Source organism: Phytohabitans sp. LZ39, assembly GCF_059359075.1.
Genome location: NZ_JCADBM010000016.1, coordinates 1 through 226,728, shown reverse-complemented (window position 1 = coordinate 226,728; position 226,728 = coordinate 1). Strand labels below are relative to the sequence as shown.

211 protein-coding genes, 21 tRNA genes and 4 pseudogenes (1 of these 236 only partly in view) are annotated in these 226,728 nt (G+C 70.7%); 143 read left to right on the top strand and 93 right to left on the bottom strand.

Going from position 1 to position 226,728, the window contains the following annotated elements:
• The 9 genes from AC5L36_RS28770 to AC5L36_RS28730 form a co-directional block, all read left to right on the top strand.
• Positions 1-661 carry the end of an ATP-binding protein gene (locus AC5L36_RS28770; protein ID WP_441221828.1) on the top strand. Its footprint begins 1,286 nt before the window's first position, so 661 of the gene's 1,947 nt are visible here — the last part of the coding sequence; its start codon lies beyond the left edge, outside the window; it ends in the stop codon at positions 659-661.
• A complete protein-coding gene (locus AC5L36_RS28765) occupies positions 642-1,238 on the top strand; it encodes a Pvc16 family protein (protein WP_441221826.1) in 597 nt (198 codons plus the stop codon). Before AC5L36_RS28770 ends, AC5L36_RS28765 begins: the two co-directional genes overlap by 20 nt.
• Complete coding sequence (locus AC5L36_RS28760) at positions 1,222-2,826, top strand: eCIS core domain-containing protein (RefSeq protein ID WP_441221824.1); 1,605 nt, start codon at positions 1,222-1,224, stop codon at positions 2,824-2,826. Before AC5L36_RS28765 ends, AC5L36_RS28760 begins: the two co-directional genes overlap by 17 nt.
• A 67-nt stretch (positions 2,827-2,893) precedes the next feature.
• Positions 2,894-3,226: a response regulator gene (locus tag AC5L36_RS28755; RefSeq protein WP_441221822.1), complete on the top strand. Its 333-nt coding sequence runs from the start codon at positions 2,894-2,896 to the stop codon at positions 3,224-3,226.
• A gap of 12 nt (positions 3,227-3,238) precedes the next feature.
• Complete coding sequence (locus AC5L36_RS28750; protein ID WP_441221820.1) at positions 3,239-4,840, top strand: phage tail sheath family protein; 1,602 nt, start codon at positions 3,239-3,241, stop codon at positions 4,838-4,840.
• An 11-nt stretch (positions 4,841-4,851) separates the two neighbouring features.
• Complete coding sequence (locus tag AC5L36_RS28745; protein WP_441221818.1) at positions 4,852-5,283, top strand: phage tail protein; 432 nt, start codon at positions 4,852-4,854, stop codon at positions 5,281-5,283.
• Entirely contained in the window at positions 5,280-5,636 is a 357-nt protein-coding gene (locus AC5L36_RS28740) for a hypothetical protein (protein ID WP_441221816.1), read from the top strand. Before AC5L36_RS28745 ends, AC5L36_RS28740 begins: the two co-directional genes overlap by 4 nt.
• Positions 5,633-5,803 (top strand): DUF6760 family protein, encoded by a 171-nt coding sequence (locus tag AC5L36_RS28735; RefSeq protein WP_441221886.1) that lies wholly within the window; start codon positions 5,633-5,635, stop codon positions 5,801-5,803. Before AC5L36_RS28740 ends, AC5L36_RS28735 begins: the two co-directional genes overlap by 4 nt.
• Positions 5,796-6,254 carry a phage tail protein gene (locus tag AC5L36_RS28730; protein WP_441221814.1) on the top strand — a complete coding sequence of 153 codons (459 nt, stop codon included), beginning with the start codon at positions 5,796-5,798 and terminating at the stop codon, positions 6,252-6,254. Before AC5L36_RS28735 ends, AC5L36_RS28730 begins: the two co-directional genes overlap by 8 nt.
• Before the next feature lie 171 nt (positions 6,255-6,425).
• On the opposite strand, the gene AC5L36_RS28725 is transcribed toward AC5L36_RS28730, so the two are convergent.
• Positions 6,426-7,097 (bottom strand): hypothetical protein, encoded by a 672-nt coding sequence (locus tag AC5L36_RS28725; protein WP_441221813.1) that lies wholly within the window; start codon positions 7,095-7,097, stop codon positions 6,426-6,428.
• A 484-nt stretch (positions 7,098-7,581) separates the two neighbouring features.
• Between AC5L36_RS28725 and AC5L36_RS28720 the strand changes: the two genes are divergently transcribed.
• Genes AC5L36_RS28720 through AC5L36_RS28685 form a run of 8 tightly spaced genes read left to right on the top strand, consistent with a single transcriptional unit; the run spans position 7,582 to position 14,951 of the window.
• Positions 7,582-8,316 carry an eCIS core domain-containing protein gene (locus AC5L36_RS28720; RefSeq protein WP_494909189.1) on the top strand — a complete coding sequence of 245 codons (735 nt, stop codon included), beginning with the start codon at positions 7,582-7,584 and terminating at the stop codon, positions 8,314-8,316.
• Positions 8,317-8,318: 2 nt separating this feature from the next.
• A complete protein-coding gene (locus tag AC5L36_RS28715) occupies positions 8,319-9,008 on the top strand; it encodes a CIS tube protein (RefSeq protein WP_441221809.1) in 690 nt (229 codons plus the stop codon).
• Positions 9,001-10,656, top strand: a complete 1,656-nt coding sequence (locus tag AC5L36_RS28710; protein ID WP_441221807.1) for a VgrG-related protein — start codon at positions 9,001-9,003, stop codon at positions 10,654-10,656. Before AC5L36_RS28715 ends, AC5L36_RS28710 begins: the two co-directional genes overlap by 8 nt.
• A 10-nt stretch (positions 10,657-10,666) precedes the next feature.
• A complete protein-coding gene (locus AC5L36_RS28705; RefSeq protein WP_441221805.1) occupies positions 10,667-11,065 on the top strand; it encodes a PAAR domain-containing protein in 399 nt (132 codons plus the stop codon).
• Positions 11,062-11,472, top strand: a complete 411-nt coding sequence (locus AC5L36_RS28700; RefSeq protein WP_441221803.1) for a GPW/gp25 family protein — start codon at positions 11,062-11,064, stop codon at positions 11,470-11,472. Before AC5L36_RS28705 ends, AC5L36_RS28700 begins: the two co-directional genes overlap by 4 nt.
• Positions 11,469-13,427 (top strand): putative baseplate assembly protein, encoded by a 1,959-nt coding sequence (locus AC5L36_RS28695; RefSeq protein WP_441221801.1) that lies wholly within the window; start codon positions 11,469-11,471, stop codon positions 13,425-13,427. Before AC5L36_RS28700 ends, AC5L36_RS28695 begins: the two co-directional genes overlap by 4 nt.
• Positions 13,424-13,984 carry a phage tail protein gene (locus AC5L36_RS28690; RefSeq protein ID WP_441221799.1) on the top strand — a complete coding sequence of 187 codons (561 nt, stop codon included), beginning with the start codon at positions 13,424-13,426 and terminating at the stop codon, positions 13,982-13,984. The genes AC5L36_RS28695 and AC5L36_RS28690 overlap by 4 nt, the downstream gene beginning before the upstream one ends.
• Positions 13,977-14,951 (top strand): NADase-type glycan-binding domain-containing protein, encoded by a 975-nt coding sequence (locus tag AC5L36_RS28685; RefSeq protein WP_441221797.1) that lies wholly within the window; start codon positions 13,977-13,979, stop codon positions 14,949-14,951. Before AC5L36_RS28690 ends, AC5L36_RS28685 begins: the two co-directional genes overlap by 8 nt.
• Before the next feature lie 4 nt (positions 14,952-14,955).
• On the opposite strand, the gene AC5L36_RS28680 is transcribed toward AC5L36_RS28685, so the two are convergent.
• Positions 14,956-16,326, bottom strand: coding sequence for a COG1470 family protein (locus tag AC5L36_RS28680; protein WP_441221795.1), 1,371 nt, complete (start codon positions 16,324-16,326; stop codon positions 14,956-14,958).
• A gap of 391 nt (positions 16,327-16,717) precedes the next feature.
• Positions 16,718-18,646: a hypothetical protein gene (locus AC5L36_RS28675; RefSeq protein WP_441221793.1), complete on the bottom strand. Its 1,929-nt coding sequence runs from the start codon at positions 18,644-18,646 to the stop codon at positions 16,718-16,720.
• A gap of 638 nt (positions 18,647-19,284) precedes the next feature.
• On the opposite strand from AC5L36_RS28675, the gene AC5L36_RS28670 reads away from it, so the two are divergent.
• Positions 19,285-19,407: a hypothetical protein gene (locus AC5L36_RS28670; RefSeq protein ID WP_441221791.1), complete on the top strand. Its 123-nt coding sequence runs from the start codon at positions 19,285-19,287 to the stop codon at positions 19,405-19,407.
• A 38-nt stretch (positions 19,408-19,445) separates the two neighbouring features.
• On the opposite strand, the gene AC5L36_RS28665 is transcribed toward AC5L36_RS28670, so the two are convergent.
• The gene (locus AC5L36_RS28665; RefSeq protein ID WP_441221789.1) at positions 19,446-21,116 is read right to left on the bottom strand and encodes a hypothetical protein; all 1,671 of its coding nucleotides are present in this window, start codon (positions 21,114-21,116) and stop codon (positions 19,446-19,448) included.
• A gap of 145 nt (positions 21,117-21,261) precedes the next feature.
• Complete coding sequence (locus AC5L36_RS28660) at positions 21,262-23,433, bottom strand: glycoside hydrolase family 127 protein (protein WP_441221787.1); 2,172 nt, start codon at positions 23,431-23,433, stop codon at positions 21,262-21,264.
• Between the two features lie 171 nt (positions 23,434-23,604).
• Between AC5L36_RS28660 and AC5L36_RS28655 the strand changes: the two genes are divergently transcribed.
• On the top strand, positions 23,605-25,023 hold the full coding sequence (locus AC5L36_RS28655; RefSeq protein ID WP_441221785.1) for an FAD-dependent oxidoreductase: 1,419 nt from the start codon (positions 23,605-23,607) through the stop codon (positions 25,021-25,023).
• Between the two features lie 42 nt (positions 25,024-25,065).
• Here the strand turns inward: AC5L36_RS28655 and AC5L36_RS28650 are convergent, their stop codons facing one another.
• Complete coding sequence (locus tag AC5L36_RS28650) at positions 25,066-25,713, bottom strand: slipin family protein (protein ID WP_441221783.1); 648 nt, start codon at positions 25,711-25,713, stop codon at positions 25,066-25,068.
• A 462-nt stretch (positions 25,714-26,175) separates the two neighbouring features.
• Here AC5L36_RS28650 and AC5L36_RS28645 point away from each other — a divergent pair, with 462 nt between their 5' ends.
• The gene (locus tag AC5L36_RS28645) at positions 26,176-26,589 is read left to right on the top strand and encodes a hypothetical protein (RefSeq protein WP_441221781.1); all 414 of its coding nucleotides are present in this window, start codon (positions 26,176-26,178) and stop codon (positions 26,587-26,589) included.
• On the opposite strand, the gene AC5L36_RS28640 is transcribed toward AC5L36_RS28645, so the two are convergent.
• The 3 genes from AC5L36_RS28640 to AC5L36_RS28630 all read right to left on the bottom strand — a co-directional run bounded on the left by AC5L36_RS28640 (position 26,565) and on the right by AC5L36_RS28630 (position 30,352).
• The gene (locus tag AC5L36_RS28640) at positions 26,565-28,793 is read right to left on the bottom strand and encodes a heavy metal translocating P-type ATPase (RefSeq protein WP_441221779.1); all 2,229 of its coding nucleotides are present in this window, start codon (positions 28,791-28,793) and stop codon (positions 26,565-26,567) included. The genes AC5L36_RS28645 and AC5L36_RS28640 overlap by 25 nt on opposite strands.
• Positions 28,786-29,742 (bottom strand): DUF8832 domain-containing protein, encoded by a 957-nt coding sequence (locus tag AC5L36_RS28635; RefSeq protein ID WP_441221777.1) that lies wholly within the window; start codon positions 29,740-29,742, stop codon positions 28,786-28,788. Before AC5L36_RS28635 ends, AC5L36_RS28640 begins: the two co-directional genes overlap by 8 nt.
• A gap of 64 nt (positions 29,743-29,806) precedes the next feature.
• A complete protein-coding gene (locus AC5L36_RS28630) occupies positions 29,807-30,352 on the bottom strand; it encodes a hypothetical protein (protein ID WP_441221775.1) in 546 nt (181 codons plus the stop codon).
• A gap of 119 nt (positions 30,353-30,471) precedes the next feature.
• Here AC5L36_RS28630 and AC5L36_RS28625 point away from each other — a divergent pair, with 119 nt between their 5' ends.
• Both AC5L36_RS28625 and AC5L36_RS28620 read left to right on the top strand, forming a co-directional pair.
• Positions 30,472-30,912 carry an Hsp20/alpha crystallin family protein gene (locus AC5L36_RS28625; protein ID WP_441221773.1) on the top strand — a complete coding sequence of 147 codons (441 nt, stop codon included), beginning with the start codon at positions 30,472-30,474 and terminating at the stop codon, positions 30,910-30,912.
• A 63-nt stretch (positions 30,913-30,975) separates the two neighbouring features.
• Positions 30,976-31,254 (top strand): hypothetical protein, encoded by a 279-nt coding sequence (locus AC5L36_RS28620; protein ID WP_441221771.1) that lies wholly within the window; start codon positions 30,976-30,978, stop codon positions 31,252-31,254.
• Positions 31,255-31,338: 84 nt separating this feature from the next.
• Here AC5L36_RS28620 and AC5L36_RS28615 read toward each other — a convergent pair whose 3' ends face one another.
• From AC5L36_RS28615 to AC5L36_RS28600, 4 genes are all read right to left on the bottom strand, one after another.
• Positions 31,339-31,980, bottom strand: a complete 642-nt coding sequence (locus tag AC5L36_RS28615) for a hypothetical protein (RefSeq protein ID WP_441221770.1) — start codon at positions 31,978-31,980, stop codon at positions 31,339-31,341.
• 83 nt (positions 31,981-32,063) lie between these two features.
• Positions 32,064-32,672 (bottom strand): hypothetical protein, encoded by a 609-nt coding sequence (locus AC5L36_RS28610; protein WP_441221768.1) that lies wholly within the window; start codon positions 32,670-32,672, stop codon positions 32,064-32,066.
• Positions 32,673-32,744: 72 nt separating this feature from the next.
• Entirely contained in the window at positions 32,745-34,319 is a 1,575-nt protein-coding gene (locus tag AC5L36_RS28605; protein WP_441221766.1) for an FAD-dependent monooxygenase, read from the bottom strand.
• A gap of 92 nt (positions 34,320-34,411) precedes the next feature.
• Positions 34,412-37,165: an ATP-binding protein gene (locus AC5L36_RS28600; protein WP_441221764.1), complete on the bottom strand. Its 2,754-nt coding sequence runs from the start codon at positions 37,163-37,165 to the stop codon at positions 34,412-34,414.
• 687 nt (positions 37,166-37,852) lie between these two features.
• On the opposite strand from AC5L36_RS28600, the gene AC5L36_RS28595 reads away from it, so the two are divergent.
• From AC5L36_RS28595 to AC5L36_RS28565, 7 genes are all read left to right on the top strand, one after another.
• Positions 37,853-38,656, top strand: a complete 804-nt coding sequence (locus AC5L36_RS28595; RefSeq protein WP_441221762.1) for a 2-amino-3,7-dideoxy-D-threo-hept-6-ulosonate synthase — start codon at positions 37,853-37,855, stop codon at positions 38,654-38,656.
• Positions 38,653-39,774 (top strand): 3-dehydroquinate synthase II family protein, encoded by a 1,122-nt coding sequence (locus tag AC5L36_RS28590; RefSeq protein ID WP_441221760.1) that lies wholly within the window; start codon positions 38,653-38,655, stop codon positions 39,772-39,774. Before AC5L36_RS28595 ends, AC5L36_RS28590 begins: the two co-directional genes overlap by 4 nt.
• The gene (locus AC5L36_RS28585; RefSeq protein ID WP_441221758.1) at positions 39,774-40,520 is read left to right on the top strand and encodes an amidohydrolase family protein; all 747 of its coding nucleotides are present in this window, start codon (positions 39,774-39,776) and stop codon (positions 40,518-40,520) included. Before AC5L36_RS28590 ends, AC5L36_RS28585 begins: the two co-directional genes overlap by 1 nt.
• On the top strand, positions 40,517-41,809 hold the full coding sequence (locus AC5L36_RS28580) for a phenylacetate--CoA ligase family protein (RefSeq protein WP_441221756.1): 1,293 nt from the start codon (positions 40,517-40,519) through the stop codon (positions 41,807-41,809). Before AC5L36_RS28585 ends, AC5L36_RS28580 begins: the two co-directional genes overlap by 4 nt.
• A 77-nt stretch (positions 41,810-41,886) precedes the next feature.
• On the top strand, positions 41,887-43,128 hold the full coding sequence (locus AC5L36_RS28575; RefSeq protein ID WP_441221754.1) for an FAD-dependent monooxygenase: 1,242 nt from the start codon (positions 41,887-41,889) through the stop codon (positions 43,126-43,128).
• A complete protein-coding gene (locus AC5L36_RS28570; protein WP_441221752.1) occupies positions 43,049-43,693 on the top strand; it encodes an isochorismatase family protein in 645 nt (214 codons plus the stop codon). The genes AC5L36_RS28575 and AC5L36_RS28570 overlap by 80 nt, the downstream gene beginning before the upstream one ends.
• 276 nt (positions 43,694-43,969) lie before the next feature.
• A complete protein-coding gene (locus AC5L36_RS28565) occupies positions 43,970-45,181 on the top strand; it encodes an aspartate kinase (RefSeq protein ID WP_441221750.1) in 1,212 nt (403 codons plus the stop codon).
• Here AC5L36_RS28565 and AC5L36_RS28560 read toward each other — a convergent pair.
• From AC5L36_RS28560 to AC5L36_RS28550, 3 genes are all read right to left on the bottom strand, one after another.
• Positions 45,171-47,156, bottom strand: coding sequence for a CATRA conflict system CASPASE/TPR repeat-associated protein (locus tag AC5L36_RS28560; protein ID WP_441221884.1), 1,986 nt, complete (start codon positions 47,154-47,156; stop codon positions 45,171-45,173). The two genes, AC5L36_RS28565 and AC5L36_RS28560, sit on opposite strands and share 11 nt — an antisense overlap.
• An 80-nt stretch (positions 47,157-47,236) precedes the next feature.
• A complete protein-coding gene (locus tag AC5L36_RS28555; protein WP_494909174.1) occupies positions 47,237-47,650 on the bottom strand; it encodes a helix-turn-helix transcriptional regulator in 414 nt (137 codons plus the stop codon).
• Between the two features lie 97 nt (positions 47,651-47,747).
• On the bottom strand, positions 47,748-47,879 hold the full coding sequence (locus AC5L36_RS28550) for a hypothetical protein (RefSeq protein WP_441221744.1): 132 nt from the start codon (positions 47,877-47,879) through the stop codon (positions 47,748-47,750).
• Positions 47,880-48,070: 191 nt separating this feature from the next.
• On the opposite strand from AC5L36_RS28550, the gene AC5L36_RS28545 reads away from it, so the two are divergent.
• Positions 48,071-49,093, top strand: coding sequence for a helix-turn-helix domain-containing protein (locus tag AC5L36_RS28545; RefSeq protein ID WP_441221742.1), 1,023 nt, complete (start codon positions 48,071-48,073; stop codon positions 49,091-49,093).
• Here the strand turns inward: AC5L36_RS28545 and AC5L36_RS28540 are convergent.
• Positions 49,078-50,121, bottom strand: a complete 1,044-nt coding sequence (locus tag AC5L36_RS28540; protein ID WP_441221740.1) for a hypothetical protein — start codon at positions 50,119-50,121, stop codon at positions 49,078-49,080. The two genes, AC5L36_RS28545 and AC5L36_RS28540, sit on opposite strands and share 16 nt — an antisense overlap.
• A 68-nt stretch (positions 50,122-50,189) precedes the next feature.
• On the opposite strand from AC5L36_RS28540, the gene AC5L36_RS28535 reads away from it, so the two are divergent.
• Positions 50,190-50,591 (top strand): PPOX class F420-dependent oxidoreductase, encoded by a 402-nt coding sequence (locus AC5L36_RS28535; protein ID WP_441221738.1) that lies wholly within the window; start codon positions 50,190-50,192, stop codon positions 50,589-50,591.
• Positions 50,592-50,698: 107 nt separating this feature from the next.
• Here AC5L36_RS28535 and AC5L36_RS28530 read toward each other — a convergent pair whose 3' ends face one another.
• Together AC5L36_RS28530 and AC5L36_RS28525 are read right to left on the bottom strand one after the other, a co-directional pair.
• A complete protein-coding gene (locus tag AC5L36_RS28530) occupies positions 50,699-52,108 on the bottom strand; it encodes a glycoside hydrolase family 5 protein (RefSeq protein ID WP_441221736.1) in 1,410 nt (469 codons plus the stop codon).
• Positions 52,105-53,166, bottom strand: a complete 1,062-nt coding sequence (locus AC5L36_RS28525) for a LacI family DNA-binding transcriptional regulator (protein WP_441221734.1) — start codon at positions 53,164-53,166, stop codon at positions 52,105-52,107. The genes AC5L36_RS28530 and AC5L36_RS28525 overlap by 4 nt, the downstream gene beginning before the upstream one ends.
• 208 nt (positions 53,167-53,374) lie before the next feature.
• Between AC5L36_RS28525 and AC5L36_RS28520 the strand changes: the two genes are divergently transcribed.
• Genes AC5L36_RS28520 through AC5L36_RS28505 form a run of 4 tightly spaced genes read left to right on the top strand, consistent with a single transcriptional unit; the run spans position 53,375 to position 58,528 of the window.
• Entirely contained in the window at positions 53,375-54,277 is a 903-nt protein-coding gene (locus AC5L36_RS28520; protein WP_441221732.1) for a carbohydrate ABC transporter permease, read from the top strand.
• Positions 54,267-55,169 (top strand): carbohydrate ABC transporter permease, encoded by a 903-nt coding sequence (locus AC5L36_RS28515; protein WP_441221730.1) that lies wholly within the window; start codon positions 54,267-54,269, stop codon positions 55,167-55,169. Before AC5L36_RS28520 ends, AC5L36_RS28515 begins: the two co-directional genes overlap by 11 nt.
• A gap of 48 nt (positions 55,170-55,217) precedes the next feature.
• The gene (locus tag AC5L36_RS28510; RefSeq protein WP_441221728.1) at positions 55,218-56,510 is read left to right on the top strand and encodes an ABC transporter substrate-binding protein; all 1,293 of its coding nucleotides are present in this window, start codon (positions 55,218-55,220) and stop codon (positions 56,508-56,510) included.
• On the top strand, positions 56,507-58,528 hold the full coding sequence (locus AC5L36_RS28505; protein WP_441221726.1) for a hypothetical protein: 2,022 nt from the start codon (positions 56,507-56,509) through the stop codon (positions 58,526-58,528). Before AC5L36_RS28510 ends, AC5L36_RS28505 begins: the two co-directional genes overlap by 4 nt.
• Positions 58,529-58,932: 404 nt before the next feature.
• Here AC5L36_RS28505 and AC5L36_RS28500 read toward each other — a convergent pair whose 3' ends face one another.
• The 3 genes from AC5L36_RS28500 to AC5L36_RS28490 all read right to left on the bottom strand — a co-directional run bounded on the left by AC5L36_RS28500 (position 58,933) and on the right by AC5L36_RS28490 (position 61,699).
• On the bottom strand, positions 58,933-60,387 hold the full coding sequence (locus AC5L36_RS28500; protein WP_441221882.1) for a M20/M25/M40 family metallo-hydrolase: 1,455 nt from the start codon (positions 60,385-60,387) through the stop codon (positions 58,933-58,935).
• Positions 60,388-60,515: 128 nt separating this feature from the next.
• A complete protein-coding gene (locus AC5L36_RS28495) occupies positions 60,516-61,442 on the bottom strand; it encodes a serine/threonine-protein kinase (protein ID WP_441221724.1) in 927 nt (308 codons plus the stop codon).
• On the bottom strand, positions 61,439-61,699 hold the full coding sequence (locus AC5L36_RS28490; RefSeq protein ID WP_441221722.1) for a hypothetical protein: 261 nt from the start codon (positions 61,697-61,699) through the stop codon (positions 61,439-61,441). Before AC5L36_RS28490 ends, AC5L36_RS28495 begins: the two co-directional genes overlap by 4 nt.
• A gap of 69 nt (positions 61,700-61,768) precedes the next feature.
• On the opposite strand from AC5L36_RS28490, the gene AC5L36_RS28485 reads away from it, so the two are divergent.
• Positions 61,769-62,629 (top strand): S41 family peptidase, encoded by an 861-nt coding sequence (locus AC5L36_RS28485; protein WP_441221721.1) that lies wholly within the window; start codon positions 61,769-61,771, stop codon positions 62,627-62,629.
• A gap of 80 nt (positions 62,630-62,709) precedes the next feature.
• Complete coding sequence (locus AC5L36_RS28480) at positions 62,710-63,783, top strand: glycoside hydrolase family 19 protein (RefSeq protein ID WP_441221719.1); 1,074 nt, start codon at positions 62,710-62,712, stop codon at positions 63,781-63,783.
• A gap of 60 nt (positions 63,784-63,843) precedes the next feature.
• Here AC5L36_RS28480 and AC5L36_RS28475 read toward each other — a convergent pair whose 3' ends face one another.
• On the bottom strand, positions 63,844-64,485 hold the full coding sequence (locus AC5L36_RS28475; RefSeq protein ID WP_441221880.1) for a PaaI family thioesterase: 642 nt from the start codon (positions 64,483-64,485) through the stop codon (positions 63,844-63,846).
• 111 nt (positions 64,486-64,596) lie between these two features.
• Between AC5L36_RS28475 and rnhA the strand changes: the two genes are divergently transcribed.
• On the top strand, positions 64,597-65,058 hold the full coding sequence (rnhA, locus tag AC5L36_RS28470; protein ID WP_441221718.1) for a ribonuclease HI: 462 nt from the start codon (positions 64,597-64,599) through the stop codon (positions 65,056-65,058).
• An 18-nt stretch (positions 65,059-65,076) separates the two neighbouring features.
• Here the strand turns inward: rnhA and AC5L36_RS28465 are convergent, their stop codons facing one another.
• Complete coding sequence (locus tag AC5L36_RS28465) at positions 65,077-65,733, bottom strand: hypothetical protein (RefSeq protein ID WP_441221716.1); 657 nt, start codon at positions 65,731-65,733, stop codon at positions 65,077-65,079.
• Between AC5L36_RS28465 and AC5L36_RS28460 the strand changes: the two genes are divergently transcribed.
• Both AC5L36_RS28460 and AC5L36_RS28455 read left to right on the top strand, forming a co-directional pair.
• Positions 65,732-67,729 carry a sensor histidine kinase gene (locus AC5L36_RS28460; RefSeq protein WP_441221714.1) on the top strand — a complete coding sequence of 666 codons (1,998 nt, stop codon included), beginning with the start codon at positions 65,732-65,734 and terminating at the stop codon, positions 67,727-67,729. The genes AC5L36_RS28465 and AC5L36_RS28460 overlap by 2 nt on opposite strands.
• Positions 67,720-68,373: a response regulator transcription factor gene (locus AC5L36_RS28455; RefSeq protein ID WP_441221712.1), complete on the top strand. Its 654-nt coding sequence runs from the start codon at positions 67,720-67,722 to the stop codon at positions 68,371-68,373. The genes AC5L36_RS28460 and AC5L36_RS28455 overlap by 10 nt, the downstream gene beginning before the upstream one ends.
• A 3-nt stretch (positions 68,374-68,376) precedes the next feature.
• Here AC5L36_RS28455 and AC5L36_RS28450 read toward each other — a convergent pair whose 3' ends face one another.
• Positions 68,377-68,793, bottom strand: a complete 417-nt coding sequence (locus AC5L36_RS28450; protein WP_441221710.1) for a VOC family protein — start codon at positions 68,791-68,793, stop codon at positions 68,377-68,379.
• A gap of 64 nt (positions 68,794-68,857) precedes the next feature.
• A complete protein-coding gene (locus AC5L36_RS28445) occupies positions 68,858-69,586 on the bottom strand; it encodes a siderophore-interacting protein (protein ID WP_441221708.1) in 729 nt (242 codons plus the stop codon).
• 72 nt (positions 69,587-69,658) lie between these two features.
• Here AC5L36_RS28445 and AC5L36_RS28440 point away from each other — a divergent pair, with 72 nt between their 5' ends.
• Both AC5L36_RS28440 and AC5L36_RS28435 read left to right on the top strand, forming a co-directional pair.
• Positions 69,659-70,066, top strand: a complete 408-nt coding sequence (locus AC5L36_RS28440) for a MerR family transcriptional regulator (RefSeq protein WP_441221706.1) — start codon at positions 69,659-69,661, stop codon at positions 70,064-70,066.
• A 49-nt stretch (positions 70,067-70,115) separates the two neighbouring features.
• Entirely contained in the window at positions 70,116-70,376 is a 261-nt protein-coding gene (locus AC5L36_RS28435) for a hypothetical protein (protein WP_441221704.1), read from the top strand.
• Positions 70,377-70,395: 19 nt separating this feature from the next.
• Here the strand turns inward: AC5L36_RS28435 and AC5L36_RS28430 are convergent, their stop codons facing one another.
• Both AC5L36_RS28430 and AC5L36_RS28425 read right to left on the bottom strand, forming a co-directional pair.
• Positions 70,396-71,064, bottom strand: coding sequence for a hypothetical protein (locus tag AC5L36_RS28430; RefSeq protein ID WP_441221702.1), 669 nt, complete (start codon positions 71,062-71,064; stop codon positions 70,396-70,398).
• Between the two features lie 144 nt (positions 71,065-71,208).
• The gene (locus AC5L36_RS28425; protein WP_441221700.1) at positions 71,209-74,676 is read right to left on the bottom strand and encodes a glycosyltransferase; all 3,468 of its coding nucleotides are present in this window, start codon (positions 74,674-74,676) and stop codon (positions 71,209-71,211) included.
• A 340-nt stretch (positions 74,677-75,016) separates the two neighbouring features.
• Between AC5L36_RS28425 and AC5L36_RS28420 the strand changes: the two genes are divergently transcribed.
• The 3 genes from AC5L36_RS28420 to AC5L36_RS28410 all read left to right on the top strand — a co-directional run bounded on the left by AC5L36_RS28420 (position 75,017) and on the right by AC5L36_RS28410 (position 76,517).
• Positions 75,017-75,283: a lipopolysaccharide assembly protein LapA domain-containing protein gene (locus AC5L36_RS28420; RefSeq protein ID WP_441221698.1), complete on the top strand. Its 267-nt coding sequence runs from the start codon at positions 75,017-75,019 to the stop codon at positions 75,281-75,283.
• Between the two features lie 97 nt (positions 75,284-75,380).
• Positions 75,381-75,917 (top strand): DUF5994 family protein, encoded by a 537-nt coding sequence (locus tag AC5L36_RS28415; protein ID WP_441221696.1) that lies wholly within the window; start codon positions 75,381-75,383, stop codon positions 75,915-75,917.
• Between the two features lie 210 nt (positions 75,918-76,127).
• Positions 76,128-76,517, top strand: coding sequence for an STAS domain-containing protein (locus AC5L36_RS28410; protein ID WP_441221695.1), 390 nt, complete (start codon positions 76,128-76,130; stop codon positions 76,515-76,517).
• Between the two features lie 70 nt (positions 76,518-76,587).
• Here AC5L36_RS28410 and AC5L36_RS28405 read toward each other — a convergent pair whose 3' ends face one another.
• The 7 genes from AC5L36_RS28405 to AC5L36_RS28375 form a co-directional block, all read right to left on the bottom strand.
• Complete coding sequence (locus tag AC5L36_RS28405) at positions 76,588-77,319, bottom strand: ANTAR domain-containing protein (RefSeq protein ID WP_441221693.1); 732 nt, start codon at positions 77,317-77,319, stop codon at positions 76,588-76,590.
• Positions 77,320-77,362: 43 nt separating this feature from the next.
• Positions 77,363-78,088, bottom strand: coding sequence for a GAF and ANTAR domain-containing protein (locus AC5L36_RS28400; RefSeq protein WP_441221691.1), 726 nt, complete (start codon positions 78,086-78,088; stop codon positions 77,363-77,365).
• Positions 78,089-78,370: 282 nt separating this feature from the next.
• Entirely contained in the window at positions 78,371-78,706 is a 336-nt protein-coding gene (locus tag AC5L36_RS28395) for an STAS domain-containing protein (protein WP_441221690.1), read from the bottom strand.
• Between the two features lie 130 nt (positions 78,707-78,836).
• Complete coding sequence (locus AC5L36_RS28390) at positions 78,837-80,159, bottom strand: AI-2E family transporter (RefSeq protein WP_441221688.1); 1,323 nt, start codon at positions 80,157-80,159, stop codon at positions 78,837-78,839.
• 26 nt (positions 80,160-80,185) lie between these two features.
• Complete coding sequence (locus AC5L36_RS28385; RefSeq protein WP_441221686.1) at positions 80,186-81,238, bottom strand: fatty acid desaturase family protein; 1,053 nt, start codon at positions 81,236-81,238, stop codon at positions 80,186-80,188.
• 102 nt (positions 81,239-81,340) lie between these two features.
• Positions 81,341-81,757 (bottom strand): ATP-binding protein, encoded by a 417-nt coding sequence (locus tag AC5L36_RS28380; RefSeq protein ID WP_441221684.1) that lies wholly within the window; start codon positions 81,755-81,757, stop codon positions 81,341-81,343.
• 142 nt (positions 81,758-81,899) lie between these two features.
• Positions 81,900-82,892, bottom strand: coding sequence for a diacylglycerol/lipid kinase family protein (locus tag AC5L36_RS28375; protein WP_441221682.1), 993 nt, complete (start codon positions 82,890-82,892; stop codon positions 81,900-81,902).
• A gap of 515 nt (positions 82,893-83,407) precedes the next feature.
• On the opposite strand from AC5L36_RS28375, the gene AC5L36_RS28370 reads away from it, so the two are divergent.
• On the top strand, positions 83,408-83,971 hold the full coding sequence (locus AC5L36_RS28370; protein ID WP_441221890.1) for a hypothetical protein: 564 nt from the start codon (positions 83,408-83,410) through the stop codon (positions 83,969-83,971).
• Positions 83,972-84,072: 101 nt separating this feature from the next.
• Here the strand turns inward: AC5L36_RS28370 and AC5L36_RS28365 are convergent.
• From AC5L36_RS28365 to AC5L36_RS28345, 5 genes and pseudogenes are all read right to left on the bottom strand, one after another.
• Positions 84,073-84,454: pseudogene (locus AC5L36_RS28365) on the bottom strand (TCP-1/cpn60 chaperonin family protein); the annotation flags it as partial.
• 61 nt (positions 84,455-84,515) lie between these two features.
• A tRNA-Arg gene (locus tag AC5L36_RS28360) sits at positions 84,516-84,590 on the bottom strand.
• Positions 84,591-84,651: 61 nt separating this feature from the next.
• Positions 84,652-85,320, bottom strand: coding sequence for a helix-turn-helix domain-containing protein (locus tag AC5L36_RS28355; RefSeq protein ID WP_441221680.1), 669 nt, complete (start codon positions 85,318-85,320; stop codon positions 84,652-84,654).
• A gap of 377 nt (positions 85,321-85,697) precedes the next feature.
• Positions 85,698-86,360, bottom strand: a complete 663-nt coding sequence (locus tag AC5L36_RS28350; RefSeq protein WP_441221678.1) for a DUF305 domain-containing protein — start codon at positions 86,358-86,360, stop codon at positions 85,698-85,700.
• 3 nt (positions 86,361-86,363) lie between these two features.
• The gene (locus AC5L36_RS28345; protein WP_441221676.1) at positions 86,364-87,224 is read right to left on the bottom strand and encodes a thioredoxin-like domain-containing protein; all 861 of its coding nucleotides are present in this window, start codon (positions 87,222-87,224) and stop codon (positions 86,364-86,366) included.
• Between the two features lie 98 nt (positions 87,225-87,322).
• On the opposite strand from AC5L36_RS28345, the gene argS reads away from it, so the two are divergent.
• The 3 genes from argS to AC5L36_RS28330 are packed head-to-tail and all read left to right on the top strand — an operon-like array spanning position 87,323 to position 91,644.
• The gene (gene argS, locus AC5L36_RS28340) at positions 87,323-88,966 is read left to right on the top strand and encodes an arginine--tRNA ligase (RefSeq protein ID WP_441221674.1); all 1,644 of its coding nucleotides are present in this window, start codon (positions 87,323-87,325) and stop codon (positions 88,964-88,966) included.
• Between the two features lie 3 nt (positions 88,967-88,969).
• Positions 88,970-90,355: a diaminopimelate decarboxylase gene (gene lysA / locus AC5L36_RS28335; RefSeq protein ID WP_441221672.1), complete on the top strand. Its 1,386-nt coding sequence runs from the start codon at positions 88,970-88,972 to the stop codon at positions 90,353-90,355.
• Positions 90,352-91,644 (top strand): homoserine dehydrogenase, encoded by a 1,293-nt coding sequence (locus tag AC5L36_RS28330; RefSeq protein ID WP_441221670.1) that lies wholly within the window; start codon positions 90,352-90,354, stop codon positions 91,642-91,644. Before lysA ends, AC5L36_RS28330 begins: the two co-directional genes overlap by 4 nt.
• A gap of 297 nt (positions 91,645-91,941) precedes the next feature.
• Here the strand turns inward: AC5L36_RS28330 and thrC are convergent, their stop codons facing one another.
• Positions 91,942-92,991: a threonine synthase gene (gene thrC, locus AC5L36_RS28325; RefSeq protein ID WP_441221668.1), complete on the bottom strand. Its 1,050-nt coding sequence runs from the start codon at positions 92,989-92,991 to the stop codon at positions 91,942-91,944.
• Between the two features lie 232 nt (positions 92,992-93,223).
• On the opposite strand from thrC, the gene AC5L36_RS28320 reads away from it, so the two are divergent.
• The 4 genes from AC5L36_RS28320 to AC5L36_RS28305 all read left to right on the top strand — a co-directional run bounded on the left by AC5L36_RS28320 (position 93,224) and on the right by AC5L36_RS28305 (position 98,889).
• Positions 93,224-96,409, top strand: coding sequence for an efflux RND transporter permease subunit (locus AC5L36_RS28320; protein ID WP_441221666.1), 3,186 nt, complete (start codon positions 93,224-93,226; stop codon positions 96,407-96,409).
• Positions 96,410-96,545: 136 nt separating this feature from the next.
• Positions 96,546-97,775, top strand: coding sequence for an MFS transporter (locus AC5L36_RS28315; protein WP_441221664.1), 1,230 nt, complete (start codon positions 96,546-96,548; stop codon positions 97,773-97,775).
• 48 nt (positions 97,776-97,823) lie between these two features.
• Complete coding sequence (locus tag AC5L36_RS28310) at positions 97,824-98,696, top strand: SPFH domain-containing protein (RefSeq protein ID WP_441221662.1); 873 nt, start codon at positions 97,824-97,826, stop codon at positions 98,694-98,696.
• Positions 98,697-98,709: 13 nt separating this feature from the next.
• Positions 98,710-98,889 (top strand): type II toxin-antitoxin system antitoxin, encoded by a 180-nt coding sequence (locus tag AC5L36_RS28305; RefSeq protein ID WP_441221661.1) that lies wholly within the window; start codon positions 98,710-98,712, stop codon positions 98,887-98,889.
• Positions 98,890-99,103: 214 nt separating this feature from the next.
• Here AC5L36_RS28305 and AC5L36_RS28300 read toward each other — a convergent pair whose 3' ends face one another.
• Positions 99,104-99,490 carry a hypothetical protein gene (locus AC5L36_RS28300; RefSeq protein ID WP_441221659.1) on the bottom strand — a complete coding sequence of 129 codons (387 nt, stop codon included), beginning with the start codon at positions 99,488-99,490 and terminating at the stop codon, positions 99,104-99,106.
• Positions 99,491-99,525: 35 nt separating this feature from the next.
• Here AC5L36_RS28300 and thrB point away from each other — a divergent pair.
• The 4 genes and pseudogenes from thrB (at position 99,526) to AC5L36_RS28280 (ending at position 107,378) form a co-directional block, all read left to right on the top strand.
• A pseudogene (thrB, locus tag AC5L36_RS28295) lies at positions 99,526-100,478 on the top strand (homoserine kinase).
• A 218-nt stretch (positions 100,479-100,696) separates the two neighbouring features.
• The gene (gene rho / locus AC5L36_RS28290) at positions 100,697-102,637 is read left to right on the top strand and encodes a transcription termination factor Rho (RefSeq protein WP_441221657.1); all 1,941 of its coding nucleotides are present in this window, start codon (positions 100,697-100,699) and stop codon (positions 102,635-102,637) included.
• A 203-nt stretch (positions 102,638-102,840) separates the two neighbouring features.
• On the top strand, positions 102,841-104,019 hold the full coding sequence (locus AC5L36_RS28285) for a nitric oxide synthase oxygenase (protein ID WP_441221655.1): 1,179 nt from the start codon (positions 102,841-102,843) through the stop codon (positions 104,017-104,019).
• A 65-nt stretch (positions 104,020-104,084) separates the two neighbouring features.
• Entirely contained in the window at positions 104,085-107,378 is a 3,294-nt protein-coding gene (locus tag AC5L36_RS28280; RefSeq protein ID WP_441221653.1) for a phosphodiester glycosidase family protein, read from the top strand.
• A gap of 20 nt (positions 107,379-107,398) precedes the next feature.
• Here AC5L36_RS28280 and AC5L36_RS28275 read toward each other — a convergent pair whose 3' ends face one another.
• Positions 107,399-108,295: a phosphatase domain-containing protein gene (locus AC5L36_RS28275; RefSeq protein WP_441221651.1), complete on the bottom strand. Its 897-nt coding sequence runs from the start codon at positions 108,293-108,295 to the stop codon at positions 107,399-107,401.
• 179 nt (positions 108,296-108,474) lie between these two features.
• Here AC5L36_RS28275 and rpmE point away from each other — a divergent pair, with 179 nt between their 5' ends.
• Positions 108,475-108,699 (top strand): 50S ribosomal protein L31, encoded by a 225-nt coding sequence (gene rpmE, locus AC5L36_RS28270; protein WP_441221649.1) that lies wholly within the window; start codon positions 108,475-108,477, stop codon positions 108,697-108,699.
• Between the two features lie 78 nt (positions 108,700-108,777).
• Positions 108,778-109,866 (top strand): peptide chain release factor 1, encoded by a 1,089-nt coding sequence (prfA, locus tag AC5L36_RS28265; RefSeq protein WP_441221647.1) that lies wholly within the window; start codon positions 108,778-108,780, stop codon positions 109,864-109,866.
• 27 nt (positions 109,867-109,893) lie between these two features.
• Here prfA and AC5L36_RS28260 read toward each other — a convergent pair whose 3' ends face one another.
• Positions 109,894-111,447, bottom strand: coding sequence for a diguanylate cyclase domain-containing protein (locus AC5L36_RS28260; RefSeq protein WP_441221645.1), 1,554 nt, complete (start codon positions 111,445-111,447; stop codon positions 109,894-109,896).
• 88 nt (positions 111,448-111,535) lie between these two features.
• Between AC5L36_RS28260 and prmC the strand changes: the two genes are divergently transcribed.
• From prmC to AC5L36_RS28165, 19 genes are all read left to right on the top strand, one after another.
• A complete protein-coding gene (gene prmC / locus AC5L36_RS28255; RefSeq protein WP_441221879.1) occupies positions 111,536-112,429 on the top strand; it encodes a peptide chain release factor N(5)-glutamine methyltransferase in 894 nt (297 codons plus the stop codon).
• Entirely contained in the window at positions 112,429-113,079 is a 651-nt protein-coding gene (locus AC5L36_RS28250) for an L-threonylcarbamoyladenylate synthase (RefSeq protein ID WP_441221877.1), read from the top strand. The genes prmC and AC5L36_RS28250 overlap by 1 nt, the downstream gene beginning before the upstream one ends.
• A 1-nt stretch (position 113,080) precedes the next feature.
• Positions 113,081-113,701 (top strand): arsenate reductase/protein-tyrosine-phosphatase family protein, encoded by a 621-nt coding sequence (locus tag AC5L36_RS28245; protein ID WP_441221643.1) that lies wholly within the window; start codon positions 113,081-113,083, stop codon positions 113,699-113,701.
• A complete protein-coding gene (locus tag AC5L36_RS28240; RefSeq protein ID WP_441221641.1) occupies positions 113,698-114,348 on the top strand; it encodes an L-threonylcarbamoyladenylate synthase in 651 nt (216 codons plus the stop codon). The genes AC5L36_RS28245 and AC5L36_RS28240 overlap by 4 nt, the downstream gene beginning before the upstream one ends.
• On the top strand, positions 114,345-115,199 hold the full coding sequence (locus AC5L36_RS28235) for a lytic polysaccharide monooxygenase auxiliary activity family 9 protein (protein ID WP_441221639.1): 855 nt from the start codon (positions 114,345-114,347) through the stop codon (positions 115,197-115,199). The genes AC5L36_RS28240 and AC5L36_RS28235 overlap by 4 nt, the downstream gene beginning before the upstream one ends.
• A gap of 78 nt (positions 115,200-115,277) precedes the next feature.
• Positions 115,278-117,344 (top strand): transglycosylase domain-containing protein, encoded by a 2,067-nt coding sequence (locus AC5L36_RS28230; protein ID WP_441221637.1) that lies wholly within the window; start codon positions 115,278-115,280, stop codon positions 117,342-117,344.
• Positions 117,345-117,433: 89 nt separating this feature from the next.
• Positions 117,434-118,702 carry a serine hydroxymethyltransferase gene (glyA, locus tag AC5L36_RS28225; protein WP_441221635.1) on the top strand — a complete coding sequence of 423 codons (1,269 nt, stop codon included), beginning with the start codon at positions 117,434-117,436 and terminating at the stop codon, positions 118,700-118,702.
• Positions 118,699-119,127: a hypothetical protein gene (locus AC5L36_RS28220; protein WP_441221633.1), complete on the top strand. Its 429-nt coding sequence runs from the start codon at positions 118,699-118,701 to the stop codon at positions 119,125-119,127. Before glyA ends, AC5L36_RS28220 begins: the two co-directional genes overlap by 4 nt.
• Positions 119,128-119,330: 203 nt before the next feature.
• The gene (locus tag AC5L36_RS28215; protein ID WP_441221632.1) at positions 119,331-119,546 is read left to right on the top strand and encodes an AtpZ/AtpI family protein; all 216 of its coding nucleotides are present in this window, start codon (positions 119,331-119,333) and stop codon (positions 119,544-119,546) included.
• Between the two features lie 15 nt (positions 119,547-119,561).
• Positions 119,562-120,338, top strand: a complete 777-nt coding sequence (gene atpB / locus AC5L36_RS28210) for a F0F1 ATP synthase subunit A (protein WP_441221630.1) — start codon at positions 119,562-119,564, stop codon at positions 120,336-120,338.
• A 63-nt stretch (positions 120,339-120,401) separates the two neighbouring features.
• Positions 120,402-120,629 (top strand): ATP synthase F0 subunit C, encoded by a 228-nt coding sequence (locus AC5L36_RS28205; RefSeq protein ID WP_173039464.1) that lies wholly within the window; start codon positions 120,402-120,404, stop codon positions 120,627-120,629.
• A gap of 26 nt (positions 120,630-120,655) precedes the next feature.
• Entirely contained in the window at positions 120,656-121,192 is a 537-nt protein-coding gene (locus AC5L36_RS28200; protein WP_441221875.1) for a F0F1 ATP synthase subunit B, read from the top strand.
• Entirely contained in the window at positions 121,192-122,013 is an 822-nt protein-coding gene (locus AC5L36_RS28195) for a F0F1 ATP synthase subunit delta (RefSeq protein WP_441221628.1), read from the top strand. Before AC5L36_RS28200 ends, AC5L36_RS28195 begins: the two co-directional genes overlap by 1 nt.
• A gap of 40 nt (positions 122,014-122,053) precedes the next feature.
• Positions 122,054-123,697, top strand: a complete 1,644-nt coding sequence (atpA, locus tag AC5L36_RS28190) for a F0F1 ATP synthase subunit alpha (RefSeq protein ID WP_441221626.1) — start codon at positions 122,054-122,056, stop codon at positions 123,695-123,697.
• A gap of 9 nt (positions 123,698-123,706) precedes the next feature.
• Positions 123,707-124,636 (top strand): F0F1 ATP synthase subunit gamma, encoded by a 930-nt coding sequence (locus AC5L36_RS28185; RefSeq protein WP_441221624.1) that lies wholly within the window; start codon positions 123,707-123,709, stop codon positions 124,634-124,636.
• A complete protein-coding gene (atpD, locus tag AC5L36_RS28180; protein ID WP_441221622.1) occupies positions 124,636-126,075 on the top strand; it encodes a F0F1 ATP synthase subunit beta in 1,440 nt (479 codons plus the stop codon). The genes AC5L36_RS28185 and atpD overlap by 1 nt, the downstream gene beginning before the upstream one ends.
• 118 nt (positions 126,076-126,193) lie before the next feature.
• Entirely contained in the window at positions 126,194-127,330 is a 1,137-nt protein-coding gene (locus tag AC5L36_RS28175; RefSeq protein ID WP_441221873.1) for an LCP family protein, read from the top strand.
• A gap of 85 nt (positions 127,331-127,415) precedes the next feature.
• On the top strand, positions 127,416-127,697 hold the full coding sequence (locus AC5L36_RS28170; RefSeq protein WP_441221620.1) for a F0F1 ATP synthase subunit epsilon: 282 nt from the start codon (positions 127,416-127,418) through the stop codon (positions 127,695-127,697).
• Between the two features lie 10 nt (positions 127,698-127,707).
• Positions 127,708-128,145: a DUF2550 domain-containing protein gene (locus AC5L36_RS28165; protein WP_441221618.1), complete on the top strand. Its 438-nt coding sequence runs from the start codon at positions 127,708-127,710 to the stop codon at positions 128,143-128,145.
• 227 nt (positions 128,146-128,372) lie between these two features.
• Here AC5L36_RS28165 and AC5L36_RS28160 read toward each other — a convergent pair whose 3' ends face one another.
• Positions 128,373-129,452, bottom strand: a complete 1,080-nt coding sequence (locus tag AC5L36_RS28160; protein ID WP_441221617.1) for a hypothetical protein — start codon at positions 129,450-129,452, stop codon at positions 128,373-128,375.
• Positions 129,449-130,009 carry a cob(I)yrinic acid a,c-diamide adenosyltransferase gene (locus AC5L36_RS28155; protein WP_441221615.1) on the bottom strand — a complete coding sequence of 187 codons (561 nt, stop codon included), beginning with the start codon at positions 130,007-130,009 and terminating at the stop codon, positions 129,449-129,451. The genes AC5L36_RS28160 and AC5L36_RS28155 overlap by 4 nt, the downstream gene beginning before the upstream one ends.
• 64 nt (positions 130,010-130,073) lie before the next feature.
• On the opposite strand from AC5L36_RS28155, the gene murA reads away from it, so the two are divergent.
• Complete coding sequence (gene murA, locus AC5L36_RS28150; protein ID WP_441221614.1) at positions 130,074-131,366, top strand: UDP-N-acetylglucosamine 1-carboxyvinyltransferase; 1,293 nt, start codon at positions 130,074-130,076, stop codon at positions 131,364-131,366.
• Here the strand turns inward: murA and AC5L36_RS28145 are convergent.
• Positions 131,353-131,679: a hypothetical protein gene (locus AC5L36_RS28145; protein WP_441221612.1), complete on the bottom strand. Its 327-nt coding sequence runs from the start codon at positions 131,677-131,679 to the stop codon at positions 131,353-131,355. The genes murA and AC5L36_RS28145 overlap by 14 nt on opposite strands.
• 80 nt (positions 131,680-131,759) lie before the next feature.
• Here AC5L36_RS28145 and AC5L36_RS28140 point away from each other — a divergent pair, with 80 nt between their 5' ends.
• The gene (locus tag AC5L36_RS28140; protein WP_441221610.1) at positions 131,760-132,614 is read left to right on the top strand and encodes a 3-hydroxyacyl-CoA dehydrogenase family protein; all 855 of its coding nucleotides are present in this window, start codon (positions 131,760-131,762) and stop codon (positions 132,612-132,614) included.
• Positions 132,615-132,876: 262 nt separating this feature from the next.
• Here the strand turns inward: AC5L36_RS28140 and AC5L36_RS28135 are convergent, their stop codons facing one another.
• Together AC5L36_RS28135 and AC5L36_RS28130 are read right to left on the bottom strand one after the other, a co-directional pair.
• Positions 132,877-133,665, bottom strand: a complete 789-nt coding sequence (locus AC5L36_RS28135; RefSeq protein WP_441221608.1) for an ABC transporter permease — start codon at positions 133,663-133,665, stop codon at positions 132,877-132,879.
• A 61-nt stretch (positions 133,666-133,726) separates the two neighbouring features.
• Positions 133,727-134,572: an ABC transporter ATP-binding protein gene (locus AC5L36_RS28130; RefSeq protein ID WP_441221607.1), complete on the bottom strand. Its 846-nt coding sequence runs from the start codon at positions 134,570-134,572 to the stop codon at positions 133,727-133,729.
• 64 nt (positions 134,573-134,636) lie between these two features.
• Here AC5L36_RS28130 and AC5L36_RS28125 point away from each other — a divergent pair, with 64 nt between their 5' ends.
• On the top strand, positions 134,637-136,637 hold the full coding sequence (locus AC5L36_RS28125; protein WP_441221605.1) for a protein meaA: 2,001 nt from the start codon (positions 134,637-134,639) through the stop codon (positions 136,635-136,637).
• Here the strand turns inward: AC5L36_RS28125 and AC5L36_RS28120 are convergent.
• From AC5L36_RS28120 to AC5L36_RS28105, 4 genes are read right to left on the bottom strand one after another with little or no spacing between them, the layout of a single operon-like run.
• Complete coding sequence (locus tag AC5L36_RS28120) at positions 136,620-137,300, bottom strand: hypothetical protein (protein WP_441221603.1); 681 nt, start codon at positions 137,298-137,300, stop codon at positions 136,620-136,622. The genes AC5L36_RS28125 and AC5L36_RS28120 overlap by 18 nt on opposite strands.
• Complete coding sequence (locus AC5L36_RS28115) at positions 137,297-139,891, bottom strand: FtsK/SpoIIIE domain-containing protein (RefSeq protein WP_441221601.1); 2,595 nt, start codon at positions 139,889-139,891, stop codon at positions 137,297-137,299. Before AC5L36_RS28115 ends, AC5L36_RS28120 begins: the two co-directional genes overlap by 4 nt.
• Positions 139,884-140,780 carry a hypothetical protein gene (locus tag AC5L36_RS28110; protein WP_441221599.1) on the bottom strand — a complete coding sequence of 299 codons (897 nt, stop codon included), beginning with the start codon at positions 140,778-140,780 and terminating at the stop codon, positions 139,884-139,886. The genes AC5L36_RS28115 and AC5L36_RS28110 overlap by 8 nt, the downstream gene beginning before the upstream one ends.
• 4 nt (positions 140,781-140,784) lie before the next feature.
• Positions 140,785-141,045, bottom strand: coding sequence for a hypothetical protein (locus AC5L36_RS28105; RefSeq protein ID WP_441221597.1), 261 nt, complete (start codon positions 141,043-141,045; stop codon positions 140,785-140,787).
• A 145-nt stretch (positions 141,046-141,190) separates the two neighbouring features.
• Here AC5L36_RS28105 and AC5L36_RS28100 point away from each other — a divergent pair, with 145 nt between their 5' ends.
• The 5 genes and pseudogenes from AC5L36_RS28100 (at position 141,191) to AC5L36_RS28080 (ending at position 144,652) form a co-directional block, all read left to right on the top strand.
• Entirely contained in the window at positions 141,191-141,544 is a 354-nt protein-coding gene (locus tag AC5L36_RS28100) for a GntR family transcriptional regulator (protein WP_441221595.1), read from the top strand.
• Positions 141,541-142,428: an ATP-binding cassette domain-containing protein gene (locus AC5L36_RS28095; RefSeq protein ID WP_441221593.1), complete on the top strand. Its 888-nt coding sequence runs from the start codon at positions 141,541-141,543 to the stop codon at positions 142,426-142,428. The genes AC5L36_RS28100 and AC5L36_RS28095 overlap by 4 nt, the downstream gene beginning before the upstream one ends.
• Positions 142,425-143,150: a hypothetical protein gene (locus AC5L36_RS28090; RefSeq protein ID WP_441221591.1), complete on the top strand. Its 726-nt coding sequence runs from the start codon at positions 142,425-142,427 to the stop codon at positions 143,148-143,150. Before AC5L36_RS28095 ends, AC5L36_RS28090 begins: the two co-directional genes overlap by 4 nt.
• A gap of 13 nt (positions 143,151-143,163) precedes the next feature.
• Positions 143,164-143,835: pseudogene (locus AC5L36_RS28085) on the top strand (ABC transporter ATP-binding protein); the annotation flags it as partial.
• Between the two features lie 70 nt (positions 143,836-143,905).
• The gene (locus tag AC5L36_RS28080) at positions 143,906-144,652 is read left to right on the top strand and encodes an ABC transporter permease (protein ID WP_441221589.1); all 747 of its coding nucleotides are present in this window, start codon (positions 143,906-143,908) and stop codon (positions 144,650-144,652) included.
• A gap of 3 nt (positions 144,653-144,655) precedes the next feature.
• Here the strand turns inward: AC5L36_RS28080 and AC5L36_RS28075 are convergent, their stop codons facing one another.
• Together AC5L36_RS28075 and AC5L36_RS28070 are read right to left on the bottom strand one after the other, a co-directional pair.
• On the bottom strand, positions 144,656-146,968 hold the full coding sequence (locus tag AC5L36_RS28075) for an ATP-binding protein (protein ID WP_441221587.1): 2,313 nt from the start codon (positions 146,966-146,968) through the stop codon (positions 144,656-144,658).
• Positions 146,969-147,007: 39 nt separating this feature from the next.
• Positions 147,008-147,616: a DUF4126 domain-containing protein gene (locus AC5L36_RS28070; RefSeq protein WP_441221585.1), complete on the bottom strand. Its 609-nt coding sequence runs from the start codon at positions 147,614-147,616 to the stop codon at positions 147,008-147,010.
• An 89-nt stretch (positions 147,617-147,705) separates the two neighbouring features.
• Here AC5L36_RS28070 and nucS point away from each other — a divergent pair, with 89 nt between their 5' ends.
• Positions 147,706-148,365 (top strand): endonuclease NucS, encoded by a 660-nt coding sequence (gene nucS / locus AC5L36_RS28065; RefSeq protein WP_441221583.1) that lies wholly within the window; start codon positions 147,706-147,708, stop codon positions 148,363-148,365.
• A 305-nt stretch (positions 148,366-148,670) separates the two neighbouring features.
• Here nucS and AC5L36_RS28060 read toward each other — a convergent pair whose 3' ends face one another.
• From AC5L36_RS28060 to pepN, 3 genes are all read right to left on the bottom strand, one after another.
• Positions 148,671-149,408, bottom strand: coding sequence for a type IV toxin-antitoxin system AbiEi family antitoxin (locus AC5L36_RS28060; protein ID WP_441221581.1), 738 nt, complete (start codon positions 149,406-149,408; stop codon positions 148,671-148,673).
• An 89-nt stretch (positions 149,409-149,497) separates the two neighbouring features.
• Positions 149,498-150,067 carry a Uma2 family endonuclease gene (locus AC5L36_RS28055; protein WP_441221579.1) on the bottom strand — a complete coding sequence of 190 codons (570 nt, stop codon included), beginning with the start codon at positions 150,065-150,067 and terminating at the stop codon, positions 149,498-149,500.
• Positions 150,068-150,123: 56 nt separating this feature from the next.
• Positions 150,124-152,661, bottom strand: coding sequence for an aminopeptidase N (gene pepN / locus AC5L36_RS28050; protein ID WP_441221872.1), 2,538 nt, complete (start codon positions 152,659-152,661; stop codon positions 150,124-150,126).
• Between the two features lie 173 nt (positions 152,662-152,834).
• On the opposite strand from pepN, the gene AC5L36_RS28045 reads away from it, so the two are divergent.
• The 4 genes from AC5L36_RS28045 to AC5L36_RS28030 all read left to right on the top strand — a co-directional run bounded on the left by AC5L36_RS28045 (position 152,835) and on the right by AC5L36_RS28030 (position 156,114).
• Entirely contained in the window at positions 152,835-153,461 is a 627-nt protein-coding gene (locus tag AC5L36_RS28045; protein ID WP_441221577.1) for a mycothiol-dependent nitroreductase Rv2466c family protein, read from the top strand.
• Between the two features lie 65 nt (positions 153,462-153,526).
• Complete coding sequence (locus AC5L36_RS28040) at positions 153,527-154,726, top strand: DUF1015 family protein (RefSeq protein WP_441221575.1); 1,200 nt, start codon at positions 153,527-153,529, stop codon at positions 154,724-154,726.
• Complete coding sequence (locus AC5L36_RS28035; RefSeq protein ID WP_441221573.1) at positions 154,723-155,634, top strand: alpha/beta hydrolase; 912 nt, start codon at positions 154,723-154,725, stop codon at positions 155,632-155,634. The genes AC5L36_RS28040 and AC5L36_RS28035 overlap by 4 nt, the downstream gene beginning before the upstream one ends.
• A 12-nt stretch (positions 155,635-155,646) precedes the next feature.
• Entirely contained in the window at positions 155,647-156,114 is a 468-nt protein-coding gene (locus AC5L36_RS28030; RefSeq protein ID WP_441221571.1) for a ribose-5-phosphate isomerase, read from the top strand.
• Here AC5L36_RS28030 and AC5L36_RS28025 read toward each other — a convergent pair.
• Both AC5L36_RS28025 and AC5L36_RS28020 read right to left on the bottom strand, forming a co-directional pair.
• Positions 156,111-156,470 (bottom strand): hypothetical protein, encoded by a 360-nt coding sequence (locus AC5L36_RS28025; RefSeq protein WP_441221569.1) that lies wholly within the window; start codon positions 156,468-156,470, stop codon positions 156,111-156,113. The genes AC5L36_RS28030 and AC5L36_RS28025 overlap by 4 nt on opposite strands.
• A gap of 19 nt (positions 156,471-156,489) precedes the next feature.
• The gene (locus AC5L36_RS28020) at positions 156,490-157,719 is read right to left on the bottom strand and encodes a GNAT family N-acetyltransferase (protein WP_441221567.1); all 1,230 of its coding nucleotides are present in this window, start codon (positions 157,717-157,719) and stop codon (positions 156,490-156,492) included.
• Between the two features lie 104 nt (positions 157,720-157,823).
• On the opposite strand from AC5L36_RS28020, the gene AC5L36_RS28015 reads away from it, so the two are divergent.
• The 10 genes from AC5L36_RS28015 to AC5L36_RS27970 all read left to right on the top strand — a co-directional run bounded on the left by AC5L36_RS28015 (position 157,824) and on the right by AC5L36_RS27970 (position 169,071).
• Entirely contained in the window at positions 157,824-158,354 is a 531-nt protein-coding gene (locus AC5L36_RS28015; protein WP_441221565.1) for a hypothetical protein, read from the top strand.
• Between the two features lie 363 nt (positions 158,355-158,717).
• Positions 158,718-160,094, top strand: a complete 1,377-nt coding sequence (locus AC5L36_RS28010; protein ID WP_441221563.1) for a cytochrome P450 — start codon at positions 158,718-158,720, stop codon at positions 160,092-160,094.
• A 36-nt stretch (positions 160,095-160,130) separates the two neighbouring features.
• Entirely contained in the window at positions 160,131-160,955 is an 825-nt protein-coding gene (locus tag AC5L36_RS28005; RefSeq protein WP_441221561.1) for a terpene synthase family protein, read from the top strand.
• The gene (locus AC5L36_RS28000; protein WP_441221559.1) at positions 160,952-162,466 is read left to right on the top strand and encodes a prenyltransferase/squalene oxidase repeat-containing protein; all 1,515 of its coding nucleotides are present in this window, start codon (positions 160,952-160,954) and stop codon (positions 162,464-162,466) included. The genes AC5L36_RS28005 and AC5L36_RS28000 overlap by 4 nt, the downstream gene beginning before the upstream one ends.
• A 137-nt stretch (positions 162,467-162,603) precedes the next feature.
• Positions 162,604-164,985, top strand: a complete 2,382-nt coding sequence (locus AC5L36_RS27995; RefSeq protein WP_441221557.1) for a sensor histidine kinase — start codon at positions 162,604-162,606, stop codon at positions 164,983-164,985.
• Positions 164,986-165,024: 39 nt separating this feature from the next.
• Positions 165,025-165,447, top strand: coding sequence for a roadblock/LC7 domain-containing protein (locus AC5L36_RS27990; protein ID WP_441221555.1), 423 nt, complete (start codon positions 165,025-165,027; stop codon positions 165,445-165,447).
• A gap of 81 nt (positions 165,448-165,528) precedes the next feature.
• Positions 165,529-165,840 (top strand): DUF742 domain-containing protein, encoded by a 312-nt coding sequence (locus AC5L36_RS27985; RefSeq protein WP_441221870.1) that lies wholly within the window; start codon positions 165,529-165,531, stop codon positions 165,838-165,840.
• Positions 165,821-166,417: a GTP-binding protein gene (locus tag AC5L36_RS27980; RefSeq protein WP_441221553.1), complete on the top strand. Its 597-nt coding sequence runs from the start codon at positions 165,821-165,823 to the stop codon at positions 166,415-166,417. Before AC5L36_RS27985 ends, AC5L36_RS27980 begins: the two co-directional genes overlap by 20 nt.
• 4 nt (positions 166,418-166,421) lie before the next feature.
• The gene (locus AC5L36_RS27975; protein ID WP_441221551.1) at positions 166,422-167,621 is read left to right on the top strand and encodes a CaiB/BaiF CoA transferase family protein; all 1,200 of its coding nucleotides are present in this window, start codon (positions 166,422-166,424) and stop codon (positions 167,619-167,621) included.
• A 25-nt stretch (positions 167,622-167,646) separates the two neighbouring features.
• On the top strand, positions 167,647-169,071 hold the full coding sequence (locus AC5L36_RS27970) for a glycoside hydrolase family 76 protein (protein WP_441221550.1): 1,425 nt from the start codon (positions 167,647-167,649) through the stop codon (positions 169,069-169,071).
• Here AC5L36_RS27970 and AC5L36_RS27965 read toward each other — a convergent pair.
• Positions 169,068-169,628, bottom strand: a complete 561-nt coding sequence (locus tag AC5L36_RS27965; protein WP_441221548.1) for a DUF305 domain-containing protein — start codon at positions 169,626-169,628, stop codon at positions 169,068-169,070. The two genes, AC5L36_RS27970 and AC5L36_RS27965, sit on opposite strands and share 4 nt — an antisense overlap.
• A gap of 252 nt (positions 169,629-169,880) precedes the next feature.
• Between AC5L36_RS27965 and AC5L36_RS27960 the strand changes: the two genes are divergently transcribed.
• From AC5L36_RS27960 to AC5L36_RS27940, 5 genes are all read left to right on the top strand, one after another.
• Entirely contained in the window at positions 169,881-172,049 is a 2,169-nt protein-coding gene (locus AC5L36_RS27960; RefSeq protein ID WP_441221546.1) for a discoidin domain-containing protein, read from the top strand.
• Between the two features lie 8 nt (positions 172,050-172,057).
• Positions 172,058-173,335, top strand: a complete 1,278-nt coding sequence (locus AC5L36_RS27955) for a DUF1996 domain-containing protein (protein ID WP_441221544.1) — start codon at positions 172,058-172,060, stop codon at positions 173,333-173,335.
• A complete protein-coding gene (locus AC5L36_RS27950) occupies positions 173,332-174,375 on the top strand; it encodes a LacI family DNA-binding transcriptional regulator (RefSeq protein ID WP_441221542.1) in 1,044 nt (347 codons plus the stop codon). Before AC5L36_RS27955 ends, AC5L36_RS27950 begins: the two co-directional genes overlap by 4 nt.
• A gap of 69 nt (positions 174,376-174,444) precedes the next feature.
• Positions 174,445-174,993: a SigE family RNA polymerase sigma factor gene (locus AC5L36_RS27945; RefSeq protein WP_441221540.1), complete on the top strand. Its 549-nt coding sequence runs from the start codon at positions 174,445-174,447 to the stop codon at positions 174,991-174,993.
• Complete coding sequence (locus AC5L36_RS27940) at positions 174,990-175,847, top strand: hypothetical protein (protein WP_441221538.1); 858 nt, start codon at positions 174,990-174,992, stop codon at positions 175,845-175,847. The genes AC5L36_RS27945 and AC5L36_RS27940 overlap by 4 nt, the downstream gene beginning before the upstream one ends.
• A gap of 76 nt (positions 175,848-175,923) precedes the next feature.
• On the opposite strand, the gene AC5L36_RS27935 is transcribed toward AC5L36_RS27940, so the two are convergent.
• The 6 genes from AC5L36_RS27935 to AC5L36_RS27910 all read right to left on the bottom strand — a co-directional run bounded on the left by AC5L36_RS27935 (position 175,924) and on the right by AC5L36_RS27910 (position 181,437).
• The gene (locus tag AC5L36_RS27935) at positions 175,924-177,672 is read right to left on the bottom strand and encodes a discoidin domain-containing protein (protein ID WP_441221536.1); all 1,749 of its coding nucleotides are present in this window, start codon (positions 177,670-177,672) and stop codon (positions 175,924-175,926) included.
• Positions 177,673-177,781: 109 nt separating this feature from the next.
• The gene (locus AC5L36_RS27930) at positions 177,782-178,270 is read right to left on the bottom strand and encodes a glycosyl hydrolase family 18 protein (RefSeq protein WP_441221868.1); all 489 of its coding nucleotides are present in this window, start codon (positions 178,268-178,270) and stop codon (positions 177,782-177,784) included.
• Positions 178,206-178,445: a hypothetical protein gene (locus tag AC5L36_RS27925; protein WP_441221534.1), complete on the bottom strand. Its 240-nt coding sequence runs from the start codon at positions 178,443-178,445 to the stop codon at positions 178,206-178,208. Before AC5L36_RS27925 ends, AC5L36_RS27930 begins: the two co-directional genes overlap by 65 nt.
• Before the next feature lie 55 nt (positions 178,446-178,500).
• On the bottom strand, positions 178,501-179,661 hold the full coding sequence (locus AC5L36_RS27920; RefSeq protein ID WP_441221532.1) for a 5'-methylthioadenosine/S-adenosylhomocysteine nucleosidase family protein: 1,161 nt from the start codon (positions 179,659-179,661) through the stop codon (positions 178,501-178,503).
• Between the two features lie 73 nt (positions 179,662-179,734).
• Entirely contained in the window at positions 179,735-180,979 is a 1,245-nt protein-coding gene (locus tag AC5L36_RS27915) for a hydroxyacid-oxoacid transhydrogenase (RefSeq protein ID WP_441221530.1), read from the bottom strand.
• Positions 180,976-181,437, bottom strand: coding sequence for an acyl-CoA thioesterase (locus tag AC5L36_RS27910; RefSeq protein ID WP_441221528.1), 462 nt, complete (start codon positions 181,435-181,437; stop codon positions 180,976-180,978). Before AC5L36_RS27910 ends, AC5L36_RS27915 begins: the two co-directional genes overlap by 4 nt.
• Before the next feature lie 347 nt (positions 181,438-181,784).
• Here AC5L36_RS27910 and AC5L36_RS27905 point away from each other — a divergent pair.
• The 20 genes from AC5L36_RS27905 to AC5L36_RS27810 all read left to right on the top strand — a co-directional run bounded on the left by AC5L36_RS27905 (position 181,785) and on the right by AC5L36_RS27810 (position 185,105).
• Positions 181,785-181,859: transfer RNA gene (locus AC5L36_RS27905), tRNA-Trp, on the top strand.
• A gap of 115 nt (positions 181,860-181,974) precedes the next feature.
• A tRNA-Pro gene (locus AC5L36_RS27900) sits at positions 181,975-182,050 on the top strand.
• Positions 182,051-182,082: 32 nt separating this feature from the next.
• Positions 182,083-182,520, top strand: coding sequence for an HNH endonuclease (locus AC5L36_RS27895; RefSeq protein WP_441221526.1), 438 nt, complete (start codon positions 182,083-182,085; stop codon positions 182,518-182,520).
• A 38-nt stretch (positions 182,521-182,558) separates the two neighbouring features.
• Positions 182,559-182,633: transfer RNA gene (locus AC5L36_RS27890), tRNA-Leu, on the top strand.
• An 87-nt stretch (positions 182,634-182,720) separates the two neighbouring features.
• Positions 182,721-182,805: transfer RNA gene (locus AC5L36_RS27885), tRNA-Leu, on the top strand.
• 3 nt (positions 182,806-182,808) lie between these two features.
• A tRNA-Asp gene (locus AC5L36_RS27880) sits at positions 182,809-182,882 on the top strand.
• 13 nt (positions 182,883-182,895) lie between these two features.
• Positions 182,896-182,969, top strand: a tRNA-Ile gene (locus tag AC5L36_RS27875).
• A 5-nt stretch (positions 182,970-182,974) separates the two neighbouring features.
• Positions 182,975-183,047, top strand: a tRNA-Arg gene (locus AC5L36_RS27870).
• 9 nt (positions 183,048-183,056) lie between these two features.
• Positions 183,057-183,145 (top strand) — tRNA-Ser (locus AC5L36_RS27865).
• Between the two features lies 1 nt (position 183,146).
• Positions 183,147-183,219 (top strand) — tRNA-Lys (locus tag AC5L36_RS27860).
• A gap of 1 nt (position 183,220) precedes the next feature.
• Positions 183,221-183,296: transfer RNA gene (locus AC5L36_RS27855), tRNA-Met, on the top strand.
• Between the two features lies 1 nt (position 183,297).
• Positions 183,298-183,370 (top strand) — tRNA-Val (locus AC5L36_RS27850).
• A gap of 5 nt (positions 183,371-183,375) precedes the next feature.
• Positions 183,376-183,445, top strand: a tRNA-Glu gene (locus AC5L36_RS27845).
• 5 nt (positions 183,446-183,450) lie between these two features.
• Positions 183,451-183,522 (top strand) — tRNA-Asn (locus tag AC5L36_RS27840).
• Between the two features lie 13 nt (positions 183,523-183,535).
• Positions 183,536-183,607: transfer RNA gene (locus tag AC5L36_RS27835), tRNA-Val, on the top strand.
• A gap of 2 nt (positions 183,608-183,609) precedes the next feature.
• Positions 183,610-183,686, top strand: a tRNA-His gene (locus AC5L36_RS27830).
• Position 183,687: 1 nt separating this feature from the next.
• Positions 183,688-183,758 (top strand) — tRNA-Tyr (locus AC5L36_RS27825).
• 3 nt (positions 183,759-183,761) lie between these two features.
• Positions 183,762-183,833, top strand: a tRNA-Arg gene (locus tag AC5L36_RS27820).
• Between the two features lie 5 nt (positions 183,834-183,838).
• Positions 183,839-183,912, top strand: a tRNA-Cys gene (locus tag AC5L36_RS27815).
• Positions 183,913-184,583: 671 nt separating this feature from the next.
• Positions 184,584-185,105: a hypothetical protein gene (locus AC5L36_RS27810; protein WP_441221524.1), complete on the top strand. Its 522-nt coding sequence runs from the start codon at positions 184,584-184,586 to the stop codon at positions 185,103-185,105.
• Between the two features lie 62 nt (positions 185,106-185,167).
• On the opposite strand, the gene AC5L36_RS27805 is transcribed toward AC5L36_RS27810, so the two are convergent.
• Both AC5L36_RS27805 and fxsT (AC5L36_RS27800) read right to left on the bottom strand, forming a co-directional pair.
• Positions 185,168-185,623 (bottom strand): hypothetical protein, encoded by a 456-nt coding sequence (locus AC5L36_RS27805; protein ID WP_441221522.1) that lies wholly within the window; start codon positions 185,621-185,623, stop codon positions 185,168-185,170.
• Positions 185,624-185,733: 110 nt separating this feature from the next.
• On the bottom strand, positions 185,734-188,433 hold the full coding sequence (gene fxsT / locus AC5L36_RS27800) for an FxSxx-COOH system tetratricopeptide repeat protein (RefSeq protein WP_441221520.1): 2,700 nt from the start codon (positions 188,431-188,433) through the stop codon (positions 185,734-185,736).
• Between the two features lie 428 nt (positions 188,434-188,861).
• Here fxsT (AC5L36_RS27800) and AC5L36_RS27795 point away from each other — a divergent pair, with 428 nt between their 5' ends.
• The 3 genes from AC5L36_RS27795 to AC5L36_RS27785 are packed head-to-tail and all read left to right on the top strand — an operon-like array spanning position 188,862 to position 191,900.
• Positions 188,862-189,059 carry an FxSxx-COOH-like cyclophane-containing RiPP peptide gene (locus AC5L36_RS27795; protein WP_441221518.1) on the top strand — a complete coding sequence of 66 codons (198 nt, stop codon included), beginning with the start codon at positions 188,862-188,864 and terminating at the stop codon, positions 189,057-189,059.
• 10 nt (positions 189,060-189,069) lie between these two features.
• Positions 189,070-190,236 (top strand): FxsB family cyclophane-forming radical SAM/SPASM peptide maturase, encoded by a 1,167-nt coding sequence (locus AC5L36_RS27790; protein ID WP_441221516.1) that lies wholly within the window; start codon positions 189,070-189,072, stop codon positions 190,234-190,236.
• 2 nt (positions 190,237-190,238) lie between these two features.
• On the top strand, positions 190,239-191,900 hold the full coding sequence (locus AC5L36_RS27785) for an aKG-HExxH-type peptide beta-hydroxylase (protein ID WP_441221514.1): 1,662 nt from the start codon (positions 190,239-190,241) through the stop codon (positions 191,898-191,900).
• On the opposite strand, the gene fxsT (AC5L36_RS27780) is transcribed toward AC5L36_RS27785, so the two are convergent.
• The 4 genes from fxsT (AC5L36_RS27780) to AC5L36_RS27765 form a co-directional block, all read right to left on the bottom strand.
• Entirely contained in the window at positions 191,889-195,788 is a 3,900-nt protein-coding gene (gene fxsT, locus AC5L36_RS27780) for an FxSxx-COOH system tetratricopeptide repeat protein (protein ID WP_441221512.1), read from the bottom strand. The two genes, AC5L36_RS27785 and fxsT (AC5L36_RS27780), sit on opposite strands and share 12 nt — an antisense overlap.
• The gene (locus tag AC5L36_RS27775) at positions 195,785-196,546 is read right to left on the bottom strand and encodes a TIR-like protein FxsC (protein ID WP_441221510.1); all 762 of its coding nucleotides are present in this window, start codon (positions 196,544-196,546) and stop codon (positions 195,785-195,787) included. Before AC5L36_RS27775 ends, fxsT (AC5L36_RS27780) begins: the two co-directional genes overlap by 4 nt.
• A 104-nt stretch (positions 196,547-196,650) precedes the next feature.
• Entirely contained in the window at positions 196,651-197,835 is a 1,185-nt protein-coding gene (fsxC, locus tag AC5L36_RS27770; protein WP_441221508.1) for an FxsC protein, read from the bottom strand.
• Positions 197,836-198,370: 535 nt separating this feature from the next.
• A tRNA-Pro gene (locus tag AC5L36_RS27765) sits at positions 198,371-198,444 on the bottom strand.
• A 131-nt stretch (positions 198,445-198,575) separates the two neighbouring features.
• Between AC5L36_RS27765 and AC5L36_RS27760 the strand changes: the two genes are divergently transcribed.
• A tRNA-Gly gene (locus AC5L36_RS27760) sits at positions 198,576-198,646 on the top strand.
• 92 nt (positions 198,647-198,738) lie between these two features.
• Here AC5L36_RS27760 and AC5L36_RS27755 read toward each other — a convergent pair.
• The 14 genes from AC5L36_RS27755 to AC5L36_RS27690 form a co-directional block, all read right to left on the bottom strand.
• The gene (locus AC5L36_RS27755; protein WP_441221506.1) at positions 198,739-199,917 is read right to left on the bottom strand and encodes a site-specific integrase; all 1,179 of its coding nucleotides are present in this window, start codon (positions 199,915-199,917) and stop codon (positions 198,739-198,741) included.
• Entirely contained in the window at positions 199,917-200,135 is a 219-nt protein-coding gene (locus AC5L36_RS27750; RefSeq protein ID WP_441221504.1) for a helix-turn-helix domain-containing protein, read from the bottom strand. Before AC5L36_RS27750 ends, AC5L36_RS27755 begins: the two co-directional genes overlap by 1 nt.
• Positions 200,136-200,155: 20 nt before the next feature.
• Entirely contained in the window at positions 200,156-201,838 is a 1,683-nt protein-coding gene (locus AC5L36_RS27745) for a replication initiator (RefSeq protein WP_441221502.1), read from the bottom strand.
• A 47-nt stretch (positions 201,839-201,885) separates the two neighbouring features.
• Entirely contained in the window at positions 201,886-202,518 is a 633-nt protein-coding gene (locus AC5L36_RS27740; RefSeq protein WP_441221866.1) for a DUF2637 domain-containing protein, read from the bottom strand.
• A 59-nt stretch (positions 202,519-202,577) separates the two neighbouring features.
• Positions 202,578-203,990 carry an FtsK/SpoIIIE domain-containing protein gene (locus tag AC5L36_RS27735; protein ID WP_441221500.1) on the bottom strand — a complete coding sequence of 471 codons (1,413 nt, stop codon included), beginning with the start codon at positions 203,988-203,990 and terminating at the stop codon, positions 202,578-202,580.
• Positions 203,990-204,394 carry a hypothetical protein gene (locus AC5L36_RS27730; RefSeq protein WP_441221498.1) on the bottom strand — a complete coding sequence of 135 codons (405 nt, stop codon included), beginning with the start codon at positions 204,392-204,394 and terminating at the stop codon, positions 203,990-203,992. The genes AC5L36_RS27735 and AC5L36_RS27730 overlap by 1 nt, the downstream gene beginning before the upstream one ends.
• Entirely contained in the window at positions 204,391-204,555 is a 165-nt protein-coding gene (locus AC5L36_RS27725) for a hypothetical protein (RefSeq protein WP_441221496.1), read from the bottom strand. The genes AC5L36_RS27730 and AC5L36_RS27725 overlap by 4 nt, the downstream gene beginning before the upstream one ends.
• Positions 204,552-204,767: an AMED_5909 family protein gene (locus AC5L36_RS27720; protein WP_441221494.1), complete on the bottom strand. Its 216-nt coding sequence runs from the start codon at positions 204,765-204,767 to the stop codon at positions 204,552-204,554. Before AC5L36_RS27720 ends, AC5L36_RS27725 begins: the two co-directional genes overlap by 4 nt.
• Positions 204,764-204,946 carry a hypothetical protein gene (locus AC5L36_RS27715; RefSeq protein ID WP_441221492.1) on the bottom strand — a complete coding sequence of 61 codons (183 nt, stop codon included), beginning with the start codon at positions 204,944-204,946 and terminating at the stop codon, positions 204,764-204,766. Before AC5L36_RS27715 ends, AC5L36_RS27720 begins: the two co-directional genes overlap by 4 nt.
• Positions 204,947-205,047: 101 nt before the next feature.
• A complete protein-coding gene (locus AC5L36_RS27710) occupies positions 205,048-205,470 on the bottom strand; it encodes a hypothetical protein (RefSeq protein ID WP_441221490.1) in 423 nt (140 codons plus the stop codon).
• 113 nt (positions 205,471-205,583) lie between these two features.
• Positions 205,584-206,312, bottom strand: a complete 729-nt coding sequence (locus tag AC5L36_RS27705) for a GntR family transcriptional regulator (RefSeq protein WP_441221488.1) — start codon at positions 206,310-206,312, stop codon at positions 205,584-205,586.
• 141 nt (positions 206,313-206,453) lie between these two features.
• A complete protein-coding gene (locus AC5L36_RS27700; protein WP_441221486.1) occupies positions 206,454-207,239 on the bottom strand; it encodes a Scr1 family TA system antitoxin-like transcriptional regulator in 786 nt (261 codons plus the stop codon).
• Between the two features lie 116 nt (positions 207,240-207,355).
• The gene (locus tag AC5L36_RS27695) at positions 207,356-207,574 is read right to left on the bottom strand and encodes a hypothetical protein (protein ID WP_441221484.1); all 219 of its coding nucleotides are present in this window, start codon (positions 207,572-207,574) and stop codon (positions 207,356-207,358) included.
• Positions 207,571-208,404, bottom strand: a complete 834-nt coding sequence (locus tag AC5L36_RS27690; protein ID WP_441221482.1) for a helix-turn-helix domain-containing protein — start codon at positions 208,402-208,404, stop codon at positions 207,571-207,573. The genes AC5L36_RS27695 and AC5L36_RS27690 overlap by 4 nt, the downstream gene beginning before the upstream one ends.
• Between AC5L36_RS27690 and AC5L36_RS27685 the strand changes: the two genes are divergently transcribed.
• Positions 208,388-208,855, top strand: a complete 468-nt coding sequence (locus tag AC5L36_RS27685; RefSeq protein ID WP_441221481.1) for a hypothetical protein — start codon at positions 208,388-208,390, stop codon at positions 208,853-208,855. The genes AC5L36_RS27690 and AC5L36_RS27685 overlap by 17 nt on opposite strands.
• A 30-nt stretch (positions 208,856-208,885) precedes the next feature.
• Here AC5L36_RS27685 and AC5L36_RS27680 read toward each other — a convergent pair whose 3' ends face one another.
• A complete protein-coding gene (locus AC5L36_RS27680) occupies positions 208,886-209,467 on the bottom strand; it encodes a flavoprotein (protein WP_441221479.1) in 582 nt (193 codons plus the stop codon).
• 175 nt (positions 209,468-209,642) lie between these two features.
• On the opposite strand from AC5L36_RS27680, the gene AC5L36_RS27675 reads away from it, so the two are divergent.
• Entirely contained in the window at positions 209,643-210,893 is a 1,251-nt protein-coding gene (locus AC5L36_RS27675) for an NsdA family TPR-like regulatory protein (protein ID WP_441221477.1), read from the top strand.
• A 4-nt stretch (positions 210,894-210,897) separates the two neighbouring features.
• On the top strand, positions 210,898-211,437 hold the full coding sequence (locus AC5L36_RS27670; RefSeq protein WP_441221475.1) for an NUDIX hydrolase: 540 nt from the start codon (positions 210,898-210,900) through the stop codon (positions 211,435-211,437).
• Positions 211,438-211,934: 497 nt separating this feature from the next.
• Here the strand turns inward: AC5L36_RS27670 and AC5L36_RS27665 are convergent.
• Positions 211,935-212,522: pseudogene (locus AC5L36_RS27665) on the bottom strand (MerR family transcriptional regulator).
• Positions 212,523-212,866: 344 nt separating this feature from the next.
• The gene (locus AC5L36_RS27660; RefSeq protein WP_441221473.1) at positions 212,867-213,205 is read right to left on the bottom strand and encodes a PadR family transcriptional regulator; all 339 of its coding nucleotides are present in this window, start codon (positions 213,203-213,205) and stop codon (positions 212,867-212,869) included.
• A 270-nt stretch (positions 213,206-213,475) separates the two neighbouring features.
• Between AC5L36_RS27660 and AC5L36_RS27655 the strand changes: the two genes are divergently transcribed.
• From AC5L36_RS27655 to AC5L36_RS27640, 4 genes are all read left to right on the top strand, one after another.
• A complete protein-coding gene (locus AC5L36_RS27655) occupies positions 213,476-213,913 on the top strand; it encodes a hypothetical protein (protein WP_441221471.1) in 438 nt (145 codons plus the stop codon).
• Positions 213,914-214,300: 387 nt separating this feature from the next.
• Complete coding sequence (locus AC5L36_RS27650; RefSeq protein ID WP_441221470.1) at positions 214,301-215,002, top strand: hypothetical protein; 702 nt, start codon at positions 214,301-214,303, stop codon at positions 215,000-215,002.
• 678 nt (positions 215,003-215,680) lie between these two features.
• On the top strand, positions 215,681-216,385 hold the full coding sequence (locus AC5L36_RS27645; protein WP_441221468.1) for a hypothetical protein: 705 nt from the start codon (positions 215,681-215,683) through the stop codon (positions 216,383-216,385).
• 35 nt (positions 216,386-216,420) lie between these two features.
• On the top strand, positions 216,421-217,308 hold the full coding sequence (locus tag AC5L36_RS27640) for a helix-turn-helix transcriptional regulator (RefSeq protein WP_441221466.1): 888 nt from the start codon (positions 216,421-216,423) through the stop codon (positions 217,306-217,308).
• A 354-nt stretch (positions 217,309-217,662) separates the two neighbouring features.
• Here AC5L36_RS27640 and AC5L36_RS27635 read toward each other — a convergent pair whose 3' ends face one another.
• Positions 217,663-219,204, bottom strand: coding sequence for an amidohydrolase family protein (locus AC5L36_RS27635; RefSeq protein WP_441221464.1), 1,542 nt, complete (start codon positions 219,202-219,204; stop codon positions 217,663-217,665).
• Positions 219,205-219,416: 212 nt separating this feature from the next.
• Between AC5L36_RS27635 and tig the strand changes: the two genes are divergently transcribed.
• The 4 genes from tig (at position 219,417) to clpX (ending at position 223,709) form a co-directional block, all read left to right on the top strand.
• On the top strand, positions 219,417-220,772 hold the full coding sequence (tig, locus tag AC5L36_RS27630; RefSeq protein ID WP_441221463.1) for a trigger factor: 1,356 nt from the start codon (positions 219,417-219,419) through the stop codon (positions 220,770-220,772).
• A gap of 111 nt (positions 220,773-220,883) precedes the next feature.
• Positions 220,884-221,528 carry an ATP-dependent Clp protease proteolytic subunit gene (locus AC5L36_RS27625; protein WP_441221461.1) on the top strand — a complete coding sequence of 215 codons (645 nt, stop codon included), beginning with the start codon at positions 220,884-220,886 and terminating at the stop codon, positions 221,526-221,528.
• Positions 221,529-221,538: 10 nt separating this feature from the next.
• Positions 221,539-222,201, top strand: coding sequence for an ATP-dependent Clp protease proteolytic subunit (locus AC5L36_RS27620; RefSeq protein ID WP_441221459.1), 663 nt, complete (start codon positions 221,539-221,541; stop codon positions 222,199-222,201).
• Positions 222,202-222,413: 212 nt separating this feature from the next.
• Positions 222,414-223,709 carry an ATP-dependent Clp protease ATP-binding subunit ClpX gene (gene clpX, locus AC5L36_RS27615; RefSeq protein WP_441221457.1) on the top strand — a complete coding sequence of 432 codons (1,296 nt, stop codon included), beginning with the start codon at positions 222,414-222,416 and terminating at the stop codon, positions 223,707-223,709.
• Here the strand turns inward: clpX and AC5L36_RS27610 are convergent.
• Positions 223,706-224,299 (bottom strand): helix-turn-helix domain-containing protein, encoded by a 594-nt coding sequence (locus AC5L36_RS27610; protein ID WP_441221455.1) that lies wholly within the window; start codon positions 224,297-224,299, stop codon positions 223,706-223,708. The genes clpX and AC5L36_RS27610 overlap by 4 nt on opposite strands.
• Positions 224,300-224,340: 41 nt before the next feature.
• Here AC5L36_RS27610 and AC5L36_RS27605 point away from each other — a divergent pair, with 41 nt between their 5' ends.
• Positions 224,341-225,177, top strand: a complete 837-nt coding sequence (locus AC5L36_RS27605) for an EamA family transporter (protein ID WP_441221453.1) — start codon at positions 224,341-224,343, stop codon at positions 225,175-225,177.
• Positions 225,178-225,186: 9 nt separating this feature from the next.
• Positions 225,187-225,981, top strand: a complete 795-nt coding sequence (locus AC5L36_RS27600) for a carbon-nitrogen hydrolase family protein (protein WP_441221451.1) — start codon at positions 225,187-225,189, stop codon at positions 225,979-225,981.
• Positions 225,982-226,006: 25 nt separating this feature from the next.
• Here the strand turns inward: AC5L36_RS27600 and AC5L36_RS27595 are convergent, their stop codons facing one another.
• Complete coding sequence (locus tag AC5L36_RS27595; RefSeq protein WP_441221449.1) at positions 226,007-226,204, bottom strand: hypothetical protein; 198 nt, start codon at positions 226,202-226,204, stop codon at positions 226,007-226,009.
• Positions 226,205-226,728: the final 524 nt, after the last annotated feature.

Below are 226,728 nucleotides of genomic sequence, written 5' to 3'. Positions count from 1 at the left end.
CGGCACCGGCAAGACGCTCGCCGCCGAGGTCGTCGCCGGCGAGCTGGGCCTCGATCTGTACAAAGTGGATCTCTCGGCGGTGGTCAGCAAGTACATCGGCGAGACCGAAAAGAACCTGGAGCGCATCTTCGGCGCCGCCGCGGCCGGCGACCTGGTGCTGTTCTTCGACGAGGCCGACGCGCTCTTCGGCAAGCGGTCGGAGGTCAGCGACGCGCACGACCGGTACGCGAACATCGAGGTGGCCTACCTGCTTCAACGGCTGGAGACCTACGACGGGCTCGTGGTCCTCGCCACCAACCTCCAGCGCAACATCGACCACGCGTTCCTGCGCCGCATCTCGACCGCCGTCGACTTCGTGCTGCCCGAGGAAGAGCAGCGCCGGGCGATCTGGGCCCGCGCGTTTCCGCCGACGGCGCCGGTCGCCGACCTCGACCTCGACTTCCTGGCCCGGCAGTTCAAGGTCTCCGGCGGCGTCATACACAACGCCGCGCTGAGCGCCGCGTTCCTCGCCGCGGAAGACGGCAGCCCGATCACGATGCGGCACGTCGCGCTCTCGCTCAAGCGCGAGTTCCAGAAGCTCGGCCGGTTGCGCACGGAGGTCGAGTTCGAGCGCTACTTCGACCTGGTGAATCGAGACGCCGATGCTGCACCTGCTCGATGAGTCGCTGGAAGCCTTCCTGCGCGCCACGGTCCCGTTGGCCCAGCGCGAGGTCGACGTCGTCTTCGACGCGCCCGACGGCGACTGGGCCGCCGGCGTCTCCCGGCCCACCGTCGATCTGTATCTCTGGGACGTGCGCCCCAACCTCTCCGAACGGGAGTACGGCGAGGAGGTGGTCGCCCTCGACAACGGCCGCCGCGCCCGGCGCGACCAACTGCCCAGAGTGGACTGTCGCTACCTGGTGACCGCCTGGACCCGCGAGGTCCGCGACGAGCACTCCCTGCTCGGCGACGTGCTGGCGGCACTGCTGCTGCACAAGGTGATCGCACCCGAACACCTGCGCGGCCCGTTCGCCGACGTACGCCCGCTGCCCTCGGTGACGCTGCGCAGCGGCGACGGCAGCGAGAATTCCGACTTCTGGTCGGCGCTGGGCGGCCAGCTCAAGCCCGGCCTGGACCTCGTCGTCACGGCCACCCTGGACGCCACGGCACTGTCGGCGGCCGGCCCGCCGGTCGAGAAGGTACTGCCTTCCGTGGTCGACTCCATCGCGAGGAGAAACGGCGATGCGCCAGCGCATTGAGCTCCTCCCGGAGGAGCTGCTCGCCAAGAAACGGCCCGACGCGCACCGGGCGCCCGCCCCGGCCCTGCCGGCCGGCGTGTCCAACCGCTCGCTCGCCGCGTTCCTGTCCGGTCCGTCGGGCGGGCGGTCCGGCCACCGGCACGTCCTTGCCGGCCTCGGCATCGGGCACGGTGTCGCGGCCGAGACGCCGCGGATCTTCGACGAGCCCAAGTCCTACGACGCCGCGGCCCGCCTCGGCGCGCACGCGTTCTCCTGGCGCGGCGACGTCTACCTCGGCCGCGACCTCGGCCGGCCCGGCGCGCCGAGCCGTGCCGACGCGCTCCGGCACGAGCTGGCCCACGCCGGACAGGCGCGGCGCACCGGCACGCCGGCGTCCACGACGGTCCTGGAACGCGAGGCACACACCGGCGGTACGGCACAGCCCGCCAACCCGGACGTCCCGCTCGGCCTGTGGTGGCTGATCCCGATCGCGGTCGGCGGCTACATCCTGCTGCGGCCGAAGGTCGCCAACGCCCCGGGACCCGGCGACAAGCTGGTCAGCAGCCCGTCCGACGCGCAGATCGTCGGCGAGGCCCTCGCGCTGTTCGCCGTGCCGGGCGGCGTGGCCGGGGCACTCGGGAGGGCCGGCTACGGCGTGGTCACCGCGTACGCCATCGGCGGGGCCGCGTCCACCACATCGTTCCGGGCCGTGCAAGACGTCGGTGAGGGCGAGTTCTCGGGCGTGGAGGCGTACGTCGTGGACGCCACCACGGGCGCGATCATCGGCGTGGTCGCCGGTGGCGTCGTGCGTCTCATCGGCGGCCCAGCGGCGGCTTCGGGTCCGGGCTCGGAGCGGGCGCTGGCGCATTTCACCACCGCCTCCGGTGAAACCGGGATCACGTCGAGCGGTGTGCTGCGCGGCTCCCAGGGGATCTACGCGCTGCCCGAGTCGGCGACCAGCCAGGGCACGGCGGTGCGGGTCCTGCGCACGCTCGTGTCGCCCAGCAACACCCGCGCGTACGTCGGCATACCGAAGGAAGCGTCCGGCCTCTTCACCCAGCCCGTCCCGGTCGGGCCGGTCTCGCTGTACCAGCGGCTGGCCGGCGTCTACCGGGCCCCCGCTGGCTCGATCGAGCTGGCGACCGGCGCCTTCACCCCGTCGGGCAACGCGCTGGCCAACATCACCGGCCAGTTCTGGCCGTACGGCGTGGACGCGATGATCTGGGTCGCCGCGGGCGCCGGCGGCAGCATGGTGTCGCCCGCCAGCGAGGGCGCGTACGACCGAGGGCTGCTCTCGCCCGTCTACGACCTGGTCGGCAACCGCGAGCCACTGCCCGAGACCTCGCGCACCGACGGGCCGTTCATCTTCGTCGACCCTTACGTGGGCGGCGAGGGCACCGCGGACATCATCGTGTCCGACCAGACGTCCGCGCTGGCGTCGCTGGTCATGCCGCCGGCGCCGGGGGAGGCCCTGGTCTGCGAGGCCGAGCAGCCCCCAATGGACGCCAGCGCGCCGCCAGGGCTGATCTTCGTGGTGCCGCTCAGCCACGAGGGCCTCGAGGCCGCCGGCAACGCCACCCTCCCCAACCTCACCACGACGGGCAGGTGAGGCGGTGCACCTTTGGTTGCACCGCTGAGCCTTCCGGGATGGCGGTGCGGGAGCGACGCTCGTACGCGTGACGCGGGTGTTGATGGGGGACTTCGGTGCCCTGCACCGGGTCGGCCTGGAGGACATCCTCCGCGTCGACGGCATCGAGCTGGTGGAGACCACCGCCGCCGATGTGTTGGGCCGGCTCGTCGAGGTGCTGCCCGACGTCGTCGTGCTCGATCTCGACCAGAGTGACACCGCCGAGCTGGTCGCCCGCATCGTGCATCAGTTTCCGAAGGTGAAGGTCCTGGCGTGCTCGTCCGAGCAGCCGATGATGCGCGTCTACCCGCCGTTGCACTACGGCGAGTTCTACCTGACCGATCTCGACCCCGCGCTGCTGACCAGCGCGGTACAGGCCTGACACAGCGAGGAGATGGTGGCCGTGGCCGCGTCGTACGGAGCGCCGGGCGTCTACATCGAGGAGCAGCCAAGTGGCTCGATGCCGATCGAGGGGGTGGGTACGGCGGTCGCCGCGTTCGTGGGCTTCACCGAGCGGTACGACGCCAACGAGGGTGACCCGACCGACCCGACCGGTGTCAAGCCGCAGCTCGTGACGAGCTGGCCGCAGTACGAGCGGGTCTATGGCGGCTTCGTGCGCGGCGCGATGCTCCCGCACTCGGTGCGCGGCTTCTTCGAAAACGGCGGCAGCGCCTGCTACATCGTGCGGATACCCGGCGGCAACGGGAACGGCGGCGACGGGCGCGCGACGCTGCGCCTGCCGGCGGCCGACCGGCCGGAGGTGGAGAGCCTCACGGTGTCGGCGCTCAACCCCGGGACGCGGGTCGAGGTGGAGGTCGTCCCGCCACCGTCGCCGGCCGAGGGGCAGGAGCCGGACGGCAAGCAGGAGTACACGCTGCGGGTCTACCAGGACGGATCGCTGCGGGAGGAGATCGGCGGTCTCTCGTTCGCCGGCAAGAGCCCGCGGGTGCTCGAGCGGACGGTCAACGAGCGGTCCAAGGTGCTGCGGGTGGAGATCTCGCCGGCGCAGGGGGTCTCGCTGGCCGAGCGGGTGCCGGCGCCGGGACGGTACACATTGGAGACGCCGGCGCTGGAGCCGGTGGCCGTCACCCCCGCCGACCTGGAGGGCTCGGTCACCGAGCGGACCGGCTACCAGGGGCTGGCGATCGCGGAGAACGTCACGATGGTGGCGATCCCCGACCTCTGCACGATCGCCGAGGACGAGGAAAAGTACCTCGCCATCCAGAAGCAGATCGTCGACTGGTGCGAGGCCAGCCGGCGGATGGCCATCCTCGACACGCCGCCCGGCCTCAACGCGACGCGGGCGCTGGAGTGGCGTAGCCGCCTCGGCCGGGATTCGGCCTTCGCCGCGCTCTACTACCCCAACCTCGTCGTGACCAACCCGCTCGCCCGACCCGGCGCCACCAACGGCGAGCTGTACCTCACCGTGCCGCCGGTCGGGCACGTGGCCGGCGTGTGGGCTCGCACCGACGCGGCCCGCGGCGTGTGGAAGGCACCGGCCAACGAGGCGCTGCGCGGCATAGTTCGCCTGGAGAACGACGTGACGAGCGGCGAGCAGGACCTGCTCAACCCGGACGGCATCAACTGCATCCGCTCGTTCGGCACGTACGGCACGAAGATCTGGGGTGCCCGTACGCTCGCGAAGACCGACCCCAGTTGGCGCTACGTCAACGTCCGGCGCCTGTTCAACTTCGTCGAGGAGTCCATCCGGCGAGGTACCCAGTGGGCGGTCTTCGAGCCCAACGACTTCGACCTGTGGCAGCGCGTCAAGCGGACCATCAACGCTTTTCTGCGCGGGCTGTGGATGCAGGGCGCGCTCACCGGCGCCACCGCGGACCAGGCCTTCTACGTCCTCTGCGACGAGAGCAACAACCCGCCGTCCTCTGTGGACGAGGGCAAGCTGATCGTCGAGGTCGGCATCGCCCCGGTCAAGCCCGCCGAGTTCGTCATCTTCCGGATCAGCCAGTGGCAGGGCGGTGGCGCGGCCACCGAGTGAGAGGAGCAGTCATGCCGGACCTCATGACCACCTTCAGCTTCGTCTTGGAGATCGACGGAGTGGAGCTGGCCAGCTTCCGCAAGTGCTCGGGCGTCGAGGCGGAGACCGAGACCATCGAGTACAAGGAGGCCACGAAGGACGGAAAGATGATCATCCGGAAAGTGCCGGGTGCGATGAAGTGGAGCGACATCACGCTGGAGCGCCGCATCGACGAGTCGAAGGCGCTTTGGGAGTGGCGCAAGCAGGTGCAGGAAGGCGACGTCGACGCCGCCCGGCGCACCGGCTCCATCGTCATCAAGGACTCGACGCATACGGAGGTCGCCCGCTGGAACTTCGAGGAGGGCTGGCCCTCGAAGTGGACCGGCGCCGAGCTCGACGCGGGGAGCAACGAGATCGCGACCGAAAAGCTCACGATCACGCACGAAGGGCTGAGTCGCGGATGAGCCTGCGCACCGAGTACCCGTTCACCCTGCCGAAGGGCTACGTCGACGAGCACGGCACACTGCACCGCACCGGCACGATGCGGCTGGCGTGCGCGCGCGACGAGATCGAGCCGCTGCGCGACCCCCGGGTCAAGGAAAACGAGGCGTACGCGACGGTCATCGTGCTCGCCCGGGTGGTGACCGAGCTGGGCACGGTGTCGCGGGTGACGACGAAGACGATCGAGTCGCTCTTCGTCAGCGACTTCGGCTACCTCCAGGACCTCTACCGCATCGTCAACTTCCAGGATCCGTCCATCTTGGACACGGTGGAGCCCGGGAACCCTTTCCCGATGGAGTCGGTGGAGGTGGGATAGGGCACTACGCGCACGACGAGCTGTGGCAGGAGATCGCCTACCTCGCGTACCACCTGCACTGGACCTTCGACAGCCTGCTCGACCTCGAGCACGGCGACCGGATCCGGCTGCTCCAGGAGGTCGGCGGTCTCAACGAGCGCGCATGGCAAGGAGTTCAGGGTGGCTGAGGCACGGACAATGGATCCACCGTTCGTGGGCAAGTTCAAGTTCGAGGTGGGCCCGGACCCGATCGGATACTTCACCGAGGTCTCCGGCCTGTCGGTGCAGATCGACGTCGAGGAGCTGGCGGAGGGCGGGCAAAACGCGTACACGCACCGCCTTCTGGGCCGGATGAAGTGGCCCAACCTCGTCTTCAAGCGCGGCCTCACCGACACCGACGCGCTCTTCAAGTGGCTGATGAGGTTTTCCGGTGAGGGCCTGACCGACGCCGGCAACAAGATCCAGCCGCTCGACGGCACGGTCAGCGTCCTCAACGCGCGCGGCGAACCCGTGCGCATCTGGTCCTTCTACGACGCCAAGCCGGTGCGGTGGAGCGGCCCGAAGCTCGCCGCGTCGTCCCGAGAGCTCGCGGTCGAGGAGTTGGAGGTGTGCCACTGTGGCTTCCGTTCCGGCGGCTGAGCCCGGCCGGCGCCGCGGCCTGCGACGCACCGTGGCGACGGCCATCCGCCGGCTGCTCCGGCGTGCGGCGCCATCCCGCCACGAGGCGGGCGTGGTCGCCGCGCTTCCCGTCCGCCCACCATGGACGCTGGCAGCCTGGTTGCGGCGGCATCGGGCGCTGGCGCCCGCGCGTCACCGCCAGCCTTCCCCGGTACGGCATGTGGCACACCCCCGGCGGCTGCCCATGTCGGCCGCCGGGACCCTGCCCAGACGCTCGTCGCCCACCAGCGTCACGACTCGCTTCCGGAGCCGGCCGGCGCCGGCCGCGGCAGCCCGGCCGAAGTTGCCACGCTCGGTGAACGCCAGGCCGGCGCGGGTCGCTGCCACGTGGTCGGCGCCGGTGCGCAGGGCGATCGCCGGCCGCCCAGAGACCACGACGCCGCCAGGCCGCACGCCGACAGGCCGCACGCCGCCAGCGGCGGTCCGTGTGTTTGCGGCGCCACAGGCAGCGCTGCCCCGGCCGGCCCCACTCTGGACGGTGGCCCGCAGCGCCCACACACCCGGAGCGACCAACACGGCCCCGGTGGGCAGCACGGCCCAGGTGAGCAGCGACACGGCCCGGGTGGGCAGCACGGCCCAGGTGAGCCGCGGCACGGCCCGGATGAGCAGCAGCACCGCTCTGCCGAGCAGCATGGCTCGGACGAGCGGCACAGCCCAGGCGAGCAAATCAGCCGTGGTGAGCAGCTCAGCCGCGGCGCCCGACATCTCGGCCGTGGCGGGGAGCATGCCGGTCGCGGCGAAGAGGATGCCCGTCACGGTGAGCGCGATGCGGAGCGCGCGAACCGCGGGATTGGTGCGGCCCATGGAGTGGGCGCCAGGTGGGCCGGAGGCAGCCACCCGAGCGCACGCGCGCTTGGAGCGGGCGCCAAATGGGACGGAGGCAGCCACCCGAGCGCGCGCTCGCCTCGCGACACCTGGCCGGAAGCAGCGTGAAGGTTTCGTGCCGCACCAGCAACCCGAAACCTTCCCGATCAGGCCGCAGCCCGCCCGGCAAGTCCACCCCGCGGCGCGGCAAGCCCACCGCGCGGCGCCGCCGTGGCCGGCGTCGTCGCCCACGAGGCCGCCGGCGCACGGGATGCCCACGATCGCCAGGCCCACCCCCGTCCGAGCGAGGCCGGCGCTGGCGAGGCGGCCGGCGAGTGGGCCGTCGTTCCAGCCGCCGACGGGCGCCGGGGACCTGCCGGTGGCCGGCTCGGCACCGCTGCCGCCGGGCAACGTGCCCGATCCGACTGGCACCGTGCGGCTGACGCCTTGGCGCTCGACCGTCCAGATGAGACAGCCGCGTAGGGTGGACGCCACACCGCGACGGCGCTGGGAAGCCGCGGTCGCCGCACGTCCGCTGGAAGCCCCGCGGGCGTTGCCCGCGCCCTACCGGGCGATGGCGGCCACGATCACCGGCGCGGCACATCCGCCCCGCTTCACCACCGGACCCGCGACCCGGCACGCCCTCGCCGCGGCGGGCGCTCTGGGCGCCACCACCGGATCCGTCGTGCACCTGCCCGGACCGCCCTCGCCGGCGACGGCGGCGGTACTCGCCCACGAGCTGACACACGCCCGGCGCCCGGTCCGCCGCCCGCGCTTCCTCCTCGCCGGGCTCGCGGGAGCGGTCGACGACGACGAACGCGCCGCCCTGGCGGCCGGTGGCCTACGCCAGGGTGGCATCCCGAACGACGCCGGCGGTATGAGCGCGGGCATCGTCGACCGGCTGCCCGTCGGCAGCGGCATGGGAGGTGTCACGGACGTCGCCGCCCGCGTCGCCCGCGCCACGCTCATCGAGGCCGGCGCGTCGACGCCGTCCCCGGGGCCGGTCATGGGAAACGCCGGCCCCACCACCCAGGAGGCGGTGCCAGCTCCCGCCGCCGCCCCCGTGGTCCAGGGCGGCGCGCCCCCCGGCGCCGCCGCTGGAGGAAAGACCACGGCCGGCCCGCAGCCGCTGGACGTCGAGCGGGTCGTGGAAGCGGTGGAGGAACGGCTCCTGCGCGAGATCGAGCGCCGGGGCGGCCGATGGGCGGGGGTGTTCTGACAATGACGGCACCGCAGGAAGCCACCGGACCGGCGAAGGCGCGCCTGCGCATCGAGCCGGGCAGCGACGAGATCACGTTCCTGTTCAACCCGGCCGAGCTGACGATCACCAAGGCCAACTCCTGGGACGCCGCGGAGGGCAAGGGCCGCAACGCGCCGGAGCTGCGTTTCCAGGCGGGCCAGCCGGGCACTATCGCGCTCAGCATCACGCTCGACACGACCAGCGAGGGCACCGACGTCACCAAGCACACGAGCAAGCTGCTCGATCTCATGAAGGTCAACCCCGCGCTGCCCGGCTCGGACTCGGGGCGTAACAAGGCCCGGCCGCCGTGGGTCGAGTTCCACTGGGGGACGCTGCACTCGTTCAAGGCGATCGTGGAGCGGTTGCAGATCAAGTACACGTACTTCGCGAGCAGCGGGATGCCGTTGCGGGCAAAGGCCGACCTCAGCCTCAAGCAGTGGATGGACGACGGGCTGAAGCCGCTCCAGAACCCCACCTCGCACACGCCCACGCTGCACCGCACCCACCGGGTCGTGCGGGGTGAGACCCTCGACCGGATCGCCGCCGCGCACTATTCCGACCCGACGCGGTGGCGGCTCATCGCGGAGGCGAACGCGGTGGTCGACCCGATCGCCGTGGCGGCGGGCACGCTCCTCGTCATTCCCGAACTGCCGGTGCGTCGCCGTGGCTGAGCAGAAACGCCTCGACGGCGTGGTGCTGACGGTGGACGGCCGCCCGCTGCCACCGGACATGTACGCGAACCTGACGCTCGCCCGCGTCGAGGAGTCGGTCCAGCTTCCCGACTACTTCGCGGTGCACTTCGACGACCCGCACTTCGAGCTGTTCGACCGAGGGCTGTTCGCGATCGGTACCCGGATAGAGGTGGCCTTCCGCGCGGAGGGCGACCCGGTGGTCGTCACCGTCGGCGAGGTGACGGCGGTGGCGGTCGAGCAGGGCACCGCGGGGCGGCACGAGCTGGTGCTGACCGGGCTGGACCTGACCCACCGCCTCGCCCGCGGCCCTAAGTCGCGCAGCTTCCAGCGGATGACCGACGCCGACATCGCGGCGCAGATCGGCGGCGAGCACGGCCTCACGCCCGATGTGGACAGCACCGGCGAGGTGCACGACTACGTGTTGCAGGCGAGCGAGAGCGACTACGCGTTCCTGCGGCGGCGGGCGGGGCGGATCGGCTTCGACTTCTGGATCAGCGAGCAGACCTTCCACTTCAAGCGCAAGCCGCGCGGCCCGGGCACCCCGCCGCCGCTGAAGTGGGGCGACAACCTGCGCCGCTTCTCCGTCCGCTTCGCCTCCGGCGAGCGCGCCGACGAGGTACAAATCAACGGCTGGGACCCGCTGGCGAAGCGGGCGGTGACCGGCCGGGCGAGCGAGGGCGACCCGGGCACCGACGCACCCGCCGCCGAGGAGATGGCCGCCGCCGCCCGTCGCGGCTTCGGCCGGGTACGGCGTTCCGCCGGCCAGTTTCCGGTGGCCGACCAGGCGGAGGCCGACGCGCTCGCCAAGTCGCTGCTGCTGCGTACCTCCGGCGGCGAGGTGGTGCTGCGCGGCGAGGCGGTGGGCGACCCGCTCCTGGGCGCCGGCGGCGACGTGCGGATCGAAAACGTCGGCTCCCGCCTCTCCGGCCGCTACCGGATCACCAGTGTGGAGCACGTGTACGGCGCCGGACGTCCGTACGTGACCAAGTTCGTCTGTGGCGGGAAGGAGCCGGCCGGGCTGGCCGACCTGGTCGGCGCGACCGGTGGTGGCGGGGTCGAGCGGCGCGGCTGGGGGAGCCTGGTCATCGGCATCGTCACCAACAACGCCGACCCGGAGAAGCTCGGCCGGGTGCGGGTGACGTTCCCGACGCTGTCGGTCGACGACGAGAGCACCTGGGCGCGGGTGGTCAGCCCGGGTGGCGGCCACAAGCGCGGCATGCAGTGGCTGCCGGAGGTGGACGACGAGGTGCTGGTGGGCTTCGAGCTGGAGGACAAGACCCGCCCGGTTGTCCTGGGTGGACTGTGGAACAGGCAGGACCCGCCGCCGCAGCCCGACGTCTGCGCCGGTGGCGTGGTGCAGGCGCGGGTGCTGGCCAGCCGGGGCGACTCACGGCTGGTGATGACCGACGACCCCACCCCGTCCGTGCACCTGTCGCTGGGCGGCGACAGCTGCCACGTTCACCTCGAACGCACCGAGTCGGCCCTCACCGGCGAGCAGAAGCTGGTCGTCTCCGCCACCAACGTGGAGATCAAGGCCACCCAGAAGCTCGCCCTCAGCGGCGCCCAGGTCGAGATCAGCGCGACCGGCCCGGTGACCGTGTCCGGCAGCCCGATCAAGTTGAACTGAGGGGGAAGGCATGCCCCAACCGGCGGCGCGCCAGAACGATCCGGTCACCGCGACGGACACCCACATCCTGCTCATGCCGTCGCCGGGCGGCCCGGTGCCGACCCCGACGCCGCTGCCGTTCGCGGGCCGGCTGGTGTCCGCACTGTCGACCGACGTCTTCGCCAACGGCCTCCCGGTCGCGGTCGTCGGCAGCGTCGCGCAGAACATGCCTCCCCACATCCCGGTGCCGAGCAGCTCGTTCAGCAAGCCGCCGACCAACCAGGGGCGGGTGGTCAACGGTTCGCCGACCGTGTTCGTCAACGGCAAGCCGCTGGCCCGCATGGGCGACCCGGTGATGACCTGCAACGACCCCGTCGACCTTCCGGTGGGCACGATCACCGCCGGCTCACCGGACGTGCTGGCCGGATGAACAGGCATGGCGACTTCGTCGGCAGCGGCTGGGGCTTTCCGGCCGCGGTCTCCCGTACGGGTGCGGTGCGGCTGCTCAGCGGGACGAACGAGCTGGACGGCGCCATCCGCATGATCCTCTCGACGGTGCCCGGCGAGCGGGTGATGCGGCCCGACTTCGGCTGCGCGATGTGGGGCCTTGTCTTCGCCCCGCTCAACGCGGCCACCCTCGGCCTGATCGAGCAGTCGGTACGCGAGGCGCTGGAACGCTGGGAGCCGCGCATCGAGCTGGATCTCGTGCAGGCACGACCGGAGCAGGCCACCGGCACGGTCCACATCGAACTCGAGTATCGCGTGCGGTCGACCAACGACACACGCAACCTGGTCTATCCCTTCTATACCATCCCCTCCGAGGAGCGAATGCCATGAGTTTGCCGGCACCAAACCTCGATGACCGCCGCTTCCAGGACATCGTCGACGAGGCCAAGCGACGGATCCCACGCCACTGTCCGGAGTGGACAGATCACAACGTCTCCGATCCGGGCATCGCGCTGGTCGAGCTCTTCGCCTGGATGACCGAGATGACGCTGTACCGGCTCAACCAGGTGCCCGACCGGCTGTACGTCAAGTTTCTGGAGCTGGTCGGCGTCGAGCTGTTCTCCGCCGTGCCGGCGCGGGCCGACCTGCTTTTCACCCTCACCGCGCCGCGCGCCGAACCGCTGCGGATACCGGCCGGCAGCCAGGTCAGCACCGAGCGCAGCGGCGACGAGGAGCCGGTCGTCTTCCTCACCGACACGGACCTGCGGCTCGTGCCGCCACAGCTCGTCGCCTGCCTGACTCCGAGCGGCGACCGGTTCGAAGACCGCTGGGACGACCTGCGCCGCGCGGCCGCCTCGGTGCGCCTGTTCGTCACGCTGCGACCGGACGACGCTGTCTACTTCGGACTCGCCGAGTCGGCGGCGTCGCACTTGCTGCGGCTCGACGTGACTACCGGGCCCGAGGGCGCCGGCGTCGACCCGCGCCGGCCGCCGCGCGTCTGGGAGGCGTGGGACGGGCGGGAGTGGCGCGACGTGCGCATCCTGGATGACACCAGTGCCGGCTTCAACTCGCCCGGCCAGCTAACGCTCCTCATGCCGCCGCGGCACGAGCCGCTCGCGCTCGGTGCGCGCCGCGCGCACTGGCTGCGCTGCCGGCTCACCCGCCCGGCGACCGGCCAGCCCGAATACCGCAACCCGCCCGAGCTCGAGGCGCTCTCCGTGGTGGCGCTCGGCGGCACGGCGACCGCGTACCACGCCGAGCCGGCCCCGGCGGAGCTGCTCGGCACCAGCGACGGCCGGCCGGGCCAGGTCTTCCAGGTGCGGCGGGTGCCGGTGCTGCCGCGCCGGCCCGAGGAGACGGTGCGGGTCGTGCTGCCCCGCCACGACCGTGGGTCCGAGCCCGAGGAGCAGACCTGGACCGAGGTCGCCGACCTTGCCGACGCGACCGCCGACGACACCGTCTTCACCTGGTCCGGGGCAAACGGCGAAATCCGCTTCGGGCCGCGGGTCGTCAGCCGCGACGGCACTGTGCGGCAGCACGGCGCCATCCCGCCCATCGACGCCCAGGTGTACGTCACCGGCTACCGCTTCGGCGGCGGCCGGCGCGGCAACGTGGCGGCCAACCGGCTCACCGTGCTCCACACGTCGATCCCGTTCGTCGCGGCGGTGACGAACCTCGACCCCACCCGCGGCGGGGTGGATCCGGAGACGGTGGAAAACGCGAAGCTGCGCGGGCCGATGCTGCTGCGCGGCGCCCGCCGCGCGGTCACCGCCGACGACGTGGTGCGCCTCACGCTGGACGCCGCGCCGGCGGTGGCACGCGCGCGCTGCCTGCCGCCGGAAGACCCGGGCGATCCGGCGCACCTGCTCGTGGTGCCGCGCGTCGACGTGCCGCCCGCCGCGCTCGTGCTCGACGACCTCGTCATCCCGCCGGAGTTGGAAGAGCAGATCAAGGCATATCTGGAACCCCGCCGCCTGCTCACCATGCGACTGCGGATCGCCACCCCGACGTACCAGGGGGTCAAGATTTTCGCCGAGGTCCGCGCGGCGACGGGTGTGCGGCCGGAGACCGTGCGCGAGCACACCGAGCAGGCCCTCTACGAGTACGTCAACCCGCTCACCGGCGGGCCGGGCGGCCAGGGTTGGCCGTTCGGCATGGACCTGCAACAGGGCGACGTCTACAGCGTCCTGCACGGCGCGCTCGGCGTGCGCAGCGTGGAGGCGGTCCACTTCATCACCGCCGACCTCCGTACCCAGAAGCCGATCCAGCAGGTCGACCAGCGGGTACGGCTGGCGCCCGCGTCGCTGTTCATGTCGTTCCAGCACCGGGTGGTGGTGCGGCAGTGACCGGCTGGTTGGTGACCCAACTGCCCCGCGCGATGGTGGCCGATCCCGTGCTGCTCGGGTTCGCGACCGCCTTCGAGGAGGTCGCCGACACGGTACGGGCCCGCATCGACAGCATCGAGCACCAGGTCGACGCCGGGCTCGCCTCGCCCGAGATGCTCCAGTTCCTCGCCTCCTGGCTGGGGCTCGTCCTGGAGCCCACCGATCCGCCCGCGTACCGGCGGGCCCTGGTCCGGGAGGTCGGCCGGCTGCTCGGCTGGCGCGGCACCCGGCACGGCATCGAAGGGCTGCTGGAGGCGGCCACCGGCGCCCGGGTGACCGTGGTCGACGGCGGCGGGATCTACGGGCGCGACGACCCGGTGCCCCCGGCCGATCCGGTGGTGAAGGTCAGCCTCGACCACACCGGCCACCTCAGCGAGGCGCAGGTGCGCGGCTTCCTGGAGGGGGAGCTGCCACTCGGCGCCCAACTCGAGCTGGATGTCCGCTACCCGGCGGCGGGCCCGACCCGCGGTCGTGCCCGGGTGCGGCCACCCGGCGAGGAAGGAGGCGGCGATGCCTGACGTCACCGGCCGGCAGAGCCTTACCTGCCCCGACTGTGGGACACCGGTACGGCCCGATCGCGAGCGCCTGTGCCCGAAGTGCGGCTACCTGCTCGCCTCGCTCCGCACCACACCGGAGCCGGCGGACTTCGGCCCGCAGCGCACGCCGGGGGAGAAGGGCGAAGCCACGAGCGTCATACCCGCGAGGCGGCCCGACCCCACCGGCACCGTCATCGACGGCGCGCCGCTGCCAGGACCCGGCGAGGTCGACTGTCCACGTTGTAGGGAACGGAACCCGATGGAGCGGGTCCGGTGCCAGCGCTGCGGGCTGGAGCTGCGTGTCCCGCAAGCGGTCGCGCCGCCGCCGCTCCCGATGGCGCCGCCGGCGCCGCCGGCGCGGTCAGGCTCGCTGGCGCGCAAGCTCCTGCCGGTGGCCGGCGCTGTCGTCGGCGCGGCCGCGCTGATCGGCGTGGCCGTCTTCCTCGCCGGCCGGGGGCCGGACCTCGACGGCGATCCGCCACCGGGTGGGGGCGGCGCGGCACCGCCGGGTCTGGTGCAGGTCGACCCGAGGAGTGTCCGCGCCAGCGCGTCCAGCACCAACCCGGACCGGGGTTTCGCGGTGACGAACACATTGGACGGTGACGCCGCCACGACGTGGCAGAGCGACGGCGGGCGGTTGCGCAGCAACGTCGGTGTACGGCTGACCTACCAGTTCGCCAACCCGGTGCAGCTCACCAGGATCACGCTCGTCAACGGCGACGGCCGTTCGCCCGACGACTACGCGAACAACCAGCGGGTCAAGCGGCTCCGGCTCACCAGCGGCTCGTGGTCGGCCCGCTGGAACCTGGACGACCGCGTCGAGCCGCAGACGCTCGACGTCGAGGCCGGATCGGTCAGCTCGCTGACGCTGGAGGTGGAAAGCACCTACCCGGGCGCCCGCTTCAAGGACCTCGCGGTCACCGAGGTCGCCTTCTACGTACGGTCGTGAGCCGTCACGTGGACGGGGTGAACCGGATCTCCACGATCTGCGCCGCGGGGACGGTGCCGTCGGCGGCGGGGAGGCCGCGTACCACCAGGAAGTCGATCTCGGTGCGCCGTTCCTCAGGGGTGACGGTCAGGTCGTTTTCGACGAAGCGGGTGTTGTCTTTGTAGAAGACCTCGAGTTGACGGGTCTCCTCGTCGCCCGCGACGGTGACCTGGATCGTGGAGACCGAGACCCGCAACCTGATCAGGACGGGCACGTCCGTGCACTCGTTTTCGTTGTTGGAAAGGGCGGCGGAAAGGGAGCGGCCGCTGTTGGCGTCTCCGGTGACCGCTACCGAGAACGCGTTCGCGCACTCCTGGCGCACGCCCTGCTCCGGCGCCCCGGAAATCAGAAGCCCGCGCCGCCGGAACGCGTCGTCGTCGAGTACCCCGTTGGCTGGTTCGCCGAAGGGTTGGGTGACATCGACGACCTGCGGGTCCGGTGGCGGTGGTCCGGTGGGTGAGGGTGCCTCTGTGGTGGGCGGCGCGCTGGGACTCGGCGGGGCCGCCGCGGACGGTGAAGCCGGTGGCACGACGGCGGGCCCGGAGGTGGCGACTCCGGGTGGCCCGGTGGCACCCGGGTCGGGCTCTTCTTCGCCGCCCCGGGCGATCAGCGCTCCGGCCAGCACGGCCCCGACCACCGCGACGACGGCACCCACCATGCCGGCGGTGCGCACCAACTTCGAGGCGAAACGGGGCCGCTGCACGAACGTGGCGGTGCCGGTGCCCCGGGCGCCGCCGCCGACGGCCTCGACGGTCAGCACCCGCTGCTTTTCCTTGTTCCACGGGACGGGCGCGTGGACGCTCAGGAACGAGTGTGCTGTCGCGCCCTGCGGCAGGTCGAGGACGGGCGGCTCGAACGTCGACGCGACCCGCCGCTCCGGGTCGGACGCGCCGAGTGCCAGCCGCACCGGCAGGTTGCCCCCGTTGGTGACCTGCACCGTGTACCGGGCGCCGCGGCCGCCGGTCGCGACCTCGGGATCGACCCGCACCGCGAGGTCGTCGACGGCCGCGAGGGTCAGCGGAAACTCCTCGCAGCGCGAGACCTCCGGCCGGTAGCGCGAGCGCACGAGGACGCCCAGCGTGTAGAGGCCGGCCGCGGCCGGCGACTGCTCGGGCACCGCGAGCTGCACGGTCGCCGTGGCGGTCTCGCCGGGCCGCAGCTTGGCGACGTCGGGCTCGACCCGCGCGGTCGCGCCGGCCGGGAGCCCGAGCATCTCGACCACGTAGTGCTCGACGATGTCGCTCGTATTTCGCAGTGTGACGTCGAAGTTGAACCGATCGCCGGGTGCCGCGTCAATCCGATTGATCGACACTGTCACCCGCAGTGGCAATGCCATCCCGCCTCCCGGATCCGTCTCACACGGGAGTCACGAGTCCAATGTGCCACGCACCCGGCGCCCCGTACACCAGCTTGCGGAAAGGCGACAGAGCCGCCGCGGGAGAGCCTTCCGGGTCGAGGCGGCTCTGGCTCCGCGCCTGGAAACCGAGGTTCCAGATAAACCTAGATTCCAGATAAAGATGTGAGCTACCGCGATGTCCGTCGTGGTCCGGACCGTTGCTCCCGCGGCCTTACCCGTCCGCTGTTGGTCGCGCTGACCCCGCCGGCTGCGCCGGCCCTTGTGGGCCGGCCGGAGCGGTGCCCGCGGGAGCATACGGTCTGCGACTGACGCGGACGCGGGAAAAACAGCTTGGAAACCACCACGACGGCAACCCCGAATCCGAAGTCCGCTAGTGCGGTGGATAGGGCGGCTGCTGCGGCGGCGGGTAGTACGGCTGCTGTGGCGCCGGATAGTGCGGCTGCGGCTGGTACTGCTGCGGCGGCGTGAGCTGGCCCGGCGGCACCTGGTTGACCGGCACCCCCGTGAGTGGCGCGGGACGGGAGACCGTCACCTGCTGGGGCGGCCCGGACACCGGGATCACCGCTTCCTGCGGCGGTGGCAGGGGCACGTCGTCGAGCGCGGCCATGGTCATGCGCGGCAGCGTGGTGATCGCCGGGTCGCACTCGACCGCCTGCACGACGGACCCTCTGCCCTCACCCTTGACCAGCAGCAACGCGTAGTCGGGCAGATCCTGGAGCACACGCGGCTCGACGGCGAACTCGTAGACCCGCTGGGCGGATGTCGCGTTGCTCCAGTTGGTGCCCGTGGCGGTCGACAGCGTCTGGCTCCAGTCACGGGTATGGCTCCAGTTTCGCGTGCGGCTCCAGAAGCTGCCGCCGTGCCGCTGCCCGCCGGAGGACCCGGAGTATCCGCCCTTGGTCACCGAATGACCCTCCGAAATGGAGTATCCCTCGGAGTCGGCGACCGTGTGCGTCTCGTTGCCGCCGAGCGTGCGGGTCAGCTGGCTGAGCACGAACTTGTGCTGCCGTCCGATGAACTCCGCCGCCTGCTGCGCCTCCTGGTGGTTGCCCAGGCGCATGAAGCAGACCTCGCCGCCGCCCAGCAGCTGCCGCGTCTGCTCGCGCAGGTGCTGGAAGAAAAGCACCAACCGCACGCCGCTCCGCTCGCACACGGTGGTCAACCGCTCGATGTGCTGGTGGTGCACCTCGTCGGCGCCCGACACGACGATCGAGCCGCCCTGGACCCGCCCGCGCATCACCTGCCGGATGAGCCACTGCACGATCAGATCCTTGAGCAGCTCGCCGTGCGCACTGCGACCGTCCCGGTCGGCGACGAGGCAGGACAGGTCGACGGCGGGCAGGTCGACCGCCGAGGCACCCATCGACTCCAGCGGGCGTAGGAAGCCCTCGATCCGCCGCAGGTGCGGATGCGCCTGGCGGCGCGCCTCGTCGGACATCAGGTCGCGCACCCGCGCGACCTCCGCGGGGCTCAGCGCCGGCTCACCCGAGCGGTCGGTCAGCACCCGCAACCCGGCGATCACGCGGGCCACGGTGATGTCGCCCCCGAGCACCTCGCAGATCTCGGTGAGGATCATCGTGTCCTGGCTCCGCTCCGCGCGGCTGCCGGTCTCCCGGTCGCCGTACATCGACTCCACCAGGCTGTCGACAAGCTCCCGCGTCTCCAGGCCGGCCGCCAGGTTGACCTGGTCGAGCTGCGACGGCAGGGCGGTGAGCCGGACGGTGCGGCGTGTCTCCTCGGCCAGGCTGAGCAGCTCGCCGCAGAGCGCCTCACCGGTGAAGTCGACCAACGTGACCGCACCCCGCGTGCTCAGCAGCGAACCGCCGAACACGGTGAGGAGGGCCTCCCAACCCCAACTCGTGCCACCGACGATGTCGACCCGGCGGTTTCCCGGCGCCGGCGCGGCCGCACCCCACTCGAACATCTGGTCGACCGCGGCCCGCTGGTGGTGGTCATGCGCCGCGCGGCGGGCGTTCCAGTGCGCCATGGCCTGCTGGTAGGCCTCCTGGACGCGCTGCTGCTCGCGCTGGAGCGCGCTCTTCGCGTTGTTGTAGACAAGCCACGGCAGGACGGCGGCGCCGGCGGCGGCCAGCCCGACGAGCAGGCCGAAGACCATCAGCCCGGTGCCGGCGCCCTCGCTGCCGGAGCTGGCCATGCCGCCACAGCACAGCAGCAGAAAGCCGAACCCACCGCCGATCCCGAGCACCAGCAGGATCCGCTTGGCCATCTGTGCCTGGTGCGTCGCCACGCGCTGCGCGAAGACGGGATTGACCATCTCCGGCACCGGCGGTGGCTCCATAAAGCGACGACGATAGAGATTTCGATCGCGAAAGATCCAACCAAGCCGCTCTCCAGGCACCGCGAGACGGCTCAATTGACCAGCGACTGGGACGGCGGCAGTCATGGTGAGGGGAGCACCTTTCGACGGCGAAAATCAATGTATGGCAGTCAAGCAGCAGCCGAGTCAAGAAAGAAGTCCACTATCGGCCTAACGCACAATCTGAGCGACTGGCCAACAATCGAATGGATGATCGGACGCCGGACACCACTTTGGGCCGACCCTTTCCGGCAAAGAATGACAGCGACCTTTCGGAGTAGGATCACGCGCCGTCGTGACGCCTTCAAGCAGATTCGCCCACGTCCGTGTCAGCTGCGGACATGCCTCGATCCGGTTTCTCTCCCGTCGCTTCGCCGAGGGGCATTGGGGGACAAACGGCCAACCGGAGCTTTGAGGCATCGCCGTAGCGCTTTCGGGGTCGGCTGTTTGTGGTCGGGATGTCGGCCTGAGATGGACGGCGTGCGGCCTCGCCAGCCGAAAGCTTGTGGGCCACGTGGCTCGGATGACGATTCGGGTCCAAGAACTGACAGTCCCATATGGACCCGCCGGCGTACGGTCCGCCGGTCAAGCTATTCCAGCACCTCGAAGGGCGGAGTCCTATGTCGACTATCAAGGCGGCCACCATCGGCGGCGGAGTCGCGGCGGCGCTCGGCGTGGCGGCCGTTGCCGTCACCCGTGATTTCGCCGTACTGACCGGACCGCTGCTCTGGTTTCTCTTCTGAGCGACCGCACCGCGGATGGCCGTCGGCCGGTCTCGGGGCTACAGCTGGATGATGTTGTAGTAGTCGAGGCGGTCGACGGTCAGCCTCAGCCTGCCCTGCCGGCACGAGAATGCCGGTGACTTCGACCCCGCGAAGTCCGGCGACACCACCGTGAGGCGTCGCGGGCACGACGGTACGTCAGCCTCCACAGTGAACCCGGTCTGTGGCGTGATCCCCTGGCTGTAGTTGTGGTTGACCAGGTGGATCGAGCGCCTTCCGGTGCCGCGCTGCACGAGCAGGCTCGCCGATACGTTGGCCGCACTGGCACGGACCGCCTGTGCGCCGATCGCGTTGTCCTTGAAGAGCGTGCGGTGCTCCTTGTAGAAGCGCGTGTACGTGGTGAAGAAGTCCATCATCCCCAGGTCGGTCGCGGTCGGGCTGCCAACCGTGTCCTTGAGGTGGAAGGACGGGAAGATGCCGTTCGCGTACGCCTCCGCGCCGAAGATCTGCCAGTAGTCCTTCTTCTCCTGCAACGGGAGGTTGAGGTAGTTGGTCATCATGTCGCTCGGCCAGTCGATGAATACGACGACCGGCACGGTGCCGGCGATGCGGGCGCTCTGGTCCTTCAGGTAGCGGTACTGCGACTGGAGCGACTTGGCGCCGTTGAGGTGCCCGTCGACCACGGGCACGTAGTCGGCGCCGCGGAAGTCGGGCGTCTGTTCGTCGGGGTTCCACGGATACATGCCGACGCTGTTGAAGTCGACGTAGGGCCAGAGGCCGTTGGAGGAGATGAGGAGTCGCTTGTGGACGGTGCGCCAGGCGTACGCGCGCAGCTCGTCCACCATCTGCTTCCAGTACCGGCGGATGTACGTGGCGGTGAACGACGTGTCCTCGGCGTACATCCGGTTGGCGACCACGCGGCCCCACTCGGGCGCCAGCGGGTTGGCCGCGTTGAGCGGGTCGAGGTTCCAGCCGCCCGCGCGCAGGTACTCCCGGTAGTTGAAGTTGGCGGCCAGGTCGCCGGCCGGCACGTCGCGGCGGAGGATGTTGTCGTCGGTCATCCCGAAGCGCGACTTCCAGTCGGCCGCGGTGTATGACGGGTACTTCGCCAGCAGGTACCGGTTGAAGTCGGCGATCGCGTAGTCGTCGAAGCCTTCGTTGCCGTTGAAGCCGTACTTCGAGCCGCCGCTGAAGCCCGCGTTGATCTCGTCGAAGTTGACCCCGTCGACGCCGCCGTCGATCTGGATCCGGGCCCAGGAAAGGAGGTACTGGCGATACTTCGGGTTGAAGATATTGCCGCGAAACGCGGGGTCCGGGACACCGATCTCGGGATGGGGCACGGTGTTGCCGTCAGCGTCCTTTGTGGCCATGTCCGCGAAGATTTCCGGCGTCGCGAAGTCTTTCTCGAAGATCACGCTGGCGGTGCCGCTGCCCATGAAGTTGATGCCCTTGGCGTGGTAGCGCCCGATCTGCGCGAAGTTGTAGTCGGACGCCTCGTCGCCGGCGGTGGACCACTTGCCGATCGCGCGGATGGTGGTGTCCGGGTCGAGCTCGTAGACCTGCGGATCCTCCTGGGCCACGTCGGACTGGCTGAACCCGTACACGACGAAGTCCGCGGGCCGGAGTGGGGTGGCGGTGGCACCCGTGGCCGGCGCGGACTGTGCCGCGGCCGTGAGCGCCACCGCCACGATGCCCGCTGACCAGCGTGTTACTCCAGATCGCCGTGGCATCGTGTCCCCCTGGCCGTAGCGCGGCGCTGCCTATCGACAGATTTCGAAAGCATATGCCGGCGCTATCAATATAGGAAGACGTCGATTTCAGCCGCCGGGTCCCGCGTAGACGTGAAGCGAAGCGGAGCGTCTTCGTGGGGTGGCGTCAGGGTCGCAGATCCTCCCGAGCGGCTATCGCGGCCGACATGATCGCGGTCCGTTCCTCCGCCGTGAGGCGGCCTTCCTCGACCCACTGGATCGAGACGCGCCGCACCTGCCCGAGGAACCGGTCGTGGTCGGGGAACGGAGCAGCCGCCCAGACCGCGTCGAGGAACCCGTCTCGATTGGGCACGCCGGAGTCTCGCGTGCCGAACACGACCGTCGGCTCGTGGCGCTTGAAGTAGATGTGCTGCGGCTGCGTGTCACCGATGTAGAGCGGGCGGAGTGTGTGGCCGTTCGTGGTGAAAACGCCACCGTCGCCCGCCGTGATCGCGTCGGACATGCCGCCGTCGAGTTTGACGTCCTTGTAGAAGGAGAACTGCCGGAACGACGTCTCCGCGCTCACCGCGGGCAGCACGATCGGACCGTTGAAGACAGTCTGCGTACCGGGGTCGTCGAGTGCCTTCTCCACCCGCAGCCGGAAGGGCAGCGAGACGCGGATCGTGTCGCCGGTGTGCCACCGCCGGCGCAGCCGCAGGTAGGTGCCGGGCTCCATGCGACCGCCCCGCTCGACGCCGTTGATCTCGACCCGGAAGCCGCTCGCCCAGGACGGGACGCGGAGGTGGATGTCGAGCCATCCCTCGCCCGTCACGGTCAGCGTGCTTTCCTCCTGCCGCGGGAAGTCCGTCTCCTGGCTGATCGTGAAGCCCCGCGCGGCCCAGTGCAATGTGGACCCGACATAGAGGTTGACGTAGAGCGCCGAGTTGTCGGCCGACCGGAAGTAGATTGACTCCTGGTACTTCGTGTGGTTTTCCAAACCCGTGCCGCCGCAGCACGTGCCCGTGTTGCCAAAGCCGCGCACGCTGCCCGGGTTGAGCGGCAGGAAGTACGTAACGCTGGGGCTGGTGGTGCTGTCCGTGTCGCGTCGCGAGCCGAGGATGTGGTTGAGCAGGCCCCGCTCGTAGTAGTCCATATAGGTCGGATCGGGGTCGTGGAAGAAGAGGTTGCGCGCGACCTTGAGCAGGTTGTAGGTCGTGCAGGTCTCGGCGCCGTTGCCGGCGATGGAGTTGGCGATGTTGCCGCGCGGTTGGAAGAGCTCGGCGTTGGTGTTTGCCGCGAGGTCTGGCGTGGCCGGCCAGGTGCCGCTGGTACCCCCGTGTGCGTACATGCGGTGCGGAACGACCATCCGCCAGAAGTTTTCCGCCGCCGCGTAGTACTCCTGCTCATCCGTCCGGTCGAAGACCCGCAAGTACCCCAGAAACTGTGGCACGTGCGTATTGGCGTGCAGCCGGGTGAGAATGTCGCGGTCTTCGACGCAGGCACCGAAGAGCGACTGGCGGTTGTCGAAGCACTTGGCCGTGACGAGATAGCGCTCCTCGCCGGTGATGGCGTGCAGGTCGGCCATGACCTCGTTCATCGCGCCGTACTCGCCGGCGATGTAGATCGACCACATCCGGTTGAGCGTCTCGCGTGGCAGCACCGAGAGCCGGCTGTGCACCCAGTCGCCCATCTTGGTCACGATGGACAGTGCCTGCTCGTTGCCGGCCAGCAGGTACGCGTCGATCAGGCCACGCATGATCTTGTGGCAGGTGTAGTACGGCGCCCAGATCGTCGGGTAGGTGGCGAACGACTCCAGCCGCACGAACTGCGTCTCCGGGTAGGCGGCCAGGAAGCCGGGATGGCTGTAGAGCCCGCTCGCGGCGAGCGCGTCCTGGCACTTTCCGAGCTCGGCGACGATGTAGTCGACCTTGTCGAGGAAGACCGCCTGACGCGTCGACGCGTACGCCTGGGCGAAGAGCGTGATGAGGTGGCCGCTGTAGTGGCCGCGCAGGTTGCCGGTCGCGTCGTCCCAGCCGCCGGGTGGCGAGGATCCGGCCGGCGTCGGCAGGCCCGCCGTCACCCGGAAGTTGTGCAGCACCCGGTCCGCCGGGTACGCGGCCGCGAAGGTGAGGACGCGGTCGCGCTTCTGGGCGAAGACCGTGCCGTCTCGCAGCGTCACCTGGTCGAGGGCGAACGGCTTGACCCGCCAGCTCGGGTTTCGGTCCAGGAACTCGGCCTGGGTGAGCGGCGCGGCCGCACCAGCCGCACCAGCGGTGCCGGCGACGGTCGGGCCGATGACGGCACCGACGCCCACCGCGCCGGCCGCCTTGAAGAGCCCACGTCGATCGATCGAAGTCATGGCATGCCTCCCCACAGGCGCTATCTGTTAGCGCGAACATGCCCGGCTTGATCACCAAGCCTAGCGAAGGTGGAGCCCGGTCGGAAGGCTCTGGACAGAACCCTTCCTGATCGAGGAATTCGCATACAGTGAGGCGTTCTCTCACGTCCGTCACTGGAGAAGGAGATCGCCTTGGGACTCACCCGCAAGCGGATGCTCGGCCTCATGGGCGCGACTGCCGCGGGGTCCGTCACCGCTTCGCTGAGCTCGTCCGCCGCCCAGGCCGCGGCGGCCCGCGGGACGGCCGCCGCCTTTACCGAATCGCACGTGATCCACCGCGACGTGTGCGTGATCGGCGGCGGCTCGGCCGGCACCTACACCGCCACCCGCCTCGGTGACCTCGGCAAGAGCGTGGTGCTGGTGGAGGCGAAGGACCGCCTCGGCGGCCACACCGAGACCTACCACGACCCGGTTACCGGCGGCACCGTCGACATCGGCGTCATCGTGTTCGAGGACGACCCGCTGGTGCACCGGCACTTCGGCCGTTTCGGGATCGACCTCGTGCCGGTCGGCGGCTTCGGGACCACCAACCGGTACGTCGACTTCCGCACCGGGCGCGCGGTCGACTACACGCCGCCGGTGCCTGCCGCGCTCCCCACCTACTTCGAGCTGATCAGCCGGTACGGGCCGATCGACACCGTCTTCAACCTGCCCGACCCGGTGCCGCAGGACCTTGTCGCGTCGTTCGCCGACTTCGTCGACAAGTACGATCTCGACTCGGTCGTGCCGCTCATCTTCAACTACGGCCAGGGGCTCGGCGACTTCCTCGACCTGCCCGCCGCGTACACGATCAACAACTTCGGGCTGGGCGTGGTGCGCAACATCCTGTCCGGCTCGTTCATCACCACCGCCGCGCACGACAACAGCCTGCTGTACGAGCGGGCCACCACCCACCTCGGCGACGACGTGCTTCTGGAGTCGCAGGTGCTCCGGGTCGACCGGTCGGCAGGCGAGGTGCGCGTGCTCGTCGCCACCCCGGACGGCGCCCGCCTGATCCGCGCCAAGAAGCTTGTCGTGACCATCCCGCCGCTGCTGCGCGGCTTCGCCGGCTTCGACCTCGACGCGGTCGAGCGGTCGCTGTTCGGCCAGTTCGTCAGCGGCGCCTACTACACCGGCGTCGTGCGGCTCTCCGGCGTGCCCGAGGGCGTCAGCCTGGAAAACGTAGCCCCCGAGACGCCGTACAACCTGCCGCCGCTGCCCGGCCTCTACCAGGTCAGCCCGACCGGCATCCCGGGGCTGTACAACGTCAAGTACGGCAGCCCGGCGCCGCTGCCCGCGGATCGGGTACGCCGAAACATCCGCGCGGACATCGAGCGGGTCGCGGCGGCGGGCACCTATCCGGTGAAGTTCGAGGACCTGGAGGTGTTCGCCAGCCACACACCGTTCGAGCTGCACGTGGCGCCGGCCGCCATCGCCCGCGGCTTCTACGGCAAGCTCCACGGGCTCCAGGGGCGCAACCGCACGTACTACACCGGAGCCGCCTTCCACTCGCACAACTCCACCCGCATCTGGAACGGCATCGAGGGCCTGCTCCCGTCGATCGCCGCCTGACCCCGCCCGCCGCGGGCCCGGTGTGCCGGGCCCGCGGCGAGGTCAGCGCGGTACGTAGCTCGGATCCGGGGTGAGGACGATCGTCGTGCCCGGGGTCGCGGCCGCCTGGATGGTGCGGAGCTGGAGCAGGGCCGGGTGGTCCTGTAGCAGCTTGGCGGCGTTGGCCAGCGCGCGCAGCGACGCGGCCTCGGCCCGTGCGTGCTCGAGCTCGGCCTTGCCGCGCTCGCGGGCGAGCAGCGTCTCGGTCGCCGCGCGGCGCAGCTCGCCGGGGAGCATCAGGTCCTTGACCGTGGCCGAGGCAAGCTCGATGCCGAGGCCGTCGAGGCGGGCGGCGGTCGCCTCCGCCAGACCGGCGGAGAGCCGGCCACGGTCGGCCAGCACGTCGTCGAAGGCGGTCGCGGCGACCGCGTCGCGGACGGCCAGCTGGGCGGCGTTGTAAAGGTCGTACTCGGCGCCGGCCGACGCCGTGAGAAACGCGTGCGGGTCGGTGACGTGCCAGACCACGAGCACGGAGACCTTGACGGTGATGCCGTCGCCGGTCAGCAGCTCCTGGCCCGGGACGAGCGTGCTGCGCTGTCGCATGTCGACGGTGAGCAGGCTCGAACGGCGGCCGTTGTAACGGTGCCGACCGGGCGGCAGCACCTTGACGAACCGCCCATCCGTGAATTGCACCCGTCGCTCCCAATCCATGACGGTTACCTTTGCCATCTCTCACCTCCATGAGCGTCCACATAGGCCGGAGCGAGCCCCGCGCCACCCCACGGTGGCACGGCGGGGGCATCCGCGACCGTGGTCGCGAGCCCGCATGGCCGCACCACCGCCGCCCTCGCGGGCAGGGTCGCGCGGGGCCGCCCTGTTGAGTAGAGGAGTCGAACCTCGGCCTGTCGGCTTTACCAGCGGTCGAAGACGCCTATACGCGGGACGCGGTCGGCGATGCCGGCGCGCCGCTGGACTGTCTCCACGAAGTACGGTACGGATCACACGCGCGCGGCGCACGCGCTTTTCGGGTGGCCGAAATCCTGCGCTTTCTGGCCGGATCGCAACTTGTCGATGACACCACACCAAGGTCATCGTTGATGCCGGCCGTGCACGGGGCTCGGCTGTCCACAATGGAATAACGGGGGAAAGATGCGCGTCTGGACGATGCGTGCGATGACGGCTGTCGTCGCGCTGTTTGTCGTGGTGTTGTCGAGCGGCCCGGCGCAGGCGGCGCCCGCCGAGCGGATCAGCGAGGCTCAGGTCCTCCAAACCGTCAACCGGTACAGCCCGGTGTTCGCGGTCTGGTACGCCGGCTCCCAGATCGAGCTGCGGGCCGGCTGGTACAACGGCTACCAGTACGGCTGGGCGCGGCTGGTGCCGGGACAGGCCAACTGGCGGGAGGGCGACGCGCTCGTCCTTCAGATCAGCCGCAATGGCGGTGCCGGCTGGGAGTGGGGTCCCACGCACCAGAACGTCGGCGACGGCGTCGCGCACACCGGCGGCGCGCTCACCTACGCGTCGCCCTCCTACCGCTTTCGGGCCTGCCTCTTCGACGGCTACGGCTACAACTGCACCGCACCCTGGTAGCTCCTGAAGGCGCGTAGCCGCAGGCTGTTGGACACCACGAAGACCGACGACAGTGCCATCGCGCCGCCGGCGATCATCGGGTTGAGCAGGCCCGCGGCGGCCAGCGGCAGGGCGGCGACGTTGTAGGCGAAGGCCCAGAACAGGTTTCCCTTGATGGTGCGGAGCGTGCGCCGGGAGAGCCTGATCGCGTCGACGGCGGCGGTGAGGTCCCCGCGTACCAGCGTGAGGTCCGCGGCCTCGATCGCCGCGTCGGTGCCGGTGCCCATCGCGAGCCCGAGGTCGGCCTGGGCGAGGGCGGCGGCGTCGTTGACGCCGTCGCCCACCATCGCGACGACCTTGCCCTCGTCCTGGAGGCGCTTGACCACGTCGACCTTGCCGGCCGGCAGCACCCCGGCGACGACCTCGTTGATGCCCACCTCGGCCGCCACGGCTTTCGCGACCGTCGCGTTGTCGCCGGTGAGCAGCACCGGGGTGAGGCCGAGCCGGCGCAGGGCGGCCACAGCCGTCCGGCTGGTGGGCTTGACCACGTCGGCCACCGCCAGCACACCGCGGGCGCGGCCATCCCAGGACACCACCACGGCCGTCCGCCCGGCGGCCTCCGCCGTCTCCATCACCGCCGCGAGATCATCTGGTACCGGCTGCCCGGCACCCAGCCGCCCCACGGTTACGCCGAGCCCCTCGACCGTGCCCCGCACCCCGACGCCCTGGGTGTTCTGGAAGCCCTCGACCGCGGGCAGCGCGCCGTGCTCGGCCGCGGCCTTGGCGATCGCGCGGGCGATCGGGTGCTCGGAGCCGGCCTCGACCGCGCCGGCCAGCCGCAGCACGCCGGCCGCGTCCTCACCGTCGCTGGCGGCGACGTCGACGAGCGTCATCTGGCCGGTGGTCACCGTGCCGGTCTTGTCCAGCACGACGGTGTCCACCGTGCGCGTCGACTCCAGCATCTCCGGTCCCTTGATCAGGATGCCGAGCTGGGCGCCCCGCCCGGTGCCGACCAGCAGCGCCGTTGGCGTGGCCAGGCCGAGCGCGCACGGGCACGCGATGATCAGCACGGCCACCGCGGCGGTGAACGCGGCCGTCGCGCCGTTGCCGGTGCCGAGCCAGTAGCCGAGCGTGCCGACCGCGATCGCGATCACGATGGGCACGAAGACCCCGGAGATCCGGTCGGCCAGGCGCTGCACCTGGGCCTTGCCGGTCTGCGCCCGCTCGACGAGCGCGGCCATCTGGGCCAGCTGGGTGTCGGCGCCGACCCGGGTGGCGCGCACGACGAGGCGGCCGCCCGCGTTGACCGTCGCACCGACGACCTGGTCGCCCGCGCCCACCTCGACCGGCACCGACTCGCCGGTCAGCATGCTCGCGTCGACCGCCGACGAGCCCTCCTCGACGACGCCGTCGGTGGCGATCTTTTCGCCGGGGCGGACCACGAAGTGGTCGCCCACCGCCAGCCGCTCGATCGGGATGCGCGTCTCGGTGCCGCCGCGCAGCACGCCGACGTCCTTGGCGCCCAGCTCCAGCAGCGCCCGCAGCGCGGCGCCGGCGCGGCGCTTGGCCCGGGTCTCGAAGTAGCGCCCGGCCAGGATGAACACCGTCACGCCGGCGGCCGCCTCCAGGTAGATGCTGCCGGAGCCGTCGCCGCGCTCGATCGTGAACCGGAACGGGTGTGTCATGCCCGGCTCACCGGCCGTGCCGAGGAACAGCGCCCACACCGACCAGCCGAACGCGGCCAGCGTGCCGATCGACACGAGCGTGTCCATCGTGGCCGCGCCGTGCCGGAGGTTGGTCCATGCGGCGCGGTGGAAGGGCAGGCCGCCGTACACGACCACCGGGGCGGCGAGCGTGAGCGACAGCCACTGCCAGTACTCGAACTGCCAGGCCGGCACCATCGCCAGCGCGATCACCGGGATGGTGAGCACCAGCGAGACCAGCAGCCGGGTGCGGAGCGGGTCGGTCTCCCGGGGCGCTTCCGGCTCGGGCGTGGGGACGGCTGCCGTGTAGCCGGTCTTCTCCACGGTGGCGATCAGGTCGGCCACGCTCACGGCCGGGTCGGCCACCGTGACGGCCGCCTTCTCGGTCGCGTAGTTGACCGTCGCGGTGACGCCGTCCATCCGGTTGAGCTTCTTTTCGATGCGGGAGGCGCAGGACGCGCAGGTCATGCCGCCGATTTTGAGCTCGATGAGGTTCATCACGCGCCCTCCTCCCTCAGTCATGGCTGTGCCCGTCGTCGTCGTGGGCCGGTGCCGCCGGCGCCGGGGGCAGCTCCGCGCCGCCCGCCACCGCGGTGAAGGCCGCCGTACGCACCTTCCCAGCATGCTGGAAGTCCAGGAACAGCCGGTACGCGCCGGCGGACGGGATCTCGGCGTAGAACGTGATGTCGGGGCCGGGAGCGGTCTTGCCGTCGCCCGGCTCGCCGTCCGGGTGCACGTGCAGGTAGGCGAGGTCGCCGTCGCGCAGCGCCACCAGGTGCCCGTACGCCGCCAGGTAGGGCTGGAGGTCGGTGACCGGCCGGCCGTCCTTGCTGACGCTGAGCGTGAGCTTGGCGGAGGTGCCCGGCACGAGGTCACCGGCCAGCGTCACCGTGTAGCCGTCGACGGTCGCCGTGCGCTCCGGAGCGGCAAGGGGAACGGGCCGGTAGTCGCCGCGCGCCGGCACGTCCACGCCGAGCGTCAGCGCCTCGTCGCGGGCGGCGGGCTGGAAGTCGGTGAAGATCCGATACTGCCCCGGCGCACCGGCCGCGAGCGGCACCGACCACGTGCCGTCGGCCGCCATCGTGGGGTGCACGTGCTGGAAGCCGGTCAGGTCGCGGCGCACCGCGATCAGGTGCAGCTCCTTGTCGTGGGTCGGCGTGAAGTCGGTCACGGCCTCACCGTCCGGCCCGACGATGCGAAAGCGGAACGGCGCCGGCTCGCCCACCGGGAGCGCGCCGCTGACCGGGGCGAGCCGGTAGCCCTCCTGTGCGACCTGGAGGCCGCCCGGCACTTCCGCCGCCGCGCTGTCGTGGCCCGCGCCGCTCTCGCCGTCGGCGTGTCCACCCCCGTCGTGGGCGGCCGCGGGTGGCACCGGCTCCGGGCCGCCCACCACCTTGCCTGCGCCCAGGGCCGCGGTGAAGACCGCCGCCAGCCCGAGGGCATAGCCGGCCATCCTGGTTGGCGTGTTCATGCCGTCAGCATACCTATACCCCCCTGGGGTATCAAGTGGGTCGGGCTCGCCCCGTGTGGCTGGTCTAGGGGCGCCGGCGGGCCTGCTCGCCGTCGTGGCGAGCCTGGTCGGTGTCGCGGGTGACACCCGCGACGCGGTCGGCGAGGCCCTCGTGTGCCTCGGGCAGGTGCTCGTGGGCGGCGGCCAGCAGCGGGATCAGCGCGGCCGGATCGTCGGTGCCGAGCGCCTCGTGCAGCCGCTCGAGGTCGGGCTGTGCCACCGGGCCGAGGTCGCTGAGCGCGCTGACCTGCCCCGCGAGCTGGCGTAGGTCGGCGCCGTGCTCCCTGGCCCACGCGGTGACGGCACGGTCGCCGGCGCGGCGGTCGCGCTCGGCCTGCACGCGCTGGTCTTGGGTGGCCCCCGGGATGTCGGCGTCGGTGCGGCGTAGGCGCAAGTAGCGGCGCTCGGCCGCCTGCCGGCTGGCCACGCCCAGTGCGGGTGCGAGCTCGGCCCAGCTCGCGCCGGCCGAGCGGGCAACGTCGATCAGCTGAGGCTCCCAGCCGTCCAGCAGGGCCCGCAGCTCGCGCAGCGCCACCAGGGCCTCCAGGGCAGGGTCGCGGGCCGGCGCCATCACGTGCCTCCAAATGTCATCATCAAGATGACGTCAGACTTGTCATCGTTACGATGACATGTTAGAACCATTGGCAGCGCATTGACACGTCCGTTCGTCGATTCGGGAGGTGGGATTTCATGTTGATGCGCACGGACCCGTTCCACACGGTGGACCGGCTTGCCCAGCAGTTCTTCGGCCTCAATTCAGCCGGCACCTGGTCGCGGCCCGCGTCGGTGCCGATCGACGCATACCGCGCGGGGGACGAGTTTCTGGTCGCCTGCGACCTGCCCGGCGTCGACCCGGACGCGATCGAGATCGACGTCGAGCGCAACGTGTTGACCATCCGCGCCGAGCGACGCCCACCCGAGCTCGGCGAGGGCGCGCGACTTCATCTTTCCGAGCGCCCGCTGGGGGTGTTCTCCCGGCAGTTGCTGCTCAGCGACGCTCTCGACACCGATCACGTCCAAGCCAGCTACGACAACGGCGTCCTGCTGTTGCGCATCCCGATCGCCGAAAAGGCCAAGCCCCGCAAGGTAGCCGTCACCGGCGCCGGCGACCGCAGGGCCATCAACGCCTGATCTCTCCAGGGCCGGGAGGAGCGGTTCGCCCGCCCGGCCCAGAGTGGCTGCGAGGTGGTGGTGATGTCCACGACGACAACCGACCGGGCGCTGCACGACGCGTTCCTGGATCTCGTCTGCGACGACCAGGATCTCGTGGACGCAGAGTTCGACGAGCTGATCGCCGCGTCGTGGACACCGCCACCACCCGCGCCGCGGGCCGTCCCCGAGCCGGCGGACCGTCCGCCGGCCGAGTCCCTCACGACCGCGGCCGATCCACCCGTAGCCGGCCGGTCCACCGCGCCCCGCACGCGGCCGGCCCGGCAGCGATCCCCTCCTCGTACACATGGGAAAGGCAGGTGACGAAGCCCCCACAGCACATCGCCAACCACGGGTCCCAGCCGGCACGGGCTGGGACCCGGTCGTTTCCACACCGTCGACGGCGGGTCAGCTGCCGCGCACGCCCAGGACGCCGGCGCGCGCGACCGGCGCGGGCAGCTCCGGGCCCAGGCTGGCGCGGGCCCAGTCGACCTGGTCGGGCCAGCGCGGGCGCATGAGGTGGTTGAGCCGGGCGCCGTCCGGGTGTACGCGGACGAGGCGAGTGAGGTAGGCCGCGCACCGCCGCCGCACGTACGCCTCGATCATCGACGCGTGGCGCTGTGTCACGCGTAGCCCGATCTTGATCTGCTCCTCCACGCGCGCGACCTCCGCCTCGGCCTCCTCCACGCGGGCGGCCAGGGTGTGCACCACTTCTCGCGGGAGCCGCTGGCCGGCCTCGCCGAACTCGACGGCGAGCGCGTCGCGGCGGGCGGACCGCTCCTTCAGCTCGGCCTCGAGGGCGGCCACGTCGAGCTGGTACGCGATCCACACCTTCTCGATGCGGCCGACGCCGAGCTGGCCGAGAACCATCATCCGCGGCGTAGTCAGCTCGGCCGCCGGGGTGCCCGGCCGCGCGTCCGTGGGCACCGAGGGGATGCCCTTCCGGCCGTCGCGGCCGGCGCACCACCAGTCGGAGAGGCGCGCGAACAGTCCGTACCGGATCGAGGGAGCGACGGGCTTGGTCCAGTCTTTGGAGCGCTTGTCTCTCATGCCGACCCTTCGTCTCGAGGGGAGAACGTCGAGTGTTCGGAAGCGCTGCCCCGTTGCCATGACGTAAATGCGTCGTTTTGCCGTCAAGTGGCCTGTCGGATGATGTCGCTCAGCTCGTTCGTCGCGCGGATCGCGGCCACTCGGCCACCCTTGATGATCATCAGGTCTTCCACCGCGCAGGCCGGCGGCGCGTGGTTGAGCGCGGCGGCCAGCCCCGGGTGCCGCGCCGCCCAGGCGCTCAGCGAGCGCGCCAGCGCGGCCTCCATCTCCTCGGCCGGCATGGGCTCGGCGGCGAACGTGGCCAGGAGGCCTTCGCGGTACGGCCAGAACGACCAGACCTTCGTCTCGTCGATGAGCTGGGTCACCGCGTCGGGCCGGCGGTAGCAGAGCGCGAGCTGGATCGAGTCGAGCCGCCCGTCCTGGATCAGGTCGTCGATCAGTGGATGTCGGGCGTGCGCGCCGGCGACCTCGTAGAAGGTGCTGCGGCTGCCTTGTGGACCGGCCGCCTCGACGATCCGCCGCCAGGTGAGCCGGATGCCCGGGTGCGTCGCGAGCAGCCGCGCCACGGAGCGGAAGTAGATCATCTTCGTGTGCCAGTGGTTGCGCTTGGGGGACCGGGTGGTGGAGAGGCGACGGTGCCACTCGCCGACAACGGTGTTGAACAGGTTGGGGTTGGAGATAGCCAGGGTCATGGTCCTGCCCTCTGTCGGTGCCTCACATTGGCCTGAGCCTGTCCGAACAGTCCGGTGTGACACATGACGTGTTCACGTGGTCTTGCGCCCGGTCACCAGGTCAAGCACGTTGTGCCAGTCGGCGGGCGCGGCACCGGCACGCCACGCGACGTGTTGATCCGGCCGCACGAGCACCAGTGGGAACCCCCAGCGGGCGCGCACGGCGGGATCCGCGGTGGCGAGGTGGTCCATCGGGATCTTGCGTTCGAGTGCGGCGTCGACGAGCGGCCGGCCCGCGGCGTCGTCGCTCAGGTCGACCAGGGTCAGCTCCGGACCCAGCCGGTCGAAGAGCTGCGATCCGTCGGCCATCCGTACCGCCGGGGCCCGACCGCCGGGTGCCACAGTGCACTTGACGCTGTCTGACGGAGAGCACTGTGGACGGTCGTCGGTCCAGATGACCGAGGACGCGAGCCGGTCGCCCACCTGGATGCCGGCGGTGCCGATCTGGTGTGGCTCCTGCTGGAGCACCTCGGCGAGCAGCTCTCGGGTCGCGCCGGCCTTCGCCAGGCGGCTGAATCTTCGCCGGGTCTCCAGGGCCCGGGCCAGAATCTCGCGGTCGATCAGCGCGCGCGGGCGCCGCTCCAGCTCGTAGCTGGCGAGCAGGCCGGGGCCGCCCCAGCCGTTGATCACCGCGGCGAGCTTCCAGCCGAGGTCGATCGCGTCGCCGACGCTGATGTCCGCGCTGTCGGAGACGGGGTGGAAGCGGTGGGCCGCCTCCCCGACCAGGTAGGCGGGACCGCGCTGGTAGGTGGCCGCGACCGCGAGCGAGTCGTCCCACTGGGTGACGCCGAGCACCTCGGCCGGGTCGAGCCGCACGCCGAGCATCGCGCGGAGCACGGCGACCGGATCGGTGGTGATCGGCTCGTCGGGCGCGAGGCCGAGATGGCCGACCCAGGTGTCGTTGTCGCCGCGGGATACGAGCGCGACGCCGCCGACGATGACGGTGGAGAGCCCGCGGCGCGCGAAGCGGCGGGTGAGGTCTTCGCTCCGGAAGTACACCGAGCAGTGCCGTGCCGGCGCGGCCAGCTGCTCCATCGGCACCTCCAGGCACCGCCGCACCGTGCTGTGCGCGCCGTCGCAGCCGGCGACGTGTCGCGCCTCGACGAAGTGGCGGTCGCCCGTGCCCGCCTCGATCAGCTCGACCACCGCGCCGTCGGGCTCGATCCGCAGCCCGGTGAAGGTCCAGCCCTCGCGCAGGTCGATCCGGGGGTGGCGGCGCACGGCATCGCGCAGCTGCTTGGCCAGCTTGGCGCCGGACACCCGCTGGTGGCCTTCTACCGGTGCGCCCCCGTCGTCGAGCGCCGTGCGCGCCGAGTCGCCCGGTGCGACGAGAATCGGGGGCTCGTCGAGGCCCTGGCTCCACTGCAACCCGGTCGGATGGTCGGTGGTCACGCCGTGCTCGCGGATCAGCTCGGTCAACCCCAGCCGCCGCAGCAGCTCCATGCTGCGCCCGGCCAGAAAGTCGAGGCCCGGATGCCGCGGCCCGGTCACCGCCCGCTCGACCACTATGGACGTGACATTGTGATGTGCCAATTCCAAAGCGAGAATTGCACCCACCGCCCCGGCTCCCACCACGAGCACCTCGGTACGCAGTGCTGGCGTAGCCAAGAGACCCCACCCCCCTGTCGCAGTCCCCGTTACGACGTTCCATGGCAATGTTTCGGGATGGCGGCCGATTACGGCATCACGTGCTTGCGCTATTACGGTCCTTCGCGGAAGAACCATGCGAGTGCGGCGCGTCTGTTGACGCCGAGTTTCGTGAATATCTTGCGCAGGTGGCTGTCGACAGTATGCCGAGAGAGGAAGAGTTCGGCGGCGATATCGCGGTTGCTTCGTCCCCTTGCGACCAAAATTGCGACCCGCAGCTCGGCCGGTGTTAGCGAGGCGAGTGGGGAAGGGGCCGGCGGCTCGTCGACGGGTGGCGGGCCGAGGCGCTGTTCGAGCCGGTGCCGGGCGCGTTCGGCACCGCAGTCGGTGGCGATGGACAGTGCCTCCTCGATCAGCGGCCGGGCCGCGTCGTCGTTGTCGCCGCTGAGGTCGGCCGCGTCTTCCAGCGCGGCGGCGAGCGCGAGCCGGTGGCGGGTGCTCCGGTAGCCGTCGACGGCGGCGCGGAGCCGGTCCTGGTCGCGGCGCAGGACGCCGTCGGCGTGTGCGGCGGCGGCGGTGAGGGCGGGCACGGTGGGGTTGCGTTCGGCGAGTTTGTGCGCGGCGGTGACCACGATCTCGGCCCGCTCTGGCTCGCCGGCCTCGACCGCGATGCGCACCAGCGTGGCGGCGGCGCCGGGGTCCTGGACGATCAGCAGCGACCGGTGCGGCATCGCGTCGTAGATGGTGGCGAGGGTTTGCAGTGCGGCGGCCGGGCCGGCGGTCGCCTCTTGCAGTACGCCCTCGGCCCAGGTGGCGTCTTCGGGTGCGGTGGTGATGCCGTCTGCCATCCAGCGGCGCATCCGGTCGATGTACCCGCGGGCCTGGTCGGTCTCGTCGCGCAGGACGGCAAGCCGGGCCAGACCGGCCAGCAGCGGCACCGCCAGGGCGTAGGCGGTGAGGTTTTCGGCGACCTCGACACCGGCGTCGGACTCGGCGATGGCTTCGTCCAGGCGGCCTTCGGCGGTCAGCAGCAGGGCCTGGAAGTAGTGCCACAGCGGCGTGGACCAGGCGGTGCCGAGGCGTTCGGATTCCTGCCGGCCGCGCCGCAGGGTCGTCGCGGCCTCGTCGACGCGGCCGAGGGCGGCCAGGGCGGCGCCGAGCCAGATCCGCGGGTGCCAGTGCGCGGCCTCGCCCCGCGCGCCGTCGGCTATTTCGGTGGCCTCGCTCGCGTAGGCGTAGGAGTCGTCCAATCGGCCTTCGGCCTGCGCGGCCAGGCTGCGGGCGGCGAGCCCGAAGACCGCCGCGCCGGGCTCCTCGGCCACCATCCCGGACTCGTACGCGCTGGAGCCGGAGCGGTCCGCCTCGCTCAGGTCACCGGTGTAGAACAGCGCGTGCGCGCGGACCGCCCACAGCCGGGCCCGGACCGCCTCCGGCACCTCGGGATAGCGCAGGCCCCGGTCGGCGTACTCCACCGCGTTGCGGTTTCGGCCCGCGTGCTTGAACGCCTCGGCGAGCCCGAGCAGCAACGCGGCCTCGATGCGAGCCTCCAGACCCGCGTGCAGGGCCGCCTCGCCCAGCTGCTGCGCCTGCTCCAACCGGCCGGCCGACGCGAGCAGCCGCACCGTGTCGGCGACAAGCTCGGCGCGGCCCGGGTCGTCGGTGCCGAGCACCTCCAGGGCGTGCACCATCAGGTCCGCGGCCGTGCTCGGCGCCACCGCGGCGACCTCGAGCGCCGCCTCGTGCAACAGCCCGACCGCCTCGCGGGTGGACCGGCCGCTGTTGAGCAGGTGCTCGGCCACCTCGACCGGTGAGCGCTCCTCCTCCCGGCCGATGACCGCCGCCTCCCGGTGGTGCAGCGTGCGGACGGCGCTGCCGAGCCTGCCGTAGACCGCCTGCCGCACCAGCTCGTGCGCGAACGCCAGGCCGTCACCCTCGTCGACGAGCACCTTGGCCGTGGTCGCTTCCTCGATCGAGGGCAGCAGCGCGGCCGGCGGGCTTTCGAGCAGTCGCGCGAGGTGGTCGACCGTGAACCTGTCACGCAACACCGACGCGGCGCCGATCATCTGGCGGGTCTGTGGGGACAGGCCGCTCATCGTCTGCTGGACGGTCGTGATGAAGCTCGACGGCAGCTGGTCACCCACGACGGTCGCCACCCCGTCGCGCACCAGCAGCTGACCCGTCGTCAGCAGCGCTTGCATCAGCTGCTCCAGCGCCAGCGGGTTGCCGTCGAAGCCGGCGGCCAGCGCCAGCACGGTGTCGTCCACTTTGGCCTTGACCACGCGGGAGCAGAGCTTTGCCACCGCGTCCTCGTCGAGCCGGCCCAGCACGATTTCCGGCGTGCCCTCCCGGATCAACCGCTCGACGAGGTGCTGGCCCGGGGTGCCTTCCTGCATCGGCCGGCGGGCGAACAGCCACCGCACCGGCGACGACGCCAGCGCGGTCACCAGCTCCCGCAACGCCAGGGCGCTGAACTCGTCAGTCCACTGTGCATCGTCGATCGCGATCACCAGCGGCTGCTGTGCCACGAAGTCTTCCAGGTCACCGGTCAGCCGGTCCAGCGTCCGCACCTGGTTTTCACCCGCCTCGGCGACCCACCCGAAGGCCTGCGTCGCCGGCTGGATCCGTTGCAGCGCCGCCGCCAGCGTGATGAACGGCGCCGCCCGGTCCAGCTCGAACGCCGCCCGCGAAGCCACCGCGAGACCCGCCTTCCGCGCCACGCCGACCGCCGTGTGCAGCAGGTTCGACTTGCCGATACCGGCCGCGCCGGTCAACACCAGGCACCCGCCAACCCCCCGCGCCGTGTCGGCGAACGCCTCATGCAAGATCGCCAATTCTCGGTCACGACCGAAAGTCGTCAGCGGATCCACCCCCCGGGGATCTTGTAACGCCCAACGTTAAGCGCAGATTCTTGTGGACAGCGGTGATCCAGTTAAGCAACCTTTTCGGATGACCTTGCTGGTGCCGCTCGTAGCCCGGTCATTTGCCGTACGGCACGGCGGCCCCGCCACTTGACAAGTTCGCCGCCGTCGCCCTGCCGAGTTCGGCCACCAATTCGAGCATCATCCGGCGGAGAATCGCAGGTCCGTTCTCTGTCAAAACGGACTTGATATGAAACCGGGTGCGCGGCTTGATCAACGCGTGGACGGCGCCGGTCGCAGGAGGTCGCCGGGCCGCGGGCCGGTGAGCGGGAGGTCCGGCCCGTCGGGCAGATCCCGGTCAAACCGCTGTAGTGGCACGTCCAAGCCGGTCGATGCGGCGAAATGACGAGCGTCGCGGTGGAGCCGTCCCCGGCGTCGACCATCGTCATCCACCGGCCCGCTGACGAGGAGTCCGGACGGGGAAATCCCGCTCCCGCCGGAAATCCGACAGTTCCCGATCGCGGGACGCCGGCGCGCCGCGGTGCCGGTACCCGACGGGGCGCCAGGGTCCGCCTCGCCAGTTACTACTCGAACAAGCGGTGCCGCTCGCCCCTACTCATTCGTGCAATGGGCGCGAATCGGCCGCACCCCTACCGTTTTCGACATGCGAATAATCGTGCTCCACGAGGAGCGGGAATGACTGTCAACAATACGATCGGCGGCCGGATCCGGCTACAGCATCTTTACCGGCACGATCCGTCGAGCCTCTTCGTCGTGCCGCTCGACCATTCGGTGACCAGCGGTCCGATCACCCGGAACGGCCAGCTCAACAGGCTTGTCGGCCAGCTCGCCGAAAACGGCGTGGACGCTGTCGTCCTGCACAAGGGCGCGCTCCGGCACATCGACGTGCGCTGGTTTAGGTCGCTGTCCCTCGTCGTCCATCTGAGCGCGAGTACGCGGCACGCTCCCGACCCGGACGCGAAATACCTCGTGTCCTCGGTGGCGGAGGCGCTGCGGCTCGGCGCACACGCGGTGAGCGTGCACGTCAACGTCGGCTCGGAAACGGAGGGCCGGCAGATCGGCGACCTGGCCGCCGTCGCCGAGGCGTGCGACCGCTGGGGCGTACCCCTCGTGGCGATGCTCTATCCGCGCGGGCCGAAAGTCGCCGACGGACGCCTGGCCGACCTCGTCGCGCACGCGGCCGTCATCGCCGCCGATCTCGGCGCCGACCTGGTCAAGTCCGCGCTGCCGAAGGCGGCCAGCGGAATCACGGAGGTCACCGCGAGCTGCCCGGTGCCGGTCCTGGCGGCCGGCGGCTCGGCGTCGTCCGGCGCCGACGGCGCGCTGCGCCACCTGGCCGAGGCCATGCGCGCCGGCGCGGGCGGCATCGCCGCCGGACGCCTCGTATTCACCGCGACAGATCCAGCGGCGATGGCTCGCCGCGTCGCCGCGCTCGTCCACGACCGGACGGCGTCCACGGTCCTGGGAGGGACCCGATGAGAAGGGAACCGTCGATGAAACAGTGCTGGCTCGACATCCGATCCGCCGGCGAGTCGGCGCCGGCGCTCTGCCAGGAGGCGCTGCACCACGGCTTCGACGCGATCGTCGCGGCCGACCCCGCCGACCTCGCACCGCTGCCGCCGACGGTTACGCGCGTGCTGCTGCCCGCCGGCCCCGAACTACCCGACGACTTCGGCGCGGCCGACCTTGTCGTGGTCGACCCGGCCGTGCACGGCACGCCCGACCAGCTGGCCCAGCGGTATCCGGACCGGCGGTTCGGCGTTTTCATCGAGGTCACCGATCAGGAGAGCCTGGACCGGGCGTGCGCGAGCGTCCGGCGGGACGCGTGCACGGTGATCAGCTTCCGCGACCCGACGTACATCCCGCTGGAGATCGTCCTCGCCGCCGCGGCGGACGCGTCCGGCCTGATCATCACCGTGATGGAGCGGCTGGCCGACGCGTCCGTGCACCTCGGCGTCCTCCAGCACGGGCCGGGCGGGCTGATGCTCGCGCCCAGCGCACCGGGCGAGGCGGCCCGCCTCCGGGACGTCGTGACGAGCAAGCCGGGCGCGATCCAACTCGTCACGCTCACGGTCACCGGCGTCACCCACGCCGGCATGGGCGAACGGGCCTGCGTCGACACCTGCACCTACCTGGAGAAGGACGAGGGCATCCTGGTCGGCTCGCGGGCCAAGGGGATGGTGCTCTGCGTGAGCGAGACCCACCCGCTGCCGTACATGCGGACGCGGCCGTTCCGGGTCAACGCCGGCGCGATCATGTCGTACACCCTCGCCGACTCGGAGCGCACACGGTACCTGAGCGAGCTCGCCGCGGGCGAGACGGTGCTGGCGGTCGGCGCGGACGGGCGCACCCGGCACGCGATCGTCGGGCGCGTCAAGATCGAGACCCGCCCGCTGCTCTCCATCGACGCCGTGTCCGACGACGGGCAGCGGGTCAACGTGATCGTGCAGGACGACTGGCACGTGCGGATCCTCGGCCCGGGCGGCGCGGTGCTCAACTCCACCGAGCTCCAGCCCGGCGACCGGATCCTGGGCCACCTGCCGCAACGCGAGCGGCACGTCGGGTACCCCATCGACGAGTTCTGTTACGAGCAGTGATGTTCGACTTCCACGCGAGGTTGGGTCCTGGCCCGGACGCCGCGGGCGCGCTGCTCGCGGCGATGGACGGTGCCGGCATCGAGCGGGCCGCCGTATCCGCCGGCGGCCTGCTGGACCTCGACCGCCTCTCCACGCAGATCGTCGACGGCGGCCGCAGCGACGTGGCGGTGGACAACGGGCGCACCCTCGCGCTCGCTCGTGACACAAGCGGCCGGCTCCTGCCGTTCTTCTTCGCCGACCCGTGCCGCGACGTCGCCGTGTACCGGGCCGCCGCGCCGCGCTACCGCGGGCTGGAGATCTCGCCCGCGGTGCACGGCTTTCGTCTCGACGACCCGGCGGTGGCCGCGCTCGTCGAGACCGCGGCGGCCGCACGGCATCCGGTTTACCTGGTGTGCCTGGCCCAGCCGGGCACGCGCACCGGCGACCTGGTGACCCTCGCCCGCCGCTTCCCGGAGGTGACCTTCGTGTACGGACACTGTGGACACACCGGGCTGGACGCGAGTGGCCTGGCCACGATCGCGCCCTGCCCGAACATCGTCGCCGAGACGTCCGGCTGTTACACGGCCGCGGCCGCACTGGCGCTGCGGCGGCTCGGCGCGGAGCGGGTGGTGTTCGGCACCGCGTACCCGCTCCAGCACCCGCGGGTGGAGATCGTGAAGCTCGCGGCCGTCCCGATGAGCCGGGCGGACCGCCACCTCGTCATGGCGGCGAACGCGTGCCGCCTGCTCGGAGAGGAGGAGTCGTGAACCTGCCACGGATCGGCGACTGGCACGGGTATGACGAACTGCGCCGGATCCAGGACACGCACCTCGTGGAGACGTTGCGGGCGGCGGCGCGCTCCCCGTTCTACCGGGCGCGCGGGGATGTGCCGACCAACCGCGCCGAGCTCGGGGACGTCGCGCTGACCACGAAGCGGGACCTGCGCGAGGCGTACCCGTTCGGTCTGCTCGCCGTCGACCGGGCCGAGCTCGCCACCTACCACGAGTCGAGCGGCAGCAGCGGCGCACCGACGTCGGCGTACTACACGGAAGGCGACTGGCTGGACCTGACCGAGCGGTTCGTCCGCAAGCCGGTCGGTATCCACCCGAGCGACATGTTCCTCGTCCGGACGCCGTACTCCCTCATGCTCACCGCTCACCTCGCGCACGCCGCCGCCCGGATGTGCGGCGCGACGGTCGTGCCGGCGGACAACCGGTCGCTCGCGATGCCGTACTCCCGTGTGGTCCGGGTGCTGCGCGACCTGGACGTGACACTGACCTGGTCGCTGCCGACCGACGCGTTGCTGTGGGCGGCGGCGGCCGCCCTCGCCGGCCACCGCACCGACCGCGACTTCCCCGCGCTGCGCGCGCTCATCGTCGCCGGCGAGCCGCTCAGTGCGGCGCGCCGCGACCGGATCGCCGCGCTGTGGGGCGCACCGGTGGTGGAGGACTACGGCGCGACGGAGACCGGCAGCCTGGCCGGGGTGTGCCCGCATGGCAGCCTGCACCTCTGGGCCGACCGCGCCATCTTCGAGGTGTACGACCAGGCGACGGGACGTACCGCGCCCGACGGCCGGGGCCAGCTCGTCGTCACGCCGCTCTTCCGCGAGGCAATGCCACTGCTCCGGTACAACATCGAGGACGAGGTCGAGGTGGCGTACGGCACCTGTGCCTGCGGCTGGTGGCTGCCGACCGTCCGGGTGCTGGGGCGCACCGCCTTCGACTGCCGGACCGCCGGGGTGCCACTCACCCAGATCGGCCTGGAGGAGCTCGTGTTCGGCCTGCCGGCGGAGTACGGCGTGCTCTTCTGGCGGGCCCGTGCCGGTAGCACCCGTCTGCGGGTCGAGATCGAGGTGGCCGACCGGCACCGCGCGCCCGCCGTCGCCGCGCTCGTGGCGGCGATCGGCCGCACCTACGGCATCGACGCCGAGGTGGTGCCGGTGCCGCCGGGCGGGCTCGTGCCGGCTCCGCTGCTGACCGCTACCGCCGACGTCATGAAGCCCCGCGGTCTCTTCCGCGAGGACGAGGACTGGGCCAAGGCGCTGCGGTATTACTAGCCGCCTGATCGTGCGGGCAGCGCTGTAGGTCGATCACTGAGTCTGGTGGCAAGCTCGCTCACCAAGTGGAGGGTCCGATGCGGGTCGCCGTTGTCGGCGCGGGTGTTGGCGGCCTCGTCACCGCCGCGTCACTGGCCCTGGAGGGCGTGCGCTGCACGGTCTTCGAGCGCTCCGGCGGGCCGCCGGACGTGGGCGGCGGCATCCAGATCGCGCCGAACGGCGCGCGGGTGCTGCACCGGCTGGGCCTCGGGCCGGCCCTGCGCGCCGTCGCGACCCGGCCCGCCGCCGTGGAGCTGCGGCGGTGGCAGGACGGCCGGCTGATCGGCCGCACCGAGCTCGGCCCCGCGGCGGAGGAGCGGTACGGCGTCCCGTACTACGCGCTGCGCCGCACCGACCTGAGCCGCATGCTCCTGCACGCGGTCGAGGCCCGGTGCGGCGCCGGCACCGTCCAGTTCGGACAGCAGTGCGTCGGCCTCGACGAGTCGCCGTACGGCGTCCGGCTGCGGTTCGCCGGCGGACAGGCGCACGACGCGGACATCGCCGTCGGCGCCGACGGGATCCACTCCGTGGTGCGGCGCGCACTCGCCGGGGACGCCCCGCGCTTCACCGGCCACACGGTCTATCGCGCGCTGATACCCGTGGCCCGGCTGCCGTGGCTCTCCGGACCGCACCGGATCACCGTCTGGTTGGGCCCGCGACAGCACTGCGTCTGCTATCCCGTCGGCCGCTCCGGCGCGGTCAACCTCGTCGCCACCGTGGAGTCCGATCATTCACCGGAGGGGTTCACCCGCGGCGACGCGGGCCGGCTGGCCGACGCGTACCAGGGCTGGCACACGAACGTGCGGCGCATGTTGGCCGCCGCGGACCACCTTGTCCACCATGGACTCTTCGACCGGACGCCGCTGCGCGGCTGGCACCGGGGTCGCATCGTGGTGGTCGGCGACGCGGCCCACCCGATGCTGCCCTTCCTCGCGCAGGGCGCGACCCAGGCCATCGAAGACGCGGCCACCCTCGCCGCGTGCGTACGCGACCCGGGCGGGCTGGCGCGGTACGAGGCGCTCCGCCGCCCGCGCGTCGACCGCGTCGTGGCGGCGGTGCGGGAAAGGGCCGTGCGCATGCACCTTCCCGACGGGCCACGTCAGCGGCAGCGCGACCGCGAGCTCGCCGGCGCCCAACTGTCCGATCAGGACTGGCTGTACGGGTGGGACCACCCGCCTCGATCACGAACGGAGCCCTCCGATGTCGATCCCGACCATCGCGCCGTACCCGATGCCGACGGTGGCGCAGCTGCGCCCAGGCCCAGCGGAGTGGCGGGCTGACCCGCGCCGTGCGGTGCTGCTCATCCACGACATGCAGCGGTACTTCTTCTCGTTCTTTCCACCGGATCGATCGCCGGCCAAGCACCTGCTCGCCAACATCGGCGAGTTGCGAAGCACGGCCGCCGCACTAGGGATCCCCGTCGTGTTCACCGTCCAGCCTGGACAGGTGTCCCGCGCCGACCGCGGTCTGCTCTACGACGTATGGGGCGAAGGGATGTCCGACGCGGCCGAGGCGAGGGGCGTCGTCGAGGAGATCTCGCCTGGCCCAGGCGACCTGGTGGTGACGAAGTGCCGCTACAGCGCGTTTCACCGCACCGGGCTCGCGGCACACCTGGCGGCGGTGGGGCGCGACCAGCTGATCGTCTGCGGCGTCTTCGCGCACATCGGTTGCTTGCTGACCGCCTGTGACGCGTACTCGCACGACATCCAGCCGTTTCTGGTGGCGGACGCGGTCGCGGACTTCACCGCCGAAGACCACCTCATGGCGCTCGACTACGCCGCCCGGCGCTGCGCGGTGACCGCGACCACGGAGGATCTCGTCACCGCACTCCGCGCCTGTGGCTAGCCGACAAGCGCGCCATGCGGTGACGGTCAGCGCTGCGAAGTCCTGCCATACCGCGCGCACCCGCTCCTCCGAGCCCACCTGGACGAGCAGGTCGTACACGCCACGGCTGGCAGCGAGGACGTCGGCACCGCCCAGCGCGATCCGCAGCTACGCGCTCGGCTCGACGAGCGCGTTTTTTCGACTTTCGGTGCTCCACACTGTTGTCTACAAAGGACTGTGGCTACTACTCGCATTGGCGGTGGTTGCCACAGGGCCGCTCCGCATAGCGTGGTGTACATGACGACGGTAGTGCAGAAGTACGGCGGCAGCTCGGTGGCGACAGCGGCGCGGATCGCCATGGTGGCCGAGCGGATCGCGCATATCCGGTCCGCTGGGTGGCCGGTCGCCGTCGTGGTTTCGGCGACCGGGGACACCACCGACGACCTGCTGCGGCTGGCAGCTCAGGTCAGCGGCGTGCCCCACCCGCGCGAGACCGACCAGCTGCTCGCCACGGGTGAGTGTGTCTCTGCCGCGCTGCTGGCGATCGCGCTGCGGGACCGGGGCGTACCCGCGGTGTCGCTCACTGGCGGCCAGGCGGGCTTCCGGGTAAGCGGCCCGCACGGCGGCGGATTGGTCGAGCGCGTGTGCACCGGGCGGGTTCGCGGCCTGCTGGCCGATGGCAATGTCGTAGTCGTTGCCGGCTTCCAGGGCGTCAACGACGCCGGCGACGTGGTGACGCTGGGGCGCGGGGGCTCCGACACCTCGGCGGTCGCGCTCGCGGCCGAGCTCGGCGCGCGTGTCTGCCGGATCTACACGGACGTCGCGGGTGTCTTCACGGCAGATCCCCGGATGGTACCGAGTGCGCGGCTGCTGCACCGGCTCCCGTCCGACGTGATGGCCGAGCTGGCCTTCGCCGGCGCGCGGGTCCTGCACGCCCGCTCCGTTGAGCTCGCCAGGATGTCCGATGTGGACATCGAAGTGCGCGACGCGGCGTCAGACGAGCCTGCCACCGTAATCGAGTGCCGTTCGAGTGGGCTGGAGAGCCGCTCCTACGTCGTCGCGGTGGCACACGACACCGACGTCGTACACCTGACGGTCGACGGCGGCGTCCCGCCGGGCGACCTGCTCGACCTCCTCGCGGACCAGGCCGCGCCGCCGGACCTGCTGTCGTACGCGGCGGCCGGGCCGCGGTGCGGCTTCACCGTCACCGCCGCGGGTGCCGCCCGGTTGAGTGAGCCGCTGGCCGGCCTGGCTGCCGCGTACGGCGGCCATGTGTTGACCGATGCGGCGGCCGGCAAGGTGTCGGTGGTCGGCACCGGCCTCCTGAGCCGGCCGCACCTCACCGGCCGCGTCCTAACCACGCTGTCCTCCGCCGGCATCGCGCCCACCTGGATCGGGGGCAGCCAGATGCGCGTGTCCGCGGTGGTGCCGGCGGCCGAAACCGTACGCGCGGCGACCGTCCTGCATCGTGCGTTCGGGCTTGACCGGGCTGTTCCCGTCAGGCGGTGAGGCGGCCGCCGTTTCCCAGCACGTGGCCGCCATACGCGACCAGTGGTGGGCAGCGGCGCAGAAGGGCCGCCGTGTACGCGGCTGCCGCGGCCGAGGCGTACGGCCGCCAGACGTGGTCGAGGTGGCTGTCCGCGTAGTCGCTGATGCCCCGCACGACGAGATACTGCCGGCCGGCCGCGAAGGCTGCTGTGCCGACGCCGTGCCCCTCCATCTCGATCGCGCTGATCTCCCAGCGGCCGGCGATGGCGTCGCGGGAGGCGGCGCTCCGCACGGAGCGGTCGGCGCTGCCGATCGCGGCATAGTGGACCTTCGGTCGGTTCGGACGATGACCGCTACGTTCTGCCCGTGGATGCCGGATTCGCTCCGCGTGCGGGTCGTCACTGGCGTGCAGCCGGTCGGTCGAGCTTGGCGGGCGGGCGCAATCCGGCAGTGCCGCGATGATCCGGTCAAGCTCGGCCTCCCATGGGCGCAGGCCCGCCCGCTCCTCCCCGGCGAGCAGCAGCGCCTTCGGGGTGAGCAGGGCCGACGGCGGGGGAAACGCCTGGCGTGGGCGGACGCCACCTACTTCGTCGCCGATGTGGTCGTACGCGACGATCCCCCACGTGGCCACCACGATGTCGCCGAGGCGTACGTGACGCTCGGGCCGCTTGGGCGCCGGAATGCCGGCGGCGACGCCCACCAGTACCACCTGATTGATCGACGCGAAGCCGCCGAACATGCCGGTGACGCCCGCGGCGGCGGCCGGGTTGGCCGTGCCGCCGAGCAGTGTGAGCGCGACCTGATGCGGGTTGTCCGGATCGGCGCTCGGCATGGTGCCCAGCACGTACGTGGCGTAGTCGCCGTCGATCACCCGCACCTCCGGATCGGTGATCGTCTGGCGCACCGCGGCGAACTCTACGGGCAGCGCCGTCACCAGGCCGATCGTGGGCGCCGGAGTGGCGGCGAGGGCACTGCGTACGTTATGCACAGCGACCCGCTCGCGGGTGCTCTCCAGGTACGACTGGTCGGCCTCAAGCTGCTGCACCAGCCGGTCGGCCACACGCCGGTCGTCGGTGACGAAGCCGCACGCGTCGGCCGCGGAGACGCGGGCCACCATGTTGTCCCGAGCCAGTCCTACCGAGGTCGCCATGTCGCGAAGGGAGGCGATCGAGACGGTCAGCTTCTCGACGTCGGCCGCGCCTTCGTACGCGGCCTCCAACCCGGCTTCGGCCCGCTGCCGCACACGGCCGTGGTATCGGACCCGCGCCGCGTCGAGGAGATACTGGGTGAACGGTGCCGCGTCGCGGTCGCTACCGGACCAGACCCAGGCGGTGAGGCCCGCGCGGTTGTGGGCTTCGGCGAGCACGACGAAGCGGCGCTCGGTGGCTACCTGAAGCCGCGGCGTCAGCTCCCACATCGCACGCCCTGCGGTCATGACCCCGGAGTTCAGCCAGCCGTCGTCCTCGGCCAGAAGGAGGCCGGCGGACGAGGCGATTTGGTCGAGCGCGCGAAACGGAGACGCCGCCGGGGGCGCCAGGCCGAGGTAGAGACGCGCGACGCCGAGCATCGGGTCGCCGACCTCCGCCACCACGCTGTCCCAGTCGCGGTCGAGGCCGGCCCACCCGACACCCCGCTTCGATGCGGACGCGCACATCAGGATGGAGAGGGTGAGCACGTCGCGGTCGCGGCGCAGGAGCATCCGTACAGTCGCGGCGGGGTCCCGCGCCGCGGCGACTGTTCCCATGGCCGGCGGGCCTGAGGGCAGGTCGACCGGCATGTCAAGGGTGGGCACGGTGGCACCGAGCAGTATCCGGCAGCGGCGCCAGATCTCGCCGAGCCGCGCGAACGCCCTCGCGGCTCCCGGGCCGGCAACCGGTGCGAAGTAGTGCACGGCCAATCCTTGCCGGGTGACGTACACACCGGACACCGGCCGCACCGGTCCGTCCCGCGCCAACTGCTCGTCCGGGTCGTCCAGGTCGACGCCCAAGTCGTGCACCAAGCGATCACGGAACACCAGGGCCGGCCGCATCGCCGGCAACTCCTCGTGGACCACCGCCCACTCCCGTCGGACACGTCCTACTGCGTGATGTCGATGGCTGGTTGGTGCGCTTGAACAATGCGGGCCAGGCTCACCCGGGAGTCGATCGCGAGCTTCTTGAAGACCTGTCGCATGTGGAAGTTCACCGTGTGCGGCGAGATCCGCAGGCGGTTCGCGATCTGCTGGTTCGTCAGCGCGTGTCCGGCCAGCCGGGCCACCGTTCGTTCGCGCTCGGTCAGGCAGGTCCACCTCGAGTCGTCGGGCTGCCGCTCCATCGGGGCAGCGTGCGGAACCGCACGGGGTACCTGCCGGCGCCCTTCCATACGGCGTCCGGGCTCCGCGACACGGCCCTCCTCCGCGACGACCGCGATGACGATGACCTGGTGTCGGTCGACGCCGAGCAGTTGGGCGACAAGTTCGGTTAGCCCGCGCACGCTGAGCCGCGTGGTCACCGCCGGGCCGGTCGGAAACGGATTGGGACCTTCGTAAAAGCTTGTGTTTGCCGGACGCATTCGAGACACCCCACCTGGACGCGTTTCTGCATGTCGCCTAGCTCAGCCAGGCGCTCACCAAGGCGGCGATCAGCCACCGGATCAGCCCGTAGATCAGGTCGGCGACGTCGCCGCCGTCGATCTGAATGCCTTCCTGGAGCCGGTCGTTGAAACCTCGACGTGGATGCATTTCACACACCTCCCGCTCCTGCCCGAGAGCCCCGGCTCGTGACGCCGATCTCCCGCCAGTGCGACAATTTCGCGTGGAAAGAGCATCGAACGAGACATGCCCCGGGCAGCCGGATTACGGGTGTCCGCGAACGTCCGCGACGGCTCGGGACATCACCCACCGCGCGGCCAGGAGAGGACGGGAGAGGCGGGATGACCCACGCGGAGCGGCCACCCGACCCGACCAGCCTCCACACCCTCGACGACCTGGTGCAGGCGTTCAACAAGCTGCGGCGGCGCGGCGCGCGCAAGGGCCAGGTGCGGCTGTCCGTGCGCGACCTCGCGGCGCGGACCAAGCGCGCGCCGAGCACGCTCGACGCGTACCTGCGCGGCACCCGGCTGCCACCCTCCGACGTGTACGAGGACCTGCTGCGCGCGCTCGGCGTCGAGGTGACGGCGATGCGCCCGTGGCTCGATGCGTGGGAGCGGATCGCCGACGGCTGGCCCGCCCGGCAGCCGGCGTCCCGAGCGACCACTCAGGCCGCCGGAAGGTCGGAGCCCATCCACTTCAGCGAGACGTTCTACCGGCTGACCGGGGAGAGATATCGCCCGGACACCCTCGTCGGCGTCATCACCGGAGACATCCGTCGGGTGCGGATCGCCGACGTCTGGGTCAACTCCGAAAACACCAACATGAGGATGTCGCGCTTCGAGGAGTACTCGATCTCGGCGATCGTGCGGTTCGAGGGTGCGAAGCACGACGGCAACGGCCACGTGGTCGAAGACACCATCGCGAACGAGCTGGCCAGCAAGGTGGCTGGGCGCGTGCCGCTCGCGCCTGGCTCGGTCGTCACCACCGGATCCGGCGAGTTGGCCGACCACAACCGCGTGCGGCACGTCATCCACGTAGCGGCCGTGCGGGGCGAGCCGGGCGAGGGCTATCGCCAGGTCCCCGACATCGGGCGGTGCGTCAGCAACATCCTCGTCGAGGCGGAGCGGCTCGCCGCCGTCGGCTCGGTCCGCAGCGTGTTGATCCCCCTGCTCGGCACCGGCGTGGCCGGCGGTCAGCTGGAGCCCACCGTCCACACGATGGTGAGCAGCATCGTCGACCACTTCACCTACCACCACGAGGGAGCCCTACGCGTGGTGTATCTGCTGGCGACCACAGGGCCGGAGCGGGACGTGTGCCGCGCCGTGCTGGCCGGGGGTCCTTTCGAGCCTCAGGAGCCGTCGTAGCGGTGCGCCAGGCGGGCGGCGAGCAGGTCGGTCACGGCTTTGTCCGGGTGGGTGCGGCCGAGGTAGTCCAGAGTGCTCTTGCGTAGCAGGTGCGGCTCCCGTTCGAAGACCTTCTGGGCCGGCGTCGCCATCTTCCGCAAGTCTCGGGCCCGCACGGCGAGCAGGCGGTCGAAGAGGTCGCCGTCGCGCCCCGGAGGCGGCCGCCAGCCGTCGAACAGGCGGGCCACCTCGACCGCGTGCACCAGCGGGATGACGAGCACGAGGTGCCACAGCTCCGGCCAGGCCCGGCGGCCCGCCAGGGTGCGGACCAGGTAGTCCCGTTCCACCTCGGTCAGCGCCCGCCGTCCGAAGCCGCCACCGCTGAGGACCCGTACCAGATCGATGCCCTCGATCTCGCTCATCGCGGCCCGCAGCCGTCGCCGCAGCCGCTGTGGTGCGCGCCGGTAGGCGCGCGCCAGCAGCCCGCTGTCCGGGTCGAGCTCGCGGTAGCGTGCCACCTGCCCGGTCAGCACGAACAGCGCGGCCCGTGCCATCGGGTCGTCGGGCGTGTATCCACGGTCTCGGCAGATCGCGACCGCGTGCGACACCACCAGATCCGAGGTGCCGCCGCTGAGCGCGGCCGCGTACGTCTCGGCCGGCGTCGCCAACCCCAGCACGATCCGGCTCGACCGGCGCTCCACGCCCTGGGTCGCGGGGCGGCCGTCCAGCTTCTCCCACAGCCGACGGTCCGGTGTGGACAGCCATGCCGACCAGGCCGAGTCCACCGCGTCGTCCGGCAAGGGCCGCGGGTTGTCCAGCAGGATTTCTCGTATCCGCGGGTCCGCCGCGTGCGCGCGCCACAGCAGCGACAGCACCGGACCGGAGGCGACCAGCGCGAACTCCCTGGCCGAGGCGACCACGTCCGGGTCGGGGTCGTCGACAAGCGCGCGCAGCCCGCAGGCGACCTCCTCGGGCGTGGGAGCCGGCGGCTCCGGGAGTGGTGCCGGGCGCGCGCGCCTGCGCCTCCACCGCTTCAGCCACCGCCACATCGCCATCCATGATGCAACGCGTCCGGCGACTGTGACGACCCGGAGCCCACCGCGTAGCCTTGGTTCGCGTGGAGATCGAGAAGGCGCGCGAGTTCGTGCGGCGCAACCACCGAGCGGTCCTGACCACCTACTTCCCGGACGGCCGGGCGCAGCTGACGCCGGTGACCGCCGGTGTCGACGAGGCCGGGCACGTGGTGATCAGCTCCCGCCAGCACCTGGTCAAGACCCGCAACATCGCCCGCGACCCCCGCGTCGTGCTGTGCGCCCTCAACGACGGCTTCTTCGGCGAATGGCTCTACGTCGAGGGCACGGCGGAGATCGTCCGCCTGCCCGAGGCGATGGAGCCGCTGGTCGACTACTACCGCCGCATCTCCGGCGAACACCCCGACTGGGACGACTACCGCGCCGCCATGCACCGTGACGAGCGCGTCCTGCTCCGCATCACCATCACCCGCGCCGGCCCGGGCTGACCGCCACCCTGCCCTGTCACCGGTGACTATTTCCCGGTTCGAGCTGGCGATCCCAGCCACCGCCGCCGCCTCCCGAGCCCGCGCGGCCCGACCGGGATGACGAAGAGTCAGCTGGCGACGACCTGCTCGCCGCCATCGACGAGGTGCTCGCGCAGGGCGTTCGCGAGCGGAGTGCGGCGCACACACCGGCCGAAGGCGAATGAGCCGGCCAGATCCTCCGCCTCCGTCGGGGTCACACCGTCGAAGCAGCGGGCGAAGTCGCCGACCAGCGGCTCGGCCAGCAGGATGTGCCGCACCAGCAGGTTGACCCACGGGCGGCGGCCCCACGGATACGGCTCGAACTCGGGAAACTCGCGGGCGAACAGCTCTTCGATCGGGGCCATCACGTCGCGGATGCCGGTGTCGACGCCGCCCCACGAGTCGACGCCGAGCCGTGCCTTCTTCTCCAGCACCGGGGCGATCCGCCGCAGGTACGGGCTCTCCGGGTCGGCGTACACCAAGCCCTGCAACCCGATGTCCTTGTACGTCCACAGTGCCCAGCTGGCGCCGTGGGCGCGGTAGATGTCGAGCTGGTCGCGGAGCAGCCGCAGCCGTGACTCGTCCCGCTCGGGATCGCCCGTGTACACCGGGCCGAACTCGCCGATCCAGATGGGCGTGCCGGTCCGGCGCATGAACTCGGTGCGCCGCAGGAACGTCTCCTCGACCACCCCGCGGTCGAAGTACTCGCCGCGCGCCATCCCCGGGTATTCACTGCCGGCCGCCATCCCGGGCAGGGCGTAGTCGTGCGCGGTGTAGACGGTGTTGGCGAAAGGCTCGGTGAACGCGGAGAAGTCGGTGGAGTAGCGGTTTCCGTCGAGGAAGAGCACGTGTCGCGGGTCGACCGCGCGGATGGCCCGCTCCAGCCGCGTGTAGAACGGGCCGATCGCCTCGCCGGAGGCGTCGGCCGGCTCGTTGACCGGGTTGTAGCCGGCCACCACGGGATTGTCCCGGTAGCGGTCGGCGAGCGCCTCCCACAGGTGTATCACCCGGTCTTGGAAGTGGCGGTGGGTCCAGAACGAGGCCCAGTGGGTGGGGTTGTCGCTGTGCCAGTGCTGGTTTTGCGCGCCGGGCAGCGCGTGCAGGTCGAGGATCGCGTAGAGGCCCGCCTCGGCGCAGAGCCCGATCGCGCGGTCGAGCCACGCGAAACCCTCGGCCTTGTGGGCGAACGGCCGGTCGTCGTCTTCGAAATGCCGGTAGTTGAACGGGATCCGCACCGAGTTGAGACCGATCGACGCGAGGTACTCGGCATCGGCGGTGTCGAAGAAGTCGGTGAGGAAGCGGTCGAAGTACCGCTTGTAGCCTTCCGCGCCGAGCACCCGGCGGAGCGCCTTGCGCTGCTGCGACTCGGTGCCGGGATAGCCGGTGATGAAGTTTTCCATGTTGAGCCAGCCGCCCAGGCCGACACCGGCGAGCGTGACCGGCTGCCCGGCCTCGTCGACGAGGCGCTCTCCGTCGGCCTCTATCCACTGTAGAGTCATGCAGGAACCGGTCCCGTCGTGTCGCGTACGAGCAAGCGTGGCTGAAAGCGAGCATCGTAGCCCGGGGGAGCGCCGCTCATCAGCGCCCACAGCCGCTCCCACGCCTGGCGTCCCAGCTCGTTTTTCGGGATGGAGGCGGTGGTGAGCGGCGGTGTGGTGTAGCGGGCGAACGGGATGTCGTCGAAGCCGGTGAGCGAGAGCTGGCCCGGCACCGAGACGCCCAGCTCGTGCAGCCCGCTCAGCGCGCCGAAGGCGACCATGTCGTTGAACGCCACCACCGCGGTCGCGCCGCTGGCGAGCACCGCCTTGGCCCGCGCGTGCCCGGCCTCGAACGTGGAGCCGCAGTCGAGCTCGGTCAGGTGGAAGCCGGGGCTGCCGGCCGCCTCCGCGCGCAGCGTCACGAGCCGGTCGGTGTTGGAGGTGCTCGCCGGCGGACCGGCCAGGTACACGAGGCGGCGGTGCCCGTACCCGAGGAGATGGGCGACGATCGCGCGGATGCCCGCGTGGTAGTCGACGGAGAGGGACGGCACGGCGGTGCCCGGGATCTCCCGGTTGAGCAGCACGAGCGGCGCCAGCCGCTCGTGCAGCGCGCGCAGCTGCGTCTCGGGGATGCGCGAGGAGGCGAGCACCAGCCCGTCCGAGCGGCGCCGTGCCTCGACCGCGAGGATCTGCTCGGCCTCGGCGTTTTCGTTGGACTCGGCGACCATCAGGCGATGGCCCTGCGCGCCCGCGGCGGTGCTGAGGCCGCGCAGGATGTCCTGGAACATCGGGTTGGCCAGGTCGGGCACGATCAGCGAGACCGTGCTCGTGCGCCCCAGCGCGAGGCTGCGGGCCAGGAGGCTCGGCTCGTAGTTGAGCGCCTCGGCGGCCGCGCGCACGCGGGCGGCCAGCTCGGGGGCGACCGTCGTGCTGCCGTTCATGACCCGGGAGACGGTCGCGCGGGAGACTCCCGCGGCGTCCGCGACGCGGCTGATCGTGGCCGCCGTCGGATCGCGGCGGACGCCACCGCGGCGAGCCCGCGGCTTGCTTCGGTGTGCGTCGTCGGTGTCGAGACTCATGGCGTCGCTCCCTGGGTGCCCATGTCCAGTGCGAACGTCTTCGCCGGGTCAAGATACCGGTTACTCGACGGCCCTGGCAATCGGTTCCCCGGCCGTCTCCACAGCCAGCTTCGTCCGGTTTGTCCTTCATTGAAACGTGAAAACTGATCGTTGACAGCACATTAGGGCTCTGTTAGAAACTGGTTTCACGCATACGAAGGGTGCTCCGATGAGCGAGCGCAGCCTCAAGAGCAAGGGAAGCCGGCGGGAGGACCGCGCCGCGTACGTCTTCCTGCTTCCCTGGTTCATCGGCATGGCGGTCTTCACGGTGGGGCCGATCCTGGCCTCGCTCTACCTCTCGTTCACCGACTACACCCTGCTCAGCCCGCCGGAGTGGCTCGGGTTGGACAACTACAAGCAGATGCTCGACGACCCCCGGCTGCACAAGTCGCTGGTCGTCACGTTCGAGTACGTGTTCGTCTCCGTGCCACTCCAGCTCGGCCTCGCCCTCGCGCTCGCGATGCTGCTCAACCGGGGCGTGCGGGGCCTGGCCTTCTACCGGTCCGTGTACTACCTGCCGTCGCTGCTCGCCGGCAGCGTCTCGATCGCGATCCTGTGGCGGCAGATCTTCGGCAGCGAGGGCCTGGTCAACCAGATCCTCGACCTGGTCGGCATCCAGGGCACGAGCTGGATCGCCAACCCGGACACCGCGCTCGGCACGCTCGTGGTGCTCAACGCGTGGACCTTCGGCGCGCCGATGGTGATCTTCCTGGCCGGCCTGCGGCAGATTCCCACCTCGTACTACGAGGCGGCCTCGGTTGACGGCGCCGGTGCCGTGTCGCAGTTCTTCCGCATCACGCTCCCGCTGCTCACGCCGATCATCTTCTTCAACCTCGTGCTCCAGATGATCGACGCGTTTCAAAACTTCACGCAGGCGTTCGTGGTCAGCGGCGGGAAGGGTGGGCCGGTCGACTCGACGCTCGTCTACACCCTCTACCTGTACGACCGGGGCTTCGGGTCGTTCGACATGGGCTACGCGTCCGCGCTGGCCTGGGTCCTGCTGGTCATCATCGCGGTGCTGACCGGTGTCAACTTCCTCTTCGCGAAGAAGTGGGTCTTCTATGGCGACTGACACGATCGCTCCGGCCGGCCCGACGGTCGGCGCGCCACCCGACCGTCCGCCGGGAGCGCGGAGCACCAGCCGGTCGCGGCGGTTCGGCAAGCACGTCCTGCTCGTCGTGCTCGGCATCGCGATGCTCTACCCGCTGCTGTGGATGGTCTCCAGCTCGTTCAAGCCGACCGAAATGATCTTTCGCGATCCGTCCATCTGGCCGCGCGAGGCCGACTTCGCCAACTACACCGAGGGCTGGACCGCGCTGGCCCACCCGTTCCACTTCTACCTGTGGAACTCCGCGGTCATCGCGTTCTTTTCCGTGGTGGGCAACCTGCTCTCCTGCTCGCTCGCGGCGTACGCGTTCGCCCGGCTCAAGTTTCGCGGGCGCACCGTCTTCTTCGCGATGATGCTCTCCACGCTGATGCTCCCGATCCACGTGCTGATCGTCCCGCGCTACGTGCTCTTCTCCGAGCTCGGCTGGATCAACACCAACCTGCCGCTCATCGTCCCGAAGTTCTTCGCCACGGACGCGTTCTTCATCTTCCTGATGGTGCAGTTCATCCGGGGCCTGCCGCGCGAGCTCGACGAGGCCGCGCGGATGGACGGCTGCGGGCACTTCCGCATCTACTGGCGGATCATCATGCCGCTGTCCCTGCCGGCACTGGCCACGTCGGCGCTGTTCACCTTCATCTGGACCTGGAACGACTTCTTCAGCCAGCTCATCTTCCTCACCGACCCCAACCTCTACACCGCACCCGTGGCGCTCAACTCCTTCTTGGACGGTCAAGGGGAGAGCGCGTGGGGGCAGCTGTTCGCGATGTCCATTGTGGCGCTCGTGCCGATCTTCGGGTTCTTCCTCGCCGGCCAGCGCTATCTCACCCAGGGGCTGGCCACGACGGGCCTCAAGTGATCGCCCCGGGCATTTGGTGAATCGTTCCAACAAACGAAGGGACCTCAGATGAGAACCAGACGGCGCCTCGCCGCCGCTTTCGTCGCCGGTGCCACGCTTCTCGCCGCCGCGGCCTGCGGTGGTGACTCGGGCGGTGACAGCGGTGACGGCCCGGTGGAGATCCGCTTCTCCTGGTGGGGCAACAACGACCGCGCGGAGACCACCAAGAAGGTCATCGCCGCGTTCGAAGCCAAGAATCCCGGCATCAAGGTGACCGGCGACTTCGCCGACTTCAACGCGTACTTCGACAAGCTCGCCACCGAGGTCGCGTCGGGGCGTGGGCCGGACGTCATCACGCTCGGCGGCGCCTACCCCCGCGAGTACGGCGGTCGCGGCGCGCTGCTCGACCTCTCCCGGGTCAGCGCGGAGCTGAAGACCGACAAGATCGACCAGGCCGCGCTCGGCAACGGCAAGTTCGACGACAAGCAGTTCGGCGTGCCCACCGGTGTGAACACGCCGGTCATCATCGCCGACCCGGTCGTCTTCGAGAAGGCCGGCGTACCGCTGCCCGACGACGCCACCTGGACCTGGGACGACTTCGTGCGCATCGCCACCGACGTCGCCAAGAAGTCGCCCAAGGGCACCTACGGCGTCGCCGACCCGACGAAGAGCGACACGCTCGACGTCTTCTCCCGCCAGCGCGGGGAGGCGCTCTACACGCAGGACGGCAAGCTCGGCATCAGCAAGCAGACGCTCACCGACTGGTGGACGATGACGACGAAGCTCCGCGACGCCGGCGCCTCGCCACCCGCCGCCAAGACCGCCGAGCTGGCCGGCCAGCCCTCGCCCGAGCAGACGCTGATCGGCCGCGGCCTCGCCGGCATGCAGGTCGACTGGAGCAACCAGCTCGGCGCGCTGCGCAAGGCCTCCGGGCACCCGCTCAAGCTCCTGCGCTACCCGGGTGAGAGCAGCGCCCAGCAGAAGGGCATGTGGCTCCAGGCGTCGCAGGTCTACACGATCAACGCGAAGAGCAAGCACCCCAAGGAGGCGGCGAAGCTCGTCGACTTCCTGGTCAACACCGAGGACGCGGGCAAGCTCATCCTCACCGACCGGGGCATCCCGGCAAACTCGGACGTGCTCAAGGCGATCCTCCCGGCGCTCAACGAGGACCAGAAGGCGCAGGCCGAGTTCATCGAGACGGCGACGCCGACGATGGGCCCGCCGCTGGTCATCGGCCCCGAGGGCTCGACCGACACGCCCGACATCCTCACCCGCCTCAACGACGAGGTGCTCTTCAACCGCAAGACGCCGGCGGCGGCCGCGGACGAGTTCGTCAAGCAGGTCGAAGCGGCCATCCAGTGATCGATCGGCGCGAGCTGGCCGCGCGGCACGCGGTCGACGTGACCGGGATCGCGTCGGGGTCACCGCTCTCCGTCGGCAACGGCGAGCTCTGTTTCACGGTCGACGTCACCGGGCTGCAAACCTTCCCCGGCCTCTATCCCGTGGAAGACCGGGACGGATCGGAGCCCGGGACGCTGCTGGCCACCATGTCCCAGTGGGGCTGGCACAGCGTCCCGGGCGCCGAAGACCTCGCCGACACCTACCGGTTGTACGACACGCCGCGCGGGCCGGTGCCCTATGTGGACATGCTGGGCGAGGTGACCGGCACCGGGGAGGCGCCGGCCTCGCGCGCCGAGTCGTGGCTACGCAACAACCCACATCGGCTCGACCTCGGCCGGATCGGCTTCGTCCTGGACGGACGGCCGGTGCCGCCCGGCGACGTCACCGGCGTGCGGCAGCGGCTCGACCTGTGGACCGGCGTCATCGAGAGCCGGTTCCTCCTGCTGGGCACACCGGTGACGGTCACCACGGCCTGCCACCCCGACCGCGACGTGCTCGCCGTGCGGGTCGTCTCCGCGCTGCTCGGCTCCGGACTCGCGGTGCGGATCGCGTTTCCGTACGGGTCGCAGTCGTGGAGCGTCGCGGCCGACTGGACGCGGCCGGACGCGCACACGAGCACCCTGCGGGGCGGTCGTGTGTATCGCGTCCTCGACGACACGCGGTACACAGTAGACATCGCTGTGACGGGTGGATCGGTGCGGCAGACCGCGGCGCACGAGGTGCTCGTCTCGTCCGCGGACGTGCTGGAGATGGCAATCGGCTTCAACGCGTCGGTGGGCTTCGACGAGACCGTGCGGGCGTCCGAGGCGGCCTGGCCCGCCTTCTGGCGGAGCGGCGGCGCCGTCGAGCTCGCCGGCAGCACCGACCCGCGCGCCACCGAGCTGGAACGCCGGATCGTGCTTTCCCAGTACCTCACCCGGATCCACTGCGCCGGCTCGCTGCCACCGCAGGAGACCGGCCTGATGGTCAACAGCTGGCGGGGCCGATTCCATCTGGAGATGCACTGGTGGCACGCCGCGCACTTCGCGCTGTGGGGGCGGCCCGAGCTGCTGGAGCGGAGCCTGCGCTGGTACACCACCGCCCTGCCCGGCGCCCGCGCCACCGCCCGCCGGCAGGGCTGCGGCGGTGCCCGCTGGCCCAAGCAGGTCGGCCCGGACGGGCGGGAGAGCCCCAGCCCGATCGGCCCGTTTCTGGTCTGGCAGCAGCCGCACCCGATCCACCTCGCCGAGCTGGTGCACCGGGCGACCGGTTCGCCGGAGACGCTGGAGCGGTACGCCGAGATCGTCTTCGAGTCCGCCGCGTTCATGGCGGCGTACGCCGCGAAGGGCGAACGCGGCTATCAGCTTGGCCCGCCGCTCGTGCCGGCCCAGGAGTCCTACGGCGACATCCGCGCCACCGTCACCAACCCCACCTTCGAGCTGGCGTACTGGGCGTGGGGCCTCCACGTCGCCCAGCGCTGGCGGTCACGGCTGGGCCTGCCGCCCGAGCCACTGTGGACGGAGGTGGCCGACCACCTGGTCCGCCCCCTCGTACGAGACGGCGTGTACGCGGCGATCGACGTCCCGCCGTATACGGTCGCCGACGACCACCCCTCGATGCTGTACGCGCTCGGGTTCGTCCCGCCGACCGACCTGGTCGACCCCGAGGTCATGCGCGCCACGCTCCACTCGGTGATGTCCACATGGGACTGGTCGAGCACGTGGGGTTGGGACTACCCGGCGATCGCGATGACCGCGACCCGGCTCGGCGAGCCGGCGACCGCGATCGACGCGCTGCTGATGCCGGCCGCGAAGAACACCCACCTGCCCAACGGCCACAACCGCCAGACCCCGTCCCTGCCGATCTACCTGCCCGGCAACGGCGGCCTGCTGGCGGCCGTCGCCCTGATGGCAGCCGGATGGGACGGCGGCCCGCCAACGCCGGGCTTCCCCACCGAAGGCTGGCACGTCCGCCACGAAGGCCTCAACCCGTCACTCTAGAGACTTTTCGGAGTCGGGTGGCCTCGACCCCTTATTTAGACAGAGGTTTGAGCTACCGCGATGTCCGTCGTGGTACATACCGCTGCTCCCGCGCCTCACCCGTCCGCCGCTGGTCGCGCCGGCAGTCGACGTTTGTCCACAATGTCTGTTCCCGGATCGGCGAACCTGGAAGCAACAGGGATTCCGTCGCCGCGGGTAACCGTCAGGATGGCGGAGGTAGGGCCCGCGAAGACCGCCATGGGGGCTTGTTTCGCGGACGTGGCAGCGCGGGTCGGGGATTTCGGCGAGCGCTGCGAGCCGCCGACCTGCGCGGTCTCCGGCGGGAGCGGCGGCCCGCAGCTGACGCGGATCCGGGAAATCCGCTTTGAAGGGACGTCACGCGTACCTTCCAGCACGCACCTGGGCTAGCTCGCGGTTATCCGTACGTCGTCGACGCCGGCTTCGACCAGGCTGGCGCCGGAGGCGTCCGCCGCCTCCACGAGCACGCGTACCTGTTGCCCCTGGTAGGCGGAGATGTTCCAACTGCCCGTGGCCCAGGCGCCGTTGCGGTTGGCGGCCGCGCCGGGCTGCGTGAAGAGTGCCGTCGTGCCGCCACTGTGCACGATGGACACCCGGAAGAAGTCGGCGCTGGAGGAGTTGCTGCCGTGCGCCAGATACCAGGAGAGCGACAGCGTGAGCGTGCCGCTGGGCAGCGCGATGGCCGGCGAGCGGGCACTCGTGGCGCCACCGTCGATGTCGAACGTGCCCGCGTCGGTGCCCGCCGCCGCCCCCGTGACAAGGTCGTTCACGCCGGAGACGGTGGTGCCGAGCTGCTTGGCGCCGCTGGATGTGGTGGCGGCCGGGTCGGCCCGCTCCCACGCCCCGGTGGTGGCCGTGTCGGTGCCCGAAGGGTTGGTGGTCCAGCCGGTGGCGGTCTCGAAGGTGTCCGACCAGATCGTCGCCGGCGCGGCGCCGGTGGCGAGTGTCCACAGTGCATACGCGGCGGCGTCCCCGGCCCGGTCGAGCACTGTGTCGGAGATGTTGCTCGGGTAGGTGTCGCAGGCGCGGTGGTAGCACGGGTCGAACGCGCTCTGCGTGCCGCCCCACTTGGCCACCTGCGCGGCCGTCTTCACCCGTGACGCGCCGGCCGCGACGCCCGAGGTCTGCACGCCGATCGCGTTGAACGAGGCGTCGTCGGAGCGGCCGGCGCCCTCGGTGTTCTCCTCGGTCTGTACGCCGATCGAGTCGTAGTAGGCCTTCAAGACCTGGCCCACGCCGGACGTGATGCGGTTGACGAAGTAGCCGCCGTTGGTGGAGGCCACCATGTCGAAGTTGAAGTATCCGCGGATCCGTGCCCGCTCGGCGGCCGCCAGCGTGTTGGCGTAGAACTCCGAACCGTTCAGCCCCTGCTCCTCGTCGGTCCAGAACGCGAATCGCACGTGCCCGGTGAGGCTCGGGTTGGTCGCGGCGAGCGTCAGCGCGATCTCCAGCAACATCGACGAGCCGGAGGCGTTGTCGTTGATGCCGGGCCCGGCCGCCACGCCGTCGAGGTGCGCGCCGAACATGTACACGTTGTTCGGGTCGCCGCCGGGCCAGTCCGCGATGACGTTCGGCCCGGAGCCCGCAGTGCAGCCGGAGGTGCAGTTTTGCCGCACGACGGTGTAGCCGGCGGCGGTGAGGCGGTTGGCCACGTAGTTGACCGAGGCGGTGTAGCCCGTGGTGGTCGACCGCCGGTTGCCGCCGTTCGCGGTGGCGATCGACTGAAACTGCTGAAGGTGCGCCTTGACGTTCGTGAGGGAGATGTCCGGGATGGCGACCATCGCTGTGGCCGGCGCCGCCGGCACGGCCAGCGCCACCGCGACGAGCGGCAGCGCCGCCATCGCACGCAGGATCGACGAGGGTCTCACGCGACCTCCTAGGGCCCAGGGAACGCCGGGGTTACCGGCAGCCGCAGGATATGGCGCGCGCGAAGCGATAGAGAAGACTCAATAACCTACCTAGGTCGAGGTTATGACCAACCGGTCGCCAGGATGACCGCGACGGTGGCGGTCGCGGCCAGCACGAAGGTGGCCACCGCGAGCTGGATGCGGGTGAGCCGGGCCAGCGCCGCCTCCTCCGGGGAGCGCTCCGCCGGCTGCGGTACGCCCTCCGCGATCGGCCGCAGCCAGCGCTCGACGGCGTCGGCGTCGGCCCGCAGGCTGGGATCCCGCTCCAGCAGGCGCAGCAGGATCGGTGCCAGCGGACCGGCCCGGCGCATCGGGTCGGGCGGTTGGCTGGCCAGTGCGACAAGCGTCGCGGTCGTCGTCTCCCGCTGGTACGGGGCGCGTCCCTCGACCGCCGCGTACAGCGTCGCCCCGAGCGACCACATGTCGGTGGCCGGTGTCGAGGCGCCGTCGCGGACCCGTTCCGGCGCGATGTACTGCGGCGACCCGATCAGCGCCTCCGTCCGGCCGGACCCGCCGGCCCGCACGGCCAGGCCGAAGTCGGTGAGCACCACCCGCCCGTCGTGGCCGACGAGCACGTTCTGCGGCTTGATGTCACGGTGGATGATCGAGGCTCCATGTGCCGCCCTCAGCCCGGCGAGCATGCCGAGTCCGACCCGGGCCGCCTCGCGCGGACCGAGCGGACCGTCGCGGACGATCACGTCGAAGAGGGAGCGGGACGGTACGTACTCCATCACGATCCACGGCCGGTCGGTGTGCAGGATGTCATGGATCTGCACCACGTTGGGGTGGTTGAGCGAGGCGGCCGAGCGGGCCTCGCGCAGGCTCTGTTGGACGGTGGCGAACTGCCCCGAGTCGGGCGCTATCACCTCCTTGACCGCCACGTTGCGGCCAAGCATGTCGTCGGCGGCCAGCCACACCTGGCCCATGCCGCCACTTCCGATCGCCTCCCTCAGCCGGTAACGGCCGGCGATCACGGTCCCGGTGGTCACGAAAGCGATTCGGCGCCCGCCGGCCGCGGGATTGGTCCGGGGTTGCTTTTGATCAGGCGCGCCATCGGCCACCACACGGCGAGCTGGAGCAGGGCCAGCACCAGCGTGAACGGCAGCAGCGTCCACACGCCCGCACCCTGCGCGCTCGCCCCGGCCAGCCAGGGGAGGGCCGAGCCGCCGACGACGGAGCCCGCGTTCATGACGCCGATCGCGGAGGGCACCAGGCGGGCGGTGGTGAGCAGCGGCACCACGGCCATCGCGGGGTTCGCTCAGAGCGTCACATCTGAGTGGCCGCGTTCCGGAAATCTGGCCTTAGCGTGTGCCACATGATCTCTGCCCTCATCACCCGCCTAGCCGGGTGGCTGCGCTCGCTTCCGCCGCCGCACGAGCGCTACGAGCAGCTCGCGGCGGCGCTGGTTCGCGATTTTGGCGGCCGCGCCGACCCGATCACCGCCGCCGCCTGCGCCGAGATCGAGCGGGTCGCGTGGCGCTACTCCCGGCACCTGCTGCTCACCTTCGACCCGGACGGCACCGACCCGCCGCACGAAGTCGCGCCCGGCTGGCCCGAGCCGGACCCGGCGGTGATCGGGCCCGCGGCCGCCCAGGTGCGCGAGGTGTCCAGGTTGGACGGTGGCGCCTGCCTGATTCGCGTCGACGGCTTCGACGCGCTCCGCATCGCCCAGCCGTACCTCGACGGCGCGTTCGCCCTCGCCCGCGGGGCGACCCGGATCCTGCTCGACCTGCGGGCGAACGGCGGCGGACACCCGGAGACGGTCGCGTACATCGCCGCCCGGCTCCTCGGCGACCAGGCGACGCACCTGTCCGACGTCACGTACCGGGACCACACCCGCCAGTGGTGGACGCCCGACCTGCCCGAGGGCACGGCGGTGCCAGTCGAAACGCCGGTGGCGGTGCTGGTCAGCCGCCGCACGTTCTCCTCCGGCGAGGCGCTCGCCTACCATCTGTGGGCCCGCGGCCGGGTCACGGTCGTCGGCGAGCGGACGCCCGGCGCCGCCGACCACATCACCGAGATCCGGCTCGCGCCCACCGTCGTGGGCCAGGTGCCCATCGGATACGTGACGGACGCTCTGACCGGCACCAGTTGGGAGGGCGGCGGGGTGGTGCCGCGGGTCGAGTGCCCCGCGTCCGAGGCTGTCTCCGCCGCGCTCGAACATGGTTCCAAGTAACTGTTAGGAAGCTTTATTTATCGTGTTACGCTCTCACCTCATCGATGAACATCACGACCACACATCGAGGAGGTGACCACGTGTCGAAGGTCCGCACGATCGCGACGGTGGCGGCACTGGTGATCGGGGGTGCGCTGGCGGCGATCGTGCCGATGGCCACCGCGTCCGCGGCCGCCTGCGCGGCGCCGTGGCAGGCGTCGTCCGTCTACACAGGAGGAATGACGGCCTCGCACAACGGCCACAACTGGCTGGCCAAGTGGTGGACCCAGGGCGAGGCGCCACCCGGCACCTCGGGTGTCTGGGCCGACCAGGGCACGTGCGGCGGCACCACCCCGCCACCGAGCACCTGCAACCACCCCAACTGGGTCGCCGGTCAGTGGTACACCACCGGCGCGATCGTCCGGTACACCAACGGCCAGTACTACATCGCCGAGCACGACAACCCGGGCTACGACCCGACGATCAGCACCTGGTACTGGGAGCCATACACCTGTAGCGGCCAGCCGCCGGTGACCACGCCGCCGCCGTCGGGCAACGGTTTCGTGGTGAGCGAGGCGCAGTTCAACCAGATGTTCCCGAGCCGGAACTCGTTCTACACGTACTCCGGGCTCGTCGCCGCGCTGAACGCGTACCCCGCGTTCGCCCGCACCGGCAGCGACACGGTCCGGCGCCAGGAGGCGGCCGCCTTCCTCGCGAACGTCAGCCACGAGACCGGCGGCCTGGTCCACGTCGTCGAGCAGAACACCGCCAACTACCCGCACTACTGCGACGCCAGCCAGCCCTACGGCTGCCCGGCCGGCCAGGCGGCGTACTACGGCCGCGGCCCGATCCAGCTGAGCTGGAACTTCAACTACAAGGCGGCCGGCGACGCGCTGGGCCTGCCCCTGCTCACCAACCCGTGGCTGGTGCAGAACGACGCCTCGGTCGCCTGGCGCACCGGCATCTGGTACTGGATGACCCAGAACGGCCCCGGCACGATGACCCCGCACAACGCGATGGTCAACAGCCGCGGCTTCGGCGAGACCATCCGGAGCATCAACGGCTCGCTGGAGTGCAACGGCCGCAACCCGGCCCAGGTGCAGAGCCGCGTCAACAACTACACGCGGTTCGTCCAGATCCTCGGCACCACACCCGGCGGCAACCTGACCTGCTGACCGCGCGACGAGGCACAAGGTAGACACTGCCCCGGGCGGCGCGCGAACGCCGCTCGGGGCTCAGCGGGCGATCGCGATCCAGGTGGCGCGGGCGCGGGCCACCTCGTCACCGTCCTCGCCGTACAGCGTCGTGTGTACCAGCGCCTTTCGGCCCTCGGTCTCGGCGAGCGCGCCGCGCACCACGCACCGCTCGCCCGGAGCGGGCATCCGCGCCACGCGTACCGCGATGCGACCCAGCACGTACGGCCGGCCGCCCTGGATGACGGCCCAGCCGCCCGGGCAGTCGAGGGCGGCCCAGACCACCGGATGCGAGACGTCGTCGGGGACGCTCCACGGTGCGGCGGTGGTGCCGTCGTCGAGCGCGCCCGGGAAGATGCGCAGCCCGTCGGCGCGCTCGGGCCCGCAGACGTAACAGGTGGGGAACGGGTGCTCCGCGAACCCCGAGTAGCGGGTGGCGGCGTCGGCCGCGTCGGCGTACCCGACCGGTGGGACCGTGATCGTGATCGCGCCGGCCGCGCCGACCTCGGCCACGACGGCGCCGTCCTGGGTCTGGATCTTGCCGTCGGCGGGGACGAGCGGGGTGTCGAGCGGTGGGGGCATGCGGAGTGTCACCTCATGGGTGTCGTCGCCGGCGAAGACGCCCGCGCTGTAGCCGCCATTGCCCGAGCCGGGTGGCCCGTTGAAGCGTGCCGGGATGATCATCTTGTGCCCCCCCAAGAAGTTCTCCGTCCGCACCCATCACAACACCTGAGGAGGGCGGCATGCGCAAGCGCGACGGCGCGTCGGCCGGTGGGCATTCGGTATGTTGCCCGAGTGGTCGTGGACATCTACACCGACGGTGCGTGCAGCGGCAACCCGGGCCCGGGTGGCTGGGGCGCCCTCCTGCGATACGGCGCACACGAAAAGGAGCTCTGCGGGGGCGAGGCGGGTGCGACCACCAACAACCGGATGGAGCTCATGGCCCCGATCCGGGCGCTGGAGAGCCTGACCCGGCCGGCGGTGGTGCGGATACACACCGACAGCACCTATGTGCGCAACGGCATCACCAAGTGGATGCCCCGGTGGAAGAGCAACGGCTGGCTGACCTCCGCCAAGGAGCCGGTCAAAAACGCGGACCTGTGGGAGCGCCTCGACGCCGCGGCGCGCCGGCACGAGGTCGAGTGGTTGTGGGTCAAGGGCCACGCCGGGCACGTGGAAAACGAGCGTGCCGATCGCCTGGCGGCCAAGGGGCTGCGCGAGGCGGCCGTGGCGGCCGTCGAGCGCAGCCCACTCTGACGTCGTTCCCGCGATGCTCTAGCGCCGCCACAGCGCGACGCTCAGGCAGACCGCCCAGAGCAGAGCCGCCGGTATCGCGTACGCGCCGATCTGCGCGGCGACGGCGACCGCGATCACGAGTGCGGCGCCCAGGCCGACGTACCCGATCCAGCGCGGCAGTGCCGCGGTGCGGAGGGTGACGACCGAGATCGCGGTGATGGTCAGCGCGAGGGTCGTCATGACGGGCAGGTTGAGCAGGGTGTAGTTGAGTGCGGTCGAGTAACGCAGCACGTCGAGTGACGGCAGCGGCTGGTCCATCCGGTCGACGAGGTGGGCGACCACCCCGCGCAGCGCCGCGGAGACGAGCAGCGTGGCGGTGAAGGCGGCACCCATCGCCCGCGCCAGGGCCAGCCACGCCGGCGCGCCGGACGCGGTAGGGATGCGGCGAAGGTGGCTGACGACGACGGCGAGCAGGACAGCGGCGGCCATGGCGCAAACGCCGGATACCGTCCCGGCGAGCCGGTTGCCGGAGTCCTGCCACCACGCGAGCAACTCGGCGTCGGTCGCGTCGCGGGGCACGTTGACGCTGGCGACCGTCCAAAAGAGGCAGACGGCGAAGAGCAGGGCGGCGACCGATGCCACCCGGGCGGCGACGGTGGTGGTCCGGTCGGTGGTGGGTGTGGCGGTGATAGTCATGGCCTCGATCGTCGGCGTGCGGCGGGCGCCGTACGACCGAGCAGGCCCGGAACTTGTCCTCAGGGCTGTCCCTGAGACGTTCGAGCCGATCAGCTGCGACGATGAGCGGATGGGAGCGGCCACGCGCTTTCTCGCCCGGGCGCTGACCTGGCCGCTGCTGCCGGCCATGGTCGCGACGACGCTCGCCGACCACGCCCGGCTCGGCGACCTGCCGTACGTCGTGGCGATGCTCGCGTGCTGGCTCGTGGGCGTGGTGCTGACCTGGCGGGCGGTCCGGCAGCCGGCCGGGTGGGCGTTCCTGGGGCTGGGCACCGCGATCGCCTGGGGCGGCTTCACCGAGGAGTTGGCACTGCGGACGGGTGACCCGCTGCTCGCCACGTTCGCGGACTCGAGTTGGGTGTGGTGGTTCGTCTTCGCCGCGCTCGCGGCACAGCTCACGCTGCCCGGCCGGATCCGGCCGCGCCGGCTGCCACTCGCCGCCGCCGCGCTGGGAGTGGTGTCCCAGCTGCTGATGCTGCTGCGGCCCCGCCCGCTCGAGGCGCCGTTCGCGGGCATGCGCAGCCCGTGGGCGGTCTCGCGGCTTGGCGGAGTGGTCGACGCGCTGTCCTACGCCGCCGTCCTCGCGCTCGGGCTGTGCCTGCTCGCCTCGGTCTTCGCGCTGGTACGCGCCGCCCGCCGTGTGCGGGACGACGAGCGCCGGCAGCTGCTCTGGCTCGTCGCCGGGTTCGTGCCGCTCGCGCCGGCGGTCGTCGCCGGGTTCGCACTGTCCTACCTGGGCCACGACGGCCTCGCCGGCTGGCCGCTCACCGTCGCGTTCGTGGCCCTGGCGGCGGGCGCCGCGCTGTCCGTCCTGCGCTACCGGCTGTACGACGTCGAACGGGTCGTCTCCGAGTCCGCGGCCTACGCGCTCGCCTCCGGCGCGGTCGTCATGGCGTTCGTACTCGTGGTCGTGGTGATCAGCCGGACCACCCCGCTGGGCGAGACGTCGCAGCTCTCGACGGTCGCGGCCACGCTCGCCGGCGTGGCGGTGGCGCGGCAGTCGTACGTGTGGGCCCGCCGCGCCGCCGGCCGCCGGCTCGACCGAGCCAGGTTCGACGCGGTCGACGCGGTCCGCCGTGGCCTGCGCGCCGCGCCCGTCGACCTGGACGTGCTCGTCGCGCACGCGTTGGACGACCCCGGTGCGCGCGTGCTGTACCCGACCGCGCGTGGCTGGGTGACCGAGCACGGCCGGGTCGTGAGCCCCGGCGCGCACACCGTCGACGTGCGGGGCGCGAAGCTGGAGTTCGACCCGCGGCGGGTCGACCGCGACGTGGTGGTCGCGGTCGCCGCCGAGGCCGCCGCCGAGATCGACAACGTCGCGCTGCGCGCCGAGCTCGCGCGCCAGCTCGCGGTGGTGACCGAGTCGCGCGCCCGGCTGGCCACCGCGCACCAGGACGAGCGCCGACGCCTCGAGCGAGACCTGCACGACGGCGCCCAGCAGCGCATCCTCGCGATCGCGCTACAACTGCAATCGGCGCGGCTCAACGGCGCGGTCGACATCCTCCGCGCCGAGGTCGACCGCGCGGTCGTCGACCTCGGTCACACCGTGCAGGAGCTGCGCGAGCTCGCGTCGGGCATGCAGCCAGCGGCCCTGGCCAGCGGCGGTCTGCTCGCGGCGGTCGCGGACGTGGCCGAGCGCATCCCGGTCCCGATCACCTACGAGGTGCCCGACCGCCGCTTCGACGCCACCGCCGAGGGCACGGCCTGGTTCGTCGTCGCCGAGGCGGTCGCCAACGCCGTCAAGCACGCCTCGGCCGGCAGCATCCGCATCGACGTGGAGCACGGCCGTGGTGGGCTCACCGTGACCGTCTCGGACACCGGCGTCGGCGGCGCCGACCCCGAAGGTCACGGCCTGCGCGGCCTGCACGACCGGGTCGCGGCCGCGGGCGGCTCGCTCACCGTGACAGACCTTGAGCCATCGGGTACAACCGTGCAGGCGGTGCTGCCGTGCGAGTAGTCATCGCCGACGACTCCGCTCTCCTGCGCGAGGGCCTGGCCCGGCTGCTGGCCGAGGCCGGCGTCGACGTGTGTGCGCTCGTCGGCGACGCGGCCGCGCTGGCCGGCGCCGTCGCGGAGCACCGGCCCGACGTGGCGGTGGTGGACATCCGGATGCCGCCGACCTACACCCACGAGGGCGCGGCCGCGGCGGTGGAGCTCAAGGCCGACCACCCGCAGCTCGGCGTGCTGCTGCTGTCCCAGGCGATCGAGACCCACTTCGCGTCGCGTCTGCTGGAGCGGCACGCGGAGCGGTTCGGCTACCTGCTCAAGGACCGCGTCATCGACGTGCCGACGCTGCTCGGGGCGCTGCACACCATCGCGGCCGGCGGCACGGTGCTGGACCCCGACGTGGTCCGCCACCTGATGCGCGGACACTCCCGCCGCAATCCCGTGCTGTCGCTCACCGGCCGGGAGCGGGACGTGCTCGCCCTGATGGCCGAGGGCCGGTCGAACGCCGCCATCGCCGAGCGGCTCGTGGTGAGCCCCAAGACCGTCGAGAGCCACATCGCCAACATCTTCAGCAAGCTCGGCCTCGAAGACACGCCGGACGACCACCGCCGGGTGCTCGCCGTGCTGGCCGCGCTCCGCGCGGGTGCCCCTTGACCGTCAGGTCGCGAAGACCTGTGCGTCGTCGGCGAACGCCTTGAACTCCAGCGCGTTGCCCGCCGGGTCGAGGAGGAACATCGTCCACTGCTCGCCCGGCTGCCCCTCGAAACGCACGTAGGGCTCGATGACGAACCCCACGCCCGCGGCGCGCAGCCGCTCGCTGAGCTTGTGAAACTCCGGGACGGTGAGGAGCAGCCCGAAGTGCGGCACCGGCACGTCGTGCCCGTCGACCGGGTTGTGTATCCGCTCCGCGCGGGCCGGCGCCAAGTGGGTGACGAACTGGTGGCCGTGCAGATTCCAATCCACCCAGGTGTCCGAGCTGCGCCCCTGCTCCAGGCCGAGCACCTCACCGTAGAACCGGCGCGCGGCGGCCAGATCATCGACCGGCACGGCCAGATGGAACCGCGGAATGGTCATCGCCTTCTCCCAGGCTGCGTCCCTCTGGGTACCGTAGCGTGGCTCCGTCCACAATAAAACGGTCTCAGTCCAAGCCGGTTCTGCCGGGCGCCCAGAAGGGCTTGACGACGGTCGCCTTCCGGGGCCAGCCGCGCTCGTGGGTGAGGTGTCGCCGCACGACTTGGCAGGTGCGCGCCTCACCGGCGATGTAGGCGACGCCCGGCTCGGTCGGCAGGTCGAGAGACCGCAGCGCCCGCAGCAGCGGCCCGTCGTCCTCGGGGGTGGCGGTGTCCCGGTACACCCAAGTGAGCTCGTCGTGGCGCGGCAGCGGGAGGCGGTCTTCGGGACCTTCGAACTCGAGCACCGCGTAGGCGCGCTCGGCGGGCGGCAGAGCGCGGAGCATCGCGCCGAACGCGACCGACGCGGTCTCCTCCCCGACGAACAGGTGGAAGGGCGCGCCGTCCTTCAGGACGAGCCGGCCCTCGGGCCGGGTGAAGGACACGCGCTGTCCGATATGGACACTGTGGGACCAGCGCGCGCCGGGCCCCGGCTCGGGATGGTCCACTATGCACAGATCCAGGCAACCACCGGCGTCGTAGTCCCAGATCGAGTAGGTGCGCAGCGTGTCGCGGAGGCCGCGAAGCCAGTTGCTCGGCGCGCTGATGTCGCCGACCAGCAACCGGATGTGCTGCCCGGGGGTCCATGCCAGGTCGCGCAGCGACGGGCCGGCGACCCGGATCCGGCGCGCGCCGCGGGTGAGGTCTTCGACGGCGTCGACGGTGCCATTCAAGAGGAAGCGGTCCAGGACACTCATCGGGTGCGGACCGCCGGATGCTCAAGCCGGTCTTGCTTGCTCATGGCGGCCATGATGCAGGTTAATGTGCACATGAAGTCAAGCGCCGTCGACGACGACCTGACCATAGGTGGGTTGGCCCGCAGGTTTGGCCTGGCGACCCACGTCCTGCGCCATTGGGAGAGCATGGGGCTGCTCGCTCCGGGTCGCGCCGCGGGTGGGCAGCGCCGCTACGGCCACGCCGACATGATGCGCGTGGCCATCGTGTTGATGGGTAAGGACGCCGGCATCAGCCTTCGCGAGCTGAGCGCGATGCTGGCGACGGGCAACCCGATGGACCGCGCGGACCTGCTCCGCCGGCACGTGGCCGAGCTCGACCGGCGGATCGCCCAGGCCCAGGTGGCGAAAGACCTCATCGAAGAGGCGCTGTCCTGCCCGTTGAACTTCGAGGAATGTCCACGTGCCCGCGAGCAGATCGAGGCACGCATACCATCCGCCTGACGCCGTGGTGAAAGGGTTCTGAAAGGGGTGCCGTGCTGGACTCGGCACCATGACCCGTTTCCGTAAGTTCGCCGTCGGTGCCGCGCTCGTCGGCATCCTCACCGCGAGCGGCCTCGCGGCCGCCGCGCCGGCCGGCGCCGCCGGACAGGCAGCGTCGGTCAGCCCGAAGATGTGGCTGGAGTACGGCGCGTACGGCTCGCTGGAGGAGTGCGACATCGCCCGTGCGCTCCACGGGCCGATAACCACGCAGTGCAGCTGGAAGTTCTACGACTGGGCGCATTTCGGCTGGTACTTCGGCTCCAACCACTGAGGACAGTGCTGGCCTGCGTTCATCCGCGGATGACTCCTTCGATGGATGGTGCTTTCCCAGCCCGGTATTTCACACGGTCTTCGGCGGTGCTGCCGTCGTGCGTGATCGGGGCGACGAGCCACGGCGCGAGGGCCGGCTCCAGGCGCCGCCGCTGATGCGCCCGCCGGTGGCGGACCATGTACGCGATGGCCACCGGGATGGCGACGATCACGCTCAGCGGGATCCGGTCCGCCGGGTAGAACGACACCCAGATGAGCACCACCATGCTCGCCCAGGCCCACGCACTGACCGCCGCGGGTTGCCGCAGCACCACCATGTACAGGATGAGTATCAGCGCCACGAAGATGGCGGGATGCCACGAGAACGGCGTGCGGTGGTGGGCCTGGACGGCTATCCCGGTGACCACCGCGCCGACCCAGGCCACCCGCCAGGCCAGCAGGGGACGGGTCACCACGAGCAGCAGAGGTGCCGCGAGCGCCGCGCCGGCGAAGGCGCAAACCCACGTCGGGAGGCCGGATTTCGCGTCCAGGTAGGTGGCCGCGCCGTACGCGAGGTACGCGGCCCCGGCCGAGGCGAGAAGCCACGCCGCCATGCGCCGTCCGGGGTTGGTCGGTGGTCGCACGTCGTCCGCGCCGGCGAGGAACACCCGCAGCCCGCGCCCTGCGGCGACGATTCGTCTATCTGTCATGCCGCGGAGGGTAGGTCCGAGACGTCGCGCCGGTCGTGATACCACAGGTCCATTCGCATGCCATACCCGCGTATCAGCCGCCGGCTTCGCGCGGTGGACACCCCCGTACGCTCCCGGCGCCCAGCACCGATCAGCAACGGAATCTCAGGGCTTGCGGCACTCGTCGAGGAGTTGGATGGCCGCGGCGGACCAGGTGTGGGCCTGGGCCAGGCGGGTGCGTAGGCGGGCGGCGTCGGCAAAGGCAGCCTCCCGGTCGCGCAGGACGCCGGCGATGGCCTTGCTCCAGGCGGTTGCGTCGGTCTCCAGGTTGCCGGTGACCGGGACGACGACGCGCGCCCTCGCCTCTTCGTCGAGCGTCTCCTCCAGGAGCTTGCCCAAGCCGCTCTCCTCGCTGATCAGCGCCGGCGTACCGGCCTGGATCGCCTCGACGCCCACCAGGCCGAAGCCCTCGGCCCGGGACGGCACCAGGACCAGGCTGGCCGCACGCAGATCGATGCCCAGGTCCTCGTGGTCAGTGGAATAGGACCGGACGATCGGCCGCCGGGCGAGCGGGTTGTTGGCCCAGGCCACCAGCTTCTCCACGAGCTCCGCGGACGTATTGTCGGGCGCGCCGCGGACCTTGAGCTCGAGTTTTTCGGCCCGCGGGCCCCGGTCCGCGGCCGCTAGGGCGACCGCCCGCGCGGCGATGTCGAGGCCCTTCAGAATGGCATCCTCCGCGCGGCCGAACAGCAGGATCGACCATGGCCCGCCGGGCGGCGGCGTCCGGGCGACGGCAACGTCGGCCACGTCGAATCCGGGATCCATTCGGCTGACCGAGGTGACCCCGAGGGCGGAGAAATCACGTACGTAACGGTCGTAGAGCCGAGGCCCGACAGCGACGACCCGGTGCGCGTCGCGCCCCAGGTTCCATTCCTCCCTGGTCCGCTCTTCGGCTCGCACGGCGGTGTCGTCCTTGCGGTCAGTCTTCAACCATTCGATCTCGTCGGGCGCCATGTGGATGAAGTGCACGCGACGGGCGTCTGGGAAGTGGTCGCGCAGGTTCTCCGCAGCGCGGCCGGTCACCCGGCCGTGACCGATGATGATGTCCGGCTCGGCGCCGGGCGGAAGCTCCGGTCGCCGGGAAAGGATGTCGGAGACCGAGCCGCCGTGCATCTTGAGCGGTCGGACGAGCGTCACGTTCGCGTCCGCGGCTTCCTGGCGCTCGGTCTCCGATGCCTTCGGGGCAGTGCAGAAGACCCGCGCGCCGGCCTGGGCCAGGGCGGTGCACAGCTGGCGGTTGAATGTGCTGAGGCCGCCGTGCACCGATCGCCATTCCGTGGCGACCGCGAGGACGACCGGTCCCTGCTCGGGCGCTGCTGAACTTTCTCCCATGCGGGTCTCCTCGGCGTGGCGGTGCTGAGGTAAGACGGGTCCGCCGTACTGGGGGCGGTGGACGTTCGAGGGCAGGCCCGTGATCGACGGCGGCAGGATCGGGAAGTGCAGCGAGGGATTGAACTCACCCTGAGTCGCGATCCGGCGATCCCACAGGCTCAGCAGGCTGTCCCGGATCTCGTCCGGCTTGGCTGGCGGATCGTCGAGGTACCGGGCCAGTTCGCGGCGCGCCTCGCGCGGGCGGCCAGCCATCAGTTCGATCATGGCGGCCAGCCAGTCCTTTCCTTCGACCGGCATCCGGCGTCTCGACTTGTCCTCCTTGCGGGCGTCGGCCAGTGCCATCCGCGCCCTGGCCGGTTCGCCGACGGCCAGGCAGCCGATCGCCTCGCACATCGACAGGTGCACCAACGGCCGTACGGCACGGGCCTCGCGCGCCCGCTCGATGCTCTCCGCCCAGCGGCTCTGATGCTGTAGCAGGAGGACGTCCGCGAGCAGGGCCTGGGGCTGGAGCTCGCGGCGCGTGTGCAGCCAGTCCCGGGTCTCCCGCAAGAGCGCCGGATCGGTTTCGCCCGTGGCGTAGAACAACGCGTGCTGGGCCAGGCGGGGTCGTTCGTCCGAGAGCCCCTGGCAGCCCTTGCGCAGCTCGGCCACGGCCTCGGCAACCCGGCCGTCGTGGGCGAGCGCGGCGCCCAGTTCGACGTAGATCCTGGCCTTCCGCGTCATGACGTGGGGGAGCGCTTCCCGGCTCGCCGCGGCTGCGGCCGCGAAGCCATCGAGCTGACGGACCAGCTGGATCCAGTGCAACCACGGGTAGGGCTCGGCCTGTCCGACCGTGGCACGTTTCGCGTACGTGAGCGCGCGGCGCCGATCGTCCGGGCCACCACGCGCCCAGAGCAGATGCGATAGGTGGTAGCTCAGCGGGGGCGCGTCGACGTCGGTCAGGTACGCGCCGAGCAGCGCGATCCGTCCATCCCGGTCCACGGCCTGCTCGGGGAGGTCCCGAACCCATTCGTAGCGCGCAAGGTAGAGGCGGACTCGGGCCGAGATGTCGTCGCCGAACTCGTCGGCCTGTGCCTTGTCCAGATGGCGCTCGGCGTCGTCGAGGGCGGTGGCCAGCCGGGTTTCGCTGACCTGGCCGAGGTCGCGGGTCAGCAGCGGGCGGGCGTACCACTCGCCGGCCCGCCGGTGGGCGGCGCGCCACGCGGTTTCGTCGCCGTGCCTCCGGACCGTATTGAGCTCGCGGACCACCGGATGCACCCGGACCAAGATCTGCGCGGATGCCGAGCCCTGCCGGACCGGGCGGGTCTCCAGCAGGTAGCGGTCCACAAGTTCCCGGACGATCCGGCCGGTGTCGCCGAGCCGCCCGATCATCGCGGTGCGCAGGCCGTCGTCGGCCCACTTGTCGAGCACGGAGAGGTCGTTGAGCGCGCTCAACGCAGGTTCGGAGAGACCCTCGGCCGCCTTCCGTACCAGGTCGATCTCTATGGCGTTGATGAGTGCGGGGTCGGGGGCGATTCCGGGGTCCGGCCCGAGCAGTTGGTCCAAGGCGTTCTTGCCGAGCAGTCTTGCGAGCAGCCGGAGGATGCGCGGGTTGGCCCCGAGCCGCTCGACCGTCCGTTCCCGCTGGTCCACCGGGAACCAGTCGTCCGGGTCGACGTCGGAGTCGAGGTTGGCGAGAACGATGTTGATCGCGTCTGTGGTGGGCGGCGCGGGCAGCTTGGCCACATGGAACTGCCCGGTCCACCGTGGATCGATCTCGCGGTTGGACAGCAGCCACAGGGCGCCCGCGGGTGCTCGCGACACCAGCTTGCCGAGTTCGTCGGCGAACGGGGACACGGGCCGGCCCGCCGGGTCGAGCAGCCGCTGGAACTCGTCGATCACGACCAGCACGTCGCGACGCAGCAGCACCCGAAGCTCGGTGAACAGGCCGCGCTGCGCACCGAACTCCATTTCGGCCTGCTCCATCTCGGACCGAAGATCATCGAGCAAGGCGGCCTCGGCGTCGATGGGGCTGTCTTCGCCACGAGGCTGTGCGTCGACGAGAACACAGGAAAGACCCTGCTTCCTGGCCCGCTCGATCAGCGGCGACACGATTCCTGTCGACTTCCCGATGCCGGGCAGGCCGGTGATGATGGCGCCACGGCGCAGTCCCGATCGCCACGAGTCCCACAACGCGGCCGCGATGGCCTGACGTTCCTGCCCGTCCAGACCGGGAACGGATCGCTCGTGATCGCCTGCCATGCCACCTCGCTCACACCGATGCCGCAGCGGCGGCGGGAGTCGATGAACTCAAGGTTACTGATTGGACCGCCAAACTCGCCGAGCCTACCGTCAACCGCACCCCGGCCCAGCCCTGGACCGGCGGGCAGTCGGGCGTCGCCCGGCCGATAAGCCACCAAGTCGACCGAACGGGTGTACGATGTGGGTATCCCGGAATCGACGACATCCCACCGCTGAGGTGCCCGCCACGCCGGCCCACCCCGAGGGGGACGTCATGTCCAACGACCTACGTCGTGTTCGAAGCGGTTCCGATGACCCGGCCACCGCGGCGTCGCGGGGAGTTCCGGAGACGACACCGCCGATGACAACCGCCAACCGGGTGCCTCGTACCCGCACCAGCGCCGCCTGGTTTGGTATCTGTGCCGCCGCGTTGCTTTTCGTGGTGCTGATCGTGTTCATGTTGCAGAACACCCGCAGCGTGCGGGTCGACTTCCTGTGGATGGACGGCAGCCTGCCGCTGGCGTTGGCGCTGCTGATGGCGGCCGTGGGCGCCGCGCTGCTGACCATGGTGGTCGGGGCCGCCCGGATCACCCAGCTACGCCGCCGCCTGTCCCGCCAGCGCCACTGACCGGACCCGGCACGTCTCGGGGCATCTCCAGACCACCGCACCGTCAACCAGCCGCCGACCGCCGGATCCCGATCCGACGGCGGGCGAGGAGTCGACCATGGCCGCCACATCTGCCGCCGCACGCATGACCACCACCTCGTTGACACCGCCATCGACCCCACGCCTGCGGATGGAACCCACCGGCGCACGCCGCACCCTTCTGGACGGCGCCTGGTGGCCCCGCTCCACCGACCCCGTCGCCGAGCTGCCCGGCCTGGTCCTGGCGATCGACAAGCTCCGCGGACCGGTCACGCGACTGGTCCTGGCCGCCGCCGGCTGGGACAGCCATCCCCGCCGCCTCGGCCTAGCCGGCCGTGTCCTGCGGCTGGGCTACTTCAGCAGCCAACCGGTCAGCCTGTTGACCGCGATCTGCGGCAACGACCGGATCGACCTGCTCGTCGTCCCACCCAACACCGCCGAAGGCACCGCCGACGCGGCCATGGTCTTGGCCGCCGCCACCACCAACCTCGTTCACGCCCAACACATCCTCCTGGCCGTCAGCACCCCCACCACACGCCCGATCGACGGCACCGCCGAGGACGCCTGGGAGGCCGAAGGCGGACGCACCGGTCCCACCCCAACCCGGGCGATGTAGGACCCGCATCAGCCCGGTTCGGCTGCTGCTACGCATGCCGCCATACGGCGACGACGGCGGCAGCGACGTACGTCGACCGGGCTCAGATCGTCAAGGTGCTGCCGTCCAGAGGGCTACACCACAGAGCCGGCTGGCCTACCGGCTGGGCCCAGTCCCCGCCCGCTCACCACACAATCGTTGAGGCACGCTGGGCTGGAGGAACAAATGTCCATGACCACATTTTCGCCGGTGACCGCATTGGCGCAGCTACACATCGACACCACCTATCCTTCGGCGGTCACGGCCCGCGTCGCCGTGGTCGGCGAGGTCGACCTGGCAACCACGCCGATGCTGCGCGAGCGGCTACTGCGCCTGTTGCGCGACCGGAGTCCGGACCTGCTCGACGTCGACCTGGCCGGGGTAACCTTCCTGGACTGCACCGGCCTTGCCGCACTTGTCGCGGTGCGCGACGCCGCCATCCAAGCCGGACACCAGATGCGAGTCAGCCACCCGCAACCCATCGTCCGTCGAGTGTTGGAGGTCACCGGGCTGCTCGCCGTGTTCACGGCCGCGACGACCGTTTCCGGTGCCGCGGGATCCGGACACTCGGCAGCCAGATGACCGGCCACGAGATCCTCGCCTTGGTCGTCAGGACCGCCCGCCTCCCGTAGGCGGCAGATCCAGGGCCGGGTCAGGGGTTGACGAGTCCGGGGATGCCAGTCGGATCCGTGACGATCATGCGCGCGACGTCGCCGATGCGGCGGTTGTGGGCTCGGGAGTAGGCCCGGATGAGGGTGAACGCCTCGTCGATGCTTACCGCGCGGGCTTGGGCAATGGCGCCTTTGGCTTGTTCGATGATGATCCGGCTGTTGAGCGCGCCTTGCAGTTGCTCGGTGAGTAGCTCGCTGCGGCGGATGGCGCGTTCTTGGAGCAGGCCGATCGCGGCGATGTCGGCCAGGGCCTGCACGATGGGCACGTCGGCGTCGCCGAGGCTGGGGCCGGGTTCGCGGCCGAAGACGTTGAGCGCGCCGATCACCTGGTTGCGTAGCCGTAGCGGGAAGGCGTGGACCGAGCGGAAACCAGCCGCGGTCGCGCGGGGCGCGAAGCGCGGCCACCTGCTGGTCGCGTCGGCCAGGTCGGCGTTGACCACGGGTGTCGCGGTGTGGAACGCGTCCAGGCACGGGCCTTCCCTGTTTTGTACCTGGAAGAGCTCCAGGAGCTTGGTGTTCTCATCGGAGGCGGCTAGGAACTCCAGTTGGCCGCGCTGGTCGGCCAGCAGCAGCCCGACCGCGGCGGCCTCGACGAGGGTGGCGGTGCGGTCGGTGAGCATGTGCAGGAAGTCGATGAGGTCGAACTCGTCGACCAGGGTGTCGGCGACCTCGACGAAGACCCGGGCGAGCCGTTCAGCGGAAACGGTGGTCATGACTGCCTCACAGCCCTTTCCAAAATCTGGGTGGATGCTTCGCTCATGGCTGGTCTCGGTCGAACCGTAGCCGGCGGGCGACCACATCTCGCGCCACCTCGGCCAGTGGGCGGCCCTCGGCGAAGGCGTAGGCCCGCAGCCGCGCCATCGCCTCGGCGAGGGGAACACCGAGCTGGACCATGACCATGCCCTGAGCCTGGAACAGCTCTGCCCGGCCTTCCATCGCCTCGGCCAGCCCGTCGGCGGTCGCGCCCGGGCCCGCACGCTCTTGCCCATCCAGCAGCGTGCCCACCGCGACATCCGCGAAGACCAGCGCCTGCCCCAGCTCCTTGCCGGTCAACGGTCCGGGCCGAGTCCGGAACAGGTCCAGGACGCCCAAGCGGCTCGCGCCCACCTGCAACGGGAACGCGAACACCGCACGGACTCCGCTGTCGTGGACGGTGGGCGTGTAGACCGGCCACCGGTGCACCGCCCCGTCCGCCAGGTCGGGTATCAGGACCGGGCGGCGGGCTTGGAAGGCGTCGATGCAGGGCCCTTCACCCAACACGAACTGCACCTCCTCGAGCCGCTCGGTCGCCGGATCGGAGGCGGTGGCCAGGCGCCGCACCCCGTCCTCGGCCATCAGGCTCACACCCGCTCCCGACACTCCCAGCGCCTGGGTGGCCACCGCGCACAGCCGTTGCAGGAAACCAGCCATGCCGGTCCCGGCGTTCAGGCCGGCCGGCTGCCGCGCGATGAGCGCTTTGATACGGGCGGCATAGTCATCCATCCGCTGTCACCGGCTCGCCCAGCGCACGGTCCGCGACCTCGTGCCACGTCGATGCCGCACCAGACCGCTGGTCATCTTCACGGCTGCACCTTTCCGCAGGTCAGGCACTACCAGGGACCAGAGCAGCCACGGGTCGACATTCCCGCTCGACCCTACCGCGACAAGGCGGGCCCCGTCGCGGCCGGAACGCCCGTTTCCCCACACGGCAAGCCCATGAACCCGGCGTCCTCCCAGTGGGCCCGCGGCAGGAACACGCTTGCCGGTGGACCGTACGAACGGGGGCTAAACGTCGCCGCCGACAAAAGCGGCCGGTCGGGACGTCAGCAAGGCCAGCGTGTTCACCAAATCCAGCACCTCGCGGACGAATGCCCGCGGCTGGGTAACGATCAGGATCTGCCCGCGGCGGCGTGCGTCGAGGCAGGCGCCCACGAGTTCGCCGATACCCGCACAATCCAAGAAGGTGACCTCGCGAAGGTCCACTTCGGTGATCGTCGGGGAAGCGGCGACGACGGCGTGCAGGACGTCGTGCAGTTCCTGTTGGACGGACATGTCGATCTCGCCGGACAGCAAGACTTGAATCCCATGGGGCGTCTTACGCATCTGATGGGAAAGGATCACGACGCACCTGCTCTCGGACCTCAATCGGAGCGGCAGCCAACCCGCTCCTAGACCGCCAGCGCCGAGGTCCGGGGCGATGGTCCATCACTGGGGAGTCTAGCCGCGGTCGCGGCGGATCGCAGCCGGCGCGTCATCCGGCGAGGTGAGCGGCGGACCGGTTGGTTCGCGCTCGTCCGGCCTCTTGAAGGCGTTCGGCTTCCGCCTGGTCGTCGTCGGTTGGTTCGGTGCCCGGTGGAGTGTGGTCCGGGGTGGGTTCGCCCGTGGGGTGCGCGACCAGGTATCGCACGGCGGTGTTGCCGACCGCGAGCAGCGGGACGGCGACCAGGGCGCCGACGATGCCGGCGGTGACCACGCCGATGGCGATGGCGAGGATGACGGCGAGGGGATGCAGGGCGACGGCGCGCCCCATGATGAGCGGTTGCAGGATGTGGCCTTCGAGTTGTTGGACGCCGATGACGATGGCGAGCAGGATCAGGGCGCTGACCGGCCCCTGGGTGACCAGGGCGACGAGGACCGCGACCGCGCCGGACAGGGTGGCGCCGATGACCGGGATGAACGCGGTCAGGAAGACCAGGGCGGCCAGCGGCAGCGCGAGCGGGATCCGCAGGACGGCCAAGCCGATGCCGATGCCGACCGCGTCGACGAAAGCGACCAGGACGGTGGCGTGCACATAGGACACCAGGGTGTGCCAGGAGTAGTGGCCGGCGCGGGCCATCGGCAGGCGGGCGGGACGGGGCAGTAGGCGGCAGACGAACCGCCAGATGCGGTCGCCGTCGCGCAGGAAGAAGAACAGGGTGAACAGAACCAGGAAGAATCCGGCGACCACCTCGCCGACGGTGGTGGCGGTACTCAACGCACCGGAGGTCAGCATGCCCTGGTTGTCGGAGAGCCGCTGCTGGAGGCTGTCGATGCTGTCGCTGATCTGCGTCTGTGAGATGTGCAGCGGGCCGCGGGCCAACCAGCTCTGAACCTCGTCCACGCCTTCCCGAACCTGGGTGGACAGGTCGTCGAACTGGGAGACGAAAGTCTGCACGATCAGGCCGAGACCGCCGAGGACGACCAGTAGCCCGGCGACCAGGACGAGCGCGGCCGCGACCGACCGGTTCATCCCGCGCCGGCGCAGTGCGGCGACCACGGGCTGGAACAGGGCCGCGAGCAGTAGCGCCACGGCGACCGGGATGACGACGAGGCGGAGCATGCCGACCAGCCGCAGCAGCACGTAGCCGGCGGCGACGAAAAGGATCAGCCGCCACGCCCAAGCCCCCGCGACTCGTACACCTGGGGGCAGGCCGTCGTCGACGGTCGGCGCTGGCCGCACCATCATCACGTGGTCCGGCCCGGAGCCGGTGACGCCGTCGGCGTCGGCGTCGGCGTCGAAGGGTGGCGGGCCGGCGCTCTGCGCGGCGGCCAGTCGGGCCCGGGCCCGCTCACGCACCGAACGTGTCCACCTCATCGCGGAACCATCCATCCTTGTCCGTGTCATTGCCCTGTGCCAGGTGATCGTCCGACGGCGTCGAGGTGGCGTAGTCCCTGCGCGTACGAGGCGATCAGGCTTGTCTCCATGTAGGACACCCGATGGGTCGCGCAGAACCGCCGGACGATGTGCTGGGCCTTGGGCAGGTTGGCTCGAGGCATCGACGGAAACAGGTGGTGCTCGATCTGATAGTTGAGGCCGCCCAGGACGTTGTCGGTCAGCCAGTGACCGCGCACGTTGCGGGAGGTGAGGACTTGGCGGCGCAGGAAGTCGGCTTCCTGCGCCGCGGTGAGCTCAGGCATGCCCTTGTGGTTGGGGGCGAAGGAGCAACCCAGGTACAGGCCGAACAGGGCCTGGTGAACGGCGATGAAGGCCAGGGCCTTGCCAGGTGGCAGGACCAGGAAGACGAGCGCGAGGTAGCCGGTGAGGTGCATGCTCACCAGCAGCAGTTCGCGTAGGTGCGCGCGTGTGCGGTCTGCCAGCAGGTACCGGACGCTGGCTACCCGCAGGTTGAGTGCCTCCAGCATCAACAGTGGGAAGAATCCCCAGGCCTGGTAGCGGTAGAAGAGGCGGGCGACACGACCGCTGGCCTGTGCCTGTCCGGCGAAGAACACGAGGGCGCCGGCGCCGACGTCCGGGTCCTTGTCCTCGTGGTTGGGGTGGGCGTGGTGGCGGTTGTGTTTGTCGACCCACCAGCGGTAGCTGAAGCCGACGCCGAGGTTGGCGAGTAGGACACCGAGGATGTGGTTCGCGCGCCGGGACGTGTAGATCTGGCGGTGGCCGGCGTCGTGGCCCAGGAAACCGAGCTGGGTGGAGACCACCGCCCAGTACGGTGCCAGCGCGAGCTGCCACCACGAGTCGCCGATCAGCAGGAGCGCGGCCACCGCGACGACGCCCATGGCCGCGGCGGCTGACAGCCGGCGGGCGTATGAGCCGGGACGCCGCTCCAGCAAGCCGGCGTCCTTGACCTGGCGGGAGAGCTCGGCGTAGTCGCTACCTCGCGGCGGCGCCGCGGACCTGGCGACAGGCGTGACGGTAGGGGCTTGCGTCGACTGCATCCGGGCTCCAGCGATACGTGGCAAATGTGGGGTTGCCTCGCCGGGGTCCGGAGCGAAGATTGATGAAATACCCAGCCCGTGCCGCATCTAACATGCGAGCCGTCATCCGGTCGGGGTATCGGTGAATTCCAGACGCTTGGTAAACCACACGGTGGTGCCGTGCTCGAGGTCGCTGGTCACGATGACCTGATCGGTCAGCAAGTCGATCAGGTACAGGCCGCGTCCGGACGCGGCAGTCGGTTGGGGTCGAGGGGCCTGTGCGTCGTAGACGAAGCCGGCTCCTTGGTCGACCACCTCGACGTCGCATCGGCCGTCCGTGACGTTCACTCTCACGACGTAGGCGTCGGTGCCGTCGGCGTGCGCGACGACGTTGCCGCAGGCCTCGCTGACCACGATGGCGAACTGCTCACGGCAGGCCCGCGTCACCTCCAGGGCCGACAGGGCGGCGCTGACGACGGTGCGGGCCATCCGAAGGCTCTCGACCTCACGGGGCAGGCACAATGTGATGCTCACTGGCATACCTGCCTCGGACAACGGTATCGCCTCGCCCTCAGCGGTTGCGCCGAATGTTGCGCCTCACCCCACACACTGCCCACACGACGCGGTCCCAACCGTCGCTCGCCGCGGCGTACGGTTCGCGTAGCCCTCGCCGAGGGTTTGTTCAGGCCGTTGTAGCAGGCTTTGCGAGGCGGTGGCCGCGCTCGGCGGCCGCGTCGGCGTCCTCGGCCAGGTCCGGGTGGTCGGCCGGTTGCGGCACACACATCCAGAGCGCCTTCGGCTGTACCTGTACGTCCAGCAGCCGGCCGATCTGGATGAGGTCGCCGTCGAGCTGGCGGGGCTGTGCCCGATCGCTGGCAATCTCCACGCGGGTCCCGCGGAACACCTCCATGGAGGGCACCCGTTCCTTGCGCCGCAGGACCGCCCAGCCCAGCGCCAGCCAGTGCCGCAGGAGGCGCGGTGTCAGGATCGCGACGTCCAGCAGTCCGTCGTCCGGGCGTGCCTGGGTCAGCAGGCGTACGCCCCCCTGTAGTCGTCCGACGTTGGCCACGAGCACCGTCTGTGCCTTGCGCCGGATCGGCTCGCCGCCGTCGATGCGGACGGTGACGTTCATCCGGCGGTCCCTGATGTGTCGTAGGGCTCCAACTACGTACGCTGGCCATCCGAAGCGTGCCTTCGCGGTGTCCGAGGTCCCATCGAGCATGCGGGCGTCGAAGCCCATGCCGGCCATCACGGTGAAGTGCTGCCCGTCGACCTCGCCCACGTCCAGCCGGCGCAGGCCGCCTTCCAAGGCCACCTCGAGCCCGGCGGCCACGTCGGTGGAGAGGCCGAGGTTCGCGGCCAAGAGGTTGCCGGTACCCGCCGGCAGGACCGCCATCGCGGTGTCCGTGCCCACGAGCGCGGAGACCGCCGAGAGGATGGTGCCGTCTCCGCCGGCGACGAAAACGATCTCCGCGCCAGCTGCGACCGCGGCCGCGGTCTGGCTGCGTCCGGGCTCCTCCGGAGTGGTCTGGTACCACCGCGGTGCCGGCCAACCGGCCGCGGTCAGCGTGCCGTCCACGCTCGCGCGGAAATCGTCGAGGTCGTCAACCTTGACGGGGTTGACGACCACGGCTGACCGGACCGGCCGGGCCGCGGATCTCTGCGCGACGTCCATCAGCTCGGCCGCGCTATCAGGTCTGGTGTCCGGTCGCTCGGCCGGGCGCCATGCACAGCGCCGGGAAGCAGCCGTCTGGTGAGGGTTCGCGGCAGGCGGCCGGATGTTGGCGACGCGACCGGATGGCTCATGAGGGTGGTAATCGGGTCTCCTGAGGTGTGAAAGCGGGACCGCGCTGGCGCGGGCGGGGGCAACAATTGATTGTTTGACATGTATACCCGTCAAATCTCCGGGCAAACGAAGCCGACGGATGCGGCGAGGTGACGGCGGGCACGTCGCCCGGCGGGTTGCCGTGATGGCTGTGGTTATCCCAGGTGAGGCGGGCCACGAATTGGCCGGTTTGGTTTGCCGGGTCATGCGGTGGGCATCCACTTCGCATCCCCTGCGGTGGCCCGCGAGAAACAGGCGACGCGTGAGATGGCCCCGTCGACTTTCGGCCACCGCCAGGACGACCACCAAGGTACGGCCGAAACGGGTCGTGTCCCATTTCGATTTATTGGCACGAGGAGTGCAACATGAACGAACGCAATACGGTTGTCCGTACCCTGCACGACATGGGCGCGGCGATTTGGTTGGGCGGTTCCTTGATGGGAGCCGTCGGTCTCAACGGTGCGTCCAAGGACGTGCGCGACTCCCGCGACCGGGTCCGGGTGGCCTCGGCGGGGTGGGCCCGGTGGGCTCCGGTTTCCGCGGCGGCGGTCGGCGCCCACGTGGTCGGCGGTCTCGGTCTGTTGTTAGCCAATCGTGGCCGGGTTCGCGGCCAGTCGGGCGTCACCGCGAATACGGCGATCAAGACGGCCCTGACCGTGGTCGCGATCGGCACCACCGTCTACAGCGGTGTACTCGGTGCGAAGCTGGCCAAGGCCGGCAAGGTGGAGGCCGAGAGCGGCGCTGTGGCGTCGCAGGAAACGCCGGACGACATCGCCACCGCGCAGCAGCAGTTGCGGGGTTTGCAGTGGGCCACGCCCGTGCTGACCGCCGCCATCGTCGCGTTGGGATCGCAGCAGGGTGAGCAGCAACGCCCCGGGCAGATGCTCGGCGGCTTCACCGCCAAGGTCGCCCGGCTCGCCGGTCGCTGATCAATATCGGTTGGCGTATGGGCGGGGCAGCGGCCGGCGGGGGCCGGCCGCCGCCTCACCACCTCCGCCTCCACCCTTGTCCTACTCCGCCGTCTCCGCCGCTTCTCGACGACGAGCATCTCGGTGGTCGGAAACAGAGCGGCGATCGACGCGGCGTTTTGTAGCGCGCAGCGGGTGACCTTGGGCGGGCTCGACGATGCCCGCCTTCGAACATATCCACGTACTCACCGGTGGCGGCGTTGCGGCCGCGGCCCGGCGGAAGGGCCTCGACCTTCTCGGCCACCACGCCGCCTTCGAGGCCGGCGTTGACGACGATCTGCCGCAGCGGCGCGGTGAGCGCGACTCGCACGATGTTGGCTCCGGTGGCCTCGTCCCCGGTCAGGTCGAGCTTGTCGAAAGCGGTCGCCGCGGCGTTGGCCAGCGCCACCCCGCCACCGGGCAGCAGGCCTTCCTCGACGGCGGCTTGGCGTTACGCACGGCGTCCGAATGCTGCTGGCCACCGTCAGCGCCTGGCAACGGGCCGTAGAGCGTTTACTCGTGCGTGTGGTGCCCCCGGCAGGATTCGAACCTGCGCTCCCGCCTCCGGAGGGCGGTGCTCTATCCCCTGAGCTACGGGGGCTCAGCGACCCACGAAGACTAGCAGGTGCGGGCGTGCCGGACCGAACCGACACCGCCGGGCCCTAGCGGGCCCGCTCACAGCTCGGCAGAGCGTGCAGCACCACGCCGTCCGGGACCCGGCGGGGCCATTCCGCGCATGACCACGAGCCGTCCGCGACGACGTGGGTCAGGCGGCCGGAGGTCGGCAGGAGGCGGGTCAGGAAGTCGCGTGGTAGCTCGGGTTCGGTGGTGACCATGAAGCGGACCCAGCCGCGGGTGGAGATGGCCGCGACGACCTCGGTCGCCGGGGTTACGCCGTGCAGGCGGGTCTTGCCGGCCCAGTAGACCTCGGCGCGCTGCTGCTGCGCGGCGCGGCTGATGGCGGGGTAGACCTCGGCCTGCCAGCGGACCACTGACTCGGCGCACAGGGGGCAGGCGCGGTCTACCGGTTCGCGGGTGGTCAGGCCCCAGGCGCGGAGGTACCGGGCGGCAGCGGCCGGGCTGAGCGGGATGTTGTGGAGGCGTTCGACGAGGGCGGCCACGGACTGGCGGCTCCACAGGGGACCGGTCAGGTTGAGTTGGTCGGGGAAGCGGTCGCGCATGGTTTCGATCAGGGCGATCTCCTGGTCGCGGGTGAGTACGCCGTGGCGGCGTCGGGCGGCCACCGCGCCGTCGCCGCCGGCTCGGTAGCGGCGGCACCAGTGTGCGGCTTGGCGGCGGGCGTCACTGAGTGAGCCGCGGCGCCCATCCACGGCCGGGCCGACGTCGACAGCAGCATCCGAGGAGGGCGTGGAGCTGCTGACCGGGGCAGGGCCTGGCGAGGTCGCGGGGATACCGGAGGTCGGCAGCGGCCGGCGCGGCGCCACCGGCCTGACGCCACCGGCGTCGGGACCGCCGCCTGCCGACACGGCGCCGCCGGCGGGGAGAGAGCTGGCGGGAGCGCGGAACGCTACCGGCGTCCCCGGCGTGGGTCTCGCGGCCGCGCCCGGCTGGGGGGCGGCGGGATGGGAGAACAGCAGTTCCAGGCCGGCGGCGGACGGCGGACGGCGACATGGCGAAGCAGCTACAACAACCCCCACGCCCGGACAACGACGGCAAAAGGGTCAGGTAGCGCTAGGTAGTCAGAAAACTACTGAATGCGACTGAGGATGCTCCGCATGTTGTCGATCTCGCCCTGCTGGGTGTTCTTCATGCGCTGGGCGGCCTCGGTGACCTGCTCGTTGCCGGACTGGTCGAGGATCGCGTCGACCATGTGGATGCCACCGAGGTGGTGCTTGATCATGAGGTTGAGGAAAAGGACGTCGAGCTCGTGGCCGCGCGCGGCCTCAAGCTGATCCACCTCCGCCTTGGTGGCCATGCCGGGCATCAGGCCGCCGTCGCGCATCAGCTTTTCGCCGTCGGGCATCCAAGCCATCGCGGGCTCGGAGCCCGTCGGGTCGAGATCCCACTGGCGGAGCCAGGTCTGCATGATGCCGATCTCGCCCTGCTGGCCCGTGGCGATGTCGACGCCCAGCTGCGTGACCGCGTCGTCCTGCCCGTACTTGAACGCGACCAGCGCCATCTGGATCGCCTGCGCGTGATGCGTGGTCATGTCGCGGGCGAACCCCGCCTCGGCAGAGCTGTCGCCGGGGCGGGTGAGGGTCGGCGTGAGCCAACCCGCCGCGTACCCGAGCAAGAGGCCGACCACGACGGAGAGCGCCAGCGCCGCCGTGCCGAAGCGCCGCCCGGCGGCCCCGCGTGAGGGGCCGTCGGGCGAGGTCGCCGCCTCTGGGGACGCGGCTGTGGCCACCACCGCTCAGCCGCCCTGCTGTTGCTGCTGCTGCGGGAGGTTGCGCGGCTCGCTGCCCGTGGCGGTGATGCCCTGGGCGCAGAGGGCGGTCGGGCCCTCGACGGAGGCGTTGACGCGCAGCGCCTTGATGAACTCGTCGATGCGGCCGTCGTTGGCGTTGTCGACCTTGAGCTGGTAGCCCCACGCCTGGATGGAGATCGGCTTGTCCAGGCCCGGGAACGGGCTCATCAGCAGCTTTTCCTTGCCGCGCACCTTCTCGGCGAGCTTGTCGACCTGGTCCTTGGGCAGGTCGGGGCGGTAGGTGATCCACACCGCGCCGTGCTCGAGGCTGTGCACCGCGTGCTCGCTGGCGATCTGGGCGTCGTAGACGTCGCCCATGCAGTTTTGCCAGTCGTTGTTGTGCTGGCCGCCGACCGGCGGGCTGACCGGGTACTGCACCTTGCCCTGCACGTGCTGGCCGCCCTGGGCCATCGCCGGGTCTTTCTCCCGGTAGTTGACGATGCCGTCGATGTCGGCGGCGCGGTCTTCCCAGGAGCGGGAGCCCTGGAACGCCGCGTACGCGCCGTAGCCCACGATGGCGACCGCGAGCAGGCCGACCGCGACGAAGAGCGCGATCGGGCCCCAGCTGCGGCCCTGGCTGACCTTGACCGGCGTGATCGGCTTGCGCGGGCCCTTGCCGCCGCCGCCCTTGCCCGCGCCGCCGGGCTTGCCGCCGCCGGCGCCACCACCCTTGCCACCCGAGGAGCCGGAGCCGCCCTTGCCGCCACCGGACGTCTTGCCCGATGAAGCAGAGCCAGCCGGCGCCTTCTTACCGGTGCTGACCACGGACGGACGGCGCTGGTCGCCGGCCGGGGTGCTTATGCTCATGGTGCCTCGTCTGGTCGGTCGGTCACGGGGGTGGCGGATCGAGCGCGGGCACAGGGTCGCCGCCGAGGGACCCACTGTACCCCCGCTAGCATTGCTCGGTGACTCCCGCCAAGCTCGCTGAGGCTGTCCTCGCCGCTGCCCACGCGCTCTTTTCCGAGCGTGGGCTCGATCCTGCCGCTCTGCCAGCATCGACCACTGTCGAGCGCCCGCGCAACCCCGAGCACGGCGACTACGCATCGACGATCGCGCTTCAGCTGGCGAAGAAGGTGGGGGTCCAGCCCCGTGACCTGGCGTCCGGCATCGCCGACCACCTGGGTCGGACACCCGGGGTCAAGTCGGTCGACATCGCCGGTCCGGGCTTCCTCAACATCAGTCTCGACACGGCCTCCGCGGGTCAGCTCGCCCGCGTCGTGGTGCAGACCGGCCAGGGGTACGGGCACAGCGACCGCCTCGCCGGCCAGAGGATCAACCTGGAGTTCGTCTCCGCCAACCCGACCGGGCCGGTGCACATCGGTGGCGCGCGGTGGGCGGCGCTCGGAGACGCGCTCGCCCGGCTGCTCCGCGCCACCGGTGCCGACGTCGGCACCGAGTACTACGTGAACGACGCCGGTGCCCAGATCGACCGCTTCGGCCGCTCGCTGTTCGCGGCGGCCGAGGGGCGGCCGGTGCCCGAGGACGGCTACGCGGGTGCGTACATCCAGGAGATCGCCGACGAGATCAAGAAGGAGCACCCGGACGCCGACGAGGCGACGTTCCGGGTCGAGGGCGTGGCGAAGATGCTGCGTGAGATCCGCGCGTCGCTGGCCGAGTTCGGCGTGCCGTTCGACCTCTTCTTCAGAGAGTCCCACCTGCACGAGAGCGGTGAGCTCGACACGGCACTGGCCCGGCTGCGTGACCAGGGCCACGTGTACGACGCGGACGGCGCGATCTGGCTGCGCACCACCGACTTCGGCGACGACAAGGACCGGGTGCTGCGCAAGTCGGACGGTGAGTGGACCTACTTCGCCGCCGACTGCGCCTACTACCTCGACAAGCGCGAGCGTGGCTTCGACCGGCTCGTCATGCTGCTCGGCGCCGACCACCACGGATACATCGGCCGGATGCGGGCGATGGCCGCGTGCTTCGGCGACGACCCGGAGCGCTCGCTGGAGATCCGCATCGGCCAGCTCGTCCACCTGGTCAAAGACGGCGAGCCGCTGCGGATGAGCAAGCGGGCCGGCACGGTCGTGACGATCGAAGACCTGGTGGAGTCGATCGGGGTGGACGCCGCGCGGTACGCGCTGGCTCGCTTCTCCTTCGACTCGCCGATCGACATCGACGTCGACCTGTGGACCCGCAGCACCCGCGACAACCCGGTCTACTACGTGCAGTACGTGGCCGCGCGTACCGCCAGCGTCGCCCGCAACGCGGCCGAGGTCGGGCTGACCCGCGGCGAGGCCGACGACTTCCGCCCCGAGCTGCTCGGCCACGAAAAGGAGCAGGACCTGCTCAAGGCGCTCGGCGACTACCCGGCGATCGTGGCCGCGGCGGCCGAGCTGCGCGAGCCGCACCGCGTGGCCCGCTACCTGGAGGAGCTGGCCGGCTCGTACCACCGGTTCTATGACAACTGCCGCATCCTCCCCATGGGTGACGAGCCGATCGGTGATCTGCACCGCGCGCGGCTGTGGCTCAACGACGCCACCCGTACCGTGATCGCCAACGGACTGGACCTGCTGGGCGTCTCGGCGCCGGAGAGGATGTAAGGCTTGCGCGCGCACGAAGCGGGGGCACTGCACGGAGAGCTGGGCAGCACCGGGCCGGCCTGGCTCCGTACCCCCGAAGACGTCAACGTGATCCTGCCGCAGCTGTGGCCCAGCGGCGTGGCGCGCGCCGCCGACGGCGCGCTCGCCATCGGCGGGGTCAGCGTCCGCGACCTGGCGGAGGAGTTCGGCACCCCGGCGTACGTCCTCGACGAAAACGACCTGCGCGAGCGCTGCCGCGACTTCCTGGCGGCGTTCGCCGGCTGCGACGTGTACTACGCGGGCAAGGCGTTCCTCTGCCGGGCCGTGGTGCGGATCATCGCCGAGGAGGGGCTGCACCTCGACGTTTGCACCGGTGGCGAGCTGGCCACCGCGCTGTCGGCCGGGATGCCGCCGGAGCGGATCGGCTTCCACGGCAACAACAAGTCGGTGCCCGAGCTGACCCGCGCCGTCGAGGCCGGGGTGGGGCGGATCATCGTCGACTCGTTCCACGAGATCGAGCGGTTGACCGAGATCGCCCGCAGGCTGGACAAAACGCCCGCCGTGCTGCTGCGGGTGACGGTCGGCGTCGAGGCACACACACACGAGTTCATCGCGACCGCCCATGAAGACCAGAAGTTCGGCTTCTCGCTGTCGGGCGGGTCAGCTTTCACAGCCGCCGCAAGGATCATCGACGACGGCGTGCTCGACCTGCGCGGGCTCCACTCGCACATCGGCTCGCAGATCTTCGACACCAGCGGCTTCGAGGTCTCCGCCCGCCGCGTGCTTGGGCTCCAAGCGCAGATCCGCGACGCCCGCGGTGTCGAGCTGCCCGAGCTCGACCTGGGCGGCGGCTTCGGCATCGCGTACACGACGCAGGACGACCCGGCCTCCCCGTCCGACCTGGCCAAGCGGCTCGACAAGATCGTGGCCGACGAGTGCGAGTCGCTGCGGCTGGCGCTGCCCCGCCTGTCGATCGAGCCGGGGCGGGCGATCGTGGGGCCGGCCGTCTTCACGCTGTACGAGGTGGGCACGGTCAAGGACGTCGACGGTATCCGCACGTACGTGAGCGTCGACGGCGGCATGAGCGACAACATCCGCGCGGCCCTCTACGGCGCGACGTACTCGGCGACGGTCGCCTCCCGCGCCTCGACCGCGCCACCCATCCTCGCCCGGGTGGTGGGAAAACATTGCGAGTCCGGTGACGTGGTCGTTAAGGATGAATTCCTGCCCGCCGACGTGCAGCCCGGAGATCTTCTCGCCGTGCCCGGCACCGGCGCGTACTGCCGGAGCATGGCGAGCAACTACAACCACGTGCCGCGGCCTCCGGTGGTTGCGGTGCGTGACGGGCGGGCGCGTGTGATCGTCCGGCGGGAGACCGAAGACGACCTGCTGGCATTGGATGTGGGATGAAGCCTGTACGGGTGGCGCTGTTGGGGTGCGGCACGGTCGGCTCGGAGGTGGTCCGGCTGCTGCACCAGCAGGCCGGTGACCTCACGGCCCGGATCGGCGCCGCGGTGGAGATCGCCGGCATCGCCGTGCGGCGGCTCGGCCGTGATCGGGGTGACCTGCCCGTCGACCCGGCGCTCTTCACGACCGACGCGCTCGGCCTGGTCAAGCGCGACGACGTCGACGTGGTGGTCGAGGTTGTCGGCGGCATCGAGCCGGCCCGCACCTGGCTCGTCGAGGCGCTCCGGAGCGGCAAGAGCGTGGTCACCGCCAACAAGGCGCTGCTGGCCGAAGACGGCGGCTCGCTGCACGACGCGGCCACCGACGGCGGCGCCGACCTCTACTACGAGGCGGCGGTGGCCGGCGCGATCCCGCTGCTGCGCCCGCTCCGCGAGTCACTGCACGGCGACACGATCACCCGCGTCACCGGCATCGTCAACGGCACCACCAACTTCATCCTGTCCTCTATGGACGCTACCGGCGCCGGTTTCCAGGAGGCACTGGAGGAGGCCACCGCCCTCGGCTACGCGGAGGCCGACCCCACGGCAGACGTCGAGGGCTTCGACGCGGCGGCGAAGGCGGCGATCCTCGCGTCGCTCGCGTTCCACAGCCGGGTGAGCGCCGCCGACGTGCACCGCGAAGGCATCACCGAGGTCACCGCCGCCGATATGGCCAGCGCCAAGGCGATGGGCTGCACGATCAAGCTGCTGTGCATCGCGGCGCGCGTCGACGACTCGGTGAGCGTGCGCGTGCACCCGGCGATGATCCCCCGGTCACACCCGCTGGCGAGCGTCGGCGACGCCTTCAACGCGGTCTTCGTCGAGGCCGCGGCCGCCGGCCAGCTCATGTTCTACGGCCGCGGCGCCGGGGGCGCGCCGACCGCGAGCGCCGTCCTCGGCGACATCGTCGCGGTCAGCCGCAACAGGCTCGCCGGGGTACGCGCCGCGAGCGAGTCCCGCTACGCCGACCTGCCGATCCGCCCGATGGGCGAGGCGGTCACCCGCTACCACATCAGCCTCGACGTGGCCGACCGCGCCGGCGTGCTGGCCGCGGTGGCCGGCGTCTTCGCCAAGCACGACGTCTCCATCGCCACCGTCCGCCAGTCCGGCCGCGGCGACGAGGCGGTCCTGGTGATCGTCACCCACGCCGCCCCCGACGCCGCACTCGCCGCCACGGTGCGCGAGCTCCAGCAGCTCGACATCGTCCGCTCCATCGCCAGCGTCCTCCGCGTCGAAGGCATAGAGGCCACATAAGACGTCCGCGACGGGTCCAGACCCAATCCCACAATGCTTTAAGTGCCTATTTGCCCGCGTCCGTGGTTGGCAGCGGTCCGTATGCTCCCGCGGGCACCGCTCCCGGCCGGCTCCTCGCCCGAGGGGCTCGTCGAAACCCCGGCCGTCCGCTGCCGGGTCCGCCGTTGGTCACGGTCCAGTGCGGCGCAGCCGCTGGGGTGAGCTTTGCCAGCGGCGGACGGGCGAGGCCGCGGGAGCAGCGGTCGGGACCACCGCGGACGTCGCGGTAGCTCGCAATCTCCGGGTTTGGAAGATCCTCTAGGCGAGGTCGAGGGCCCGCGCGGCGGCGAGCACGTCGAGCTGGATGGTCGTGGGGGACGGGGCGGTGGAGATGGCCCACTCGGGGTCCTTCAGGCCGTGGCCGGTGACCGTGCAGACCACTGTGGAGCCGCGGGCGACACGGCCGGCCTCGGCTTCCTGGAGCAGGCCGGCGACGCTGGCCGCGCTCGCCAGCTCGACGAAGACGCCGACCTCGCGGGCGAGGATCCGGTAGGCGGTGAGGATCTGGCGGTCGGTCACGGCGGCGATCAGGCCGCCCGACGCGTCGCGGGCGTCGACCGCCTTGGTCCAGCTCGCCGGGTTGCCGATGCGGATGGCGGTCGCGATCGTGGACGGCTCGGGGACCACCTTGCCGGTGACGATCGGGGCCGCGCCGGACGCCTGGAAGCCGTACATCTTCGGCGCGCGCGTGGCGTTGCCCTCGTCGAGGTCTTCCTGGTAGCCCAGCCAGTAGGCGGTGATGTTGCCGGCGTTGCCGACCGGCAGGCAGTGGATGTCGGGCGCGTCGCCGAGCGCTTCGACGATCTCGAAGGCGGCGGTCTTCTGGCCGTGGATGCGGTCGATGTTGACGGAGTTGACCAGCGCCACCGGGTAGTCGAGCGAGAGCTTCGAGGCGAGCGACAGGCAGTCGTCGAAGTTGCCGCTGACCTGGAGCAGGCGGGCGCCGTGCACGAGTGCCTGCGCCAGCTTGCCGAGGGCGATCTTGCCCTGCGGCACGAGCACCGCGCAGGTGAGGCCGGCGCGTGCCGCGTACGCCGCGGCGGAGGCCGAGGTGTTGCCGGTCGAGGCGCAGATGATCGCCTTGGAGCCGCTCTCGACCGCCTTGGAAACGGCCAGCGTCATGCCCCGGTCTTTGAACGAGCCGGTCGGGTTGGCCCCCTCTACCTTCAAATAGACGTCACAGCCCAGCCGGGAGGAAAGCACGGGAGCGGGCACGAGCGGCGTGTTGCCCTCGTACAGCGTGACGACCGGCGTGGACTCCGTGACCGGTAGGCGGTCCCGGTACTGCTCTATAAGACCCCGCCACATGGCGATTCTCCTGTCTCGCGTCGCAGGTCCAGGATGCCCCACCCTCGCGCGCGCGGGTGTTCCCCGGCCGGCCAATAACCACCTACCGGGACGGGTCGCCCACGGAAAGAGTGAAAAGCGAGACGGAGGGGGCAGGTGAGGCCGGATGTCCTAGACCGCACCAGAGTGACGACCGCTAAGGTGAGCGCCGCATCCCTCGTGCGTTTCCCCACCCCTTGGAGTGAGCTCCGACATGTCGTTGTTCGCCAGACTCAGCCTTGCCAACCGCGGTCTGGTCGCGCTCGTCGCGGTGGTCGTCACCGCGTTCGGGGCGTTCGCCATCCCCTCGCTGAAGCAGCAGCTGCTGCCTTCGCTGGAGTTTCCCGCGGCGTTCGTGGTGGTGCCCTACCCGGGTGCCGCGCCGGAGATCGTCGAGCAGCGCGTGACCGAGCCGATCGAAAACGGCGTGCAGGGCATCGCCGGCCTCAGCAAGGTGACCTCCACGTCCAGCGAGGGCTCGGCGAGCATCCAGGTCGAGTTCGAGTTCGGCACCGACCTCGACGACGCGGTCAACAAGCTCCAGACCGCGCTCAACAGGGTGGAACCGCAGCTGCCCGACGGGGTGGAGCCGCAGGTTTTCGCGGGCAGCACCGACGACCTGCCGGCGATCGTGCTGGCCGCGTCGAACGCCGGGGGAGGCGACCAGAAGGAGCTGGCCAACCGTCTGGAGCGCACGGTCGTGCCCGAGCTGGAGGGGATCGACGGCGTTCGCACGGTCGAGATCACGGGGGCCCGCGACCAGGTCGTGACCGTCACGCCCGACCCGGCGAAGATGGCCGCCGCGCGCCTCGACGCCCGTGCCATCGGCGCGGCGCTCCAGGCCAACGGCGTGGCCATCCCCGCGGGCGGGCTCACCGCCGACGACAAGACGCGCACGATCCAGGTGGGTACACCGATCGCGACCATCGACCAGCTGCGCGAGCTGTGGCTGGCACCCGGCCCCGGCGCCCGCCCCGTGCAGCTCGGCGCGGTGGCGGTGGTCGAGCCGGGCCTCGCGCCGCCGACCGGGTTCACCCGCACCAACGGGCAGGACAGCCTCGGCATCGCGGTCACCGCCGCGCCCGACGGCAACGCGGTGGAGATCTCGCACGAGATCCGCGACCGGCTCGCGGCGCTCGGCGAGAGCGGGGGCGCGGCGCTGACCGTGGTGTTCGACCAGGCGCCGTTCGTCGAAAAGTCGATCGACAGCCTCACCACCGAGGGACTGCTCGGCCTGCTGATGGCCGTCCTGGTGATCCTTGTCTTCCTGCTGTCGGTGCGCTCGACGCTGGTTACCGCCGTGTCGATCCCGCTGTCGGTGCTCGTCGCGCTGATCGCGCTGTGGGTCGGCGACTACTCGCTCAACCTGCTCACGCTCGGCGCGCTCACGATCGCGGTGGGGCGGGTGGTCGACGACTCGATCGTCGTATTGGAAAACATCAAACGCCATCTCGGGTACGGGGAGGACAAGCGCCGCGCGATCCTCGACGGCGTGAAGGAGGTGGCCGGCGCGGTCACCGCGTCGACGCTCACCACGGTGGCGGTGTTCGCACCGATCGCGCTCGTCGGCGGGTTCGTGGGGCAGCTCTTCGCGCCGTTCGCGATCACGGTGACCGTGGCGCTGCTCGCGTCGCTGCTCGTCTCGCTCACGATCATCCCGGTGCTGGCGTACTGGTTCCTCCGCCCGGCCACCGGCGCCGGCGACGAGGCGAGCGTGCGCCGGGCCGCCGAGGAGCGGGAGCGGCACAGCTTCCTTCAGCTCGCGTACCTGCCGGTGATCAGCTTCGCCACCCGGCGGCGGTGGGCCACGGTGGGCATCGGCTTGGCGGTGCTGCTCGGCACGTTCGGGCTCTCGACGCAGCTGAAGACCAACTTCCTGGACGACTCCGGCCAGGACACGTTCGTGATCAGCCAGGAGCTGCCGCCGGGCACCAGCATGGACGCCACCGACGCGGCCGCGCGGCAGGTGGAGGGCGTGCTGGCGGGCCGGGACGACATCGAGTCGTACCAGGTGACCGCCGGCGGGGGCGGCGCGCCGTGGGAGGGCGGCGGGGTCACCGCGGCGAGCTTCTCGGTCACCGTCAAGGACGGGGTCGACTCCGGTGCCGTGCAGGACGAGCTGCGGGAGCGGCTGACCGGGCCCGGAGAGATCACCGTGGGCGGTGGCGGCGGTGGGCCGGGTGGCGCCTCTGCCGACGAGCTCCAGGTGATCGTCCAGGCCGCCGACACCGAGACGTTGGCGCGGGCCACCGACCAGGTCCGCGAGGCGATGGCGGGGACGCCGGACGTCGACCAAGTGAGCACCAGCCTCTCGGCCGACGTGCCGCGCCTCGACGTGGTGGTCGACCGGGCCACCGCCGCCCGCGTGGGCCTCACCGAGCAGGCGATCGGCCAGCTCGTCGCGCAGATCATGCGCGGCGCACCGGTGGGCCAGGTGGCGCTCGACGGGGTGCAGCAGGACGTGGTGGTCACCAACCCCAACCCGCCGGCCACCGTGGAGGCGCTGCGGTCGTACCGGATCGGCACCTTCCGGCTCGACGACGTCGCCGACGTCGACGAGGTCTCCGGGCCGGTCGAGATCACCCGGATCGACGGCGAGCGCAGTGCCACCGTCACCGGCACCGCGACCGGCTCCAACGTGGGCGCCACGACCGCCGCGCTGACCGAGCGCCTGGAGGGGCTCGACCTGCCGCCGGGCGCCACGTACCAGATCGGTGGGGTGAGCGCCGACCAGGCGGAGGCGTTCGCGGACCTCGGGCTGGCCGTGCTCGCCGCGATCGCGATCGTCTTCCTGATCATGGTGGCGACGTTCCGCAGCCTGATCCAGCCGTTCATCCTGCTTGTGTCGATCCCGTTCGCGGCGACAGGGGCGATCACCCTGCTGCTGGTCACCGGCACCCCGCTCGGCGTGCCCGCGCTGATCGGCGTCCTCATGCTCGTCGGCATCGTGGTCACCAACGCGATCGTGCTGATGGACCTGATCAACCAGTACCGCCAGCAGGGCATGCCGGTGCTGGAGGCGGTCGTCGAGGGCGGGCGGCGCAGGCTGCGGCCGATCCTCATGACCGCGATCGCCACCATCTTCGCGCTGCTGCCGATGGCGTTGGGACTCACCGGCGAGGGCGGCTTCATCTCGCAGCCACTCGCGATCGTGGTCATCGGCGGCCTGATCAGCTCCACGCTGCTCACGCTGGTGCTCGTGCCGACGCTGTACACGATGGTGGAGAGCTTCAAGGAGCGGTTCCGCCGGCCTGAGGTCGCCTTCGTCGGTCCGGCGCCGCGCAACGGCCACGAGCCGCTCGTCGCGCCGCCGCCGGCCAAGCCCTCGGCCGCACTGATCGAGGGCACCGACCAGTTCGAGGTGCTTCGCCTACCAAAGATCAAAAAACCGACCCAGTAAGCGAGCGAGTTGGCGCGGCGGCGTCTGGACGGAGCCGCCCCGCCGACGTAGTCGGGGTTTCGGGGTGGTGGAGGAAGACGTCGCCTTGGGCGCCGCACGAGCGAGCGAATCAGGCGGCACAGTAACGTTTGCGTACGTGGCGTCTCCCCTCTCGGTCCTTACGCGCAACCGCGACTTCCGTAACCTCTTCGTCGCCGAGCTCGTGGTTTTCGGCGCCGACTGGTTCGTCATGGTGCCGCTGCTGGTCCTCCTGCCGGAGCTGACCGGCAGCGGCGTCTGGGGCGGGCTGGTGCTGGCCGTCGACACCGGGCTTGTCGCGCTGCTGTTACCGGTGACCGGCACGGTCGCGGATCGGTTCGACCGGAAGAAGCTGCTCGTCATCTCCAACATCGCCGCGCTGCTCGCGGTAATGCTGCTCCAGACCGTGCGAGGTGCGGGCGCGGCGGCGCTGGCGCTCGGGGCGATCGGGGCGCTGGCGGTGGCCAAGGCGTTCTACTCGCCGGCGGCCCAGGCCGCGCTCCCCAACGTCGTGGACCCCGAAGATCTCGCCGCCGCCAACGCCGTCGCCGGCTCGGCGTGGGGCACGATGGCCGTCGTCGGCGCGTCGCTGGGCGGGGTGCTGAGCGCGGCGTTCAGCCCGTACACATGCTTCTGGGTCGCCTCGGCCAGCCTGGCCGTGGCCGCCGGACTGGAGTGGCGGATCCGCCGGCCCCTTCAGGCGCCGCGGGAGAGCGCCGAGGTCCACCCGCGTACCTGGACCGCGATCCGCGAGTCGCTCGCGTACATCGCCCACCGGCCGCGCGTGCTGGCGCTCGTCACGGTCAAGTCCGCGGTCGGGCTGGGCAACGGCGTGCTCACCGTCTTCCCGTTGCTGGCCGGCCGCTTCGGCGCGGGCGCGGTGGGCGCGGGGCTGCTCTTCGGCGTACGCGGCGCGGGCGCGCTGGTCGGCCCGCTCACGATGCGCAAGGTGCTCGGCCACCGCTCGTGGCTGCTGCCCGGCCTGGCGATCTCGATGTCCGCGTACGGCCTCGCCTACCTGGGCGTCGCCATCGCGCCGTGGTTTCCGCTCGTGCTGGCGCTGGTCTTCGCCGCGCACTTCGCCGGTGGCACCAACTGGATCCTGTCCAACTTCGCGCTCCAGGGCGAGGTGCCGGACCGCCTGCGGGGCCGGGTCTTCGCCGCCGACCTGATGCTCGCCACGCTCTCCATCTCGGTCAGCCAGCTCGCCGTCGCCGCGCTGGTCGACCACGTCGACGGGCGGGCGCTGATCGCCGGTTGCGCGACGGTCACCCTCGTGTACGCGGTCGGCTGGCGCATCGCCACGCGCGGCCTGGCCGCACCCGCCGTGGCGGAGGAAGCTCCCTGACGCTATCGTAGTGATATCACTTTGCTATCGAGGTTGTCGGGAGTCGTCATGGAGAGACCGGCTTTCCGGGTTTCCGGGTTCGCCGCCGTAGCAGCCCTGTTCGTGCTCGCCGTTGTCGGGCTGGTGGCGATCCTCGCCACGTCGGGCGGTTCGGACAGCTCGACGGCGCTGAGCATTACCGCCGTCTCGACGGCATACGCGGTGGTCGCCGCCGTGGCGGCGACCGGATTTACCGTCGTCAACCCCAATGACGCCCAGGTGGTGCAGTTCTTCGGGCGGTACGTGGGCAGCATCCGCGTGGCCGGCTTCCACTGGACGTTGCCGCTGACCGCCAAGCGGCGCGTCACGCTCCGCGTGCGCAACTTCGAGACCGCGCGGCTCAAGGTCTCCGACGCGGACGGCAATCCGGTGGAGATCGCGGCCGTCGTCGTGTGGCGGGTGGTCGACTCGGCCAAGGCCGCGTTCGCGGTGGACGACCACGTCGAGTACGTGGCGGTGCAGTCCGAGGCGGCCGTGCGGCACATGGCGACCAGCTATCCGTACGAGGCGCACGACAGCGGGCGGGCCAGCCTGCGGGACAGCTCGGTGGTGAGCGAGGAGCTGACCCAGGAGCTGCGTGAGCGGGTCGAGTTGGCCGGCGTCGAGGTGCTCGAGTCCCGCACCACCCACCTGGCGTACGCGCCGGAGATCGCCCAGGCGATGCTGGCCCGGCAGCAGGCGAGCGCGATCGTGAGCGCCCGGTTCAAAATCGTGGAGGGCGCCGTGGGTATGGTCTCCAACGCCCTCGACCGACTCCGCGACGAGCATGTCGTCGAGCTCGACGAGGAGCGCAAGGCGCAGATGGTCGCCAACCTGCTCGTGGTGCTCTGCGGCGACCGTGCCGCCCAGCCGGTGGTCAACACGGGCTCGTTGTACGGCTGACCCGAGGAAACTCATGCCCGAGCGCAAGAAACTCCTGCTCCGGCTGGACCCCGACGTCTACGACGCGGTGGCCAGGTGGGCCGCCGACGACCTGCGCAGCGTCAACGCCCAGATCGAGTTCGCGCTCCGCCTGGCCCTGAAGCAGACCGGCCGCTCACCGCGCCGTCCACCCCCGGACCCCACCGACGACTAGCGCCCGCGGCTCGACGCCGCGCCGCGCGCCCCCCGGCCTGGCCCCAAGAGGGCTGCCGTTCACCTGTCTGGCCGGGGATACGGGAGCCCTCCGCGGAATTCACGCCCAAGAGGGCTGCCCTCTTGGGACAAGGCGGCGGTGGGGCTTGCACCGCGGGCCCGGCGGCCCGCGGGAGCATGCGGTCCGCAGGTGACGCGGACGGGGGTAAATATGGTCAGAGCGCCTGGATGTGCCGGTCGTCCTGAGGCATGGGAAACGCCGGTGGGGCGGCAGGGCGGGCGCCGGCCAGGACGGCGGCGATGACGAGGGCCAGGCCGGTGGCGTGGATCAGCGTGAGGACCAGGCCCACCGCCGCCGTGATCAGGCCGAACTCGCGGGCGTTGAAGTCGCCGTCGGCGTAGACCCAGATGTAGCTGCTGGTCCAGGCGACGCCGAGGAGGATGCCGGCGAGCAGCACCGCGCAGCCGGATGTCGCCAGGGCGCGGGCCCGGCTCGTGAGCGTGTGGCGGCGGGTGGCTACCAGCACGAGGCCGACCACGAGCACGATCAGCGCGGGGAGCTGTGCCACGAACTGGATGGCGACGTACGCGAACTCGTCCACGGAGCCACCCTAGGAACGCCGATCAAGGCCCTACCATGGCCCCCGTGGCTCCCTCCTTCGTCCCCGGCGACGTGCGCGTACACGCCCCGGCCACCAGTGCCAACCTCGGCCCCGGCTTCGACGCGCTCGGGCTCGCGCTGGCGCTCTACGACGAGGTCTCGGCGCGGGTCGTCGACGGCGGCGTGGCGGTCGAGGTGAGCGGCGAGGGCGCCGGCGAGTTGCCGACGGACGCGTCCCACCTCGTGGTACACGCGATGTTCGCGGCCTTCGACGAGCTGGGCGGCCGGCCGCCGGGTCTGGCCGTGTCGTGCCTCAACCGCATCCCGCAGGCGCGCGGTCTCGGCTCCTCGTCGGCGGCGATCGTCGCCGGCATCCAGCTCGCCCGCGGGCTTGTCGTCGACGGGCAGCGTCGGATGGACGACGCCGCGGCGCTGCGCCTCGCCGCCGGCATCGAGGGCCACCCCGACAACGTGGCACCCTGCCTTCTTGGCGGCTTCACCATCGCGTGGACGGACGATGCGGGCGCTTTCGCCGTGACCCGGCGCCCGTCGCAGGTCGTACAGCCGACGATTTTCGTGCCCGCGGACCGCGGGTTGACCGCGGAGGCGCGGGCGGCGTTGCCGGCGACGGTGCCGCACGCGGACGCCGCGCGGTCGGCGGGCCGGGCCGCGTTGCTGGTCCACGCGATGACCGAAGACCCGGCGCTGTTGCTGCCGGCGACCGAGGACCGGCTGCACCAGCACTACCGCGCTCCCGGCATGCCGGCGACGTTTGCCCTGGTCACGGCGTTGCGTGAGGCGGGTGTGGCGGCTGTGGTGAGCGGGGCGGGACCCTCCGTGCTCGCGCTGTCACCGGTGCCGGAAGATTTCGCACCGGGAATGGGTTGGGCGGCACAACGGTTGGGAGTAGATGTCACCGGGGCCCGCGTTGAGGGGGTACACTGGGACACGCCGAGCGGACCACTGTTGCCGCAGGTCCGATGAGTTGATTACGCTCTGGCCCTAGCACAGTCGCGAGGCAATAGATCTCTGCGTGGCGGCGCACCCCGAAGCTTTCGGCGGTCAGTTCGTCTTATCCGCTGCTTAGGCCCACCGCTGCTGTGTTACAAACTCCCGCCCTGTTACGTGAGGCGGGTGCACCGAGGCCGCCCGGCCACCAGAGGATCGTCGATCCGGGCAGCCCCGGCCTATCGAGGGAAGGAATCCATTGAGCGACACCACCGACGTGACGTCGGATGTCACCAACGTCGCTGACCAGGCCGCCACCGGCACCGCGCGCCGTGCGCGCCGCGGCACGGGGCTGTCGGCGATGCTGTTGCCGGAGCTCCAGAGCCTGGCCGCGTCGCTCGGCATCTCCGGTACGGCCCGGATGCGAAAGGGCGAGCTGGTCGCCGCCATTTCCGAGCGCCAGGGCGGCGGGGCCGACGGTGCGGGTGCACCGCGCCAGCGGGCCGAGGTCGCGGCCGCGGCCGCGCCGGTTCGCGAAGAGGTTCGGGCCGAGGTGCCCGACACCACCGACACCGAGCGTCGTGGCGGCGACGCGCCCGTGACCGTGACATCGACCGTGACATCTCCCGAGCCGTCGTCCGACGGCGAGGAGCGCGAGCCGCGTTCGCGCCGGGCCTCGCGGCCGGCGGGTCCGCCGGAGTCCCGCGGCGACGGTGCTTCCGACGAGACGGAGCGCGCCGAGCGGAGCGACCGCGGTGACCGGGGCGAGCGGGGCGAGCGGGGCGAGCGGGGCGAGCGCAACGAGCGGGGTGACCGCGAGTCGCGTAACAACCGCGACCGCAACGAGCGCGGCCCGCGCAGCGACCGCGGTGACCGCGGCGACCGGGCCGAGCAGCGCAACGAGCGCGACCGTGATCGTGACCGCGACGGCGACGACGACGGCGATGAGAGCGGTGGCCGGCGGAGCCGGCGCAGCCGCTTCCGTGACCGCCGGCGCGGCCGTGGCGAGCGGAGCGAGGGCGGCAGCAGCAGTGGCGGCGGGAGCAACGAGCCGCAGGTGACCGAAGACGACGTGCTCGTGCCGGTCGCCGGCATCGTCGACGTCCTCGACAACTACGCGTTCGTCCGCACGACCGGCTACCTCTCGGGGCCCAACGACGTCTACGTCTCCATGTCGCAGGTCAAAAAGTACGGCCTGCGCCGGGGCGACGCGGTGACCGGCGCGGTGCGCGCCACCCGCGATGGCGAGCAGCGCCGCGACAAGTACAACCCGCTGGTCCGGCTGGACACCATCAACGGCATGGACCCGGACGAGGCGCGGCGGCGCCCCGAGTTCTACAAGCTGACCCCGCTCTACCCGCAGGAGCGCCTGCGGCTGGAGACCGAGCCGCACATCCTGACGACACGGGTCATCGACCTCGTCATGCCGCTCGGCAAGGGCCAGCGCGCGCTGATCGTCTCGCCGCCGAAGGCGGGTAAGACGATGGTGCTCCAGGCGATCGCCAACGCGATCACCCGCAACAACCCCGAGTGCCACCTCATGGTCGTGCTCGTCGACGAGCGGCCCGAAGAGGTCACCGACATGCAGCGGTCGGTCAAGGGCGAGGTCATCGCGGCCACGTTCGACCGCCCGCCGCAGGACCACACGACGGTCGCCGAGCTCGCGATCGAGCGGGCCAAGCGCCTTGTCGAGCTGGGCCACGACGTGGTCGTGCTGCTCGACTCGGTGACCCGGCTCGGCCGGTCGTACAACCTGGCGGCACCGGCGAGCGGCCGGATCATGTCGGGTGGTATCGACTCGACCGCGCTCTACCCGCCGAAGCGCTTCCTCGGCGCCGCCCGCAACATCGAAAACGGCGGCTCGCTGACCATCCTCGCCACCGCGCTGGTGGAGACCGGGTCCATGATGGACACGGTCATCTTCGAGGAGTTCAAGGGCACGGGTAACGCGGAGCTCAAGCTCGACCGCAAGATCGCCGACAAGCGCGTCTTCCCGGCGATCGACATCAACCCGTCCGGCACGCGTAAGGAAGAGATCCTGCTCGCGCCGGAGGAGTTGGCGATATCGCACAAGCTGCGCAAGGTGCTCCACTCGCTGGAGTCGCAGGCCGCACTCGACCTGCTGCTCGACCGCCTCAAGCAGACGCGGACCAACATCGAGTTCCTCATGCAGATCGCGAAGTCGACCCCGGGGGAGTAGCAGCCCTCTACTGCGCGCGCCCCGGCCAGCGGAAGCTTGGCCGGGGCGCAAGCTTTTTGTCGGCGGTACGACACGAACCGGCCGATCGCACACACCGTGCGACTTCTGCGTGACTCCGCGTGAAAACGTCCTCACACTCCGCCCGTCACCACGTCCTCTGGTGACTCACGAGGGGGGTACGGACGTCAGCTGAGGAGGCGCAGATGACGGTGCCGGGCTACAGAAACGTGCCCGCCGAAGAGTGGGATCCGACCTCGCCGGCAGATCCCATGGAAGCCGAGGAGTTTCTCCGGCTCTGCTACACCGAGCAGCCCAGGCTCGGCCCGGTGGAGCCCCGACTCGCGGTGGTCCGCGCGCAGATCGCCGCCACGGGGACGTACAGGCACACATCCGAGGAGCTCGTCTGGGGCGCGAAAGTGGCCTGGCGCAACGCGAGCCGGTGCATCGGCCGCCTGTACTGGCGCAGCCTCACCGTGCTCGACCGGCGCCGCGCGCACACCGCGGACGAGATCTTCCGGCTCCTGGTCCGGCACCTGAAGGTCGCCGGCGGCGGGAGTGCCATCCGTCCGGTCATCTCGGTGTTCGCGCCGGCGAGACCGGGCCGCCCGTACGCCCGGGTGTGGAACGAGCAGCTCATCCGGTACGCCGGCTACCGCACTGAGGGAGGCGTCGTCGGCGATCCCCGGTACGTCCCGTTCACCGACGCGATGCGCGAGATGGGGTGGCGGGGCTCGGGAGGGCCGTTCGACGTACTGCCGATCGTGGTGGAGTCGCCGGGCGAGGGTCCGCGCCTCTTCCAGCTGCCTGAGCGGGCCGTGCTGGAGGTGCCGATCACGCACCCCGAGCTGGGCTGGTTCGAGCGCCTGGGCGTGCGGTGGCACGCGATCCCGGCCATCTCCAACATGCGGCTGCGGATCGGCGGCGTGGACTACCCGCTGGCGCCGTTCAACGGCTGGTACATGGGCACCGAAATCGGGGCCCGCAACCTCGCCGACCCGGACCGGTACAACCTCCTACCCGTGGTGGCTCGCGGCCTCGGCCTGGACACGTCGCACGAGGCGACGCTGTGGCGGGACCGCGCGCTGGTGGAGCTCAACCGGGCCGTGCTGTGGTCGTTCGCCCAGGCCGGTGTGAAGATCTCCGACCACCACACCGAGTCGGGACGCTTCCTCGCCCACATGCGCAACGAGGAGAAGGCGGGGCGGCCGGTGCCGGCGGACTGGACCTGGATCGTGCCGCCGATGTCCGGCGGCGCCACAGCGGTCTTCCACCGGTACTACCACGAAGCGGACCAGCGCCCGAACTTCTACCTCGACCCCGGGGCGGCGGCGCTGGCCCGCGGGGCCGGGGTGCGACCCGCGCTGGTCGCGGCCGCCGCCTGAAGTTTTCTTTCAGTTAGACATGGAGCTATTGAAAGTTCCATGCGAGATCAGGTTGACTGGCCGCCATGCGGCGTGTGGCTGTTCTCGCTCTCATCGTGCTCCTTGGTGTCCCGGCGCCGGCGGCGGCAGCTCCGGCGCCGGCGCCCCCACCGGCCGTCGACGCCTTCGACGACATCGAAACCGACAAGCGCACCCGGCCGGTCGCGCCGGGGCTGACGCTGACATCCTTCGACCGCTACCACGCCGCCGGGTGGCTGCGCGCCGACGCGCTCACCGCCGACCTGTCCGGCAAGCTGAGCGTCGACTACGTCAACTCGGGCGAGGTCGCCAAGACCGAGCCGCTGCGCAAGGCCGCCGACCGCACGCGCGCGGTCGCCGCGGTCAACGGTGACTTCTTCGACATCAACGCCTCCGGCGCCGCGCAGGGCATCGGCATCCAGAGTGGACAGCTGATCCAGTCGCCGGTGCAGGGGAGCGTCAACGCCGTCGGCATCACGGCCGAAGGTGTCGGCAAGGTGATCCAGGTCTACTTCGACGGCACGGCGGTGCTGCCCGGTGGCACGCGGGTGACGCTGACCCAGTTCAACAACATGGTGCAGCCGGGCGGCGTCGGCGCGTTCACGGCACTCTGGGGCTCGTACGACCGGAAGCGGGCGGTCGAGGGCGCGGCCCGGGTCACCGAGGTCACGCTGAGCGGCGGCGCGGTCGCCTCGGTCGCGGGTGCGGCCGGCAGCGGCCCGATCCCCGCCGGCACCACGGTGCTGCTCGGCCGCGACGCCGGGGCCGACGCGCTCGCGGCGCTCAAGCCGGGCGACGCGGTCGACGTGTCGTACGCGCCCCGCTCCTCGGACGGCGGCCCGCTCAAGGCGGCGGTGGGCGGCCGCCAGGTGCTCGTCAAGGACGGCGTGCCGCAGGACATCGGCGACGTCACGCCCGAGCCACGCACCGCGGTCGGCTTCTCCCGGGACGGCCGCCGCATGTACCTGCTGACCGTCGACGGTCGCCAGGCGGACAGCCGAGGTGTCACGCTCACCGAGCTCGGCCGCCTCATGGCGGAGCTGGGCGCGCACAACGCGCTCAACCTCGACGGCGGTGGATCGTCCACTTTGCTGGCTCGCGAGCCCGGCCAGGCCGCGGTGCAGGTGGAGAACAGCCCGTCCGACGGCTCCGAGCGGCCGGTGCCGAACGGCCTCGCGCTGTACGCCCCGGCCGGCTCCGGCCGGCTCGCCGGCTTCTGGGTGGAGACCGCCACCGACCCGGCCGCCGCACCCGGCACCGGGCCGGTCCGCGGCGGCAACCCCGACCGCGTCTTCCCCGGACTCACCCGCCGCCTGACCGCCGCCGGCTACGACGAGACCTACGGCCCGGCATCGGGTACCCCTTCGTGGCGGGCGACGCACGGGGTCGTGAGCCGCGACGGCGTCTTCCGCGCGCTCCTGCCCGGCACCGCGACCGTGACCGCGTCTCGCGAAAGGGCGTCCGGCAGCGTCAAGCTCAGCGTGCTCGGTCCGCTGGACCGCATCGAGGCGACGTCTTCGCGGCTCGGCTTGGCGGCGCTTGGTGCGGGCACGCTCGGCGTGGTCGGGTATGACGCCGAGGGCAACAGCGCGCCGATCGAGCCGGCCGACGTGCGGCTCGACTACGACACCTCGCTGCTCGACGTGTCGCCTTCCGGCAACGGCTTCTTCACGGTGCGCGCCAAGAAGGACGTCGGTGCCGGCATCGTCACCCTCCACGTCGGACAGTCCACTGTGGCCGTTCCGGTGACCGTGGGGCTGGAGGACGTGCCGGTGGCGATGTTCGACGACGCGGCGACCTGGAAGTTCAGCCACGCCCGCGCCGCCGGCTCGGTCGCCCCGGCGCCGGGCCACACCGGCACCGGACTCAAGCTCTCGTACGACTTCAGCCTCTCCACGGGTACCCGCGCGGCGTACGCCGACCCGCCGGCCTGGATCGCGGTGCCGGGACAGCCGCAGGCGTTCGGCATGTGGATTTACGGCAACGGCAAGGGCGAGTGGGCCCGCCTCCACCTGCACGACGCGCTCGACCAGCAGCACGTGCTGAGCGGCCCGCTGGTGACCTGGACCGGCTGGCGCTACGTGGAGATGGCCGTGCCGGCCGGCGTGCAGTACCCCGTGCGGGTGCGCCGCTTCTACGTCGCCGAGACCCGCCCGGACGCCCAGTACACCACCGAGATCGTCGTGGACGACATCGTCGCCAAGGTGCCGCCGGCGATCCAGCAGCCCGCCGTGCCGCTCCGCACCGACAAGGTCGTGATCCGCGACGGCACCGTGGACGGTGCACAGTGGCGGTTCGCGGTGATGTCCGACGCCCAGTTCGTGGCGGCCGCCCCGGACAGCGACCTCGTCGCGCAGGCCCGCCGCACGCTCCGCGAGGTCAAGGCGGCCCGGCCGGACTTCCTGGTCGTCAACGGCGACTTCGTCGACACCGCCACCGAGGCGGACTTCGCGCTCGCCAAGCGGATCCTCGACGAGGAACTGGGCGGCGAGCTGCCGTACTACTACGTGCCCGGCAACCACGAGATCATGGGTGCGCCGATCACGAACTTCCAGGCGGTGTTCGGTGCCACGTCACGCGTACTCGACCACAAGGGCGTCCGCTTCGTCACCCTCAACTCCTCGACCGGTACGTTGCGGGGCGGCGGGTTCGACCAGGTGAAGCTGCTCCGCGAGGCGCTGGACTCGGCCCGGACCGACCGCCGCGTGAAGTCAGTGGTCGTGCTGCACCACCACCCGCCGCGCGACCCCACGCCGGCCAAGGCGAGCCAGCTCGGCGACCGCAAGGAGGCCGCGATGCTGGAGGACTGGCTGGCCGACTTCGAGCGCCGGTCCGGCAAGAGCGCCCTCTTCGTCGGCTCGCACGTGGGCACGTTCCACGCCGACCGGGTCGACGGCGTGCCGTATGTCGTCAACGGCAACTCGGGCAAGGGCCCGTCTTCGGCGCCGCACCTGGGTGGCTTCACCGGCTGGACCCACTTCGGCGTCGACGCGCGCGGCGAGGTCGTGGCGGAGACCCAGGCGCACGTGGACTCGCTCGCCGTCACCGCTCCGCCCACGGCGCCGCGCGGCACTCCGGTCGACGTGGCGGCGGTGGTCGCCCAGAGCGGCCGGCAGGTGCCGGTGGCGCCGCCGGTGAGCGCCGACTGGAGCGCCTCGCCGAGCGTCCACATCGGATCCGCGTGGGGCGTCCGGCCGTGGCACTCGGCATGGTTCGACCCGTCGACGGGCGAGCTCGTCGCGCTCCGGTCGAGCGGCTCGGTCGTCCTCGCCGTGACGGTGAACGGGGTGACCGCCCGCGCGACGGTCACCCTGTCCGCACCCCAAAAGGCGGCCGCCTAGCGTGGAGGAGCAGTCGTGGGTCAGAAGTCGCCTTCCGCTACCTGAAATACCGTCAGGCCCAGCTCGCGCCACATCTTGACGACCTGCATGCGGTCGTCGAAGACGCCGACCACGTGGTAGCGGTCGCGGACCTCGTGCTCGAAGATTTCGCGCTTGACCACCGCGTCGCGGCGGGAGTCGTAGAGGTCGCGCATGTAGAGGGCCTCGTACGGGACGCCGACGTAGCGGTCCAGCCACGCCTCGGTGTCCGCGCGGGCGGTTTCGTCGCGCCCGGTGCAGTACACGATGGCGTGGCCGGCGGCGTGCATGGCCCGCACCGCGGCGATCACCGCGTGATGGGGCTGGTCTTCGCCGACCCGGCTCATGTCGTACGGGCTGCGGTCGCCCATCAGCGCCACCGTGCCGTCGATGTCGACAAGGACGATCTTCGGGGCGCCGGGTGGCGGGTCGTAGACCACGGCCGGGCGGCCGGGGGTGACGTCCGGCACAGGAAGGGGCAGCGTGCGCCCCGCGAGGTGCCGCTCGTACATCCGCCGGATCGCGTCCTCGCCGACCCGCTCGGACTCGGGGCGGTCGGCGTCGCGGCGTACGCACTCGTCGACCGGTACGTCGGTGAAGTCGTGCACCTCGAAGGTCGCGCCGAACCGGGCGGCCATCTCGGCCCACTCCCGCACCAGCCGGGCCGAGAGGTTGGTGTCGTCGACGCAGACGTCCGCACGGGCGCGGAGCAGCGCCTCCACCTGCGCCCGCTGCACGGCGGTGACCTGCCCCTCGGCCCACGTGGTGAAAAGCCGGTCACCGTGGAGCATGCGGCGCAGGTCGTCGCGGTTGACCCGGACCACGCCGGGCTGGAGTTTGCGCGCGAACGTGGTCTTTCCGGACGCGGGCAACCCTCGCGTAATGATCAAGCGCGGCATCGTCTACAAGCATGCCAGCCCGGGAATGCCACCTGGGATCCCCGCGTTCCACCCATCGGCCAGTCATGGCACACTGGTCAATCGGCCAAGGTTCCGGTTCACGCCGGAGCGGCCCGCCCTCAGGCGGCGGTCCGTGACGATGGCGACCCGGCGACCACCAACGAAAGGACCGAGGCAGCATGAAGCCCGACATCCACCCGCAGTACGTCGTGACCGAGGTCACCTGTTCCTGCGGTAACACCTTCACCACCCGTAGCACGGCGAAGAACGGCGTGATCCACGTCGAGACTTGCAGCGCGTGCCACCCGTTCTACACGGGCAAGCAGCGCGTGCTCGACACCGCCGGCCGGGTCGCGAAGTTCCAGCAGAAGTACGCCAAGGCTGCCGCCAAGAAGGCCAAGTAGCTACCCCGACGGCGCCCGCCCCTCGGTTTCGAGGGCGGGCGCCGTTCTTTGTATTCACCGGACGCGAGGGGTAAGCACATGAGCACCGATCGCCTCAGCGGGCTGCTGGACGAGTACGCCGAGCTGGAGAAGCGGCTCGCCGACCCGGCCATCCACGCCGACCAGAACACGGCTCGGCGGGTGGGCCGGCGCTTCGCCGCGCTCACCCCGCTGCACAAGGCCGCGGGCGAGCTGGAGCAGGCGCGCGCCGACCTGGAGGCCGCCCGCGAGCTCGCCGCCGAAGACCCCTCGTTCGCGGTGGAGGCCGAGGCGATCGCGGCCAAGCTGCCGGCACTGGAGGAGCGGCTGGCGGAGTTGCTGATCCCGCGCGACCCGCACGACGCCAAGGACGTGATCCTGGAGATCAAGGCGGGCGAGGGCGGTGAGGAGTCCGCCCTGTTCGCCGGTGACCTGCTGCGCATGTTCCAGCGGTACGCGGAGCGGCACGGCTGGGTCACCGAGGTGATCGAGGCGCAGGACTCGGACCTGGGCGGCGTCAAGGACGTCTCCGTGGCGATCAAGACCAAGGGCGTCCCCGAGGGCGGCAACGGCGTGTGGTCGCGGCTGAAGTGGGAGGGCGGCGTCCACCGCGTGCAGCGGGTGCCGGTCACCGAGTCACAGGGGCGGATCCACACCAGCGCGGCCGGCGTGCTCGTGCTGCCCGAGGCCGAGGAGGTCGACGTCTCGATCGACCCCAACGACCTGCGCATCGACGTCTTCCGCTCGTCCGGCCCGGGTGGCCAGTCGGTCAACACCACCGACTCGGCCGTGCGGATCACCCACCTGCCCACCGGCATCGTGGTCTCCTGCCAGAACGAGAAGAGCCAGCTGCAAAACCGCGAGCAGGCGATGCGGATCCTGCGCGCGCGGCTGCTCGCCGCCGCCCAGGAGGAGGCCGACGCGGCCGCCTCGGACGCCCGCCGCTCGCAGGTGCGCACCGTCGACCGTTCGGAGCGGATCCGCACGTACAACTACCCGCAAAACCGGATCACCGACCACCGCATCGGCTACACCGCGTACAACCTGGACCTCGTGCTGGCCGGCGACATGGACGGCCTGCTGGACGCGCTCGCGGAAGCCGACCGCCAGGCCCGGCTGGCCGGCGACACCGAGCTCAAACGGACCTAAACCCTTCAAACCAAAGATTTGAGCTGGCTAGGACGCGACGGGCTGGGGGCGGGCGCCAGGTTTGGACATCAGCATCGCGCGGTCGGCGAGCTCGAAGGCGGTGCCGAGCGCCTCGCGCAGGTTGGCCGAGGCGCTGACCTCGGCGAAGCCGACGCTCACGCCCACCGGGGTGCCGGGCACGAGCGACTCCCACTCTTCGGCCTCGATGGCCGCGCCGATGCGGCGGCCGACCTCGGCCGCCTCGGCCATGCCGGCGCCGGGCAGGACCACCACGAACTCGTCGCCGCCGTAGCGGGCGACGAAGTCGCCGCGGCGCATGACCCTGTTGATGACGCCGGCGACGCGCTGGAGCACAAGGTCGCCGGAGAGGTGGCCGTGCGCGGTGTTGACCGCCTTGAAGCCGTCGAGGTCGCAGACGCCCACCGTGGCCCGCTCGCCGCGGGCGACCATGGCCGCCACGTAACGCTCGAGGTGGCGGCGGTTGGCCATGCCGGTCAGCGGGTCGGTCAGCGCCTCGTCTTCGTAGCGCGAGACGGCGCGCCGCATGTCTTCGTGGTCGAGGCGGGCGGCGATGCCCTCGACGTACACGTCGCGGAGGCGGTCGCTGCGCTGGGCGGCGAGCCGGAACGCGTGCCGGTCGGCCCGGTGCGCGGCCGCGTGGTCGCCGGCCCGCGCGTAGGTGAGGCTGCGCAGGCGGGCGTGCTCGGCCGGCCCCAGCGTCTCGCTCGACACCGCCACGGTCTCCAGCCGGGTGAGCGCCTCGATCGGGCGGCCGGACGCCATCGCCAGGCACACCTCGCCGAGCATCCGCAGGTCGCGGGCGCGGGCGCCGTCGCCGCCGTCGGACAGCAGCCGGGCCGCCTGGCGTGCGGACTCGGGCGGCTCGCCCAGCGCGGCCCGGCGGGCGATCGCGTACCCGTACGCCGCGCGGCCGCTCGGTCGGAGCCTCGCCGCGCCGTCGCCGTCGAGGAAGCGCTCGGCGTCGGCGGTGATGTCGCGCAGGACGCGCAGGCATCCGTCGGTGTCGCCGTTGTGGTCGAGCGCGACCGCGTTGCGCAGCCGGATGCCGGGCGCCGCGAACGTCTCCGGCGTCACCTCCGCGGCCGCGGCCACCTGGCGCGCCTTTTCGATCGCGCCCAGCGCGTGGCCGTGGAAGCCGAGGTAGGAGTAGGCCATCGCCAGGTCATTCCACGCCACGGCGGTGTCCCAGTCGGCGTCTTCGACCGTGGCCATCGCGCGGGCGCTGTGCACGAGGTGGGTCACGCACCGCTCCAGCGCGCCCTGGTGCTGGGCGGCGAGCGCGGCGAGGGCGTGCAGGTTTCCCAGCAGGAGCGGCTCGCTGAGGTCGCGGATAGCGTCGAACGCCATCTGGACCGCCACGTTGTACTCCGCGGTGCGGCCGAGGTTTATCAAGGCGGCGACCCGCTGCACCAGGGCGTCGGCGCGCGTCAACGGGTCGTCGGTGGTGGCGAGGACCTGGTCGAGCAGGACGCACGCCTCGGCGGAACGGCTGCTTTCTTGCAGCCTGCGGGCCTTTCGGAGCGTTTCGGCCTGGTCGGTGACCTGGTCGAGCCAACTCACACAAGCCTCCTAACCCCCGGAAGACCCCGGCGCCCCCGCGAGCCGTCGCGTCGGCCCGCTGTCCAATGATTATCTCGTGACACGCCATATGGAACAGCCCACGGGAGGGACGGATCGGACACGGGCGTTGCAAGTGATCTCCCGTGCCACAAACGACCTGTCCAGAGTAGGTATGCCATCGGCTCGAGTCGATGCTGAGATCCTGGCGGCGCACGTCCTCGGCGTGCCTCGCGGGCGGTTGGCCCTGATAGATGGCTTTACGGACAATCAGCTCGCGGAGTTCGAGGCGCTCGTGGTCCGGCGCGCGGGCGGTGAGCCGGTGCAGCACCTGGTGGGCAGTGCCGGGTTCCGGCACCTGGAGCTGGCGGTGGGGCCCGGCGTCTTCGTACCGCGGCCGGAGACCGAGCTCCTGGCCGGCTGGGGGGTCACTTTGATAACAGTCGGTGAGACGGTCGTCGATTTGTGTAGCGGCTCGGGTGCGATCGCGCTCGCGGTGGCCAACGAGGTGCCCGGCGCCCGGGTGTACGCCGTCGAGCGTTCCCCGGCCGCCCTGACCTGGCTGCGCCGCAACGCCGGGGCGCGGGCCGCCGCCGGTGACGCGCCGATCCACGTGGTCGAGGGTGACGCCACCGATCCGGCCGTCCTCGCCGACCTCGACGGCACGGTGGGCGCCGTGCTCTGCAACCCGCCCTACGTGCCCGCCGGCGCGCCGGTACCCGCCGATGTGGCCGGCCACGACCCGGAGGACGCGGTCTTCGCCGGCGGGGACGGCCTGGCGGTGATCCGGCCGGTGATCGCGCGGGCGGCGGCGCTGCTCCGGCCGGGTGGGGTTTTCGGGGTGGAACACGACGATTCGCACGGTGCGGCGGTGCCCGCCTTGCTCGACGCGAGCGGATGCTTCACCGACATCGAAGACCATCGTGATCTGGCTGGCCGGCCGCGGTACGCGACCGCCACCCGCGTGGCAGACTGCACACCGTGATGCTCTATGACTGCCGGTCGCTGGCCGACCGCGACCGAGGCATCGCCGCGGCGATCGAGGCGGTCAAGAACGGCGAGCTCGTGGTGCTCCCGACCGACACGGTGTACGGGATCGGCGCGGACGCGTTCACCCCGTACGCGGTGACGGCCCTGCGCGACGCCAAGGGCCCCGGCCCGCAGGCGCCCCCGCCGGTGCTGGTCGGCTCCCGCCACACGCTCGACGGCCTGGTCTTCATGCTGCCCAAGCTGGCCCGCGACCTGGCCGACGCGTTCTGGCCGGGCGCTCTCACGATCATCGTGGAGCACGCGCCGAGCCTCCAGTGGGACCTCGGCGAGACCGGCGGGGCGGTCGCGGTGCGCATGCCGCTGCACCCGGTGGCGCTGGAGGTGCTCCGGGAGACCGGCCCGATGGCGGTGTCGTCGGCCAACAAGCTCGGCCAGCCGGCGGCGAAGACCGCCGAGGAGGCCCGCGAGCAGCTCGGCTACGCCGTGCGGATCTACCTGGAGGCGGGCGCCTCGGTCGACCCCGAGCCCAGCACGATCGTCGACCTGACCGGTGACGTGCCGCGGCTGCTGCGCGCCGGCGCGATCCCGTTCGAAAAGATCCGCGACGTCGCGCCGGAGATCGTGGCCCAGGACGCGGAGTCCTGACGTGCCGCCCTTCACGGTCCTGCATGTGTGCATGGGCAACATCTGCCGCTCCCCGATGGCCGAGCGGCTGCTCGACCGGGCGGTGCGCGAGCGGCTGGCCAAGGTAGGCGCGGCCCCGCCGGCCGAGGAGCTGCTGCACAGCCACAGCGCCGGCACCGGCGGCTGGCACGCCGGCGAGGAGATGAACCCGCCGGCCGCGCGCCAGGTGCGGGCCCGCGGCGGAGACACCAACGGATTCCTCGCCCGCAAGCTCCGCTCAGACCTGATCGACGCCGCCGACCTCGTCCTCACGGCAACGGCCGACCAGCTGGAGTACGTGGTGGCGCTGCGCCCCGACGCGGCCGCGCGCACGTTCGTGCTCGGCGAGTTCGGCCGCCTGCTCGGCACCGTCGACCTCACCGCCCTCCCGGCCGCGGAGCCGACACCCGACGCCGTGTACCACCGGGGGGTCGCGCTGGTCGAGGCGGTCAACTCCGCCCGGGGCAGCTCACCGGCCCTGGCCTCCGACGACCTTGACGACCCGTGGGGCCGCGGCGACCAGGCGTTCACCCGCGTGGCCGACGAGATCGAAGACACCGTCGACCCGCTCGCCCGCGCCATCATGCCGGAGGCGGTCCAGTGACCCGTTTCCACGTCCTCGCGCCGTCCACGCACTCCGGGCTGCTGCGGCTCGCCGACGCGGAGTTCGTGGCCGGGCGCCTGCGCGACGGTGGGTTGGCCGTGCTGCCCACCGAGACCGGCTTCATGCTCGCCGCGCTGGCGACCTCGCTGCCCGCCCTGCGCGCGGCGTTCGACGTCAAGGAGCGTGACTACGCGCACGCCATGCACGTGGCCTGCGCGTCGATCGGCATGGCCGCGCGCTACGCGGAGCTCTCGCCTGCGGCGCGGCGGGTGATGGGCGCTTTCACACCCGGCCCGCTGACGGTGGTGGTGCCGCAGACCGGCGCGCTGCCCGACGAGATGGTCACGCTCGGCGGCACGGTGGGCATCCGGGTGCCGGACCACCCGGCCACGCTCCAGGTCATCGCCACCCTCGACGCGCCGGTGACCGCCACCAGCCTCAACCGCTCCGGCGAGGAGACCCGGCCGTACGACCGGGAGCTGCTGGACGAGCTGCCCTGGGGCGACGCGCGCGACGTGCCGGTGGTGGAAGACAAGTCGGCGGTGCGCTACCCGGCCGCTTCGACGCTCGTGCGCCTGACCGGCCCGGCACCCGAGGTGCTCCGCGCGGGGCCGGTCACCGCGGAGGAGATCGCCGCCGCGCTTTGAACGGTCCGGCCGCCGGCTACGTATCCCAGCCCGTGAAGGTGCTCTGCGCGCTCGCCGCGGCCGCGGTGGTGGTGCTCGCCGTGCCCGGCACCGCCCAGGCACACGGTGCGCTCACCAACCCGGTGAGCCGGCTGGCCGCGTGTGGCACCGAGGGCACGAGCGCCGGCTCGGCGGCGTGCGAGGCGGCGCTCGCGGCGAGCGGCCGGCAGCAGTGGGCCGACTGGGACAATCTGCGCCTGCCGGACGTGGGTGGGCGGGACCGCGAGGTGATCCCGGACGGCAAGCTGTGCAGCGCGGGCATCGACCGGTACGCCGGGCTCGACCTGGCCCGTGCCGACTGGCCGACCACGCGGCTGACGTCCGGGGCGAGCTTCGCGTTCTCGTACGCGGGGACCATCCGGCACGAGGGCACGTTCAAGCTCTATGTCACCCGGGACGGCTACGACCCGAAGCGGCCGCTGGCGTGGTCAGACCTGGAGAGCAAGCCGTTCCTGTCGGTGGCGGACCCGGCGTTCCGCGACGGTGCGTACCGGATGAAGGGGACGCTGCCGGCGAACAAGAGCGGGCGCCACCTGATCTACACGATCTGGCAGAATTCGAGCACTCCGGATACGTACTACTCGTGCTCGGATGTGGTTTTCGTGAAGCCGGCGGCGAAGCCCGCGGCACAGCCCGTGCCCAAGCCGGCGAAGGCGGAGAAACCTACCGCCACGGAGGCGCCTCCAGCTCCGGCATCCGCTCCCGAGCCCGTCTCCAGCACCAGCGCCCTCCCGCTCATCGGCGGTGGCGCGGCGGTGATCGTCGTCCTCGGCGCGCTCTTCGCGGTCCTCCTCCACCGACGGCGATCCTGACGGGCGTGCCGCTGAGAGTTACCTGACAATCCGCCCCAGACGTGGTTTACCGGGGCCTGTCGTGGCAAGTCTTGGCGGGTGCGTGCCCGGTCTGTGCTCTCCAAACTCGTGACCCTTGTCCTCTGCGGCGTGCTCGCCGGCCTGGCCCTGGCCGCGGCGGTCTTCCCCGCCAACGCGGTGCTGGCACTGACCGCCAAGTCAGCCAGCGACGCGTTTCTGGACCTGCCCAGCGACCTGAAGACGCCACCGCCCGCCCAGCGCTCGTACGTCTACGCCAACGACGGCAAGACCCTGATCACCAGCTTCTACGACGTCAACCGCGAAGACGTGCCGCTCGACGACGTGGCGCCGGTCATGCAGCAGGCGATCGTGGCGGCCGAGGACGCCCGCTTCTTCGAGCACGGCGGCGTCGACCTGCGCAGCGTCATCCGTGCCTTCGTCGCGAACGGCTCCGGCGGCAAGGTCGAGCAGGGCGCCTCGACGCTGACCATGCAGTACGTCCGGAACGTGCTCAAGACCGACCCCGGCCTCAGCGAGAAGCAGCGCGAGGAGGCCACCGCCGACACCGCCGGCCGCAAGATCCAGGAGATGCGGTACGCGGTCGCGCTCGAGCAGGAGCTGTCCAAGCAGGAGATCCTCAGCCGGTACCTGAACATCGCGTACTTCGGCGCCGGCGCGTACGGCATCGCGGCGGCCAGCGAGCGCTACTTCGCCAAGGAGCCGGACAAGCTGACGCTCGCCGAGGCGGCCCTGCTCGCCGGCCTCGTGCAGTCGCCCGACGCGGACAGCCCGATCGGCGGCGACAAGGACCGGGCGCTGGAGCGCCGGGCCTACGTGCTCGACTCGATGGCCCGTACCGGGAAGATCACTCCCGCCCAGGCGGCCGAGGCCAAGGCCGAGCCGCTCCGCCTCAAGCCCACCGAGATGCCCAGCGGCTGCACCGCGGCGAGCGACAACACGTGGGGCTTCTTCTGCGACTACGTGCGGCAGTGGTGGATGGCCCAGCCGGAGTTCGGCGCGACGCCGCAGGACCGCGAGCGCAACCTGCTCCAGGGCGGGTACTCGGTGGTCACCTCGCTCGACCCCGATGTCCAGAAGGCGGCCCAGCGCAACGTGCTCGACGTGTACGGGTACGGCAGCGACCGCGCGGCGCCGATGGCGGTCGTCCAGCCCGGCACGGGGCGCGTGCTCGCGATGGCCGTCAACCGCCACTACAGCCTCAAGGACACCACCAACCAGCTGATCGCCGGCGGCGGTGCGATCGACGGGTACCAGGCCGGTTCGACGTTCAAGCTTTTCACGATGCTGGCCGCGCTGGAGTCCGGGCGGAGCCTGGACACCGGCTTCGACGCTCCCGCCCGCTTCGTCTCCCAGTACCCGGCCAGCGGCGAGGGCAGCTGCGACGGCAAGTGGTGCCCGAGCAACGCCAACCCGTCGTGGATGGACGGCTACCGCACGATGTGGACCGGCTTCGGGCGCTCGGTCAACACGTACTTCGTGTGGCTGGAGCAGCAGGTCGGCGCCGACAAGGTGGTCGAGATGGCGCAGCGGCTGGGCATCACGTTCCGGGCCGACAGCGACGCCAACTTCGCGAAGGACAACGCGGCCGGGTGGGGCTCGTTCACGCTCGGCGTCGCGGCCACCACGCCGCTCGACCTCGCCAACGCGTACGCCACGGTGGCCGCCGAGGGCATGTACTGCAAGCCGACGCCGGTGCTGTCGATCACCGACCCGTCCGGCAAGAAGGTGGCCGCCGGTGACCCGAAGTGCGAGCGGGTGGTGAGCGAAGACGTGGCCCGCGCGGCCACCGACGCGGCGCGCTGCCCGGTCGGCGACCAGTCCGCGTTCAGCCGCTGCGACGGCGGCACCGCCGAGCAGGTCTCGCAGATCCTGGGCGGGCGGCCGGTGGCGGGCAAGACGGGTACCTCGGAGGACGCCTCGACGGAGTCGTTCGTCGGGTTCACCCCGGAGCTGGCGGTCGCATCGATCGCCGCCAACCCGGACGACCCGCAGGATCACGTCGGCTCGGCGATCCAGCGGGACGTGGTGATCGCGGTCGCCCGCACGATGGCCTCCGCCCTTTCCGGCCAGCCGGAGAAGGGCTTCACCCCTCCGAGCGCCGGCGCCGCCTTCGGCGGCCCCTAAACTGCCCCAATGAGCGAGCGGAGCGAGCGAATCAGTGGGCACAGCGTTTTTGGAGCCTCGTGCCCGCCCGCAGCGAAGCGAGGACGGGCATGAGCGTTTTCTGGGGGCCTGACTTCGCGGCGCTCGAGGCCACCGACCCGGAGATCGCCGCCGTGGTGCTCGGCGAGCTCGACCGGGTGCGCGGCGGCCTCCAGCTCATCGCGAGCGAAAACCTGACCTCGCCGGCGGTCCTCGCCGCGCTCGGCTCGACGCTGACCAACAAGTACGCGGAGGGATACCCCGGGCGGCGCTACTACGGCGGCTGCGCCGAGGTCGACAAGGCTGAGCAGATCGGCATCGCGCGGGCCAAGGAGCTGTTCGGCGCCGACCACGCCAACCTCCAGCCGCACAGCGGGGCGAGCGCCAACCTCGCGGCGTACGCGGCGCTGCTCCAGCCGGGCGACACGGTGCTCGCCATGGACCTGCCGCACGGTGGCCACCTGACCCACGGCAGCAAGGTCAACTTTTCCGGCAAGTGGTTCGCCACCGTCGGGTACACCGTGCGCAAGGACGACGAGCTGATCGACTACGACGAGGTGCGCGAGCTGGCGCTGGCGCACCGCCCGAAGATGATCATCTGTGGCGCCACCGCGTATCCCCGGCTGATCGACTTCGCCACGTTCCGCGAGATCGCCGACGAGGTCGGCGCCTACCTGCTGGTCGACGCGGCCCACTTCATCGGGCTCGTCGCGGGCAAGGCGATCCCCTCACCGGTCCCGCACGCCGACGTCGTCACGTTCACCACGCACAAGGTGCTCCGCGGGCCGCGCGGCGGCATGATCCTGTGCCGCGCCGGGCTGGCCGAGCGCATCGACAAGGCGGTCTTCCCCTTCACCCAGGGCGGGCCGCTGATGCACGCCGTCGCCGCGAAGGCGGTCGCCCTCCGCGAGGCGTCGCTGCCCGACTTCCAGGGGTACGCGACGCAGGTGGTCAAAAACGCGCAGGCGCTCGCCGCCGGGCTGGCCGCCGAGGGGATGCGGCCGGTCTCCGGCGGCACCGACACCCACCTGGCGCTGATCGACCTGCGCGACGTGGGCGTCACCGGGCGGGAGGCGGAGGAGCGGTGCGACGCCGCCTCGATCACACTCAACAAGAACGCGATCCCGTACGACCCGCAGAAGCCGATGGTCGCCTCCGGGATCCGGGTGGGCACGCCGAGCGTGACCACCCAGGGCATGCGGGAGGCGGAGATGCGGCAGATCGCTGGGCTGATCGCCAAGGCGGTGCGCACCGACCCGGCGGCGGGCGGGCGCACCCTCGACGACGTGCGCACCGAGGTCGCCGAGCTGGTCCGCACCTACCCGGCGTACCCCCGATGACGGCGCCGGCGGAGGTCACGGACGACGGGCGCTGGCGCCTGCGGCACCTGCCCACGCTGCTGGTGACGAGCGCGGTGGCCATCGTGCTCGGTGCGATCGTCGGCGGGCTCACCCGGGGCGGGGCCGGCGCGCTCGGCGCGGCGATCGGCGTCGCCTTGCCCAGCGCCAGCTTCACACTGTCCACAGTGGTGCTCGCCTGGGCCGACAAGCAAAATCCCCGCCTCGTGCTGCCGTTCGGCGTCGGGCTCTACGTGATGAAGTACAGCCTGCTGGCCGGCGTGATGATCCTGGTCGGCACCAGCGACTGGCCCGGCCTCGTGCCGTTCGGCTGGGGTGTTGCCGCGGGGATCGTCGCCTGGACCGGCGTGCATATCTGGTGGCTCACCCGGGTATGGCCACGTTCGCGCGAACGCGCGATCCAATAGGCAGGGCATCGACAAGCGGCTACGGAGTGACCGGCGTCTCATCCAGATGGCGAACACCCGGCGAACGGCGGGCGACTGGAGTGGCGTTGGAGGAGTAGCGTACGGGCACAGACGACTCCAGTCTCTCAGCCGCCCGCACAAGGCTCTTGCGTGGGGGGTGAGTCGCACCCTCAACAATCCTCCCTGATATGGTTCGGCGCGTCATGGCCGGTGACCAATCCCCCCAACCTCCTGACGGCGGCGGTGCCGGGCAGGGGTGGGTGGCGATTAGCTATCTCATCGCGGGCATCGCGGTGTGGGGCTTCATCGGTTGGCTGGTCGACCGTTGGCTTGATCTCGGTGGCATCGCGATCGGGATCGGATCGGTGGTCGGCGCGGCCGGGGGCATCTATCTGGTTGTCCGCCGGCTGGGCGTCTAGAGGAGGGGCAGGGTCTTGAGCACCAGTCTTGCGGCGGAGATCCCGTGGCCGCCAAGCGTCGAAGACTTCTACCTGCCGCCGATCGTCGATGGCACCAACCCCTGGTTCACGAAGGTCACGGTGCTGGTGTGGGTGGCGGTCGCGGCCCTCATCATCTTCTTCCTCGTCACCTACCGTGACCCCAAGCTGGTGCCGACCAAGCGGCAGTGGATCGCCGAGTCCATCTACGGATTCGTGCGTAACAACGTGGCCAGAGACCTGATCGGGCACGACGGGATCCGGTTCGCGCCGTACCTGACGACGCTCTTCTGCTTCGTGTTGCTGACCAACCTTTTCGGCATCATCCCCGGCATCCAGATGTCGCCCAACTCGCACATCGCGTTCCCGGCGATCCTCGCGGTGATCAGCTGGGTGCTCTTCAACTTCGTCGGCATTCGCCAGCACGGCTTCGCGAAGTACATGAAGAACTCGCTTATCCCACCGGCGCCCTGGTTCATCCTGCCGTTGCTGGTGCCGATCGAGTTCATCTCGACCTTCGTCTTCCGGCCGTTCACGCTGGCGGTCCGGCTCTTCGCGAACATGTTCGCCGGCCACATGATCCTGCTGGTGTTCACGCTCGGCGGCTTCGTAATGCTCAACTCGAACGCCTGGCTCGCGCCGGTGTCCGTCGTGTCGTGGCTGATGGCCATCGCGCTGACGTTCCTCGAGGCGCTGGTCATCGTCCTTCAGGCGTACGTGTTCACGGTCCTGACCGCGAGCTACGTCCAGGGCGCGCTCGCCGAAGAGCACTGATCTGTAAGTTCTGTCGTCCCGCGCGTGACCGACACGCCGCGATAACCAGGAGGAAGTACAGCTATGCCACTGCTCGCTGAGGTAACGGGCAGCACCGCCGCCATCGGCTACGGCCTGGCCGCTATCGGCCCCGGCATCGGCGTCGGCCTGATCTTCGCCAGCTACGTCCAGGCGACTGCGCGCCAGCCCGAGTCGTCCCGCCTGACCCAGCCGTTCGTCTGGATCGGCTTCGCCGTGGTCGAGGCGCTCGCCCTGCTGGGTGTCGCGTTCGGCTTCATCTGGGCTGGCTGACAGCCTTCCGAAGGGAGGTTCCCATGTTGGAATTGCTCGCCGCCGAGGGGGCCGAGGAGCACAACCCGATCATCCCGCTCTGGCAGGAGATCGTGGTCGGCACCGTCGCGTTCGCGCTGCTCTGCTACGTGCTGATGAAGTTCGTCTTCCCGCGCATGGAGCAGACCTTCAAGGCGCGGGTCGAGGCCATCGAGGGTGGCATCAAGCGGGCCGAGGCGGCGCAGGCCGAGGCAAACCAGCTGCTGGAGCAGTACCGTGCCCAGCTGGCCGAGGCACGCACGGACGCCGCCCGGATCCGGGACGACGCGCGCGCCGACGCCGAGGGCATCCGGCAGGACGTCCTCGCCAAGGCGCGGGAGGAGTCCGACCGCATCATCGCGGCGGGCAAGGAGCAACTCGCGGCCGAGCGGGCGACCATCGTCCGCGAGCTGCGGGCCGAGGTCGGCACGATCGCCGTCGACCTCGCCAGCAAGATCGTGGGTGAGTCGCTGGCCGACGAGGCGCGGCGCAAGGGCACGGTCGAGCGGTTCCTTTCCGACCTCGAGAGCACCGGGGCCCGCTGATGCAGGGAGCCAGCCGGGAGTCGTACACCGCCGCCGCCGAGCGGCTGGAGGCGCACGCCCGCCGGGCCAACCCGGAGACGATCGCCGGCACCGCCGCCGACGTGCTCGCGGTGGCCGACCTGCTGCGGCGCGAGCCGCGGCTGCGCCGGGCGCTCTCCGACCCGGCCCGCGGCGGCGAAGACCGCCAGGGTCTGCTGTCCGGCCTGCTCGGCAACAAGGTCGGCAAGCCGGCCGTCGAGATGGTCGGCGCGCTCGTCACCGGGCGGTGGTCGGCGCCGTCCGAGCTGCTCGACGCGACCGAGCGGCTGGGCGTGGAGGCCCTGCTGGCCAGCGCCGAGCGCGGCGGCGACCTCGGCGAGGTGGAAGACGAGCTGTTCCGTTTCGGGCAGGTCGTCTCCGGTGACCCGGCGCTCGCCGGTGCGCTGGGCGACGTCGTCGCGCCGCCGTCGCAGCGGGTCACCCTGGCGAAAGCGCTACTCGACGGGAAGGCCAAGCCGGTGACCGTCCGGCTGGTCGAGGTGGCTCTCGCCGGCTTCGGGGGGCGCTCGTTCGACGGCGCGCTGACGAGGCTTGTCGAGCTGGCCGCGGATCGGCGGGACCGCCAGGTGGCATACGTCACCGTGGCCGCCGCGCTGACCGACGAGGAAGAGCGCCGGCTGGGCGCCAAGCTCGCCGAACTGTACGGTCGAGAGGTCTCCGTCAAGCAGGTTGTGCGGCCGGAGATCCTCGGCGGGATGAGCGTGCGGGTCGGCTCCGACCTGTACGACGGCACGGTCCTGCGCCGGCTCACCGATACACGCAACGCGCTCGCGAAGCGCTAAGGCCCGCTTTGTACCACTCGAACCCAGAAGGAAGCTGAGGATGGCCGAGCTGACCATCTCGACGGAGGAGATCCGCGGCGCCCTGGAGCGCTACGTCTCCTCGTACACGCCCGACATCTCCCGCGAGGAGGTCGGCACCGTCTCCGACGCGGGTGACGGTATCGCCCACGTGGAGGGCCTGCCCTCGACGATGGCCAACGAGCTCCTGGAGTTCGAGGACGGCACGCTGGGCGTGGCCCTCAACCTCGACGTCCGCGAGATCGGTGTCGTGGTCCTGGGCGAGTTCGCCGGCATCGAGGAGGGCCAGCCCGTCAAGCGCACCGGCCGCGTGCTCTCCGTTCCGGTCGGCGACAAGTTCCTGGGCCGCGTGGTAAACCCGCTCGGCGCGCCGATCGACGGCCTCGGCGACATCGAAAACGAGGGCTTCCGCGAGCTTGAGCTCCAGGCGCCCAACGTGATGGCCCGCCAGCCGGTGAAAGAGGCGCTCCAGACCGGCATCAAGGCCATCGACGCGATGACCGCGATCGGCCGGGGCCAGCGGCAGCTGATCATCGGCGACCGCAAGACCGGCAAGACCACCGTCGCGCTGGACACGATCCTCAACCAGCGGGCCAACTGGGAGTCCGGCGACCCGGCAAAGCAGGTGCGCTGCATCTACGTCGCGATCGGCCAGAAGGCTTCCACGGTCGCGTCGGTGAAGGGCATCCTCGAAGAGCACGGGGCGATGGAGTACACCACCATCGTCGCCTCGCCCGCCTCCGACCCGGCCGGCTTCAAGTACCTCGCGCCGTACGCCGGTTCGGCCATCGGACAGCACTGGATGTACGCCGGCAAGCACGTCCTCATCGTCTTCGACGACCTGAGCAAGCAGGCCGAGGCCTACCGCGCGGTGTCGCTGCTGCTGCGCCGCCCGCCGGGCCGCGAGGCGTACCCCGGTGACGTCTTCTACCTGCACTCCCGGCTGCTGGAGCGCTGCGCCAAGCTCTCCGACGAGATGGGCGGCGGCTCGATGACCGGCCTGCCGATCATCGAGACCAAGGCCAACGACATCTCGGCGTTCATCCCGACCAACGTCATCTCGATCACCGACGGCCAGATCTTCCTGGAGGCCGACCTGTTCAACCAGGGCGTGCGGCCGGCGATCAACGTGGGCACCTCGGTGTCCCGGGTGGGTGGCGCCGCGCAGGTCAAGCCGCTGCGCAAGGTGGCCGGCCGGCTGCGGCTCGACCTGGCCCAGTTCCGCGAGCTCGAGGCGTTCGCCGCTTTCGCCTCCGACCTCGACCGGGCCTCCCGCAACCAGCTCGAGCGCGGCTCGCGCCTGGTCGAGCTGCTCAAGCAGCCCAACTACTCGCCGTACCCGGTGGAGGAGCAGGTCGTCTCGATCTGGGCCGGCACCGAGGGCAAGATCGACGACGTACCGGTCAACGAGGTGCGGCGGTTCGAGTCGGAGTTCCTCGAGTTCCTGCGCCACTCGTACAAGCCGACCCTCCAGTCGATCGCGGACAACAACTGGGACGACGACATCACGAACGCACTCGACGAGGCGATCGCGAAGTTCAAGCAGATGTTCCTTGCCACGGAGAAGAGCCCGCTCGGTCACGAGGAGGAGGCCAAGGCCCTCGAGGGCGAGCAGGAGCACGAGACCGTGACCCGCTACCGCGACACCCCCACCGAGAAGCAGTAGGGACGATCGATGGCGGCCCAGGTTCGCGTTCTTCGTCAACGGATCCGCTCGGCGAAGTCGATGAAGAAGATCACCAAGGCGATGGAGCTCGTCGCGACGAGCCGCATCGCCAAGGCCCAGGCACGGGTGGCGGCTTCCCTGCCGTACGCCCAGGCCATCACCGGCGTGCTGACGGCGCTCGCGTCGAACGCCAGCGTCGACCACCCGCTGCTGACAGCGCGCCCCCAGGTGCGGCGGGCCGGGGTGCTGCTCATCACGAGCGACCGCGGCCTGGCCGGCGGCTACAGCTCGAACGCGATCAAGACGGCCGAGTCGCTGATGGCGCGCCTGCGAGAAGACGGCAAGGAGCCGGTCCTGTACGTCATCGGCCGCAAGGGCGTGACGTACTACCGGTTCCGCAACCGGCCGATCGAGGCGAGCTGGACCGGCTTCTCCGAGCAGCCGGCGTTCGCGGACGCGCGCGAGGTGGGTGAGACGCTGATCAAGGCGTTCATCCACGGCGCGGACGACGGCGAAGACCACTCCGGTCCGGATGGCGTGCAGGGCGTTGACGAGTTGCACATCGTGTACACCGAGTTCAAGTCGCTGATGACGCAGGCGCCGACAACCCGGATCATCGGTCCTATGGAGGTCGAGGACCGGCCCCGGTCGGAGGGTCTGCTCCCGGCGTACGAGTTCGAGCCGGAGGCGGAGGCGCTGCTCGACGCGCTGCTGCCCAAGTACATCAACACGCGCATCTACGCCGCCCTGCTCGATTCGGCGGCGAGCGAGTCGGCGGCCCGCCGGCGCGCGATGAAGAGCGCGACGGACAACGCGGAAGACATGATCCAGAGCTACACGCGCCAGATGAACTCCGCGCGTCAGGCCGGGATCACCCAGGAGATCAGCGAGATCGTCGGCGGCGTGGACGCGCTCGCCGCGGCGGGAAGTGATGTGTGATGACTGCTCCAGCAGAGACCAAGACCGCCACGGGCCGCGTGGTCCGGGTCATCGGCCCGGTCGTCGACGCCGAGTTCCCGCGCGACGCGATGCCCGAGATCTTCAACGCGCTGCATGTCGACGTGTCGCTCGCCGAGGGTGACAAGACGCTGACCCTGGAGGTCGCCCAGCACCTGGGTGACAACCTGGTCCGCGCGATCTCGATGCAGCCCACCGACGGCCTGGTCCGGGGCGCCGAGGTGCGCGACACCGGCGCGCGCATCTCGGTGCCGGTCGGCGACGCCACCAAGGGCCACGTGTTCAACGCGATCGGCGAGTGCCTCAACCTCAAGGAGGGCGAGAAGCTCGAGATCAAGGACCGCTGGGAGATCCACCGCAAGCCGCCGGCGTTCGCCGACCTCGAGCCGAAGACCGAGATGCTGGAGACCGGCATCAAGGTGCTCGACCTGCTCGCCCCGTACGTGAAGGGCGGCAAGATCGGCCTCTTCGGTGGCGCCGGCGTGGGCAAGACGGTGCTCATCCAGGAGATGATCATCCGGGTCGCCAACAACTTCGGTGGCACCTCGGTGTTCGCCGGCGTCGGCGAGCGCACCCGCGAGGGCAACGACCTGATCCTGGAGATGACCGAGACCGGCGTCATCGACAAGACCGCGCTGGTCTTCGGCCAGATGGACGAGCCGCCGGGCACCCGCCTCCGGGTGGCACTGTCGGCGCTGACGATGGCCGAGTACTTCCGCGACGTGCAAAAGCAGGAAGTGCTGCTCTTCATCGACAACATCTTCCGGTTCACCCAGGCCGGTTCCGAGGTCTCCACGCTGCTCGGCCGCATGCCGTCGGCGGTGGGTTACCAGCCGACGCTGGCGGACGAGATGGGTGAGCTCCAGGAGCGGATCACCTCGGTCCGCGGCCAGGCCATCACCTCGATGCAGGCGATCTACGTGCCCGCCGACGACTACACCGACCCGGCGCCGGCCACCACGTTCGCCCACCTGGACGCGACCACCAACCTGGAGCGGTCGATCTCCGACAAGGGCATCTACCCGGCGGTCGACCCGCTGGCGTCGTCGTCCCGCATCCTCGCCGCCGAGTTCGTGGGGCAGGAGCACTACACGGTGGCGTCCGAGGTCAAGCGGATCCTCCAGCGCTACAAGGACCTCCAGGACATCATCGCGATCCTCGGCATGGACGAGCTCTCCGAAGAAGACAAGATCACGGTGGGCCGGGCCCGCCGGATCGAGCGCTTCCTGTCGCAGAACACCTACGCGGCGAAGGTCTTCACCGGCATCGAGGGCTCCTTCGTGCCGATCAAGGACACCGTCGAGGCGTTCAAGAAGATCAGCGAGGGCGAGTACGACCACTTCCCCGAGCAGGCCTTCTTCATGTGCGGCGGCCTCGATGACCTGGAGCGCAACGCCCGCGAGCTGATGAAGAACGACTGATCCTTCTTTCGGGGTGTTCTGCACCTGTTCGGCCCGAGGCGTCCGCCATATCCGGCGGGCGCCTCGGTCTATGCCGGGCTAATTTTGGGTAGCACACTTTCACGCCCTCTGATCCGTCATACCTGTAGAGGGGATCCGTGATGGGAGGGTCGAGTTGGGCAAGGCTAAGCGTCGACTGCCCAGATGGGCCGTGCTGTGCACCATTTTCGGCACGTTGCTCGTCCTGGGCAGCGGGGGCACGCTGCTAGCCAGTGAGGTGCTGCTTTCCCGCTACGAGGGCTCGGTCAAGACCGCAGACCTGTTCGGCGACCAGGCCGCCGCGTCCGAAGAGCCGAAGACCGACATCAAGGGCCCGCTCAACATCCTGCTGGTCGGCATCGACCCCCGGCTCGACAACCCCAACGAGCCGCCCCGCTCCGACTCGATCCTCATCCTGCACGTGCCCGACGCGCACGACCGGGCGTATCTCTTCTCGCTCCCGCGCGACCTGCTCGTCGAGATCCCACCCTTTCCGAAGGCTGACTTCGGGGGCGGGCGCGACAAGATAAACGCCGCGATGGCGTACGGCAGCCGCGTGCCCGGCCAGGAAAAGCCCGACTCGGCGAAGGGTTTCGAGCTGCTGGCCATGACCATCACCCGCTACACCGGGATCAAGCGGTTCGACGCCGGCGCGATCGTCAACTTCCAGGGCTTTCGCAAGATCGTCGACGCCATGGGCGGGGTGACGATGACCCTCGACATGGACATCCGCTCCGAGCACCTCAAGCCGGACGGCAGCGGCCGCGACGGCAACCCGAGGGGCGACGGCTACGTGGGCTCGCAAAAGCTCTACAAGAAGGGCACCCACCACCTCAAGGGCTGGGAGGCGCTCGACATCGTGCGGCAGCGCAAGACGGTCGGCGGCGACTACGTGCGGCAGCGCCACCAGCAGCAGTTCTTGAAGGCGATGGTCGACCAGGCGTTCAGCAAGGACGTGGTGACCAACCCGCTCAAGCTCGACAGCGTGCTGCGCGCCGCCGGGCAGTCGCTGACCTTCAACGGCCGCGGCCACAGCGTGGTCGACTACGCCATCACCTTGCGCAATATCCGTTCCAGCTCGATCACCATGGTCAAGCTGCCGGGTGAAGGCGTGGGCAAGGGCAGCAACTACCGCGGCGAGCGGCTCCTGCCTCCGTCCGAAGACTTCTTCGACGCGGTGCGGCGCGACACCGTCGATACGTTCATGGCCTCGCACCCCGAGCTCGTCAACAAGTGACTGTGTTACACGCCACCCTCGTGGGGGCGGGTGCCGGTCGGCTGACTAGACTCGCTGTAATCCCCAGAGTTGCCGAGGAGACAGCGTGGCAAGCCAGCTGCACGTCGAGGTCGTAGCCGTCGAGGAAAAGGTCTGGTCCGGCGAGGCCGAGATGCTCGTCGCGCGGACCACCGAGGGTGAGCTGGGTGTGCTCCCCGGCCACGCGCCACTGCTCGGCCAGCTGGCCGAGCCGAGCCAGGTCCGGGTCAAGGTCTCCGGCGGCGAGGAGATCGCCTACGACGTGGCCGGCGGCTTCCTCTCCATAACGGACCAGGGCGTGACGGTGCTCGCCGAGAGCGCCGAGCAGGCCACTCCAGCCGCCCGCTGACGGCGCGCCGATGCTGGTCTTGGAGTGGATCGGGGTCGGCGTTCTCATCCTGCTCGCCTTCGTGGCGATCCTGTTCGTCCGCCGTGCCCTCATGGCCGGCTCCGGCACCATCAGGCTGAGTCTGCGCGTGTCCACAATGCTCGATGGCCGCGGCTGGTCACCCGGCATCGGCCGCTTCGTCGGTGACGAGCTGCGCTTCTACCGCTTTCTCAGCCTCGCCATCCGCCCCAAGCGCCGCCTCTCCCGCAACGGCCTGGTGGTCGAGCGGCGGCGCAAGCCCGAGGGCCAAGAGCTGATGAGCATGCCCGCCGACTGGGTGATCCTGCGCTGTGTCAGCCACCAGGCGCCCGTCGAGATCGCCATGGCCAAGTCGACGGTGACAGGCTTCATGTCGTGGCTGGAGGCCGCCCCACCCGGGGCGGTCTCCTCGTTTCTAGCCACCCACTAGCCATCCTTCTCGGTCCCGCTCGCTCCAGCGCCCCGGACCCCGCGTATCGCGCGGCCATGCTGTCGAGCTGCCCCGTCTATCGGGTGAGGCCGCGGGAGCAGCGGTCCGGACCACGACGCACATCGCGGTAGCTCAGGACAAGATCTACTCAAGACAGAGACTCGGGCTGCCGCGACGAACATCTGGCGATAGCCAACCGACGAGCCCGGAGAAACGGCGCACGAGTGTTACGGCGCGGTCGTGAGCCAGAGGCGGGCATCCGTGCCGTCATCCGTGGCCAGGAGCACGGTGTCGCCGTGCACGGCGATCGCGGCGACCGTCTCGGCCGTCACCGGCAGGGACACCGGCATCGTGGCCTCCGCCCAGGTCGTGCCGCCGTCGCGCGTGGTCCACATGCGGCATGTGGAGCCGGTGGCGGCCGTGACGACCGCCAGCCCGCCGGGCGAGGCGGCGGCCAGGCTCAGGAAGCGCCAGCCGCCCGCGTCGCCGAAGCCACCGCGTCGCTGCCAGGTCTTGCCGTCGAACCACCACGCGCCGGCCGGGCCGACGCCCAGCGTGCCGTCGCCGTGCGGGGTGACCAGCGCGAGCGGGCCGCCCACCGGGACCGGAGCCCACGTCGCGCCGTCCTCGGAGGTCCAGGATGCGCCGGTGAGCGTGGCCCCGTACGCCTCGCCGGCCACCAGCCAGCCGCCACCCGGCAGGGGTGCCACGTCCGTGCCACGGGCGGACGATCCCGGCGCGACGAGCGAGCGCTCGAAGGTCGCCCCGTCCGCCGAATGCCACAGCGCGGGGCCGGGGGAGCCGTCGGGGCCGAGCCAGTTGCCGACGATCGCCCACGTGGCGGGTGGGGCCAGTGAGGCGGCGGCCGCGCCGACACCGACCGAGTCCTGTCCGCCGAACTGGGTGAACGCCGGCTCGTACTCCAGCCAGCTCCCGTCCGGGCGGCTGCGCCACGTGCTCGTGCGCGGGTTGCCGTGCGCACCGCCCGACGCGGCGCCCACCGCCACGGCGTCGGCGCCCCGGCAGGCGACCGTGGAAATCGTGCTCTGTCTGCCGTAGAAGCTGACGGGCGCGAGCCGCACCGCGGTCCAGGTCGTGCCGTCCGTGCTCCGCCAAGCCGCGGGTCCGGTCGCCAGCCCACCCACCGCGAGCCAGTGATCGTCGCAGAAGGCGACGTCCTGGACGGTGGCGCCGGCGGCTGGGAAGGTGACCTCCCGCCAGGTCAAAGCCTGCGGCGACGAGGGTGACGAGGGCGATGAGCAGGACACGAGCGCCAGCACACCGAAGACCAGCGCTCCACGTCTCATCGATTGGCGCCCGGCACCCAGAGCACGTCGCCGTCGGGATTCGCCGTTCTCGCCAGGATGAACAGCAGATCCGACAGCCTATTGAGATACTTTGCCGGGAGGGTGCCGGTTCGTTCGGGATCGGTCTCCACGAGCGTCCACGCCGCACGCTCGGCGCGGCGCGCGACCGTGCGCGCCACGTGCAGCAGCGCGGCACCCGGTGTGCCACCCGGCAACACGAAGGAGTCGAGTGTGGACAGTCGCGCGTTGAAGTCGTCGCACCAGCCCTCGAGGCGGGTCACATACGCTTCGGTCACCCTGAGCCCCGGCTCCGACGAGGGATTCGCCAGATCGGCGCCCACGTCGAAGAGGTCGTTCTGCACAGTGGAGAGCACCTCCCGCACGTCGTCGGCGAGCTGCCCCAGCGCGAGCGCGACCCCGATCGCGGCGTTGCACTCGTCCACGTCGGCGTACGCCGAGATGCGCGGGTGGGTCTTCGACACCTTCTCGTTGTTGACGAGCCGGGTCGTGCCGGTGTCGCCGGCTTTCGTGTAGATCCGGGTGAGGTGGACGGCCATGAGCCTTAGCGTACGACCGTCAGCGCTCACCGCCGCCGACACGGCAGCGGGCGGGGCTTCTACGATGGCCGACGTGGATGTGATCCAGGTGCTCGGTGGGGCGCGGCTGGCGGGCGAGGTACACGTCGTCGGCGCCAAGAACTCGGCTCTCAAGCTGATGGCGGCGGCGCTGCTGGCGCCCGGCCGGAGCGTGGTGAGCAACATCCCTCGCATCACGGACATCGCGATCATGGGCGAGGTGCTGCGGCGGCTCGGCTGCACGGTGGAGTACGCCGGCGACGAGGTCTCGATCGACGTGCCGGAGGAGACCGGCACGGAGGCCGACTACGACCTCGTGCGCCGGCTGCGCGCCTCGATCTGCGTGCTCGGCCCGCTGCTGGCCCGGCGCGGGTTCGTGCGGGTGGCCCACCCCGGTGGCGACGCGATCGGCGCGCGCGGGCTCGACATGCACATCGACGGCCTGGCCCGGATGGGCGCGGAGATCACCGGCGAGCACGGCTTCGTCATCGCCTCGGCGCCGCGCGGGCTGCGCGGCGCGACGATCTGGCTCGACTTCCCGAGCGTGGGCGCGACCGAAAACCTGCTGATGGCGGCCGTGCTGGCGCGTGGTGAGACGGTCATCGACAACGTGGCCCGCGAGCCGGAGATCGTCGACATCTGCACGATGCTCACCGAGATGGGCGCGCGCATCGAGGGGGCCGGCACGTCCACGCTCCGCGTGCAGGGTGTGCGCGAGCTGCGCCCGGTGCGTCACGCCACCATCGGCGACCGCATCGTGGGCGGCACGTGGGCGTTCGGCGCGGCGATGACACAGGGAGACGTCACCGTGACCGGCGTCGACCCCGCCCACCTGGAGATCGCCCTCGACAAGGTGATCTCGGCGGGTGGGCTGGTGGAGACCCGGCCGCACGCGTTTCGGGTGCAGATGGACCGGCGGCCGACCGCGGTCGACGTGGTCACGCTGCCGTTTCCAGGCTTTCCGACCGACCTCCTGCCGATGGCGATCGGCCTCGCCGCGGTGAGCGACGGTTCCTCGCTGGTCACCGAAAACATCTTCGACGGCCGCTTCATGTTCGTAAACGAGATGGTCCGGCTCGGCGCCGACATCCGCACCGACGGGCACCACGCGGTCGTGCAGGGGCGGGAGCGGCTTTCCAGCGCGCCGGTGCGGGCCACCGACATCCGGGCCGGCGCCGGGCTGGTGATGGCCGCACTCTGCGCCGACGGGATGACCGAGGTCTCCCACGTGCACCACATCGACCGCGGCTACCCGGACTTCGTGCCGAACCTCCGGGCCATGGGCGTCAAGGTCGAGCGGGTCGCGGCGCCCGAGGAGCCGACCTTCACGTTCCAGTAGAGGAGTCGCGTTCCAGCACCCGCCGCGCCCGTCCGGCGTCGTCCGGAAACACGAGGATCTTGATGAGCCCGTCCAGCCCGGTCGAGAACGTGGAGCGGATGCCGGCCTGCCGCAGCGTGCTCCGCACCGCCTGGGCCATCTCCAGCCGGTCGACGAGCGCGGCCACCCGCAGCAGCCCGAAGTCGTCGGCCAGTGGGGGTGTCGCCTGGAGCTGGTCCCGCGCGAGGGCCCAGCGCAGCACGGCGGCCATCACACCCACGACCGCGAACGCGATCAGCGGCCCGACCAGGTACCAGCTGTCGGCCAGCGCCATGGCGTCAGTGTGACACCTCAAGGTCATCCTGAATGGTCGTTTAGCATCCATCCACAGGGAACGAGTTGAGGAGTGAGAGCATGGCGGGTCGACTGGCGGTCATCGGGGCCGGTCTGATGGGTTCGGGCATCGCCCAGGTAGCGGCGCGGGCCGGTTGGACGGTTACCCTTCGTGACCTTGATGACACCGCGACGCGGCGGGGCGTGGAGGGCATCCGGCGCTCGCTGGAGAAGTTCGCCAGCAAGGGCACGATCGAGCCGGGCGACGTCGAGGCCGCGCTGGGACGCGTCACCACGACCACCGACCTCGAGGCGGCGGCCGAGGCCGACATCGTGGTCGAGGCGGTCTTCGAGCGGCTCGACGTCAAGCAGGAGGTGTTTCGCCAGCTCGACAAGATCTGCGGACCCGAGGCGGTGCTGGCGACCAACACGAGCGCCATCCCGGTCACCCAGATCGCCGCCGCCACCCAACGGCCCGAGTCGGTCGTGGGCACGCACTTCTTCTCCCCGGTGCCGATGATGAAGCTCTGCGAGCTCGTCCGCGGATACAAGACCTCGGACGCCACGCTCGCCACCGCGCGGGCCTTCGCCGAGGAGATCGGCAAGACGTGCGTGGTGGTCAACCGCGACATCGCCGGCTTCGTGACCACGCGCCTGATCGCCGCGCTGGTGGTCGAGGCGGTCAAGCTCGTCGAGTCGGGCGTGGTCTCGCCGGAAGACCTCGACGTCGCGTGCAAGCTCGGCTTCGGCCACGCGATGGGCCCGCTCGCCACCACCGACCTGACCGGCGTCGACGTGCTGCTGCACGCCACCCGCAACATCTACACCGACACCGCCGACGAGAAGTTCTTCCCGCCGGAGCTGCTCCAGCGCATGGTCACCGCCGGCGACCTGGGCCGCAAGACAGGAAAGGGCTTCTACGACTACAAGGCCTAAATTCATTTGAGCTACCGCGACGTCCGTCGTGGTCCAGACCGTCGCTCCCGCGGCCTCACCCATCCGCCGTTGGTCGCGGTTACCCTTCAAGCGCTCCGACCGTCGGGATAGCGCAGGCGAGTGGTGGGCGCGGCGCCGCACTTTAGGCGCCGCGCCGCTCTCTCCGCACGATGGTCGTGTGGCGCGGAGGGTGAGGCCGCGGGAGCAGCGGTCCGGACCACCGCGGACGTCGCGGTAGCTCAAATCTTTTGTTGTGAGGGGCCTAGCGGCTGTACTTGTTTTGCCAGCTGAAGGTGCGGACGCAGAGGACCAGGCCGACCACGCACCAGGCGGCCAGGATCAGCGCGACCTTGCCCAGCTCCCAGCTGCCGGCCGGCTCGGCGGCGGCGAACGAGTTGGGGAGGAAGACCGAGCGCAGGCCCTGGCACATCCACTTGAGCGGGAAGATCGCGGCGACCTGCTGCATCCACACCGGCAGGTCGGTGAAGACGAAGAACACGCCCGAGATGAACTGGAGCACCAGCGCCACCGGGGTGACGACCGCGGTGGCGCCGCGGGCGTTGCGGGGCACCGACGAGAAGGCGATGCCGCACAGCGTGCAGGCGCTCAGCCCGAGGATCGAGACCCAGGCGAACGTGAACCACTTGCCCGCCGACGCGGGGGCCTCCAGGTCGAAGAGGGCGATCGAGACGGCCAGCAGGATCGCCACCTCCGCCACGCCGATGCCGGCCACCATGAGCACCTTGCCGGCGAAGTAGACCCATTTGGGCATCGGTGTGCCGCGGTAGCGCTTGAGGACCCCTTTGTCGCGTTCGATGGGGATCTGGATGGCCAGGCTCTGGAAGCCGACCGTCATTAGGCCGGTCGCGATCATGCCGGTGATGAAGTACTGCGTGAACTTGACCCCCGGCGCGATGTCGCCGTCGAAGATCGAGGCGAAGATCAAGATCATGATGACCGGGAACGCCATCGTGAAGACGACCGCCTCGCGGCTGCGCGTGAACTGCTTCAGCTCGACGATGCCCTGCCGCCGGGCGAGGTCCACGCTCACTGTGCCGCCGTCCTTCGCTCGCTCACCGTCGTCGTGGGTAGGCGTCGCCTGCCGCGCTCGCTCACGCTGCCGCTCCGATCATGCGCAGGTAGACGTCTTCGAGCGTGGGACGGGTGACGGTCAGGCCGGGGATCTCGCCGTCGAAGCGCGCGGCCAGCTCGGCCACCAGCGCCGTCGGCGTGTCGCTCTCCGCGGACTCCACCGTGCCATCGGGGGTACGCCACGAGACTGTGGCAGGCGCCTGCTCCCGGTGGCCCAGCCGGCTCGGCTCGGCGACCTCGACCAGCCGCCCGCCCGCGATCACCCCCACCCGATGGGCGAGTGCCTCGGCCTCGTCGAGGTAGTGGGTGGTCAGCATGATCGTGGTGCCGGCGGTGTTGAGCTCGCGGATCAGCTGCCAGAACTCCCGGCGTGCCTCCGGGTCGAAGCCGGTCGTCGGCTCGTCCAGGAAGAGCAGCTCGGGGCGGCCGACGATGCCGAGCGCGACATCGAGCCGCCGCTTCTGCCCGCCGGAGAGGCCGTGCGTGCGCGCCTTCGCCTTGCCGGTCAGCCCGACGCGCGCGATCACCTCGTCGGGGTCGTCGGGCTTGGGGTAGAACGCGGCGAAGTGACGCACGAGCTCGCCGACGGTCAGCTCCTCGAACTCGCCGGTGCCCTGGAGCACGATCCCCACCCGGGCGCGCCATTCGGCGTTCGCGGCGGCCGGGTCGTGGTCGAGAACCCGCACCTCGCCGCCGTCGCGCTTGCGGTAGCCCTCCAGGATCTCCACCGTCGTGGTCTTGCCGGCCCCGTTCGGGCCGAGGAGGGCGAAGACCTCGCCGTGCCGTACTTCCAGATCGAGCCCGGCGACGGCGGCGATGTCGCCGTACGACTTGCGCAGCCCGTGCGCCGAGATCGCGAATTCCATGGCAGACACAGTAGTGGCCATTTTCACCAGCCAAAGTGACTGAACGGTAACTTAGGATGCTCGTATGGAGAGTCGCCTCCCCGAGCGGGACCGGCCCTGGGTCATGCGGACCTACGCCGGTCATTCGTCGGCGGCCGCGACCAACGCGCTCTTCCGGCGCAACCTGGCCAAAGGGCAGACCGGTCTCTCGGTCGCCTTCGACCTGCCCACCCAGACCGGGTACGACCCGGACCACGAGCTCGCCGCAGGGGAGGTGGGGCGGGTCGGCGTGCCGGTGGCGCACCTCGGCGACGCCCGCGCGCTCTTCGCCGGCATCCCGCTGGCCGAGGCAAACACCTCGATGACCATCAACGCGACCGCGATGTGGCTGCTCGCCCTCTACGTGGTCGCGGCCGAGGAGCAGGGCGCACCCACCGCCGGACTGACCGGCACGACGCAGAACGACGTCGTCAAGGAGTACCTGTCCCGCGGCACCTACATCTTCCCGCCCGGCCCCTCGCTCCGGCTCACCACCGACACGATCGCCTGGACGGTGGCGAACGCTCCTCAGTGGAACCCGGTCAACGTCTGCTCGTACCACCTTCAGGAGGCGGGCGCGACGCCGGTGCAGGAGGTGGGCTTCGCGCTCGCCACCGCCGTCGCGGTCCTCGACTCGGTGCGCGACAGCGGCCAGGTGCCGCCCGAGCGGACGGGCGACGTGGTGCAGCGGGTCTCGTTCTTCGTCAACGCGGGCGTGCGCTTCGTCGAGGAGATGGCGAAGATGCGGGCGTTCGCGCGGCTGTGGGACGACCTGACCCGCGAGCGGTACGGCGTGGCCGACCCCAAGCAGCGCCGCTTCCGGTACGGCGTGCAGGTCAACTCGCTCGGCCTGACCGAGGCCCAGCCGGAAAACAACGTGCAGCGGATCGTGCTGGAGATGCTCGGCGTGACGCTCTCCCGCACGGCGCGGGCGCGGGCCGTGCAGCTGCCGGCGTGGAACGAGGCGCTCGGCCTGCCCCGCCCGTGGGACCAGCAGTGGTCGCTGCGCATGCAGCAGGTGCTGGCGTACGAGTCTGACCTGCTCGAGTACCCCGACCTCTTCGACGGCTCGCACGTCGTCGAGGCGCTCGTCGGCTCCATCGTGGACGGTGCACGGGTGGAGCTGGAGAAGATCCTCGACCTGGGCGGCGTGGTGGCGGCGGTGGAGACCGGCTACCTCAAGAGCGCGCTGGTCGCCTCGCTCGCCGAGCGGCGTCGCCGGCTGGAGGCGGGCTCCGACGTGGTGGTCGGCGTCAATAGGTTCACCGAGACCGAGCCGTCCCCGCTCACCGCCTCCGGCGCCGAGGCCATCGAGCAGGTCGACCCGGCGGCCGAGCGGGCCGCCGCCGAGGCGGTGCGAGCCTGGCGCGCCGGCCGTGACCAATCCACTGTGGACGCCGCGCTCGCCGCGCTGCGCGCCGCGGCCGCGGGCACCGGAAACCTGATGCCCGTGACGCTCGACTGTGTACGGGCCGGCGTGACCACCGGCGAGTGGGCCGGCGCGCTGCGCGAGGTCTTCGGCGAGTACCGGGCGCCGACCGGGCTCTCCGCCTCGGCCGCGATGCGGGAGGACGCCACGCTCTCGGATGTGCGGGCGCGGGTAAGTCGCACCGCGCGCGACCTCGGCACCGGGCGGCTGCGCCTGCTGGTCGGCAAACCCGGTCTCGACGGGCACTCCAACGGCGCCGAGCAGATCGCGGTACGCGCCCGGGACGCCGGTTTCGAGGTGGTGTACCAAGGGATCCGGCTGACGCCGGCGCAGATCGTCGCCGCCGCGGTCGAGGAAGACGTCGACATCGTCGGGCTGTCGGTGCTCTCCGGGTCGCACCTGGCGGCCGTGCCCGCCGTGCTCGACGGGTTGAAGGCGGCCGGGCGCGCGGACCTGCCGGTGGTAGTCGGAGGCATCATCCCGCCCGCCGACGCCGGCAAGCTCCGCGAAGCCGGCGTGGCAAGGGTCTTCACCCCGCGCGACTTCGCCCTGACGTCCATCATGGACGAGCTCGTGACCGTGGTGCGCGCGGCGAACGGCCTAGCGGGCGAAGAGTAGCGACAGGCCGCACCCCGCCGCCATGCCGCCGAGCACGATGAGCCCGATGGCGCCGGTGTCGAGGCGGCTGCCGAACCGGCGCCCGACCCAGAGCGCCGCCGGCGGCACCCCGGTGAACGGGGCGATCAGAAACGCGAGCCAGCCCAGCAGGCGCAGCGGCCAGGCCAGCTCGGACTCGAAGTGGGCGAGCGTGACGAGCCCGCCGGCGACCAGCCCGGTCATCGTCGCGGCGGTCGCGCCGAGCGGCGGCAGCAGCGGCAGAAGCCACCGTGGCAGCGGCGCCCGGGGTGCCCCGCGCCGCACCTTGTCGATCCGCTTGGCGGCGCCGTCGAGCAGCTCTCCCGGTGGTCCGTCCGGCAGGTCGCCGGCCCGAGCGGGCGGCGGCAGCTCGCCCAGGCGCCGCACCCGCGCCCACCAGCCGGCGCTCCGGCGCAGCTCGTCCCAGAGCCGCGCCGCCTCCCGGTCCACCTCGACCACGGCGGCCGCGGCCGCGCCGGTCCGGCGGTCCGCCTCGAACGCGGCCGCGTCCGCCCGGGCCAGGTGTGTCGCGGCCGCACCCGCGCACTCCTGGTAGGTGCGCTCGGCGGCGGCCAGCTCCGCGTCCCGCTGGCTCGCCGCCACCGCGAGCGCCTCCACGAGCCGCCGGTACTCGCGTACCGTCACGAGCCCACCTCGTACGGGATGATGACCTCCGGCGCGCGGTGCACCGCCCGGTCGAAGAAGAGCGCGCGGTGCGGGCGCGGATACCAGGCGGGGCCGCCCGGTTGGGGAGAGAGCGGCGACAGCTCGTTGCCGTGCACGTCGAGAGCCACCCACGCACCGATCGCGTCGAAGCGGGCGCCCACCCCGCCGAGGTCGTCGCGGAGCCGGCTGACGCCGCGCCACCAGCCGAGCACGTGTATGTGCCGCTCGGGTCCGCGGGCCAGCACCTCGCGCAGCGCCGGCAGGCGCCCGGCGGCGGCGTCCCACGCGTACCCGATGACGTAGTGCGGCGGCCCGGCGGGCGCGTCGGTCAGCTCCGCGAGCAGCTCGCCGGCGGTGTCCGCGTCGTACCAGCGGGCGCCGGGCAGCGCGGCGTGCAGCAGGCCGGCCGAGACGGAGGCGTCGTCGTCGAGGCATACGACGCTGAACCGCGCGTCATCGTCCATCGTGGCCAGTGAGCGGCCGGCGGCGCCCAGGACCGCGCACGCCTCCTCCACGCGTGTGCCCAGCACGGCAAGGTTGCGGCCGGGCGCGCGGGGCAGGCGGAGCACCGCCGGCCGGGGCTGTACGTCGATCGTCTCCCCGAGCACGGCACCGTCGACGTCCGCGGGGCAGGAGTAGGGCGGTATCGCGTCGCCGTCGAAAAGGCGCGGTGGCTCCAGGCCTTCGGGGCGGGCGTGCCACAGCTTCTCCTGCAAAGCCCGCCACGCGCCCCGGTCGCTGGCGTCGGGCAGGCGGACGATGCGGTTGGCGTCGGGCACCCCCGAGTCGGCGTTCACCACCGCGTGGAAGCGGGGGATCACGTCGGCGGCGAGGTTGGTGTCGGCGAGGATGCGGCGCGCCTTGGGCAGCGCGATCCGGAGCGTGAACTGGGCGACCAGCGCGGACCGTCCCCACAGTGCCTCGATGCCGGAGACGTCCTGCGAGGCGAGCACGAGGTGGATGCCTTGCGAGCGGCCCCGCCGGGCCAGGTCTTCCAGCAGGCCGACCGCCTCGGTGGCCATCGCGTCGCGGCCGGCCAGCAGCACCTGGAACTCGTCGATCACCGCCACGATCCGCGGCCAGTGCCCGCTCGGGTCCTCGGAGCGCAGCTCGGCGAGCTTGGTGGCCTCGTGGCGTTTGGCGGCGTGCGCCCGGCGGCGCAGCTCCTCGCCGAGATGTCGCAGCAACGCCAGCCCGAACTCGCGGTCGCCGTTGACGTTGACGCCGACCAGCCGCACCTGGGGCAGCCAGCTCGGGTCCCGCCGCCCCGGGGCGAAGCGGGCGAACGACACGCCCTCCTTGAAATCGAGCAGGTACAGCGCCAGCTCGTCGGGGGAGTACCGGGCGGTGAGCGAGCCGAGCCAGGCGTAGACGAGGTTCGTCTTGCCGGAGCCGGAGGGGCCGCCGATCAGCGCGTGCGGTGGGTCGTCGCCGAGCAGCACCTCGACCAGCTCGCCGTCCGGGCCGTCGCCGAGCGGGGCGGCCAGCCCGGTGGCCGAGCACTCGGTCCAGAGCTTTTCCGGCGCCAGGTCGGCGAACTGCGCGGGTGGCGGCCCGGCCAGCAGCAGCTCGGCCAGCTCCCGGCAGGCCGCGGCGATGCGGTCGGCGGCGGGCGGCGGGTCGAGCCGCACCGGCAGGTCACCCGTCGTACCGCAGGCGGCCGTGCTTCCGTGCACGGCGACGTGCTCCACAGTGGGGTGTGCCTCCATCGGCAGCCCACGGGCGAGCACGTGCACGCCGCAGGCGACGCCGGTACGCACGATGCGGTCGAGCTGGGCCTGCTGGGCGGTGGTGAGGTCGGCGGCGGTGGCCGCGTCGCCGAGCAGCACGACAAGCCGCCACGGCTCGGGCCGGCGGGCGGCGGTGGCGGCGGTCAGCTCGGCCAGCGACGCGTACTCGCCGGCCAGGACGCTCTCGTTGATGCGGCGGATCTGCTCCACCAGGTCGTCGAGCATCCCGGTCAGCCCGCCCGGCCCCACGAACGTGAGCAGGTCCGCGTTGCCCAGCGGCGCGAACCCGGCGAGGCTGCCGCCGAGCTGCTCGGGGTCGTACACGGTGAGCCGCACCTCGCCGGGACGCGTGCTGCCGAGCACGCGCAGGAGCAGTCCGGCGATCACGCCGTCCACAGTGGATGGATTGCCGGTGAAGGAGAGGTGGGCCAGGTCGAGCAGCGGCACGAGCGCGGGGATGGTCGCGGCCATCGGCTCCTGCCCCAGCGTCCCGATGCGGAAGAGCCCGGGACGCCGCCCGCGCTCCGGCTCGGTGGGGCGCCAGGTGCGCCACGACGCACCCGCCGCACCGGGTGCGCAGGACGCGGCGACGGCCGCCAGGTCTTCGGCGATCGTGCCGGCCGTGAGCTCGAAGTGCTCCCGGATCTCCCGCCGGGCCGCCGCACGCGCGGCGGCCAGGGCGGCGAGCCGTTCGCTGTGCTGGGCGTGCGCCTCGTCCCGCTCGTAGTGCGCCTCGTCGCGGGCCACCTCGGCAGCGGCCAGCGACGCCCGGGCCAGGCCGCGCGCCGCCGCGAGGTCCCGCCGCACTCCAGCCACGATCCCTTGCCGACCGCTAGCCACGGCGCTCCTTCTCCTCGCGCTCCTTGGCGTCACGTTCCTCGGCCTTGCGAAGCTCCTCGGTCACCTTGGCCAGCTCGTCCGGCTCCCGGTCGGTGGCGCGCAACAGGATGCCGACGAGCACCGCGGCCGTGACCGCCGCGTCCACCGGGTGCGTGCGCTCGTCCGCCTTACGCTCCGGCGGCGGGGCGTAGCAGGCGCGGGCCAGCAGCTCGTCGACCACCACCTCCTCGACCGCCGGCAGCAGCTTGCGGACGCGGGGGAGAACCTCCTTCCGTACACTGGGAAGGTCCTCTTTGGAGGGTGGATGGCCGAGCAGCTCCGCGGCGAGGAAGCGCAGCGGCGCCGGCGCCACCGCGGACAGTGCCAGACCCACGGCCGGGTCCACCGCGACCAGCTCCCGGCGCAGGCGGGCCCGGTCCTCGTCCGGCACCGCCTTGGCGCAGCGGTGCAGAAGGTCCACCGTGGACTCCGCGCCCCGCTCCGGGCGGCTGCCTGACCGCTCGGTCAGCTCGTCCACCCGGTCGGCCCAGAAGTGGGTGAGCGTCGGGGGCCCGGCCTCCGCGGCCGGTCGCCGTGGCGCGGCCGGTGCCAGCGCCGCGTGCCAGTCCTTGTCCGGCGGGGGTACGGCGTCGCGTGGCAGCCCGATCGAGACGAGGTAACCGGTGAGCGCCTCCCGGGCGGCGATCATCGCGCCGGCGGCGTGGTCGAGGTGCTCGCCGGCGGCGGTGAGCGTCGGCGTGGGGGCGGCCGTGGCGCTGGCCCGCATCACCCAGGCGAGCAGTCCGTTGGCGGTACGCAGCCGGTCGGCGGCGGTCGCCACCTGACCCACCGGAAGCTCCTCGCCGACCTCCTGGATCCGGTACGCCAGCGCGTGCAAGAGGGAACTCATGACATCACAAGGCGGCGGCGTACTGCTGGGCCTGCTCCATCGCGCCGAGCGTGGCGCTGAGGCAGTCCTCGAGCTCGGTGGCGGCCTGCGCGAGCGCGGCCTGTGCGGAGGTGACCGACTCGTGCCCGCTGCCCTCGACCGCCGCGGCGAGGCTGAGCTGCGCCTCGCCGAGCTTTTCGTTGGCCGCCCGGACGGCCTCCTGACCCTCCTGCACATGCTGCATCGCGGCATCGATGGCCGCTTTCACCTCGGCGACGCTCGCCACTGGGTACCCCCTTGCCCGGACAAACGGTGCAATCGTATCCGCATTCGTCCTATTTACCTGAATCGCCCCGCCGTTGCGGTCTGTGGTTCTTCGGTGCTACGGTTCATCAGTCAAGTAATGAACCTAAGAACCTTGAGGTGCTCCCGTGTTCGACGACCGGAGTCCGATCTATCTGCAAATCGCCGACAAGATCAAAGAGGACATCCTGAGCGGGGCACTTGGGGAGGACGAGCAGGTCATGTCCACCAACCAGTACGCGAGCTTCTACCGGATCAATCCCGCCACCGCGGCCAAGGGCTTCCAGCAGCTCGTCGAGGAGGGCGTCCTCTACAAGCGGCGCGGGATCGGCATGTTCGTCAGCCCCGACGCCCGCGAGAAGCTGCGCGGCCAGCGGCGCGAGCGCTTCTTCGAGGAGGTCGTCGACGCCATGATCACCGAGGCTCGCGTGATCGGCATCTCCCTGGACGAGATCGTGCGCCGGATCGAGGGGGCGAAGTGACGCTGTCCCTGGAGGTCAACGACCTCACCGTCCGATACGGCGACACGGTCGCCGTCGACGGCCTGACGCTCAAGCTCGACGGCGGCAAGATCTACGGGCTCCTCGGGCGCAACGGGTCGGGCAAGACCAGCGTGCTGTCGGTCGTGGCCGCGTTTCGCCGGCCGAGCGGCGGCGCGGTGCACGTCGACGGTGCCGAGCCCTTCGAAAACGCGGCCCTCACCCGGCAGATCTGCTTCGTGCGCGACAGGGTCGACGCGCAGGACGGCGACTGCGTGCGAAAGGTGCTGCGGACCGCCCGAGCGCTGCGCCCCAACTGGGACGAGGAGTACGCGCAAGCCCTGGTCGAGCGCTTCGACCTGCCGCTGAAGAAGCGCATCAGCGCCCTCTCGCGGGGTGCGAAGTCGGCGCTCAGCGTCACGATCGGCCTGGCCGCGCGGGCGCCGCTGACCATCTTCGACGAGTCCTACCTGGGGATGGACGCCCCTTCGCGCTACGCGTTCTACGACGAGGTGCTCAGCGACTACATGGCACACCCGCGCACGGTCATCGTCTCGACGCACCTGATCGAGGAGGTCGGCTCCCTCTTCGAGGAGGTCGTGATCATCGACAAGGGCCGCCTTGTGGCGCACGACGAGACCGAGGCGCTGCGCGGCCGGGGCGTCGCCGTCACCGGGCCGGCCGACGCGGTGGAGGCGTTCACCGTGGGCCGCACGGTGCTGGGCGACCAGCGGCTGGGCGGCACCCGCTCGACCACGGTCTACGGCCAGCTCACCGACGAGGAGCGGACCCGCGCCCGCGCGGCCGGCCTCGACCTGGGGCCGGTCGGGCTCCAGGATCTCTTCGTCCACCTGACCGCACACGAGGGCGCGGAGGCGCACCGATGACCACCAACACCGCCTCGATCGTCTCGCGCGCCCAGCTGCGTTCCAGCGTGCAGATGGTCGTCGGCTACTGGGCCATCATGATCCCCGTCTACGCGGCGATCGTCATCGCGATCGTGACGGCCGGAGACACCGACGTCAGCATCTGGGCCACCTCCGGCGGCTCGGCCCCCAAGTACTTCCTGCTTGCCGTCGGCGTGATGCTCACGACGGTGCACCTCCCGGTGTACGTGGGCAACGGGGTCACCCGCCGCGACTTCGCCTACGGCGCCTCGATCTTCATCCTCGTGGTCGCCGGCCTGTACGCGGTCCTCATGACGCTCGGCTACGTCTTCGAGTACTCCGTCTACTCCGCCGCCGACCTCATGGGCAACCTCGCCGACCCGTACCCGGTGCGGTCCGTCGGCGACGGGCTGACCCAGCTGGTCGCCGAGTTCTTCGTCGCTATCACCTACCTGTGCTGCGGCTGGCTCATGAGCACCTGCTTCTACCGGTTCGGCACCTGGTGGGGCATCGTCCTCATCCCGGTGACGCTCCTGCCGGCTGTGGTCACCGAGATGGGCTTCGACTCGCTCTGGGCCGGCTACGCCATCAACAACGGGCTCGGCGTCGACCGCCCGCCGCTGCCGGCCGGCGTGCTCATGGCGGCAGCGGCCATCGCCGCCGCCTGGTTCGTCAACTTCGCGCTCATCCGCGCGGTCGCCATCAAGAAGGTTTCCGGCTGAACGGGGAGGGACCATGCCGGTCATCGAGATTTCCAACCTACGCAAGGGGTACGGCGACACCGTCGCTGTGTCGGACGTGTCGTTCACAGTGGACAGTGGCGAGATCTTCGGGATCCTCGGCCCCAACGGCGCGGGCAAGACGACCACTGTGGAGCTGCTCAGCGGCTTGCGCCGGCGCGACGGGGGCGCCGTGCGGGTACTCGAAAAGGACCCGGACCGCGACGGCGCCGCGCTGCGCGAGCTCGTCGGCGTACAGCTCCAGGAGAGCGAGCTGCCCGAGCGGATCCGGGTGTGGGAGGCGCTGGAGCTGTACAGCTCCTTCTACCGCGAGCCGGCCGACTGGCGCGAGCTGCTCGACGTGCTGGGACTGTCCGCGCGGCGCACCGCCCGCTACGGCACGCTTTCCGGCGGGCAGAAGCAGCGGCTCTCCATCGCGCTCGCGCTCGTCGGCGACCCCCGGGTGGCGGTGCTCGACGAGCTGACCACCGGGCTCGACCCGGCGGCCCGCCGGGAGACGTGGGCGCTGATCGAGAGCGTCCGCAACAGGGGCGTCACGGTCGTGCTCGTCACGCACTTCATGGACGAGGCCGAGCGCCTCTGCGACCGGGTCGCCGTGATCGACGGCGGCCGCACCGTGGCGGTCGACACGCCGGCCGCCCTCACCGCCAAGTTCCAGGCCGAGCGCGGCCTCGACCGGGCCACGCTCGAAGACGCCTACCTGGCCCTCACCGGCCACGAGATCGGGGTGTAGCGCCATGTCCACCGCAGTCGTACGACTGACCATTGTGGAGTCCAAGCTCTTTGTGCGAGACCCGATGGGCGTCGTCATGGGCGTCGCGTTTCCCGCGGTGCTGCTGCTCCTGCTCGGCTTCGCGATCCCCGGTTTCCGGGACGTGGCCGACGACCTCGACGGCCTGCGCCCGATCGACATCTACGTGCCGATCGTGCTCGCGATGGCGATCTGCACGACGAGCGTGAGCGTGCTGCCGACCTACATGGCGACATACCGGGAGCGGGGCGTGCTGCGCCGGCTCGCCGCCACGCCGGTCGGCCCGGTCAAGCTGCTCGGCGCGCAGCTCCTGGTCAACGGCGTCGCCACCCTCGTGGCGGTCGTGCTGGCCGTGGCGGTTGGCGCGGCCGCGTTCGGCGTCGACCTGCCCCGGCAGGTGCTGGGCTTCCTGGCCGCGCTGGTGCTCGGCACGGCCGCGATGTTCGCCGTGGGCCTGCTGATCGCCGCGGTAGCGCCGCGCGCGAAGACCGCCACCGGGATCGGCATGCTCGTGTACTTCCCGATGCTCTTCTTCGCCGGCGTCTGGACCCCCGGCCCGGTCATGCCGGACGGCCTGCGCCGCGTCAGCGACTTCACCCCGCTGGGTGCGGCCTCGCAGGCGATGCAGGACGCGTGGACCGGCACGTTTCCGTCCGCGCTCCACCTTGTCGTGATGGTGGGCTACGTGCTCGCGGCCGGCGCCCTGGCCGCCCGCCTGTTTCGCTGGGAGTGACTCCTACCAGCCCTCTAGGCGCTCCTGGAGGCTCTCCCGGCGGCGGGCCGCGTCGGGCAGGTAGGTGTCGCCGATGAGCGCCTCGGCCGCGCGCCACTCCGTCCGCGCTTCCGCCTCGCGACCCAGATCAGCCAGCGCGTGGGCGCGCAGCAGCCGCGTCCGCCCGCTGCGCACCGGGTCGCGGAGCCGCTCGAACTGGGCGATCGCCGCGTCGTACGCCGTCACGGCCTCGGCGGGGCGCCCGGCCTCCGCGGCGATCTCGCCCATCGCCTGGTGTGCCAGGCCGATCCCGATGCCCTGGCGGATCGCTTCGAAGAGCTCCAGTGCGGCGCGCATGTCGCGGTTGGCGTCGTCGTATCGCCGCTCGTCGAAGGCGAGCCAGCCGCGCTCGATCAGCCCGAAGCCGTACGCGAAGCGGTCGTTGCCATCCCGCGCCAGCTCCAGCGCCTGGGCGTTGAGCGCGACCGCCTCGCGCCGCCGGCCGGTGAACCGATAGGCGGTACCCAGCCCGAGCAGTGTCCACGGTCGACGGTGGTCCTGCGCGGTGGGCATCAGCTCGCGGGCGCGCTCCAGCACCGGTGCGGCGAGCTCGGGCTGCCACGTCGTGTTGAAGAGCGTGCCGAGTGCGACGCGTGCCTCGACCTCCTCGTCGACGTCGCCCAACTCGACGAAGAGGTCGAGCGCCCGCTCCAATGCGGACCGCGCGTCGTCGAAGCGGCTGAGGTCGCGCAGGCACTCGCCGTACACGGTGAGCGCCTCGGCCTCGGCGGCGCGGTCACCGAGCCGTTCGGCGATGGCGACGGCCTCCGTGGCCGGCTCCAGCGCGCGCGTCACCTCGCCCGCGTTGCGGTAGGCGGACGACACCCAGCGCAGGGCCCTGGCGCGCCGTGCCTCGTCACCGAGCGCGGCCGCGGCGACCGCCGCCTCCCGCCACAGCGCGAGGCGGTCCGGGTGGTCGGCCGAGTCGGTGAGCAGCGGGTGCACGGTGTCGACGATCGTCCAGGCCGCCTCGTACGCACCGACCGCCACCGCGTGGCGTACGCCGGCGACGATGTTGTCCCGCTCCTCGGTGGCGGCGTGCGCGGCGAGCCAGTCCAGATAGGACGCCGGAGTGTACTCGCGTTCCTCGTCGGAGAGGCGCCCCTGTGCGAAGAGGCGGAGCAGGTCGTGCAGCCGGTAGCGGTCTGGCGCCGGCGACTCGACAAGGTGCATGTCGACGAGCCGCTCCAGCGACGCCGACGTGGTGGCCTCGTCGAGCTGTGCCAGCGCTGCCGCCGCGGCCGGGCCGAAGACGCGGCCCGGGTGAGAGCCGGCGCGGCGAAACACCACGCGGTCCACATCGGACAGCTCACTGTAGGACGCCTCGAAGCTGGAGCGCACGGCGAGATCCTCGTGCTCCAGCTCCCTGAGGCGGCGGCGTTCGTCGGCGAGCCGGTCGGCCAGGTCGCTCGGCGTCCACGCGGGCCGGGCCTTGAGCCGCGCGGCGGCGATGCGCACGGCCAGCGGGAGGCCGCCGCACAGCTGGACGATTCGGGCGACGCCATCCGGGTCGGCTTCCACGCGCGCGTCGCTCGCCGCCCGCGTGAACAGCTCCCGCGCGTCCGCCTCGTCGAGGCCGCCGAGCGGGTGCGAGACGGCGTGCGGAAGGTTGGCGATGATCGGCCGGCTGGTGATCAGCACCAGGCAGCCCGGGCCGCCGGGCAGCAGCGGGAGCACCTGGGCCGCGTTGCGGGCGTTGTCGAGCACGATGAGCATCCGGCGGTCGGCGATCGCCGAACGGTAGCGGGCCGCCAGGTCGTCCAGGCCGCCGCGCCGCTCGTCTTCGGGCACGCCGAGCCGCTCCAGAAAGCGGGTGAGCACCTCCTCCGGCGCCACTGGGTCCGGGTCGGGGTCGGCGCCGCGGAGGGTCGCGAAGAGCTGCCCGTCCGGGTACTTTTCGACGCGTTCGTGCGCGACGTGCAGGGCCAGAGTGGACTTGCCGGCGCCCGGCGGGCCGGACACAGCGAGCACGCGGCAGCCGTCGGCGAGCACCCGGTTGACCGCGGCGAGGTCGGACTTGCCGGCGAACGTCGTGACGGCGGCCGGCAGCTCGCGCGGGACGGAGACGGTGGGCTTCGCCCCCGGGGGCTGTTGCAAGATCGCCAACGCGACGGTGATCGCGCCGAGCAGCGCCACCGCCGGCCAGGCCAGCCAGGAGACACCGCTGAGTGGGCCGGGCAGCGTGCCGCCGGTGGCAACGTTTACCGCCACGGCCAGCATCACCGACAGGAGACCCGAGGTCACCGCGATCAGCACGATCGGCCGGCCCTCGCGCACGCGCTCTCCTGTTGTCTCGCAGGGGGCGCGCCCCTCTGGTCAGACCCGGAAGCCGGCGGCCCGCGCGGCCTGGCGCTCGCGCTTTCGCTCCCGCCGCCGCCGGACCAGCCAGACGAACGTGAACACTATCGCGACGAGGAAGACCAGCACCAGGAACGGCATCACGATCGCGACTACCGACATGGATACGCTGGTGAAGTCCTCGGCGGTGCTGGCCACGGGAGCCCCGACGCCGGCCGTGCCCGCGTTGATGACCGGCCGCGCGGCCGCCTTGATCCCGTGCATGCCGAGGGCGATCAGCACGCCGGCGACGACCGGCATCCACTGGCCCGTCTCGCCCGGATCGGTCACCAGCACGGTCTCCGAGCTGGAGCCCGCGCCGAAGGCGAGCCCGCCGGCGGTGGGACGGACGACGGTCTGCACCACGTCGTTGACGCTGTCGACCATGGGGATCTTGTCGGCGAAGAACTCGACCGCGAGCAGCAGCGCCAGGATCGTGATCACCCAGCCGTTGCCCAGCCAGCTCCAGCCGCTGGGCAGCTCGATCAGGTCGGTGTAGCGCGCCAGCAATCCCATCGTGAGCAGGGGAATGTACGCATTCAGCCCGGCCGAGGCGGCCAGGCCCGTACCGGTGAGCGCTTCCAACACGTGTCCCAGCATCGCACCGCCACGCCACTTGGGCAGGCCTCTCGGCGGGGCCCGCGCCGCCCGCCGCGCACCTTGGCTAGTCTCTCGGGGTGCGGTTGGTGATTGCGCGGTGCTCGGTGGACTACGTCGGACGGCTCTCGGCGCACCTGCCGCCGGCGACGCGGTTGCTCATGGTGAAGGCGGACGGGTCGGTCTCGATCCACGCCGACGACCGTGCGTACAAGCCGCTCAACTGGATGAGCCCGCCCTGCCGGCTGGAAGAGGCCCCGGGCGTGTGGCGGGTGGTCAACAAGGCCGGCGAGGAGCTGCGCATCACGCTGGAGGAGATCTTCCAGGACAGCTCCTACGAGTTGGGCATCGACCCCGGCCTGCAAAAAGACGGCGTCGAGGCACACCTGCAAGAGCTGCTCGCCGCCAACCCGACTACCCTCGGCGACGGCTACACGCTCGTGCGCCGCGAATACATGACCGCGATCGGCCCGGTCGACCTCCTCTGCCGCGACGCGTCCGGCGCCGCGGTGGCCATCGAGGTCAAGCGCCGCGGCGAGATCGACGGCGTCGAGCAGCTGACCCGCTACTTGGAGCTGCTCAACCGCGACCCGCTGCTCGCGCCCGTGGCCGGCGTCTACGCCGCTCAGGAGATCAAGCCACAGGCCCGCGTGCTGGCCGAAGACCGGGGAATCCGCTGCGTGGTTGTCGACTACGACAAGCTCCGCGGCATCGAGCGCGACGAACTGACCCTCTTCTAGAGACCTCTCTGGACCGGGGTGACGCCGTCGTGGCGTGGCTCAAGCTGGGTTTACCCCGGGTCCGGGTCCGCGGTGCAAGCCCTCGGCTTTGTCATCCCGCGGGCCCGCCACCAGATCTTGTGCGTACCAAGCGGGCCGGCCTCGCCAACCACGGTCCGTGACGCACCCTCAGCAGGCTCAGGTAAGAAACTCCGAGGACCACGACGGACAGTGCGGTAGCTCGAATCTCGATCTCTGATGGGTCTCAAGGACCGCTGAGACAGACGCCGCCCTGACCCCCGAAGCTCTCAGGAAGCGACGCGCCGTCAGTGTGGGTGGTAGAGGGCGGTGCGGACGGTCTGGACCAGCTCGTAGGGGTCCTTGTAGAGGTCGGCGTCGGTGAAGTAGCACATGCGCCAGCCGCGGGTCGCCAGCCAGTTGTGCCGGGGCTGGTCGACGCGGGTCTCGGCCTCGTAGAGCACGGCCACGCGCTCCTCGGCGTAGCCGAGGTCGACGCGGCAGCGCAGGCGGCCGGCGTCGTCGTAGACGGCGAGCTGGGGCTCGGGCGGGGGGAGCAGGCCGTCGTGCAGGGTCAGGCGCAGGTGGCTCTCCTGGCGGCAGGCCGCCCGCGGGTCGGCGAGCCGCACCAGCTCGCGGGCCTGGCGCACGCCGCGGAGGCCTTCGTGGCGGGCCACCTCGTCGGCGAGGTCGTCGAGGGTGCAGGCGCCCACCCGCAGAGCGGCGTCGAGCACGGCCAGCGCGTCGTGGCGGCCGAGCTGGCGGGCCAGGTCGACCGCGCACCGGGCCGGGCCGAGGCAGCGCAGGCCGAGCACGTCACGCACCTCGGCGAAGGGCAGCACCGCACCGTGTGCGGCGACGCCCCGGCGCTGTGGCAGGGGTGTGCCGGCCGGCACCGTGACGTGCAGCTCGTTGGTCGGCACGACACCGAACCCGTAGAGCATCGCGGCCGTCTGGTGGGTGAGCACCGCCGCCGGAGGCAGCACCCGCACCGCGGCGCGCAGGCGCTCGACGTCGGCGGCGGGAGCCTCGTGCACGTCAGTCATGGCGGTAAGGATCGGCCCGCCCAAGGGTCAGGCGCCAGCGCCCGCCACGCGCCTGTGGACGGCTGGGGTGCCTGTGGAAAACGCCCTGATCACGCCGAAGTGTGGTAGGTGTTCCACGTCGCCGGTGCCACCTGCACCGCGTAGGGCAGCTCGGCGGTCACGCACTGCCCCGGGTTGACGCTGCGGTGCAGGTCGTAGTGGCCGGCGGCGGCGCGGTTGTAGAGGTGCGCCACCGGGCCGTTGCTGGTGCGCTCGATCCGCCAGAAGGCCTCGATGCCCGCGTCCGCGTACAGGCCCGGCTTGACGCACCGGTCGAAGCGGCGGCTGCTCGGGCACTCCACCTCGACCACCAGCGCGACGTCGTCCGGCTCGGCCCACGCGCCACCCTTGGGGCTGCCCGGGCGGAGGACGGTGACGTCTGGCGTCAGGTAGCTGCCGCCCGCGTGCACGCCCACGCCGGTGGTGACGGTCCAGCCGGGCGGCACGGCGGTGCGCAGGTCGGCGGTGAGGTGCTCGACGAGGCGCTGGTGGTCGTCGTCGAGTGGGGCGCTCACGTGTAGCGCGCCGTCGACGATCTCGTATCGGTGATTGTCATGGGGAAGGCCGCGCAGGTCCGTCGCCGACCACGGCCGGTCAGGCGCCTCGAGTCGGGGTGTCACGCTGAACCACCTCCTCGTGGCCCAGCCTACCGACGGCGCCGCGCGACGCTAGAGGATCAAGAAAGAGCGTCGCGCGCGCGGGCCTTGAGCGCCCGCACGACACCGTCCTTGCCCTCCGCGACGAGGCGGCGCAGCGGACCGGGGTGGCCCTCCTGCGCCAGCCACGCGTCGGTGGCCGCGACGGTCGCCTCGTCTACCTGGTAGGCCGGGTAGGCCAGGGTCACGAACTCCTGCGCCGGCTCGCTGTCGCGCCGATCCCACACCTGGCGGACGGTCGCGAAAAACGGCTCGACGTACTGCGCGGTGAGCCGCACCTGGGTCGGGTGCTGGAAGCCCTGAAGCAGCGACCGGTGCTCCCAGTTGGGCAGCGCATCCTCGCCGGTGAGCCGCCGCCACACCTCGGCCTTGCCCTCGGGGGTGGGCAGGAGCGCCCGCGCGTACGCCGCCTCGCGCTCACCGCTGGCCGTGCGGTCGCGGGCCAGCTCGGCCTCGATCTCGTCGGCGCCGAGTACGCCCTTGGCGGCCAGCGACTGCACCAGCGACCAGCGCAGCTCGGTGTCGATGGTGAGCCCGTCGGGCACCCCGGCGCCGTCGAGCCAGCCGCGGAGCACCGCCAGGTCGGCGGCGTCGCGGGAGGCCGACGCGTACGCGCGGGCCCAGGCGAGCTGGAAGCCGCTGCCCGGCTCGGCGGCCGCGACCGACGAACGCGCGGCGCCGGCGAGCGCGGCCCAGCCGGATGGCGCCCAGGCCGGGTCGGCGTAGAAGGCGAGCGTGCTCTGCGCCTGCCGCAGCGTCGCGGTGACGAGGTTGATGTCGCGCTCGGCGGGCAGGCCGGCCACGACCAGCGCGACGTAGTCGCGGGCGGCGAGCTCGGCGTCGCGCACCATGTCCCACGCGGCGGCCCAGCACAGCGCGCGGGGGAGCGAGGACTCGAAGCCGGCGATGTGCTGCACCACCGTGGCCATCGAGCGCTCGTCGAGCCGCAGCTTGGCGTAGGTCAGGTCGTCGTCGTTGAGCAGCAGCACGTCGCCCGCCCGCACGCCGGTGAGCTGGACCAACCGCGTCTCTTCGCCACTCACGTCGACCTCGAGCCGGTCGCGCCGCACCAGCCGGTCGTCGACAAGGTCGTAGATGCCGACACCGATCCGGTGGGTACGCAGCACCGGGAAGTCGGTCGGCGCCTCCTGGAGCACCGACACCGAGGTGTACGTGCCGTCGGCGCCGATCTCGACCCGCGGCCGCAGCGTGTTGACCTGTGCGGTCTCCAGCCACTGCGCGGCGAACTTGCGCAGCTCCCGCCCGGACGCCACCTCGAGCTCGCTGAGCAGGTCGTCGAAGGTGGCGTTGCCCCACGCGTGGCGGCCGAAGTAGGACCGGAGGCCGGCCAGGAACGCGTCCTCGCCGACGTACGCCACGAGCTGCTTGATCACGCTCGCGCCCTTGGCGTACGTGATGCCGTCGAAGTTGACCTCGACCGCGGCCAGGTCGGGCATCTCGCAGTAGACCGGGTGGGTGGAGGAGAGCTGGTCCTGCCGGTAACCCCAGTTCTTACGCACGGACAGGAAGGTGGTCCACGCGTCGGAGAAGCGGGTGGCGTTGGTGTTGCACCAGTGGCTCGCCCACTCGGCGAACGACTCGTTGAGCCACAGGTCGTTCCACCAGCGCATCGTGACGAGGTCGCCGAACCACATGTGGGCCAGCTCGTGCAGGATCGTATTGGCCCGCTGCTCGTGCTCGAAGTCGGTGACCTGCGAGCGGAAGATGTAGTGCGCCTCGGCGTGCGTGACGCAGCCGAAGTTTTCCATCGCGCCGGCGTTGAAGTCGGGCACCCACAGCTGGTCGTACTTGGGAAGCGGGTAGCGCACGCCGAACTGGCGGTGGAAGTAGTCGAAGCCCTGCGTGGTGATCGTGTGCAGCTCGGCGTCGTCCATGTACTGGGCCATCGAGGCGCGGCAGTAGTAGCCCATGTCGATGCCGTCGTGCTGGTGACGCACCTCGTGGTAGGGCCCGGCGCAGAGGGCGGTGATGTAGGTGCTCATCCGCGCCGACGTGTCGAAGTGGACGGTCTTGGTGTCGCCATCCTCGCCGACGGTGGCGACCGGGGAGTTGGAGACCACCTTCCAGTGCGGCGGCACCGTCGCGTGCCAGGTGTAGACGCTCTTGAGGTCGGGCTGGTCGAAGCAGGCGTAGACCCGCTGGGCGTCGGCCGTCTCGAACTGGGAGTAGAGGTAGACCTCCTTGTCGACCGGGTCGACGCTGCGGTGGAGGCCCTGACCGCTGGCGGAGTAGAAGAAGTCGGCGTCGACCACGAGCGTGTTGTCCGCGGCGAGGCCGGTGAGCACCAGCCCGTCTTCGGCGGACCACGCGGAGATGTCGACCGGCTGGCCGTTGAGCTCGGCCGAGCGCACACGCTGGGCCGCGACCTCGATGAACGTCGAAGCGCCCGGCTCTGTACAGCGGAAGGAGATCTGTGTGGTGGAGCGGAAGGTCTGATCGCCGTCGCCGGCCCCGGAGAGATCCAAGGCGATGTCGTATCCGGTGACCTCCAGCAGGCGGGCGCGCTCGGCCGCCTCTACCTGGGTCAGGTTGCGCACTCCGGCCACGGTGGTCTCCTGCCTCTCCGCCATCGTCGTCGACGGCCTGATCGAGCGGTCCTGGTCGACAGCCCGTCGAACGAGTCTGTCATGCCAACCTCACCAGATCCTGGGTGGCCCAGTTCACGGACTGTGCTGATGCCGCTGACCGTCCGGCGGAGGAGGATGAACACATGGTTGAGCGTTCATCAGTTGACATGTGGTTCGACCCGATCTGTCCCTGGGCGTGGCTCACTTCCCGTTGGCTCCTCCAAGTGGAGAAGGTGCGCCCGATCGACATCCAGTTCCACGTGATGAGCCTTTCCATGCTCAACGAGGGCCGCGAGCTGTCCGAGAAGTACCGGAAGAGCATGGACAACGGATGGGCGCCGGTGCGTATCTGCATCGCCGCCGAGCAGGCCTACGGCCCTCACGTCCTGCGCGACCTCTACACCGCGCTCGGCAACCGGATCCACCCCGGCAAGCAGGAGCGGGGGCCGGAGCTCTACCGGGCCGCGCTCGCCGAGGCCGGCCTGGACCTCGACCTCGCCGACGCGGGTGAGTCCACGGAGTACGACGCGGCGCTGCGGGCCAGCCACGACGCCGGGATGAAGCCGGTCGGCCTGGACGTGGGCACGCCGGTGATCCACGCGCCGGGCCCGGACGGCGGCGACAAGATCGCGTTCTTCGGTCCGGTGATCACGCCGGCGCCCAAGGGCGAGGCCGCGGGCAAGCTCTGGGACGGCGTGCTGCTGGTCGCCTCGACGCCCGGTTTCTACGAGATCAAGCGCACCCGAGACGCTCGACCAGTGTTCGACTGACAGACCTTGGGACGCCACCAGGGTGTCGGTCGTCACACCAGTGCGCGACGGTACCGTCACGCGCTATGACGATCGTGCACCCGATCGCCCGGGCCTGGATCACCACCGGCGGCACCGGCGCGCAAAACTACGACGAGTTCGCCGATGACGCCGAGATCACTTCGATCATCGCCGAAAACCCGCACAGCGCCCTGGCCGTCGAGATGCCGCACCGGGCGCCGGAGAGCCTCGGCACCAGCTTCACGGACGCCCTGCCGGCCGCGGTGGAGCGGCTCGCCGAGGCCAAGGCGGACGGCAGCTACACGCCCGCCGAGCAGGTCATCGCGCTCTACCGCATCACCGCACCGGGTGAGGCGCCGGCATACGGCGTCTTCGCCATGGTCGAGACCGAGCAGATCTCGACCCGCGCCGACGAGCCCGGCCTGGTGATCCGCAACGAAGACGTCTTCATCGAGAAGGTGCGCGAGCGGGTGGCGCTCGCCGAGGCCACCGGCCACCTGCTGTCCCCCGTGCTGCTGCTCCAGACGGGCCGCGGCGACGAGCTGCACGCCGCGCTGGCCGCCGCGACCGACCGGGCCGGTGCCCCGGCCGCGACCGACGTCGACCAGGCTGGCCGCACCCACGCCGTGTGGCTTGTCGGCCCCGGGCCGGAGCAGGACGAGCTGGCCGCGCTCGCCGCGGGCGGCGAGCTCGTCGTCGCCGACGGCAACCACCGCAGCCTCGCCGCGCAGACCGGCGGCCTGCCGCTCTTCCTGGCCGTGGTCACCACGCCCGACTCGGTCACCATCCAGCCGTACAACCGGCTGGTCAGCGAGCTGACCGTGCCCGTGCCCGAGCTGCTCGACCGCCTGCGCGCGGCCGGCGCCGAGGTGCGCGCGGAGGCTGGGCCGCCGTCGGTGCCGGCTGCCGGAGGCACCGTCTACCTGTACTCGGGCGGCGCGACGCACGCGGTCACGCTGCCGCCGGCGCCGGGCGCGAGCGCGGTGGACAACCTCGACCACGCGCTCGTCGAGCGGGTCGTGCTGCGCGACGCGCTCGGCCTCGACCCGGGCGACAAGCGGATCACGTACGTGGGCGGCGACTACCCGGCCGGTTGGCTCGCCGGCGAGGTCGACGCCGGCCGGGCCGAGCTGGCCATCCTGATCGCGCCGGTGACCGTCGACGACTTCGTCTCGGTCAACCTGGCCCGGCAAAAGCTCCCCCGCAAGAGCACCTGGTTTACGCCGAAGGCGCGCGGCGGCCTCGTCCTGGCGCAGCTGAGATGAGGCTCCACCCGCAGGTGGCGGCCTCGCTGGCGGCGCGGCCGCGGCTCACCCAGGAGCATGTGCCCGCCGACCCGATGGCCCAGCTGCGGGCCACCCGGGCGGCGATGGAGGCCGCGGTCGACCAGGAGTGCGGCCCGCCGATCCCGCTCGCCCAGGTGTCCGATGTGGACGCGGACGGGGTGCCCTGCCGGCTCTACGTCCCGGTGCCGGGCGCGCCCGTCCTGCTCTACCTGCACGGCGGCGGCTGGACGATCGGGAGCGTGGAGACGGTCGACCGGCTCTGCCGGCGGATCGCCGATCGGTCCGGGTGCGCGGTGCTCTCGGTGGACTACCGGCTCGCGCCCGAGCACCCGTGGCCTGCCCCGCTCGACGACGCCGAGACCGCCGTGGCCTGGCTGCGCCGGGTCGCCCCCGGGGTGGACGTCACCCGGGTCGCGGTCGGCGGCGACAGCGCCGGCGGCCAGCTCGCCGCGGTGCTCGCCCGGCGGCACCGCGACGCGGGGACACCGGTGGCGTACCAGGTGCTGCTCTACCCCGCGATCGACCCGTCGATGTCCTCCGAGTCGTACCGCGAGATGGGCGACTACGGCCTCGATCCGACCGCGATGGCGCTTTCCTGGGCGATGTACCTGGGAGACGAGGGAAAGTCGGAGAGCCCCGATGTGGCGCCGCTCGCCGCCGACCTGGCCGGCCTGCCGCCCGCGCTGATCCTCACCGCGGAGTACGACGTGCTCCGCGACGAGGGCGAGCGGTACGGGGAGGCACTCGTCGCGGCCGGCGTGCCGTGCGTGGTCGCCCGCTACCTCGGCGTCAACCACGGGTGGGCGCGCAAGCTCGCGCTCTTCGACGCGGCGGGCGCGGCGGCCGACCAGGTGGCGGCCGGTCTCCGCGCCGCACTGATCGCCTGACAGACTGCCCCCATGCGCGTCTACCTGGGATCCGACCACGCCGGCTACGAGCTGAAGGTGCACCTCGTCAACTACCTCGGCAAGCAGGGGTACGAGACGGTCGACGTCGGACCGCACGCATTCGACCCCGAAGACGACTACCCGGCGTTCTGCCTGCACACCGGCGCCCGCGTGGTCGCCGACCCGGGGAGTCTCGGCATCGTGATCGGCGGCTCCGGCAACGGCGAGCAGATCGCCGCCAACAAGGTCGCCGGCGTGCGCGCGGCCCTCGCGTGGAACATCGAGACGGCTCAGCTCTCGCGCCAGCACAACGACGCCAACGTCGTGTCGATCGGTGCCCGCCAGCACACGCTCGACGAGGCGTCGGCGCTGGTGGAGGCGTTCTTGACCAGCACGTTTTCCGGCAGCGAGCGGCACGCGCGGCGGATCAAGCAGGTCGCCGCGTACGAGGACAGCCGCGAACTGCCGCCGCTGCCCTAACGCGTGCCGCGAGGTGGGTCGTCGCGAGGCACCCAGTTTCGCCGCACGATCACCAGCCGCTCCTGTGCCTCGGCCAGGTCGGCGTCGGTCGGCCGGGCCGCGTCGCGGGCGCGCATCGCGGCGCTGATCCCCACCTGTGACGAGCCGGAGCCGACCAGGCCGCGCAGCCCGCGCTCGGTCTCCCGCTCGTCGGGGGCGCGGGCCGGCGGATCGGGGTCGAGCACCTCGGCCGTCACCGCGGAGGCCGCCGCGTCCGGGTCGGTCGGCTCGCGGTAGTCGTCCGGGGGCCGCGGGCGGGCGGGCCGCCCAGCCGGCCCCTGCCGCAGCCGGCGCCGCCTCCGCTCAGGTTCCGCCATGCGGTCGACCGTACCCGCCTCAGAAAACTTCTGGGGAGATCGGCATGCGGTGCCAGCCGAAGGCGGTGCTCGCCGCGTTGACCGCGCCGGGGCGCAGCTCACGTACCCGCCCGGCACCGGCGAGGGCGGCCAGCGAGGTGCCGCCGAGGTAAGCGGCGCCCACGTCCACGATGTCGCAGGCCAGGTCGGCCGCGGCGTCGGTGCGCTCGCAGGTCGCCCCGCCGGGTCCGCCCGCGACGCGCCACCGGCCGGCGTTCTCCGGCAGCAGCGGGTCGCTCACGTCGAGGACTACGTCGAAAGGTGCCGTGTACCGCCGGGCGGCGAGCGCCGCCGGCAGGTCGACCACTCGCACCCAAAGGCCGTCCGAGAGGTGCGTGTCGAGCCGCGGCGCGTCGTCGACCATGTGCAGCAGCGGGTCGTCGACCGCCGCGAACCCGTACATCACCCGGCGGGCCAGGTCGATGCCGAGCAGGAAGCGCCACAGTGCCGCGTACGCGACGGGGTTGGCGGCGGCGATCTCCGTGACGTGCACCTCGGCGTTCGGGCCGGTGTTGGTCCAGCCGGACTTGGTGCGCCACATCGCGTACCCGTCGATCCCGCCGTCGCCCTCGTGCACGACCGCGCGCCGCTCGGTGGCACCTTCGCGGTAGATGGCGAGGTCGGCGACCACCGTGGCCCAGCCGGCCTCGTCACGGCTCGACCAGCCCGGACGCTCGGGGCGCAGCGTGTCGTACACCTTGGTCAGCTCGGGCAGGAGATCGGCCGGTGTCCCGGCGCGGAGCCGGGGCGGCGCGGTGGCCGCCGGCAGCGTGACCTGCCGGTTGTCGATGGCGAGCTCGAGCCGCGTGGAGGCGAGGCCGTAGCCGAACCGCGGGTAGATCCGCGCCTCGCTCGCCCACAGCACGGCGATCGGCTCCCGCCCGGCGTCGCGCACGTCCCGGAGCTGGCGGTGCATCAGCCGGGTGAGCAGCCCTCGCCTGCGGTGGGTGGGCGCGACGCCGACGCCGGTGACGTGCGCCGCGGGCAGTACGGCGCCGGGGACGGTGAGCTCGCGCGTGAGCGCGGCGGCGTGGCCGACCACGTCCGGCCCGTCGGTGACGACAAGCGCCCGGTCCGCCTCCCAGACGCGCCGGTCGAGGTCCTGCGCCTCTTGATCGAGGGCGCGGTGGAAGAGGGCGAACAGCAGCGCCGAGGCCTTCGGGAAGTCGTCCGGTGTGGCGGTGCGGAGGGGTAGATCGGCGTCCGTCATCCGTTCTGTGTAACTGATCGGCGGCAGCCTGTGCGACTGGTTTGTCGCCTCGCTCACCGTCAGTACCCTCGGACGAGAGGGAATCCGGTCGGGGGGAGGAGATCATGGCAGACCAGACCCAGCCATGGGCCGAGCGGACGGTGGACATGCCACCAGCACCGCCCCCGCCACAGCCGTACCAGCGGGGCGTCGCCCAGGTCCAGCCCAGGGTGACCGCACCGCAGGCGGCGCACGAGCCGACCGGCACCGGGTGGCCGGAGCCGGGGCCCGACCCGCGGTGGGCGCCGCCGCAGGGATACCAGCGCGGCCAGTGGCGGATCGGCAGCGGGTGGACGGTCTTCGGGGCGCTCGTCGCGTTCATCTGCTGGGGCATCTGGGCGATTTCTACCCGCACGGGAGACCTGACCAGCCCCGTGCTCACGTTCGTGCTCTCGCTCGGCGTGGCCGCGGGGCTCTTCGCGCTCTGCCGGCTGGTCGGCAAGATCGTCCTCGAGCGCCAGCTCGGCCGCCCCCGGCGCGGTGCCCGGGTCGCCCACCTGATCACCGGGGTCTTCCTGGTCGGCGTCGGCGTCGCCTACCTGCGCCAGACCGAGTGGGTCATGGACGCGTTCAACTGGGTGCGAGGGCTCTTCTGAGGTGCGCCCGGCGCCGGGCGAGGTCCTCCACTTTTCCGAAGACCCCACGATCGAGCGCTTCGTGCCGCACGTCGCGCCGACGTCCAGACGAGGTCATCGAAAGCTCCCTGGGCTGGAGCGGCATCCGCCTGCGAACGCCCGACCCGGGTGCGCCGACAGGGGAGTTGATCAGGGATTAGGCGGGCGTTTCGGACGGCATGTCACATCGCGAACTCCCTGATCAAGAACGCGACAGGCATCGATGGTCCGAAATGTCTGATGTTTGGGTGAGTGCTCAAACAACTTCCACGTGCGGCATTTCTAGATCGCTTTGAGTGATCCTCGATGTGCAGGGCGTCACGGGGGGTTTAGGGGGTCACCACCATGTCGTCAGTAGTCGATGCCGCGCGCGCCCGGAAAGCGCGTCGCATCCCAGTCCACCGCACCCTCCCCAGGTTCGTCAAAGATCCGTTCAGCGTCCTCAAAGACGTGGGTCGGGAGGCGGACGGTGAGATCGTCCGGCTGGATCTGGGCGTGTTCCGGCCCTACCTGCTGACCCACCCGGACCACGTGCAGCACGTGCTTCGCACCAACTCCGACAACTACACCAGGGGTGGCCGGTTCTGGCGGCCCCTGCGTGGCCTGTTCGGCGACGGCATCCTCGGCGAGGGAGCGTCCTGGGAGTGGAGTCGCCGGATCCTTCAGCCGGTATTCACGGCAAAGTACGTGGAGTCGTTGATGGACCGCATCGCCGTGGCGGTCGAGGACGCAGTCGACGACCTGGCGCGCGTCGCGACCGCGGGCGAGACCGTCGACGCCGCCCAGGAGATGAGCCGGATCGTCTCGCGTACGGCCGTCGACGTCCTCTTCGCCGGCCGCATCTCGGCCGTGGACGCGAAGCGGGTGGTCGACGCGGTGGACACGATCGGCACCTCCGTGGTCCTGCGGATGTCGCTGGGCATCACGTCGATGACCGTCCCGTTGCCCGGTGACCGCGCCTTTCGCCAGGCGGTGCGCACGGTCGACGAGGTGATGACCCCGCTGGTGCGCCAGGCCCGCAGCCAGCCGGACGACGGTGACGACATCATCTCGCTGCTCTCCCGGGCGCATGGCCCGGACGGGCGGGAGCTGACCGAGCGGCAGGTGCGGGACGACCTCGTCTCGATGTTCGTTACCGCCAACGAGACGACCTCGGTGATGATGACCTGGCTCTTCCCCGTGCTCCAGGCGCACCCGCGGATCGCGGTGCGGGTGTACGACGAGGTGGACCGCGTGGTCGGCGGCGGGCCGATCCGGGGCGCGCACGTCGGCGGCCTGCGCTACACGCAGGCGGTGCTCGACGAGCTGCTGCGCCTGTACCCGGCCGCCTGGGTGTTCCCGCGTCACGTGCTGCGCACCGACGTGATCGATGGCGTGCGGATCCGCGGCGGCTCCACGGTCCTCGTCACCCCCTTGGTGACGCACCGGCTGGAGCGGTTCTGGGAGCGACCCGAAGACTTCGAGCCCGAGCGCTTCCTCGCCGAGCGCCACGCGCGCCTGCACCGGTACGCGTACTTCCCGTTCGGTGGCGGGCCCCATCAGTGCATCGGCAAGTACTTCTTCCTGGTGAAGGCGCTGATGATCGTGGCTAGCGTGTTGCGTCGGTTTCGGCCGCGGCTGCTCAGCACGACGATCCCCGAGCCGGTGGTGGCGGCGTCGTTCCGCCCCGGTCCGGGCATCGCGATGACCCTCACGCCGGTACAGCGCCGGCTGGCGGCGTAGGTGCGCCCGTCCGCGGAGAGCGGGCGGATCTGCGCCGTGGCCGGCCAGACGCAACGCGAGATGCTCCGGTGGGTCGAGGCGTACCCGTCACTGTTCTCGGCGAAGCCCTTCGACGCCACGCTGTACAGCACGCTGTCTCTCGCCACCGCGTTCAGCGGGCCGTCGCTCGACAGTGGACAGCAGCGGATGGCGAACGCGGCCACGTTGTGGTGCTTCGCCCTCGACTGGCAGGTCGACTACGTAGCGACCTCGGCAGCGGAGGCCACCGCGATCGCGCGCCGGTGCCTGGCCGTGGCGGGCGGCGCCGCACCCGAGCCGGACGACGAGCTGGGCGCCCTCCTCGCGGAGATCCGCGGCGAGCTCGCCGGGGCGGAGGCGTTCGCGGTGCTCGACCCGGTCTGGCGCGACGAGCTGCGCCGGATGCTCGACGGGATGGTGCGGGAGCACCAATGGAAGGCACCCGACGCGTCCCGGCCGTCCTTTGAGGAGTATCTCGCGAACGCCGACAACTTGGGGTTCTCGTTCGTATTCGTGGCGCACTGGATCCACGCCGGTCCACCTCCGTCCGTTGTGGACATCGATGACGTTCGAGTGGCAAGCTGGGCCGTGCAGCGCGTGATCCGGCTGCTCAACGATCTGGCTACGTACGAGCGGGACGTCAAGTGGGGTGACCTCAACGCGTTGATGCTCGGTCTCGACAGGACAGATGTCGCTCAGCGCGCGCACACTCTCGCTGCCGAGGCCCGCCGGCACCTCGATGCCGTGCGGGACCGTCAGCCCGCTCTGTCCGACTACATGGAGCGGCAGATGGACTTCTGTTTCGGGTTCTACGGCGTCACCGACTACTGGGGTGCGCTGTGACGATCGAGGTCACCGCGGCGCCGGTCGACGTGGCCGCGGCGGCGCGTGAGCTCGTCGCCGGGCTCCGGCTCGACCCCTGGGGGCGGGTGAGTCCGTCCGTCTACGAGACCGGACGGGTCGCCGCCCTCGCGCCCTGGCTCGACGGGCACCGGTCACGGATCGACTACCTGCTGGCCAGCCAGCGTGCGGACGGCGGCTGGGGTGGCCCGGACGGGTACGCCCTGGTGCCCACCCTCAGCGCCATCGATGCCCTGCTCGCCGCGGCGGACGAGGGCGCAGCCGTCCAAGCCGCCGCGGAGCGGGGCCTTTCCGTCCTCGCCGGCTGGCTTCGCGGCGTACCGCTCGTGCCCGACACGCCGGCGATCGAGCTGATCGTGCCCGCGCTCATCGAGTCGATCAACGGCCACCTCGCGCGGTCCGGCCGAAACCGGCTGCCACCGTTCGCGCAGATCGACGGCGCCGCCCTCGCGGGTGTCCGGGCCGTACTGGCGATGGGCCGGACCGTACCGGAGAAGTTGTCGCACGCCTGGGAGGTCGTCGGCCCGCTGGCGAGGACGGCGGCCTTCCCGGACGGGCTCGGACTTGTCGGCGCCTCGCCCGCGGCGACCGCCGCCTGGCTGCGCGACCGTGACGGGTCAAGCCCGGCCCGGCGCTATCTGGAGGCGGTCGCTCGGCACCACGGTGGACCGGTGCCGTGCGCGGCGCCAATCACCGTGTTCGAGCGTGCCTGGGCGCTCAACTGGCTCGCCGAGGCGGGCATCCCGCTCTCCGTGCCGACCTCGCTGATCGTCGAGCTCAGCGCCGCCGTCGGTGCGGCCGGCGCGCCGGCCGCACCGGGGCTGCCGCAGGACGCGGACACGACCTCGGTGGCGCTGTCCGCGTTGATCCAGCTTGGCGCCCGCCGGGAGCCGGTGAGCCTCTGGGCGTACGAGACCGAGAGTCACTTCTGCACGTGGCGTGGCGAGGATGGTGAGTCGGTCAGCGTCAACGCACATGTGTTGGAGGCTTTTGGTCACTATCTGGCCGGACGTCCGGACCATCCGGATCGTTACATCGACGCAGTCGAACGGCTCACCGCGTGGCTTGTGGCGCGGCAAAGTCCCGACGGATCGTGGCAGGACCGCTGGCACGCATCGCCTTTCTACGCCACCGCCTGCTGCGCGTTGGCTTTGGACCGGTTTGGCGCGGGGCCGGCCGCGCGGGCAGCGGTCGAGAAAGCTGTCGAGTGGGCGGTCACCACCCAACGGCCGGACGGCTCTTGGGGCCTCTGGCAGGGCACCGACGAGGAAACCGCGTACGCGACGCGCATTTTGCTGACCCGTCCGGACGGCCTGTCCGCACAGGCCGTCGCCCGTGGCTATCCGCTGCTTTTACATTCGATCCGAACCGGTTCCGTCGACACATCGGGTGATCCGCCGATGTGGCACGACAAAGATCTCTATTCGCCGAAGGTGATCATCCGCGCGGCGATGCTGGCCGCCTTGCACCAGGCACAATGCCACTTTTCATGATCACTGATGGGATTCCTGGTCGGTCCGATGTAGACATCCGAGGCTTGAGGGGACGCTCGCGACATTGCTAGGGTGCCCGGGGTCTGTCACCCTCGCCGGCGGTTGGGACTGGTGCGATGAGATTCCGCAGCTCAAACGTGCGGACCAAGATTGTTGCTCTGCTCCTCTCGCTTTTCGCGCTGTGGGCGTTCGCCGCTTACGTCACGCTGCGAGAGGGGTTGAACCTCCTCTCGGTCAGCACGCTGGACAGCAAGGTCGCTCAACCGGGTGACGCGCTCATCCCTGAGCTGCAAAAGGAGCGCCGGCTCTCCCTCGTCTACCTGGCCGACCCCGGCACGCCGCAGCGGGAGGCACTGGCCGCCCAGCGAGCCCGCACCGACGAGGCTCGCGCCGCCTTCGAGGCGAGCGCCCGCGACAGCAGCGTCGGGGCCCTCGGCAGTGACGAGCTGGAAAAGGACATCGACGAGGTTTACCGCCAGCTCGCCGAGCTCGGCGGTGCCCGCGATGCCATCGACCGGCGCACCGTGGCGCGTGAGCCGGCCGCGACGGCGTTCACCGACGTGCTCAGCGCGATATTCGCCGCCTACGACTCGCTGGCCACCCTCGACGACAAAGAGATCGCAAAGGACGTCCGGGCGCTCATCGAGCTGGTTCGGGCCCGAGAGCTCCTGTCGCAGGAAGACGCGTGGGTCGCGGGTGTGCTGGCCACCGGACGGTTCGCCGCTGGCGAGCACCAGGAGCTCGTCCAGTTCGTCGGCGCCCAGCGCTTCTACGCCGACCTGGCCGCGTCGGGGCTGCCCGACGAATACCGGGCCAGCTACGACGAGACGGTCGGTGGGTCGGCGTTCAACACCCTGCGCGCCATGGAAGACCGCCTGGTCCGGACCAACGGCACGAGCGCGTCGCTGCCGGTCTCCCCGGCCGAGTGGGACGCGGTGACGGACTCGGTCCTGGCCGAGTATCAGGAAATGATCGTGACCAGCGGCGACGACATCGTCGACCGGGCCATGCCCGTCGCGATCGCCGTGGTCGTGCGGCTCGTCCTGGCCGGTGGTCTCGGCCTGCTCGCCGTCATCGCGTCGATCATCGTGTCGATTACGACGGCGCGGGCGCTGGTGCGGCAGCTGGAGCGGCTCCGCACGGCGGCGTGGGATCTGGCCAACACCCGCCTGCCTGGCGTCGTCGAGCGCCTGCGCGAGGGTGAGAAGGTCGACGTGGCTGCCGAGTCGCCACCACTCACGTTCGGCAACGACGAGATCGGCCAGGTCGGTCAGGCGATCAACGCGGTCCAGGAGACCGCCATCCGGGCCGCCGTCGACCAGGCCGAGCTGCGCCACGGCGTCCGCGACCTCTTCCTCGGCCTGGCCCGGCGCAACCAGGCGCTGGTCCACCGCCAGCTCAAGGTGCTCGACGAGATCGAGCGGCGGGAGACCGACGCGCACGAGCTCGCCGACCTCTTCAAGGTCGACCACCTCGCCACCCGCATGCGGCGCAACGCGGAAAACCTCATCGTGCTCTCCGGCGCCGTGCCGGGCCGCCGGTGGCGCAACCCGGTGCCGTTCGTCGACGTGGTTCGGGGCGCGGTCGCCGAGGTGGAGGACTACACGCGGGTCTCGGTGCTGCCGATCGACATGGCGTCGCTCTCCGGCCGGGCGGTCAGCGACGTGATCCACCTGCTCGCCGAGCTGATCGAAAACGCCGCCTCGTTCTCCCCGCCGTACACGATGGTCAACGTCGGCGGGCAGAAGGTGGCCAACGGCTTCGTCGTGGAGATCGAAGACCGCGGCCTGGGCATGAGCGAGCTGGAGCTCGACGCGGCGAACGACCTGGTGAGCAACCCTCCGGAGTTCAACCTGTCGAGCACCGCGCGTCTCGGCCTGTACGTGGTGGGCCGGCTGGCGGAGCGCCACGGCATCGACGTGCGCCTGCGCCGCTCGCCGTACGGCGGCACGATGGCGATCGTGCTGATCCCGTCCGCGCTCGTCGTCACCGACCAGGCGGACGAGGAGCCGCCGGCAGGTGCCGAGCCCGAGACGGCGGAGGTCGCCGAGAAAGACCGGCGGCTGCGTGCCTACCAGTCGCTGCGGGCCACCGCCGAGGCAACACCGGAGGCGCCGGTCTCACCCGCGCCGGTGATCGCCCGTGCCCGGGTCACCCCACCGGAGCGGCTAGTGGAGACCGAGCTGCCCACCGCGGGCCAGCCGCCCGTGCCGACCAACGGCAGCGCCCATCCCGAGCCGCCCCGTGACGCGGTCACCCTTACCCCGTCCGGGCTGCCGTGGCGCGTACGCCAGGCGAGCATCGCCGCGCCGCTGCGGGAGACATCGCCCGCCCCCGATCAACCGCCGGCGCCGGCGCCGCGTACTCCTGAGCAGACCCGCAACATGATGTCGTCCTACCAGTCGGCCACGCGGCGCGGTCGTGCCGAGGCGGAGCGGCGGCTCGGCGCGGAGCAGCCGCCGCGGCCGGCCGAGCCCGACCGGTCGGCGCCGACCGGCGACACCGAGCCTTCCGCATAACCCCCGCTCGCCACGTTCAGCGCAGAAAGAGGTCCACAAGTGGCCCAGACGGCAAGCTCCGTCAGTGACCTGGCTTGGTTGCTGGACGACCTGGTCGAGCGGGTCGACGAGGTCAAGCAGGCCGTGGTGCTGTCCGCGGACGGCCTGCTCATCGCCGCGTCGCGTGATCTGAGCCGCGAGGACGCCGAGCATCTCGCGGCCGTCGCGTCCGGTTTCCAGAGCCTGGCCCGGGGCGCCGGCCGCCAGTTCAAGGGCGGCAGCGTGCGGCAGACCATCGTGGAGATGGACACCCTCTTCCTCTTCGTGACCGCCGCGGGCCAGCGCGCCAACCTGGCGGTGCTCGGCACGGAAGACGCCGACGTCGGGCTCGTCGCGTACGAGATGGCGATGCTCGTGACGCGCGTCGGCCAGTTCCTCACCACACCCTCGCGGTCCGCCGTGAGCCCGCACGACGGGAGGTGACGCTTGGACGCCCTGACACCGGGACCCGACGAAGAGGTCTGGCACGACGACGAGGCCGGCCCGGTCGTGCGCCCGTACGCGATGACCCGAGGCCGCACCGCACCCGCGCGGGGCGAGTTCGACCTGATCTCGCTGGTGGTGGCCACGCGCTCGGTCCCGTCGATCGCGGCCGGGCTTCAGCCCGAGCACGTCACCATAATGCGACTGGCCCAGCGGCCGCTGTCCGTCGCGGAGATCGCCGGCCACCTCACGCTCCCGCTCGGGATCGTGCGCGTGCTGCTCGGCGACCTGCTGGACAAGGGGTACATCCTGGCCCGTGAGCCCCAGCCGGCCGCGCACATGCCCCCTGAGCGGATCTTCAAGGCGGTGATCAATGGGCTCCGCTCTCTCTGAGGAGACGACGGACGCGGATATCCCGATGGCGATCAAGGTGTTGATCGCCGGCGGTTTCGGAGTCGGCAAGACCACCCTCGTCGGCGCGGTCAGCGAGATCCGCCCGATGCGCACCGAGGAGGTGATCACCGAGGCCAGCGTGGGTGTCGACGACACCTCCGGCGTGGAAGCGAAGACCACCACCACCGTGGCCATGGACTTCGGGCGCATCACCATCTCCGACGAGGTCGTGCTCTACCTGTTCGGTACGCCGGGGCAGGACCGCTTCTGGTTCGTGTGGGACGAGCTGTCGATGGGCGCGGTGGGCGCCGTCGTGCTGGCCGACACGCGCCGCCTCGCGGAGAGTTTCCCGTCGATCGACTACTTCGAGGGGCGGGGCACCCCGTTCATCGTGGCGGTCAACTGCTTCGACGGCGCGCCCCGGTACACCGCCGAAGACGTCAAGCTCGCCCTCAACCTCGACCCCGACGTGCCGCTGCTGCTCTGCGACGCGCGGGAGACCTCCTCCGGCAAAAACGTGCTGATCACGCTGATGGAGCACGCGATGACCAAGGCGGGCACGGCCCTGGCAGGGTAGGGGTGTGGGATCCCTGTCCGGCCTGCTCGTCGCCGACTTCAGCCGGGTGCTCGCCGGCCCGTACGCCACCATGCTCCTCGCCGACCTCGGCGCCGACGTGGTCAAGGTGGAGCGCCCGGGCACCGGCGACGACGTCCGCTCGTGGGGCCCGCCGTACGCGGACGGCGAGGCCACCTACTTCCTCGCGGTCAACCGCAACAAGCGTTCCGTCGCGCTCGACCTCGCCGCGGAGGAGGACGCCGCGACAGCGCGCGAGCTGGCACTCCGCGCGGACGTGCTGGTGGAAAACCTGCGGCCCGGCACGATGGCCCGCTTCGGCCTCGGCTACGAGCGGCTGCGCGCGCACAACCCGGGCCTCGTCTACTGCTCGGTGACCGGCTTCGGCGCGGGGGAGGGCGCCGCGCTGCCCGGCTACGACCTGCTCGCCCAGGCGGTCGGCGGCCTGATGAGCGTCACCGGTGAGCCGGACGGCCCGCCCATGAAGACCGGGGTGGCGCTGGTCGACGTGATCACCGGCCTGCACGCCGCCCTCGGCATACTCGCCGCGCTGCGCCACCGCGACCGCACCGGCGAGGGGCAGCGGGTCGAGGTCTCGCTGCTGTCGTCGCTGCTTTCAGCGCTCACCAACCACGCTTCCGGATACGTCGCCGCCGGTGTGGTGCCCGCGCCGATGGGCAACCGGCATCCGAGCATCGCGCCCTACGAGGTCTTCGCGACCGCCGACCGGCCGCTTGTCGTCGCGGTGGGCAACGACCGCCAGTTCGCCGCGCTCTGCGCCGTGCTCGACCGCCCGGACCTCGCCGCCGATCCGCGCTTCAAGACCAACGCCGGCCGGGTCGCGGCGCGAGCGCCGCTGGGCGAGGCACTCTCCGCTTCGTTTTCATCTGGTACCGCCGCCGACTGGTATGCCGCTCTGACCGTTGCCGGGGTCCCGTGTGGACCGATCAACGACTTGGCCGGCGCGTTCGACCTCGCCGCCGGGTTGGGTCTGTCGCCGGTGGTGGAGGTGCCCGACGAGCGCCGTGAGCGCCCGGTCCGCCAGGTCGCCAACCCGATCGGCCTGAGCGCGACCCCAGCCGCCTACCACCTGGCCCCGCCCCGCCTCGACGAGGATCGCGACTGGGTGCGGCGGCTGCTCGCCACGCCTCGCTCCACGCCGCCTTCCATGCCGCCTTCCGTGCCGCCAGACAACGTTGACATTTAACTTTATTCATAGTTATCGTTCTAGTGTGTTGGGGAGCGCTCTCACAGCCGCCCTCGTCCTGGTGGCCCAAGCGGCCTTCGCCGGGCCCGCCGCGGCGGCGACGATCTGCAACCGCTACTGCGACGGCCGCGACCCCGCGCTGTCGCCCGCCGACCGCCAGCCGGTCAGCGCCACCGTCCACGGCCGTCGCATCGTGTCGCACTTCAACGACACCGACGCGATGGGTTGGGCCTCCATCGAGAACGGAAACGCGGGCGACGAGGTGTGGCTCGACCGCTCGTTCGACGGCGGGCGCACCTGGGCGTCCGGCAGCCGGCTCGGCGTCACCACGATCCCGGCCGGCCAGCGCGGCTGGCGCACGCTGATGTTCAACGTGGACGATTGGGCCACGCAAGGTGTCGGCGCGCTGCGCGCCTGCGGCAAGGCCGGCGACCGCCCGGAGATCGCGTGCACCCCGTGGGCGCGCACGACGTGGAACGCGGGAAACCGCCGCACCGCCGCCGCCACCGCACTGATGATGTTCTACGACAGGGGCACCGGCCTCTTCGCCACGACCGGCTGGTGGAACTCGGCCAACGCGCTCACCGCGCTCGTCGACAACATCCGCATCACCGGGATGATCAGCTACCGGTACGCGATCGCCAACACCTACGACCGCAACCTCGGCGCGCACTGGGGCAACTTCACCAACGACTACATCGACGACACCGGCTGGTGGGGTCTGGCCTGGGTCGCCGCGTACGACCTGACCGGCGACAGCCGCTATCTCGCCACCGCGCGGGCGGACGCCGAGCACATGCACCGCTACTGGGACGGCACCTGCGGCGGTGGCGTCTGGTGGAGCACCGCGCGCACGTACAAGAACGCCATCTCCAATAGCCTCTACCTACAGCTCAACGCCGCGCTGCACAACCGCATCCCGGGCGACACCGTCTACCTTCAGCGGGCCCGCGCCGAATGGCAATGGTTCCAAGGCACCGGGATGCTCAACGCGGCCGGCCTCGTCAACGACGGCATCGACCTGTCCACGTGCCGCAACAACGGCCAGCCCGTCTGGTCGTACAACCAGGGCGTCCCGCTCGCCGGCCTGGTCGAGCTGCACCGCGCGACAGGCGACGCCACCCTGCTGACCGCCGCACGCCGGATGGCCGGCGCCTCCACGACGAACGGCACCCTCAACCCGGGCGGCGTCCTGGCCGACCCGTGTGAGAGCGGCAACTGCGGTGCGGACGGCCCGTCCTTCAAAGGCATCTACGTGCGCGGCCTGCGTGCCCTCAACGCCGTGCTCGCCGACCGCCCGTACACCGCGTACCTGACCCGCCAGGCGGACACCGCGTACGCCCGCGACCGCAACGCCTTGGACCAGTACGGGTTGCGCTGGGCCGGCCCACTCGACACGACCGACGCCGCGCGGCAGCAGAGCGCCCTGGACGCGATGAACTCCGGTTAGAGCGCGTCCAACCGTCCACGTTGGGCGGTGCGGGAGCGTTCGATGTCGGCGGCGAGGGCCTTCGCCGCCGGCTCCGTGCCAGACTTCTGCTCCGCCTGGGCGAGCCGGATCGACTGGTCGATGTGCGCGCGCATCGCCGTCGTGAAGATGTACGCCGCGTCGCCGGCTGTCGCGCGCTCCAGCGCGGCGACCGTCTGGGCGGTGGCCATGCCCGGCATGTCGTGCCCCTCGTGCGGGTTGGTGGCGGGACCACCGGAGCGCGCGTGCAGGGCCTCCAGCCTGGCGAGCTCGTCGCGGTGCTCGGTCGCCAGGCGGCGGGCCAGATCCTTGAGTGCCGGATCAGCCGTACGGGCGAGCATCAGGTCGAGCACCTTGAGCGCGCGCTCGTCCATCGCGATCGCCAGCTGGAGCCAGGCGGTGTCGGTGACGCTGAACCCGGTGGCGGGCGCGGCGGTCACCGGCGCCGCGGCCTGAGGGGCGGGCTCGCGCGGGTCGCCGCACCCCAGTACGACCGCGAGCACCATCGCGAACGGAACCGCCCGACGGACAACGCGCACGTGTCCCGTTATACCGCACCGGCCTGGGGAGCGCTCTCCTCGGATGCCGCTTAGACATTTCTGTAAGGCGTACAACGGTTTGATCTGCCCGAAGTGCGCGTCGCGTCGACGCGTCCACTACCTGCGAAAACGCATCGAGGCATTGACACCTGGCCATGAAGGGGTCACAGTAGCGTCAGGAGAGCGCTCTCTTATCGGCGTGGCACATGTTGCGACAACTACACAGCTGCACACCACCCGAAGGAGAACCCGATGGATCGGGCCACCCCACCGCCCGGCGCATCCTCTCGCGGCGTCCCCCGCCGCGGCCTCGCCACTCTGATCGCCGCCCTTGTCGCGCTGCTCGGCGGCTACGTCGTCGTGGCGGCGTCCTCGGCCGCGGCGGCCGAAACGCTGCTCTCGCAAGGGCGGCCTGCCATGGCGTCGTCCACCGAGTCCGCCGCCTACCCCGCTTCCGCCGCCGTCGACGGCAGCACGGGCACCCGCTGGTCGAGTGCGTTCAGCGACCCGCAGTGGATCCAGGTCGACCTCGGCGCCGCCGTGCCGCTCACCCGGGTCGTGCTCAACTGGGAGGGCGCGTACTCCCGCGCGTTCACGATCCAGACCTCGATTGACGCGACCACCTGGACCACCGTCCACACGACGGCCGCCGGCACCGGCGGCGTCCAGAACATCGCCGTTACCGGCACCGGCCGCTACGTGCGGCTCAACTCCACCGCCCGCGCCACCGCCTGGGGCGTCTCGCTCTGGGAGTTCCAGGTCTACGGCGACACGGGCACGTCCGCCTGCGGCACCGCGAATGCCGCGCAGGGGCGCCCGGCCACCGCCTCCTCGACACAGAACGCCGGCTTCCCCGCCGCCAGCGCCGTGGACGGCAACACCGGCACCCGTTGGTCGAGCGCCGCGTCCGATCCACAGTGGATCCAGGTCGACCTCGGCGCCAACTACCCGATCTGCGGCGTCACGCTCCACTGGGAGGCGGCGTACGCGACCGCGTTCCAGGTCCAGGTCTCCAGCACCGCATCGACGTGGACCACCGTCTACTCGACCACCACCGGCACCGGTGGCACGCAGGCGCTGGCACTGAGCGGCACCGGGCGGTACGTGCGGGTCGTCACCACCGCGCGCGCCACGCCGTACGGCGTCTCGCTGTGGGAGTTCCAGGTGCACACGGGTACACCGACGCCGCCGCCCACCACTCCGCCGACCACCCCGCCGACGAGCCCGCCACCGGGTGACTCGGTGCTGCTGTCGTACAACAAGCCGGCCTTCGCCTCCTCCAACCAGCACGACGGCACCTGCTGGGAGTGCGTGCCGGCGCGCGCGTTCGACATGGACCCGGCGAGCCGCTGGGCGACCGCCAATCCGGCCGGCTGGGTCGACCCCGGCTGGATCTACGTCGACCTGGGCGCCACCGCCACGATCCGCCAGGTCGTGCTCCAGTGGGACCCGGCGTACGCGTCGGCGTACCAGATCCAGGTGTCGTCGAACGCGAGCACCTGGACGAGCATCTACTCCACGACGACCGGGCGCGGCTTCAAGGAGACGCTCGACGTCACCGGCACCGGCCGCTACGTGCGCATGTACGGCACCGCCCGGGGCACGCCGTACGGGTACTCACTCTGGGAGTTCCAGGTCTACGGCACCGGTGGCAACCCGACCGCACCACCGGCGCGGCCCGCCGACCCGACCTTCCCCGCCAACCGTCTGGTGTGGAGCGACGAGTTCAACGGCGCCGCGGGCAGCAAGCCGGACCCGGCGAAGTGGACGATCGACCCGGGCACGGGCCAGAACAACGAGGTGCAGTACTACACGAACAACAACAACGTGCAGATGGACGGCACCGGCTCGCTGGTCATCGAGGCGCGCCGCGAGGCCGCCGGCGGGCGGGAGTACACCTCGCACCGGATGAACACCGGCAACAAGTTCCACGTCCAGTACGGACGGATCGAGGCCCGGGTGCGGGTGCCCAAGGGCAACGGCCTCTGGCCGGCGTTCTGGATGATGGGCGCGGACTTCCTCACCGGCCGTCCGTGGCCGTACAACGGCGAGATCGACATCATGGAGGTCCTCGGCCGCAACACCCTCGAGGGCTACTCGACGCTGCACGCGCCCGCCTACAACGGCGGCGCCGGCTACGGCCAGAAGTACACGGTGCCGGGCGGCGCGGACCTCTCCGCGGCCTTCCACGTGTGGTCGGTCGAGTGGGACAGCAAGGGCATGACCTTCAAACTCGACGGCAACCCGGTCTTCGTCGCCAGCAAGGCCACAGTGGAGTCGACGCGCGGCCCGTGGGTCTTCGACCACCCGTTCTACGTGATCCTCAACCTCGCCGTCGGTGGCGACTTCCCCGGCCCGGTCGACGGCACAACGCCGTTCCCGTCCCGCATGTACGTCGACTACGTCCGTGTCTACCAGTAGGAGTGACAATGCAAGCCGCTGGATGCAGGAAGGGCACGCTCGCTGTCGCCTTCCTCGCACTGCTCACCGGATACATCGTCGTCAACGGGTCGCGGGCTGACGCGGCCGACCCGTTGATCTCGCAGGGGCGCACCGTCACCGCCTCCTCGACGGAAAACGCCGGCACGCCCGCCTCCGCCGTGGTGGACGGAAACAACGGCACCCGCTGGTCGAGCGCGTTCTCGGATCCACAGTGGATCCAGGTCGACCTCGGTGCCGCCGCGACCGTCAGCCGGGTGGTGCTCAACTGGGAGGGCGCCTACTCCCGCGCGTTCACCATCCAGACGTCGGCCAACGGCAGCAGCTGGAGCACGGTACACACGACCACCAACGGCACCGGTGGCGTGCAGGATCTCACCGTCTCCGGCTCGGGGCGGTACGTGCGGCTCAACTCCACCGCCCGTGCCACCGCGTGGGGAGTCTCGCTGTGGGAGTTCCAGGTGTACGGCGCCGGCGGCGCCGCCCCGCCACCGCCGCCGTCCGGCCCGATCGTGCGGGTGTCCGAGTTTCTCGCCGACTGTCCGTTCAGTCACCGGCTGCCGGACGACCCGATCGTCTTCCCGAACCTGCCCGGCGCCTCACACATGCACAGCTTCTTCGGCAGCCGGGTCACCGATGCCTACAGCGATGTCTCCGACCTGTTGAACGGTGCCAGCAACTGCAACCCCGCCGTGGACACCTCCTCGTACTGGGTGCCCACGTTCTATGTGAACGACCAGCCGGTCGAGCCGGTCACCGGCATCTTCTACTACCTCGGCGAGGGCGTGAACAACGACGTCATCGCCCGCATCCAGCCGTTCCCGCTGGGCCTGCGGATCGTGGCCGGCAACGCCAAGGCGACCGCGCCCGACGCGACCACCATCTCCCGGTGGTCGTGCCTGCACCACAACGAGGCCGGCGCGTCCAAGGACTTCCTTACCTGCCCGGCGGGCAGCATGATCGAGTCCTATCTGGACTTCCCGCAGTGCTGGAACGGGCGCGACCTCGACTCGGCCGACCACAAGAGCCACATGGCCTACCCGGTCGCCGGCAACTGCCCGTCCACCCACCCGGTGCCGGTGCCGAAGCTCCGCCAGGTGCTCCGCTACCCGGCAAACGGCGACCCGTCCCGCTTCCGCCTCTCGTCCGGCCGAGGGTTCACCATGCACGGTGACTTCTTCAACGCCTGGCCGGTGGCCGAGCTGGAACGGCGGGTGCGCGACTGCATCCGGCCGATCATCAAGTGCGGAGTCAACGGGACGCCGTGACGGACGAACAGTCCCGCCGGCCCGGCGACGGGCCGGCGGGACGCCCCACGCTGGAGGAGGTGGCTGTCGCGGCGGGCGTGTCGCGGGCCACCGTTTCCCGGGTCATCAACGCGGTGCCCACTGTGGACCCGCGCATCCGGGCGGCCGTCGAGCGCGCCATCGCGGAGATCGGCTACGTGCCCAACCTCGCCGCCCGCTCGCTCGTGACCCGCCGCACCGACTCGGTGGCGCTGGTCATCTCCGAGCCGCCGGGCCAGGGTGCTTTCCTCAACCGGCTCTTCACGGATCCGTATGTCGGCCGGGTCACCGCCGGCGCACAGGAGGTGCTCCGCCCCGAGGGCATCCACCTCGTGATCATCCCGGCCGACCCGCCGGGGCACCACCTCGTGCTGCGGTACCTGCGGCAGGGCCACGTCGACGGTGTGCTGCTGATCTCCAATCACAGCGCCGATCCGCTGCCCCGCCAGCTGCACGACATGCATGTGCCGGCGGTGCTCTCCGCCCGCCCGGCCCGCCCGGTGCCGCACAGCTTCGTCGACGTCGACCAGCAGGCCGGCGCCCGTATCGCCGCCGAGCACCTGCTCGCCCTGGGCCGCCGTCACCTGGCGACGATCTGCGGCCCGCAGGACATCCCGCCCGGCCGCGAGCGGCTCGCCGGCTTCCGGGCGGCGGCGGGCGGTGACGTCCCCTACCTGGCGGGTGACTTCACCCGGGCGAGCGGCGAGTCGGCCTCCCGCCGGCTGATCGAGCGGCACCCCGAGGTAGACGGCCTCTTCGTCGCCAACGACCTGATGGCCGAGGGCGCGGTGCGCACGCTGCGGGAGCTCGGCCGCCGGGTGCCGCAGGACGTGGCCGTGGTGGGCTTCGACGACAGCAGCGCCGCCCTCGACGCCCGCCCGCCGCTCACCACCATCCGCCAGCCGGTCGAGGAGATGGCCGGCGAGATGGCCCAGCTGCTGCTCGCGACGCTGCGCGATCCGCGCCGTACCCCCAGGTCTGTCATCTTCAGTCCGTCCCTGATCGTGCGCCAGTCGGCCTGATCGGCTGGCCCGACCAACCGGATCGGTGGTTGGCTACGTGTCTTACCCGACCGAGGAGGACGGGAGGGCGTGGTTGTGGGACTACTGGGGCGCGGCGGGCACGAGGACGACTTCGTCGCCTACTACGCGGCGCACGCCAACCAGCTACGCAACACCGCGTACCTGCTGTGCGGTGACTGGCACCTCGCGGAAGACCTGACCCAGACCGCGTTCACCAAGCTCTACCAGGCGTGGCACCGGATCGAGCGGCACGACGTGCTCGACCAGTACACCCGGCGGGTCCTGGTGCGCGCGTTCCTGGACGAGCGGCGGCGGCCCTGGCGGCGCGAGCACGCCACGGTGCCCGGCAGCGCGGACCTGGACGCGGTCGCGCCAGACCAGGGGCGGCCCGACGAGCGGGTCGTGCTGCGCACCGCGCTGGCCCGGCTGCCGAAGCGGCGCCGCGCGGTGCTCGTGCTCCGGTTCTGGGCCGACCTGTCCGTGGAGCAGGTGGCCGACATCCTCGGTTGTTCCGCCGGCACCGTGAAGAGCCAGACCGCGGACGGCCTGGCCGACCTGCGGCAGGTGCTGGGCGGGGCGCTCGACGACCTGAAGCGACCGCTTGGAGGGCGGCAGTGAACGAGGTAAGGACGATCTGCGAGCTGGCGTTGGACGAGCCCGCGCCCCCGCTTCGAGACGGCGCCGCGGCGCTGGCCATCGCCCGCCGGACCACCGCGCGGCGCAACCGGCTGCGCGTGGCCGGCTCCAGCGCCGTGGCCGTGGCGGTCGCGGGCGTGCTGGCCACTCCGGCGGTCGCCGGATGGCAGGCGGCCCCGGCACCGGACGCCGGCCCGGCCACCGAGACGACCGCCGCCCAGCCGGCGCCGGCGACCACCGCGCCGGCCCCGCCGCCGAGCGCCCACGCGGGGCCCGTGCACGGCCGCGCGATGGCCGCGGTACTGAAGGCCGCCGTGCCGCCCGGCCACACGGTCACGAAGGTGGACGGCCTCAGCGACGACAAGACCGTGTACTCCCGCAAGCACCGCCTGGAGCCGGGCAGCCAGCTGATGGCCGCGTACACACAGGTGGAGATCGCGGCCGGCGGCGGTGAGGGGCAGCTGATGGCGGTCATCCTGTACGACGGCAAGAAGGCACCGAGCGGCGATCTGTGCGCCCCGGAGCACGCCGGCAGCAAGGCCGACGCGGCCTTGCCGTGCGAGGTGGTCACGGTGAACGGCGTGCCGGTCAAGGTCACCCGCCAGCACGACCCGGAGTACGGCGAGGTCATCTCGGCGGTCCGGTTCTTGGACGGCGGCGAGCTCATGGTCTCGTCGTGGCAGGGCATCCCCAGCTACGAGCCGGACGGCAACCTCCCCCCGGACGCGGTCGACAAGCAGCCCGAGGGCGACGACCACCGCCCGCCGCTGGCCGACCCGCCGCTCAGCGCCCAGCAGGTGGCCGAACTGGCCGCCGACCCGGCGATGCTGCCCTGACCCGGTTGCCGTTTGCGGCGAGCGCAACTCGCCGTGATGGCCGGGGCCGTCCCCCACGGCGGCCCCGGCCACGGTTTCACCAGCCCACGGCGATCAGCAACCACTGCGGGTTGCCGCGCGAGACGAACGAGGACTGGTCGGCGTAGTCGTCGTACGGGAAGCCGTACGACAGCTTGCCGATGGCGTGGTCGTGCCAGAAGCGCGAGTAGTAGTTGGCCGGGGCCGTCTGGTAGTACAGGCTTGGGTTTCCCCACTGCGACTGCGGCAGGTGTGCGACGTGCCGGTTGAGCGCGGCGCACATGCCCGGGTTGTTGGCGAGCGGCCCGGCGCACCCGAAGATGTCCGAAGTGGACGCCGAGAAGCCAACCGAGGACGCGTAGCTGGACATGTAGCTCTGGTACTGCCCACCGGATTGGAACTGTGGCGAGTTGCCCGGCGAGGGGATGCGGTAAGGCGCCTGGATCTGCGCCAGATGGTCGAACTCGGCCGGCATCTCGTCGACGAACCGCTGGAACGTCGCCGCCCGGTCCTCCGCGAACGTGGCCTGGTCCTCGCCGACCGCCACGTCGTAGCCGTCGTGCGCGCGCAGCCGCATGGCGAGCTTGAGCCCGAACGCGTCGACCCGCGTGGTGTTGCCGTTGAAGACCGCCGGCCCGACGGTGAACTCGATGAAGTCCCAGTACTGCGAGTTGGGCGAGCCGAGGTAGAAGTACATCCGCCCGGCCGTGTTGACCGGCATGTCGAAGTACGGCTGCTCGGCGATCGAGCGCGTCTGCCCGTTGTAGCTCCAGTACACCTGGCTGTCCGGGTACCTGCCGTTGGTGCGGTTGAGGATCTTCAGCATGACGACGTTCTGTGCCGGCGGGATGCTGGCCGTGTCACCCCAGAAGTCGCCCGGCGGCTGGGTGGTCGGCGGGGGAGTCGTGGGCACCGAGCCCGTGGTGCGGACCGCGAACTCCCACAGCGAGTACCCGTACGGCGTCGCGCGTGCGGTGCCGTTCATCCGCACGTACCGACCGGTGCCGCTGACGTTGAGCGTCTGCGTGCCGCCGGTGCCGGTCGTGGTGCTGTAGACGTTCGTCCACGTGCTGCCGTTGGTCGACACCTGGATCTGGAAGGTGGAGGCGTACGCGGCCTCCCAGCTGAGTACCACCTGGCAGACGGTGACCGAGCCGCCCAGGTCCACCTGGATCCACTGTGGATCGCCGAACGCGCTCGACCAGCGGGTGCCCGTGTTCCCGTCGAAGGCGTTGCCGGCGGCCAAGGTGGCGTTTTCGGCGGACGAGGCGGTGGCCGGCCGGCTCTGCGCCGCGTTGGCGGTGCCGCACCCGCCCGTGGTCGCGGTGCCGTACACCTGGAACTCCCACAGGGAGACGCCGTAGGCCGTGCCCCGCGCGGTAGCGTTGACCCGCACGTAGCGGCCCGTGCCGCTGACCGCGAGCGTCTGCACACCGCCGGTGCCGGTGGTGGTGCTGTAGAGGTTCGTCCACGAGGTGCCGTTCGTGGAGACCTGGATCTGGAAGGCGGACGCGTAGGCCGCCTCCCAGTTGAGCACCACCTGGTCGACCGCCGCGGTGGCGCCGAGGTCCACCTGGATCCACTGTGGAACGCTGAACGCGCTCGACCAGCGGGTGGCGGCGTTGCCGTCGACGGCGTTCGCGGCGGGGAAGGTGGCGTTCTCGGTCGAGGAGGCGGTGGCCGGCCGCCCCTGCGAGATGAGCGGGCCGGCCGCGTTGGCCGTGCCCACGGTGACGACCGCGTAGCCGCCGAGGAGGAGGACGGCGGCGGCGACGAGGGGACTGAGGCGGTGGGTTCTCCTGCTCATGGCTGCTCCCGTGCATGGGTGAGAGAGCGCTCTCTAACACGGTGAGCGTGGTCGATGCGCGCCGGTCCGTCAAGGGGCGTCCCGAAACGTTTCGGGACGCCCCTGCTGATCAGAGCCCGGTATGGAGCGCGTTCATCAACGTGCCGCCGGCGGTGTCGCCGGACATCTCCCAGATCATCCCGCCGAGCAGGCCCTTCTGCTTCAGCCAGGCGGTCTTCTGCCCGATCGACCAGGCGTCGTCGAAGCTCCACCACTGCCCGCCCGGCCCCGTGTAGCAGTAGCTGGAGACCGACTGGCCGGTACGCCCCGGCTCCCACGAGTTGTCCGAGCCGGCGCCGTGGAAGTCGTAGCCCTGCACGTTCGCGAAGTCCATAGACTCGAACACCCCGCCCGGCCCGATGTCCCAGCCGGCCGCGATCTTCGCGGGGTCGGCCGGCGTGAAGGCGGTCAGCAGGTACCGCTTGCCGGTGGTCACGCTGAGGGCGTCGAGCTGGCGGCGGAACTCGGCCATGAGCGCCGTGTTGTTGGCCTTGTCAGCCGGGCTGACGTGGTTGCCAGGGTGCCCCTCCGACCCCGGCCACTCCCAGTCGAGGTCGATGCCGTCGAAGATGCCGGCCGCGCTGCCCGGTCCGCCGGCGCCGTTGTACGTGGGCAGGTTGCCCCTTGATGTAGATGTCGACGCAGGAGCGGACGAGCTTCTCCCGCGACGCCGGAGTGGCCGCCGCGTCGGAGAAGAACTTGGAGTACGTCCAGCCGCCGATCGAGATGAGCACCTTATTAGGAAACTCTCCTAATAGTGGGGCTATAAAGTTACATGCGTCAATATCGCTACGGCATGGTCCGCGCGATGACGAGGAGGGCCTTGACCTTCCCGGCCAGGTCGGCGACGTCCATGAGCAGGCCGCGCAGCCTCATCAGCGACAACACCACGGCGGGCCGCTCTCCCGGGTCACTGGCCAGGTCCAGCTCTCGCATCGCGGCGGCGTACGTATCCTCGTCCAGCCCGCCCGCGGCCCAGGCCCGATGCAGGAGCTGCCGCAGCTCGTGCAATCCGTCCACGAGGTCGGCGCTCCGCGACGCCCGCCGGTCGACGGGAAGGTCGTAGGTGGGCGGCGGCCCGTCCAGGACGACCGGGCCCTCGATCCGTCCGGCCTGGATCGAGACGTGGGCGTTGCCCTGGGCGATGTTCGTCGTCGTGTCGCCCGACCGGTGACGGTCGGGTCCGGCCGCGCCACCCGGCAACTCGCGTGCCAACAGCTCGGCGAACGTCGTGGCGAAGGCGGCCGCGTTGGTGGCGGCCCTGGACTGCCAGCCGGCGCCGTCCGTCGTCCCCTTCGTGCCGTCCGCGCGGTCGCTGATGCCGCGAACCACGACCACCGGCAGCGAGCGGTTGACGTGGCCGGCTTGCGCGACGCCAGCCGCCTCCATCTCCACCGCCAGGGCGTCGTTGTAGACGTCTCTGATCCAGCGCGCCTGGTCGGAGATCGCCGAATCCTGCACGACCTCGCCGGCGGCGATCGGCCCGATGCGCGCCACCGGGACGGCGCCGCCGGGCGGAAGCGAACGGGTCCATCCGCCGCCGCGCACCAAGCGGTGGGCGAGTTGCTCCGCTTCATGCGCCATCTCCCAGGCACGGGGGCGGGCCTTCAGGCCGTCGTCCTGACTCGTCGCTCCGTGGTAGGCGTAGACCCGGTTGGCGACCACAACGTCGCCCAACATGACGTGGCCCCAGAGGGCGCCGGCCACCCCCACGAAGAAGACCGCCGCCGGCGAGAACTCCGCGATCGCCCGCTCGGCGAGCGCCGCCGCAGACTGGTTTCCCACGCCCGTAAGGCCGAGCGCCGCCTGGGTTTCGCCATCCGGGAGGAGCCCGATCTCGTACCGAGTGCCGGCCCGGTGGCGGTGTGCGCCAAGCGCGGTCATCCGCGCGCGAACGGCCAGGTACTCCACATCCAGCGCGGTGAGGAAGACGATCGGCACCTCGGTCATCGGTTGCGAGGCTAGCCAGCCCGCGCCACGTGCGGAAAGGTCAACGCATCGATTGTCCGTGATCTGCCATCGGTTACCAGAGGCTGAGCGAGCGGGTGAAGATGCCCGCCAGGTCCTCTCCCGTCACCGGAAGCGGCGCGATCGCCAGCAGCCGCTGCTGCTTCAGGGCACCGCCCACGAGCGTCTCGATGTCGCCTTCGCCGTAACCGACCGCGGCGATCCCGTTCGGCATGCCGATGTCGCGCATCAGCGCGGTCAGCACCGCCGGCAGGTCGTCGCCGCCCAGCAGCTCGGCCGCGCGGCGGTGGCGCTCCGAGCTGGAGGGGTGCGTGAACCGGAAGGCCTCCCGCGCGGTAAGCGCGACCGCCATGCCGTGCGGCACAAGCGGCTCGCCGTCCGGGTAGCCCGCCGGGTGGAAGTCGCGCACGCCGCCGGCGATCGGGTACGCGTTGGCGTGCGGGATGTGCACGCCCGCGTTGCCGAAACCCATGCCGGCGAACGTGGCTGCCAGCGCCATGTCCGTGCGAGCCGCCAGGTCGTCGCCGTTCGCGACGGCGGTGCGCAGCGACCGGGCGAGGAGCGCCAGCGCCTTCTCCGACCACATGTCGGCCACCGGGTTGGCGCCGCAGTACGGCACGCGCTGCGCCGGCTCCTTGGCGTCGAACTCCGTATAGGGCTTGGCCGTGTAGCTCTCCAGCGCGTGGCAGAGGATGTCCATGCCACTCGCCGCCGTGACCTCCGGCGGCTGGGTCGCCGTCAACAGCGGGTCGACCACGGCCAGCGTCGGGCGCAGGCGTGCGTGGCTGATCCCGGTCTTGAGCTTCAGCTCCAGCACATCGAGTACACAGACGGTCGTGCTCTCCGCGCCGGTGCCCGTCGTGGTCGGCACCGCCACCAGCGGCTTGAGCGGCTGCTCAGGAGCGCGCCCGCCGCCCACTGGCGGGTTGAGGTACTCCATCAGGTCGCCGGGGTTGGTGGAGAGCAGGTTGACGGCCTTGGCCGTGTCGATGCACGACCCACCGCCCACGGCCACGAACGCGTCCCACGGACCGGAGGCGCGGGCCGCCTCGACGGCGTGGCGCATCGAGGCGTCGGTCGGCTCCACGTGTACGTCCGCGAAGACCTCCGCCACCACCCCGTATCGCCGCATGGCGTCGGCGACCCGCCGCGGCGCGCCGAACGCGGCCACGCCGGGATCGGTGATGACGAGCACCCGCCGCGCGCCGAGCTGGCTGAGGTCGTATCCGATCTCGTCGGCCGCACCGGCGCCGAACTTCAGCCGCGGTGCGGCGTACGTGAAAATGGTCTCCCGGGTCATCTCTCCTCCACAGTGGACTGCAAGAGCCGCAGCGCGGCCCGGATCCGGTCGGGCACCGGCACCGGCCGGCGGGACTCCCGGTCGACGTACACGTGCACAAAACGCCCCGCGGCCGCCGGCGCCTCGTCGCGCGGCCCGAAGAGCGCCAGGCGGTAGACGACGCTGGAGCTGCCCAGCCGCTCCAGCCCGAGCCCCGCTGTCACCACATCCGGAAAGCGGAGCTCCGCGAAGTACCGGCAGCGCGTCTCGACCACCAGTCCGATCGCCGGCAGCCGCCGGATGTCCGTGCCGGTGGCCTCGATGAGCCAACCGTTGACCGCCGAGTCGAACATCGCGTAGTGCACGACGTTGTTGACGTGGCCGTAGACGTCGTCGTCCGCCCAACGGGTCGGCAAGTCGCGCAGCACCGGAAAGTCGCCGCGTCGCAAGGCCCTCGGGTCACCGTCGATGGGATCCACGACCGTTAGCTTTCCACACTGGGGAACATCGGTGCCTAAAAGGCTGTTGCGTCACAGGAGATCGCCGCTTACCGTATTACTACAACGTTCCACACCGACCAGAGGAGTCACCGACATGTTCCGGCACGCCTACTCCGCACCGCAGCGGCTCTCGCTGCGCTGTCCGGTGGGCATGCCGTCAGTCGGCCGACCCATCGATATCAAGGCGAACGAAGAGCTAGCCCCGTATGGCGGGCGGCGACGGTAGCGCGGACGTAGTAGCGCTCAGCCGCCCACCCAGCCAGGGATAGGGCGGCTTTTTCGTTGCACAGCAACGCATCTTCCTCGTGTGACACTGCTCAGCCCATAGGGGTGTAGCTCAGTCCGGCCAGAGCGGCGGTCTCCAAAACCGTAGGTCGCAGGTTCGATTCCTGTCGCCCCTGCTTTGCCCTGCGCGAGTAACGCGCGGCGGCATTGAAGTTTGAAAACTCCACAGTGGATGGCATGACACGAAAGGCGCCCAGCCGCGCTGTTTCTACGGTGACGGCTGGGCGAAATCGGGAACGACCGGCTCGGTGACCGGGCCTGATTTGGGATCAGGAAACGCGGGGTTCGACTCCCCGGTTCCCGACCACATATACGTCACTGCGAAGAAGGGAGGATCCGGTGGAAGTCCTTGTCATCAACGCCGACCTTGGCCCGCTCCACCGGGTCAGTCTCCGCCACGCCGTGCGGATGCTCGTCCGGCGCGTGGCCGAGGTACACGAGGCACACCCCGACCGGCTGATCGGCATCTACCCGGTGCCCACGGTCGTCCGCCTCGTCCGCTACGTCGTGACGAAGTGGCGGTACACCGCGGGCCCCGCGTGGTCCCGCGCGGGCGTCCTGGCCCGCGACGGCCGCCGGTGCGCCTACTGCGGTGGGCTCGCCACGACCGTCGACCACGTTGTGCCCCGCTCCCGCGGCGGCCGCAACACCTGGCTGAACACTGTCGCGGCCTGTGATGGCTGCAACCAGCGCAAGGGCGACCGCACCCCCGCCGAAGCGGGCATGCGGCCGCTCTACGAGCCGGCGACCCCGTCGTGGGCGTCGCTCGCGCGCTGATGGATGCGGCCGGCGCCGTCACGGGCGCCGGCCGCCCAGCCCTCGTAGCCCAACCGGCAGAGGCGCCGTCCCGAGATGGCGGTCACGTGCGCGTTCGACTCGCGCCGAGGGCACACATACACCGATGGGGTGGGTGCTGGTGCACAGCGTTGCCTTGCAAGCTCCGCGTCCGCGGTTCGATACCGCGTCACTCCACGCTCGTGCTCGTGATGGAATCCGGTAGACATGCCGCGCTCAGAATGCGGTGCCCCAAAGGGCGTGGGAGTTCGACTCTCCCCGAGCACACATGCCGACGTAGCTCAGCTGGCCAGAGCAGCCGCCTGTCGAGCGGAAGGTCGCGGGTTCGAGTCCCGTCGTTGGCGCGTACAGTCCCGTCCCGCCGTGGCCCGCGTGGTAAGGGCGTCGCTCTGATAAGGCGAAGGCAGGTGGTTCGACTCCACCCGGCGGGACTCATGCCCTGGTGGCGCAGTGGATAGCGCACCTGACTACGAATCAGGAAGCCGCAGGTTCGAATCCTGCCCGGGGCACGCTTTCTGGGAGAGGCCAGCCGATTGGTGCCGGCGCCCGTCTCGAAAACGGTGTAGGGCTCAGGCCCGTGTGGGTTCGACTCCCACCCTCTCCTCCACGCGCCGGTAGCTCAGCGGCAGAGACAACCGCCTCTTAAGCGGTGGGTCGTGGGTTCGAGTCCCACCCGGCGTACTGCGGTGTAGGGAAGTTCGGTCGTTCCCGCGGGCCTCATAAGCCCGAGATCGCCGGTTCGAATCCGGCCACCGCCACGTCCCGATGGCCCAGTTGGTAGGGCGCCGCCTCGACACGGCGGAGGTCGACGGTTCGAGTCCGTCTCGGGGCACGCGACGCGCGTTCGGCTATGGGTAGGCCCCTGGTCTTTCACACAGCGAAGCGGGTTCGAGCCCCGCACGCGCGACTCATTCGGATGTCGCCCAACAGGCAGGGCCCGCGGCTGTTAACCGCGTGATCCCGGTTCGAATCCGGGCGTCCGAGCGCACGTTCCAATGCCCGTGTAGCTCAACGGAAGAGCACCGCTCTTACAAAGCGGAGGCCGGGGGTTCGACACCCTCCGCGGGTACGGTGGCTGTGGTGTACCGGAGGTGCACACCAGATTGTGGCTCTGGAGGGCGCGGGTTCGACTCCCCGTAGCCACCCCAAGCAGGCGCTCATGCGGTGTGAGGCGCTGCCTGTAAAGCAGTGGCCCGTGGGTTCGACTCCTGCCGCCTGCACATGCCCTCGTAGCGCAGCGGAAGCGCGCGGCCCTCCGAAGGCCGAGGCCGCTGGTTCGAATCCAGCCGGGGGCGCGCACGGTCGAATGCCCGAGTCTGGTCAGGGGGCGGTCCGCAAAACCGTCATACGCGGGTTCGAATCCCGCTTCGGCCTCGAATGCCATCCACTGTGGACCGCGTGAGCGCGGGCGCTGGCTGCTCGGCCGTCCCTCATAAGGACGGTGTGCCCGGATCGACACCGGGGCTCACGACATTTGCTAGTCCATCCAATGAGGAGTGTGGGAGGTGACGGAGATGCTGTGGTGCCGACTGGGCAATGGTTCGGAGTGGGGAACGGCGCGGCGCGTACGTGGCCGTCCCGGCAGGCGTCGTGGTCGCCGGGCATCCTGACGGATGCCCGGCGGCGCTCGTCGGATGGCGATGAGCACGTCTAGCCACATCGGCGCCTAGAGAGCTCCGGATTCCTGGTAGGCTCCGTATGCGACGCGGCCCCGGCAGCACCGGGGCTGACAGCGATTCAGGCAGATACCTCTGGGTCAGTAGCCCGCGGGGCATGCCCTCGACCGTCAGGTTCTACAACGCCCGCGCAGGTCCGAGCGGACCTGCGCCACGCGTTGTGTCCGTCGTAGGAGAGATCAGCATGGTGTACCAGTTTCTGGCACACAGAAGCCCCAGCAAGAGCCGCGTATTCGCCCTCGTCAGGACCGGCGAGGATCACCTTGAGGCGGTTACGACTCTCGGCGCCGCGGATGCCGATGTCACCGACGCCTCGTCTCGGCGCTCAACTCCTACCTTGCGGAACGTGACGAGGGTCCGCTGCACGCCGTGCTCGATCGCCTGCCGGACGCGGTGCGCATCGCTGTGCGGAGCTTCGTGCGGGAGCGATGCGCGTTCGAGTTGGGTGCTTTCACCGGCTACGGACCGATCGACGAAATCCGCCTGTGCTACTTCAGCCATGCGGATGAGGAGTTCATCCAGTACTTGGACGCCGCATACGTCATCGGCCTCGGCATCCGGGCGACCAACGAACTCGGAAGTGCGGGCGACGTCAGCTGGGAGGTCCAGCTCCTGTCGGACGAGGTGTTCGTCCCGGCGGCCGCCGAGTCGAGAACCTGGACGTTGCCGCAAACTCCGGTCCTACGCACCTGGACGAGCGAGGAGGCGGTGCGTGATCCCGTGGTCAGCGCTGTCGCCGTCGCGAGGAAGGCCAGTGACGACGGATACTGGGTCCGTCTGCACACCCTGGCCAAGGGCGACGGTGAGGTCGAGATGGACAGCACCTCGACCTCGACGTTTGTCGTCGATGTCTTCGACGCTCCCATCCCTCGCTCCGCGCACGACGAGTGACTCCGTGGGCCAAGCGCGACCGGCGGCGGATCGCGATGCCGCGGCCATCGGCTCCAGAGTGACTACAGCGCGATTTTGGCGCGCGACGCGGCGAGGCGGCGGGCGCCCGGCATGTGCGACGTGAAGAGCCACGACTCGGCGGCGCAGCGGCGGCAGGCGCGTGCCGTGCCCACCTGCCGCCGAAAGCCGTGCGGGTCGACGACGAGCAGCCGGTGGCGCTCCTCGAGCTGGTGGCCGCAGCGGCGGCACACGCCCAGGTCGACCTGGGTGGTGGTGTACGAGTAGTGCCGCTCCGCGTACCGGATCTGCTCGGCCGTGACGCCCTTGACCTTTAGGTCAGGATTGCGCGGCGGCCCACCGAGCAGGCCGCCGAGCACCGAGTGGGAGACCGCGTCCGCACCGCCCGCGAGTGGGTGGAACACGCGGCGGATCCGGCCGAACGCGTCGCTCGAATGGGCGGCCAGCCACTGGTCGTCGGCTTCCGTCCGCCACGGCTCCCAGCTGTCCCAGGCGACCACCCCTCGACGATACTCCCGGAGTCCGGTGGGCCGGGCGGGTCAAACCGCGGTCCGCCACCCCCGCTGGTTGGTTCCCCGTCGTGCGTCCACTGGGTAGGCGCACGCCCAACTCAGGTGGGCGGCGGCTCGATGTCGCACTCGATCCGCTCGCCCCGCTCCGCCCTCCGTACGTCTGGATGTGCCGGGCCCAGCAGCCGTCCGAGCTCATCGACCGCCTCCCGACGGCGCGCCTCGCCGGCCTTCTGATCCCCGGACGCCGACACGTCGAGGGCGAGGTTGGCCGCGCACGCCCAGGTCTCCGGGTGGTTTGTCCCGCGTACCCTGCGAAGGGCGTCGAGGGTCCGTTCGCCGAGTGCCGCGGCCGCCTCGTGCAGACCGCCGTGCGCCAGGCCGGTAGCCAGGCCGGTCGCGACCACCAGCGTGTACGGATGGTCCGGGCCGAGAACGCGCCGCATCTCGTCGAAGGTGCGCTCGTCCACCCGATGCGCCTCTCGCCACCGGTCCAGAGCGCGGAGGATGGCCGCCAGGTTGGCGGCGGCGGCGAGCGTGTGCGGGTTGAGGTCGCCGAAGATCCGCCGGTACCGGGCAAGCGCCTCGGTAGCGAGGCTGCGCGCGCCGATGGGGTCGCCGACGGTGCGCAACGCGTTGGCGTAGCTCATCATCGCGGCGAGCGTGTGCTCGTGGTCCGGCCCGAACCGCTGCTGGCTGGCTTGATAGTTGCGCCGGGCCTCGTCCACCGCCGCGCCGTGCTCACCGAGCTTGCGCAGCGCGATCGCCACTGTGCGTCCCGCCCGCAGCAAGTCGTCACTGCGATTGCCCTGCCGCTGCGCCATCATCGGCACGTATCTTCGCTGGAGATCGTGTGCCTCCTGGTAGCGGCCCAGGTCGTACAGGTTTCGAGCGAGGTTTCGGATGGAAACGAAAGTACGTGGGTCTTCGTCTCCGTAGCGCGATCGCAGCGTCTCGACGAGCTTCGCATCGATCTCGTGCGCTCGGCTGATCTCGCCCGTGAGGCGCAGGTTGACGGCGAGATTGCTGAGGGCATTGAGGGTGCGCACGTGTTGGGGTCCGTACAGGCGCCGCAGCCGGTCAACGCGGTCTTCGTCGAGCGCGAGCGCCTGACGGTAGTCGCCGGTGACGCGCAAGAAGTAGGCGGCGATCGTGACCATGGCGAGTGTGTGGGAGTGGTCGGGGCCGTAGTGCGGGCTCTCGCGGAGGGAGGCCAACGTCTCGAAGATCATTGATCGGACGTCGTCGTAGTGGCCGAGGGCGAGTAGCGCGTAGGCGAGGTGACGGGTCGCGAGCGTGGTCAACTCGTGGTCCGCGCCGAGGCCGCCCGCGTCCGGCGGCCGGCTCCACGCGTCGACCGCCGCCCGGCCCAACCGGGCGGAAGCCTCCAGGTCGCCGACCCGCTCCAAATACCGGATCTGGTCGAGCACGGCGGTGCGGGCCGGCATCTGGCTGGAGTTGATCGCGTCGGAGGCCAATAGGTGTGTTCCGACCTCCGCGTGCATCGTCCACGTCACCGGATTGTCCGGGTCGCCGGGGTTGGCCGCGCCGAGCAGCCGGTGTACCTCGCCGCGGATGCGGGAGGTCTCGTCCGCGCTGAGCCGCTCGCGCAGCACCAACTGCACGAGCCGGTGCACCTGGATCCGCTGGCTATCCAGGTCTAACCGAGCGAGTCCAAAGCGTCCGATTTCGCCGACGATCCGTTCCAGTGCGTCGGGCTGATACAGCACGCGGCTCAGCGGTGGCGCGATCTCGCCGTCGCGGCCGCTGCGAAGCACGACGAGGGACACCGGGTCGGGTGCCATGAAGGCCAGGATTTCAAGCAACTGAGCGGCTGCGGGCACCTCGTTGGCGAGGCGGGTGAAGGCGAGGTCCACGAGGGCGACCACGTTGGCGGGTGAGCCGGTCGGGCGCCCGGTGGAGAGTAGGTCGTCCATGTGCGCCGCGAAGAGCCGTAAATACTCGGCGACCGGCATTCCGGTCGCCTTCTGCATCGACCGCACCTGGGCCAGCGCGAGGGGCAGGTCGCCGAGCCGCTCGGCCAGCTGGTCGAAATCCTCCACCGAGCCGGCGGCACCGGTGCCGCGGAGGAAGGCGATGCTCTCACCGCGCCTGAACACGTCAACCGCGAGTGATCCACTCGACGCGGCCCAGACGGGGTTGCGTGACGTCACGATCGTGTGGCCGCCAGCGGACGGCAGCAGCGGCGCGACGTCCTCACGGAGGTCGGCGTTGTCGTAGACGACCAGCCAACGCAGGGCGCTCGTCTCCAGAGCGTCGAGCACCGCGCGGGCGGCCTGCCGTATGTCGGTCGCATCCGGAAGGTCCAGCCGCTCGCCCAGGGCCGCCAGGGCGGCGACCGCCTGCGACGGATGCTCTGCCGGAACCCACCAGACCACGTCGTAGTCGTCGGCCCAGCGGTGGGCGTACTCGGCGGCGAGCTGAGTCTTACCCACGCCGGCGAGGCCGTAGAGGGCGAGCGGGACGCGTGGTGCGCGCAGCAGCGCTTCGCGGACCTGGGCTAACACGCCATCCCGCCCCGTGAACGCGGGATTGCGTCCGGGAAGGTTGGTCACGAGGGCGCGGGTGGAACGAGGCTCCGCGGCTCGGCCCGGTGGTGAGGGCGCGGTGTGCGCCTCCACCGATGCTGACTCGCCGGTCGGGTCCGATGCGGCGAGCCACAACCGGTGAAACCGGCGCACCTCCTCGTCGGGATCCCGGCGGTTGACCGCCCAGTCAGCGAGCTGCCGCACCACGCACTCGACTTTGACCCACCGGGTGAGCGCGGTGCCGCGGAGCATCGCGCTGATCGTCTCATGGCTGACGGTGTCGCGAAAATCTTCGCGATCCCTGATCGCGGCACTGATCCGTCGCACACCGGGCTTTCCCGCGTCGCGATGTAAGTCGCGGAGGGCGAGGACTAAATCTCGTAAATGTCCGTCAGGTGGCCGGCCGAGATTTGGTCCTGCCACCGCCACGCCGCACTCCCTGGGCTTCGATGGTGTCAACGATCGTCAAAGTCCGTCAAGCGACGGTAGTCAATTGAAGGCGCAGGGGCGATGGTCCGTCAAGCCTTGTCGAACTACGACAGAAATGTGATGTCTACGAACCTCGTAGCGGAGCATAGAAGCGTGGCGCCCGGAATCTGATTGGCTTTTCGGCCGCCACGACGACCATCACCGACCGGTACAGGTGCGACCCCCCGAGCACCTGGGAAGGCGAGGGCCCGATGAGCGACAACGGACAGAAGCTGATTCCGACCGCGATGGTCGACGCCGCGCACCGGCCGTTGCGCGAGCTGTTGGCCCTGCGCGAGTCCGGCGACAGCGCGCTCGACCATTGCCTACGGCGTGTGGCGGAGGAGGCGGCGAACGGCTCGCGCAACCGGGTCGCGGCCTTCAACGCTTGCCTTCCCCGTCCGAGCTGAATCACCGACGATGCGGACCACGCCAGTTGGCACCCCGTTCCGGCAGTTCATCGTCAAGCTGCACAGCCGGTGCAACCTGTCCTGCCGGTACTGCTACGTCTACCACCATGTGGATCAGAGCTGGCGTACCCGGCCGAACGTGATGTCGCCGAAGACCGTCGCCGCCCTGGCTATGCGGATCGGCGAACACGCGCGGCGGCACGGACTTCCCGAGTTGCTCGTGGTCCTGCACGGCGGGGAGCCGCTGCTAGCCGGCCCTGATGTCATCGATGCCGCCGTCGGTGCCATCCGGCGTGCGGTTCCCGCCAGTACGCGGGTCGATGTCACCTTGCAGACCAACGGCACGTTGTTGGACGACCGATTTCTCAAGGTGTTTCACCGCCGCGAAATCGGCGTCGGTGTCAGCGTCGACGGTGGATCGGTCGCGCACGACCGGCACCGGCGATTCGCCGACGGCCGGCCCAGCTTCCATCTCGTACGGCGTGCCCTGCGGACCCTGAACCAGCCCGAGCATCGTGACCTCTACGCCGGCCTGCTGTGCACTATCGACCTGGCAAACGATCCGGTCGGCGTGTACGAGGATCTGCTCGAGTTCGACCCGCCGCAGCTTGACCTGCTGCTGCCGCTCGGAAACTGGGTGCACCCGCCACCCGGCCGGGAGCCGGGCGCGGCCGGCACGCCGTACGCCGACTGGCTCATCCCCATCTTCGACCGGTGGTTCGCCGCTCCGCGTCGCGAAACGGCCATCCGCCTGTTCGAGTCCCTGATCACCCTGCTCGTGGGCGGCGAGAGCCACACCGAAGGGCTGGGTTTCAACTCGCCGGACGCGATCACCGTGGAAACGGACGGCGCGCTGGAACTGACGGACGCCCTCAAGACGACGGCACAGGGCAAGGGCGCGACCGGATACAACGTCCAGCGAGACGGGTTCGACGTGTTGGTGGATCACCCGGGGGTACGGGCACTGCGCCGGCTCTGGGGGGATCTCGCGCCCGCCTGTCGCGCCTGTCCCGTCGGCTCCGTCTGCGGTGGCGGGCAGTTCTCACACCGGTACGGGCCGGACGGCGGGTTCCGGCATCCGTCGGTGTACTGCGCGGACCTGTTCAAGCTCGTGGGGCACGTCCGGAAGCGGTTGGAGGCGGAACTGGCCGTCCGCCGGCTCGCCGCGAGCGCCTGAACATGGACCGGTACACGCTCACCCGCGATCAGTTCCTCAGCCTCGCCAGCGGATACGGGACGCCGGACGCGATCGCCGTCCTGACCGACGGCCGGCTCGCCCGGCAACGCCTGCTCGTACTCGGCGCGGTGGAACGGGTAGGTCCGGCGGCGCGGGACGCCCTCGGCCTGCTCGCCGACGTGGAGGCGGCCGCGCCAGCCGCTGTCGAGCAGGCCCTGCGGCATCCGTTTCTGGAGGTATGGGCCGCGCGGACGCTGCGAGCCAGCGCCGAGCGGGCGCGCGCCGGCTATCTCGCCGCGCTCGCCGCGGCGGCCGCCACCTCGGCCGGGATAACCTTCGAGCTCACCCTGCCGGCGGTGCGTGATGGGTTGGTACTGCCCGGGGTGGGCGCCGCCACCGGCCTTGGGCACGGCGCGGTACGGCTGCGTGGCGACGGCGAGCGGCTGACATTCGAAGGCACCGCACGGCGCATTCGGCTCGATGCCCCGTTCTCCCGCGAGTCGCCGCATTGGCGGCCGGCACGCAGGATTTCCTTGGGCTCAGGGCCACACGCGCTCTCGCTCCTCGTCGAAGACGTCGACCCCTACCGGCGCTGCTACACCCATCCGGTCGCGCGCCGGCTGCCGGCCGCTCGGCTGGAGCGCCTCGCGCGCGCGTGCGAGGACGCGTGGCGCATCCTCGTCCGCGAGCAGCCGCGGCACGCCGCGGGCATGCGCGCGGTACTGCGTGCCCTGGTACCCCTGCGGGACCCCGCGCCGGGAGCCGTGGTCAGTGCCACGTCACGCGAGGCGTTCGGCGCGGTCGCACTGTCCGCACCGTCCGATGTGGATCGCCTTGCCGAGGCGCTGTTGCACGAGTACCAGCACGCTAAGCTGAGCGCGTTGGCGGACCTGGTGCCGCTCTGCGAGGCCGGCGGTCCGGCCCGGTACTACGCGCCCTGGCGCCCGGATCCACGACCCGCCGGACCTCTTCTGGACGGCGCGTACGCGTACACGGGCGTGACCGCGTTCTGGCGAGCGCGACGGCGCACCACCGCCGGTGAGGCGGCTCGGTTGGCCGAGTTCGAGTTCGCGTACTGGCGCCGGGATACCCTCGCCGCGCTGCGGCAACTCGCGGAAGGCGGAGAGCTGACCGCCTACGGCGAGTTGTTTGTGCGGCGGCTGCGGCGGTCCGTGGTCCGATGGGCGGCGGAGCCCGTTTCGGAGGATGCGGGGCGGGTCGCGGTACGGTACGCCGTGGCGAGCGAGGTCGGCTGGCGTCTCGCCCACCTCGCGGTGGACGGAGCGGAGGCGAAGGCTCTGGCGGGCGCGTGGGAGGAGGGGAGGTCGTGCCCTCCGATATCCGCCGCACGCGTCGTCGCCGGGGCACCACGCGTCGCCCAGACCGCGCGCGAGGCGTGGCTGGGTGGCGACCGGCCGCTCCCCGACGTGGCGCCGACCGTGCTCGCGCAGCGTGCGGCGCGGACCGGCGACGCCGACGACTGGGTGGCGTTCGCCGTGGCCCTGCACGTGGCAGACGAACGCGACGCTCGGGCGGCCGTGCTCCGGCCGGAACTGATGTGCGCGGTCGCCGACCGTTTGCGCGCGGCCGGTTATCCGCTCGATCTCGTCCCGCTGGCGCGGTGGCTGGCGGCGGGCCTGCCCGACGAGGCGTCAGATCGGTAGCGGCTCGATGTCGACGTCGATGCGCATCCAGTCACCCGCGGACCTGGCGTAGGGGTGTTCCGCACCCAGTGTGTTCCGCAGCCGCTGAGTGGCATCCGCGTGCGACGCCTCGGCCCGGTCGACGTCTTCGGAGCGGTGGCTGATGGCGTAGTTGACCGCCGCGGCCAGCACGGTGGGATGCTCCTCCGGCAGGGCCTTGCGCAGCCGCGAGTACGCCGCTTCGTCGCGCTGCCGCGCCTCGGCCCGCGCGCCGTCCGCGTACAGCGCGTTGGCCAGCGTGAGGAGGCCGGTCAGCGTATGCGGGTGGCGCGGGCCCAGGCTTGCCTGGAGCCGCTCGGTGGTGCGTTCCGCCAACCGCCGGGCGCTGTCGACGTCACCGGCCCAGCGCCGGAAGATACTCAGGTTGTTGCCGGCGGCCAGCGTGAGCGGGTGGTGCTGCCCCCACAGCTCCCGGCAGACGCCGTAGATCTCCTCACCGGCCTTGCGGGCGTCTTCGTGCTGGCCCAACGCCCACTGCACGCACGTCAGCTCCAGCCGGCAGGCGATGGTGTCGCGATGCCGGCCGCCGAACAGGCCTTCCGTGCGGGCATAGGTCTGCGAGATGAGATCGCCTGAGGTGGTGAGGTCGCCGAGCCGGCGCAATGTGACCGCGAAACTCTTCGCCGCACGGAGGGTTTGCGGGTGTTCCTGGCCGAGTGTCTCGGTGCAGCCGTTCGCGGCGGACTCGTCGTTGTTTCGTGCACGGGCCAGGTCACCGAGCTCTCGAAGGTCGGTGCCGAGATTGTCCTGAGAAGACAGTGTTGCCGGATGCCGGTGTCCCAACACCTTGCGCCGCCGTTCCAGGGTTTCCCGGTCGAGCCGGGCAGCCTCGGAGAACTCCCCGACCAGCCGTAGCGAGGTCGCTAGGTTGCTGACTGCATCCAAAGTCAGGGGGTCGTCGTCGCCGAGCACGGAACGCATCGCTTCGGCGGTGCGCTCGTCCAACTCACGCGCGTCGTGGAACTGGCCCCGAGCCCGGAGATCCGCGCCGAAACTGGAGGCGGCGCGCAACGCGTATGGATGCTCCTCGCCCAGGGTGGCGCGGAGCCGGGCCAAACTCTCCTTGTTGAGCTCGTACGCCTCGTCCTCGTTGCCCCCGTAGCGCAACGCCACCGCCAGCTCGTAGTTGAGCCGGAGGGTGGAGGTGTCGTCCTGACCGGTGCGGGGCGACCATTCGCGCAGCGCGGCGCGGGCAAGCTCTTCGGCGCTCGCGACGTCAGCGCGCTTCCACAGGTAGCGGACCGTGTCGATGACCAGCAGGCGTACTTCAGGTGCTTCGGACTCCAGCACCCCGGAGGGTTGCAGGTGAGGGCGGAGCGCCTCGTAGACCTTCCAGTTATCCCCATTGTCCGGGCTGCCCCGCTCGACGGCGGCGAGCACCGTGTGCACGTCGGCGCGCCGCTCCGCCTGCTCCTCCTCGGTGAGCCGGGAACGGATGATCTCCTGGGTGAGCCGGTGCATGACCACGCCGGTGCGCGGTGCGCCGGTGTCGACCCGGGCGAGCGCGTACCGTCCGATCTCCCTGTTGAGGGTGGCGTGCAGCATCGGGTCGTGCATGCGTGGATCGATCGGGGTCAGCAGCTCGGTAAGGCGCTTGTTGGAGACGAGCCGGTACGGGATGGCCTCCGGCGCCATGCACGCGTACAGCTCTGCCAGCCGGGCCGCCGCCGGGTTGCGCTGGCGCAGCTCGTCGTAGGCGACGTACACAGTGGACGTGATGGTCTCCCGGTACTCGTCCGGGGCGCTCTCCTCCATGGCACGCGCCGCGCTGCCTTCCAGCAGGCGCAGGTAGTCTTCGACCGCCATGCCAGTGGTCGCCAGCCAGCCGCCGGCCTGCTCCACAGCGAGTGGCAGGTCGCCGACGCGAGCGGCGAGTCGCCGGGCGTCGCCCTCGGCGATCTGGGAAACCCGGCGCCGCAGCAGCTCGACGCTCTCCTCGCGCTGAAACACGTCGATGTCGAGCATCGGCATCCGCGCGCTCCACTGTGGATTACGCGAGGTGATCAGCGTGTGGCCGGCGCCGGTCGGCAGCAGGTCTTCGAAATCGCTCGGCGCGTCGGCGTTGTCGAACACCACAAGCCAGCGCCGGGTCGGGCTGCCCACGCGCAACGCCTCGAGCACCGCGGCGACCTGGGTCTCCACGTCGGTACCTGGCTTGAGTTTCAGCCGTTGCGCCAGGTCGGCCAGGGCGATGCGGCCGCGGCCGGGCTGGGTGGCGGAGATCCACCACACCACGTCGTAGGCGGCCGCGAAGCGGTAGACGTACTCGATCGCGAGCTGTGTCTTGCCAACTCCCGGCAGGCCGGTGAGCGCGAGCTGGCTGCCGCTGGTGCCGCTCGCCTGTAGGCGGTCGCGGATCTCTTCCAGCAGCGCGCCCCGACCTGAGAAACGGGCGTTGCGGCCGAGCTGGAGGTTCCAGTACTCCACCCCCACCGACGGATAGCGGATCTCGGCCGGCTCGGCGTACAGGTCGTCCGGGTGGCGCAGCCGGCTGCCCCCACCGCCGAGCGCCGGAGCCAGCATCTCGAGCGTCCGATCCTCCGGCACGCCCATGGCGTCGACCAGCGATCGCGCCGCTGGGGCGGGCTCCAGCGGGGTGGCGTCGACGCGAAGGGTGACGTGGAAATGCGAGTCACCGGACGCGACCCGCTCGGCCGCCAGTCGGGACAGCCGGCCCGCCTCGGCGTAGCGGACCAGGTCGCGGGAAACAATGGTGATCAGCCGGTTTACGCCCTCGAGGCTCGGCACCGGGTTGCGCACGCAATACAGCCGCACCCGCTGCCCGGCACCGCCCAGGCGGTCGCGCAGCCACTCCGCCCAGATGCGGTCCAGCGGGGCGTAGGCCACGAGCACGGTCATCGGCTCGGGTGGCGTGGACTGCTCGAAGGCGCGAACCACCGCCATCCGCTCTGCGTCTCCAATGGACAGTGGCTTGCAGTCATGGCCCGCGATGCGGCCGGCCAGCCGTAGATAGCGGGCGAGCAGCGAGCCACCCGCCGACGACGTGTCACCGAAGACGGCCAGCACTTCTTCGTAGGCGTAGTAAGGGATGTACGGCACTTCCATGCTGTCCCAGTAGGTGGCCGAATCCTCGCCCTCCAGGAAGGTCAGGTACGGCTCGAAGCTGCGCCGGGCGAAGCTGCGCCCCCGGTCGAGCTTCTGCTTTTCGCCGGCGTCGATGCGGGTCGGCAGGGGAAAGACGACGGCGTCGCACTGGCTCATGATGGATTGGGTCATCGCGACCGCGCCGACGGTGCTCTGGGTGTTGAGCGTGAAGCAGTTGACCACTATGTCGGGGAGTCGGATCGTGCAGATCCCAGCCGTGTCGCTGCTGCCCGTGCGGCTGTCGATGAGCACGAAGTCGTAGGCCTTGCGCATGTTTTCGGCCAGCGCGTCGATCAGCCAACCGCCGCGCCGCTTGCGCCAGAAGGAATCCCAGTCGAAGGTGCTGACCTTGGTGACGTAGGCGCTGTCTTGCCGGCCGGCGGGTACGAAGTCGACGACGCCGCCGGACGGGAAGTCCCACGTGAGCGAGACCGCGTAGTCCTCGATCTGCGCGAGCTCGGCGAAGCGCTCGGGCCGGGCGCCGGACTGCATGGTGGCATCCGAGTATTGGCGCACCAGGTCGAGGATCCCGTCGGACTGGCGGATCTGCTTGTCCTGGAGGAACGGGTGGAAGTAGCGGTGCAGACCCGGCGACTCGAGGTCCCAGTCGATCGTGAGCACGCGGTATCCGTTGGCGGCGAGAAGCCAAGCCACATTCGCCAGTGCCATCGTGCGACCGGTGCCGCCCTTGTACGAATAGAAGGTGACGACGCGCCCGGAGTGACGAGGATCGTTGCCACTCATCGCGAGTCGCCTCCTGAATGATCGGGCGGGATGGGGTTCAAGCGGGGCATGTTGTTGGGTGGGGCTGGTGGCCTCGACCGCCGCGGTGGGCCGCCCGACGGCCTGGGGCCGCGCGGAGGCCGCGATCCACCGGCTGGCGCGATCCCGTCGTCGCCGCCGTCGGGAAAGGCTGGCTCGATGTCGTCGAAGGCCGGGCGGCCGCGCTCCGGCGGGATCTCGTATCGCTTGTTGAGCTCGACGACGTGCAACGCGAGCCCACTCACGAAGTTGTAGTAGGCGTCATGGTTTTTGCGCAGCAGCATCAGCTTGCGCAGCCCCTGGACGTGGTACTCGTCGCCGAACGTCGCGTCCCGGTACTGGTAGTGGGCCGCGACGGGCGGAAACCCGGTCGGCACGACCCACAGCAATGGAACGAGGGAGGCGGGATGACCGGCGACCCGGGCCGGTGCCTTCGCCATCCGCCGGGCGAAGATCGTCCATTCCTTGCCGCACGCCGGGCGCTCGAAGTAATGGTGGCTGCACAGGGCGAGGAAAACCTGACACGTGCACAACGCTTCGACCAGCGCCGGCGACCAGCGCTGGCCGGCCCGCAAGGTGCTGTCGCAGAAACCGATACGGTCGTCGGACCAGCCTGAATGCAGCCGCACGTCATGGCTCAGGTCGTTGTGAAACTTCTGCACCAGCTCGTCGTCTGGGCCCGAATCATGCGCATAGCTGACGAAGTAGCGGAGCCTACTTGTCGCACGATTGTTGGGCACCTGGTCACTCCCGAGGTCGCCGCCGCCCGGGCGAGGGGATGGAGGGGTATCGAGGGTGCCGGCCGGCATTGACCGCAGTTCAGTGTAGGGCGCTGCCGCAAGCATCAGGGTCCACTCAGTAGTGGTCGTTCACCTGGATAGTCGCCGGCGGGAAGATGATGCACCGGTCCATCGCGAAAGACCTGGTTGCGGGCCTCTTCGATGGCCCTGATCAAATCGGCGTCGAACCGATCCGGCGTCTCGATCTCGCTGCGGAAGAGCGGATCCCGCCGCCGGCTCGCATCGCGAAAGGTGCGCCGCAGCGCGAACCCGAGATCGTCGCGGTTTCGGGTGGTCTCGTCGTCAGCCAGGTTTGCCGGCACGAGCACCGCGGTGTTGCCGAGGCCGCGCCGGTCGATCTCGGCGAGCATCCGCCGGTAGGTATCCAACCGGGTGGCCCACCAGTCGACCAGCAATACGACTATCTGGTTGTCGCGCCGGGCTTGTTCGAGCCGGTCGAGGAAGTCGTCCAGCGACCCGACGTCGGACTGGAGGAGCGCCTCCGCGGCGACCGACTGGGCATGGTGGGCCAGCGGCACCGTCAGCGCCGGCAGGTACGGACGCCAGTCCTCGGGAGACGGCCCGTAGAAACGCACGTCTTCTCGCACCTTGTCCATCTCGTCGCGGCTCGCGGCCGCGACGGCGAAGTGGACGTGCGGCGTACCCGCCAAGCCCTGGTCCGTGGGATCGTCCGCCATCGTCGAGACGCTGGGTGTGTCGGCCAGCGCCGGAATCGAAGCCAGGACCGGCGGGCTGTCGGCGGCGGCCGCGACGATCTCCCGCGCCACGTCGGCGACGAAGGTCTCGTACCGCTCGCGGAGTCCCCGCAACTTCACGAGTTGGCGGACCCCGCGCCGGGTGCCGCCATACTCGGGCACGAGGGTGGCGCTCGCGAGCTGGGGCATCGGGTCGGCCAGCGCCCATGCCAAGACGATCAGTGCCGGCGACCCGGAGCCGGGCTCGCGACCCTGGCGGCGCAGGCGCTCCTCGAAGATCCACAGCTGGCGCCCGCACGCCTCGTTCAGCGCGTAGCGAGGGGACCACAGGGCGACGAACACATCGGACTCGGCAAGGGCCGGCACCATGCCCGCCGGCCACGCTTCGAGAGTGGCCGGGACACCGCCGGAGAATCCGCACTCGGGCTCCGGCTGGCCGGTCAATGTGGACACAGCGCGCCGGAGGTCAACGAAGAGCTGCCTGACGTGTAGGTCGTCCTCGCCAGCGGCCCAGCTCAAGAAGAAATTCGGCACCTGTCCATTCCTTCGGTGGGCCGGAAGCTTTCGATCGTGGTTTCCGCCGGGGCGCCGAGTATGGGGTCGAGCACGCCGCCCGGTGTTGACCGAGAATCGGACAGTCGTGCCGCGAGGGGGAGGTTATACCTCTCCACATCGGTGGGCAATCCGGGTCTTGACGGCGCGCTAACGGCTGACTTGCGCGTGCGCGATGTTCCGTGCCTGGTCATGGCTTGCCTGCCGGGAGTCGCCAGCGCGACCGTAACGAGGGCATAACAACATCTGCTGGCATTCCACAACCTCCCCGGCTTGAGCGCACCTCCCACATAGGCCACTAACGGTGTCCTGAGCATGCAAGCCACCGGATATCAGCTTAGCGACAGTTGGCCCGATTACTCCCGAAAGCCGGCTGTGTCGCTCGGTTAAGCCGGGCTCTTTAGTCGCTGTCGGGATCGCGACGCCTGCTCGCCGGCGCGGCCGAGGGCCCAGGCCGGTTCCCTGACGACGGGACTCCGGCACAGCCCGTGTTTATGCAGGTCAGATGCCTGTCAAGTCGGGGTGGCGGGATTTGAACCCACGGCCCCTCGCTCCCAAAGCGAGTGCGCTACCAAGCTGCGCCACACCCCGTGCGCTGAGAAGTCTATGCGGTCACCTCGACGGCCGGCGCAACGCCCCGCGCGGGCCGGCCGGATGCCGCGCGCGCCCGACCGCCCCGACCCAGTACTCTGGTGGCGCGCCCCGGCATAGTCGGGGCACGCGCGGGCGTAGCTCAATGGCAGAGCTTCAGTCTTCCAAACTGACGGTGCGGGTTCGATTCCCGTCGCCCGCTCTCTAGTCCCGGCCCAGGTCAGAGCCAACTTTTCATCGATGACTGTGCCCCGCATGGGCTGCTTTTCGATCTTGCGTGCCATTGGCGTGCCACTAGCCGACGCGTGCCAGCTGACCGTCGTCCGGGTCGTCTGGCTTGCGCCGGTTGTTCCGTTTTGGATCTTGCTTCGAGATCCGCTTGTCCATGCCGGCCGCGATCTCGCGGTCGCGCTCGCTGGTCGCGTGCTGGTAGATCAGCGCGGCCCGCATGCTGGAGTGCCCCATCCGGTGCATCAGCTCGCGCGTGCTCGCTCCTGTCGACGCGGCGAGGTTGTTGCCCGTGTGGCGTAGGTCATGGAAGTGGAAGCCGTCAGGCAGCCCCACGGCGGCGACGGTCGCCTTCCACCTCACGGCCCGTCCGAAGTTGCCGGTCCGCAGCAGCGCTCCCTTGTCGCCGGTGAAGACCAGGGCCTCCGGGGTGGGCGCGACGTGTTGGAGCAGGTGCGGCTTGAGCGCGGTCACTGCGGCCGCCGGAAGTGTGACGGTCCGGTTGCTCGCCTCCGACTTGGGCGGCCCGAACTCCATCCGGTTGCGCAGCGCGGCCAGCTTCCGGGGCACCCGCACCACGGCAGCCGCCAGGTCGACATCGGACCGGCGCAAGGCGGCCAACTCGCCCCAGCGCAGTCCGGAGAACGCCGCCACGAGGATGAGCGCCCGAAACCGGTCAGGCACCGCTTCGGCCAGCCGGTACACCTGGGCTACGGTCGCCACCGGTCGCTCCGGGGTGTGGTACCTGTCGTATCCCTTGATGCGGCATGGGTTCTGCCGAATGATCTCGTCTTCCTTGACCGCCGTGTTCAGGATCGCCCGCAGCAGCGAGTACGCCTTCACCGCTTGCGGCTCCGGCGTGCCGCCGTCGAGGAGCTTCTTGCGCCACGTGCGGATGGTCTGGGGCCGGATCGTGCCCAGGGCGAGGTCTGCAAGGTACGGGCGGATGCGTAGCCGGTACAGGTCTTCGTAGTTCTCGCGAGTGCGTGGAGCGAGCCTGCGTTCTGCGATCCACTGCTGGGCGTACTCACCGAGCAGCACCTCACCCGCCTCTGGCGCCGCCCAGTCGCCCTTGATGATCTCGGACTCGACGATCGTGAGCCACTTCTCCGCCTGCTTCTCCGTCTCGAACGTGTTCGGCGCCGTCCGCTCGATGCCGTCCGGTCCGAGGTACCGCGCCTGATGGCGGCCGGACGGAAGCTTGCGGACGTTGCCGAAACGGCGGCGGCCATTTCTCCTGGCCATCAGGCAGACTCCCTCAGGTAGCGGCGCAGCTGCGCGCGACTGATTGGTACGACGCGGTTCTTCTCGATGTAGGCCGCCACGGCGGACGCTTCGAAGCGCACCAGCCGGCCAACCTTGACGTACTCGATGAGCCGCTCAGCGACGAGCCGGCGCACAAATCGGGGTGTTGCACGGAGTCGAGCAGCGACCTCATCGGCGGTCAGCAGCTCGTCATCCATCCGGCGTCCTCCTTCTCCGGTCATGCGGCCTGCGGGTTCGGTCGCTGAGTTGCCGAAAGGCGTTGTCTGGCTTGGTGCAACTCTGTGCGCCATCGGATGCGTGCGGAGACGGCGCGTAGGATGCGGTGTTCGAGTGGTGGGATGTCGGGGTCGTCGGGCCGAGCCAGTTCGAAGGTGTACCGGTCGGCTTGGGGTTGTTCCTCGGTGTCCGCCAGGCCACCGCCGAGGATGCTCCTGATCCACGCTCGGTTGTCTGCGCGGTGGTCGGTGAGGGTCTTGCCGGACCATTGCCGAGAGACGAGCACGCGTCGGCCGGTGAAGCCGAGGGTGTTGCGTTGGTGGACTTTGCCGGAACAGCGTCCGGGTGTCAGGCCCGCCTTGACGCCGTCCGGCTGGATTCCGTAGAGCAGCCAGTTGGCGCAGGTAGGCGAGCACGGCAGGGTGGCCAACGCGGCGTGGAGCCGGTCGAAGTGCGCCCGCTGCGCGTCCGATTGCGGCGCGGCGTGTTCGGTGAGGTCTTTGGTGACGTATTTGGTGACGTAGCGGATGGCGCGTTCGGTGTCTTTGCCGCCGGCTTCGATGCCGCGTGCGTCGATCCGGCCGAGCCGGGCGACGTAGGCCGGTTCGGCGTCCTCGTCTTCCAGTTCGTCCAGTGCCTTGCTCCAGCTGCGCAGTGGTTGCTTGGTGCGTGGGTCGAGGTAGGCGCCCTGGTCGGTGTCCCAGATCGGCGGTCGGTCCACTGTGTACTTCGGTTGGTCGAAGGCCGGCCACCAGACCTGGTGGTAGGTCGCGCCGGCTACCTGTTTGAGCAGCCGTCGGGGCAGGGTGCCGCGGATCGCGAAGTGTGCGTGTGGGGCGAGGCGGCGTTGGAGCTCGACGGCGCCGGCGTATTGGACGTTCCACCCGGCGGCGCGGCGTAGGTTTTGCCACCAGCGGTCCAGGACGCGGGCGAAGTGGATGGCGTCGAGTGCGGCCCGCCGGTAGTCGTAGCTGGCGGGGTCGATCGGCGTGCCGAGCACGTCGTCTCGCTGGCCGTGCCTGGTGCCACATTCGCAGGGCAGGACGTAGGCGCCGCGCCGGATGTGCTGGTGCACCGACCCGTGGGAATCGAGGGTGAGGGTGACCAGCATCGAGGGCCGGTGGGTCTTGCCAGTCCTGCCGGCGTAGACCCGCCCGACGGTGCGCGCGTCGACCGGCAGGCGGGGCAGGTCCGGTGAGTCCTGGCGCCGCCTGGTGGACCGCTTCCGGCGCGGCCGGTGGTCGTCCCGGTCGCGCGGAGTCAGGTGCCCGCGCAGGCTCGCTTGTGCGAGATGTTCGTCTACCTCGGTGGTGGCGGCGTCGAGGTCGGCCAGCTGGGCGGCCCGCTCGTCGGGTGTCATGGGTTCGTACATGAGTTGTTCGCGGGCGAACTCCAGGTGTGCGCGGTAGCGGATCAGCTCCAGCACCTCGCCGGTAGGCCGGTCGGCTTGCACGGCCGGTTCGTCGGCCAGGTGCCAGCCTTCGCGGATCTGCTGGATACGGAGACGGCGGTTGCGTTCGGCGCAGGGCTTGCACTTGGCGGCCAGCCGCGCCCCGCAGGGCACTTCGACGACCTCGGTGAGGCCGGTGTGGGTGTCGGTGCGGCGTAGGGCGAGGGGGCGGACGCAGACGCCGTGTTGTTCGGCGAGCAGGCGTAGGGCGTCTTTGGCGAGGGGTTGGCGCATTCGGGCGGCTCGGGAGCCCGGTCGCGGGTCGACGGGATGGGGCTCGGTCACTGGTCACCTCCAGCGGGTGTGTTGCCGTTGCGGGACGGGAACCCGGTGACCGGGACCAGTGCCCGACTTGGTGTGTCCCGTTGGCGGATCTGCCGCAGCAGTTGCGATGCGGTGCTGTTGCCGATCCGCATTGCCGAGCGCAGCTCGTCGCGGGTGATCGGCCGCCCGGTCGCGGCTTGATGCTCGTGTGCGATCTGGCGTGCGGTTTGGAGCATGTCGACGGTCACGCCGTCCCGGTCGTCCTCAGGGTTGACCTGCGGCGGTACGGGCTCGGGACCGTCGTCCTGTGCCGTCCCGGCCCGGTCCGGCGCGGCGGGGACGGTCAGGACGAGCTTGGACAGGCCGAGGAACGCCAGCGCCGGAACGGCGGACAGCAGCCACCCGGACAGGCCGGGCTTGGCGACCGCGAGCTGCGCGGCCAGGGACAGAGCCACCGCCGCCACCAGAAGCGCCAACGGGTAGCCGATGGAGCCACCGGCCCGCCGCCGGCGGCGGATGGTCAGGAGGGCGGCGAGGGGGATGAGTTCGGAGATGGCGGCGTTGGCCCAGCCGAACCAGTCCCCGGTCCCGGCAGGTGAGTTGTGCATGGTCCAGTCGTGCACGTGGGTGAACGAGGCCGCGCCGGCCATAGTCCCGACAGTGATGAGGATGAGGACCAGGACCACGCCCTCGACACGTTCGCTGCGGGTCACAGGGCACCACCGCCCGGCCGGGCGTAGTCGCGGACCAGTTGGGTGATGTCGTGGTCGGTGAGGTAGGAGAACCGGACCCGGACCGGTTCCCGAACCCCGTCCAAAGCGACATAGCCGATCCCCGGCGCGGTCTCCGGGATCTGATCGCAGAGAGCCCCGCGGTCCCGAGCACCGTCGCCCAGGACCATGTCCACCTCTTCCTTCTCGACCAGCCGAAGGCCGATGCGGGTGGGGAACAGGTTCCGGAACGGCAGCACCTCTTTGCGTGGATCCTGGAGCGCGGCGATGACGTGGACGCCGACCGCGCGGCCTTGGGACAGCAGCAGGCCGAGTGCTTCTTTGATGCGTTCTTTGACTTTGCGGTCGGTGATGTAGGCGGTCAGTGCGGCCAGCTCGTCGATCAGGATGACGATCAGCGGATCCGCGGGCGTGGGCACGTGCTGCCGGGATGTGCCGCGTAGTCGGGCGGCCCGGTGGCGCATGCGTTTGACGGCCTCTTCCAGGACGCCGGCCATGCGGTCGGGGTCCTCGTAGGCGAAGCGGGCGAACAACGGCGTGCCGGCGGCCAGTTCCATGCCGCCTTTGGGGTCGAAGACCCACAGCTCCACCAGCCCGGAGCGGATGCCGCCAGCGAGGGCTCGTATCAGGGACCAGATGACCGAGCCCTTGCCCGAGTTCGTCGCCCCGGCGATCAGCAGCTGCGAGCCGGTCAGCCGCAGCTGGTAGACGTCCCCGTCCTCCCGGATACCGAGGGGCAGGGCGGTGAAGTCTGGTACGCCGGCCACTGGCAGCGGGGCGACGAGCGCGGCTAGCGGGTCGCGGCGCAGGAACCGTAGCGTCACCCGGTCCGGCTTCGCGGCGGCATACGCGCGGCCGTCGCGGAGCCGGAACGTGTATGCCAGCCGGGGCGCGGCGGTGGCCCAGTCGTCGGGGATCTGCCCGGGTAACAGTCGGACGGTGACCTCGTCCCCGAAGGAGTCGGAGCGGACTTTGCCGAGGCGGGGGATGTACCGGTCGCCGTCGAAGACGGTCGCCAGGCCGCAGGTGGCCATCGCGGACGCCCACCGCCGCCGGTACACCCACACCCGACGCCACCGACCGACCAGCGGATACCAGCCAAACCGCAGCCACGACGCGGGATGCAGCTGCCACCACGTGACGCAGCCGCCGGTGAGGACGAGAACCGCGGCGACGAGGACGACGGTCCCGTACTCGGCCCGCACCCACACCGCGAGGCCGGCCGGGACGGTGAGCCACCAGTACCGGACCGCCAGGACGACGACACGGGCCAGGCCCCGGCCAATCCAGACCAGCAGCATCAGCCAACCGGGAACACGCCACATCGGCACCCGCACGTTCAGTGGCGCGGTGGGGATTTTGTCGCCGGGAATGACGTTGATCAGCGGCATCAGCGGCCACCGCCAGTGTTGGCCGGCCGGGGCGGAAGCTGCGCCAGCGCGCCGGCACGACGGGCGTCCCTGCGACGCACCGAAGCCGACACGGCCGGAGCTTTTCGGGTCCGGGTGCGCCTGCCGCGCGGTGGCGCGGGGACGTGCTTGGTCATGGTGGGCAGCCATTGGCCGCGACCCAGCACTGCGCGTGCATCGGTGGGATCGGCGACGTGCGGGGTGATCGTGGCCGGATCCATCCGGCGCAGCCGCACCACGGTGCGGGCCAGGGTGGCGGCAGCGGCGGAGATCTCGACCAGGGCGGCGACCCGGAGCACGTCGACCGGGCAGCCGGTGTATAGCTCCCGCGCCGCCAGGATGCCCGGCGCGGCGAGCCGGCGAACGGTGATGCGTCGAGGGGTCACAGCACCCACCACCCCGGCCGGGCAAGAGTGCGGCGGCAGGTCTTGCACGCCATGTGCTGCAAGTCGAACCGGCGCGGCTTGACCCAGCGCAGGCAGTGCGGGCAGCGGATCTCGTCGACCAGTGACGGCCGCCGCCGGCGGAAGAGGCGAGGCAGCTTCATGACCGTCCCTCCCGCAGTTCGGCGGCCCGCCGTCGGGCCGTATCGACCAGCTCGACGGCTTCGGCGTGCAGGTAGCCGTCTGTGTCGGCTATCCGCTGGAGCAGGTCGGCTTTGCGGTCGAACCACTCGGTCCGCTCCGTAGCCGAGGCGGTCAGCCCGGGAATCGACTTCAGGAGCGCGGACAAGTCAACGGCGAACGAGGTTCCGGTCATCGCGACCACCCCTCGGCCCAGACCAGACGAAGCCCGTGGGCCGGGTTGGCGACGATCGAGCAGGCGTCGCAGATGAACACGTGCGGCGGCATCGCGGCGAGTTCGTCGCAGATCTCGCAGTGTCGCCACACCTCCCCGCGGCCTGTAGACGTGCGGAGAAGGTGGATTACGGTGGGCACCACGGCCCTCCCTTCCAAGCGAGGGGAAACGGGTTGGGTGCGGGGCGGACCGGAGTCTCTTGGCGGGGAAATCGGCCCGCCCCGCTTGTTTGGATTTGCGATCACGCAACCGGCGCGGACGCGGCAGCCGGTAGGACGGCGGTAGCGCGTAGCGAGTACGCCATCCGGGCTTTGCACGAGCCGGTGGCCTTGCACCGCTGCGAGTCCACATAGGGCGTCAACGTGAGCCCGTCGAACGCGATCGACGGCGGATAGCCCGGCACCATCGAGGCCGGCAGCACCGGCCGATGCGCAGCGATCACCTTCACCTTGACCTCGGTGGACCGGCCGAACCGGCCCGCTTCCGGGTCGAGGTCCATGACCCGGACGACCCAGACACGTTCGCCGGAGTCCTTGTCCCTGGCCTGGTCGTCCGCCTGGCCACGCCGGTCGAAGTCGAGCTGCGCGTCGACGCCGAGGCCGAGCGCGCCGTGTGGGAACACGTACTCGAACGGGACCGGGACCTTCAACGACAGGGGAACCACTGATCAACCTCCCAGCTTGCCGCTAGAGCGACAACTTGACTTGTCGAGTTGTCGTCAAGCATAGCTCGACAACGATGAGCGTCAAGGAAGTTGATCGATGGATCTGAAGAACCTCAGTGGAGCGGGAAGGAGTCCTCCAACTCGTGCCGGTTGGCAGGCAGGACCGCGTCGACGGCGAGCTGTGGTTTTCCGGTGATGTCGAACACCGTGATGAGCAGGGTGAGGACGCTGTCGCGGCGACCGATCTTCAACAGCTCCGACTCCTCGGCGGTGGGCAGACGGGCGGATAGTCGTTCGGTGGCGTGGTCGAACTGGACGTCCTTGCGCTGTCCCAGATGCCGCAGCACGCTCCCGCTGATGGGTTCCGGCTTGCCGATTTCGGTGCTGGCGGCCAGTTCGACCGGCACGTACAAGGTGGACAGTTCCACCGGCCCGATCTCAGCGACGACCAGGCGGCGGCGGGCGATGACCGGGGTTTCCGGGTCCAGGTCCAGGGCGACCGCGGCTCGGTTCGGGGCCATCACCGGGCCGACCCGTAGCACCGTGACGGCGGCGTCCTCGGCCTGGTCCAGCAGGCCGGCCACGTGTGCCGGTGCCCGTCGTGCGGCGGCGCCTGGGCGGGAGCGGACGAAGCGGCCCTTGCCCTGTTGGGACTCGATCCAGCCGTCCTGCTGGAGGATGCCCAGCGCACGGACGATGACCGGGCGGGATGCGTCGAACTCGGCGGTCAGCTGCGCTTCGGACGGGATAGCCGTCCCCGGTGGGTAGGTGCCGTCCTCGATCCGCTGTTGGATCGCATTGACCACAAGGACGTATTTTGGCGGCGCAACCTCGATAGGCATCCGCGCACCACCCCTCATCAGCTCGACCACTCGTCTTGTCAAGACCCTAGCTGAGATTGTGAATGTTGGGAAAGGCCCGAGTGGGTGACCGTGCCTCGGCACAGCGCTGCGAGGACTGACACGTCCGGCAATCCCAGCGGATCAGGTCCGCTGAGCGGCGGCCTTCTCAATCAGCTGGTGGGAGGTGCCGGCGTCGAGGGCGCTGGTGCGGAGTGCGCGGTAGGCCTCGATGGTGCGGTCGGCGATCCGTCCTTCGAGGTAATGGTGTCCGGCGAGGGTGTGTTGGTAGGCGACCGGCGGGTGGTGGTGGAACCGGAAGACGGTGAACCCACCGGTAGTGGTCTGTCGGGCGGTGGGGTTGGCCAGGACCTGCACCTGCACGTAAGGCAGCGACACCAGATGGGTCAGCCGTCCCGAGCCGAGCTGGTGGACCAGGGCGTCGCCAGGTTCCGGGCGCAGCGCTGTCTCCGCGATCACCAGCTCCACCGGCACAGTCGGGTCGGCTGTGGACGGCAGCGGCTCGACGGGTAGGACGGTGGCGAAGATCTGCATTTTGGTGGCCTGCCGGATGAGCCAGTCGAGGGTGATGAATGACGCGTCCGCCCCGTCCTCGCTGTGATCCGGGTGGTCGCCGGTGTCCCAGTGGTGCAGCCGCCAGGCGTGGTCGACGATGGTCAGCAGCCGCTCGCGCAGTTGTACGTCGTGGACGCGGTAGAGGTCGAGCAGGGTGGTGACGTCGCCGCGGCTGATCGGCCAGTCGGCCCACTCGAACCGGTCCCACAACCCCTGTGGCCGCCCGGTCGACGCGGCCACGTCCGCGAGGGTCAGGCCGCGTTGCTCGCGCAGGGCGCGCAGCTGTTGACCGAGCCATCGTGCCCGCAGTGTGCGCACGAACGGTTGATCGGCCGGCGGTGCGGGGATGGGCATGTCCGGGTTCCTCCGTGACGTGGCAAGGGACAGATAGGGGTCTGCCGCCGCCCCTAGGCGCTTTGTTCTGTCTGGGAGTCGGGGCGGCGGCAGACCGGTCTATCGCGGGTGTGCGGCTATTGGCCCGGCTCGGCGGCGGTGGTGTGGGGTTGGGTGTGGGCGTAGTGGACGCCCGCGGTGAACGCCTGATGGGCGCTGATCACCGCGATGGCCAGGCTTTCGCACTGCTCCGCCGTGACAGGGATGCCGAGCCGTTCGCATTCAGCGGCGACCGCCTGCGCGGCCGCCGCGACCGCGGCCCGAGTGGCGTCGGAGTCGAACGGGATCATGCTCATACGGTTTCCTTCTTCCGATCAGAGGGGGTGGCGGCGTGGATTTCCTCGGCGATAGTGGCGATCAACGCCATCGACTCGGCGTGGCTCAGCGCGGTCTCCTGGATGCGTTCGAACGCCTGCATGTAGGTGTTGGCGGCGTTGGCTTCCAGCACGGCCCGGCCGGTCAGCTGCTCCAACACGGCCACCGCCGGGTACGGGGGCCGCAGCTGGCAGACGGTGAACGCGCCGGACAGGCCGGGATGCCAGCCGGTGTACCGGGGTAGCACCCGCACGTGGACGTGTGGTCGTTCGACCACCCGGCCCAGGTGCTCCAGCTGGGCGGCCAGCACCAGCCGGCCGCCGATCGGCCGATGTAGCAGGTCTTCTTCCAGGATCGCCAACAGGCGCATCGGCGGCTTGGCGTCCAATATCTCCTGCTGCCCGATCAACCCGCGCAGCCGCGAGTCCACCAACTGCGCCGGCGCCTTCGGATCCGCGCGACGCAACAACGCTTCGGCGTAGTCGCGGGACTGCAACAACGGCGGGACCACTCCCGGCGCGTACACGAACAGCTCCTCGGTACGCGACTGGATCCACCACGGATCCAACTGCGGCTGATCGTTGACCCCAGCCGTCTCGGTGTCCTTCATCCCGTCGACCTGCCACTGACACACCCGCCAGGCGTTACGGGCCATCGACAGCAACTCCTCACGCTCGTGTTCGGCGTAGACGCCGTACACGTCCAACAGCGCGGCCACGTGATCAGCCCGAAACGGCCACTCCGCCCGCTCATAGCGGGCCAACGTCGAAAATTCGACGCCGAGGAACGCGGCGATGTACTTCAACGTCAAACCACGCTCCTCCCGCATCCGCCGCATCCGGTCACCCAACAACTGGGCACGCAACGAATGCAGAAACGTCTCCCGCTTCGTCGGCACCACACACCTCCTACTCCGGGCCGCGCCGGACAACCGGCTGCCGCGGTCACTGTTCGATGTGGAGGGCGCCGGGGCGGGCGGGGGCAAACATCGCGGCGACCGAGGTCCGTACGCCCTGGCACACCGTTTTGACACCCGCCCCGGCACCCGGTTTCACGACCCCGCCGACACGGGCACCCCGGCGCAGTCCGGGCACGTGCGCCGCCGCAGGCTCACCGGCGACTCACCCGCCCGCACCACACCCCGCGCGCTGGACAGCCGCCAACCACGGCCCTCACAGGAACGGCATTGGCTCGAGACGCTCGGCTCGGTCATGCCACCGACAATCTCGTGGCAGCCTGCGGCAAACCATTACAGCGACTGATACAAGGAGCGGATACAGGTGACCGGCTGGTCAGCCAGCCCCACCGGCAACCGCGGACACCCCAGCCGCATCCAACACAGCCGCCCACGGAAACGCGTCGATACGCTCCCCGCCCGTCCCAGGTGGGTGCGGCTCCCACCCGCCAGGGCCGAACAGCACCCGGACGCCCTCGGACCGCAGCGACTCGACCGCAGCCACGAACGGCTTGCGTCCGGCCAACGCCGCGTTGACAAATGGCAGCACCGCGACGGGGACACCGCGCCCGATAGCTTCGGCCGCCGTGCTGAGGGCGTAGGTGTCGCTGATCCCCAGAGCCAGCTTGCAGATCGTGTTGAACGTCGCCGGTGCGACCACGAGCGCGTCGGCCTCCGATAGCGAACGTCGTACCTCTCCTGGCCGGCGATGTTCGCTGATCACGGGATTGCCGGTCAGCGCCTCCAGCTTCGCCACGTCCAGGAAAGCCAACGCGGACGGTGTGGCAGCCACGTCGACGCTCCAACCCCTGTTCAGCGCCAGCTCGACCAACCGATACGCGTCGGGCGCAACACCAGCTCCGCACACTACGGCCGTGAGGATCCGATGATCTCGCTCCGCCACAGGTCTCCCGTCCATCCTGGATGCGCTTCTTCGCCGTACGCTATCGCCGATTCCAGCCGCACCGCATCGTTGATCGAATACACGATCGAGTCGGTGGTATTCGACGGACGCTGATGGCACGCGTAGCCTCAGAGTTGGTCTCACATCCGCCGTGTCAGGGGGTGCCGTGCCACCACGCTCGTCCGGTCGCTTGGACGTCCCGATCGAATTCTGGGAACGTGACGAGGTCAAGAAAGCGTTGGCGGCCCGCGACATCGGGGGACTATTCCGGCTCGTGCGCCAGCACGCTGGCGCAAGCCAAACGACCATCGGCATCGCGGTGGGGATGCCCCAAGGCCAGATCAGCACGATCATGAGCACCGGCCCCCGGCAACGCCGGATCTCCGCCTACGCCGTGCTGGAGCGCATCGCGGATGGTCTGCGGATCCCGGACCACGGCCGCCAGCTCCTGGGCCTCGCAACGCAAACTGTGAAGGGTGGCGACGATCCACAAGATCCGGACCCATGGTCCCTTGCCGCCGCCCTGACGCGGTCTTCGATCGACGCAGCGATCATGGACCGATTTGAGCGCCTGGTGCTGGTGCAAGCCATGCGCTACCCGTCGACACCGCCGACGGTCATGTGGCCGACGATTCGCCAGGAGCTGCAACGAGCCGAGGCGGCCCTGGCCGAGCGACAGACGCTGTCGATTCAACGAAGGCTCGTCAACGTCATCGGAACGCTGTCGGGCATAGCCGGCAACCTGAGTGTCGACCTCGGCCGCCCAGCCCGCGCGCTCGAATACTTCGACGTCAGCTGGGTGGCAGCCGACGAGGCCGCCAACAACGACCTGGCGGCATGGTCGCTGGCGCTCCAGAGCATCGACCCGTTCTTCCGTGGATACGGGGACGAAGCCGCAAGCCTGCTCGACCAAGCAGCCGAGCTGGCGGACTCCGAGTCAAGCGCACGGCGCCGCGCGTGGGTCGCCGCGCTACGAGCTCGGGCGCACGCCGCCGCTGGCAACGCGAGCACCGCGGCTCAAGCACTCGAAAGCGCCTACGCCGCCATCGACCAGGCCGAACCCAAACGCAACGGCACCGACTTCTTCGACCGCGACCGCCTCGACGGCATCGCCGGCACCACGTACTTGTTGATGCGCGACACCGAGCGCGCGACGGCCCTCATCAGCGCCGCCACGGACCGACGCCCGTACGCGGACGCCAAAGGAAGAGCGCTGTTGACCCTCGAACTGGCCGCATGTCACCTCATCGACCAAGAGCCCGACGAGGTGGTCGCACTGATCGGCGAAGCTCTCGACATCGCGGACGGCCAGATCGTGAGACCGATCATGATGCGATCGCGCGAGCTGAGATCACGCATGGGAACCTGGCGAGACACCGCAGCGGTCAAGGCGCTCGACGCGCGCCTGGCCACGCTCCGAGACCTCGACCAGGGAAAGTGAGCACATGCGTTGGTTGGTACGCGGCACCCAGGCGGTCTTCCAGAGTCCTTGGGTCGAGGTATGGCTCGATGATGTCGAGCTGCCCAACGGGCAGCACATCGAGCACTACAACCTTAAGTTCCCACGACCATCAGTGACCGCCGTGGTCGTCGACCAGGACCGGACACTCCTGCTCTGGCGACACCGCCACATCACCGACTCGTGGGGCTGGGAGATCCCCGCCGGCTGGGCCGATCCGGGCGAGGATCTGGCGGAGGCGGCCGCTCGCGAGGTACGCGAGGAGACCGGGTACCAGCCGCGGAGCATCGAGCCGTTGACGACGTACAACGCCCTGAGCGGCATCAGCACGATGCGCTTCAACGCCTTCCTGGCAACCGATGTCGTCCAAACCGGCGAACCAGTGGACAAGTCCGAGTCGAGCCGCGTCGAATGGATGCCCCTCGCGGAGGTGCCAAAGCTTGCCGCCATTGGACAGATCACGGACGGACCTTCTCTAACGGCACTGTCCTACTACCTCGGCATTTACCGTCCGCAGCAGCTCTGATGAACGCCCCTGTGGCCCATCCCATTTAGGACCATCAGCCGACGTACAGTCGATGGTGTCTCCAGTCGGCTGTGAGCGTGTCGGTTGTGGGAGGCTGTGGGCGATGGCGTGAGAACTTCTGTACGTCTTCAAGGCGGCCCGAAACGGGCCGCTCGCGCCGCCGCCTGGGCGCGCGCCCACCGCGCCGCTGGCGCTCTGCGGCGGACACGCCTAACACCCGTCGGCTGGCACGAAGATGCGAACACCCAGGCTGCCAAGACTTCAGCGGTTCCCGGGTGTTGATGTTGATGGACCGGCAGCCGGCCGGGCGCCGGGCCGAGCTGGGCGCGGCGTAGCCGCGGGTTACGGCCGTGGCGCGACTCGCTGCCGGCCGCGGCGGGGCGGGCGGCGCGGAGTGTGCGGGGCCGCCCCTTGAAGCCCAAGGGCGCTACGCGTCGCAAGCGACGGCCGCGAGCGGCCGCCCTTGACCTTGGAGCCTCTGCGACCCCTGAGGCCGGCTAGCGCCGGCAGGCCGGGGCCTGCCCAGGATGCGCGCGCCGCCCGCCCCGCCGCGGCCTCTTGGCGACGTGGCGGGGCGTCAAGCTCTCCTTGACGACGGACCCAGGGGCAGGTCGAATCCTTACCTACTCCAAGGTGTCGCTTGGCAGATGAGACAGGGAGCCACCAATTTCCTTCGATGCCCCTCCGATTGCGATGCCGAACACCCCTCGCCCACCCTGCAACAAGTCGACGACTTCCTCTGGAGAGTGACATTCGTAAACCGCGCGCCCATCAGAAATCAATGTGATGCCTTCAAGGTCGCTAAGGTTACGAGCACGGATGGTGTCGATCGCTGATCGCAGGTTCTCCAGCGAAACGCCTGCGTCAAGAAGCCGCTTGACGACCTTTAGAACAACTAAGTCCACGAATGAATACAGACGCATCTTACCTGAATCAGATACATCGCGAATCGACGGGACCACCAAGCCGGTACGCGCCCAGTAATCGAGCTGCCTGTAGCTGATGCCCACGGCGTGACACGCCGTCACGCCACGATATCCGACAACGCCTGCCACAACACCGGCAAGATCCGAATCGACTGGCAGAACCCGCTTCTCATCAGACTGCGCTGTGGACCGGCTGGCATCGAACGCCCGGATAATGGCACCAGTAGAGGTAAGAGCACCGAAGGCACAGCGCATACCTCGCCACAGGCGCGTCACCGGAACCGCCTCCGCACCTCGCAGGTACTCATGGAGATCCGCTTCCCAGCCCGCCAGGTTATCGTCCCGGATTTCAGGCGGCAGCCTGCGCGAGGCCAGTCGCAAAAGACACTGCGGCGCCCTATCCAGGCGACTACGGATTTCTTCGCTGAGAAGATCGCCGAGGGATGTGGCGATGGCAAGCATCACGATAGCCACGCCGACGCCGACCAGCCAGGTGACAATATTCACGCGACGCCACCCTCAGGCAGAAGCCAACCACTGATTGATGTGGAGGGTGCAACCTCCTGATAGAAGGCCGCCAGGCCCCGGCGCGCACCAACGACGCCACGCTCGCTAAGCCGATACAACCTTCGCGGTGGCCGTCCTTCCTTCGCTGGATCAATATTCTCCATCGTCGCCTCCAGCCAACCCGCTGCGAGAAGGCGTGCCAATAAGGGATACATCTTCCCGCTCGGGAAGCCTGTCAGCCGCATGAGTTCGTAGCCGTGCCGCGAAGCTCCGACGTCATCGACGAAGACGCGCAGCACGGCCGCAACGGCGCGTGTGATTCGGACTTCCTCCATGAGTAACAATCTTACATAGGGGATCCCGTGGGATCCACGACACGCCGAGGCACGGCGACCGATCCGATTTGCTGGGCCGTCTTGGGGCCGCCCCGGGCTGCCGTCGGGCCGGCAGATGCCGACCAACGTTGACCACCAACGACCATCGATGCCAGGAGAATTGCCAGGTCAGCGGCCCACCGCCGAACGCGAGTAGGACTGCGACGGACGAGTCGGCCTGTACGCCGGACTCTGCCGGGTAAGTTTGCGGCGACCGTCCACGATTGGACCGTGGAAGCCATCTCAGGGCTCCTCGGAGCCGTCATTGGCGGCATCCTTGTCGTGCTCGGTGAGGTTGTGCGTCGCCGAGCAGACTCGCGGCACGTCGACGTGGAACGGCTCACGGAGGCCGCGACTGTATTCGTAGCGCAGTACGGACGCTTGGTCGGCCAGCTTAGAGACGCGCACGAGCGAGCCTTGCCGGCTGGTGACACCTTTGCCGTTCGTCCTGATCGGTACGAAGTGACGTCGCGCTTCTTCATGACACCTGGCTCGCAGGAACTCCGTCCGACGGCAACTCAAGTGATCAAGGCGTACCAGCACTTGGCCAAGCTTCCGAGCGAGAAGCCTGCCACCGATGAAGGATTCAGTCGATACATCGACGCGGAGAAGGCGTTCGCCGCCCAGGTCCGATCGATCGTTCGGCGTGGCTACGTCGCCCGCGGCTAGGTTAGACGGCGACGGCTGCGGCAGGCGCAGTACACCAGAGAAGTACAGCAACGCCAACGACCGGACGAGGCCGGCCCGATCCGACCAAGCTGTCTGATCTCGCATCGGACACCACGCACGTTGCCAGCAGTTCACACCGAAGCGGTTCGGCCGAGGCCCAGTGGCCAGATCGGCGCGACGCCTGTCCGAGGGCTTGAATGCATAGCGCTGTCGACGCCAGCGTCTGCCGATTCGTTCTCTTCTGGATCAAGGCGCCGCGCAAGCGCGGCGCGCCGTACGCGCTCGCGGATCGTCCTGCGGGCGGGCCTCCGGCCCGTCCTCGGCCGCCCGCGGCGCGCCGCAACGCCAGTACGACGCGAACTTCGGCAGGCACACTAGCCTCTGGACGTGACAAGGTTTCCGGGGCTGGAACCGGTGCTGACGACCGGCGGCCCTACAGAACGCGCTCAACGCTTCTTGGCCAGCGCCTTCGACTCCGTAGCCGCGCTGTTTGAGGATCACTACCCTGTCGTGCGTGCTCAACGCGACGCGGCGCGTGGGCGTCTTACCCACATCGAGCAAGACATCTTCAGATCCGCCATCGTGTTCACCGGTGCTGGCCTGGACGCCACGCTCAAGGAGTTGGTCCGGAGTGTCGTGCCGCTCCAAGTCGACCGGTCTGACAAGGCAACGTCGAAATTCCGTGACTTCGTTGCGACGAACCTCGGTGGGTCTCAAGGCGATGCCGTCAAGCGCCTCGCTGACATACTCATAACCCCAAATCCTCGGCAAGCAATCGTCGAGTCCTACGTCAGGCACCTGACGGGATCCAGCCTCCAGTCAGTGCAGCAGGTTCACGACACACTCAGTGCGCTCGGTCTTGGTGAGCGCGCCGCGTTGTATCGCGAGGCGCGTACCCTGCAGGATCTCTTTGAAGCCCGGAATCAGGTTGCACACGAGCTAGACCTTGTCTTTCCTGAGAGACAAGGTGATCGCCATCGCCGTGAGCGGAGGATCACGGCGTCGCGCAATCTCTGCCACGGTGGGCTCAACTTCGCTCAGCGGGTAATCAACGTGGTGGCCGAGGAGCTCCAGCCGACCCCTGGCTAGCGTCACAAGAGAATCTCGCCGGGGCTCCGCCCCGGACCCCGGCCCTTCCTTGGAGATCGGGGGAGGTCGGTCACCCGGCGGGATCTCCTCGGTCGGGCACGGGGACGGCTGCCCGAGAACCTCCGGCGCCGGAGAACCTCGGGCAGGGGCGAGCCTGCCCGACCGAGGAGATCCCGCCCACCACCGCCAGCGCTGCGCGCGGCAAAGCCGCCGCCACGGCAAGCCGCCCCGGACCTACGGCCCGGAGCGGTAATCCGTTGTGGCAGCGGCAATCCGCGCAAGATCCGGCGTGCCATCCACGTGCCAGAAGCCCGTGTCCACAGAGGTCACCGGAGGGCACGAGCGGGCATCACAACCCAGGCATCAGCCAGGCGAAATAGACGAACAATGATGCCGCGACAAAGGCTTCCAAACTGACGGTGCGGGTTCGATTCCCGTCGCCCGCTCCAGTGTCCAAGTAGCTCGACAGCCTGATCGACCGTCGCCGGCCGCAACCGGCCGGTAGGGTGCGTCCGTGCCAGAACGGACGGAGGTCGCGTGGTCTCTGCGGCTTGGTTGAGGCGCCTGGGCGAGGACGGGTTGGCCGAGCTGCTCCGGCGGCGGCCGGAGGCGTTGGCGCTGCCACCGCCGGACCGCCGAAGACCTTCGCGCCATGGCCCGCCATCTGGTGTCAGACCGGTGGGCCGCAAGGCCGAGATACTCGATCAGGTGCTCGACCGGCTCCGTGACCCGGAGCAGGTGCGAGCCGTGGTCGCCGGCGCTCCTGATGACGTACGTGACCTGCTGGCGAAGGCCGCGGCCGGCGGCGAGGTCGAGCCGGATCCCAGGCTCTACAGCTACTACGGCGGCCGGTCACAAAGGCCCCAGGCATGGGCGATCGAACGCGGCCTGCTGATGCGCGGCTCCGGGTGGGACGGCGGGCTGACCATGCCGGCCGAGGTGGCCTTGGCGCTACGTGGACCTGGGTACGCGGCGCCGTTCGAGTCCGTGCCGCCATCCGTCGAGCGGTCGGCGGCCGACCCGGTGGCGACGGCGCGCGCGGCGGCTGCCGCTGGCGCCGGGACGGTGCGTCTGGTCGCCGACCTTCTGGAGGCTGCCGGTAAGAGGCCTGTGCCGACGCTTCGAAGCGGTGGCATCGGCCCGCGCGAGCTGAAGCGGACGGCGAAAACGCTCGGTTATCCCGAGCCGGACATACGGCTCGCGGTATCGATCGCCGCGCAGGCCGGTCTGCTATCGCACGCGGACGAGCAGGTGGCGCCGACGGCAGGCTACGACGGATGGCGGGAGCGCGAGCCGGCGAGCCAACTGTCCACACTGCTGATCGCGTGCCGACGGCTGCGGCCGGTGCGGTCACGCCCGGCGACGTCGACGCCGGCACCGTAGAGCTCCGTGCGGCCGTCATCGCGGCCGCGTCGGAGGTGGAGGCCACCACCATCGACGACCCCCGGGCGCTGGCTGATCTGGTCATCTGGCGGCAGCCACTCGCGTTCGGCGATCCCGCGACCGCACCGGCACGGGCCGTCGCATGCTGGCAGGAAGCCGCCCTGCTCGGCCTGACCGGCGCGGGCGCGGTCACTCCAGCCGCCCGGGCACTGCTCGGCGGTGCGGACGACCTGACCGTGGTACTCGGCGACGTGGGCTCCACCCAGCACGAGGTCCGACTTCAGGCGGATCTCACCGCCGTCGTCGCGGGCAGCCCTGAGGCCGCGTTGAGCGCCTTGCTCGATCTGGCGGCCGAACCCGAAACTCGTGGCGTCGGGCTGCGTCAGCTCGCCCCGACCGTGCTCGCCGCCGCCGTCCCGCTGCACGATGTCCTTGCCGCGCTCCGCGGCGCGGGCTACGCCCCGGTCGCCGAAGGCGAGGACGGTGCACCGATCCTGGAGCGGGCGGTCGACCACCGTGCATCCGCCAGTCCTTCCCGCGCCGTACGCGCCAACAGCCCAGCAAGGCCCCGGACGGCCGCGCCGCGTCGGACAGCCACCCGCGCCGACGCTGCCAGCCTTGCGCGGAAGCTGCTCGCCGCGCCCGACGAGACGCTGACACCGATTACACCGTCGCTCGATGCGGTACGGCGTTCCGCCACCCGTCTCGGCACGAGCGAAGCGCGGATGCTGGCCCACGCGATCGACCACCGCCAACCGGTGACGATTAGCTACGTCAACCGGGACGGCAACCCCAGCAGCCGCACGATCGACAGCCTCCAACTCACCGGTGGATATTTACTAGCGTGGTGCCGGCTCCGCGAAGACGAGCGCTGGTTCAACCTGAAGCGGATTGTCGGCGTCCAACCCGCCGATCTGGTGTGAGTGCGTACCGTTTTTGGAGATATGTCCCGGGTCCGCGTCAGCGGCGGACCGCCGCTCCCGCCGGAGACCGCGGCGGCCGGCGGCTCGCGGAGCGAGCCGAAATCCCCGACCTCCGCTGCCACGCCCGCGCCGCAAGACCAAACCCATCCCCCTCCGCCTGATTACACCTCGTTACCGACGCGGGAAGGGCTTGTCTCGCGGACCCGGCAGTGGAGGTCGGGGATTTCGGCGAGCGCCAGCTCGCCGCCGACCGGAGCGGTGCCCGCGGGAGCATACGGTCCACAGCTGACGCGAACGCGGGCAAATATGCCTTTGAAAGCTCGCGACGAGCATGCCCCTGATCCGACGGGCTCCCTAAACGCGGGTCGGTGCGGCGTGGCAGGCGCAGCCGGCGGCCGCGGGCACCACGCCCGTCGGGGCCTTGCGCTGGACGGCGGCCTCGATGTCGGCGAGCATCCGCCGCCGGGCCGCCGGATCGATGAGGTGGCCGCGCACGAAGACGCTGTCGATGCGGGTGGTGTTGGTGATGTCGCGGAGGGGGTCGGCGTCGAGCAGCACCAGGTCCGCCACCTTGCCGCGCTCGACCGTGCCCTGGTCGCGGCGGCCGAGGCTCCGGGCCGGCTCGAGGGTGGCCGCGCGCAGTGCCTGCGCGGGTGTGAGGCCGGCGAGCACCAGAAGGCGCAGCTCGTCGTGCAGGCTGAAGCCGGGCAGCAGGTAGGCGGTGCCCAGGTCGGTGCCGGTCATCAGCGGCACTCCCGCGCGGGCCAGCTCGCCGGCCAGGCGCAGGCGGCGGGTGAAGAGCTCGCGGCGCTCGGCGCTCTCCCGTGGCGTGCGGCCCTTGAGGTAGATGTTCTCGGTGGCCCACTGCCAGTAGCCGAGGGTGTCCGCGCTGGCGTACCGGAAGCGTGGGTCGTCGTGCGGCACGTCCTCAGGTGTGTCGCAGGTCCAGTGCACCGTGAGCGTGGGCGTGACGTGGGTGCCGTTTCGGGCCAGCCGCTCGAAGACGCGGGCCGCCTTTCCCCGGTCGTAGCCGCGGGCGGCCGCGTACTCGATGGGGTGGAGCTTGGTGAACCACCCCGCGTAGTCGCCGCCGTCGACCCGGATGCGGGCGATCTCGCGGCGCAGCCGCTGCTCGTCGCGGGAGGTGTCGTACCAGAACTCGAAGAGGTGCTCGATGCTGTGCAGGCCGGCGTCGCTGGCCTCGGTGATCTGCACGAAGTCGGGCACGTGTCCGAGGAACGGGATGCCCACCCGGCGCGCCTCGGCGGCGATCGCGTGAAACGACTCGCGGGACAGGCGGGTGTAGGTCTTGACGAAGTCCGCGCCGGCCTCCGCTTGCTGGCGTACGGCGGCGCGTCCCTGGGCGGCGTCCGCCACCGCTATATATGACACGCCGAGGCCCTCCCAGAGCGAGGGCGCGCCGTCGACGATCGCGCTGCCGACCGCCCAGCGCGGGCCGAGGCGGGTGCCGGCCTCGATCTCCCGCCGCCAGCCACGCACCGCGTCGCTGGCCGACATCTGGCGGGTGGTCGTGACGCCGTTCACCACGTACATCTCGGGGTCGGTCGGGTCGATCTCGGTCGCGTGCGTGTGCATGTCCGCCAGGCCCGGGATGAGGAACTTCCCGCGGCCGTCGACCACCCGCGCGCCGTGCGGCACGGGCACGCGGTGGGCGTCGCCGGCGTCCAGGATGTGGCCGCCGCGCACCAGCACGTTCTGGTGGCGTCGCGCCCCGCCGGCCCCGCCGGCCGCGTCGATCACGGTGACCCCCGTCACCGCCGTGATGCCCGTCGGGGTGGCGTTCGCCGCCTCCGCGCGCCGCATACCTACGGCCGCTCCCGCCGCACCCGCCGCCGCTCCAGCCAGCACCGAACGCCGGGAAATCGCGCTTGCCATGATCACTCCCCAAGTTGTCGTCGTCCGTCATCGACAACCCTCGCGGCGGCGCGGCCGCGGGTCAGTAGGGCTGGGAGCCCAGGTCGGGTGGGGAAACCCCTACCTCGGGGTGGGTCACCCGCGTGGCCGCTCTACACTCGACCGAGCCGCTATCGCGTCCGCGTGACGCCGCCCGGCACTCAAGCCTGAAAGATCCATCGAGGAGTACGCCTGTGAAGAGCACCGTCGAGACCCTGAGCCCGACCCGGGTGCGGCTCGCCATCGAGGTGCCGTTCGTCGAGCTCGAGCCGAGCCTCAAGAAGGCGTACCGGGAGATCGCCTCCCAGGTCCAGATCCCCGGCTTCCGGCGCGGCAAGGTGCCGGCGGCGGTGATCGACCAGCGGGTCGGCCGCGCCGCGGTGATCAACGAGGCCATCCAGGAGGCCATTCCGGCCCAGATCCTGGCCGCCGTGCGCGAGCACGACGTGAAGATGCTCGGCCGTCCGGAGCTGGAAAACTTCCCCGAGGTGGAAGACGGCCAGCCGCTGGTCTTCACCGCCGAGATCGACGTGCGGCCGGAGATCACCCTCCCCGACCTCTCCACGATCGAGATCAGCGTCGACGAGCTCCAGATCGCCGACAATGAGATCGACGACCAGGTCAGCGGGCTGCGCGAGCGCTTCGCCACGCTCAAGACGGTCGAGCGGCCGGCCCAGGAGGGCGACTACGTCCAGATCGACCTCGCCGCGACCGTCGACGGCGAGGAGGTGCCGGGTGGCTCCGCCACCAACATCTCCCACGAGGTGGGCAGCAAGCAGCTCCTCCCCGGCCTCGACGAGGTGCTGGTGGGCATGTCGGCCGGCGAGTCGAACACGTTCGTGACCCAGCTCGTGGGCGGCGACTTCGCCGGCCGCGACGCGGACGTCTCGGTGACGGTCCGCACGGTCAAGGAAAAGCAGCTGCCCGAGCTCGACGACGAGTTCGCCCAGCTGGCCAGCGAGTTCGACACGCTCGACGAGCTCCGTAACGACCTGCGCGAGCGGGTCACCCGGGTCAAGAAGGTCGAGCAGCTCTACGCGGCCCGCGACAAGGCGCTCGCCGAGCTGGTCAAGGTCGCCGACGTGCCGGCCCCCGAGGGTGTCGTGCGCGAGGAGGTCGATCACCGCAAGCAGGCGATGACCGACCAGCTGGAGCGGATCGGCGCCTCCCTCGACGAGTACCTGTCCGCGGAGGAGAAGACCGAGGAGCAGATCGACGCCGAGCTGACCGAGGCGGCCACCGAGGGCGTCAAGATCCAGCTGCTGCTCGACACGCTCGCCGACGCCGAGGACGTGCAGGTCTCCGACGACGAGTTCGGCCACGAGATCATGCACCGGGCGCAGCGGGCCGGCGTGCAGCCGCAGCAGTACTACGACCAGCTCGTCCGGTCCGGCACCGCCGGCGCGATCTTCGGCGACGTCCGCCGGGGCAAGGCGCTCGCGCTGGTCATGGAGCGGGTCAAGATCACAGACGCGGCCGGCAACGAGCTGAACATGGACGACCTCCGCGGCGGGAGCGCCGACGAGCACGATCACGACCACGACCACTGACATCTGGTACGGCCGCGGCGGCGCGCCCGTGCGCTGAGAGCGAACGTGGCGGTCGTGGCTCCCGGCAGTGGATAAGGTCGGTCGTACGGAGACAATTGCGAAGGGCTTGCCATGACCGATCAGCATTTTCCTGTGATGCCCACGCGGGCGATCGAGGCCCGCGGCGGCGACGCGCTCAGTGGCAACCTCGACGACACGGTCTACAACCGCCTGCTCAAGGAGCGCATCGTCTTCCTGGGCAGTGAGGTGACCGACAACGTGGCCAACCGCATCTGCGCGCAGCTGCTGCTGCTCGCGGCGGAAGACCCGTCCCGCGACATCTACCTGTACATCAACTCGCCCGGTGGCTCGGTGTACTCCGGCATGGCGATCTACGACACCATGCAGTTCATCGACAACGACGTGCAGACGATCGCGATGGGCATGGCCGCGTCGATGGGCCAGCTGCTGCTGTGCGCCGGCACCTCGGGCAAGCGGTTCGCGCTCCCACACGCGCGGATCATGATGCACCAGCCGTCCGGTGGCATGGGGGGCACCGCCTCCGACATCGCCATCCAGGCGGAGCAGATGCTGTACACGAAGCGGATGTTCCAGGAGCGCGTCGCGTTCCACACCGGGCAGACCCAGGCGCAGATCGAGGCCGACTCCGACCGTGACCGCTGGTTCACGGCTCAGGAGGCCAAGGACTACGGGTTCATCGACCACGTGATCACCGGGGCGACCCAGGTCCCGTCCGGCGCCGGCACGCTGAGCTGAGGAAGACACCATGACTGAACTACAGATCCCGGCGGGCCTTCGCGAGGTCCACAACCGGTACATCATTCCGTCGTTCGTCGAGCGCACGTCGTACGGGGTGAAGGAGTCCAACCCGTACAACAAGATGTTCGAGGACCGGATCATCTTCCTCGGGGTGCAGGTAGACGACGCCTCGGCCAACGACGTGATGGCGCAGCTGCTGACGCTCGAGGGCACCGACCCCGACCGTGACATCACGATGTACATCAACTCGCCCGGTGGCTCGTTCACGGCGATGACGGCGATCTACGACACGATGCAGTACGTGCGTCCCGACATCGTGACGGTGTGCCTCGGGCAGGCGGCCAGCGCGGCCGCGGTGCTGCTGGCGGCCGGCACGCCGGGCAAGCGGATGGCGCTGCCGCACTCGCGGATCATCATCCACCAGCCGGCCACCGAGGGCGGCTACGGGCAGGGCTCGGACATCGAGATCCAGGCCCGGGAGATCATGCGGATGCGCACCCAGCTGGAAGACCTGCTGGCGGTGCACTCACGGCAGCCGGTCGAGAAGGTCCGCAAGGACATCGACCGCGACAAGATCATGACGGCCGAGGAGGCCAAGGAGTACGGCCTGGTGGACACCGTCCTGGCCAGCCGTAAGAAGGGCCTCGTCGCCGCGGCGAGCGCCAGCTGACCCACGCGGGAGTCAGGGGTGTGCCGGTGCTCCTAAACTGGCTAGCCCCTGACACACCCATTTTGGGGGTCGGAATACGCCCAAGCAGCGGGTAACGTCGAGGTGCACAGCGCATGCCCCGGCCCTCCCGGGGCGCGATCGAGGATCCACGAGGCAGGACAGTCCTCAGGCCAGGGCCGGCTTTCCGGCCGATGAGCGCAGGGAGAACGTAGGTGGCACGGATCGGCGACGGCGGCGACCTACTAAAGTGTTCGTTCTGCGGAAAATCGCAGAAGCAGGTCAAAAAGCTCATCGCGGGGCCGGGGGTCTACATCTGCGACGAGTGCATCGACCTGTGCAACGAGATCATCGAGGAAGAGCTGGCCGAGTCGGGCGAGGTCAAGTGGGAAGAGCTTCCCAAGCCCATGGAGATCTGCCAGTTCCTCGACCAGTACGTGGTGGGTCAAGACCAGGCCAAGAAGGCGCTCGCCGTGGCGGTCTACAACCACTACAAGCGCATCCAGGCAGAGGCGGCCGGCGCGCCCGGGTCCAGTGGTGAAGCGGTCGAGTTGGCCAAGTCCAACATCCTGCTCATCGGCCCCACGGGCTGCGGCAAGACCCACCTGGCGCAGACGCTCGCCCGCATGCTCAACGTGCCGTTCGCCATCGCCGACGCGACCGCGCTGACCGAGGCCGGCTACGTCGGCGAGGATGTCGAAAACATCCTGCTCAAGCTCATCCAGGCGGCCGACTACGACATCAAGCGCGCCGAGACCGGCATCATCTACATCGACGAGGTCGACAAGATCGCAAGGAAGAGCGAAAATCCTTCGATCACGCGCGACGTCTCGGGCGAGGGTGTGCAGCAGGCGTTGCTGAAGATCCTGGAGGGCACGGTCGCCAACGTGCCGCCGCAGGGCGGGCGCAAGCACCCCCACCAGGAGTTCATCCAGATCGACACGACCAACGTCCTGTTCATCTGCGGTGGCGCGTTCGCCGGCCTCGACCGGATCATCGAGTCGCGCGTCGGCAAGGGCGGCCTCGGCTTCGGCGCCCACCTGCGGGCCGTCTCCGACCGCTCGACCGACGACATCTTCAGCCAGGTCATGCCGGAAGACATGCTCAAGTTCGGGCTGATTCCGGAGTTCATCGGCCGGCTCCCCGTGATCACCACGGTGCGAAACCTCGACCGTCAGGCGCTCATCAAGATCCTGACCGAGCCGCGCAATGCCTACGTGAAGCAGTACCAGCGCCTCTTCGAGCTCGACGGCGTGGAGCTCGAGTTCGACATCGCCGCGCTCGAGGCGATCGCCGACCAGGCGATGCTCCGCGGCACCGGCGCCCGTGGCCTGCGCGCCATCATGGAGGAGGTCCTCCTCTCCGTGATGTACGAGGTGCCCAGCAACCCCGACGCCGCCCGCGTCCTGATCACCCGCGAGGTGGTCATGGAAAACGTGTACCCGACGATCGTCCCGCGCGAGTTCACCGGGCGCCGCCGTCGCGAGCACCGCGAGGAAAAGACCGCCTAGCCGGTCCTGCGGTCCCACTCGGTGTTGGGCACGATCGCGACCATCATCAGCCGGGTCTCGTCGCTGCCGTCATTGCGGTAGGTGTGGGCGCGGTCGGCCAGAAAGTCGATCGTCTGCCCCGGCTCGACCGTGTGGTCCACCCCGTCCACCGTGAGCGTGAGCGTGCCGCTCAGCACGTGGAGCACCTCGCGGGTGCCGGGCATGTGGTTTTCGGAGGTGTGGCGGTCGCCCGGGGCGAAGCGCCACTCCCAGAGCTCGACGAAGCTCGGGTCGTTCATGCCGCGCAGCAGGCGGCCGAAGCTGCCCTCTTGCCCCTGCCACAGCCGGGGCGCGGTCTCGGCGTCGGAGACGCGCACCGTGCGCTCCTCGGCCGGCTCCAGCAGCCGCGCGATCGTCACGCCGAACGCGTCGGCGATCCGCACCAGCGTCCCCACGCTGGGGTTCGTACGCGCGCCCTCGATCTGCACCACCATGCCCTTGCTGACCCCGGACCGGCCGGCGAGCTCGTCGAGGGACCAGCCGCGCGCGGTGCGCAGCGCGCGGACGTGCCCCGCCACCGCCGCGGTGAGCGCGGCCACAGTCTCGGTCAATGGAGTGTCCTTCACGGTCATTATTGTGATACGACTGCACGGTGACTCCCATTGTGCTCGCCGCGCTGTCCGCCCTGATCTGGGGCACCGCCGACTACTCCGGCGGACGGGCGTCGCAGCGTGCCCACCCACTCGCGGTCGCCGTGATCTCGCAGGCGCTGTGCCTGCCCACGGTCGCGCTCTGCGTGATCCTGCTGCCCGGCACCCCGACCGCGGCTGACCTGGCATGGGGCGCGAGCAGCGGCCTGGCCGGCTTCGTCGGGATCGTGCTGCTCTACCGTGCGCTCGCCGGCGGCGCGATGGCGGTGGTCGCCCCGCTCGCGGCCGTCACCGCGGCGATCGTGCCGATCGGTGTCGGGCTGTTCACCGACAGCGCGCCGGGGATGCTGGCCCTCGGCGGCGCCGGACTCGCGGTCGTCGCCATCGGGCTGGTCAGCCTGACGCCGCCGCAGGCCGGCCGCGCCCCGGTGTCGCCGCGGCTGATCGCGACGTCGCTGGTCGCCGGCGTGTTCTTCGGGCTCTTCTTCGCGCTGCTCGGCCAATCAACCGAAGAGGCGGGGATGTGGCCACTCGCCGCCGGACGGCTCACCTCCGTCGGGGTCGGCGCCGCGATCCTCCTGGGTACCCGCACGGCCGCGCGTCTCTCCCGTCCGGTGCTGGGCTGGGCGGCGGTGGCCGGCACGCTGGAGATCATCGCGAACGCGTTCTACCTCGCCGCGGCCGTCCGCGGGCACCTGAGCATCGTCGCCGCGATCGCCGCGCTCTACCCGGCGAGCACGGTGCTGCTCGCGCTCGCCGTCGACCGCGAGCGGCTGCGGCCGGTGCAGATCGCGGGTCTCGGGCTCGCGGCCACGGCGCTCGTGCTCGCGACCACGTAGCCTGGCGGCATGCGCGTCGCCGTGTGCCAACTCAACGCCCGCGAAGACCGTGCCGCCAACCTCGCCGCCGCCGGCGAGCTGCTGGAGAAGGCCGCCGCGAGCGGCGCCGACCTGGCGATCCTCCCCGAGTACGTCGACTACCTCGGCCCCGGCGCCGGCGCGCCCAAGCCGGAAGGGATCGACGGCGAGTTCGCGGCACACTTCTCGGCCGCGGCGCGTTCGTTGGGGATGTGGGTGCTGGCGGGGTCGTTCCACGAGACAGGCCCGGACGCCGAGCGGACGTACAACACCTCGCTCGTGTTCGACCGCGGCGGTGAGCTGGCCGCCAGCTACCGCAAGATCCACCTGTACGACGTGGAGATCCCCGGCCGGGTGTCCTACCAGGAGTCCCGCACCGTGGCCCCTGGCGCGGAGACGGTGGTCGTCGACGTCGAGGGCGTGCAGGTCGGCCTGTCCATCTGCTACGACCTGCGCTTTCCCGAGCTCTACCGGCGCTTGGCCATGGCCGGCGCGCAGGTGCTGGTGGTGCCGGCCGCGTTCATGATGCACACCGGGCGCGACCACTGGGAGGTCCTGCTGCGGGCGCGGGCGATCGAAAACCAGTGTTACGTGCTGGCGGCTGGGCAGATCGGCGACCACGAGCCGGGGCGCACGTGCTTCGGCCGGAGCATGGTCGTCGACCCGTGGGGCACGGTGGTCGCCCAGGCGCCGGACACGGTTGGCGTCACCGTCGCGGATATCGACCTGTCCCGGCTGGCCACGATCCGTGAGGAGCTGCCCAGCCTGGCAAATCGGCGGCTCTGAGGGGCGGTGCGGCGGTGGCGGCGAGTCAGCTCCAGAGAACGCCGATGACTGTGAGGCCGACCACGACGCCGCCGCTGATCAGCATCATCGTGGTCATGCGGGATGGTCCGCGCATGATGAGGCGGTGCACCGAGCCCACGATCGCGACGAGCACGACGGCACCGATGACGATCTGCCAGAAGGGCAGGAGCAGGCCGAGCAGCGCGTCTTCGGCGAGGACCATGAGCCCAACTCTTCCACGCTCGGCGGGTGATCGCGGACCACGGCGCGGCTCCTGGCGCTCGGGCGCGTCGAGACAGTGACGATAACCGATTTGCGTTCTGCGGATCGCCCGCGTAACTTTCTCTCTGCCCACAGGGGACGGACATAACGGCCGAAACCAGGGCGCGGGCGGTGCGATCGACCGGGCAGCCGGATTTGAGATTGCGAAGCCGACCGGGTAAGGTAGACAAGCCGGCAGGAGCCGGGCGGATGTGGTGCCAAGCACCGATCGGCCGGTCTGCAAGCTTCCCTCGCAAGACCAACTCACCGGGCGACCGGTGTGCCGTGGCGCGGGGACCAATTGGGCGATGCGAAGTTGGGCCAAAGATCCGGCTTGACACCGCGAAGTCGACCAGGTAAGTTAGGCAAGTTGCCCCGAGAGCGGGGCCCCCGAGACGGGGGTTTCGGATCGCGGTGTGTGTTTGTTCTTTGAGAACTCAACAGGGTGTTTGTATAAGCCAGTGCCAAGTTTGGTTTATTTTTCCC

Coding starts and splice junctions, on each gene's coding strand:
- AC5L36_RS28765 (WP_441221826.1), top strand. CDS start 642: ATGCTGCACCTGCTCGATGAGTCGCTGGAAGCCTTCCTGCGCGCCACG.
- AC5L36_RS28760 (WP_441221824.1), top strand. CDS start 1,222: ATGCGCCAGCGCATTGAGCTCCTCCCGGAGGAGCTGCTCGCCAAGAAA.
- AC5L36_RS28750 (WP_441221820.1), top strand. CDS start 3,239: ATGGTGGCCGTGGCCGCGTCGTACGGAGCGCCGGGCGTCTACATCGAG.
- AC5L36_RS28745 (WP_441221818.1), top strand. CDS start 4,852: ATGCCGGACCTCATGACCACCTTCAGCTTCGTCTTGGAGATCGACGGA.
- AC5L36_RS28740 (WP_441221816.1), top strand. CDS start 5,280: ATGAGCCTGCGCACCGAGTACCCGTTCACCCTGCCGAAGGGCTACGTC.
- AC5L36_RS28725 (WP_441221813.1), bottom strand. CDS start 7,097: ATGGGCCGCACCAATCCCGCGGTTCGCGCGCTCCGCATCGCGCTCACC.
- AC5L36_RS28715 (WP_441221809.1), top strand. CDS start 8,319: ATGACGGCACCGCAGGAAGCCACCGGACCGGCGAAGGCGCGCCTGCGC.
- AC5L36_RS28705 (WP_441221805.1), top strand. CDS start 10,667: ATGCCCCAACCGGCGGCGCGCCAGAACGATCCGGTCACCGCGACGGAC.
- AC5L36_RS28700 (WP_441221803.1), top strand. CDS start 11,062: ATGAACAGGCATGGCGACTTCGTCGGCAGCGGCTGGGGCTTTCCGGCC.
- AC5L36_RS28695 (WP_441221801.1), top strand. CDS start 11,469: ATGAGTTTGCCGGCACCAAACCTCGATGACCGCCGCTTCCAGGACATC.
- AC5L36_RS28685 (WP_441221797.1), top strand. CDS start 13,977: ATGCCTGACGTCACCGGCCGGCAGAGCCTTACCTGCCCCGACTGTGGG.
- AC5L36_RS28680 (WP_441221795.1), bottom strand. CDS start 16,326: ATGGCATTGCCACTGCGGGTGACAGTGTCGATCAATCGGATTGACGCG.
- AC5L36_RS28675 (WP_441221793.1), bottom strand. CDS start 18,646: ATGGAGCCACCGCCGGTGCCGGAGATGGTCAATCCCGTCTTCGCGCAG.
- AC5L36_RS28670 (WP_441221791.1), top strand. CDS start 19,285: ATGTCGACTATCAAGGCGGCCACCATCGGCGGCGGAGTCGCGGCGGCG.
- AC5L36_RS28665 (WP_441221789.1), bottom strand. CDS start 21,116: ATGCCACGGCGATCTGGAGTAACACGCTGGTCAGCGGGCATCGTGGCG.
- AC5L36_RS28660 (WP_441221787.1), bottom strand. CDS start 23,433: ATGACTTCGATCGATCGACGTGGGCTCTTCAAGGCGGCCGGCGCGGTG.
- AC5L36_RS28650 (WP_441221783.1), bottom strand. CDS start 25,713: ATGGATTGGGAGCGACGGGTGCAATTCACGGATGGGCGGTTCGTCAAG.
- AC5L36_RS28645 (WP_441221781.1), top strand. CDS start 26,176: ATGACGGCTGTCGTCGCGCTGTTTGTCGTGGTGTTGTCGAGCGGCCCG.
- AC5L36_RS28640 (WP_441221779.1), bottom strand. CDS start 28,793: ATGACTGAGGGAGGAGGGCGCGTGATGAACCTCATCGAGCTCAAAATC.
- AC5L36_RS28635 (WP_441221777.1), bottom strand. CDS start 29,742: ATGAACACGCCAACCAGGATGGCCGGCTATGCCCTCGGGCTGGCGGCG.
- AC5L36_RS28630 (WP_441221775.1), bottom strand. CDS start 30,352: ATGGCGCCGGCCCGCGACCCTGCCCTGGAGGCCCTGGTGGCGCTGCGC.
- AC5L36_RS28625 (WP_441221773.1), top strand. CDS start 30,472: ATGTTGATGCGCACGGACCCGTTCCACACGGTGGACCGGCTTGCCCAG.
- AC5L36_RS28620 (WP_441221771.1), top strand. CDS start 30,976: ATGTCCACGACGACAACCGACCGGGCGCTGCACGACGCGTTCCTGGAT.
- AC5L36_RS28615 (WP_441221770.1), bottom strand. CDS start 31,980: ATGAGAGACAAGCGCTCCAAAGACTGGACCAAGCCCGTCGCTCCCTCG.
- AC5L36_RS28610 (WP_441221768.1), bottom strand. CDS start 32,672: ATGACCCTGGCTATCTCCAACCCCAACCTGTTCAACACCGTTGTCGGC.
- AC5L36_RS28595 (WP_441221762.1), top strand. CDS start 37,853: ATGACTGTCAACAATACGATCGGCGGCCGGATCCGGCTACAGCATCTT.
- AC5L36_RS28590 (WP_441221760.1), top strand. CDS start 38,653: ATGAGAAGGGAACCGTCGATGAAACAGTGCTGGCTCGACATCCGATCC.
- AC5L36_RS28585 (WP_441221758.1), top strand. CDS start 39,774: ATGTTCGACTTCCACGCGAGGTTGGGTCCTGGCCCGGACGCCGCGGGC.
- AC5L36_RS28575 (WP_441221754.1), top strand. CDS start 41,887: ATGCGGGTCGCCGTTGTCGGCGCGGGTGTTGGCGGCCTCGTCACCGCC.
- AC5L36_RS28570 (WP_441221752.1), top strand. CDS start 43,049: ATGTCGATCCCGACCATCGCGCCGTACCCGATGCCGACGGTGGCGCAG.
- AC5L36_RS28565 (WP_441221750.1), top strand. CDS start 43,970: ATGACGACGGTAGTGCAGAAGTACGGCGGCAGCTCGGTGGCGACAGCG.
- AC5L36_RS28550 (WP_441221744.1), bottom strand. CDS start 47,879: ATGCATCCACGTCGAGGTTTCAACGACCGGCTCCAGGAAGGCATTCAG.
- AC5L36_RS28545 (WP_441221742.1), top strand. CDS start 48,071: ATGACCCACGCGGAGCGGCCACCCGACCCGACCAGCCTCCACACCCTC.
- AC5L36_RS28540 (WP_441221740.1), bottom strand. CDS start 50,121: ATGTGGCGGTGGCTGAAGCGGTGGAGGCGCAGGCGCGCGCGCCCGGCA.
- AC5L36_RS28530 (WP_441221736.1), bottom strand. CDS start 52,108: ATGACTCTACAGTGGATAGAGGCCGACGGAGAGCGCCTCGTCGACGAG.
- AC5L36_RS28525 (WP_441221734.1), bottom strand. CDS start 53,166: ATGAGTCTCGACACCGACGACGCACACCGAAGCAAGCCGCGGGCTCGC.
- AC5L36_RS28520 (WP_441221732.1), top strand. CDS start 53,375: ATGAGCGAGCGCAGCCTCAAGAGCAAGGGAAGCCGGCGGGAGGACCGC.
- AC5L36_RS28515 (WP_441221730.1), top strand. CDS start 54,267: ATGGCGACTGACACGATCGCTCCGGCCGGCCCGACGGTCGGCGCGCCA.
- AC5L36_RS28510 (WP_441221728.1), top strand. CDS start 55,218: ATGAGAACCAGACGGCGCCTCGCCGCCGCTTTCGTCGCCGGTGCCACG.
- AC5L36_RS28500 (WP_441221882.1), bottom strand. CDS start 60,387: ATGGCGGCGCTGCCGCTCGTCGCGGTGGCGCTGGCCGTGCCGGCGGCG.
- AC5L36_RS28490 (WP_441221722.1), bottom strand. CDS start 61,699: ATGGCCGTGGTGCCGCTGCTCACCACCGCCCGCCTGGTGCCCTCCGCG.
- AC5L36_RS28485 (WP_441221721.1), top strand. CDS start 61,769: ATGATCTCTGCCCTCATCACCCGCCTAGCCGGGTGGCTGCGCTCGCTT.
- AC5L36_RS28475 (WP_441221880.1), bottom strand. CDS start 64,485: ATGATCATCCCGGCACGCTTCAACGGGCCACCCGGCTCGGGCAATGGC.
- AC5L36_RS28460 (WP_441221714.1), top strand. CDS start 65,732: ATGGCCTCGATCGTCGGCGTGCGGCGGGCGCCGTACGACCGAGCAGGC.
- AC5L36_RS28465 (WP_441221716.1), bottom strand. CDS start 65,733: ATGACTATCACCGCCACACCCACCACCGACCGGACCACCACCGTCGCC.
- AC5L36_RS28450 (WP_441221710.1), bottom strand. CDS start 68,793: ATGACCATTCCGCGGTTCCATCTGGCCGTGCCGGTCGATGATCTGGCC.
- AC5L36_RS28445 (WP_441221708.1), bottom strand. CDS start 69,586: ATGAGTGTCCTGGACCGCTTCCTCTTGAATGGCACCGTCGACGCCGTC.
- AC5L36_RS28440 (WP_441221706.1), top strand. CDS start 69,659: ATGAAGTCAAGCGCCGTCGACGACGACCTGACCATAGGTGGGTTGGCC.
- AC5L36_RS28435 (WP_441221704.1), top strand. CDS start 70,116: ATGACCCGTTTCCGTAAGTTCGCCGTCGGTGCCGCGCTCGTCGGCATC.
- AC5L36_RS28430 (WP_441221702.1), bottom strand. CDS start 71,064: ATGACAGATAGACGAATCGTCGCCGCAGGGCGCGGGCTGCGGGTGTTC.
- AC5L36_RS28425 (WP_441221700.1), bottom strand. CDS start 74,676: ATGGCAGGCGATCACGAGCGATCCGTTCCCGGTCTGGACGGGCAGGAA.
- AC5L36_RS28420 (WP_441221698.1), top strand. CDS start 75,017: ATGACAACCGCCAACCGGGTGCCTCGTACCCGCACCAGCGCCGCCTGG.
- AC5L36_RS28415 (WP_441221696.1), top strand. CDS start 75,381: ATGGCCGCCACATCTGCCGCCGCACGCATGACCACCACCTCGTTGACA.
- AC5L36_RS28410 (WP_441221695.1), top strand. CDS start 76,128: ATGACCACATTTTCGCCGGTGACCGCATTGGCGCAGCTACACATCGAC.
- AC5L36_RS28405 (WP_441221693.1), bottom strand. CDS start 77,319: ATGACCACCGTTTCCGCTGAACGGCTCGCCCGGGTCTTCGTCGAGGTC.
- AC5L36_RS28400 (WP_441221691.1), bottom strand. CDS start 78,088: ATGGATGACTATGCCGCCCGTATCAAAGCGCTCATCGCGCGGCAGCCG.
- AC5L36_RS28390 (WP_441221688.1), bottom strand. CDS start 80,159: ATGAGGTGGACACGTTCGGTGCGTGAGCGGGCCCGGGCCCGACTGGCC.
- AC5L36_RS28385 (WP_441221686.1), bottom strand. CDS start 81,238: ATGCAGTCGACGCAAGCCCCTACCGTCACGCCTGTCGCCAGGTCCGCG.
- AC5L36_RS28380 (WP_441221684.1), bottom strand. CDS start 81,757: ATGCCAGTGAGCATCACATTGTGCCTGCCCCGTGAGGTCGAGAGCCTT.
- AC5L36_RS28375 (WP_441221682.1), bottom strand. CDS start 82,892: ATGGACGTCGCGCAGAGATCCGCGGCCCGGCCGGTCCGGTCAGCCGTG.
- AC5L36_RS28370 (WP_441221890.1), top strand. CDS start 83,408: ATGAACGAACGCAATACGGTTGTCCGTACCCTGCACGACATGGGCGCG.
- AC5L36_RS28345 (WP_441221676.1), bottom strand. CDS start 87,224: ATGAGCATAAGCACCCCGGCCGGCGACCAGCGCCGTCCGTCCGTGGTC.
- AC5L36_RS28330 (WP_441221670.1), top strand. CDS start 90,352: ATGAAGCCTGTACGGGTGGCGCTGTTGGGGTGCGGCACGGTCGGCTCG.
- thrC (WP_441221668.1), bottom strand. CDS start 92,991: ATGTGGCGGGGTCTTATAGAGCAGTACCGGGACCGCCTACCGGTCACG.
- AC5L36_RS28320 (WP_441221666.1), top strand. CDS start 93,224: ATGTCGTTGTTCGCCAGACTCAGCCTTGCCAACCGCGGTCTGGTCGCG.
- AC5L36_RS28310 (WP_441221662.1), top strand. CDS start 97,824: ATGGAGAGACCGGCTTTCCGGGTTTCCGGGTTCGCCGCCGTAGCAGCC.
- AC5L36_RS28305 (WP_441221661.1), top strand. CDS start 98,710: ATGCCCGAGCGCAAGAAACTCCTGCTCCGGCTGGACCCCGACGTCTAC.
- AC5L36_RS28285 (WP_441221655.1), top strand. CDS start 102,841: ATGACGGTGCCGGGCTACAGAAACGTGCCCGCCGAAGAGTGGGATCCG.
- AC5L36_RS28280 (WP_441221653.1), top strand. CDS start 104,085: ATGCGGCGTGTGGCTGTTCTCGCTCTCATCGTGCTCCTTGGTGTCCCG.
- AC5L36_RS28275 (WP_441221651.1), bottom strand. CDS start 108,295: ATGCCGCGCTTGATCATTACGCGAGGGTTGCCCGCGTCCGGAAAGACC.
- rpmE (WP_441221649.1), top strand. CDS start 108,475: ATGAAGCCCGACATCCACCCGCAGTACGTCGTGACCGAGGTCACCTGT.
- prfA (WP_441221647.1), top strand. CDS start 108,778: ATGAGCACCGATCGCCTCAGCGGGCTGCTGGACGAGTACGCCGAGCTG.
- prmC (WP_441221879.1), top strand. CDS start 111,536: ATGGAACAGCCCACGGGAGGGACGGATCGGACACGGGCGTTGCAAGTG.
- AC5L36_RS28250 (WP_441221877.1), top strand. CDS start 112,429: ATGCTCTATGACTGCCGGTCGCTGGCCGACCGCGACCGAGGCATCGCC.
- glyA (WP_441221635.1), top strand. CDS start 117,434: ATGAGCGTTTTCTGGGGGCCTGACTTCGCGGCGCTCGAGGCCACCGAC.
- AC5L36_RS28220 (WP_441221633.1), top strand. CDS start 118,699: ATGACGGCGCCGGCGGAGGTCACGGACGACGGGCGCTGGCGCCTGCGG.
- AC5L36_RS28215 (WP_441221632.1), top strand. CDS start 119,331: ATGGCCGGTGACCAATCCCCCCAACCTCCTGACGGCGGCGGTGCCGGG.
- AC5L36_RS28205 (WP_173039464.1), top strand. CDS start 120,402: ATGCCACTGCTCGCTGAGGTAACGGGCAGCACCGCCGCCATCGGCTAC.
- AC5L36_RS28195 (WP_441221628.1), top strand. CDS start 121,192: ATGCAGGGAGCCAGCCGGGAGTCGTACACCGCCGCCGCCGAGCGGCTG.
- atpA (WP_441221626.1), top strand. CDS start 122,054: ATGGCCGAGCTGACCATCTCGACGGAGGAGATCCGCGGCGCCCTGGAG.
- AC5L36_RS28185 (WP_441221624.1), top strand. CDS start 123,707: ATGGCGGCCCAGGTTCGCGTTCTTCGTCAACGGATCCGCTCGGCGAAG.
- atpD (WP_441221622.1), top strand. CDS start 124,636: ATGACTGCTCCAGCAGAGACCAAGACCGCCACGGGCCGCGTGGTCCGG.
- AC5L36_RS28165 (WP_441221618.1), top strand. CDS start 127,708: ATGCTGGTCTTGGAGTGGATCGGGGTCGGCGTTCTCATCCTGCTCGCC.
- AC5L36_RS28160 (WP_441221617.1), bottom strand. CDS start 129,452: ATGAGACGTGGAGCGCTGGTCTTCGGTGTGCTGGCGCTCGTGTCCTGC.
- AC5L36_RS28155 (WP_441221615.1), bottom strand. CDS start 130,009: ATGGCCGTCCACCTCACCCGGATCTACACGAAAGCCGGCGACACCGGC.
- murA (WP_441221614.1), top strand. CDS start 130,074: ATGGCCGACGTGGATGTGATCCAGGTGCTCGGTGGGGCGCGGCTGGCG.
- AC5L36_RS28145 (WP_441221612.1), bottom strand. CDS start 131,679: ATGGCGCTGGCCGACAGCTGGTACCTGGTCGGGCCGCTGATCGCGTTC.
- AC5L36_RS28140 (WP_441221610.1), top strand. CDS start 131,760: ATGGCGGGTCGACTGGCGGTCATCGGGGCCGGTCTGATGGGTTCGGGC.
- AC5L36_RS28130 (WP_441221607.1), bottom strand. CDS start 134,572: ATGGAATTCGCGATCTCGGCGCACGGGCTGCGCAAGTCGTACGGCGAC.
- AC5L36_RS28125 (WP_441221605.1), top strand. CDS start 134,637: ATGGAGAGTCGCCTCCCCGAGCGGGACCGGCCCTGGGTCATGCGGACC.
- AC5L36_RS28110 (WP_441221599.1), bottom strand. CDS start 140,780: ATGAGTTCCCTCTTGCACGCGCTGGCGTACCGGATCCAGGAGGTCGGC.
- AC5L36_RS28090 (WP_441221591.1), top strand. CDS start 142,425: ATGACCACCAACACCGCCTCGATCGTCTCGCGCGCCCAGCTGCGTTCC.
- AC5L36_RS28080 (WP_441221589.1), top strand. CDS start 143,906: ATGTCCACCGCAGTCGTACGACTGACCATTGTGGAGTCCAAGCTCTTT.
- AC5L36_RS28060 (WP_441221581.1), bottom strand. CDS start 149,408: ATGACTGACGTGCACGAGGCTCCCGCCGCCGACGTCGAGCGCCTGCGC.
- AC5L36_RS28045 (WP_441221577.1), top strand. CDS start 152,835: ATGGTTGAGCGTTCATCAGTTGACATGTGGTTCGACCCGATCTGTCCC.
- AC5L36_RS28040 (WP_441221575.1), top strand. CDS start 153,527: ATGACGATCGTGCACCCGATCGCCCGGGCCTGGATCACCACCGGCGGC.
- AC5L36_RS28035 (WP_441221573.1), top strand. CDS start 154,723: ATGAGGCTCCACCCGCAGGTGGCGGCCTCGCTGGCGGCGCGGCCGCGG.
- AC5L36_RS28030 (WP_441221571.1), top strand. CDS start 155,647: ATGCGCGTCTACCTGGGATCCGACCACGCCGGCTACGAGCTGAAGGTG.
- AC5L36_RS28025 (WP_441221569.1), bottom strand. CDS start 156,470: ATGGCGGAACCTGAGCGGAGGCGGCGCCGGCTGCGGCAGGGGCCGGCT.
- AC5L36_RS28020 (WP_441221567.1), bottom strand. CDS start 157,719: ATGACGGACGCCGATCTACCCCTCCGCACCGCCACACCGGACGACTTC.
- AC5L36_RS28015 (WP_441221565.1), top strand. CDS start 157,824: ATGGCAGACCAGACCCAGCCATGGGCCGAGCGGACGGTGGACATGCCA.
- AC5L36_RS28010 (WP_441221563.1), top strand. CDS start 158,718: ATGTCGTCAGTAGTCGATGCCGCGCGCGCCCGGAAAGCGCGTCGCATC.
- AC5L36_RS27985 (WP_441221870.1), top strand. CDS start 165,529: ATGACCCGAGGCCGCACCGCACCCGCGCGGGGCGAGTTCGACCTGATC.
- AC5L36_RS27980 (WP_441221553.1), top strand. CDS start 165,821: ATGGGCTCCGCTCTCTCTGAGGAGACGACGGACGCGGATATCCCGATG.
- AC5L36_RS27960 (WP_441221546.1), top strand. CDS start 169,881: ATGGATCGGGCCACCCCACCGCCCGGCGCATCCTCTCGCGGCGTCCCC.
- AC5L36_RS27955 (WP_441221544.1), top strand. CDS start 172,058: ATGCAAGCCGCTGGATGCAGGAAGGGCACGCTCGCTGTCGCCTTCCTC.
- AC5L36_RS27935 (WP_441221536.1), bottom strand. CDS start 177,672: ATGAGCAGGAGAACCCACCGCCTCAGTCCCCTCGTCGCCGCCGCCGTC.
- AC5L36_RS27920 (WP_441221532.1), bottom strand. CDS start 179,661: ATGACCGAGGTGCCGATCGTCTTCCTCACCGCGCTGGATGTGGAGTAC.
- AC5L36_RS27915 (WP_441221530.1), bottom strand. CDS start 180,979: ATGACCCGGGAGACCATTTTCACGTACGCCGCACCGCGGCTGAAGTTC.
- fxsT (WP_441221520.1), bottom strand. CDS start 188,433: ATGCTCCGCGGCACCGCGCTCACCCGGTGGGTCAAAGTCGAGTGCGTG.
- AC5L36_RS27795 (WP_441221518.1), top strand. CDS start 188,862: ATGAGCGACAACGGACAGAAGCTGATTCCGACCGCGATGGTCGACGCC.
- AC5L36_RS27790 (WP_441221516.1), top strand. CDS start 189,070: ATGCGGACCACGCCAGTTGGCACCCCGTTCCGGCAGTTCATCGTCAAG.
- AC5L36_RS27785 (WP_441221514.1), top strand. CDS start 190,239: ATGGACCGGTACACGCTCACCCGCGATCAGTTCCTCAGCCTCGCCAGC.
- fxsT (WP_441221512.1), bottom strand. CDS start 195,788: ATGAGTGGCAACGATCCTCGTCACTCCGGGCGCGTCGTCACCTTCTAT.
- AC5L36_RS27755 (WP_441221506.1), bottom strand. CDS start 199,917: ATGGCCAGGAGAAATGGCCGCCGCCGTTTCGGCAACGTCCGCAAGCTT.
- AC5L36_RS27750 (WP_441221504.1), bottom strand. CDS start 200,135: ATGGATGACGAGCTGCTGACCGCCGATGAGGTCGCTGCTCGACTCCGT.
- AC5L36_RS27745 (WP_441221502.1), bottom strand. CDS start 201,838: ATGCGCCAACCCCTCGCCAAAGACGCCCTACGCCTGCTCGCCGAACAA.
- AC5L36_RS27740 (WP_441221866.1), bottom strand. CDS start 202,518: ATGGCCGGCGCGGCCTCGTTCACCCACGTGCACGACTGGACCATGCAC.
- AC5L36_RS27735 (WP_441221500.1), bottom strand. CDS start 203,990: ATGCCGCTGATCAACGTCATTCCCGGCGACAAAATCCCCACCGCGCCA.
- AC5L36_RS27725 (WP_441221496.1), bottom strand. CDS start 204,555: ATGAAGCTGCCTCGCCTCTTCCGCCGGCGGCGGCCGTCACTGGTCGAC.
- AC5L36_RS27720 (WP_441221494.1), bottom strand. CDS start 204,767: ATGACCGGAACCTCGTTCGCCGTTGACTTGTCCGCGCTCCTGAAGTCG.
- AC5L36_RS27705 (WP_441221488.1), bottom strand. CDS start 206,312: ATGCCTATCGAGGTTGCGCCGCCAAAATACGTCCTTGTGGTCAATGCG.
- AC5L36_RS27700 (WP_441221486.1), bottom strand. CDS start 207,239: ATGCCCATCCCCGCACCGCCGGCCGATCAACCGTTCGTGCGCACACTG.
- AC5L36_RS27695 (WP_441221484.1), bottom strand. CDS start 207,574: ATGAGCATGATCCCGTTCGACTCCGACGCCACTCGGGCCGCGGTCGCG.
- AC5L36_RS27685 (WP_441221481.1), top strand. CDS start 208,388: ATGTACTTCAACGTCAAACCACGCTCCTCCCGCATCCGCCGCATCCGG.
- AC5L36_RS27680 (WP_441221479.1), bottom strand. CDS start 209,467: ATGGACGGGAGACCTGTGGCGGAGCGAGATCATCGGATCCTCACGGCC.
- AC5L36_RS27670 (WP_441221475.1), top strand. CDS start 210,898: ATGCGTTGGTTGGTACGCGGCACCCAGGCGGTCTTCCAGAGTCCTTGG.
- AC5L36_RS27660 (WP_441221473.1), bottom strand. CDS start 213,205: ATGGAGGAAGTCCGAATCACACGCGCCGTTGCGGCCGTGCTGCGCGTC.
- AC5L36_RS27635 (WP_441221464.1), bottom strand. CDS start 219,204: ATGGCAAGCGCGATTTCCCGGCGTTCGGTGCTGGCTGGAGCGGCGGCG.
- AC5L36_RS27625 (WP_441221461.1), top strand. CDS start 220,884: ATGACCGATCAGCATTTTCCTGTGATGCCCACGCGGGCGATCGAGGCC.
- AC5L36_RS27620 (WP_441221459.1), top strand. CDS start 221,539: ATGACTGAACTACAGATCCCGGCGGGCCTTCGCGAGGTCCACAACCGG.
- AC5L36_RS27600 (WP_441221451.1), top strand. CDS start 225,187: ATGCGCGTCGCCGTGTGCCAACTCAACGCCCGCGAAGACCGTGCCGCC.
- AC5L36_RS27595 (WP_441221449.1), bottom strand. CDS start 226,204: ATGGTCCTCGCCGAAGACGCGCTGCTCGGCCTGCTCCTGCCCTTCTGG.